Raw genomic sequence first — 227,699 nt, 5'->3', positions numbered from 1 at the left:
GGCTGATTGTCGCACCACCGTCGGCGGAGCCGACCATTCGGGACCGTCGGCGGAGCCGACCATTCCGCACCGTCGGCGTACCGTCTGGCAGGTGGGCACTTCTGATCACCTGGCGCGGATGCGCGTCGAATATGGATCGGTGGAGAAGGACGGCAGCGACGATCTCGATGCCGACTGGCTGGGCCCGGACCCTTCGACCGGCTGGGTGGATCTGCTCAACCGGTGGATGGCCGACGCCGTGCAGGCCGGCGTCGCAGAGCCCAACGCGATGGTGATCGCCACCGTCGACAGTCAGGGCAGGCCGGTCACTCGCACCGTGTTGTGCAAGAGCGTCGACCAGACCGGAATCTCGTTCTACACGAATTACGCCTCTGACAAGGGCGAGCAGCTCGCTGCCGTGCCGTACGCGTCGGCGACCTTCCCGTGGTACCTGCTGGGCCGGCAGGTCCACGTCCGCGGCGCTGTCACCAAGGTGTCGCCGGAGGAGACGTCCGACTACTGGCGGAAGCGTCCCCGCGGATCGCAGCTGGGGGCCTGGGCCTCACAGCAGAGCCGGCCCGTCGTGTCGCGGGCCGCGCTGATGCGGCAGCTCGAAGACGTCACGAAGCGGTTCGCCGACCTGGAGGAGGTGCCCGTGCCGCCGCAATGGGGCGGATACCTCATCGCCCCCGAGGTCGTCGAGTTCTGGCAGGGGCGGGAGAACCGGGTGCACAACAGGATTCGGGTGCACGACGGCCGGGTGGAACGTCTGCAACCCTGACCCGCCCCGGGCTGCCGGGTCGGGGCCGCCGGCGATCTCCCAACCTGCCATTTTCGCCCTGCAGCCGCCTGCCGACCGTTACCATCCGGGACGTGGGTGAAGCCAGGCGGGAACCGGTTCTCGGTCTGCGCGAACGCAAGAAGCGCAGAACACGTGCCACGCTGATCGACGCCGCTGTGGGCTTGTGCGACCGACAGGGCTTTGACGGCACCACGGTCGACCAGATCGCCGCGATCGCGGAGGTGTCCCCCCGCACGTTCAGCCGCTACTTTGCGACCAAGGACGCCATCGCGTTGGCCCTGATCGACGAGGTGCTGGTGCGCACTGCCGCCGAACTGGCCCGCCAACCGCGGTACCTGAGCCATCTGGAGGCGCTGCGACGCGCGTACGTGGCGATGGCCGAGTCCTGCAAGCTGGCGCCCGCCGACGGCCTGTCGGCCGAGCGGCTGATGCAGATTCTGCGGATCACGATGTCCTCGGCGACGCTGCGTCAGGCCACCATCGAGTACCGGGCCAGTGCCGTGGACGCGGTGGTCGCCGAACGGATGGGCACCACCGTAGACGACCGGAGGGTGAGGCTGCTCGCGGCGGTGTGGGGTGCGTTGATGATGACCGCGCTGCAGGATCTCAGCCGCCGGACCGGCCCCGACGTCCTCGTCAGCGTCGACGATGCGATCGAGGCCTTCGAGTCCACCTATGCGGAGTTCACCGGCGAAATCGCCGACCTGGGGCTGCCCGTCTGACCTTGTGACAGCCCCCCGCGGGCGTGACTGCTGGGATGGGACTACCTTTTGTAGGCAGACTCCGACTGATCGACACACCCGACAGACCTGAAGGGATCCCAGTGGCCGATAACGCCGACGCCGGGCAGGAGCATGCCACCCTGGTCTACCCAGGCGGCGAGCTCGAACTCGACATCGTCAAAGCTTCCGAGGGCGCGGACGGCATCGCGCTGGGTTCGCTGTTGGCCAAGACCGGCTACACGACGTTCGACGGCGGCTTCGTCAACACGGCGTCGACCAAGAGCGCCATCACCTACATCGACGGTGACGCCGGCATCCTGCGCTACCGGGGCTACCCGATCGAGCAGCTGGCCGAGAAGTCGACGTTCATCGAGGTCAGCTACCTGCTGATCTACGGTGAGTTGCCGACTGCCGAACAGCTCGAGGACTTCACCACCAAGATCCAGCGACACACGCTGCTGCACGAGGACCTCAAGCGGTTCTTCGACGGCTTCCCGCGCAACGCGCATCCGATGCCGGTGCTCTCCAGCGCGGTCAACGCGCTGAGCGCCTACTATCAGGACTCGCTGGACCCGTTCGATCCGCACCAAGTCGAGCTGTCCACCATCCGCCTGTTGGCCAAGCTGCCGACGATCGCGGCGTATGCGTACAAGAAGTCCGAGGGACAGCCGTTCCTGTACCCGGACAACTCGCTGACGCTGGTGGAGAACTTCCTGCGGATGACGTTCGGCTTCCCCGCCGAACCGTATGAGGTCGACCCGGAGATCGTGCGGGCTCTGGACATGCTGTTCATCCTGCACGCCGACCACGAACAGAACTGCTCGACCTCGACGGTGCGGCTGGTGGGCTCGTCGCAGGCCAACCTGTTCACCTCGATCTCCGGCGGCATCAATGCCCTGTGGGGTCCGCTGCACGGCGGCGCCAACCAGGCGGTGCTGGAGATGCTGGAGAAGATCCGCACCGGTGACGACGACGTCGCGACGTTCGTGAAGAAGGTCAAGAACCGCGAGGACAACGTCAAGCTGATGGGCTTCGGTCACCGCGTGTACAAGAACTACGACCCGCGGGCGCGCATCGTCAAGGAGCAGGCTGACAAGATCCTCGGCAAGATCGGCGTGCAGGACGAGCTGCTCGACATCGCCAAGGAGCTCGAAGAGATCGCGCTGACCGATGACTTCTTCATCGAGCGCAAGCTCTACCCGAACGTCGACTACTACACCGGTGTGATCTACCGGGCGATGGGCTTCCCGACCCGGATGTTCACGGTGCTGTTCGCGCTGGGCCGGCTGCCGGGCTGGATCGCACACTGGCGGGAGATGCACGGCGAGCCGAACAAGATCGGCCGTCCGCGCCAGATCTACACCGGCTACACCGAGCGCGACTACACCGGCATCGTCGGCCGCTGAGGCGCCACCCGGCGGTGCGGTCCCGACCCGATGCGCGCGAGCGTGCGTGTCGGCGGGCGACCCGCCGGGCATATCGCCGAGTAACCGCACGCTCGTCGCCGACGAACGTCACACACACTCCGCTTGCCCCGCGAACGGTTGTAGTTTCACAATAGTTGTGTGAATACAACCGTCGGCTCGATGACGCCCAGGCGCAAGGCCATCATCCTGGTGTCCTGCTGCCTGAGCCTGCTCATCGTGTCGATGGATGCGACGATCGTCAATGTCGCGATCCCGTCGATCCGGCAGGACCTGTCGGCAACCTCCGCGCAGATGCAGTGGGTGGTCGACATCTACACCCTGGTGCTGGCGTCACTGCTGATGCTGGCCGGGGCGACCGGGGACCGCTTCGGTCGCCGGCGGGTGTTCCAGACCGGACTCGCGCTGTTCGCGCTCGGCTCCCTGGCCTGCAGCCTGGCGCCTACCATCGACGCGTTGATCGGGGCTCGTTTCCTGCAGGCCATCGGCGGCTCGATGCTCAATCCCGTTGCGTTGTCCATCATCTCGCAGATCTTCACCAAGCCGGTGGAGCGGGCGCGGGCGCTGGGCGTCTGGGGTGGGATCACCGGCATCTCGATGGCGGCCGGACCGATCGTCGGTGGCCTGCTCATCGAAACCATCGGGTGGCGCTCGGTATTCTGGATCAATCTTCCCATCTGCGCGGCGGCCATCCTGCTCACCGCGGTGTTCGTCCCGGAATCGAAGTCGGCGACGATGCGCAACGTCGACCCCATCGGTCAGGGACTGGCCATCCTGTTCCTCTTCGGCACGGTGTTCACCCTCATCGAGGGGCCGGTGCTCGGCTGGACGAATCCACGCGTCGTCGCGATCGGTGCCGTCGCCGCGGTGGCCCTGGCGGCGTTCCTGCGGTTCGAATCGCGCCGTCACGACCCGTTCCTCGATCTGCGGTTCTTCCGCAGCATCCCGTTCACCACCGCGACCGTCAACGCGGTCAGCGCGTTCGCGGCCTGGGGTGCGTTCCTGTTCATGATGTCGCTGTATCTGCAGGGGGAGCGCGGGTTCTCGGCCATGCACACCGGCCTGATCTATCTGCCGATAGCCCTCGGCGCGCTGCTGTTCTCCCCGCTGTCGGGACGACTCGTCGGCCGCTACGGCGCGCGGCCCTCCCTGGTGGTGGCGGGGGTGGCGATCACCGCGGCGGCGACGATGTTGACGTTCCTGACCGCGACGACCCCGGTGTGGTGGCTGCTGATCATCTTTGCGGTGTTCGGCATCGGCTTCTCGATGGTCAATGCGCCGATCACGAACGCAGCGGTGAGCGGGATGCCGCTGGATCGGGCCGGGGCGGCGTCCGCGGTGACGTCGACGAGCCGCCAGGTCGGGGTGAGCATCGGTGTGGCACTGTGCGGTTCGGTTGCCGGCCCGGCGATGGCCGTCGGCGGCACCGATTTCGCGGCGGCTGCGCGACCGCTGTGGTTCGTCTGTATCGCCCTGGGTCTGGTGATTTTCGGGGTCGGCTTGTTCGCGACATCGCAGCGCGCTCTGCGGTCGGCCGAGCGGCTGGCCCCGTTGGTCTCCGGTGCAGCGGATCCGGTCGGTGGTGCTCATGTCCGGTAATCCGCTCGCCGACGACGTCTGGCGCGATCTGGCCGCATTCGTCCACGATCACCGGGACAACTGGAAGAAGTCGGTGGTCGAGCGCACCGGCCTTCCGTTCAGCAGAGTGCGGATCCTGATGCGGTTGATGCGAAACCCCATGACCGTCAAGCAGATCGCCGCGGCGGCCACCGTCGACGCGCCGGCGGCGACGGTGGCTGTCAACGATCTGGAAGAGCGCGGGCTCGTCGTGCGCCGCATCGATCCGTCCAACCGTCGCTGCAAACTGGTGTCGCTCACCGACGCCGGCCGCGACGTGCTGCGCACGATCGACGCCGTCCACGACCCGGCGCCCGAGGCCCTGGCCGCGCTGGCCGAGGACGACCTCGCCGCGCTGCGGGCGATCTTCGACAAACTGGGTTAACTCGGGGTTAACTCTCCAGCACAGCCATCGCCGCGTTGTGCCCGCCGATCCCCGACACCGCCCCACCGCGGCGAGAACCGGATCCGCACAACAGGATCCGATCGTGTGCAGTGGCCACACCCCACCGCTGCGCCGGTGTCGCGAGCTCCTCGTCGTCCTCGGCGAATGGCCACGACAACGCGCCGTGGAAGATATTGCCGCGCGTCATGCCCAGGGTGTGGTCCAGGTCGGCGGTCGTCTTGGTCTCGATGCACAGGCGGCCCAGGCTGTCCTGCATGACGACGTCCTGGATGGGCTCGGCCAGAACGGAATTCAGCGATGTCAGCGCCGCGGAGGTCAGGGTGTCACGGAGGCGGTCCGGCGTGACCGAGGCGGCCAGATCGTGCGGGGTGTGCAGGCCGAACACGGTAAGCGTGTGCGCGCCGGAAGCCTGGAGGGTTTCGGACATGATCGACGGGTCGGCCAGGGTGTGGCAGTAGATCTCGCAGGGCAGCGGATCGGGCACCGTGCCCGCCGCAGCCTGACGGTATGCGGTGTCGAGCTGGCCGTAGGTCTCGTTGATATGGAAGGTGCCGCCGAAAGCCTGTTCGGCGGTGATGGTTTCGTTGCGCAGTCGCGGCAGTCGGGTGAGCATCAGGTTGACCTTCACTTGCGCGCCCGGTGCCACGTCCGGTTCCGGTTCGTCGAGCAGGCGAGCCAGCACCGCCGGTGTCACGTTGGCCAGGACGTGACTGCCGGTGACCTCGTGCTCGGTGTCGCCGCGCCGGTATCGGACCTCGCCGTCCGGGGTGATCGCGAAAACGTCGGCCCCGGTGAGGATCTCGGCGCCGAATCCGGTTGCCGCGGCGGCCAGGGCGCCCGATACCGCGCCCATACCGCCAACCGGCACGTCCCAGTCCCCGGTACCGCCCCCGATCAGGTGGTACAGGAAGCAGCGATTCTGTGCCAGGGATTCGTCGTCGAGGCGGGCGAACGTTCCGATCAGCGCGTCGGTCGCCATCACGCCGCGGACCAGGTCGTCGCGCACCGCCGAGGTGATCGCCTGCCCGATCGGGTGCTCGATCATCTGCTGCCAGGCGGTCTTCGCGTCCCCCTCGGCGGTCAGGGCACCGTACATCGCCGACCGGGTGCGCAGCGGCTCCAGCAACGTCGGCCACATCAGGGTGGTCAGCGCCCGGCAGCGCCGGTAGAAGTCCTCGAAGTGCGCTTCGTCGTCACCGGCGCCGATCGCGTCGAACGTCGACTCGGGTCCGACCAGCAGGCCGGTGCGGCCTCCGTCGGCCGGGGTGGGTGTGTAAGACGAGTACCGGCGTCGCGCCAGCCTGATTCGCGCGCCGAGGTCCTCGATGATGCGCCGCGGCAGCAGGCTCACCAGGTAGGAGTAACGCGACAAGCGGGCGTCGACACCGGCGAACGGATGCTGCGACACGGCTGCGCCCCCGACGTGGTCGAGGCGCTCGAGGACCCGCACTCTGCGCCCGGCCTTCGCCAGGTAGGCGGCGGCAACCAGCCCGTTGTGCCCGCCACCGACGATGACGGTGTCAACGCGTGTCACAGCGTGCCTTCCTCAGTTGAGGTAGCCCTCGACCTCGCCCTCGGGTCGCACCTCCGCGTCGGCGGGATCGCCGCCGCTGGAGCGCAGCGCACGCCGCTGGCGGAGCAGGTCCCAGCACTGGTCGAGCTGGACCTCGACCGCCTTCAGCCGGGCGTGTTCCTCGGAGGCGTCGATCTCGCGGTGCTGCAGTTTGTCGCGCAGTTGTCGCTCCTCGGCGACGAGTTCGTGGACTTGTTTGAGGATGTCTTGGTCTTTGTCTGCCTGGGCCACGTCTACCAGTGTGCAGCTATTTCGTGCCCGCGTCTGCGGACTAAGCTGGTCGGATGGCTACCAAACCCGAGATCGAATTCCCCGACGGCCCGGCCCCCGCGGAGCTGGTGATCGAAGACCTCGTGGTGGGTGAGGGGCCGGAAGCGGTCCCCGGTGCCAGGGTCGAGGTGCACTACGTCGGCGTCGAGTACGACACCGGCGAGGAGTTCGACAGCTCGTGGAACCGCGGCGAGTCGATCGAGTTCCCGCTGCGCGGCCTGATCCAGGGCTGGCAGGACGGCATCCCCGGGATGAAGGTCGGCGGGCGCCGGAAGCTGACGATCCCGCCGGAGCAGGCCTACGGCCCCGCCGGCGGCGGGCATCGATTGTCGGGCAAGACGCTCATCTTCGTCATAGACCTGCTCGCCACCCGCTGACGTCGCCTCCGGCGAAATTGCATTCCGGCAGACGACCACTCGCACTCTGCCTGCCGGAATGCGATTTCGGCGAGAAGATCAGCGCGGGCCGGGCAGTCGCAGCAGTAGGCGCGCCCCGCCCAACGGGCTGGCCTCCAGAGACGCGGTGCCGCCGTGCAGTTCGGCCTGCTGAGCCACCAACGCCAACCCCAGGCCCGAACCCGAATGCGACGCCGTCGACCCGCGGGAGAACCGGTCGAACACCACCTTGCGCTCCTCTTCGGGAACCCCGACGCCGTCATCGTCGATCGCGATCTCCACGCCTTCGCGCGAGCTGACCGCCGACAGCTGCACCCGGGTGGCACCGCCGTGCTTGACCGCGTTGGCGATGGCGTTGTCGACGGCCAACCGCAGACCGGCCGGCAACCCGACGATGATCACCGTCGGCGCAGGCACCAGCGACACCTCAAGCTCCGGGTAGACCCGCATCGCGTCGTGGGCGGCACGGTCGAGCAACTCGGTGATGTCGACCGGCACATGGTCGTCCTCGGTGGACAGCTCGCCCTGGGCCAGACGCTCCAGCGCCCCAAGCGTCGCCTCGATGCGGGACTGCGTGCGGATGACGTCGTTGACGACCTCCTTGCGGCCCTCCTCGGACAGGTCCAGCGTCGCGAGCACTTCCAGGTTGGTCCGCATCGCGGTCAGCGGAGTGCGCAGCTCGTGCGCCGACACCGACGCGAAGTCGCGGGCGGACGCCAGCGCCGCCTTGGTGCGACCCTGCTCCTCCCACACACGCTCCACCAGCCCTTTGACCGCGTCGGCGATCTCCACGGCTTCGGTCGCGCCGCGGATGTCGATGTCGGGCGCTTCGTCACCGGCGTCGATCTGGCGGGTCTGTTGGGCCAGCCGTTTGAACGGCCGCACCGCGAACGCTGCCAGCAGCCAGCCGCCGAACGTGGCCGCGCCGACGGCCAACGTGCAGATGATCAGGACACGCCGGTGCAGGTTGTTGGTGTCGGCGATCGTCGCGTCGTAGGTCGCGCCGACGGCCACCGACATCGGTTCGGGTGTCGACAACTGCACCGTGCGCACCCGGTACCGGACACCCCCGACCTCGGTGTCGGCATAACCGGGCTCCAGCTCGGGTAGCACCACATTCGAATTCGAGGTCACCTGCCCGCCCCGGCGCACGGTGATGACCGCGTCCTGGTCGTTCGGGGACTTCGGGATCTCGTCGAGCCCGCGAGGCAGGAACGGGATCGCGAACCCGGCGGCCTCATCGAGGCGACGGTCGAGCCGCTCCTTGCGGTCGTTGGTGATGCCGACCCACACCACGGTGCCGACGATGCCGACGACGATCGCTGCGGCGATGGCGGTGGCGAACGCGACCCGCGTGCGCAGCGACGGTGTGCGGCGAAAGATGCGGGACGGCGCGACCATAACTACTGCTGCCTGTTCTTCGCGCAAGCGCTCATCACTGCTGCCTGAGGACGAATCCCACGCCGCGCACCGTGTGCAGCAGTCGCGGTGCGCCATTGGCCTCGAGCTTGCGCCTCAGGTAGCCGATGAACACGTCGACGACGTTGGTGTCGGCGGCGAAGTCGTAGCCCCACACCAGCTCCAGCAGCTGCGCCCGCGACAGCACCGCGGTCTTGTGCTCGGCGAGCACGGCCAGCAGGTCGAATTCGCGTTTGGTCAGGTCGACGTCGACTCCGTCCACGCGGGCCCGCCGGCCCGGGATGTCGACCTCCAGCGGGCCGACCGTGATGGTTTCCGACGAGAAGGTAGCCGTGGAACCGCGCCGGCGCAGCAGCGCCTTGACACGCGCCACCAACTCGGCCAGCACGAAGGGCTTGACCAGGTAGTCGTCGGCGCCGGCTTCCAGGCCGGCGACACGGTCGTCCACCGACGAGCGGGCGGAGAGCACACAGACCGGCACGTCGTTGTCCATCGCCCGCAACGCGGTCACCACGGACACTCCGTCCAGCACCGGCATGTTGATGTCGAGGACGATCGCGTCCGGGCGCGTCTCGGTGGCGCTGCGGAGGGCCTCGGCGCCGTCGACGGCGGTGAACACCTCGAATCCGGACAGTCGCAGGCCGCGCTCGAGCGAGGCGAGCACATCGGGATCGTCGTCGACCACGAGCACCCGGGGTGAGGCCACACCACTGTCCATGCACGCAATCTTGCCTGATGAAGCGGCGTCCTCGTGGGAGGTGGTGCCTGCGGATTACCGGCCGGCGCCGGAGGGAAGTCATTGACCTCAATCTTCGTTGAGGTCCTACGGTGAAAAACATGAGTTTGGAAACGGTCGCCCGCCAGTCGCTGTACCGGCAGACGCACGCAAAGGGCGGTGATCTGCACTCCTTGGCCGACCGCCGGCTGCTGGCCCGGATCTGGCGCTTCGCGGCGCGCCACCATCGCCGGCTGGCGGTGTTCGTCGGCGTCAGCGTCATCGGTGCGGCGCTGACAGTGGCGACCCCGCTGTTGGCCGGGCGCGTGGTGGACGAGATCACCGGCGCGGGCAGTGCCGGGGTGGTCGTCGCCCTGGCGGCCGTCATCGCGGTGGTCGCGCTCGCCGAGGCCGGGGTCGCGTTGCTCACCCGGTGGCTGTCGTCGACCATCGGCGAGGGCCTGATTCTCGACCTGCGCACCGCGGTGTTCGATCACGTGCAGCGCATGCCTGTCGCGTTCTTCACCCGCACCCGTACCGGCGCGCTGGTGAGCCGGCTCGGCAACGACGTGATGGGCGCCCAGCGCGCGTTCTCCGACACGCTGTCCGGGGTGGTGTCCAACCTCGTGACCCTGACGTTGACGCTGGCGGTGATGCTGGGTATTTCGTGGCAGATCACGCTGGCCGCGCTGGTGGTGTTGCCGCTGTTCCTGATTCCCGCGCGGCGGATCGGCGCGGCGATGGCGCGGCTCTCGCGCGAGGCCGCGGCGCACAACGCGACGATGAACACCCAGATGACCGAGCGGTTCTCGGCGCCGGGGGCGACGCTGGTGAAGCTGTTCGGCGACACCGCGGCCGAGTCCCGAGAGTTCGCGGTGCGGGCCGGGCGCGTGCGCGACATCGGGGTCCGCACCGCGATGCTGCAGTCGACGTTCATGAACTCGCTGACGTTGATGTCGGCGCTGGCGCTGGCGCTGGTCTACGGCCTGGGCGGCACACTCGCCCTCGGTGGTCATCTGCAGGCCGGCGAGATCGTGGCGCTGGCCCTGTTGCTGACCCGGCTCTACGCGCCGCTGACGGCGCTGGCCAACGCGCGCGTCGAGATCGCCACCGCGTTGGTCAGTTTCGAGAGGGTGTTCGAGGTGCTGGATCTGGTCCCGCTGATCCGGGAACGCTCCGGCGCGGTCGAGGTGCCGCGCGGTCCGGTGACCGTGGAGTTCGACGACGTGCGGTTCTCGTATCCGTCCGCTGATCAGGTGTCGCTGGCCTCCCTGGAGGAGGTCGCCGAACTGGACGACCCCGGCGGTGAGGAAGTGCTGCACGGCATTTCGTTTACGGCGCGGGCTGGGCAGGTGGTCGCGCTGGTCGGGTCCTCGGGAGCGGGCAAGTCCACGATCGCGTCGCTGGTGGCGCGCCTGTACGACGTCCAGGGCGGTGCGATCCGCCTCAACGGCGTCGACATCCGTGACGTGACGTTCGCGTCGTTGAAGGACACCGTCGGGATGGTCACCCAGGACGGTCACCTGTTCCACGAGTCGATCCGGGCCAACCTCACGCTGGCCGCTCCGGACGCAACCGATGACCAGCTCTGGGCGGCCCTGCGGCGGGCGCGACTCGACGACGTCGTGGCGGCCATGCCCGACGGGCTCGACACCGTGGTCGGGGAGCGCGGCTACCGGCTCTCCGGTGGGCAGCGGCAGCGACTGACGATCGCGCGGGTGTTGCTGGCCTCTCCGCAGGTGGTGATCCTCGACGAGGCCACCGCGTCGCTGGACTCGGAGTCCGAGGCCGCCGTGCAGGCCGCGCTGGCCGAGGCGCTGGCCGGCCGGACGTCGATCGTGATCGCCCACCGGCTGTCCACGGTCCGCGCTGCGGATCTGATCCTCGTCGTCGAGGACGGCCGCATCGTTGAGCGCGGTGATCATCAGGAACTACTGGTCCGCGGCGGCCGCTACGCCGAGCTGTATCGCACCCAATTCGGCACCGACCGCCGAAATTGCGTTCCCGCGGGCCCTCACTCGAACTTTCGCTGCCGGAATGCAAGTTCGGCGCGGGCGGAGCGCGACTTAACCACTTGCCCGCAATGGGAAGATGCTCTAAGTGGCTGACACCCGAGAATCTCTGCATGCGGCGCCCGCGATCGGGGCGCCGCCGAAGCGGGTGAAGCCGAGTTCGGACCTGTGGCGGATGCTTCCGTATCTGTTGCCGTATCGGGGCCGCTGGATCGTGATGATCGTCGTCGCGCTGGCCAGCCTCGCGGCCACCATCTCGATCCCGTTGATGACCAAGGCCGTGATCGACGGTCCGGTGCGTCATCAGGATCAGCAGGGCCTGTGGCTGGTCGGCGCGGCGGCGGTCGCTGTCGGCGTGACCGAGGCTGTGCTGTGGTTCATCCGGCGGTGGCTGGTGGCCCGCGCGACGATGGGCGTGGAAGCCGACATCCGCAAACAGCTCTACGCGCGGTTGCAGATCCTGCCGATGTCGTTCCACGGCCGCTGGCAGTCCGGCCAGTTGCTGTCGCGGATCATGAACGACCTGAGCACGATTCGCCGGTTCATGTCGTTCGGCCTGATCTTCCTGATGCTCAACGTCCTTCAGATCACCGTCGTCACCGCGATCTTGCTGGCGATGTACTGGCCGCTGGGCGTGGTGGTGCTGGTGTCGATCGTGCCGATCACGGTGACGGTGCTGCATTTCCAGCAGGAGTACACCCGGCTGTCGCGGCTGGCGCAGGATCAGGCCGGCCACGTGGCCACCCACGTGGAGGAGGCCGCGCTGGGCCTGCGCGTGGTCAAGTCGTTCGGTCGTGAGGACTACGTCTACGAGCGGTTTGACGAGCAGCTCACCGGCCTCTACGACACGCAGGTCGGCCGGGTGTCGGTGTCGGCGAAGTTCTGGACGCTGCTGGAGATCATCCCGAACCTGACCCTGATCGTCGTGCTCGGCTTCGGCGCGTACGCCGCAGGAAACGGCTCGGTGACGATGGGCACCCTGGTCGCGTTCATCACGATGATGCTGTCGCTGGTGTGGCCGATCGCGTCGCTGGGTTTCCTGCTGTCGATGACCCAGGAGTCGTTCACCGCGGCCAACCGGATCGCCGAGATCTTCGACGCGCCATTGGAGATCACCGACGGTCCGCGCACGCAGGCACCGCGGGGCGGCCGGTTGGAACTCGTCGACGTCGGGTTTCGCTTCCCGGACGCGGCGCCCGACAGTTGGGCTCTGCGCCACGTGAACGTCACCGTCGAAGCGGGGGAGACGCTGGCGTTGGTCGGTGCGACGGGGTCGGGCAAGTCGGTCCTGGTCGGGCTGCTGTCGCGGCTCTACGACGTCAGCGAGGGTGAGATTCGCGTCGACGGCCGGGACATCCGCGAGCTGTCGCTGGACGCACTGCGCCGGACGGTGGCCACCGCGTTCGAGGATCCGACGTTGTTCTCGATGTCGGTCGCCGAGAACCTCCGGCTGGGCCGGCCCCGAGAAGATCCAGCGGCCGACGACGAGTTGGGCCAAGCCGTCGAGATCGCGGCCGCGCAGTTCGTCTACGACCTGCCGTTCGGTCTGGACACCCGCATCGGCGAGCAGGGAATGAGTCTGTCGGGTGGTCAGCGCCAACGCCTTTCGCTGGCCCGGGCGATCCTGGCCGGTCCGCGGATCCTGGTTCTCGACGACACGCTTTCGGCCCTCGACGTGCACACCGAGGCGGTGGTCGAGGAGGCACTGCGCCGAGTGCTGCACGAGGTGACCGGCGTCGTGGTGGCCCATCGGGCCTCGACGGTGCTGCTCGCCGACCGGGTCGCGCTGCTGCAGAACGGCACCATCACGCACGTCGGCACGCACGCTGACCTCCTCTCCCGGGTACCCGAGTACCGCTATCTGCTGGCCGCCGACGACGAGCTCGACGACGGCAGCGAACGCGAATGTGATTGGGCCGATGAGCGTCTGCGTGACGAGCAGATGATCGAACGAGAAGAGCGCGCCCGGCTCGACGGCGACGACGAATGCGCCCGCGTGGACCAGGAAGTCCTGGGGAGGCGCAGATGAGCACCGCCGACTGGCGTGGAAAGTTCGACGAGCAGTCCGATCTCCCGATCGACGAATCGGTGCCGCGCCGACGTGAGGCCCGGTCGCTGCTGTACTCGTTGCTGTATCCCTACCGGTGGGTGGTCGCCGTGCTCGCGATCGTCGTGGTGGTGGAAAACGCTGCGCGTCTTTCGGTTCCGCTTCTGGTGCAGAAGGGCATCGACGACGGCATCCCGCCGCTGCTCGAAGGCGGGACCGCGACCACCCTGCTGACCATCGTGGCGGGCCTGTGCGGTGTGGTCGTGGTCCAGGCCACCAGTCGGATGTACTTCCTGCGCCGATCGGGCCGGACCGGGCAGAAGGTGCTGCTCGAACTGCGTCGCCGGGTGTTCCGCCATTTCGCCCGCCTGGACATCGCGTTCCACGACCGCTACACCTCCGGCCGGGTGGTGAGCCGCTCCACCAACGACGTCGAGGCCATTCAGGACATGCTGGAAACCGGCTTCGACAGCCTGATCACCGCGGTGCTCACGCTGGTCGGCACCGCGGTGCTGCTGGTGGTCCTCGACGTCAAGCTCGGCCTGATGTGCCTGGTGGCGTTCCCGATCCTGGTGCTGCTCGTGTTGTGGTTCCGGCGGGAGTCGTCGAAGGCCTACCGCGAGGTCCGGGAGATCTCCGCGCTGGTCATCGTGCAGTTCGTCGAAACCATGACGGGCATCAAGGCGGTGCAGGCCTACCGCCGCGAGCCACGCAACCAGGAGATCTTCGAGGACGTCGCCGACCGTTACCGCGTGATCAACGAGAAGACGTTCAAGCTGCTGGCCGTCTTCATGCCGGGCGTCAAGCTCGTCGGCAACCTCACCACCGGTGTGGTGCTGCTCTATGGCGGTTACCGGGTCCTGCACGGCGAGATGACGATCGGCACCTTGGCAGCGTTCCTGCTCTACCTGCGGATGTTCTTCGAGCCGATGCAGGAGATCTCACAGTTCTTCAACACCTTTCAGTCCGCGGCCTCGGCCTTGGAGAAGCTGGCCGGCGTGCTCGCCGAGAAGCCGGGTATCAGCGACCCCGCCAGCCCGGTCGAACTCGGCGACGTGCGCGGCGAGATCGCCTTCTGCGGCGTGAAATTCGAGTACGTACAGGGACGCCCGGTGCTTCCCGGGCTGGATCTGGTGATTCCCGCCGGGCAGACCGTCGCGCTGGTCGGCACCACCGGTGCCGGCAAGACCACGATCGCGAAACTCATCACCCGGTTCTACGACCCGGTGGCCGGAACGGTCACGCTGGACGGGGTCGACCTGCGTGACGTGGCGCAGACCGATCTGCGCCGCCATGTGGTGATGGTGACGCAGGAGAACTTCATGTTCGGCGGCACGATCGCCGACAACATCCGGTTCGGGAGACCCGAGGCCACCGATGACGAGGTGCGGGACGCGGCCCGCGCGGTCGGGGCGCACACCTTCATCGAAGCGTTGCCCGACGGCTACGGCACCGACGTCGCCAAACGCGGTGGACGGCTGTCGGCCGGGCAGCGCCAGCTCGTCGCATTCGCACGGGCCTTCCTGGCCGATCCCGCGGTGCTGATCCTGGACGAGGCGACCTCCTCGCTGGACATCCCGAGTGAACGGATGGTGCAGCGAGCCCTGGAAACGGTGCTGGCCGACCGGACCGCGGTGGTGATCGCCCACCGGCTGTCGACGGTGCAGATCGCCGATCGGGTGTTGGTGCTCGAGCACGGTCGCGTCGTCGAGGACGGGGCACCGATGGATCTCACGGCCCGCGACGACGGGCATTACGCGGCGTTGCACCGGTCCTGGGTGCAGTCACTGGCGTAGCGGGCACCGTCCGGAGTTCACCGAAATCCTTCCATCTGGCAACACCCGACCCTAGGCTGTCTTTGCTGTCAGCAAATTTGGGGGGTTCAGATGGATCATGCACGGTTCGTGGGACGGGTCGGCGCGTTGGCCGTTGCTCTGGGCATCGGCGCAGCGACGGTCGCGCTGCCCGGGATGGCGTCCGCAGACGCCGGTGACGACACGTCGTCGACCAGCGCCGAGCATGCGAAAGCAGATGACACGAAAGGGGATTCGGCGTCCGGAGCCGGGGACCCGACCGACGGCGGCATTGACGCTCATGTCAATTCCGAGGACGACGCCGACGAGCAGGATTCCGTGCCGGAGGATGACGCCGATGACGAGGAACCGACGGGGGTCGAGAAGCGCGGCTCGTATGGCAGCAATCGATCAGAAGATGACCTAAAGGGGTCCGACCCCGACGACGTGCAGCCCGACGAGACCGAGAGCGGGTCCGGAGATCTGCACACCGAGCCCGTGCCCGCCGCGGACGACGACCAGCCCGACGACGGCGAGGGCACCGGCGTGGAACCCTCCCCGGAGCCCGGCCCGGCCGCGGACGAGGTGCCGCCGGAACCACTCGTCGACGTTTCTCGGGACGCCCGAGAGCCGGACAAGGCGCGCACGCCGACATCGTCGTCGGTCGTCACTGCGTTGTTCGCCCCGCAGTCCTCCGACGGGTCCGCGCCGGCCGCTCCGGTCGAGTCGCCCCTGCTGTGGACGTTGCTCGCGTTCGCGCGCCGGCAGTTCGGGCAGCCGAGAACCGAACTCGGCGACAGTGGCTCGCCGACGGACACCACCGGATTGGTGGACGGCGGCGCCGGTGCGGTGCCGCAGCCTGCAGAGGTCACCACGCGCGACCCGGGTGTCTTCACCGGCTCGGTCGGTGGCCGCGTGAAAGCGACCGATCCCGACGGTGGGTGGCTGACCTACAGCGGATCGGCCGGCACCGAGAAGGGCAGGGTCACCGTCACGCCGTGGGGCACCTTCCGTTACACGCCGTCCGCCGCGGCCCGCCATGCCGCCGCCGCGGGCGGGGCCACCACGGAAGACAAGACGGACAGCTTCACGGTCACGGTCAAAGACGCCGCCGGCAACGCTGTCGATATTCCCGTCACCGTGAACATCCTGCCCCGCAACGCCGACCCGTTCGGTGTGCGCGCCAGCGCCGGCAACCCGAGCCTGACCACCGGCACCACGATCGTCAGGGTCAGTGCCTACGACTTCGACCGCGACGCGCTGAACATCACCGGACCGCTCTCGACCGACAAGGGCGAGCTCGTCGACAACGGCGACGGCACGTTCACCTACACACCGACGGCGGCCGCCCGTGAGGCCGCAGGCGCCCCGGGTGCGCCCGCCGATGCCGGGATCGACTCGCTGACGTTCACGATCAGCGACGGACACGGTGGAACCCTCACGGCCACAGTCGATGTCGTCGTAACGGCATACGTGGACGCAAGTGAGTCGACCCCCGGACGGGCCGCGGGCCCTGTGCTGATCAGCTCGAATGGCACCATCTATCAGGTCACCTACGACGTGGACGCGACCAACAGGCCCATCCGGACCCGCGTCAGCATCCTCGACGAGGACGGCCAGGTGCTGAAGACGACCGATGTCATCGCCGGATACCCAGTGGAGCAGGCACTCCCGGTCGTCCGGCCCGACGGCACCCTGTTGGTCACCACCTACAAGGAGTCGTCGAACACGTCCACCATCTCCCTCGTCGACGGCCAGGGGGTGGTGAAGACGGTCGGAACAGTGATCGGGCAACCGTCCGCACCGATGGTGGTCGCCCCGAACGGGGCGGTGTTCTTCACGACGCGGCAGTTCCCCTCCGGTTCCGGCGACCGGCTCATCCGCGTTTCCGCTGCGGGTTGGCCCCGGGTGTATCAACTCGGTGTCGCCGCAGACACGCCGAGCGTCGCGCCGGACGGCAGCGTGTACATCGTGTCCCGCTCGTTCGGGGTCACGTCGGTGCTGGCAGTCGGACCGGGCGGCAACTCGCGGCGGGTGTCGCTGCCATCGGGTGCCGACACCGTCAACGACGTCGTCATCGGCCAGGACGGCCGGGGCTACCTGACCGTCGAGCGGAACTTCTTCGGCACGAAGACAACTCGCGTGTACACGTTCACCGGGACGTCGAACACCGTGCGGGAGATCCCCGGCACTCCGGACGGCGCGAAAGTGATCACCGCAGATGGTGTCTACCAGTACACCTTCGACGAGTCGACCGGGAAGTCCTACATCTCCCGGATCACCGCGGACGCCATCGAAACCTCCGATCCCCTCGACGGGCGCGTCATCAATCCGATCAGCGTCACCCCGGACGGCACGGTGTACGTCTCGGTCCGCAACGCCGCCACCGGGACCGACAGCGTGGCGATCATCAGCAGCACCGGTGAGGTCATCACGGTCGAGGTCCCGGGCACGGTCGTGCCGGTGCTGCCGAGCGTGAGCCCGGTGCTCGGCGGATATGACGCCAACCCGAACGCCGGCGACAACGGCTACGTCGTCTACGAGTCCGGCGGTGTGCGCTATCTCGCCGTGGTGAACCCGGACGGGACCATCGTGCGCACGATGACGTTGCCCGCCGGCACCACGGTCGCCACTCCGGTGGAGTTCGGGCCGGACGGCGCGGCGTATCAGGTCATCGAGACACGGGACGAGCAGGGCCGGGTCACGTCGCGGGCGGTGCTGGCGTTGGCCACCGACACGGTGACGCCTGCGCTGCCGGGCAATCCGCTGCGCCCGAACTTCCCGGCGCTCCAGTTCGGATCGGACGGCAGCGGGGTGCTGATCACCGTCGAGTCCGGCCAGTCGCCGTTCGAGTACCACTTCCTGCGGTTCGACCAGGACGGCGCCACGATCGCCACCGCGGACCTCGCGGGGTTCCTGCAAGCGGCCGAACAGGATTACGTGTTCTGGCAGGAAGGAGTGGTGTTCGGTCCCGACGGCACGCCGTACGTCACCCTCACCGGCGCAGACCAGGGGGTCTTTGCGTTGACGTCGACGGGGCCGGTGAAGGTCCTCGATCTCGATCTCGGACCTGGCGAGCTCGTCGAACCGGTGAAGTTCGGACCCGACGGCGCGGCCTACGTCACGGTGTCGGAGCGCGTCGACGGCGCCTTCGTGACGACGGTGCGCACCTTCACCCCGCTCACCGAGCTCTGACCCTCTGCGGCCGCCTTCCGCGCCGAAATCGCATTCCACGCGGTCGTTTCGCGATTTGACGCGCGTGGAATGCGATTTCGGCGGTCAGCGGAAGTCGGCGAAAAACGTTGCGACGTCATCGATGTAGAGCTCGGGCTGTTCGAACGCCGCGAAATGCCCGCCACGCGGCATGGTGGTCCACCGGGTGATGTTGTAATTGGCCTCGCACCAGTGCCGCGGCGAGCGCAGGATCTCCTTCGGGAACGCCGCGACACCGGTGGGCAGTGTGACCGGCCCCCCGCCGCGGAAGCTGCCGAAGCTCTCCCAGTACAGCCGAGCCGACGACGCCGCCGTGCCGCTGGCCCAGTACAGCATCACGTTGTCGAGCAACTCGTCTCGGCTGAGGGCGTTCTCGGGGTGCCCATCGCAGTCGGTCCACGACCAGAACTTCTCGACAATCCAGGCCAGCTGGCCGACCGGCGAATCGACCAGGCCGTAACCCAGGGTCTGTGGCCGGGTCGACTGTTGTTTGGAATAGCCGGAATCCCAGCGCTGGTAGTAGCCGAGGCGTTCGAGGGCGGCCTGTTCGTCGGGTGTCGGTTCGCCCATGTCCTTGGGCGCCTGGCCGATCGGCATATTGGTGTGGATCGCCACGCAGTGGCCGACGTTGCGGCCGATCTGGGTGGTGACCGCCGCGCCCCAGTCGCCGCCCTGGGCGCCGTAGCGGCGGTAGCCGAGCCGCACCATCAGCTCGTCCCACGCCGCGGCGATGCGTTCCACACCCCACCCGGTCGACGCCGGCTTGCCGGAGAACCCGTAGCCGGGCAACGACGGACAGGCGACGTGGAAGCCGGCGTCGGTGAGCGGCTCGATCACCTTGTGGAACTCGACGACCGACCCCGGCCAGCCGTGGGTGATGATCAGCGGGAAAGCGTCTGCACGGGTGGACCGTGCATGGATGAAGTGGATCGGCAGTCCGTCGATCTCGGTGGTGAAGTGGTCGAACCGATTCAGGCTGGCTTCCCTTGCCCGCCAGTCATATTCGTCGGCCCAGTAGGCGGCGAGTTCGCGGGTGTAGGACAGCGGGATGCCCTGACTCCAATCGTCGACGCATTCGGCTTCCGGCCACCGGGTGCGCTGCAGGCGTTCCTTGAGGTCGGCGAGGTCGATGTCGGCGATTTCGATCCGGAACGGCTGAATGTGGGCCATGGCACATCCTGACACTTGGATAATCACCGGTTGTGGGGACCCCGACGCTGATCCTGATCGCCGCGACGACGTTGGCCGCCTGCGTCTGTCTGGGCGCCGCCGTCTACGAAGCCCTCGTCGTCGACCCGTACTGGCCCAGACGCCCGGGCATCATCCAGTCCAAGAACGGCGGCATCTCGCGGGTGCGGTTCTGGTTGCCCGCGCCCCTGATCTTCGAGGTGCTGCTCGTCGTCACCCTGGTGGTCACGTGGGGCGACGCAACGGTCGGGGTGGTGCTGCTGGTCGCCCTGGTCAGCCACGCGGCGATGCGGCTGTGGACGTTGTTCGACCTGATCCCCACGGCGGCCGAGTTCGAACGCACGGACCCCGCCGACATCGACGAGTCCGCGGCGCTGCGGTGGACGCGGAAGAACCTGCTGCGGCTGCCGCTGCTGGCGGTCACCGCGGGCGCGATGCTCGCCGCGCTGGCGTTCGCGTGACGTAGGTAGATCGCGAAATTGCATTCCACGCGCCGTTGTCGCGGAAAACGCCGCGTGGAATGCGATTTCGGCGGGCTTAGAGCGCCGGTGTGATGGGATTGCCGGGTGTCAGAAGACGCCGCCCCCGAGCCCGCGATCGTCGCACGCGCGATCACGATGCGCGGCCCATGGGGTCCGGTCTACGGACCTCTTGACCTCGACGTCGCCGCCGGCGGTGTCACCGTGCTGCTGTGCCCGCCGGGTTCGGGACGCACCGCGCTGCTGATGACGCTGGCGGGCCGGATGCGTCCCGCGTCCGGTTCGCTGTCGGTGTTCGGCCGCAGCCGCGTCCGCGACATCTTCGCCCACGCCGCGCTCGCCGGCATCGACGAACTCGACCCGGTCGCCGAATCGGTGACAGTGCGGGATCTGATCACCGAGAAGCTGCGCTGGGACGCCGACTGGTACCGGCTGATCCGGCGGGCCGGCCAGGACGAGCTGGTCCGGGTGTGCGGGCCTGTCTTCGGCGACCTGCCGCTGCCCCCGCTGTCGGAATACGTCGAGGAGCTCACCGAACTCGACGGTCTGCTGCTGCGGGTCGCGTTGGCCAACACCGGCCGGCCACCGCTACTGGTGGTGGGCAGCATCGAGCAGGTCACCGATGACCGGCATCGCGATCTGCTGGTCTCCCGACTCGTCGAGCTGGGCCGCGCCCAGACCGTCGTCACCGCGGGCGTCAACCCCGTCCCCGGCCGGCCGGTCGCCCAGATCGAGGTCGAGAACACCACCCGCTCCGAGCTTGCAGATCAGCAGAAAGGTGGTGCCTGATGGCGCTGGCCGGGATGTCACTGGGCACCGACCTCAAGCGCTATTCACGCGGGGTGATGCCGCGGATCGCGCTGATCACCATCATCCTGATGCCGCTGCTGTACGGCGCGATGTACCTCTGGGCGTTCTGGAACCCGTTCGCCGAGGTGAACAAGGTGCCGGTGGCCCTGGTCAACGAGGACCGCGGCGCGTCGGCGCAGGGGCAGCCGTTGCGGGCCGGCGACGAGGTCGCCACGGCACTCATGCAGTCCGGCCAGCTCCATCTCACCGAGATGTCGGCGCAGCAGGCCGCCGACGGCGTCGCGCGCGGCGACTACTACTTCTCGATCACGCTGCCGCCGGACTTCAGCGAGCGCGTCGCGTCGCCTTCCGGTGACGACCCGCAGCAGGCGCAGATCCGGTTCACCTTCAACGACGCCAACAACTATCTGGCGACGGTCATCGGGCAGAACGCCTCGCGCGAGGTTCTCAACCAGGTCAACGCCAAAATCGGCGAACGCACTGTCGGCACGGTGCTGACCGGGCTGACCGACGCCGGCGCAGGGCTCGACCAGGCCGCCGACGGCGCGCAGCGACTCGCCACCGGCCTCGACGCGGCCGACGACGGCGCTCACCGGCTGGCCACCGGCGCGGCCACGCTGTCGTCCGGACTGGAGACAGCGCGTGCCGGCTCGGCCCAACTCGCTGCGGGCACACGACAATTGGCCGCAGCGGTGGACACCGCGACGGGTCCGCTGCTGGAGGTGCTGGACCGGGTCGGTGCACTGGAGTTGAACCCCGATGAGGTCGCGCTCGCCGCGCAGCATCTGTCCGCAGCCGTGCATTCGACGACCGACCGGATCGCGGCTCTCAACGTCAACAGCGCGCAGGCCTCCGCGATCGTCGACCAGGCCGTCGGCTTCCTGCAGGCCAACCCCGACCCGGCGGTGCGCGACGCGGGGCACGCGCTGGCCGGTGCTCAGCGGCTGCTGCGTGCCCAGAACATCGACCCGACCACCGACGAGGGCCTGATCCGGTTGCGCGACAGCGCGTCCCGACTGGAAGCCGAGCTCGGCGACCCGGGGGGTGAGTTGCGCACCTTCCTGACACGCGCGCTGAACGGCGGGCTGCGTTCGGACGTCGCCAAGCTCAAGGACGGCGCCGACGAACTGAACTCCGGGGCCCAGCGGCTCAGCGCCGGGCTGGTGCAGCTGTCCGGCGGGGGCCGGGAGTTGTCGTCCGGGGCGTCCCAGCTGGCGGATGGTACGGAGAAGTTGCGGGCCGGCGGGCAGGAGCTGGCGACCAAGTTGCGTCAGGGCACGGCTGAGGTTCCGTCGTGGACGCCGCAGCAGCGCACGGCGATGGCGCAGACGCTGGTGACGCCGGTCGGCCTGGATTTGGTCAACACCAACCCGGCGGCCACGTTCGGCACCGGTTTCGCACCGTTCTTCATGCCGCTGGCATTGTTCATCGGCGCGCTGATCACATGGATGCTGTTGACGCCGTTGCAGTCCCGGCCCATCGTCAACGGGCTGGGCGCCCTGCGGGTGGTGCTGGCCTCCTACTGGCCCGGCTTGCTGATCGCGGCGTGCCAGGTCGTGGTCATGTACGCCGTCGTGCACTTCGGCGTCGGCCTGCAGGCCAAGTACCCGCTGGCCACCGTCGCGTTCCTGGTGCTGATCGCCGCGACATTCCTGGCCATGATCCAGGCGTTCAACGCGGTGTTCGGAGTCGCGGTCGGCCGCGTGGTCACGCTCGCATTCCTGATGCTGCAGCTGGTCTCTGCGGGCGGCATCTACCCGGTCGAGACCACCGCCCGACCGTTCCAGATCATCCATCCGTTCGACCCGATGACCTACGCGGTCAACGGGTTACGGCAACTGACCGTCGGCGGCGTCGACTCGCGGCTGTGGATCGCGATCGCCGTTCTGGCGGGCCTGCTCGCTGCCTCACTGGCTGCCAGCGCATGGTCGGCGCGCCGCAACCGGCAGTACACGATGGACCGGCTTCACCCACCCATCGAGGTGTGACAGGGGTGAGACGGACGACCCCGTCTCCCGCCGAAATCGCATTCCACGCGATGAATCCGCGAAAAGTGCCGCGTGGAATGCGATTTCGGCGGGATCAGGGAAGGCCTATGCGGCGGTAGCGCTCCAGGCGGGCGGCCAGCCGCTGTTCGTCGGGCACCGTGCGCAGCCGGTGGAGTTCGGCTGCGATGGTCGCCGAGAGTCGCGCGGTGAACGCCATCGGTTCGTCGGCCGCATCGGGATGTTCGGGAACGACCGCGTCGACGATCCCGTTGCGCAACAGATCCGCCGATCGAATGCCCTGTGCCGCAGCCAGTTCCGGGGCGTGGTCGACATCGCGGAACACGATCGCGCTGGCGCCCTCGGGAGGCAGCGGTGCCAGCCAGCCGTGCAGGGCCGCCAGCACCCGGTCGGCGGGCACCATCGCCAGGGCAGGGCCGCCGCTGCCCTGGCCGAGCAGCACCGAGATCGTCGGGGTGTCGAGTGTGACCAGCTCGGCCAGGCACCGGGCGATCTCACCGGCCAGCCCGCCTTCCTCGGCCTCGGCCGACAGCGCCGGACCCGCGGTGTCGATGACGAGCACCAGCGGCAGTTTCAGTCCCGCCGCCAACGCCATGCCGCGCCTGGCCTCGCGCAGCGCCGCCGGGCCGACCACCCCGCCGACCACTCGCTGCTGTCCGAGGACGACGGCCGGCTGACCGCCGAACCGGGCCAGCGCCAGCAGCGTGGTGGCCGCCTCACCCTGACCCGTCCCCGACAGCAGCACCCGTTCGGTGGCGCCGTGCCGCAGCAGCGCGCTGACGCCCGGCCGGTCCGGGCGCCGCGAGATCTCGACCGACTCCCAGGCCGGCACATCGGGCAGCGGTTCGGGCTCCGGCGCGACGGGCGGCTCGCCGGGCGCATCCGACACCACCTTCAGCGTGCGGTCCAGCGTCGCGCGCAGCACCGCGAGCGGGACGACAGCGTCGACGACGCCGTGGCGGTGCAGGTTCTCGGCGGTTTGGATGCCCGACGGAAACGGTTCGCCGTAGAGATGCTCGTACACCCGCGGGCCCAGGAACCCGATCAGCGCTCCGGGTTCGGCGGCGGTGACATGCCCGAGCGACCCCCAGGACGCGAACACCCCGCCGGTGGTCGGATGCCGCAGATACACCAGATACGGCAGATGGGCCTTCTTGTGCAGTTCCACGGCGGCGGCGATCTTGACCATCTGCAAGAACGCGACCGTGCCCTCCTGCATGCGGGTGCCGCCCGAGCTGGGCGACGCGAGCAGCGGGAGCCGCTCGGCTGTCGCCTTCTGCACCGCGGCAACGATGCGTTCGGCTGCGGCCACCCCGATGGAACCGGCCAGGAAGTCGAACTCGCACGCCACCAGCGCGACCCGCCGGCCGAACACCCGTCCTTCGCCGGTGAGCACGGATTCGTCGAGCCCGGTCGCGGCCTCGGCGTCGTCGAGTTCCCTACGGTATGCCTCCGAGGTGGGCACGGTCAGCGGCGGCTCATCCCAGCTCACGAAGGATCCCTCGTCCAGCAGGGCGTCGCGCAGCGCATGGGCGCGGATCCGGCTCACAGGGAAAGGCTAATAGGGTGGGGTCCATGATTGGAGTGACCTGCGACGGGAACGTGATGACGCTGGAGCTGCAGCGCCCCGAGCGGCGCAACGCGCTCAACGCCGAGTTGGTGGACAGACTGCGGGAAGCGATCGAGAAGGCGGCTTCCGAAGACGTCCGCGCGATCGTCATCACCGGCGCCGGCCACGTGTTCAGTTCGGGGGCGGACCTGTCCGGTGGTCAGGGCGTCGCCGACGAGCTTCCCGACAAAGCCAGGGCGCTGAACCTGGCGATCGACCGCGCACCGGTGCCGGTCATCGGCGCGGTCAACGGCCCCGCGATCGGCGCCGGGGTCATCCTGTCGATGATCTGCGATCTGCGCGTGGTGGCGCCCGAGGCCTATTTCCAGTTCCCGGTCGCGAAATACGGTATCGCCCTGGACAACTGGAGCATCCGGAGATTGACCTCGCTGGTCGGCGCCGGACGGGCCCGCGGCATGCTGCTGGCCGCCGAACGGCTCACCGCCGACGTCGCGCTGCAGACCGGGATGGCCAACCGGATCGGCACACTGGCGGACGCGCAGGCCTGGGCGCAGGAGATCGCGGGATTCGCGCCGCTGGCGCTGCAGCACGCCAAGCGGGTGCTCAACGACGACGGCGCCTACGAAGAGCCGTGGCCCGCCCACCAGGAGCTCTTCGACCGGGCCTGGGCCAGCCAAGACATCATCGAGGCCCAGATCGCGCGCATCGAGAAGCGGCCGCCCAGGTTCCGGGGCGCCTGATGGTGCTGCGGACGGCGCTGCGCTACGGCTTCGGCACGGCATCGCTGCTGGCCGGGGGATGGGTGTTGCGCGCGCTGCAGGGCACGCCCGCCTCGCTCGGAGCGACCCCCGCGGAGATTGCGCCGGTGGCGCGCCGCTCGCCGCACTACAAGGACGGGAAGTTCGTCAACCTCGAGCCGCCGTCGGGCATCACGATGGACCGCGACGTGCAGCGCATGCTGCTGCGGGACCTGGCGAACTTCACGTCCCAGGGCACACCGTCCGCACCGATCCCGCTCGCTGAGCCGCCGACAGTCGACCCGGTCGCGGCGCCGGCCGCGGCGAGCTGGTACGGCCACTCCAGCGTGCTGATCGAGGTGGACGGCTACCGCGTCCTGGCCGACCCGGTGTGGAGCAATCGGTGCTCCCCGTCGCGCGCGGTCGGACCGCACCGGATGCACGACGCGCCGGTGCTGCTGGAAGCGCTACCCGCCGTCGACGCCGTCATCATCAGCCACGACCACTACGACCATCTCGACATCGACACCATCGTCGCGCTCGCGCACACCCAGCGCGCCCCGTTCGTGGTGCCGCTGGGCATCGGCGCGCACCTGCGCAAGTGGGGCATCCCCGAGAGTCGCATCGTCGAACTGGACTGGAACGAGGCTCACCGGATCGACGACCTGACCCTGGTCTGCACACCGGCGCGGCACTTCTCCGGACGGCTGTTCGCGCGCGACTCCACGCTGTGGTCGTCGTGGGTGGTAGCCGGGCCCGTCCACAACGCGTTCTTCGGCGGCGACACGGGCTATACCAAGAGCTTCGCCGAGATCGGCGCCGAATACGGCCCGTTCGACCTCGCCCTGCTGCCGATCGGTGCCTACCACCCCGCCTTCGCCGACATCCACATGAACCCCGAAGAGGCGGTACGCGCCCACCTGGACCTCACCGACGTGGACCACGGCCTGATGGTGCCGATCCACTGGGCGACGTTCCGGCTGGCGCCGCACCCCTGGGCCGAACCGGCGGAACGGCTGACGGCTGCCGCCGATGCCGAGCGGGTGCGTCTGGCGGTGCCGATCCCCGGTCAGCGGGTGGACCCGGAGTCGACTTTCGAGCCGTGGTGGCGCTTCTAGGCTGCGACGACGCGTTACGGTGCTGATCATGAATCCACCGGTCAGGCTGGCCGTATTCGCACTGGCTGTTGCGCTGCTGGGAGGGTGCGGCGCCGAGCCCGCCGACCCCGCCGCGTCCGCGACATCCGTGGCCCCGCCCGCCGGGCAGGCCTGGAAGGTGCCCCCTCCGTTGGTCCCGGCGATGCCGCTGCCGGACAACGCGGTGCAGAACGCGGTGGCCGAACTCGACGGGATCGCCGAGCGCCTGGTCGCCGAGTCGGGTATCCCGGGCATGGCGGTGGCCGTGGTGCACGGCGGAAAAACGGTGTACGCGAAAGGGTTCGGCGTCAAGAACCTTGAGCGTGCCGATCGGCCGGACAACCGGGTCGGTCCCGACACGGTATTCCAGCTGGCATCGCTGTCCAAACCACTGAGCGCGACGGTCGTGGCCACCCTGGTGGGGCAGGGCCAGGTCAGCTGGGACACCCCCCTCGTGTCGCGGCTGCCGTGGTTCGGGTTGTCGGACCCGGCCGTCACGCAGATGGTCACGGTCGGGGACATGTTCTCGCACCGCTCCGGACTGCCCGACCATGCCGGGGACAAGCTCGAAGACCTCGGCTACGACCGCAGGCAGGTGCTGGAGCGGCTCCGCGAACTGCCGCTCGATCCGTTCCGAACGTCCTACGCCTACACCAACTTCGGATTGACCGCCGGCGCGGAAGCGGTCGCCGCCGGCACCGGGAAGTCCTGGGAACAACTGGCCTCCCACGCGCTGTTGGCGCCGTTGGGCATGACCGCCACCAGCTACACGTTCGGTGACTACGAGGCCCGGCCGGACCGCGCGGTGGGCCACATCCGCATCGACGGCCGCTACGAGCCGCGCTACGTCCGCGACGCGCAGGCACAGTCACCGGCGGGTGGGGCCAGTTCATCGGTCAACGACATGGCCCGGTGGATGGCGATGGTGCTCGCCGACGGGCAGCACGACGGCCGTGCGCTGATCGACCCGAAGGCGCTGCTGCCCGCGGTCACCCCGCAGGTGGTGTCGTCGCGGGGCTCCGAACCGGCGATGCGGTCGGGGTTCTACGGATACGGCTTCAACGTCGGCACCACGCCGGCGGCACGCACCGAACTGAGCCACTCGGGTGCATTCGAACTCGGCGCAGCCACCAACGTGCTGTTCCTGCCCTCGGCCGACGTCGCGATCGTCGCGCTGACCAACGCCAGCCCGGCGGGTATCCCGGAGGCCCTGACCGCGCAGTTCGCCGACCTGGTCCAGTTCGGGGAGGTGCGCGAGGACTGGGGTGATTTGTACGGCAAGGCTTTCGCCGACATGGACAAGCCGGTCGGGGCGCTGGTCGGCCAGCAGCGGCCCGTCGGCGCGAAACCGCCGTCACCGCTGCCGTCGTACGCCGGGGTGTACCGCAACGCCTACTGGGGGCCGGCGACGGTCGCCGAGCGCGACGGCCGCCTGCAGCTCACCCTGGGACCGCGCGGCACCTTCGAGCTGAGCCCGTGGGATGGCGACGTGTTCACCTTCCCGGTGTCCTCCGAGAACGCTCCCCCCGGAACGGTTTCGACGGCGACGTTCGCCGGGGACGCCCTCACGCTGGAATATTTCGACGACGACGGCAAGGGAGTCTTCACCCGATGACGGTTTCTGTGGCCGCCGGCCTGTCGGACGCCGAGGTGGCGCAGCGCGTCGCCGAGGGCAAGACCAACGACGTCCCCACCCGGGCTGCGCGCAGCGTCTCCGAGATCATCCGCGGGAACGTGTTCACCCGCATCAACGCCATCCTCGGCGTGCTCCTGATCATCGTGCTGTCCACCGGATCGGTGATCAACGGCGCGTTCGGTCTGCTCATCATCGCCAACAGTGCGATCGGCATCATCCAGGAATTGCGCGCCAAGCAGACACTGGACAAACTCGCCATCGTCGGGCAGGCGAAACCGTTGGTGCGCAGGCAGTCCGGGAGCCGGCCACTCGCGCCCAGCGAGGTGGTTCTCGACGATGTGATCGAGTTGGGCCCCGGCGACCAGATCGTGGTCGACGGCATGCTCATCGAAGAGGCCAACCTCGAGGTCGACGAGTCCCTGCTGACCGGCGAAGCCGACCCCATCGCCAAAGACGTCGGCGACCATGTGATGTCGGGCAGCTTCGTGGTGGCGGGCACCGGAGCCTACCGCGCCACCAAGGTCGGCCGCGAGGCCTACGCCGCGAAACTCGCCGAGGAGGCCAGCAAGTTCACCCTGGTGAAATCCGAACTGCGCAACGGGATCAACAAGATCCTGCAGTTCATCACCTACCTGCTGGTGCCGGCCGGGGCCCTGATCATCTATACCCAGCTGTTCACCACCGGGGCCGGCTGGCGGGAATCGGTGCTGCGGATGGTCGGAGCCCTGGTGCCGATGGTGCCCGAGGGGCTGGTGCTGATGACCTCGATCGCCTTCGCGGTGGGGGTGATCCGGCTGGGCCGTAGGCAGTGTCTGGTCAACGAGCTGCCCGCCATCGAGGGTCTGGCCCGTGTCGACGTCGTCTGCGCCGACAAGACGGGCACTCTGACCGAGAACGGGATGCGGGTCAGCGATCTGTTGCGCATCGAGGCTCCACAGGCAGGAGAGGAGCCGAGCGACCGGGGGGCGGGCACGGTCGCCGAGGTGCTGGCCCAGCTCGCCGCCGACGACGCCAGGCCCAACGCGAGCATGGCCGCGATCGCGGAGGCCTACACGATGCCGCCCGGCTGGACCGCGACCGCCACCGCGCCGTTCAAGTCGGCCACCAAATGGAGCGGCACCTCCTATGCCGATCACGGCAACTGGGTGATCGGCGCACCGGACGTGCTGCTCGACCCCGCCTCGCCGGTGGCCGAGGACGCCGAGAGGATCGGCGCGCAGGGTCTGCGGGTGCTGCTGCTCGGCTCCAGCGACCGGCCGGTGGACGCACCGGACGCCCCCGGTGTGGTCACCCCCGCCGCGCTGGTGGTGCTCGAGCAGCGCGTCCGCCCCGACGCCCGCGACACCCTCGATTACTTTGCCTCGCAGCATGTCTCGATCAAGGTGATCTCGGGGGACAACGCCGTCTCGGTGGGTGCGGTGGCGGGTTCGCTCGGGCTGGCCGGCGAGACGATGGACGCGCGGCGGCTCCCCGAGCAGCCCGACGCGCTCGCCGACACGCTGGAGGAGTGCACGACGTTCGGCCGGGTACGGCCCGATCAGAAGCGGGCGATGGTGCACGCGCTGCAGTCCCGCGGCCACACCGTCGCGATGACCGGCGACGGCGTCAACGACGTGCTCGCGCTCAAGGACGCCGACATCGGCGTGGCGATGGGTTCGGGGAGCTCGGCGTCGCGAGCGGTGGCGCAGATCGTGCTGCTGGACAACAAGTTCGCCACCCTGCCCTACGTCGTGGGGGAGGGCAGGCGGGTGATCGGCAACATCGAGCGGGTCTCGAACCTGTTCCTCACCAAGACGGTGTACTCGGTGTTGCTGGCGGTGCTCGTCGGCCTGGGCGGACTGTCGGCCGAGCTGTTCGGGTCCGATCCGCTGCTGTTCCCGTTCCAGCCCATCCACGTGACGATCGCGGCATGGTTCACCATCGGTATCCCGGCGTTCATCCTGTCCCTGGCCCCGAACAACGAACGCGCCCGCCCGGGGTTCGTGCGGCGGGTGATGACGTCGGCGCTGCCGTCGGGGATCGTCGTCGGGGCGGCGACGTTCACCTCGTACCTGCTCGCCTACCAGGGGCGGGCGGCCACCGAGACCGAGCAGACACAGGCCTCGACCGCGGCGCTGATCACGCTGCTGGTGTCGGCGCTGTGGGTGCTGTCGGTGGTGGCGCGCCCGTATGAGTGGTGGCGGGTGCTGCTGGTGGCGGTGTCGGCGCTGGCCTACGTCGTCATCTTCAGCATCCCGTTCGCCCGTGAGCTGTTCATCCTCGATCCGTCCAACGTCGCGCTGACGTCGACGGCGCTGGGAATCGGGCTCGCCGGTGCGGTCGCCATCGAGGTGATCTGGTGGGTTCAGGGCCGTGTGCTGGGAGAACAGCGCACCCTGTGGCGTCCGAGCGAGCGGTAGGGTTGGTCGCATGGGATTTCTGGACAAGGCCAAAGATCTTCTCTCCAAGAACGCCGACAAGGTCGACACGGTGATCGACAAGGCCGGTGATCTCGTCGACAAGAAGACCAAGGGCAAGTACACGTCAACGGTCGACAAGGTGCAGGACGCGGCCAGGAAGGCCGTCGCCGACAACACCGGCACGGTGCCGCCCGAACAGCAGTCCGGTCAGGCGCCTCCTCCGCCGCCGACCACTCCGCCTCCTCCGCCGCCGACCACTCCGCCGCAGCAGCCCCCGACGGCTCCGCCGACCTCGTAGGCGCTCGCGCATGGCGAAGCTGTCCGTCTCCGTCGACGTCCCGCTGCCGCCCGAGAAGGCGTGGGAGAGCGCCTCGGACCTGTCCCGCTACCGGGAGTGGCTGTCCATCCACCGGGTATGGCGCTCCAAACTGCCTGATGTCATCGAGAAGGGCACTCAGCTCGACTCGATCGTCGAGGTCAAGGGCATGCCGAACCGGGTGAGCTGGACAGTGGTGCACTACCGCCCACCCGAGGCGATGACGCTCAACGGCGACGGCAAAGGCGGTGTCAAGGTCAAGCTGATGGGCAAGATCAAGCCCAGCCAGACGGACCCGGCCGCCTCGACCGTCACGTTCGACATCCACCTCGGCGGACCCGCGCTGTTCGGACCGATCGGCATGGTGGTCGCCGGTGCCCTCAAGGGGGACATCCAGGAGTCGCTGAACCGGTTCAAGACCGTCTTCGCGCCGTCCTGACCGCGGGTGCGCCGGCCGTCAGCCGGCTGCGACGGCGGCCACCGCCTCGGCCACCGGGACGTCGCCGGAGATGACCTCGAAGGTGTGGCCGGCGGTCTGCGGCATGTCCAGCGCAGCGACGAGCACCGCCGCCACATCGGCGCGGGGGATGCTGCCGGGCCCGGTGTGTTCGGCGATGTACACCCGGCCGGTGCCCGGATCGTTGGTGAGCAGGCCCGGCCGCACGATCGTGCTGAGAAGGTCGGCACGCGAGCGGATGACGTCGTCGGCGGCGCCCTTGGCCCGCAGGTAGGCGACGAACACCGGGTCGCCCGCGTCGTCCGGTGCGTGGGCGTCGGCGCCCATCGACGAGATCATCAGGTAACGCCGCACTCCCGCGGCTTCGGCGGCGTCGGCCAAGAGGATCGCCGCGTCGCGGTCGACGGTCTCCTTTCGGGCCGCTCCACTGCCGGGCCCGGCGCCCGCCGCGAAGATGACGGCGTCGGCGCCGCGCAGGTGGGTGGCTACGACACCGTTGGTGGTGTTCTCCAGGTCGACGACGATCGGTTCAGCGCCGGCGGCACGCAGATCGTCGGCTTGGTCGGGGTTACGGATGAGGCCGGCCACCGAGTCGCCGCGCGCGGACAGCAGCCGCGAGGTGATCAGAGCGATTTTTCCGTGCCCTCCGGCGATGACGACGCGCATGACCTACCTCCGACCTGACCGACGACCCGGTGTCGACGTCACAACCTCAACGTACTCACTTTCGCGTCCGCGGCTGTCAGCGCTGAAATCGCCGGCGAACCAGCTTGCCGAACTCGATCGTCGACCGGCGCACCGATTCGAACCCCAACGACACCAGCAGCGTGTCCACCATCGCGAAGGGAAGCGTGGTGGCGACGGCGCCGCGCCCGTATTCGAGGTGCCACGAGCCGGGGTGGATCGTCAATCCCCGCGCGTGCCCGCGTTGCAGACAGGTGTGTCCGCCCGGCATCAGCGGTGGCAGTGCGACGTGGTCGTCGGACTCCAGATCATAGGAGTCGATCTGCCCGGCCAGCAGGAACTTGTGGATGTCGACGTGTTTGTAGCGTCCCGAAAAGCCTTGTGTTCCAGTCGGTGACCCGAAGATGACGATGTACTCGCGTGGGCTGAAATACAGAAACCGGACCTTGCCCAGCACCCCGCCGGCCTTGCTGCCCACCCAGCGCCCCGGAGTCGGGTCGATCAGACCGGGGTACGCCTCGGCGAGCAGCCCGACTGCACGGGCGGTGAGTTCACCGGTGTGCAGCGGCAGGCCGACGACTTCTCTGGCCACCTGATGCAGGACGTCGGGGTCGATCCGGTACGTCACCGGTCGAACTCCACAGGCAGGCTGGTGGGTCCGCTCATACCCAGCAACGGCCGCCACGGTGCCGGTCCGGCCACCTTGGGATTGGGCAGTCGGCGCGCCAGGATCTTCAACGCCTCGCAGAGTTCCCGCCGGGCCAGGTTGGCGCCGAGGCAGTAGTGGGCGCCACCGCCGAAGGTCAGAATCGGGGGTGGGTCGTCGCGGGTGATGTCGAAGCGGGTGGGGTCGTCGTAGATCGCCGGATCCCGGTTGGCGGCGTAGGTGTTGGCCACGATGAATGCTCCCGCAGGGAAGGTGTATTCACCGATTGTGACATCCTCGCCCACGGTGCGGACGGTGCTGCACATCGACGGGGAGTGTCGCATGGTCTCCTCGACGGCGCGCATGGCCAGCTCGGGTCGGTCGCGGAGCAGCGCGAGCTGGTCGGGATGCTCGCAGAGCGCCTGCATCGAGGCCGCCAATTGTGTTCTGGTGGTGTCGGTTCCGGCAATCAGGATGCTGAATGCCAGCATGCGGACCTCGCCGGCGTCGAGGCGGTCCCCGCCGTCCTCGGCGCGGATCAGCTCGGACAGCAGATCGGTCGTCAGATGTCGGCGCCGGTGAGCGATCATGTCGTCGATGTAGGCGTCGAACGCGTCCCACGCCCGAAGCACCGTGGGTTCCTCATCGACGAGGTCGATGTCGAAGCTGACGATCTTGAAGATGTCTTCGGCCCAGGTGGAGAACAGCTTCCAGTCCTGCCGGGGTGCTCCGAACAGCGCGCAGATCACCGGGATCGGATAGGGCCGGGCGATCTGCTCGACGAACTCGCACCCGCCATCCGCGCTGACCGAATCGATCAGCTGATTGATGACCTGATGGATCGTCTCGTCCATCCGCGCTGTCGCGCGTGGGGTGAAGGCCCGCGACACCAGGCTACGTAGGCGGCGGTGTTCATCGCCTTCCATGCACAGGATGCTGCGGGTGACCCGGTCCCAGAGTTCGCCCGAGGTGAGGCCGTGCGCGGAGAGATGAATACCCGGCGGGATCCTGAACCTCGGGTCGCCCAATACAGTTCGGGCCAGGGGATAGGACAGCACCTCGGGTCCGATGGGGCCCAGCGCGATCGGCGCGGTCTGCTGCGCGGCGCGCAACTGCGGATAGATCTGCTGCGGGGTGTCGGTGAGCTCGTAGGTGAGGGTGGGCAGGCCGGCGTCGAATACGCTGGGCGCGGCGGTCACCGGAGGATCCTCAGCGGCAGCGCCGGCAGCGTGCACGTCGCCGACGGCCAGGTGATCTCGGGGACGTAGCCGGCAGCGAGCTCGAAGTCGGGAATCCGGGAAAGCCATTCGGCAACCACGAGCTTGAGTTCCATTCTGGCCAGGTGGGAACCCAGACAACGGTGCGGTCCGCCGCCGAATCCCCAGTGTTTGTGTAGCTTGCCGTCGAGAACGAGGTCGTCGACGGAGTGGGCGTCGCTGCCGTCGCGGTTGATCGCCCCCAGACACAGCCGCACCTCGGCACCGGCAGGCAACGTGACACCCGAGACGGTGACCGGCCGGGTCGTCACGCGCCCGACGATGGGCGCGGCCGGTTCCAGCCGGATCATCTCTTCGACGAACATCGCGATACCGTCGAGGTCCTCCCGCAACGCCGTGCGCAGCGCGGGGCGGCGGGCCAACTCCAGCATCGTGGCGCCGATCGCGGAGGTGACGGTGTCCAGACCGGCGAGGACGAACACGAGGGACAATCCGACCGCCTCGTTGTCGGTGAGGGGTTCGTCGCCATGGAGCAGCTGGGACAGGATGCCCTCGCGGGGGTTCTCCCGTTGCCCAGCAACCGCTTCGGTGAGGTAGGTGTACAGCTGGACCGCGGGGGTCAGGTCGACGCTGGACGGGTCGGTAGTCAGACTGAACGCGATGATGGCGTCTTTCCACCCGATCAGACGTTCGCGGTCGGCCAGCGGCAGCCCGAACAGCGTGAGGAAGACCTGCGACGGGTACGGGGTTGCCAGGTCGGCCATCACCTCGCACTCGTCGCGCTGCGCCAGGCCCTCGATGATGTCGATCACCTGGGCCTGAAACGACGGCATCAGCACGGCGAGTGTCTGCGGACTGAAAAACTGGTGCAGGACGCGCCGGTACCTGGTGTGTTCGGGAGGGTCGAAGCCGAGAGGCACCAGCGGCACCGGGCTGATCATGTCGTCGTAGGCGATCCGCGACGAGAACACCTCGGGGTCACGCAGCGCGGCAAGGACGTCCTGGCGGCGGGTGAGGTAGTACCAGCCGTCGCCGTAGAGCACGGGGCCCTGGTCGCGCAGCGTGGCCCAGCCGTCACCGCGGTCCCGCGACATCGGCAGGTCCCCGTAGCGCACCTGCGGCAGCGCATCGGCGGCCCCGGTCATGGCACGTTGGTCGCGAGCAAGGTCAGGGGCAGTCCGAGCACCGACAGGTCGACCTCGTCGAGGTAGGTTCCGTCACCGGAGAACTCCTGCCGGAATCGCGTGACCGCGCCGTAGCGGTCGATGACCGCCTCGCCGGCGGCGGCTTCGGGGATGCGCAGCACCACGGTGTAGACGCCGTCTCCATGGCGGTCGAGGAACTCGTTGACCGACGCCGCCACTGCCGCATCGGACCCGGTGATCGGGCTGATCAGCTCGACGCCACGGTCCCAGTCCAGCTGGACCCGAATGCCCAGTTCGGTGAGTTCGGCGGCGTTGAACCGGAATCCGAGTTCTGTGAACATCTGTGCGGTGTCATGCCACCGCTGCGGCGCGACCGCGAACACGACATGATGCAGCTTCGGTTCGGTCGTCATCAGCGGACCAGCCCGCGTGGCCGGATCAGGCCGAGGTCGAGGTGGTTGAGCCAGCCGGGTGGACCGTCGCACACGTCGGGAATGGCGTTGATAGCTCCCATCGCCGTCCAGTCGTAGCCGGGATGGGACATGGTGCCGTCGGGCCGGCGGACACCCTTGAGCGTCAGCTCGGTCGGCGGGTCGCCGTCGATGACGATCTCGTAGCGGGTCTCGCCCCAATCCCAGCCCGGGTTCAGCAGGTCGGGGCCTGCGGTCACGTAGATCGCGTGGAAGACGATGAGCGGCTTACCGTCCACCCAGGCGGTCCACTCGTGGCGTTGCCCGGCCACGGTGTCCTTCGGGATGGCGCCGTCCGCGTGCGGGATGTCGGCCGCGGCTGTGGCGACATCGATGTCGGCGGCGCTCACCTCGTCGATCGTCACACCGAGACCGTCGGCGATCATGTGCATCGACTGGGCGAAGAACGGCAATCCGAGGCCCAGGATGGTGGGCTCGGCGAGAAACGCGTCCTTGTCCTTGCCGAAACCCATCCAGTCGATGTGGTCCATCGGCGCGTCCTTGAGCACGTCGACCACTTCGTAAACGTGGATGGTGTCGACCCTGCTCATCACCCGCGACAGGGTGAGCGGAAGGATGTCACCGGCGTAGCCGGGGTGGATGCCGCCGCCGTGAAAGGAGGTGCCACCGTCGCTGCACGCCGCGCGGATCTGCTCGCCGCCGTCGTGGAAATCCGCACTCGGGTGGAAGAATCCGGCCGTCGTCACGACGTTCTTGCCGGAGCGCAGCAGCCGGCACACCGTCTCGACATCCATGATGATCGGCGTGTAGAAGACGCAGTCGGCGGCCAGCGCGACCATCGCGTCGACGTCGTCGGTGGCGGTGACACCGGTCGGAAGGATCCCTGCGAGCTCACCCGCGTCCTTGCCCACCTTGTCCTTGCTATGCACCAGCACACCCACGAGGTCGAAGACGGGCGAGGCGCAGAAGTGCCGGACACCGACCTGTCCGACATCACCGGTCATCCACTGGATCACCCGATAGGTCTTGTCCGTCATGGGCATTCTCCTAGTGCGAACCGGCGTGCAGCACACCGCGGGGCAACAGCAGGGGCAGGTCGTTGTAGGTGGCGATGCCTGCCGGGGCGGCAACCACGGCGGGTATCGCGGTGATCGCCGGCATCGCGGTGATGGTGAGCCCCAGCATGACGAAGTCGTCGAGGGTTTCTCCGGCGAAGTCCGGGGGGTGGGGCGAAGCTCAGCGTGCTGGTGATGGTGGGACGTCCCTCGACGGTGACGGTGTAGCCGAACGCGGTGGGCCACTGCGGCTGCAGCGATTGCCCTTTTGTCCAGATGCCGCGGATCTCGACAACCTCGCGCCCGTCAACGATGCCCTTCCACCGCACGTCGATTCCGGCGACACAGCCGGCGGTGATGGTCCATCCGCCGGGCAGATCGAGGTCCTCGGTGGTCTCGGCGTAGTCCACGTCGCAGCGGATGTCGTCGAGTTGCACTCCGAGTGCGTCGGCGACCACTTGCACGGCCTCGGCGAAGACGCCGGACCCCGTTGCGGTGATCGACGCGAGGTCGGGTTCGTCGATGGAATAGCCGAATCCCATGGGGATTTCGGTCTGCGGCGAGTTGTAGATGGTGGTGTCGAACGATTCGACGATGCTGATCCGGTCGACCCGGTCCGAAATGCCGGCGGTGACGACCGCGAAGAGCTGGATGAAGCCGGGATTGATGCCGCTGCCGAAGATTGTGGAGCCGCCGCGGCGGCAGGCGTCGATGATGCGGTCGCGGTCGGCACCCAGGCGGCTGCCGGTGATGAACTCCGATGTGGTGACGACGTTTGCGCCGGATTCGAGGATGCGGACAAGGTCGCCGGTGTCGGCGAACATCGGGTTGTAGACGACGCAGTCTGGTCGAAGCGCGAGCAGTGCGTCGACGTCGTCGGTGGCGGTGATCCCGATCGGGCCGACCCCGCAGAGTTCGCCGGCGTCCCTGCCGACCTTGTCGGGTGACCACGCGTAGCAGCCGACGAGCTCGAGCTCGGTGTTCGCGATCACCGCGTGCACCGACTTGGTCCCGACATTGCCGGTGGTCCACTGCACGACGCGGTATGTCATCGTGACCTGTCTGCGGCAGTGAAAGTGACGGGTACCGAGCGGAATCCGCGAGTGACGGAGTTGCCGTGAAACTTGGCCTGCTGCCCTGCCGCGAGGGTGAAGTCGGGCATGCGGGCCAGCACCCGTTCGAGGCCGACCTGGAACTCCAGCCGTGCCAGGTTGGACCCGAGGCAACGGTGGACGCCGGCGCCGAAGCCGAGGTGCCGGTTCTCGCGGCGGTCGAGGATGCAGCGGTCGGCGTCGGGGAACTGCCGCTCGTCGCGGTTGGCGGCGGCGTAGTTGACGATCACCGACTCGCCGGGGGAGAACCGGCAGCCGTTCATTTCGACGTCTTTGGCCACGGTGCGAGGGATGCCGTGGATGGAGCCGGCGAACCGGATGAACTCCTCGACCGCGCGGGCGAGCAGATCAGGCTCGTCGATCAGGCGATCCCGCTCGGCGGGGTTGGTGGCCAGATAGTGATAGGCGAAAGACATTGCACTGGCGGTGGTTTCGAGGCCGGCCTGTACCAGCAGCATTGCGTTGGACACCACGTCGGCGAACGCCAGCTTCTCACCGTCGATCTCGGCGGAGAGCAACACGTCGATCATGTCGTCGCGGGGCGGCTCTGCCGTGCGAGCCGTCACGGCGTCGTGCAGATGCTGGTAGAGGCCGCCCCAGGCTTCCATCCGCGCCTCCTCGGTGGCGCCGTTGAGTGCGCTGTCGGTCAGTTCCACACACAGCGGGACGTCATCGACAGGCATGCCGAGCAGGTATTTGAAGAACACGATCCCCGGCTGGCGCCACGCCACCGCGGCGAGGTCGCCGGACCCGCTTTCGATGAACTCGTCGAGGAGCCGGTCGGTTTCGTCAGCGATCTGAGGCCGCAAGGCCTTCATGCGTGCCGGGGAGAAGTACGGGTTGAGGACCTTGCGGAACTTCTGCTGCCGCGGCGGATCGAGGGTGATCACCAGATCACCGGCGAGCTGCTCGGCTCCTTCCGGGGTGGGGTTGCTGGAGAAGTGTTCCCAGTCCTGCAGGATCTGCACACATTCGGCGTAGCGCACCGCGACCCACGCCCCCGCCGGTGTCGCGCTGAGAAATGGGTTGTCGGTCCGCGCAAACGGTGACTTAGCCCGCATCACCGCGTACACGTCGTACAGGAATTCGTTGTCGTTGAAATCCGAGTGCCGCAGATCCCAGTTCTCGGCGTGGCGCTCCGGTGTCTGGGTCACGGCGATCCCTCCGCCGCCTGCCGCGCTTCGCGCTCGTCATGAATTCGTACCAGTTCGCGGAACCCGATCCGGTTGTACTTCGGGACGGGCTGGATGCCCCATTCGTCCTGTGCGGTGTCCTTGCCTTCGGCACCCTCGGGCGGGCCGAGAGCCGGATAGGGCACCTGGCATTCCAGCGTGTCGTCGGAGTAGCGCACCTTGAGCAGCTCGCTGCAGATCTCGGTGAGGCTCAACGTCGGGTAGCCGTAGTAGACCGCCATGAACGGCAGTGTGAACGCGCCCTCGATGACCAATGCGACCAGGCACACCAAAACGGCGCGCTTGATCCACTTGTGCATCCGCGCGTAGTACGGGGTGGTACCCGGCGGTAGGTCCTGGCTCTTCTCTTCGGTGTTGTCCACAGAAGTCGTCACAGTTGAACTCCTTAGTCCGAGAAGATCTCGCGGTTGACCGTGTGCAGGTAGGGGATGGCGAGAAACGGTGTGATGTAGAAGATGTCGTAGAGCCACCAGCCGATGACCGGGAACACGACGCCCGCGTACCGCACGTCGGCGTACATGGTCATGTTGAACACGTACAGGCACCAGATGAGTACGCCCATCCAGCAGGTGATGATCATCCACTGATGGCCCCACCGCTTCATCTGAAGGAACCCGATCGCCGCGGCGCAGCGCATCGCGAAGACGGTGAGGATCATGCCGAACACCATCGACTTCTCGCCGGGTGCAGCGGCGCCGCCGATCCACGCCTCGTTGTAGTGCCAGAAGTAGCCGGCATCGAACATCGCGCCCCAACCGACCATCAGCACGCGGTTGATCAGGGTGTGGTTGGCGACCAGGTCGAGCGCCCAGCCGAGGCTGTTGAGCATCCCGTCGATCAGCACCAGATAGCCGATGAGCGTGACGATCATCGGACGGACCGACAGGCCCGCCCGTAATGCCTGCCGCTGCAACCACACTCCGCGCATGAAGATGGGCAGGCCGATCAGGCCGGGCGCCCACATCCCCATCAGTGCGGCGCCGGCGATCATCCACTTGTCGGCGCGGCGCTGGGCCTGCCGGGACTCGTCGTGGTGCTCGTCCAGATTGACCGAACCGGACGGAACGCTGGCCTTGATGGCCGCCGACTTCTGCTTCAGTAGCGGGATGTTCACAGCTCCCACCACCCCCGGGCGAACGACATGTAGAGCTGGATCAGAAACATCACCAGCAGATATCCGTAGACGACGACCTGCAGGATGATGAGAGCCTTCTTGCGGTTGCGTTCCTTCTGGTCGACCATGTCGTCGATTCCTTTCTAACGGTTGGGGGTCGGGCTGTCGGCGGCGGCGAGGCTGGCCGCAGCCACTTCCCGCAGGCCTTCGGAGACGCCGCCGTCACTGGACAGCGGGGCGAGCACACACGCCTCGGCCGCTTCCAGCTCGGAGGCGCCGGCGGCGATCAGATGTGCGGCGGTGACGAGCACGCGGGTCGACGGCGGTTCGAAGTGAAACGCTTCGTCGGCCGTGCGGATCGCGTTGGCGCACCGGACCAGCCGCTGAGCGGTCGCAAGACCGATGCCTGCCTCGGCGACGATCACCTCGGCTTCCCGCTCGGGAGGCAGGTAACCCATCGGCAGCGTGACGAACCGTTGCCGGAACGACGGTTTGAGTTCCTTGAGGGAGCTGCGGTAGGCCGGGTTGTAGGAGCAGACCAGCATGAACTCATCCGGCGCCTGCACCACTTCGCCCGCCCGGTCGAGGTAGAGGGTGCGCCGGTGATCGGTCAGCGAATGCAGCACGGCCAATGAGTCGTGCCGCGCTTCGACGACCTCGTCGAGATAGCAGATGGCCCCGGCCTTGACCGCCCGGGTCAGCGGCCCGTCGGTCCACACCACGTCCCCGCCGGTGACGGTGAACCGGCCGACCAGGTCCGAGCTCGTCAGATCGTCGTGGCAGCTGATGGTTACCACGGGACGGCCCAGCAGCAGACCCAGGTGCTCGACCAGGCGGGTCTTTCCGCATCCGGTGGGCCCGGTCAGCATCACCGGCAGCCGCTGCCGGTAGGCCTGCTCGAAGAGCTGCACCTCATTGCCGTTGGTGAGATACGTCTGGTCGGTCATGCGGATACCAGCTCCCTGTGAACGTTGGCGAGGACGCGAGGAAGGTCCTCGACCCGGCGGATTCGTTGAGAACGCTTGGGGCCGAACACTTCCGGCAGTGGGTCAACCCGGACCGGGCCGATGCCGACGTAGTACATCGAGACGCCGGCATCGCGCGCCTCCTCGACGGCGTGGGCGGCGTCGGCCCAGGCATAGCGCCCCTCGTAGCCCTCGTCCGAGATCAGCCCGTCGCCGATCACGATGACCAGGCGCCGTTCCGACGGCTGGGCGAGCAGCCTGCTCGTGAGGTGGCGCAGGGGAGCACCGAGGCGGGTGTACCCGCTGGTGCCCAGTCCGAGGCTTCCCGGCGGGACGAATCTTCGGTCGGCGAAGTCCTTGAGACAGGTCACCTCGACGCGGTGCCGGGTGTTGCCGGTGAAGACGAAGATGCCGTGGCGTTCCTGTGCGGTCGTCATCGCCCGCGACAGTGCGTCGGCACAGGCGAGCTCCAGCTTGAACACGGTGCCGCCGTGCACGCCGAGAGAGGAACTGCCGTCCAGCAGTAGAGCTGTGGTGACGTCGCGGCTGGCGGGCAGCAATTCGCGGAAGATCCGTGGCTCCACCGCTTCTCCGGTGGTCACGTCGATGTAGTGGCCCACGTACTGGTCGACGTCGAGGTCGGAGCCATCCTCGAGGCGGTTCTTCATCGCGCGGTGCGTGTTCTTCTCGAACCACTTACGGACGTCGACCGCGATGGCTCCCGGTTCCCCGGCACGGCCTTGGTGGGTGCGCTCGAGGACGGCGACGTGGTCAGGCAGGAAGCTCTCAGTCCATGCGTTCCATTCCGGATACGGGATGCCCGGGCGGTGCTCCGGGGTGACGTCGAGGTCGTTGTCCTGCGGCCGGCTCGGCGGAGGCAGATTGGGGTTACGGACGCCGCCGTCGCCCCCAGCGGGCACGGAGTGCGGTTGCGGTACCCGCTTCTGGTTGGTGGTCCACGGCAGCCGCCCGAACGAGCGCCGCAGCTTGTCGGACAGTCCCTGCGGCAGCGTGTACGCCCGCGGCAGATGTCCGACCAGCGGGTCCACAGTGAGGGGTTGGTGGGTACGGGACAATGCGACCGCGCGGTTGAGCATCTCCCCGCCGTCCATGTCAGAGTCGAGGGCGGCAAGGTCGGGGAGGACGCGCCGAAACTCGGCGAGCAGTCCCGGCCAGTTCGCGGCGACCCAACCCAGCGCCACTTCGGCTTCGACGAGATGCAGCGCGGCCAGCTCACGCGCGGACAGTTCATGAAGCCTGTAGTCGATGATCCGGTCCTTGGACGGTGAACATTGCAGAGCGATGCCGCATGTCACGGTGCGGCGGGTCCAGTCCCGCTGCCACACCGGATACGGCACGTGCACGACATCGAGCATCGAGCTCAGTCCGAAGCCACGGTGGGCTCCGCTGACGAGGTGGGCGCCGGTCCGACGCTGCCCGCTCAACGCGACCGCGGTGAGCGCGCAACTGCGCTCGACCGCCATGGCGTGTGCATCGGAGAGTTCGGTCATCAACTCAGAAGGTGCCGATGTTGGAGAACATCCAATACCAGAACCAGATGATCAGCCCGGTGCCGCCCCAGGCCGCGACGTATCGCAGGATTTCCCAGATCCAGCCTGTCATGTGAGTTCTCCTAGCAGTAAGGGCTTTTCGATGGTCATCGGGTCTCCAGTCCTCGTAGTGCAGTGGTGATCAGATTGGCCAGCATCGCGTCGCGGATGTCGCTGCGGGTAACGGTGGTCAGCACTCCGTAGATGCCGAGTAGGAAGAACGCGGCACTGTAGAACGCGTCCACTTCGGGATGGACTTCTCCGTCGCCCCGGGCCCGCTCGATCTCGCCGACCAAGGAGACGATGACGGGATGGTCCGACCATTCGTCGTTGCTCGGCCGCGTCGGCGAGAAGTGCAGCGCCAGTAGCTCTTTGAACAGCAGCGGGCCGAAGCGTTGCTCCAGTGCGGAGATCAGCTGGACCACTTTCGTCAGTGCCGCGGCCAGGTCATGTGCCTGGTTCAGGTAGCGAGTGAGTTCCGCTGCCATGCGCGATTCTTCGCGCCGTTCCAACTCGAGCAGCACGTGCTCTTTACTCGGGAAGTGGAAGAAGAAGGTGCCGTGGGCGACACCCGCCGCCGAGACGATGGCGCCGACGTCAGCACCCGCCATGCCCGACGCTTGGAACTCGGCGATCGCGGCGCCGAGTATCCGTTCCCGCGTCTGTAATCGGCGCAATTCGCGCGCTGACTGCCGGACCTGTGGCGTCATCAGTCAGTCCGAGAAGATCTCGCGGTTGACCGAATGCAGATACGGGATCGCCAGAAACGGTGTGATGTAGAAGATGTCGTAGAGCCACCAGCCGACGACGGGCAGGACCACGCCGGCGAACCGAACGTCGGCGTACATCGTCATGTTGAACACGTACAGGCACCAGATGACGATGCCCATCCAGCACGTGATGATCATCCACTGGTGGCCCCACCGCTTCATCTGCAGGAAGCCGATGCCCGCGGCGATGCGCATGGTGAAGACCGTCAGGATCATGCCGACTTCCATGGCTTTCTCACCCGGCCCCGCCGCGCCGCCCAGCCAGAGCTCGTTGTAGTGCCAGAAGTAGCCGGCGTCGAACATCGCGCCCCAGCCGTTCAACAGGATTCGCGCCAGGATCGTGTGGTTGGCGACGAGATCGAGCGCCCAGCCGACCGTGTTGATCGCGGCATCGATGATGACCAGGTAGCCGATGAGAGTGACCAGCATGGGGCGCACCGACAATCCGTTGCGCTGCGCCTTGCGCAGTAGCCACACCCCACGCAAAAACAAGGGGAGGCCGAAGATGCCCAGTGCCGCGGTGCCGATCAGCAGGCTGCCGGAGATGAGCCACTTGTCGGCCTGGCGCTGCGCGCGCTGGGATTCCGCCATGTGCTCGTCGAGCCCGCTCGCCGATGCCCGCCGCGGGGGATCGCTACTGCGACGACGGCCCAGGTTCAGCGTCGGCAGGTTCATGTTTGCTGACTATAGTCAGCGTCAAGATTGAGTCAATAGGCATTTTATTGGCGGCCGAGCAGACGCAAAATCGCGTAATTATGGCTGATAACGTGCGAGTTTGTGTCTGCTCGCGGAACTGGTGCACGCTAGTTTGTTGACTTGGGTCAGACAGTGCCGTTAGATGGGCTCACCTCGACGAGGAGGAACCCATGATCGTTCGCGACAGACGGTTTACAGGGAAGCCTTGACTTGTTACCCGGGTCGCTGGAGAAGATGAAAGAGGCGACGCCCTTGCATCGCCTGGGCGACGTCGAGGACCTCGGGAGGTTGTGCGTGTATCTGTCCACGCGCGACTGCTATGCCACCAACGCAATCTTCCACGTGGACGGCGGCATCGACTCGAACAATTCGCCGCTGCCCATCCCCGACTATTGAGTAAAGCGGTGTCGAGTGCGCAGAGTGGTTCAGTTCTCCACGGGCAATGCCGGGAGACACTCACTACGGGCGGTGATCGGACGTCCGGATCTGGAACTGGTCGGCGTGCACGCCGCCGGCCCGGCCAAGATCGGCCGCGACGCCGCGGAGCTGTGCGGAATGACGGAGCCCACGGGTGTGGTCGCGACTGACGACCTCGACGCGCTGATCGCGCTGTCACCGGACTGCGTGGTCTACACCGCACTGGGGGAGACGCGCCCGATGGAGGCGATCGAGCAGATGTCGCGCTTCCTCGCCTCCGGGATCAATGTGGTCGGCACCTCGATGGTGTGGTTGGTGACGCCGCATCAGGCCGACCCCTGGCTACGGGATCCGCTGGAGCAGGCCTGCGCGGCCGGCAACGCGTCGCTGTATGTCAACGGCATCGACCCCGGCTACTCCGGAGACACCGCGGTGCATGCCGCGCTGAGCCTGGTCACCCGCGCCGAATCGGTGACGGTGCAGGAGATCTTCGACTACGGCAACTACGACGACTACGAATACACCGGCACCGCCATGGGTTTCGGCACCACGCCCGATGACGAGCTGCCGATGGCGTTCCAGCCCGGGGTCATCACCTCGATGTTCGGCGGGCTGGTGCGCAGCCTCGCCGGCCACCTCGGCGTCGAATTGGACGAGGTGCGTCAGCGGTACGAGCCCTGGTACACCCCGGAGCGGATCGAGTGCACGATGATGACGGTCGAGCCGGGGCAGCTCGCGGGCGTGCGGTTCGCCGCCGAAGGGGTTCGGGTCGGCGTGCCGCTGATCACCGTCGAGCACACCACCCGGTTGACACCGGCGGCCGCACCCGACTGGGAATATCCGCCGGAGGGGCTGAGCGGGGTGCACAAGGTCATCGTCGAGGGCGAGCCCCGCGTCGAGGTGAGCACCCACCTGTCCCACCCGGTGCTCGACGTCACCGATGCCGGCTGCGTGTCGACGGCGGCCCGGGCGGTCAACGCGATCGACTGGGTGTGCCGCGCTCCGGCCGGCCTCGTCGCGGTCGAGGACATCCCGCCCACGGAGATGATCCGTGGCCTGATGTGGTGACCGCGGACCGTCGGGAGAATTTCTGCATGTAAGGACTCCGGCCGGACTTTAGGCTGGTTGGATGGTGGGCGGGTACGACGTCTGGCGTCTCTCGGAGACGTGGCGGATCCGCTTTGCCTATTTCGAGACCTACGGTCCGGTGGGATCCAGCCCCGAGGGTAAGCAGGCCTACCGCGCGCTGAGCCTGTGGGACAAGGCCCGCATCGCGACCAATCCGTTCGCGTTGCTGTTCGGACCGGTCTACTTCTTCGTCAAAGGCATGTGGCGCAAGGGGTTGACGCTGTTGCTGCTGGCGGTGGCGCCGGCGGCGGTGATCGTCGTCGTCAGGCCGGGGGGCGTGGTCGAGTGGGTGCTCGCGCTGATCGTGCCGGTGCTGGCGATGATCGCCGCCAATTACGCCTATTTCCTCCACGTGGTCGAGCACAGCCGGTCGTGGAATCCGTGGGAGGGCAGTGTCGGACGCCGCTGAGGCGCCGCGTCACAGCCGGTGTCGGCGCCGGATACCGTCGAAGCGTTCGTGCAGCTGACGGGCCCGCTGGGGCGGGGTGGTCCTGGCGGTGTCCGCGGGAAGCGCGCCGGCCAGCTCCGATCGTCCGACCAGCCGGGTTTCCAGCACCGCCGGTGCCCCGGCCAGCATGTGCCGGTAGGTAAGGTTCCCCCGCTCGAATCCCTGTGTGTCCAGCCAGTTGTGGACACCGGGATCGTCATGGGCCATCACGATGCGGATCCGGCCGTCGCCGTCCACCGCGGCACGGCTCGGGGTGTAGCTCACGGGGCGGTACAGGTAGTCCATGCTGGTGAAGAACACGCCCATGTTGGTCAGATTCCACAGGCCCTCGTGCGCGTCGAACTCGATGATCAACGCGTCGTCGGCGCCGAGCTCCCAGTACATGTTCGCCGCCGCGCGGCCGCGTCGGACGTCGCCCTCGGAGGTCTGCAGGCCGGGAAACCGGTTCGGCCGGTCGGCGTCCACCCCGCCGTGGGCGAACGGGAACTCCGGCCAGTCGGACATCACCCCGCTGAGGAAGTCAGCCGCCCATTCGATCGCGGGTACCAGCTCGGCGACCGTCGGCACCGGCCGCGGGGACCGCATGCCGACCCGTTCGATGTGCAGTTCGGCCGGGCGTTCGTCCCACCCGTCGAAACCTTGACGGATGAACAGCTTCCGGGAGTCGCCGGTGGTGGGCAGCCAGTTCGGGCCCCGGCGCGGTCCGCCCACGTAGAGCACGAAATCACCGTCGGGCGTGGTGGTCAGCTGATCACCGGACAGGTTCGTCTCGGGAACGTCTCCGAACGGTTCGTGCAGTACGCCGGGTCCGGCCGGGCGAGCTCCCTGGACGGTGATGTTGAAAAACGGTGCCGTGCCGCGGTTCCCGCTGAGCCGGTAGACGTGGGAGCCGCCGATCCACGCCTGGTGATAGGCGAAGTCAGCGCAGTCACCGCCGAGCTTGCGCAGCGGAGTGCTGAACGCGTGCACGACCGGGTACCGCGGATCGGCGGTCTCCAGCGCGAGGTCAAAAGCCTGACCCAGGTTCTGGGTCAACGCGCGCATCGCGTCGGCGCGCTGGACGCTGGTTGCGGCGTTGTAATCCTTGAACACCTGATCGCCGGCGCTGCGCAGCCGGTCGCAGAACGATGTCCACGCCGCGCGCAGCGCCGCGTCGTCGGGTCCGTCACCGAACGCCATCAGGCCCCGGCCCGGGTGAGCATGTCCGAAACCACCGTGCAGGCCCGGCGGGCGGCGGCCTCGCGGCCTTCCCGGTCGATGCGCGGACCGATCAGCTCGAGGTCGAAACCGTGGGAGTAGCCGGCGCTGATCACCTGAGAGATCAGTGGTTGGAGTGGGATCGCGCCGTCGCCCGGTACCGCGCGCGCGGGCAGCGCCCGATCTCCCAGCACGTAGTCGCTCAGCTGTATCAGGCACACGCGGGGTAGGGCGCGCTGCACGAGGGTGGGCAGATCGGCTTCGGCCCAGCAGTGGAAGACGTCGAGGCAGATAGCGAGGTCGCCCATGTGGGCGAGCGTGCTGGTGTCGCGCAACGAGTGGGCGATGTGGATGTCGGCGTACAGGCTCGACGCGTTCTCGATCGCCACCTCGACGCCCGCCTCGCGGGCCCGCGCCCGGGACGGGGCCACGGCCGCGCAGAACGCTTCGGCGGCATCGCGCCAGTTCAACGGTCCACGGCCGCCGGTGAGGAGGTAGATCATGCGGGCGTCGACTGCGGCCGCAGCGTCCACGACACGGTCGAGCGCGTCACGGGCGCCGCGGACGTCGGCCGGTGCGACCGGGATCCGGCCTTCGCCGAACAGGTGATAGACGGCATGGGTGCGGTAGCCGTGTCTGGCCGTAAGGGTGGGCAGCGCCGGGTCCAGCAGTTGAGTGTCGGTGAGGCTCAACGTTTTCAGGTCCAGACGCTGCCAGCACTCATGAAGTTCGGACAGCGGCGCGCCGTGGAATGTGACGCTGTGAACCGAGACGCGTTCGTGCACGGTCGAACCCTCAGTCCCGTCGTTCGATCTCGGCGCCGAACCGCTCCCGGTACGGCCGGAACTCCTCGTGCAGCGCCTCGAGGTCCTCGTCGATGTCGGTCAGCACCGAGGTGGAGTAGCGGAACTTGCCGTGGCGGTCGCCCGGGTTGTGGGCCAGATAGTCGCGCATCGCGGTCTCGGCGTCGGCGGTCAGCTCGCGACCGCAGAACGCGTAATAGCGGGCGACGGTGCCGACCTGGTCGGCGACGAAGTCGGTGTAACGCACGTGCTGGATGCGGGGGTCGTCGACGAGCGGATGGCTCATGGTATTGGCGATGCTGGCCCGGGTGAGCTCCAGATGCATTGCGGCCGCCGCCTTCAGGTCGACCGGTCCGACGATGCCTTCGAGGATGTCGGCCATCATCATCGTGCGCGACGCCGCGACCTGGACGGGGTCACGGTGTAGCCACAGCAGCGACGCGTCAGGGTAGGCGGCGAAAAACTCGGTGAGTCGGAACCCATGAAAACCCTTGCACACCCAGTATTTCGGTGGCCGGCGGTACTGGCACTGCTGCAGCATCGCTTTGTGGATGCGGTACTGCGCCGCCGCGTCGGTGGGCAGTCCGCCGACCACCGTCTGCATCGGCACCCGCCACCACGCGGTCGGCGTCATCACCCGGAAGTCGAATGCCCAGGTGCGTTCGTCCTCGGGCAGTCCCGCGCCGAGCATGTCGTTGTACGGATGGCTGTGCAGCCACTTCGGCATCGTGGCGTTGATCTCGCGCCAGTCGGCGTCGGCGCGGGCAGGCCGCGGATCGTCGGCTACGGCGAGTCCCGGTGGCGGTGAGGGATACATCACCTCCCAGAACCGCAGGGCGCGGGCGTGCGGGTCGACTGAGAGCAGCGCGTGCATCAGCGTGGTGCCCGAACGCGGTTCGCCGGTCACGAACATCGGCCGGTCGATGATCTCCGCGTCGATCGGGTATTGCGTCCGGTCGGCGAAGAACTCCAGCCGGGTGGTCAGCAGCCAGTGGCACACCTCGGCGGCCCGGGCGGTCCCGTCGGCGTCCATGCCGACCCCGTTGAGCAGGTCGACGGCTGCTGCGAACCTTTGCGGCAGCGTCGGATCGCCGTAGTCGTGCAGACCGGTGGCGGTCTCGGCCTGCCGCATCAGCCGGGCCGCGTCGAGTGTGGCGATCACGCTGTCACTCCGCAGAGTCGCAGCAGTTCGTCCTCGGCGGCCCTGACCCTGTCGGCAGATGTTGCGGCATAATGTAATCCGCCCATCGCGCCGTAGTCCATGATCTTGGGCACACGCAGTCCGGCGTCGACGAACTCCTTCACTCGCCGGGCGACCTGCTGCGGGGTGCCATGCGGGACCACGGCCAGAATCGCCTCGGGTTCCACCCGGCCGAGGAAGTCGACGATGCGTTCGCGGGTCATGGTGGCGGGGTCGATGTCGTGAAAGCCGTGCCAGTCGTCGCCCATCGGATGCGCATACCCGAACGCGCGCAGGGTCTGGGCCGGCACCTGCAGCAGAAATGCTCTCACCAGCGGCGCTTCCAGAATCTCGGCCAGCATGGCGTCGTCATCGGCGATCAGGCACACCTGGATGTAGCACGGGGTGACGGCCATCGGGTCGCGTCCGGCCCGCTCGGCTGCGCTGCGCACCTCGGCCAGCATGCCCGCGTAGTGATCGGGGGTCCAAGCGCCGGCGGGCCACCAGCCGTCGGCGTACCGGCCGACGATGTCGAGCATCCGGGGACCGCTTGCGCCGATCCAGATCTGGGGGAAGCGCCCGTCGTACGTTTCGGTGTCCAATCGCGCACCGCGCAAGCGAAAGTACCGTCCGGTGAAATCGACGGGCCCGTCGGACTCCCACAGCAATCGGATGACGTGCAGTGCCTCTTCGAACCGGCTCACCGGCCGGGCGAAATCGAACCCGTACGGCACGATGTTCTCGGCCTCGCCGCTGCCCAGGCCGAGGATGAACCGTCCGCGGGAGAGGTGGTCGATGGTCAGCGCGGACTGGGCGAGCGAGGCCGGGTGGCGGCGGACGGTGTCGACGACCGAGGTGGCCAGCGGGGTGCGCTCGGTCAGCACCGCGGCAGCCGCCGCGACCGCCATCCCGTCGAGGTGACGGTGCGGGGACGGCGATGTGGTCGCGAGATCGGTGAACTCGGGTGTCCAGATGGAATCGGGCCAGAAGCTGACCATGTGGTCGGGCAGCCAGATCGAGTGGTAGCGGCCGCTGTCGAGCCGGTCCAGCACCGACATGTCCAGAGGCAGCGTGGTGCGCAGGAACGCCGCCGGCTGCACCGTTGCACTGCTGGGCACTCGCTCAGCATAGGGTGCTGCGGGTGCGGTGCGGCGGTGATTGCGCGATTCGACCCGTCAGCGCGCCGCGCGTGCGATAGCGGCGACGAGATCTTCCCGCGCCTGTGGTCGCCCGAAGTAATAGCCCTGCGCCAACGGGCATCCCATGGTCCGAAGTAGGTCGGCCTGATGCCGGGTCTCCACGCCCTCGGCGATGATCGGCAGATCGAGCGCATCGGCGAGGCTGGCGACAGCCTGGAGCAGCGGCGGCGGAGAGGGTGCCGACGTGATCGACGCGATGAAGGACGCGTCGAGCTTGAGCAGGTCGGTGGGCAGTTTCTGCAGCCTGCTCAGCGACGAGTAGCCGGTGCCGAAATCGTCGATGGCGATCCGGATCCCGTGCCGCCTGAGCTCACGCAGCGCGTTGATCGACGACGGCCGGTCGACATCGAGCACACTCTCGGTGACCTCCAGCACCAGCTGCTCGGCGGGCCAGCCCGTCTCGGCGAGCGTCTCGGCGACCCGTGCCACGTACCCCGGCTCGACCAGCTCGAGGCCGGATACGTTCACGCTCAGCGCCAGTCGCAGACCGGACCGCTGCTGCATCCAGCGTGCGTCCAGACACGCGCGGCGAAGCACATACAGGTCGAGGACGCCGATCAGGCCGTTGTCCTCGGCCACCCGGACGACCTCGCCGGCGTGCAGTTCGGATCCGAGCGCCGGCGACCACCGCAACAACGCCTCGACACCCACGACGGTGTCGTCGTCGATCAGCCGGACGACGGGTTGGTAGTGGACGTCGATGGTCTGTGCGGCCAGTGCGTCGTTGAGTTGCAGGGCGAGCGGGGGCAGCCTCGAGGATTCGAGCATCGTGCGGTTACGCCCGATCGAACGCGCCCGGCGCAGCGCCGCGTCGGCACGTTCGATGACCGGGGAGGCTGATTCCCCGTGCTCCCAAGCGCTGACGCCCGCCGAGAATTCGCGCGAGCATCCAGTGCGCAGCAGCTCGGTCAGCTCGAACGCGTCCTGCTCGGTCATGGCCGGAAGCAGCAACGCGAACTCGTTGTCCCCGCGCCGGGCGAAGATCTGGCCGCGGCCCAGCATGCCGCGCCACGAGTCGATGAGCTGGTGGATCAGCGCGTCACCGGCGCGGTCGCCGAACTCTTCGTGCAGCGCGGTGTGCGCGTCGACGGACATCAGGACGATCGCAGGTCCGTGCCCGGTGACGAGGGCGCGGTTGATCTCGGCGTTCACAGCCCGGTCGAACCCGCGGCGATTGGGCAGACCGGTGACCTCGTCCAGTTCGGCCTTCGACACGATGCGCCCGAGGATCGCGATCAGGGTCCCGATCGCGGCGGCGGTGACGGAGGTGACCGCCCCCGTCCACCAGGGCACCGTCGGAGCGATGGCCAGTGCGGTCAGACAGCAGGCGATCGCCACCGCGAGGTACACCATGGCGGTGGGCCAGGCGACGAAGAAGGCCGCACAGGCGACGAACACGTACAGGGTTGCGAACGACACCGCGACGGGGCCCGTCGAGCCGGTGACGGACACGGTGATCAGTGCGATCGCGGTCAGCACGAGCAGATGGAACTGTCGCACGCTCAGGCGCCGCCCGATCAGCAGGACGCAGATCCCGACGAACACAGCGACGGCGGCGTTGCGAAACTGCACCTCGGTGCTGCGAGTCCTCGCTGCGGCGCACCAGGCCGATGATGACCTCGGCGACGATCGTGCTGCCGACGGGCCCGAGGCGTTCGCCTCCGGCACAGATCTGTGCCTCGGCCAGCACGTAGTACCACAGCGGTGTGCGCTCCAGGAAGCCGCCGGCAGTGAGCACATCGCGCTGTGCCCGGCCGGCGGCGTGGTCGCGGAGTTCGGCCGGCGTGAGCTTGCGCACCCCGAGCAGCTCCGCCACCGCCTGCCCGGTGGGCATGCGCATCCGGTAGCCGCGGAGCAGATTGCGCACCGACAGCATGGCGGCCAGATCGACCTCGGGCGCACCGTCAACCTGCCGCAGCCGGAACAGCGCGCGGTTGAGCGCCGACAAACGGGTGTCGAACAGGCGGGCCTTACCGCCCGTACCCGGGTCGCCGATGATGTTCTGCCACTCGATGATCCAGCTCTCCGGCAGCGTGTCGAAATCCCCGAGTTGGCCGGACAGCGCGGTGAATGTGAACAGCAGATCCAGGCCGGCCGGTATCCGGCCCTCACCCGGGGTGAGGTTGAAATTCAGATTGAAATCGTAGTCGGCGCGAACCATGGTGTGGCCGAATCGGTATGCCGCAACGCTGAATTCGAGGGGCAGGAAGAACGGTTCGGACAGCGCGTCATACCAGCGGTTGCCATTGGTGACGATGTCGTCGACGACCGCGGTGTCGGCGATCCTGGGAAGGAAGTCGTGGACGACGATGTGCTGGTAGTGCTGGCGCAGGATCCGCCGGGCCTGGTGAAAGTCGTGCCCTTCGTGGACGAGCCGGTTGTGCGCCTTGAGGAACGCGACCTGCAACTGCGAGATGATCGTGTTCTCGTCGTTGCGGGGGTCTCCGATGAGCGCGGCGCGGTCGTGCTCGGCGTCGGCGCTGCGTCCCTCCCGCGGCACGTCGTTGTCGTCACTCTTGCCGGGTGGACGGCGGAACGGGATGCGCGTGTCGTCCTGGACCTCACTGACCCGGCCGAGCAGAAGTCTGTCGGGGTCGGTCGGGTGGTGGGGAATCGGTTGTGTGCCGGTCCCGTAGACGCTGTCGAGATCCAGTGTCGCGGTGCGTCGGTTCCTGATCAGCGTGCGCGCCTGCGCCGCGGTGAGCGGCCGCATATCGTCGTCGAGGATGTCGCCGAAGCGGTCGTCGCCGGCCGCCGCGCCGTCGGCGACCTCCAAGGTGATGTCGTGGTCGACGAACTGCCCGAAGTAGGTGTACGCGGCGGGAATCGAGGAGTTGGCCACGTCGTTGCCGCTGTCGTCGACCATCGTCTTACCCAGGCTCCGCAGGTCCGCGATGATCGTGGCGGTGTCCGGGAGCAGCGCGCTCGGATCCGACTGCAGGTCCGAGAACAGATAGTCGAAATTGCCCGAGGTCCGGTTCGGCGCCGGGCAGCAGGGAATGGGCGGCGTCGGCCTGGTCGGTGTCGGTGTCGGCGTCGGTGACGACCTTGCCGTGCGACATTCTGGGCATTGTGCGGACTCCTCCAGGTGGGCGATACGTCGAGCCCCACATTCACGCCCCCGGCCGGTGGCGGCGAGCGTAGTCCGCTACGCGATCTCGGCGTGACGCCCCGCGTTAGCTCACGTAGCCGGCGCGGGCTCAGCCCAGGCGGGCCCGCAGCTCGCGCTTGAGCACCTTGCCGTAACTGTTCTTCGGCAGCTCGTCGACGAATTCGTAGCGCTTCGGCCGTTTGAACCGCGCGATGCGTTCGAGCAGGTGGGCATCCAGATCGGCCGCCGAGACGTCGCCGACGACGAACGCGACGACCACCTCGCCCCACTCGTCGTCCGGGGCGCCCACCACGCCGGCCTCGACGACGGCGGGGTGTTCCAGCAAGACCTCTTCGACCTCGCGCGGATAGATGTTGCTGCCACCGCTGATCACGACGTCCTTGGACCGGTCCCGCAACGTCAGGAAACCGTGCTCGTCGAACGAACCCATGTCCCCGGTGCGCAGCCAACCGTCCGGAAGAGTCGACGCGGTGGCCTCGGGGTTGTTCCAGTAGCCCGACATCACCACGTCTCCGCGGCACACGATCTCACCGATCTCACCGGCGTCGGCGCGCTCGCCGTCCGGTCCCAGCACCGCGACGTCGACCCCTGAGCGCGCGTACCCGACCGAGCCGAGCACGGCGTCGGGGGCCCATCCGTCACCGGCGAGGTGGTCGCGCCGGCGCAGTCCGGTGATCGTCATCGGCGCCTCGCCCTGTCCGTACAGCTGCACGAAGACGGGGCCGAACGCCGCCATCGCCTTCTTCAGGCTGTCGACGTACATGGGCCCGCCGCCGTAGACGAGGGTTTTCAGGTTCGCCGGGCGCGCACGGCCGGTCTGCACCAGCCGGGCCACCATGGTCGGCGCCAGGAACGCGCTGGCGCCTGGATGCTGCTCGCACAGGTCGAGGAATTCGTCGGGGTCGAACGCACCCGAGGCGGGCACCACCTGGCGTGCCCCCCGAGAAACGTACGGCGGCACATACAGACCCGAACCGTGCGACATCGGGGCGCCGTGGATCAGGCTGCAGTTCTGGTCGGGGGAGTCGAAGTCCGCCAGATGTGACACGGTCATCGCTATCAGATTCCGGTGCGACAGCATTGCGCCCTTGGAGCGCCCCGTGGTGCCGCTGGTGTAGAACAACCACGCCAACTGGGCCGGATCGGTGTGCCGAGGCGGTGCCAGCGTCTCACCGATGCAACGGCTCTCGTATTCGGGCCAGTCGATCATCTCCAACCGGGTAGATGTCACCGGTGCGAGTTGGGCGCCGATCTTGGCCGACACGAAGGCCAGGGCCGCCCCGGAGTCGGTGAGAATCTGCTCCATCTCGCGGGGGTGGAGCTTGTAGTTGAGCGGTACGAACACGCATTCTGCCGCCCAGATCGCGAACATCAACTCGATCATGCGCGGGTTGTTCTCGCCAGCCACCGCGACGCGGGCGCCGGGACCGAGAGCCCGCAATGAGTTGGCGAGCCGTAAGGCTCTGTCCCGCAGCGAAGCCCAGGTTTCGATTTGGCGCTCACCGTGGTACACCGCGCCGCGGTCGCCGTGACGTGCCGCGGTCTGGTCGAGCAGGGCGAACAGGTTCATGACGGAGAACCGTCCGGAACCCACCGGGCGTTGAGTGCGAAGTCGGACAGGTACTTGGTCGAACTCCAGCCGCCGTCGACCACGATCGTCTGCCCGTTGATGAAGCTGCCGCCCTCCGAGCACAGGAACGCCACGGTGGCGGCGACGTCCTCGACCCGGCCGAGGCGCTGATGAGGGGTCATCTCGGTGTTGATCTTGCGGAAGCGCTCGTCCTCCAGCCTGGTCGCCACCATCGGCGTCAACGTGACGCCGGGCGCAACGGCGTTGCACCGGATTCCCTGTGCGCCGTACTGGCAGGCGATATGAGTGGTCAGCGCCGTCAAACCGCCCTTGGCGGCCGAGTACGCACCGCCGCGCAGGCCGCCCACCACGGCGAACGTCGACGTCACGTTGATGATCGCCGAGCCAGGTTGCATGTGCCCGATCACGTCGCGGGCCAGCCGGAACGGGGCCCGCAGCATGATGCCGAGAAACCGGTCCAAGGTTTCGTCGTCGGTCTCGTGCAGCGGCTTCGGACTGCCGATCCCGGCGTTGTTGACCAGGAAATCGATTCGGCCCCAACGCTCCAGCGCCGCGGACACGATACGCTGCGGCGCGTCGTCCTCGGTCAGGTCGACCGCCAGCGTCCCGATCCGGCCCGGTTCCGGGGCAACCTTCTCCAGCTCGGCGAGCCGGTTCCGGTCGCGTCCGGTGCCCAGCACCGCCATCCCGTGCGCGGCAAGGGTTGTCGCACAACCGAACCCGATACCGCTGCTGGCGCCGGTGACGATCGCTACCTGCATGTCGATGACTCCTTCGCCAGGTCGGCTCTGATCATGTGCTTGAGCACCTTGCCCGCATCGTTCTTCGGTAGCGCGTCGACGAGCACCACCTCCTCGGGCACCTTGAACTTCGCGACGCCCCGGGCGATGAGGAACTCGTACAAGTCTGTGACGTCCGGCCCCGACAGCCCGTCGGCGACGATCACCGCACAGGCTCGCTCTCCGGTCCGCGCGTCGGGGACACCGACGACCGCGATCTCCGCGATGCGGGGATGGGTGACGAGGATGTCCTCGACCTCCTTGGGCGAAATGTTCTCGCCGTTGCGGATGATGATGTCCTTGGCCCTGCCGGTGACCACCAGATGACCGTCGTCGGTGACGTGGCCCAGATCGCCGGTGCGGAAATAGCCGTCGTCGTCGAAGCAGTCGCGCGTGTCCTCGGCGTGCAGATATCCGGTCAGCATCTGCGGGCCGCGCGCCCGGATCTCACCGTCGACCAGCCTGATGCTGGCGATGCCCGGCCGGCCGTCGGTATCGGCGGCCCGGTCGACGTCGTCGAGCGATCCCACCGTGGTCACCGGCACTTCGGTGGACCCGTACACCCGGCTCACCGCGGCGTCGGCGAAATAGGCGGCTGCGCGGCGGATCAGCGACGGCGGCACCGACGCACCGCCGCAGATGAACACCTTCAGATCCGGAAGCCTGGTGTCGGCGCGCTCGGCGGCGGCCAACAAACCGTGCAGGAACGGCGTCGCGCCGGCCATGTGGGTGCACCGGTGTTCGAGCATGAGCGCCACCGCGGCATCGGGATCCCACCGTTGCATCAGCACCGCCTGCGTACCGAGCAGCAGAGGGCACTCGAACGCGTAGATCGAGCCGCCGATGTGGGCGATCGGCGACGGCACCAGGAACGTGTCGCCTGGTGCGATGCGCCAGTAGCTGCCCAGCTGTGAGATCAGTGCCGCGATCGACTCGTGGCTGTGCAGTACGCCTTTCGGGCGGCCGGTGGTGCCGGAGGTGTACATGATCATCCGGGTGGCGGCTGGGTCCGGCTCCGGCAGTGTCGGCTGTCCTCCCGTGGTCGGCTCGGTCGGCTCTGCCAACAGGTCGGTGAGCGACAGCCGTCCCGCCTCCCCGCGGACCACCACAACCTCCGGCGGCGACGGCAGGCCGGCGACCACACGAGCGAGCATCGCGGCGTAGTCATGCCCCCCGAAGGACTGCGGGATGAAGATCGCGCGGCTGTCGGAGTCGGCGAGGATGAACGACAGCTCCCGGTCGCGCAGCGAAGGAAGGATCGGGTTGACGACCATGCCGGCCAGCGTGGCACCGAGGTAGATGATCGCGGCCTCATGCCAATTGGGCACCGTGAACGACACCACGCTGCCCGCCGGCATACGACGGCGCAGGGCGTGCGCCAATGCCGTTGCCTTCTCCGACAACTCGGCACACGTCAGCGACGTCGTGTCGTCCCGCACCAGGATCCGGTCCGGGGCGTCGCGAGCGGCGGCGCGCAGCGCGTCGGCCAGGGTGCCACTCACCGTGCGTCCCGACTCAGGTCTGATCGTGCGTCCCGACTCAGGTCTGATTGTGCGTCCCGACTCAGGTCTGATCGTGCGTCCCGACTCAGGTCTGATCGTGCGTCCCGCACGCGGCGCATCGTCATCGCGTGCCGGAACCTCGACGACGGATGGGTGTTCACGGTGACCTGAGCGATCTCGCCGTCGGAGGTGGTGTAGCTGCGCTGCATCTGCAGCGCGGCAGTACCGGGCTCGGCCTGCAACCGGGCAGCGAGGTCGATGTCGAGCACCACTGCCGAGATCTCCTGGTGCACCTCGACGATGCTGACACCGAACAGGTCCTCAAGGAGCGGGAAGATCGGCCCGGTATGACGGTGCAGCAGCCTGCCCACCGCGGCGAAACTGCGATTGATGAAGTACTCGGTCCGGCAGATCGGCGCGGTCTGGTCGTCGGCGCGGCGAAACCCGGTGACCGCCAGCCACTGCGATCCCGGCGTGAGCCCGGTCCGGGCGGCCAGCGCGTCGTCGACGGTGACCATCGCGTTGGTCTCGATGGCGAAGCGCGCGCCCTGGGCGAAGGCCAGCAGGTCGTCGATCGACACCACATCCTGGGCGTACGAGTTCGTGCTGGGGCGGGGAACCACCAGAGTGCCGGCGCGGGGCCGGGATTGGACGAGATTGTCGTCCCGCAGCCGGCGCAGCGCCTCGCGGATGGTGTAGCGGCTGACCGCGAAGCGCTCGCACAGTTCGTGTTCGGTGGGCAGTTGTGAACCCACCGGGTAGACGCCGTCGACGATTTCCTTGCGCAGTGTGCGCGCCACCTGCAGGTAGCGGTGATCACCGGCGGTGGCGGTCATATCGGCTCCTCGCGCAAGCGCTCGTCGGTCATATCGGCTCCTCGCGCAAGCGCTCGTCGGTCATATCGGCTCCTCGCGCAAGCGCTCGTCGGTCATAACCGGGCAATCGCCAGCACGCTGCCATCGCCGTCAGCCGACACGTACAGCGTGCCGTCGGGCCCGGACGTCACCCCGGCGAACGGTCCCTGCGGACCGGAGAACGGCGGCATGCCTTTGAGCGGTTTGGGTTCGACTCCCGGCGGCGCGCCGACGGCGAGCCCCGCGGCCACCGTGGTACGGGCTTTGGTGGACAGGTCGAACTCGACGAGCTCCTTGGCGCCGGCGTCGACGATGTAGAGCCTGCCGTTGCACACGTGGATCCCCTGTGGACGTTGTAGGCCGTCGACGACTATGTCGACGCCACCGGAGCCGACGCGCACGATCCGGCCGGCGCCCGACTCGGCCACCAACGGCGCACCGTCGGGGTCGGTGGCCACACCGACGGGTTCCCGTAGTCCGGTTGCCAGCGTCTCGGTGCCGCCTGCGCGCACGGCCAGCACCCGTCCGGTGCCGAGTTCGGCGACCACGATCGTGCCGTCGGTGGCTACGTCGATGCCGTAGAGCTGATCGAACTCCGTGGCCAGGAAGTCGGTTTCGCCGTCAGTGGGGCGGTAACGGGCCACCTGACCGCCGGAGGTGGTGACGACGAACTCGCCCGCGCCGACGGCGGTGACCCCGCGCAGGAACCCGGGATAACCGGCAGAGAACAGCATCCCGACGGTATGGAGCGATCCGTCGGGGCTCACCTGATAGAAGTACGTGCCGTCGGCGACGTAAAGGCGTCCGTCGGCCACTGTCAGGTCCAGCGGCCAGTTCAGGCCGCCGGGCAACAGCGTCGAAGTCCGCCCGTCGGAGTGGATCTCGGTGATCTCCCCGGTGAAGTTCGACACGAACAGCCGCTCACCGACCAGAGTCAGGTTGTCCAGGCCCGGATTCAGCTGCGCAAGAACAGTTCTCTCCCCGCTACGGGGATCGATGCGCAGCACCTGGCCACTGGCCACCTGGGTCGACACGATGAAGCCGTCGGAATCGAATTTCACCGCATCGGGCACCCCGAGGTCCGCGGCCACCCGCTGCGGCTCGCCCCCGTCGGGTTCTACCCGCCAGATCTCGTTGGCCGTCATCAGCGGGTAGTACAGCAGTCCGTCGGGTCCCACCTCCATCGCGTTGGGCGAGGGAAGGTTGTCCAGCAGGACGCGGGGAGCGCCGCCGTCGAGCGGCAGTTCCATCAGCCGGCCGCCGTCGCGGCATTCGCCGATGAACAACCGGCCGCGGTGCACCGTGATCCCGTTCGCGCAGGGCAGGTCGTCGCGCAGCACCCGCGACCGGCCGGTGGTGTCCCGGGCCGAGACCCGGCCGTCCATCACCTCGGTCGCGAACAGGGTGCCGTCGTCGCCGAACGCGACGTCGTCGGGGGCGATGATGTCCCCGCCCTTCGGGCTGACAGTCTCAAGCCGCCCCGACTCGAGGTCCAGCGCGCTGATCTGACTTCCCGTCACCTGGGCCACGTAGACCCGGCCGTCGGGGCCGGTGCGCAGGCCGTTCGCGCCGTACAGACGGCTGGGCGCGGTCAGCCTACGGACCTGCCATCCTGCGGCGGTCCACGGTTCGGGCGCGGCGTACCGGGCATTCATGCGATCGGACGTTAGCAAGCGCTGCTAGTCCAGACAATAGGCGCGTAACCGCCGCAATCTCGGCCTTGACGCTCACATAATCCCTGCGGAATAGTGTTCTGCAATATGCAGAGCACCATTATTTGTCCGGACAATTGACGTGACGGGAACCGTTCGCACAGGTATCCCGCTCAGCCTCGACGGCCGGGTCGTCGTCGTCTCCGGCGCCGGCGGCGGGGGCATCGGCACCACCGTCACCCGGCTGGCCGCCGAGGCGGGCGCCACGGTCGTCGCGGTCAGCCGTTCCTCGGCCAACCTCGACGAACACGTCGCACCGCTCGCCCAGCGGGGGCTGGCCGTCGTCCCGGTATCCGCCGACGCGTCCACCGATGACGGCATCGCGACCGTGCTCGACACGGTGCGTCGCACCGACGGCCGCCTCTACGGTCTGGTGAACATCGCCGGCGGTGCGGCACCGTCGACGTGGATGCCGTCGACCCGCGTCAGCCGTGACGACTGGCGCGCCCTGTTCGCCGCGAACCTTGAGACCACGTTCTTCATGAGCCAGGCCATCAGTAGCGAGTTGCGCGGCCAGGGCAATCCGGGGTCGATCGTGTCCGTGTCGTCGATCAGCGGCATGAACACCGCGCCGTTTCACATCGCCTATGGAACGGCCAAAGCGGCGATCGTCGCGATGACCCGGACCATGGCCGTCGAGCTCGCGCTCGATGGCATCCGCGTGAACGCGGTGGCGCCCGGGGTCACCGAGACAGCGGCGTCGCGCATGTACGTCGACGAGGATCCCGAACGCGACCGCACCGCGATCGCGATGGGGCGCCGCGGCACCCCGGAGGAGCAGGCCGGCGCGATCCTGTTCCTGCTGTCCGACCTGTCGAGCTACATCACCGGGCAGACCCTGCTCGTCGACGGCGGGCTGAACCTCAAGTGGAGCCACCTCGGTGCCGACAACACGTCGCTGTTCCTCAAGGACGAATCCTTCCGACAAGCCATCAGCCGGCCCTGAAAGGAAGAGCATGACCCACACCGAATCCGATCTCGACGCCGCGATCGAGGTCGACGGCGATCCGGACGACTCGACCGGCCAGATCGCCGAGGACCTGTCGGAGCCGACTACCATCCCGGTCGAGGCCTACATCTCCGAGGAGTATGCGCGCGCCGAACGCGACAAGCTGTGGCGCAAGGTGTGGCAGCAGGTGGGCCGCGTCGAAGAGATCCCCGAAGTCGGCAGCTACCTGACCTACGACATCCTCGACGACTCGATCATCGTGGTTCGCACCGGTGAGACCACCTTTGCCGCCCACCACAACGTCTGTATGCACCGCGGACGACGGCTCGTCGACACGCCGGACGGCGCGAAGAACGCGGTCGGCCGGGCCCGCAAGTCGTTCGTCTGCGGATTCCACGGCTGGACATACGGTTTGGACGGTACGTGCACGCACATCCGGGAACAGGACGACTGGAAGGGTGTGCTCACCCCGCGCAACACCCACCTGGCGCCGGTGCAGGTGGACACCTGGGGCGGCTGGCTGTTCATCAACATGGACCCCGACTGCGAGCCGCTGGCCGACTACCTGTTCCCGGCGTCGAAGATCCTCGAACCGTTCGGTCTGGAGAACATGCGCTACAAGTGGCGCAAATGGCTGTACTTCGACTGCAACTGGAAGGTCGCGATGGAGGCCTTCAACGAGACCTACCACGTGTTCACCACCCACCCGGAGTTCAACAGGTTCGGCGAATTCAAGGGCTGGGCCAAAGCCCAGGGCAAGCACAGCAACATCGGCTACGACGCACCTAAGGGCATGGACGAGACCAAGTCCAAGATCCGTCTCGGCACCGGTGATCCGCGCATCTCGACCGCCGAGATGCAGGTCTACACCATGGAAGAGACCAACGCGACCACCACGCAGACACTGGTCAACGCCGCCAAGCGGCTGGTCGACGAACTGCCCGAGGGCACCCCCGCCGACCAGGTCCTGCAGCACTGGCTCGCGTCCGCGCGTCGCGACGACGAAGCCCGCGGGGTGATCTGGCCGACGATCCCACCGGACATCCTCGGCCAGAGCGGTACGGCGTGGCAGCTGTTCCCGAATTTCCAGATCGGTCAGGGACTCACGAGCGCGTTGTGCTACTCGGCCCGGCCCGATCCGAGCTACGACCCGAACAAGTGCATCTTCGAGGTCGCGGTGTTCGAGCTGTACCCGAAAGGCGAAGAGCCCGAGACCGAGTGGGCCTACACGCCGAAGGACTCGCCGAACTGGCTGTCGGTGCTGCCACAGGACTTCTCCAACATGGCCGCCGTGCAGCAGGGGATGAAGTCGGCCGGCTTCCCGGGCACACTTCCCAACCCCTACCGCGAACGCAGCACCGTGAACCTGCACCACCAACTGTCCAAGTACATGGGAACGGGCGAACCCCGCGAGATCTAGCGATTCCGGCGTCAGAAGGAGGAACTGTGCAGACCTGCGGGCCGACCGCCACACCGACCGACATCGACATCCCGGCACTGAGGGAGAAGTACGCGCAGGAGCGGGCCAAGCGGCTGCGCCCCGAGGGCGCCTCGCAATACCTGGAACTCGAAGGCGATCTCGCCGAGTTCTACGAGGTGGACCCCTACACGACGGTGGTCGAGCGTGACCCGGTCGCCGAGGACGTCGAGGTCGTGATCCTCGGCGGCGGGTTCGCCGGGTTGCTCGCCGGGGCGTACCTGCGAAAAGCCGGGGTGACCGGAATCCGCGTTGTCGAGATGGCCGGTGACTTCGGCGGCGTGTGGTACTGGAACCGCTTCCCCGGCATCCAGTGCGACAACGACGCGTACTGCTACATCCCGCTGCTCGAGGAACTCGGCTTCATGCCGAGCAAGAAGTTCGCCGACGGGGCCGAGATCTTCGGCCACTGCCGCAACATCGGAAAGCACTTCGGACTCTACGACGGGGCGCTGTTCTCCACCCAGGTGCGCGAACTGGTGTGGGACGACGAACTGCAGCGCTGGCGGATCAGCACCGACCGCGGCGACGACATCCGGGCCCGGTTCGTGGTCATGGCGCAGGGCTCCTACAACCGCCCGAAGCTGCCCGGCATCCCCGGCATCAAGGACTACCGGAACGCCGGCGGGCACGTGTTCCACTCCGCCCGCTGGGATTACGACTACACCGGCGGTGACGCCGACGGCGGCCTGCACAAGCTGGCCGACAAGCGCGTCGCACTGGTCGGCACCGGCGCGACCGGAGTCCAGCTGGTACCCCATCTCGGCCGGGATGCCGAGCGGCTGTTCGTTTTTCAGCGGACACCGTCGTCGGTGGACGAGCGGGTCAACACCCCTACCGATCCGGCGTGGGCGGCCTCGCTGCAGCCAGGCTGGCAGGAGGAGCGCAAACGGAACTTCCACAACTGGTCGCCGTTCGTCGGGGTCGTGTTCGGCGAGCCCGACCTGGTGTGCGACTTCTGGACCGAACTCGGCCGCAATCTGACCGCGCGCATCGCGAGCAGCCCCGACCCCACCGCGGTGACGATCGAACAGATCATGGCGTTCCGCGAGGAGGAGGACTACAAGATCATGGAGCGGCTGCGGCGCCGCGTCGCAGCCCTCGTCGAGGACCCCGCCACGGCAGAAGCCCTCAAGCCGTACTACCGGTTCATGTGCAAGCGGCCGTGTTCGAGCGAGCAGTATCTGTCCACCTTCAACAGGCCCAACGTGACGTTGGTGGATGTGTCGGAATCCAAAGGCGTGGAGAGGCTGACCGAGAAGGGGATCGTCGCCAACGGTGTCGAGTACGAGGTCGACTGCGTCATCTTCGCCAGCGGCTTCGAGATCTCGACCGAGATCAGCCGCCGGTACGCGATCGACCGCATCGTGGGCCGGGACGGGCTCTCCCTCTTCGACCATTGGCACGACAGCTACAAGACGCTGCACGGGATGACGAGCCGCGGTTTCCCGAATCAGTTCTTCATGGGCTTCATCCAGGGCGGCGTATCGGCGAACACCACGGCGATGTTCGAGCAGCAGGCCGAACACATCGCCTACATCATCGCCGAGGCGCAGGGCCGTGGTGCGACGACCGTCGAGCCCTCCCAGGAGGGCCAGGACACCTGGGTGGCGACCGTCCGGGAGCTGGCCATCGACAACTCGGCATTCGAACTATCCTGCACGCCAGGCTATTACAACAACGAGGGCCGCGGCGGCGCGGAGAACAACGGCTCGTTCCTCGGCGACTTCTACTCGCCGGGTTTCTACGCGTTCGGCGACCTGATCGCCGATTGGCGGGCGACGGGCGCCCTCGAAGGCCTCGAGCTCCGTGGCTGACCTGCGGTTCGACGGCCGTGTCGCCGTGGTCACCGGTGCCGGCCGCGGGCTGGGGCGCGCGTATGCGCTGATGCTGGCGACCCACGGCGCCAAGGTCGTGGTCAACGATCCCGGCGGTGCCCTCGACGGTGAGGGCACCGACACCGGTCCGGCCCAGGCCGTCGTGGACGAGATCGCCTCCGCCGGGGGCGAAGCCGTCGCCAGCACCGGCAGTGTCGCCACCCCGGACGGGGGACAGGCCATCATCGCCACGGCGCAGGAGCGCTTCGGCGGCGTCGACATCCTGGTTCACAACGCCGGCATCGTGCGTCGTGCACCGCTGGCGGAGATGACCTACGACGACTTCGAAGCCGTGCTCGACGTGCACCTGCGCGGCGCCTTTCACGTGGTGCGTCCCGCGTTCCCGGCGATGTGCGACGCCGGCTACGGCCGCATCGTGCTGACGTCGTCGATCGGTGGGCTCTACGGCAACCACGAGGTCGCGAATTATGCCGTGGCCAAGGCGGGCGTGATCGGGCTGTCCAACGTCGCAGCGATGGAGGGCGCGGCCCACAACGTGACCAGCAATGTCATCGTGCCCGCCGCGGTGACCCGGATGGCCGCCGGCATCGACACCTCGGCGTACCCCCCGATGGGGCCGGAACTCGTCGCGCCCGTCGTCGGCTACCTGGCCCACGAAAGCTGTTCGGTTACCGGCGAGATGTTCATCGCGCTGGCCGGCCGCGTCGCCACCGCGGCCGTCACCGAATCCGTTGGCGTGTACCGGCCGTCGTGGACCATTGCCGACGTCGCCGAGAACCTCGACGCGATCCGGGACCGGTCGGCGCCGCTCACGTTCCCGGTGGTTCCGGACGGCCACAGCGACCACATCCGGTACAGCTTCGCGATGGCGAGCCAGAGCGGATCACGGCGATGAGCGCTTGCGCGAAGAGCAGACTACAAAGGCCGCTCGATGGCTGACAACGGACCGCTGGCGGGCATCCGCGTCGTCGATCTCACCGCGATGGTGATGGGTCCGTACTGCACCCAGATCATGGCCGATATGGGCGCCGACGTCATCAAGGTCGAACCGCCCGAGGGCGACAACACCCGCTTCATCTCGGTCGGTCCTGTCTCGGGCATGAGCGGGGTGTTCGTCAACGTCAACCGCGGCAAGCGCAGTGTGGTGCTGGATCTGCGCTCCGAGGAGGGCAAGGTCGCGATGCGGGCGCTGGTGGGACGCGCCGACGTGTTCATCCACTCGATGCGGTCGAAGGCGATCGCGAAACTGGGCCTCGGCTACGACGACGTCGCCGCGATCAACCCGTCGATCGTCTACACCAACTGCTACGGGTACGGGCGGCGCGGGCCGGAGCGGGACCGCCCCGCCTACGACGACACCATCCAGGCGGAGTGCGGAATCCCGGCTGTGCAGCGGCAACTCACCGGTGAGGCCGACTACGTCGGCACCATCATCGCCGACAAGGTGGCCGGCCTGACGGCCCTCTACGCGACCACGATGGCGCTGTTCCACCGGGAGCGGACCGGGGAGGGCCAGGAGGTCGAGGTCGCCATGTTCGAGACGATGGCCTCGTTCATGCTGGTCGAACATGCCAACGGCGCCATGTTCGACCCCCCGCTCGGGCCGGCCGTGTATCCGAGGACCGTCGCTCCGAACCGCCGTCCCTACCGCACCAAGGACGGCTACATCGCCGCGCTGATCTACAACGACAAGCACTGGAACGCATTCATCGACGCGGTGCAACCGGCCTGGTCCTCGCAGACCTACGCCACGCTGGAAGCCCGCGCTCACCAGATCGACGCGGTGTACGGGCTCGTCGCCGAGACGCTGGCCGAGCGGACCACCGCCGAATGGCTGGACCTGTTCCGGGAACTGGAGATTCCCGCCGCACCGCTGAACACCCCCGACGCGTTGTTCGTCGACCCGCACCTGAACGCGGTGGGCCTGTTCGAGACCGTGCACACCCCGCACGGCCCGGTCAGGTTCCCCGGCGTGCCGACCTGGTTCTCCCGCACGCCGGGCCGGGTGCGAGGGCCGGCCCCGGAACTCGGCGCGGACACCGCGGCGGTGCTCGACGAACTCGGCCTCGGCGCGGGATAGGAGCAACCGATGGACTTCGACATGGGCAAGCGCGCCGCGGACCTGCGCCGCGAGCTCCGCGATCTGGTGAACGAGCATGTGCCCGAGCACTTCCTCGGCGCGTTCACCGATGACCCGGCCGACCTGGAGACCGCGCAGGCGTTCTGCCGCACCCTGGCCGAACGCAACCTGTTGTGCCTGGCCTGGCCCGAGCAGTTCGGCGGCAGTGGCGCGTCGGTGTGGGAGCAGACGGTGGTGCGCGAGGAGATGTGGGCCCACCACGAACCGCGCGGCGCGCAGTACATGGGGGTCAACTGGGTCGGCCCGATCATCATGCGCCACGGCACCGAAGAACAGCAGCGTCAACACCTCCCGCCCATCGCCGCGGGTGAGGTGATCTGGTGCCAGGGCTTCTCCGAGCCCGAAGCGGGTTCGGATCTGGCGTCGCTACGCACCTACGCTCGCCCGGCCGAGGACGGCGACGGGTGGCTGGTCAGCGGTCAGAAGATCTGGACGTCGTACGCGACGATGGCGCAGTGGTGTTTCCTGCTCGCGCGCACCTCGAAGGTGGGGGAGGGCGCGACCCGGAAGAAGCAGCAGGGTCTGACGATCTTCCTTGTGCCGATGGACGATCCGGCGATCACGGTGCGCCCGATCCGCACCATGCTGGGCCCGCACCACCTGAACGAGGTGTTCTTCGACGACCTGAGGGTCACCGAGGCCGACGTACTCGGCACCGTCGACGCAGGCTGGTCGATCGTGCAGGACGTGATGGCGTTCGAACGCGTCGGCATTGCGAGATACGCCCGCTGCGAACGGCTTTTGGCGGCGGCACCGGCGGTGCTGGGGGACCGGTGGGAGTCGCTGCCCGCCGAGCTGCGGGGCCGCTGGATCCGGATGCTGACCCACTGTCGCCGCGCCCGGCTGCTCGCCTACCGGGTGGTGGCGCTGCAGAGCAGCGGTCGCATCACCCCCGGCGACGCGTCGGCCTACCGCATCGCGGTCACCACACTGGACCAGGACAGCGCGGAGGTGTTGATGGACATCGCGGCGCAGGTGTGCCATGACGACCACCGCGCGGCGTGGTTCCTCGGTGAGGTCGACGACCACTGGCGCTACTCGCAGGCGTCCACTGTGTCCTCGGGGAGCATTGAGATGCAACGTATTCTGCTGTCCCGCGCAATGCTCTCAGCAGGGGCTGGGAAATGATCCTGGATCTCAGCGACGACGCGCTGGAATACGGCAGGCAGGCCCGGCACGCTTTCGAAAACGCCGGCGGAGACCGGCTGGTCGAACAGGCCGAGGCCGCGCCCGACACCCGTGCAGCACTGGTCGGTCCCGTCCTGGACGGCCTCGGCGCGTGGGATCTGGACCCGCGCGCCGACGCCGACGGGCTGGAAGCCGCTGCCGCCCTGTGCCGCAGTGCCGGTTACTGGGCGCTGCCGTACCCGCTCGCCGAGCGGTTGGCCGCACCCGCGGACCTTGATGTCGACGGCCTGGTCGTGGCCGGCGGCGCCCGCCCGGCCGCCGCGATCGCCGGTCTGGATCTGCGTTGGGCCGCAGTCGATCTCGACGGCAACCGGTCGCTGGTCGCCGGGCACCGCGGTACCGGGCCGGCGTTCGTCACGGAGCTGGAGCTCTCTCCCGTCGACAATGCCGGCGCCGCGGACGTCGCTCTGGCACTGGTGCTGCCGTGCTGGAGCCTGCTGGGCATGCTCGACCGCGCGGTGGCGCTGACCGTCGCGCACGTGAGCCTGCGTCAACAGTTCGGCCAGACACTGGCCTCGTTTCAGGGGGTGCAGTTCCAGCTCACCGACGCCGAAGTCGAGCGCAGTGGGGTGGACATCCTGGCCAAGCACGCGGTGTGGAGCATCGCCACCGACCAGCCGCACGCCGTCGACGACGCGCTCGCACTGCGGATGGCCGCCATCGAAGCCGCCGAGGTGGTGTTCCGGGTGTGCCACCAGTTGCACGGCGCGGCCGGCTTCTGCGACGAGACGACCCTGTCATGGCTGTCGCGCCACAGCCAACCGCTGCGCCGGCTGCCGTTCGGACTGTCCGCCACGCGCGACCACCTCACCCGGCGTGCCGGACGCCGCGGCCTGACGGGACTGTTCGCATGACCGTGCTCGACGAGTTTCGCGCCGAGGTCCGGGCCTGGTGCCGCGACCACATCCCGGCCGACTGGCGGGCCACCCAGACCGGGGTGAGCGACGACGAGTTCGTCCGCTTCCAGAAGGCGTGGTTCGCCGAACTGCACACCGCCGGATACGCCGTGCCGCACTGGCCGGCCGAATGGGGTGGTGGCCTCTCGGTCGACCGGCAGGTGGTGCTGTACCAGGAGCTGGCCGCCCATGATGCGCCCCGGCTCGTGTTGGCGTTCGTCGGGATCCACCACGCCGCGTCCACCCTGCTGGTCGCGGGCACCGACGAGCAGCGCCGGCGGCACCTGCCGGCAATTCTCGACGGCGAGATCTGGGTTCAGGGCTTCTCCGAACCCGAGGCGGGTTCGGATCTGGCCGCGCTGCGCACCACCGCCCGCCGGTGCGGCGCCGACGGCGAGGACTATTACGTGGTCAGCGGACAGAAACTGTGGGCCAGCGGCGGGATGCATGCCGACTGGTGCCTGTTGCTGGCCCGCACCGACCCGGATGCGCCGAAGCGCCCCGGTGCTCGAAAGAGCGCGGGCATTTCGTACTTTCTGCTGGACATGACCACCCCGGGCGTGCAGGTACGCCCGATCCGCAACGCCATCGGTGACTCGCACTTCTGCGAGATCTTCCTCGACGAGGTGAAGATTCCGGCCGCCAACCTGATCGGCGCGGAGAACAACGGCTGGCAGGTGGCGCAGGCGACGCTGGGCGCCGAGCGGGGGATGACCATGCTCGAACTCGCGGAGCGGCTCGGCACGGCCGGATTCCGCCGGCTGGTGGAGTCCGCGCCGCTGGACGACCCGATCGTCGCCGACCGATTGGCCGGGTTCGAGACCGAGATCACCGGACTGCGTGGGCTGTGCCGGCAGATCGTCGAACACGGCGCGGCCGGACCGGCGGACGCGTCGGTCGTCAAGCTGTATTACAGCGAACTGTTGCAGCGGCTGACCGATTTCGGCGCCGAGATCGGCGGCCTGGACGCTCACACCGAGCTGGCCAAGCCGATGTCGAGCGGATGGGAATCAGGTTCCTGGGTGCTGGATTTCGTGGGCTCCTGGGAGTGGACGATCCCCGGCGGTGCCAGCGAGATCCAGCGCACCATCATCGCCGAACGCGGGCTGGGCCTGCCGCGGGAACCGAGCGTCGGATGACGGACTTCTCCGAGTTCCACGACGAGCTGCGTTCGGTCGCCGGCGGTGTGCTCGCCAAGGACCGTGCCGTGGACTGGCCGGTGCTGGTGGACGCGGGCTGGCCCGGCCTGGAAGTCCCGGACAGCCTCGGCGGATCCGGGGCGACGTTCGTCGAGACGGCGGTGATCCTCGACCAGATCGGGCGTGCCGCCGGAGCGAACGCCTTCCTGGGCAGCGCAGTTCTGGCTGTCGGAGTGTTGAACAAACTGTCGCCCAGCGGTATTCGCGACGAGCTGCTCGGCGCCGTCGCATCCGGGCCCGGGCGGCTGGCCGTCGTGACGGAGGGATTCGCCGTCGACGGCGGCCGGCTGACCGGACACGCCGGCTTCGTCCCCGACGCTGTCGGCGCCGACCGGATTCTGGTCCTCGTCGGCGGCGCCGTGGCGGTGGTGGACCCGGCACAGGTGACCGTGGTTTCCCAACCGGTGGTCGACAGCACCCGGCAATTGGCAACCGTCAGCGCCGACGCGGCCGAGGTCACCGAACTGCTCCCGCTGACCGGCGCTCCGGAGACCGTGCGGCATCGCGCCGAGGTGGCGCTCGCCTGCGACAGCCTGGGTCTGGCCGAGCAGATGCTCACGGCCACTGTCGAATACGTGAAGGTGCGGCACCAGTTCGGGCGCCCCATCGGATCCTTCCAGGCCGTCAAGCACGCCTGCGCCGACATGCTGGTCGCCATCGAGGTATCGCGTCGGCTCGTCTGTGACGCGGTCCGGGTCGTCGCCGACGGCGGCGATGCCGCAGTGGCCGCCGCGATGGCGAAGTCCTACGCCTGCTCGGCCGCCGTCGACGTGGCCGGCAAGGCCATGCAGCTACACGGCGGCATCGGCTACACGTGGGAGAGCGGCATCCACGTCTATCTCAAACGCGCCACGCTGAACCGCTCGTTGTTCGGTTCGGCTGCAGCACAACGGAAACGACTCTCGCAAAGATATTCGAAAGGGATTTGACCATGGGTGTACCCGTGTACAAGCGCATTCTCGACCTGTTCGAGGCCGAGGGCGTCAACACGCTGTTCGGCATCCCCGACCCCAACTTCGTGCACATGTTCACCGAGGCCGACGCTCGAGGATGGTCGGTCGTCGCGCCGCACCACGAGCTCAGCGCGGGCTTCATGGCCGAGGCCGCCTCCCGGATGACCGGCAAGCCCGGTCTGTGCATCGGCACTCTCGGACCGGGCGTGGCCAACATCGCCGGCGCGATGATGTGCGCGCTGGTGGAGAACTCGCCGGTGATCTTCCTCGGCGGCCAGCGCGCCCGCATCACCGAGCGCCGGGTGCGTCGCGGGCGGATCCAGTTCGTCCAGCAGGAGGGGCTTTTCGCGCCGTCGGTGAAGTACAGCAGCTCGATCGAGTACGCCGACCAGACCGACGAGATTGTGCACGAGGCCATTCGGCGCGCGATGTCGGGCACTCCCGGCCCCGCCTACATCGAGTTCCCCTCGCACGTCATCCTCGAAGAGCTCAACGTGGGGGAGGCGCCGCCGCCGTCGGCGTACCGGCTGGTGAACCAGGGCGCCGGCGCACCCGAGGTGGCCCGGGCGGTCGAGTTGATCCGCCAGGCCGAGAGTCCGATCCTGTTGGTGGGACATGGCGTTCACACGTCTCGGACCCAGCAGCAGGTCAAGGAGCTGGCCGAGCTGATGGCCTGCCCGGTGATCCAGACCTCGGGCGGCACCTCGTTCATCCCGGGGTTGCAGGACCGTACCTTCCCGTACCTGTTCTCCCCGGCCGCCAATCAGGCCGTCGAGGAGTCCGACCTGTGCGTGGCGTTGGGCACCGAACTGGGTGAGCCCATGCACTACGGCCGGACCCAGCACTGGGCCGGCAACGACGCGCACCGCAAGTGGGTGTACGTCGAGCAGGATCCGACCGCGATCGGCGTGAACCGATCCTTCGACGTACCGCTGGTCGGCGATCTGCGCGGGGTGGTGCCGCAGCTGGTCGAGGCGCTGCGCGACACCCCGCGCAGCGCCTCGGCGAATCTGGATGCCCTGGTCAAGGCCGACGCCGCCGAGCTGGCCCGGGTGGCCGACGAAGCCCCGAGTGGCAGCACCCCGGTGCACCCGGCCCGCTTCGTCGTCGAGGCGACCAAAGCCTTCGACGAGTACGCCGAGGACGGAATCATGGTCCGCGACGGCGGCGCCACGGTGATCTTCCAGTGGACCTACTCGCAGACCAAACCCCGCGACGTGATCTGGAACCAGAACTTCGGCCACCTCGGCACCGGGCTGCCGTACGCCGTCGGCGCGTCGGTCGCCGAAGGTCGCAACCGCCCGGTCATGCTGCTCACCAGCGATTCGGCCTTCCTGTTCCACATCGCGGAGCTGGAGACCGCGGCGCGGGAGAACCTGCCGCTGGTCTGCGTGGTCGGCGTGGACCACCAGTGGGGCCTCGAAGTGGGGGTCTACAAGCGGACTTTCGAGCAGCCGTCGCCGCAGCCCGGTGTGCACTGGAGCAAGGACGTCCGGATGGACAAGATCGCCGAGGGCTTCGGCTGCCACGGCGAGTATGTCGAGAAGGACCACGAGATCGGTCCGGCCATCCAGCGGGCCTACGCCAGCGGCAAGACCGCGGTCGTGCACGTCTGCATCGACCCAAAGGCCAATTCCGAGGAGATGCCGAAGTACGACCGGTTCCGCACCTGGTATGCAGAAGGCACCCAGTAGGCCTAGGGATCGGCGAACCTTTGAGTAAGGATGGCACCATGCGTGAATATCTGAAGCACTACATCGACGGCCAGTGGGTCGACCCGGTCCGGCCCAACGCGCTGGAGGTGGACAACCCGACCACCGAGGAGATCTCCGGCAGGATCGCACTGGGGTCGTCGGCCGACGTCGACCTCGCGGTCACCGCGGCGCGGCGCGCGTTCGGCACCTGGTCGCAGACCACCCGCGAAGAGCGCCTCGACCTGCTCGGCGCCATCATGGCCGAATACCAGAAGCGGGCCGGTGATCTGGCCGAGGCCGTCACCGAGGAGATGGGCGCACCGGCGGGGCTGGCATCAGGCCCGCAGGTCAACCTCGGGGTGGGGCACCTGGCGACCGCGATCGATGCGCTGAAGAACTTCGAGTTCGAGGAGCAGCACGGCAGCACGCTGGTGGTCAAGGAACCGATCGGGGTGTGCGGGCTGATCACGCCGTGGAACTGGCCAATCAATCAGATCGCCTGCAAGGTGTTCCCGGCGCTGGCGACCGGCAACACGATGGTGCTCAAGCCGTCGGAGGTCGCGCCGTATTCGGCGCAGATCTTCACCGAAATCCTGGACGCCGCAGGGGTTCCCGCCGGGGTGTACAACCTCGTCTACGGTGACGGGCCCGGTGTCGGGGCCGCGATCTCCAGCCATCCCGACATCGACATGGTCTCGTTCACCGGCTCGACGCGCGCCGGCGTCGAGGTGGCGCGCAACGCGGCCCCGACCGTCAAGCGGGTCACCCAGGAGCTCGGCGGCAAGAGCCCGAACATCGTGCTCGACGACCAGGACTTCGCCAAGAGCGTGGCCGCGGGCACGTCGGTGATGATGGTGAACAGCGGGCAGAGCTGTAATGCGCCGTCGCGGATGCTGGTGCCGAATTCGCGGATGGACGAGGCGATCGCGGTGGCCCGCGAGACCGCGTCCGCGGTCAAGGTCGGCGATCGGTCCGACAAGTCCGCGATCGGGCCGGTCGCGTCGAAGGCGCAGTTCGACAAGATCCAGGGCCTGATCCAGAAGGGCATCGACGAGGGCGCCACGCTCGTCGTCGGCGGCACCGGCCGGCCCGACGGCCTCGACAAGGGCTACTACGTCAAGCCGACGGTGTTCGCCAATGTCACCAACGACATGACGATCGCCCGTGAGGAGATCTTCGGCCCGGTGCTGTGCATCCTCGGCTACGACGACATCGACCAGGCTGTCGAGATCGGCAACGACACCGAATACGGTCTGGCCGGCTACGTCTCGGGCGCCGATCTGGAGAAGGCGCGCGCGGTGGCGCGCCGCATCCGGGCCGGGTCGGTGGCGATCAACCACGGCTTCGACATGGCCGCGCCGTTCGGCGGCTACAAGCGCAGCGGCAACGGCCGGGAGTGGGGCCCGTTCGCATTCGACGAGTTCCTCGAGGTCAAGGCCGCGCTGGGCTACGCCCCGGCGTAAACCCCCGAGATCACGGCGCGCCGGGGTACGCCTGCCGCCAAACCCTGGCGTGCTCGGGCGAGCGTAGGTGTTTCTGACGGATATCGGCGGCGGAAATCGCTCAGAAACCGTACGCTCGGCGCAGTGTCGAGTGAAAAGTACGAGTACGGAATCGATTTCGATGCGGTCGCGGCGATCGACATCCACACCCACGTCGAGGTCGACAGCCACGGCCACCGCGCCTATGACGACGTTCTGGTCGAGGCGACCGGCAAGTACTTCAAGATGCCCTCCGCCTTGGAAGGCGTCGCGGCCGGCGTGGACGCCGTCGCCGAGCAGTACCGACAGCACAACACCGCCGCGGTGGTGTTCACCATCGACGCCCGCCACGGCATGCGGCACGCGCCGAACTCGATCGAGGACCTGGTCGCCGGCGCCGCCCGCAACAACGACGTGTTGATCCCGTTCGGCTCCGTCGATCCGTGGCAGGGCCGTCACGCCGTGCACCGTGTCCACGACCTGGTGCGCAATCACGGCGTCAAGGGCTTCAAATTCCATCCGAGCATGCAGGCGTTCGAGCCCAATGACCGCGCCCACTACCCGATCTACCATGCGATCGCCGAGGCCGGTGTGCCCGCGTTATTCCACACCGGGCAGACCGGTATGGGCGCCGGGCTGCCGGGTGGCCACGGCATCAAGTTGCGTTACAGCGATCCCATGCTCCTCGACGACGTCGCCGCCGACTTCCCGGAGCTGACGATCGTGATGGCCCACCCGGCCGTGCCGTGGGTGGATGCGCAGATCTCGATCGCCACGCACAAGGCCAACGTCTACATCGATCTGTCGGGGTGGTCGCCGAAGTACTTTCCGCCCCAACTGGTCCAAGCGATGGGACGCCAATTGCGTACCAAGGTGCTGTTCGGCACCGACTACCCGTACATCCAGCTCGAACGCTGGCGCCGCGACTTCGACACTCTCGACATCGACCCGGCGGTGGTGCCGCTGATCTACAAGCAGAACGCGTTGCGGGTGCTGGGGCTCGCCTCCTAGCGCCGGGGCGCGATGAGTTTCCGCCGGTCCGTCGGTCTGCATCGATGACACACCACCCCTGGACCACTGAACAGGAGAGTTCGATGCCCGTCCGTACCTCCGTCCCGCTGGGCGCCCCCATCTGGATCGACCTGGCCACCTCCGACCTCGACCGCGCAAAGGACTTCTACGGCAGGGTTTTCGGCTGGACCTTCGACACCGCCGGCCCGGAGTACGGCGGCTACGTCACCGCACTCCTGGACGGCCGACCGGTGGCCGGATTGATGGTCAACGACCCGCAGTGGGACGCCCCCGACGCCTGGACCACCTACCTGCACACCGCCGACATCCAGACCACTGTCGACAAGGCCACCGCGGCCGGTGGCACCTCGTGCGTGGCGCCGATGGAGGTTCCCGGCAAGGGCTGGATGGGGATGATCACCGACCCGGCCGGCGCATTCTTCGGGCTCTGGCAGCCGACCGGCCACCACGGCTACGAACTCGTCGACCAGCCCGGCGCACCGGTCTACCACCAGCTCACCGCCATTGACTACCGGGGAGCTCTCGACTTCTACCGCACGGTTTTCGGCTGGGACATCGACACCGTGTCCGACTCCGATGAGTTCCGCTACAGCACAGCCCTGTTCGACGGTGCGGCGCTGCTCGGCGTGATGGACGGCAGCGGTATCCCGGGCGAGGCGCCGTCGAGCTGGTCCTTCTTCCTCGGCGCCGACGACGTCGACAAGACCGTGCAGCTCATCGTGGACACCGGCGGGAGCGTCGTGCGGGCCGCCGAGGACACCCCGTACGGCAGGCTGGCCGCGGTGACGGATCCGACCGGGGCCGGGTTCAACCTGTCGTCGATCGAGAGCTGATCGTCACGACTTCTTCTTCAGAACGTCGGGCTTGTGCACGGCGTCGTTGCCGCTCTTGTCGCTGCGCACCCGGTATTGGGGTTCGTCCGGCGATGCCCGCACCGTGCGCCCGGCAGCCTCGGTGTCGGAGGTGATCTTCTCCTCGACGGTGCCCTCGGCCGTGCTGCCGTGGCTCTGCCAGGTCACCTTGTCACCGGTGGTGAACTTCTGTTCTGCCATATGGTTGCGGATACCCGTAGCGGGACCCGCTACTCGTGGGGTACATGTCGAGTACACGCATTACCGGCGACAGTATCGGCAGCATGGGGGGACCATGGCTAAGTTCCCGGACGTGGTGGTGACCGGCATCGCCATGACGACGGCTCTGGGCACGGACGTGGAGTCGACGTGGCGGGCGCTACTGGACGGGCGCAGCGGTATCCGGTACCTACCGGACTCGTTCGTCGAAGAGTTCGACCTGCCGGTCCGCATCGGGGGGCACCTGCTGGAGACCTTCGACGAGGAGCTGACCCCCGAGGAGGTCGCGAACCACTCGTACATCCAGCGGATGGCCCTGGTGCTCGGCCGGCGGGTGTGGGAGAACGCCGGTTCGCCCGAGGTGGATCCGCGCCGGTTGGCCGTGTCGATCGGCACCGGGATGGGCGGCATCGAGATGATGATCTTCGCGTACGACGACCTGCGCCAACGCGGATATGGCGCCGTCGCACCGAACGCGGTGCAGCAATACGTGCCCAGCGCGCCGTCCACCGCGGTCGCGGTGGATCACCATGCCCGCGCCGGGATGGTGACCCCGGTGTCGGCATGCGCGTCGGGCTCCGAGGGGGTGGCCCAGGCGTGGCGGCAGATCATCTTCGGCGACGCCGACATCGCGATCTGCGGGGGAGTGGAGTCCCGCATCGAAGCGGTGCCGATCGCCGCGTTCGCCAAGATGCGCATCGTGATGTCGACCAACAACGACGACCCCCAGGGCGCCTGCCGGCCCTTCGACAAGGACCGCGACGGCTTCGTGTTCGGGGAGGGCGGCGCGCTGCTGGTGATCGAGACCGAGGAGCACGCGAGGGCTCGGGGTGCCCGGATCGTGGGCCGGTTGATGGGGGCCAGCGTCACCTCGGACGGTTACCACATGGTGGCCCCCGATCCCAACGGCGAGCGGGCGGGCCACGCGATGGCCCGGGCGATCGAGCTCGCCGGCCTGTCACCGATCGACATCGACCACGTCAACGCGCACGCGACCGGAACCACGGTGGGCGACGTCGCCGAAGCGGTGGCGATCAACAACGCACTGGGCAGCCACTCACCTGCGGTGTACGCGCCGAAGGGGGCGCTCGGGCATTCGGTGGGGGCGGTGGGTGCGGTCGAGTCGGTTCTGACGCTGTTGGCCCTGCGCGACGGCGTGGTGCCGGCGACGCGCAATCTGAAGAACCTGGCCCCGGACATCCACCTCGATGTGGTGGCAGGCAGCCCGCGGCCCGGCAACTACCAGTACGCGATCAACAACTCGTTCGGGTTCGGCGGCCACAACGTGTCGCTGGTGTTCGGCCGCCCTTAGCGACGCCGAAACTGCAACTGAACAGGGCGTTTCTCGACCTTCTGCCGCCGGAATGCAGTTGCGCCGGCAGCGGGGTCAGGCTTTGACGAGAGTGAACTGACCCAGTTCGCTGATGCCACGGTTGAAGAAGTCGCTGCATCCGGTCAGGTACTTCATGTACCGCTGGTAGACCTCTTCGGACGTGGCCGCGACGGACTCGTCGTGATGGGCCTCCAGCGCCTCGGCCCAGGTGTCGAGGGTGCGCACATAGTCCTTGTTCAGGTACTGCTTGTGCTCCAGCGTGAACCCGGCATCGGCGGACAGTTCGACGATGTTGTCTTCGCCGGGAACCGAGCCGCCGGGGAAGATCTCCTTGGCGATGAACCGCATGAACTTGAGGTCGGTCATCGTGATCGGAATGCCCAATTCGGGCCACTTCTTCAGCGGATGGCCGAGGATGGCCTGCAGCAGCATCCGGCCACCGCTGGGCAGCACGCTGCTGCACATCTTGAAGAACGGGGCGTAACGCTCCTGCGGGAACGCCTCGATGGCTTCGATGCTGACGATGCGGTCGACGGGTTCCTCGAACTGCTCCCAGCCGCGCAGCAGGATGCGCCGGGACCGCTGCGTGTCGAGGCCGTCGAGCAGTTCCTGGGCGAACTTGTGTTGGTTGCGGCTCAACGTCAGGCCGATGACGTTGACGTCGTACTTCTCCACCGCACGGCGGAGCACCGAGCCCCAACCGCAACCGATGTCGAGCAGCGTCATACCCGGCCGCAGATCCAGCTTGCCCAACGCGAGGTCGATCTTGGCCAGCTGCGCCTCGGCCAGCGTCATGTCGTCGCGTTCGTAATAGGCGCAACTGTAGGTCCGGGACGGATCCTGGAAGAGGCCGAAGAAGTCGTCGGAGAGGTCGTAGTGCGCCTGAACCTCGTCGAAGTGGGGCTCCATGTTCTTGCCCGCCTCGGGCGGGTTCACCGTGCTCTTGACCATTCCCGACCGACCTCCATCCGAAAAAGCGGATTCTCGTTCCGTGTGGGCATCCAGGTTACGCGCGTACCCAAATTACTACACGGGCGTCATTTACGGTTTCTCGCAGGTGAATTGGACGACGTCGGTGTAGCCGTCGCGGAACAGGTCGGCGCACCCGGTCAGGTACTTGTAGAAGCGCTCGTAGATCTCCTCTGAGGTGATCGCGATCGCCTCGTCCTTCTTGTCCTTGAGGTTCGAGGCCCAGGTGTCGAGCGTCTTGACGTAGTGCGGCTGCAGGTGCTGCTCGCGGGTGACGTTGTAGCCGTTACGAGTCGCCGCGTCGGTGACCTGAGCGGCCAGCGGCAGACGACCGCCGGGGTAGATCTCGTCCATGATGAACTTGATGAAGCGCACCTTCGACATGGTCAGCGGCAGCTTCTTGGCTTTGATCTCGTCATCGCTGGGGATGATGATCGTGTGTAGCAGCATCACACCGTCGTCGGGCATCCAGCTGAAGGTCTTCTTGAAGTAGTCGTCGTACTTGTTGAAGCCGAAGTGCTCGAACGCGCCGATCGACACGACCCGGTCGACCTTGCCGTCGAACTCCTCCCACGGCTGCAGCCGGACTTCCATGCTGCGGCTGGTGTCGATGTTGGGGAACCGGTTGGTCTCGATGTGCTGCTTCTGGTTCTCCGACAGCGTCAGGCCGATGACGTTGACGTCGTACTTCTCCACAGCGCGCTGGATGGTCGACCCCCAGCCGCAGCCGATGTCGAGCAGCGTCATGCCGGGTTCGAGGCCCAGCTTGCCGAGGGACAGGTCGACCTTGGCGAGCTGAGCCTCCTCGAGGGTCATGTCGTCGCGCTCGAAGTACGCGCAGCTGTAGGTCTGGGACGGGTCCTGCCAGAGCTTGAAGAAGTCGTTGGAGATGTCGTAGTGGAATTGGACTTCTTTCTTGTCCGAGCCGCGGGTCTGGGACGCGGATTTGGACAGCCAGGCGGATTCAGCGGTCTGGTTCGCTTGGTCGGTTGAGCTGTTAGGCATCAAGTGTCCTGTCGGCATGCAGATGTCACGCCCGGGCGGGACGCTGGTTCTCTACTACCCCGCCTGGAGAACGTGAAAACGGTCCGCGTCTGAATGTACGCGGCACGGGCCGCGCACCGGGCGACCCACGCCCATGACCGTCAAGATGGTGCTCATGAGCCGCAGCTCGCAGATCTACCTCAAGGCGTGCATCAACGGTGCCCGCACGCCGGACCAGCATCCGAACCTGCCCGTCACCCCCGCGGAGCTGGCCGCCGAAGCGGTGGCGGCGCACCGGGCGGGCGCCAGGGCCGTGCACATGCACCCCAAGGACGCCGAGGGCGCCGACTCGCTGCTCGCCGGTGAGGTCGACGCCGCGGTGGCCGCCGTGCGGGACGCGCTGCCGGGGCTGCCGCTCGGCGTGACGACCGGCTTCTGGGCGCTGCCCGATCCCGGGCAACGGCTCCGGGCGGTGCAGGGCTGGAGTGTGTTGCCGGACTTCGCGTCGCTGAACTGGCATGAGCCCGGTTCTCCGGAACTCGCCGAACTGCTGCTCGGTCGTGGGCTCGGCGTGGAGGTCGGCATCTTCCACGCCGAGGCGGCGCAGTCCTGGGCGGCCTCGGGCATCGCGCAGCACTGCATGCGCGTGATGATCGAACTCGGGTCGGACGCCGACACGGCGACGGCCGACGAACTGCTGGGCATCGTCGCCGCAGCGAACTCGCCGGCGCCGATTCTGTTGCACGGATTCGACGCCAGTTGTTGGCCGCTGCTGCAACACGCCGGGGTACGGGGGCTGCAGACGCGCATCGGCCTGGAGGACACGCTGCAGATGCCCGACGGTGCCGCCGCCGCCGGCAATGCGGCCCTGGGCTCGGCCGCGGTGGAGCTGTTCAGTCGGTAGAGGCGCCGAGCGCGAAGTCGGCGAAATCGAATCCCGGGACCACCACGCAGCTCACCAGGCAGGGCTGGGCGTCGCGGGGGCGGGCGCGCTGCCAGTGCCCGGGCGGCACGACGAACTGCGGGATCTCGCCCGCGTCGAGGTCGGCGCCGAGGAGGTGGGTGGTCGCCGATTCCTGCTGGGCACCGACCTCCAGCAGCAGTGGCCCGCCGAAGTGGTACAGCCACAGTTCGGCGCTGCGCACGGTGTGCCAGGCGGACTGCTGCCCCGGCATGAGCAGGTACAGGATCGCCGTTCCCGCGTTGCGGACCCCGGCGTAATCCGGAGGCAACGCCGACTGCGGGATCGTCAGATCGCTGCGCCAGGTTTCCTTGAACCAGCCCCCTTCCGGGTGCGGGGAGAGGTCCAGGCGACGCGCCCACTCGGGAAGATCGCTCATCGGCTCACCCTAGTAGTCTTCCCGCCATGGCTCGCGCGCTTCCGGGGTGGTTGGTCGCGCTGTGCGCGTTGCTCATCGCCGTCAGCGCGTGGCTGCCGTGGCTCAGATCCGCCGACGGGGCCCGCGCCAACGCGATCGGGGGGGTGGCCGGCGCGATGCCGGTGCCTCCGCCCGCCTTCGGGGTGGGCCAGCTGGTGGTGCTGCTGGCGGCAACACTGGTGGTCGCGGGCGCGATGGCGGCGCGGGGAATCTCCGGGCGCATGGCTTCCACGGCGGCACTGGCGATTTCGGTGGTGCTGGTCGTGCTCGCGCTGTGGTTCTACCGACTCTACGTCTATCCGCCGGTGTCGGCGGGATACGGTCTGTACGTCGCCGCGGCGCTGGCGCTGGCCTCAGCGCTGCTCTCGATCTGGGCGATGCTCTCGGCATGGACGTCGTCGGCGCCGGCCACCGTGCGATGACCGGCTTCGTCGAGCCGGTCACGTTGACCGGTGACCGCTGGGTTCGACTGGAACCGCTTGCCCCCGAACATCTCCCGGAGATCGAGGCGGCAGCCGCCGACGGCGAGCTGGGCCGGCTGTGGTTCACCGGCACGCCGCGGGCGGGCCGGGCGCGCGACTGGCTCGACATGCGACTCGGCCTGCAGCGGCCGGACACCGGCTTGACCTTCGTGGTACGCGGCGGCGACGGGGCGCTGATCGGGTCCTCGAGCTATCTCGACGTCGACGGCGCCAACCGGCGGCTGGAGATCGGCAACACCTGGTACGTCGACGCGGTGCGACGCACCGGCGTCAACAGCGAGACCAAGCTGTTGATGCTGAGTCACGCGTTCGACGTTCTGGGTTGCGTCGCAGTCGAATTCCGCACCCACTTCTTCAACTTCACCAGCCGGGCCGCGATCGAGCGCCTCGGCGCAAAGCTCGATGGGACCCTGCGCAGTCATCAGCTGCTGCCCGACGGCTCCCGCCGGGACACCGTGGTGTATTCGATTCTTGATATCGAGTGGCCGGCCGTGCGGTCCAACCTGCGGTTGCGGCTGGACCGCCACGGCTGAGCCGCCGGACTATTCGGCGTCGATCGTCGTGGTCTTGATCGACTTCTGCGTGCCGGCGTGGCTGATCTCGATCTTGCGCGGTTTGGCCTTCTCGGCCACCGGGATCGTCACGGTGAGCACGCCGTTCTCGTAGGTTGCCGAGATGGCGCCCGTGTCGATGCCTTCGCCGAGAGAGAGCTGCCTGCGGTAGCTGCCGAAGAACCTCTCGTTGGCCAGCCACTGCGCCGACTCGTCCGAACGTGCGGTGCGGTGCGCCGAGATGGTCAGCGTGCCGTTGTCGACGTTCACGTCGACCGATCCCGGATCGACACCGGGCAGGTCGGCGGTCAGCACGTAGAGGTCGTCGATCTTGCAGAGGTCCATCGGCATGAACCGTGGGGCTCGGTTTGATCCGGTCTGGCTGGTCAGCAAGCCCCGGGTCAAGGCATCAAGGTCACTGAACGGATCAAAGCGGAGCACAGCAATCCACCTCCTACCTCACTCAGAGCCCGCCACCCCGGCGGGCAGCCAAATCACTGTGCAGCAGCGAGATTAGCACTCGACCATGGAGAGTGCCAGCCCTGGCGCCGAATTTTCCGGCTCATCTCAGGGCCCGGATCTGGGCTCCGCGCAGGTGTGCACGGCAGTGATCGCAGACGAGCGCGGGTGCGAACCTGCGCCCGCAGGCGGTGTGGGTCAGCAGCACCGCGGGTCCCTCCGGGGACGGGAACCAGCGCTGCGCCCAGTCCAGCGCGCACACCAGTACCGGGAAGAACGCGAGCCCCTTCTCGGTCAACCGGTAGCGACCGCCGTCCTGGCCGAGGATCCCTTCATCGGTGAACACCGACAGCCGGCCCGCGATGGTGGCCGGCGGGGCTCCGAGCTGACTTTGGAAGTCGGTGAACCGGCCGATGCCGACGAACGCGGCGACCAGTAGGGCGAACGCCCACCGGTCGCCGATGACACTCATGGTCTGCGGGAACAGCACCGCGGCCCCGCAGCGGCGGGCACTGGAGCGCCGCCGGTTCGTGCCGGCCGGGATCGACCGCGCCCATGACCCGCTCGGTCCCCATTGTGCGACAACATCTTTCCCGTCGGCGCCGCTGCCGCAGGAACGGCAGGTAATCTCCGGCCGGAAGTCCCGGCCGCAGCCGGTGTGGTGCATCTGCGGCAGGGGTTCGGCGTGGTCGGGTACCCACCGTCGTTCCCATTCCCAGACCGAGGTGAGCATCGGCCACAGCGAGCGGCTCTTCGGCGTGAGTAGATACTCCGAACGCGAAGGGTTGTCCTGGTACTGCCGCCGGACCAGCAGCTCATCGCCCGCCAGCGAGTTGAGCCGATTCGACAGCACCGCATTGGACACCGGAAGTGCGGCGGTGAAGTCGCCGTAGCGGCGGGTCCCCAGCATGGCCCGCTGCACGATGAGCAGCGTCCACTCGTCCCCGAGTAGGCCGAGCATCCGCGCTACGGCGTTGGGTGCCTCCGGCAACTACAGCCCGATCGCCGCGGCGGCCGAGTCGGTGTCCCGCCACCGCGGAAGGTCGGATCCGGGTGCCCACGTGGAATGCGTACCGCTGGAGATGCGTTCGGGCAACAGCAGTTTGCACACCGGTCCGTCCTCGACCCGGGCCGCATCGAACACGAGGCAGTACGACGCGTCGGCGTTCATGTCGGTGGTCAGCGTGATGAGGTAGCCGTCGTCCTCGGCGACATTGGGCCGCGGAGCCGCCCCGGCGGCGACATCGGAGCGGGGCGCCATCGCGGTTTCGCTGCCGAACACGCCCTCGCCAAAGGCGTAGTGCGTCTCGGTTCCGGTGTGCAGGTCGTGGCGGAGCAGGCCGTCGAACAGGAACCAGCCGGGCTTGCCGGTGGCCGCGTAGGTGTAGCGGTGCGGGCGGCCCGCGTAGCCGGGATTGATCATCCCGAACTCGCTGAGGCAGTCGGACAACGGCTCCTCGCGGACCTGACCGGTGACCAGGTTGAAGCGCCACCGGTGCAGCCGCGTCTGCATGCCGTCCAGGGAGAGACTGCGGAAGATCTGCTGCCACTTGCGGCTCATGCCGTTGTCGATGCCCTGGGTGGGTTCGGGATCACCCTGGAAGAAGCCGTCCAGCACGATCTCGTCACCGTCCTCGTAGGCGTTGGGGAAGTGCAGCACGTAGGTCGGGTCGGTCTCGAACCACCTGATCTGGGAGGTGTCGCCGCGGCGTGGGACGACCGCAAATCGCGACGGCAGGTCCCGGTGGAACCGCGGCAGGTGGATGTTGTGCTCGAGCAGGGAGGTGTCCCAGAACAGCGGGAAATCGTTGAGAATCACGTAATTCTCAGTGAACGCCATGTCGTGCGGCAGCCGCGGGCCGGGCAGCGGGACGTCGACGCTGTGCACCACCTCCCCGGCGGCGCTGACCACGCCGTAGCGCATATGTGGCGCCTGCTTGCTGTAGTGGAAGAACAGCAGTTCGCCGGTGCGGTCGTCGACCTTGGGGTGCGCGGACACGCCCCAGTCGGTGGGAAATGTGCCGTGCCAGTTCTCCTTGCCGAGGTCCTCGCCGCTGCACGGGTCGATGCGGTACAGGTCGCCGCATTGGTAGTGGCTGGTCAGTGCGACACCCCGGTGCACGATGACGTCGGTGGAGGACGCGTCTTTCATCAGGGTGCGTGCGCCCCAGCCGTAGTCGCGGCGGGCGAGTTCGATGGGTTCGGCGATCCCGGGCCACAGCGGTCCGCCAGCCTCGTTCTCGGCGATGAAACCGTCGGTACGGACAAAGCGGTTGCGGTAGAACGCTTTTCCGTCCCGGAATCCGACGATGTGCAGCATGCCGTCGCCGTCGAACGGGTGGTAGTACTTCAGGGCGGGGTGCAGCGGGTTCTCCGTGTTGCGCAGGTACACGCCGTCGAGGTCGGCCGGGATCTGCCCCTCCACGACGCGGAGGTCGTCGTCGTCCCACTCGGTGGTCTGGGGGCGCCACGGTCCGGTCCGGTAGGGGTGGTCGTCGTCTTCGGGCAGCGTCGAGAGGTACTTGCCGACGATTTCGGGGTGGGGCGATGTCATGGCGTCCTTCCGACGACGAAGCTGACCGTGGTGGCGGTGCTGCCGCCGAAGTTCAAGGTGGCGAAGGTCTTTGCGTCGTCGATTTGGTAGGCGCCCGCGGTGCCGCTGACCTGACGTGCCGCGTCGAGCAGCATCCTGACCCCGGACGCGCCGACGGGATGTCCGCCGCCGATCAGGCCGCCGCCGGGGTTGATCGGGAGCCGGCCGCCGGGCGCGATGTCGCCCTGTTCGATCGCCTTCCAGGACTCGCCGGGCGCGGTCAGGCCGATGTGGTCGATCGCCAGGTATTCGCTCGGGGTGAAGCAGTCGTGCACCTCGAAGCCGTGGACGTCGTCGAGCGTGACCTCGGCGCGGCAGAACGCGTCGAGCACTGTCGTCCGCACGTGGGGCAGCACGTAGGGTTCGCCGGCCGAATGGTCCAGTTTCTGCTGCAGGCCGAGGCCGACGGTGCGGTGACCCCAACCGTCGATGCGGCCGAGCGGACGCGCACGCGGGTGGTCGCGCAGCCAGTCGTCGCTGACCAGGACCACGCCGGCGCCGCCGTCGGTGAGCTGACTGCAGTCCAGTCGCCGCAGCCTGCCTTCGACGACAGGGTTGGTGACGTCGTCGGCGGTGACGGGGTCGGGAATCGACCAATCGCGGGTCTGTGCCTGCGGGTTGCGCTTGGCGTTGGCGTAGTTCAGCGCCGCGATCGCGTGCAGGTGGGATTCGTCGATGCCGTAGCGCCGGTCGTACTCCGCGGCGACGGATTCGAACATGAACGGCCACATGAACTTCGCGTCGCGGCCTTCGTGTCCGGTCCACGCCGCTGCGCCGAGGATGGCGGTGGCGACGTCGCCGGGGACCGTCTTCTCCAACTCCACGCCGAGCACCAGTGCCGAGGCGTAGGCGCCCGAGCGCAGATCGGCCATCGCGGCCAACACCGCGGCGCTGCCCGACGCGCAGGCTGCCTCGTGACGCACCGCGGGAGTCCCCCACAGCCCGGGGTCGACGGTGGCGGGCATGGCGCCGAGGTGACCCTGGCCGGCGAACAGCTCGCCGAAGGCGTTTGCGACGTGCACGACGCCGATCTGGCCGGCGCCGACCTTCGCCGCGTGCAGCGTCGACGTGACGACCTCGGCGGTCAGCCCGACGAAGTCCAGGCCTTCCTTGGCGTAGTTGCGTGCGAAGTCGCTCTGGTAGCCACCCAGGATCCACACGCCGGCCGGACTCATGCCGGCACCGTACTACAACTAACAGAGTGACTGGAAGAGGCGGCCCCGCCGGCTCCTGTCTGAACCGACGAGACCTCGACAGCGGCGACGGTCGACCATCGTCGTTGTCTGCCGCCCTGCATTGCCCCCGCGCCCGACGCGCAAACCCGGGCCGCGTGTACATGTCGGAACGGATGGGGAAGTCTGTACGAATGACTGAAACGTCCAGCCATGCGCTGGCCAAGCGGATGGCGGAGCTGGCCCGGGCGGTGGCCACCCCTCGCCGCGTCGAGGATGTGTTGTCCGATGTCACCGGTGAAGTCCTGGATCTGATCCCCGGTGTCGATGCGGCCGGCATCCTGTTCGTCGGTAAGGGGGGACGCTTCGAAACGGTGGCCGGCACTTCTGAGCTGCCACATCGCCTCGACGAACTGCAGATGACGTTCCGAGAGGGGCCATGCCTCGACGCCGCGCTGGATGAGGTGGTGGTGCGCACCGACGACTTCCGCACCGAACGGCGCTGGCCGCAGTATGCGCCCGCCGCCGCGGAGATCGGTGTGCTGAGTGGTCTGTCGTTCAAGCTCTACACCAGTGGAAAGACCGCGGGAGCGCTCAATTTGTTCGCGCTGAGGCCGCACGTGTTCGACGACGAGGCCGAGACGATCGGCGCGGTGCTCGCGGCCCATGCGGCCGCCGCGATCCTGGCCAGCCGGGAGAACGAGCAGCTGACCTCGGCACTGTCGACGCGAGACCGCATCGGCCAGGCCAAGGGCATCATCATGGAGCGGTACAACGTCGATGACATCGCCGCCTTCGAGATGCTGCGCAGACTTTCGCAGGACAGCAACACCAAGCTCGTCGACGTCGCGGACAAGGTGATCGAGACCCGGGGCACTTGACCGGCCGCGGGGTCAGAGCCCGCGGGGCCGGATCAGGAACGTCTCTTCGGTCAGGCCGCACTACCTGCTGGCTGGAAGTGCGCTGCGCAGCCCGACGGTCAGGCGTCCGGCATGCTGGCCGGCGGGAGCCCGCAGCGGGCGCGGAAATCGATCATCGGCTGCCGGATGCCGCGCAGCTCGGAGGCTACCTGCGGGCTCGTGTCCATGTAGGACTCGACCTTGGCTCGCCGTTCTTCGGGCGGCAGACCGCGCAGACTGGTGAAGAACCAGTTCACGTCCGGGTGGGTGAACATGTAGGCCGACAGCGATGCGGACACCCCGGACAGGATGCCGGCCTGGTCGGCGATCGAGCAGTTGGGGGCCGGGGCCGGCTGTGCCGCCGCGAGCGGGCCGGAGCCGAGCAACGCGGCCCCGGCGAGCACCACCGCACCTGCAGATCGGACGAGAGCAGACATACCCACTCCTTTTCGTGGTCGAGTCAACATGCCAGGGATCCTGCGACCGTCAATTGTCATCGTCGTCGTCACCGCTGCCGAATGCGGCGCCTCCGCCATATCCCACGTCGTGCCGTTCCCGCTGTGGGTTCAGAGCGATACTGATGTCGTCGTCGTAGCAGAACATGTCCAGCTCGCACCACGGATACTCGGTGGGGAACGGTCCGGACAGGACCGGGGCGGCACCGGCCACCGCGGCGGACGTCACCGCGCCGGCCACGGCGCCGGCCGCCAGCAACGGAATTGCCAAGTAGGACTTGCGCATCACTACCTCCCGACCCGATCACCAACGTTCCGCGGGCCGGTAATCGGCTGCGCTGGTGCTCAATCTGCCGTCGGCGGAGGGTAGTGACATCCCCCAGGATGGGGGAAATGGCGAGTGGAAAGTACGCCTCGTTGCCGGGCTGTCAGAGATCAGCCGAAGCAACTGTCAAGCATCAGTCGAAACAGACAGCGAACAAGGACTCGGCACTCGCCCCATGAACCGTCCCGGGTCCGGGGATGATCGGGACGACCCGTGTGCGGGGCGGTATGCGTTGGCTGAGGCCCCTAACCGAAGAATCCGGCTGTCGGCTGAGCGCCGCGCTCAACCACGCGAACCAGCTTCGCGTTGACGAATTCCTTGATGCCCAGCGGACCGAGCTCACGTCCGTAACCGGAGCGTTTGATACCTCCGAAGGGCAACTGCGGTTCTGAGCTGGTGGGGTAGTTGATCCACACCATGCCGGCCTCCAGTCGGGCGGCCAGGTCCCGGGCCCGTTGCTCATCCCCGCTCCACACCGAACCACCGAGTGCGAAGGGCGTAGCGTTGGCGAGCTCGATGGCCTCAGCTTCAGTTTCGACCCGGTACACCTGCGCCGCCGGACCGAAAAACTCCGTATAGAAGGCCGGATTGTCCGGTGTGATATCGGTCAAGATGGTCGGCTGGACGTAGGCACCGGGGCGGTCGATGCGTCCTCCGCCGAGTACCAGGGTGGCGCCGCCGGCGACTGCCTGTTGAATCTGCCCGATCAGGCGTTGTGCGGCCTGCTCAGAGCTGAGCGGGGCAAGGGTGGTGGCCTCGTCGGTCGGGTCTCCTGGCCTCAGCGCGCCCATTCGGTCCCGCATAGCCTCCAGGAAGCGGTCGTAGAGGTCGCCGAGGACGATGAATCGCTTCGCGGCGACGCAACTCTGGCCGCAGTTCGCCGTGCGCGCGGTCACCGCGAAGTCCAGCGTGCGCTCGAAGTCCTCATCGTCGAGCACGATGAACGGATCGCTGCCGCCGAGTTCGAGCACTGTCTTCTTCACCTCGTGGCCCGCACTCTCGGCGACCGCTTGGCCGGCGGCGTCGCTCCCGGTCAGCGAGACTCCGCGCACCAGGGTATTCGGAATGATCTTCTCCACCGTGCGACCGGGCACGAGCAAGTTCACGTAAACGCCGCGCGGCAGGCCCGCGTCGGTCAGGAGTTTCTCGATGGCGATCGAGCATTGGGGACATTGGCTCGCGTGTTTCAGCACGATGGTGTTGCCGGCGGCGATGTTGGGCGCCGCGAAGCGGGCAACCTGGTATATCGGGAAATTCCACGGCATGACGCCGAGCAGTACGCCCAATGGCTCGTAGCGTATCTGCGCACTGCCCGCGTCCGCGTTGAGCGGTTCGGCCTCAAGCAGCGTCGCGGCGTTTTCTGCGTAGTAGCGGAAGATCTCGGCGCTCAGATTCACTTCGCCACGCGCCTCGTGACGAAGCTTGCCCATCTCCAATGTCACCAGGCTGCTGAGCTCGTCGACGCGTTCCAGCATCAGGTCGGCGGCGCGGGCGAGCACGGCCACCCGTTCGCTGACAGGACGCTCTCGCCAGGACAGGAAGGCCTGGTGGGCGTCGTCGACCGCGTGATCGACCTGTTCGTCGCTCATCGGTTGGAACTCGCGCAGCAACTCTCCGCTGGCCGGGTTGACGGTGGCAATCGGTGAACGGTGTTCGACCCCGACCGAAGGTGAATTCATGGTCTCCCCTTTGCGTGCAGCGGATTCCTGCTTGCGATGTTCTGGATTGATCGCACGTTCGACGGTCCCTGCATGGCAGCCGACATCTTCGGAGTGTGGCAATCCGGCAGCGCGCGAATCTTCAACTCGGTCATACCGATTTCGCCAGGCGGATTCGTCCCGTCAGAACCACGGCCGAGGGCGGCTCCGCGCGCGCCCTTTCACCTATGTGGGGTTGGGCTTTCTCAACAGCTACTTTCGCAGTTGACTGTGAGCCGCGATCCAACAGTTGAGTGCCCCCGGCAGGATTCGAACCTGCGACACCGGCTTTAGGAGAGCCGTGCTCTATCCCCTGAGCTACGGGGGCAGCTACGGGACGATGCCGGTGGGAGCTTACCCTCCCGTTGTCGCGGGCCCGCACCGGCCGATCCCAGGTATGGCAAAAGTGACAAAACTCTGCGGAGTGGCCGGTAGCGTTTCCACCGTGGAGCTGACTCTGCAACGTCTCGGCGCCTGGTTGGGCAGCATCATGATCCTGCTCTACGGCGCCAGTTTCTCCGGTGTGGCCCAACTGTTCCCGCCGCTGTCCCCGGCCGCGTCGGCGGACGAGATCGCCGCGTTCTTCGTCGACCACAAACTCTGGATCCGGTTCGGCGTCTCCGGTGCGCTGCTCAGCGCCGTGCTCGGGCTGCCGTTCCTGGCGACTATCGTCCTGCGGATCCGCCGGGTCGAAGGACGCTGGGGAATGCTGTCCACGACCCAGCTGATGGCCGCCACCGTGTTCGTCCCGGCGCTGCTGTTCCCGCAGTTCTTCCTCGGCGTGGCCGCCTACCGCCCCGAGGAGCGCTCCGCGGAACTCACCCAGGCCCTCAATGACGTGTTCTGGCTTTGGTTCATCGGCATCGTCGGCACCATCATCATCCAGAACCTCACCCTGGCCGTCGCGACGTTCATCGACAAGACCGACCCGCCGACGTTCCCCCGCTGGTACGGCTACCTCAACCTGTGGGTGGCGACGCTGTCGCTGCCCGGTTGCGTGGTGGTGGTCTTCAACGACGGGCCGCTGGCCTGGAACGGTGTATTCGCCTTCTACATCCCCGGTTTGGTGCTCGTGGTGTGGCTGTTCGCCACCACCGCGGTGATGCTGAAGTCCATCAGAGCCCAGCAGCGCAGCGAGGCGACGGCGACGGCGCAGGCCCAACCCGCGTGACCGACACGGCCGCCCCGCCCCGTCCCGCCCGCAGAATCCCCGGCGAGAGCGGCACCTGGGTCTTCCTGTTCGGCGACATGCTGGTCTTCGGAGCGTTCTTCGTGACCTTCCTGGTGGAGCGCGCCAAAGCGCCGGAAGTGTTCGACACCGCCCGCGCCACGCTGCATCTGGGCGTCGCCGTCACCAACACGCTCGTGCTGCTCACCAGTTCGCTGGGCGTGGTGCTGGCGCTCAACGCTCTGCGCGCCGGCGCCGGGGTGATCGCCACCCGCGCTGTCGCTGCGGCCATGCTGTGCGGGCTGGTCTTCATCGGTCTGAAGGTGTTCGAGTACGTCGCACTCGCGGCGGCCGGGCACGGCCCAGGCGCCAACGACTTTTACCTGTACTACGTCATCCTCACCGGGCTGCACCTGTTCCACGTATGCCTCGGGCTCGGCGCGCTGTCGTTCGTGCTCAGTCAGACCCGGCGCGCCGAACTGGGGCCCACCCGCACCGCGCTGGTCGAGGGCGGCGCTTGCTTCTGGCACCTGGTCGACCTGCTGTGGATCTTCTTGTTCGCGCTGCTGTACCTGGTGAGCTGAATGACCGCGTTGAGTCTGCTGACGAATCGGGCCGGGGCGACCTGGCTGTTCCTCGTCGCCGCGACCGTCGTGTCCTGGGCGGTCGGTGCCGAGCACGGCACCGGATCGGTGGTGGCCGTGGTCGTCCTGGCCATCGCCGCGATCAAGGTGCGCCTCGTCGGGCTCGACTTCATGGAGTTGCGGCACGCACCGATCCCGCTGCGCGCGGCGTTCGAGCTGTATTGCGTGGGCATGTGGGCGCTGCTGTCGGCCCTCTACCTGTGGCTCTAGCTATTGCAGTAGCTCCATCACCTTGCCGAACGCGTCGGCGTGCCGCATCTGCACGATCAGATAGCTGATGCCGTAGTCGTCGCGGTACCCACGGATTCGCTCGGCGATATCCTCGGCGGACCCCGACAGCACGCCGGGATGGCGCAGCAACTGCTCGTCGGTGAGCCCCGGCAGCGAGATCCGGGGGATAGTCAGATCCGGCACGCCGGAACCGTCGACCGGCATCGCCGTGATCGCCAGGTTGAGTTCCAGTTCGGCGAACCGCGCCCCGGCCGCCTCCCGCACGAACGCGATCCGCTCAGCCAGCGGATCCTCGTCGGCCGAGGCCGCACGGTCACCGCCGGTGAGGCCGATGATGTGCGCTGAACGGGCCGCGATCCGCAGCACTCGGTCGCCGTTGCCGGCGATCATGATCGGGACATCGGGCAGCTGCGCGGCCATGTACTCCGTCGTCGACCGCAGGTGGTCGACGCGTTGTCCGGCGCTGGGGAAGGGGATGCCGGCGGCGTCGAACTCCTCCTTGACGTAGCCGGTGCCCAGACCGAGCTCGAACCGTCCGTCGCTGATGTCGCGCAGTGCCGCGACGTCGCGCGCCAGCAGCGCGGGACGGTAGAACGCCGCGTTGATGACGAAGGTGCCGACCCGCAGCGTCGAGGTCGCCGTCGCGACCGCGGTCAGCACCGGGAACGGCGCCGGACCGCCGAGGTGATCAGGCACATGCAGGACGTCGAAACCGAGGCTTTCGGCGCGTCGCGCGTTCTCGACGATCTGGGCCCGGGAACCGGTCCGCGTCAGCCCGATCCCGAACCGGAAGTTCTTTGCCACATCGTGATGGTAGGTCCAGGTTTGAATCGGAATCGGCAGGGGCATATACGCAATCGACTTTCATCGCCCCGATCCGGCCCGTCGTCGAATTATCCGACGGGCCGGATCAAATTTTCGTGTGAGGCCCAGACATGGCAGACGTTCCAACTCTCGGGGTCGAAGAGGAGTTCCTCCTCGTCGACCCGGGTTCGGGCCAACCCACCGCGCTCAACCGCGAGGTCGCCGAACGCGCCGCCGAGCAGGATGTGGAACTGCAGCTGGAGCTCACCAGCTGCCAGGTCGAGACACTGGGACGTGCGGCCGTCGGCGAACTTCCCGACCGTGGAGGTGCGGGTGGCCGACGTGCCCGCGACGGTGACCGAGACCGTGCTGTTCGCCGCGCTGGTGCGCGGCTGCGTGATGACCGCCCTGGACGACGAACGACACGGTGAGCCCGTGCTGCCGCTGGCGCCGTACGCGCTCAAGGCCGCGTACTGGAAGGCGGCGCGGGAGGGCGTGGACGGCGACGGCGTCGACCTGGAGAACCATGCGCCCGCACCGATGTCAGCACTGCTGGCCGGTCTCGTCGACCGCATCGCGCCGGCGCTGGAGGCCACCGGCGACCTCCCGCTGGTGCGCGCGGGCCTCGAGCGTGTCACGACTGTCGGCAACGGCGCGCTGCGACAGCAGCGCGCGTGGCGCAGAAGGTATGACGTCGCTGACGTGCTGGCCGAAGTGGCCGCCGCAACGCTGGAGGAGACTAGGTGAGCGGCAGTTCGGCGAACACCGGGCTGCTCGGCTGCGAGGAACCACCCGGCGGTTCGACGGTGAACGCCAGCGCCCGCGACGACCCGAGATCGGGCAGCACGGCCGTGGTCGACGGCGCGACCGCCGCAGAGTCCATGGTCCCAGCTGAGTGCGGACCGGCGGCGTCGACCAGCCACATCTGGTACACGGTGCCCGGTTGCGGGGGCGGAACGTTGTTCATCACCAGCACCCCGGAATTGCGTTCACGCGAGAACACCACGGTCGCGGTGCCGCCGCCGGGGATCTCGCCGGAGATCGTGCGCACGTCGGGTGCGGCGAAGACCTGCTCGGCGGTCGTCGGTGCCGAGGCCGGCCGCAGCGCGTACCCGACGCCGACGGCGCCGAGGCCGATCACCACGGCGGCCGCCGCGGTCAGCACCGCGGCCGCGCGCCTGCGGGAGCGTGGCTGGGTGGGCAGAGACCGGACCGGGTCGTCGGCGATCTGGCGCAGCACCGCATCACGCAGGTGCGCGGGAGGTTCGACGGCGGTGGCGCTGGCAAGCACGGCCATGGTCTCCTGCACCGACCGCACCTCGGCCAGAAACGCCGCAGCGACATCAGGTTCCGCGGTGGCCAGCCGGTGGTCCACATCGGCCCGCTCGGCGCCGCTCAGCGCGTGCAGCGCGTAGGGCGTCGCGAGCGTCAGAAGCTCGTTCTGTGCGCTGGTCATGCCACCCCCAAACATCTGCGCAGGCCGCGGATACCGTCGCGCATCCGCGATTTGATTGTGGCCAGGTTCGCCGCCAACCGCTCGGAGACCTGGACGTAAGTCAGACCGTCGTAATAAGCCAACTGGATGCACTCCCGCTGGGTGTCGGTCAACGAACCCAGGCAGTCGGCCACCCGGCGGCGCTCGTCGTCGAGGAGCACCTCGTCGGCGACGTGATCGGTCGGCGGTTCCACCGAGGCGGCGCCGTAGCGGGACTCCCGGGTGCTGGCCGCCTGCTCGGCGCGCACCCGGTCCACCGCGCGGCGATGGGCCAGGGTCAGCAGCCAGGTCAGCGGCGACCCGGCCTCCGGGTTGTAGTTCGCCGCGTTGCGCCATACCTGCAGATAGATGTCCTGCGTCGTTTCCTCGCTGTAACCGGGGTCGCGCAGCACCCGGATGACCAGTCCGTAGACGCGGGACCGGGTCTGGTTGTAGAACGCGGCGAACGCGTCGGCATCGCGGCGGGCCACCTGGCGCAGAAGAGCGTCGAGTTCGGCGGTCACGAGCGGTAGCCTAGCGGCAGCTACCAGGACCGATGACGTCATGGCGATCGTGTCTCCAGCGGACCCCTGGTCAAGATCGTTCCGGAAGTTCCTTTGCCGACCGTCGCCCGGCCGTCACGGACTGTCGCCCGATCCTCGTCGGACCCCTCGGGAATTACCGGCACCCTGCGCAGCCACAACAGTGCGGCCTGGGTGCGCATGCTCATCCGGTTCATCAGCGGTGACAGCGGGGCGACGACCTGCAGCGCGAGGATCTGACCGACACCGGCCGGCCGGCGGGTACCCCGCATCGTCGCCACGATGGCCGGCTGCTGGTCGCGGTGCAGCGAGATCGTCACGTCGAGTCTTTCGTCGGGTTGCGGGGCCCGCACCAGATAGTGCCCGTCCACTCCGTTGAACGGTGACGTCCGGAACTTCTTGTCCACCATCACCGGTCGGTCGCCGCAGGGCGGAAGCAGGTATGCGTACCGGCCGCCGGCCGCGTTGTGGACCTCGGCGATGACACAGCGCAGCACTCCGCGGGCGTCGTGGCACCAGAACAGGGTCAGCGGGTTGAACTCCTGCCCGAGCACCCGCGGTTGCATCAGCGCGGTGACCGTTCCGCCGCCCAGGTCGATGCCCTTCTCCGCCAGGAACGCGTCGACCCTGCCCCGCAGGGTGTCCTGCGGCGCTTCCCACAGGTGGTCGCGGGCCTCGAAGCGGGCGAACGGCCGCAGCCATCCCGGCAGGCGGGGCAGCGCGTCCAGATCGACGAACCAGCTGTAGCTGCGGTGTTCGAAGTAATGGTGCACAGGTGCGCGCCGCAGGTGGGTGATGCGCGTGCGGTACACGGCCGCATTCCCGCGGTCGCCGCCTCGACAGTCGGATTTCACATCAGCTATTCGGAGCGGGGTCGGGCGTGGATGGGTCGGTTGCCGACGGGGGAGTCGGGTTGGGTCAGCAGATTGGCGTCAGCCTTGCGGATCCGACGATGTCCGCATGGCGCACCGACCCGACATCTGCCACGAGCGTGCGGCGGCCGCCAGTCCCCGCACCAGTGCGGAGGTCGCAGCGAACAGCCCGTCGTCGCTGGGCAGCCCGCTGCGGGGGCTCAGCCCGCGAACCCGCGGTGGGAGTTCAAGCTGGGTGCCGCCCCCGCGGACCCGGTTGACCGGATTGTCCGGGTGCAGGCCCCGGAGCTCTCTCGGGATCGCCTCCAGGTCGGTGACGACCCGGTAGCCGGGGATGCCGACATGGCGGGCGACGTGGTCGGTCAGGCCGCGATTGCGCCCACCGGCCAGGATCTGGGTGCTGCGCCCCAGCCGGCCGTAGCCGTGCAGGGACACCGCCACCTCGATGTGGTCGAGGAACTCCGCGAGCCGATCCGACTGCGCCGGGTCATAACGCGCCGAGGCCAGGTGGTGGGGGTAGCGGTCGGGATGACGCACCGTATACAGCGAAGCGCCCGCTGCGTCCGCGGCGCGTTCGGCGATCACATCGGTCATCTGCTCCAGGCCGCCGCCGTGGATGGCCAGGAACCCGAACCGGGACTTCAGCACCGAGTCCTCGACGACGGCCGGATCGGTGAGCAGCTCGGAGAGCGATTGCGGCCCGGCATCATCGGCGGACGCGCGGCGATGCGGCCAGCGACTCGGATCCCACCTCTCCAGGAACTGGATCCAGTTGTGGGGCAGCCCGTGATGGCGGGCACCGGCGAGGATGCGCTCGAGATAGCCGGGACGCGGCGGCCCGGCTTCGACGCGATGGTCGATGTACACCCACGCGCTCGACGGTCCCCGCTCGGTCATGACGGTGAGTTCGTCGCGCCGGTACCGCACCGGAACTCCTTCGGCACTGTCCAGCGTGGCCAGGTCGCGATCGGAGACCCGCCACACCACGCCGTGCACCACGCTGCCGGCCAGCGGTTCCACCGTCGCGACCCCGCGCTGGTTGATCAGCCAGTCGTGATCGGCCAGCGTCGCCGGGCGCGGGTCGGTGGCATCGGGGCATCGGCGCGCCATCTGCTGCACGCACAGATTCGACCCGTACGCGAAGTAGATATGCCGACCGCCCATTCAGCCGGTCAGCGTGAGATAGATCAGCACCACGTTCAACAGGGTAATCAGGCCGGCGACGATCCAGCCGAGCGTCGTGGTGAGCCGATGGTTGACGTCATCACCCATCAGTCGGGCGTCGGCGGTGAGCCGGACCAGCGGGATCAGTGCGAATGGGATCCCGAACGACAGCACCACCTGCGAGAGCACCAGGGCGCGGCTCGGATCCACCCCGGCGGCCAACACCGCCAGCGCGGGCAGCAGCGTGATCAGCCGGCGCGTGATCAGTGGCACCGACCGGCGGATCAGGCCCTGCATGATCATCGCGCCGGCGTATGCCCCGACCGACGACGACGCCAGCCCGGACGCCAGCAGGCCGATCGCGAACAGCAAGGCGACGGTGGGGCCGAGTGCGGTCTGCACCGCGGCGTGCGCGCCCTCGATCGAGTCGGTGTTCTCGACGCCCTGCAGATTGGTCGCCGCCACGAGAAGCATGGACAGATTGACCGCGCCGGCGACGAGCATCGCGATGCCGACATCCCAGCGGGTGACCCGGAGCAGCATCCGGCGGGTAGGTCCGGGTTCGGGATGGCCATGGCGGTCGCGGGCCAGCCCCGAATGAAGGTAGACGGCGTGCGGCATGACCGTCGCGCCGAGCATCGCCGCGGCGAGCAGGACGCTCTCGGGGCCGTCGAACCGCGGCAGCAGGCCCGCGACCGTGTCGTCGACCGGCGGCGGTGACGCGAAAAGACTTGTCAGGAAACCGATTGCGATGACCAGCAGCAGGCCGGTGATCACCCGCTCGAACATCCGTTGTCCGCGCTGGTCTTTGACGAGCAGCAACACCAGCGAGACCGCACCGGTGATCACGCCGCCGACGAGCAGTGGCAGGTCGAACAACAGGTAGAGCGCGATCGCTCCGCCCACTACCTCGGCCAGATCCGTTGCCATGGCCACTAATTCGGCCTGGAGCCAGTAGGCCAGCCGGGTGGGCCGGCCCATCCGACCACCGACCGCTTCGGGAAGCGACATACCGCTCACCAGCCCGAGCTTGGCGGACAGGTACTGCACCAGACAGGCCATCAGGTTGGCGGCCACGATGACCCACAGCAGCAGGAATCCGAACTGCGCGCCGGCGCTGACGTTCGCGGCCACGTTGCCGGGGTCGACGTAAGCGATCGCGGCGACGAATGCGGGCCCGAGCAGCACCCAGCGTGAGCGCGTCGGTGCTTCGGCCTGGCGCGTCACGGCACCCCTTTTCATCCGGCAATGCGAATAGAAAAGTTAGGTTAGCCGAAACCTATGGGTCGGGCCAGTCCCGCGATGGTGCCGGAACAGCGGTCACCAGGGGCCGAGGCCGTATGCGCCGACCAACGGCCACACCCCGATACCGGTCCAGCCGCCGTAGTTCCACGGCGGTGGGGTGGTGGTGATCTGGGTGCTTCCGTTGGTCTCGCAGAACGTCACCGTCTTGCCGAGGTCCGTACAGTCCGGGGCGGCCGACGCGGTGGGGGCAGGATCGCCGCCACCCCGAGAGCCACGAAAAGCCCTGTCGCAGAGCGAGACACGACGGTCACGGAATCAGAAGATGAACGGGCCGTAGCCTTCCCACGGGAACATGCCACCGCCGTACCACGGCATGGCGTATTGCCCGGGGGTCGAGCTGATCTGGGCGTTGCCCGGCGACTGGCAAACCTCGGTCCGCCCCCCGGCGCCCGCCGACGTCGTGGCGCAATTCGGCTGGGCAGACGCCGCAGGAGCTGCGGCGATGGCCACGGAAGCACCGCCGGCGACAAGGAGAGCAGCAACAGTGCTCAGGCGAGCCTTCATTTTCAGCATCCTTCCAGGGAGGGTTGCCGCTTAGCGTACAGACCTTCGCCGGTTATGGGAGGTAACTCCCGCGCGGTCACGATTCCGGGGGCAGCGTCGATGACGGCGGGGATCGCATTGACGACTCGAGCCGCGGTCGCCACCAGCCCGGCATGGTTGTGGTCGCCGTGGGGACTGCTCAGGCACAGGTCGAGCGTGTAGGACGGTTCGCCGGTGATCTCGATCCGGTAGGAGCCGCCGTGCTGAGCGGGCTGCGGCCACTCCGGGCACAGGTCATCACGCAGCCGGGTGACGTGCTCGAGGACCACGGCGACGTCTCCGTCCTTCATCCCGCGCACCTCGAAGCGGATCGCCGCGGTGGTGCCCTTCTCGATGCGGCCGGCGGCGATGTCGAAGGCCTCCGGCGCGGGGACACGCACATGGGTCTCGGTGACCTCGTCGAGGTCGATGCCCAATCCGGCGGCCAGCTGCCGCACCACCGAGCCCCACGCCAGGCTCAGCACTCCCGGCTGCAGCAGCATCGGGGTGTCGTCCAGGCTGCCGCCGAAGCCCATGACGTCGAACATCACCGGCGCGCTGTCGTACGTGTCGTAGTTGATGATCTCCATACAGCGGATCTGCTGGACGCTCTGGCAGGTTCCCGCCAGTGCCATCGGAAGCAGGTCGTTGGCGAAGCCCGGGTCGATGCCGTTCACGAAAATGCTGGCGTTGCCCGCTTTGGCGGCGTCCTCGATGGGGGAGATCAGCTCGTCGGGGAGCACCTGCCACGGATGCTGGAGGAAGACGGCGCTGCTGCCGACGACGTTGACGCCCGCGGCGAGGATCCGGCGGTAATCTTCCAGCGCCTCGGGCAGCCGGTTGTCGGCCAGTGCGGTGTAGACCGCGCACTCCGGTTGCGTGGCCAGCACCGCGTCGAGGTCGGTGGTGGCCAACACCCCCGTCGAATCCTGGAGTCCGGCAAGCTCTGCGGCATCCTTACCGGTTTTGGCCTCCGAGGACACCCACACCGCGGTCAACTCGAAGCGGGCGTCGGTAATCAGCTGTGCCAGCGCGTGCTTGCCGACGTTTCCGGTGCCGATGGCGGCGACTTTGATGGCCATGGCTGGCTCCTCACAGATCGGGGATGGGCAGGTCGAGATTCGGGAAGGTGATGCCGCCGTCGACTTCGAGGGTCTTACCGGTCAGGTAGCTGCCGGCCGGCGAGGCCAGATACACCGCGGCGGCGGCGATGTCGACGGGATCGCCGAGACGCTTGAGCGGGGTGGCCTTCTCCATCGGGTCGCGCAGCGCGTCGTTCTCGGCCACGATCTCCAGCGCCGAGGTCAGGATCGAACCGGGGGCGATCGCGTTGACCCGGATCCGCGGGGCCAGATCAAGCGCCGACAACCGGGTGTAGTGCGCCAGCGCGGCTTTCGCGGTGCCGTAGGCGGCGAACCCGCGGCCGGCTAGGCGCCCCATCGTCGAGGTGATGTTGATGATGCTGCCGCCGCCGGCGTGCTCGAGCATCAGCGGCACCGCGGCGACGGTCAGCGCGTGCGCGGTCGCGACGTTGAACGCGAACGCGTCGCGCATGTCCTTGGCCGAGGTGTTCAGAAGCGCGTTCGGCATGGTGCCGCCAACGTTGTTGACGACGATGTCTAGTCGCCCGAACGCGTCGACGGCCTGGGCCGCGAGGGCCGCGGTGTCCTCGGAGTGCGCGAGGTCGGCGACCACGACGTGCGCGCGCCGGCCGGTCGCCTCGACCTGCTGGGCCACCTCGTCGAGCTGGGACCGGGTGCGGGCGGCAATCAGCACGTCAGCGCCAGCTTCAGCGAATGCCAGAGCCATCGCCGCGCCCAGCCCGCGGCCGGCGCCGGTCACCACGGCCACCTGATCGTCGAGTCGGAACCGGTCCAAGATCATGCGCGTCGTCCAATGGTCACGGGGCGTCACGCTAGCAAGGAGTACGCAGCGAAGTGACGGTTTCTGGAACACGTTCTATTTGACTGTGGGGGCGGCTTCGCCTTTCGGGGGCGCGTCGCGGGTCGGCGTCGCCACGGGCAACACCAGTCACAGGAGTTCGTCTATTTCAGGAGAAGTGCGAGTGGGCCGCTGCTAAACGTCGCTAGGTGGGGCGCGTCGTGCCTGTGATGTCAGCGGCCGGAACTGACGTCAACTTCGATGCGTGCCTGCCGGTTGGCGGCGCCGGTCCAGTGCTACTTCTTGGCCGGTGCCTTCTTGGCCGCCTTTTTGGCCGCTGTCTTCTTGGCGGGTGCTTTCTTGGCAGCCAATTTCTTGGCTGGCGCCTTCCTGGCCGACCCGCCGTCGGAGTCATCGGTGTCGTCCGACTCCTCTTCATCGGAGCCGGACCCTGATCGACCCGACCTGCTCGACGAGCCTTGCTCCTTGCGGGCCTTCACGCTAGCTTCCAGCTTGGCCAGCAGATCGGAGACATCCTCGGTCTCGTCGAGCTCCTGCGGCTGCTCTTCGGTGGTAAATGCTTCTCCGCCTTCGAGTTTCGCCTGGATCAGCTCGTGCAAATGCTCCTGATAGTCGTCGTGGTAGCGGTCCGGATTGAAGTCGTCGGTCATGGAATCCACGACCTGACTGGCCATCTTCAGCTCGGCGGGCTTGACGTCGACCTTCTTGTCGAGCACCGGGAAGTCCGGATCGCGGATCTCGTCAGGCCACAGCAGGGTGTGAATCATCATCACGTCGCGCTTGCTGAAATCCTTGACCCGCAGGGCGGCCAGTCGGGTCTTGTTACGCAGCGCGAAGTTCACGATCGCAACCCGGTCGGTCTCCTTCAGCGTCTGGGCGAGCAGCACGTAGGACTTCGCCGACTTTCCGTCGGGCTCCAGGAAATACGACCGGTCGTACATCAGCGGGTCGAGATCGCCGGCGGGCACGAACTCCAGCACCTCGATCTCGCGGCTACGTTCTTCGGGGAGCGTCGAGATGTCGTCATCGGTGATGATGACGGTCTGTCCGTCATCGGATTCGTAGGCCTTGGCGATGTCGCGGTACTCGACGACCTCACCGCACACCTCACACACCCGCTTGTAGCGGATGCGTCCGTTGTCCTTCTCGTGCACCTGATGGAACTTGATGTCGTGGTCCTCGGTGGCGCTGTACACCTTGACCGGGACATTGACCAGCCCGAACGCGATGGAGCCCTTCCAGATGGACCGCATCAGCCCAGTATGTCCGATGCGGCGGCGTCGCGGCTGACACGATCGGGTAGCTCGGCGCCGGGCCGCGCCACGGTCAGGGCCGCCGTCAGCGTCGCCATGCGCACCGCGCCCGTCAATGACTCCGTTCCGATGGCGGCGAGGCGGTCGCGACGCTGCGCGCCGAGCAGATCCATCGACCACAGCGCGTCGATGAGGCCCGTCATGAACGCATCACCCGCGCCCACGGTGTCCACCACATCGACATGTCCGGCAGGTACCCGCACCGTTCCGTCCGCACACATCGCCAGCGCACCGTCCGCGCCGTAGGTCACCACGACGATCGACGGTCCCAGGGCCAGCCAGGCCGCCGCGGTCTGATCGGGGGTGCGCGTCGGATCCATCCAGTGCAGGTCCTCGCTGCTGGCCTTGACGACGTCGGCGCGTTCGAGCATCCGGTCGATGCGCGCACGAGCGGCGTCGGCATCGGCGATCAGCGCGGAGCGGATGTTCGGGTCGAAGGTGACTGTCGCCGACAAGTGATACGTGTCGACGAGGGCCTTGGTGGCCAGGCATCCCGGTTCCAGCACCGTGGCGATGGAGCCGGTGTGCAACACCAACGGCGGCGCTACTTCGGGAGTGCCGCTCAGCTGCCACTCGATGTCGAACGAATAGGTCGCCGACCCGGACGGATCGAGCCGGGCGAGTGCCGTGGCGGTCTTGGCGGCACTGGTGCTTCCGGAAACAAGTTGTGCACCTGAGCTTTTCACGTAGTCCGCGATCCGCTGCCCGCGGGCGTCGGTGCCGATGTGGGTGAGGAAATCGACGTCGCGGCCCAGCCGGGCGAGGCCGACCGCCACATTCAGTGGGCTTCCGCCCACATATTCGCCCAGTGGCTCTCCGTCGCGTTCGACGATGTCGACGAGTGCCTCACCGATCACCAGTGCCCTCATCGTGTCGACGCTACCGCTTCCGGAATGGGTAATACCGTGATGTGGTGGACCGCTATGACCGGGTGAGGCTGACCAACCCGGACAAGGTGCTGTACCCGGCGACCGGGGGACGGCGCAGGGACGTCACGAAAGCAGAGGTGTTCGACTACTACGTCAACGTAGCGGCGGCGATGCTGCCCCACATCGCCGGGCGTCCCGTCACCCGCAAGCGCTGGCCCAACGGCGTCGACCAGGAGTCCTTCTTCGAAAAGCAGCTCGCCTCGTCCGCGCCGGACTGGCTGAGACGCGGCACCGTCGTGCACAAGTCGGGCACCACGACCTATCCGGTGATCGACACCGTGGAGGGGCTGGCCTGGATCGCCCAGCAGGCCGCGCTGGAAGTGCACGTGCCGCAGTGGCGGTTCACGGGCGGCGACGGGGAAGCCGGTGAGGTCGGGCCTGCGACGCGCATCGTGTTCGATCTCGACCCGGGTGAGGGGGTGACGTTCCGGCAGTTGTGCGAGGTCGCCCACGAGGTCCGGGGTCTGATCGGCGACATCGGGTTGCGGACGTTCCCGCTGACCAGCGGCAGCAAGGGGCTGCACCTCTACGTGCCGCTCGACGACCCGATCAGCTCACGCGGAGCCTCTGTGCTGGCCAAGCGGGTGGCCCAGCAGCTCGAACAGGCGATGCCCAAGCAGGTCACAGCCACGATGACCAAAAGCATGCGGGCCGGCAAGGTATTTCTGGACTGGAGTCAGAACAACGGCAACAAGACCACCATCGCGCCGTATTCCCTTCGCGGACGCGAACATCCGACCGTGGCGGCGCCGCGCACCTGGGACGAGATCGAGGATCCGGACCTGCGTCACCTGATGTTCGACGAGGTGCTCGATCGGCTCGACCGCGACGGCGACCTGCTCGCCGATCTGGATCCGCCGCTGCCGGTGCCCGACCGGCTCACCCGGTATCGAAGCATGCGCGACACCGCCAAGACTCCGGAACCGATTCCCGGTGAGGCTCCGAAGACCGGCAACAACGACACGTTCGTCATCCAGGAACACCACGCCCGCCGGCTGCATTACGACTTCCGGCTGGAACGCGACGGTGTGCTGGTCAGCTGGGCGGTGCCCAAGAACCTGCCCGACACCCCTTCGGTGAACCACCTCGCCGTACACACCGAGGACCACCCGATGGAGTACCTGACCTTCGCGGGTGAGATCCCCAAAGGCGAGTACGGCGGAGGCCAGGTCTACCTCTGGGATACCGGCACCTACGAGACCGAGAAGTTTCGGGACAATCCGCCCGACGGTCCTGCCAAGGGCGGCGAGGTCATCGTGACCCTGCACGGCAGCAAGATCGAGGGCCGGTATGCGTTGATCCAGACCGACGGCAAGAACTGGCTGGCGCACCGGATGAAGGAGCAGAACAATCCCACAGTGGCAGACCTTGCGCCCATGCTGGCCACCGAGGGCTCGATACAGCGACTGACCAAGGCGCAGTGGGCGTTCGAGGGAAAGTGGGATGGCTACCGGCTGTTGGTCGAAATCGATCACGGGAAGTTGGCGCTGCGCTCGCGGCGGGGTCGCGACGTCACCGGCGAGTATCCGCAGCTGAGGGCGCTGGCCGCCGACCTCGCCGAGCACCACGTGATCCTCGACGGCGAGGCGGTGGCACTCGACGAGTCCGGTGTTCCCAACTTCGGCCACATGCAGAACAGGGCGCGGTCGACGCGAGTGGAGTTCTGGGCGTTCGACATCCTCTATCTCGACGGCCGTTCGCTGCTGCGGGCCAAATACTCCGACCGCCGTCGCCTGTTGGAGGCTCTTGCCGATGCTTGCGGCGTCATCGTGCCCCCGGTGATCGACGCCGACACCGGGCCCGAGGCGCTCGAGGCGGCACGCAAGAAGCGGTGGGAGGGGGTCATCGCGAAGAAGCGCGACGCCACTTACCAGCCGGGTCGTCGCTCATCGTCGTGGATCAAGGACAAACTCTGGAACACCCAGGAGGTGGTGATCGGGGGCTGGCGGGAAGGCAACGGGGGCCGCACCAGCGGCATCGGTGCGCTCGTGCTCGGCATCCCCGGCGACGGCGGCCTGCAGTTCGTCGGCCGTGTGGGCACCGGGTTCACCGACAAGGAGCTGGCGTCGCTGAAGGAGACGCTGATGCCCCTACGTACCGACGAATCACCTTTCGCCACAGAGCTTCCCAAGCAGGACGCCAAGGGGGTGACGTTCGTGCGGCCGGAACTGGTGGGGGAGGTGCGCTACAGCGAACGTACGTCCGACAACCGGCTCCGGCAGGCCAGCTGGCGCGGGCTGCGTGACGACAAGACGCCCGACGAGGTCAGATGGGAATGAGTTGGGAATGAGTGCAGTCAAGTGATCCACCCCGGCATGTCGGGAGGTTCTCTTATCTGAGTGCCTCCTCGGTATGAGGGTGCCGTTGGCGATGGTAATAGAGGGCTTCGGCCCGGTCCGGAGTCAGGTCCTGGCAGTAGCCATTCGGTCGCTGCCGGTTGTAGAAAGCCACCCATTCGGCGGTTGCCAGCGAGAGGTCGGCGGCACCGGGATACGGCGGCTGGTGGTCGATGAGTTCGGTCTTGTAGCTGCTGTTCACCGATTCGGCCAAGGCGTTGTCGAAGCTATCGCCCACCGATCCGACTGAGGGCAGGATCCCTTCAGCGGCCAAGTGTTCAGTGAACGCTACCGCCGTATATTGAGAGCCCGCATCGCTGTGATGGATCAGATCATCCAAAAATGTTGCACCAGAACGCTTCCTGGTATCTATGGCGTGGTTGATCGCATCGGTCACCAGCTTCTGGGTCATCTCGGTGGCCACCTTCCAGCCTACGATCTTGCGGGCGTAGACGTCGGTCACGAACGCTGTGTAGGCCCAGCCGGCACGGGTCCGGCAGTACGTGAAATCGGCCACCCACAAACGGTCCGGCGCGCCGGCGACGAAATGCCGCGCGACCCGATCCGGAGCTCGCGTTGCTGCCGGATCAGCAATGGTGGTGCGCACCCGGCGGCGCTTGCACGCACCCCGCCAACCCATCTCCCGCATGACCCGCTCCACAACACACCGTGAGACATCGAGTCCGTTGGTACGCAACACAATCCACGTCTTACGGGCACCCAGAACCGCGAACAGCTTGTTGGATCGGCGCAGCCGCCAGATGGCGTCGATCACCTGCGCATCAGTCCAGTCCGCCTTCGAGGGGCCACGGCGGGCGCGGTGGGCGTAATACGTCGACGGGGCGATCACGACGCCGAACTCCGAGAGCACGGCGCACATCGACTCGACACCCCACTTGAGACCATCAGCGCCCACACGCATGTGCTGGTGGGCGCTGATGAACTCCACGACTACTGAGACGGCCGGTCGAGCTCGGCAGCGAAGAAAACCGACGCCGCCTTCAAAATCGCGTTGGCCCGCTTGAGTTCGGCGTTCTCCCGGCGCAGCTTGCGCAGGACCTCGGATTCCTCGCTGGTCTGCCCAGCCCGATCTCCGGCGTCGATCTCGGCCTGGCGGACCCATTTGCGCACCGTCTCGGCGGTACCGACGCCCAGCAGATCAGCAACCCGGCCCATCGCCTCCCACTCCGAGACCGTGTCGCTGCGCAGATCGGCCACCATCTGCACCGCTCGCGCCTTCAGCTCGTCTGGATACCGCTTCGATGACTTCGTTCCCACGTGCCCATCCTTCCCAACAGAAGAACTCTCCGGACACGCCGGGGCGGATCAAAGTGCGGAGGAAACGCGTAAGCGACGTGGACAGGCTCGAATGCGTTGTCCAATGTCTTGCACTCTGTCGGTGGTGACGGCATCAGCGCAGAGGTCGGATGGCGCGGATCGGGTTTGGAGTGTGTGCGTCAGAGTGCTCAGAACTGTCGCCGATGTCTTGGTGGATGGCATCTGAAGGCCGACCTCGGTTTGTCGGTGGTCGAATGTATGTTCGAAGTATGTCGGGGAGCGAGGTGCGGGCCGCGGTGAGCGGGTTGCGCCGCGCCTTCGATGAGGTGGCGGCCTGTGAGGTTGATTTGTTGACCCGACCGGATTTGGTGGCGGCCCTGGATGAGCTGGAAACCCTGTGGTGTCAGCTGCCCGCGGTGCGTCATCGGCTGCTGGCCCGGTTGCAGGCTGAGGCGACCCCGCGCCAGATGGGCGCGAAATCCTGGAAAGAGGTGCTTTCGGTGCGTTGGCGGCTCTCGACCGGCGAGGCGCATCGGCGGTTGAGCGAAGCGGCGGTGTTGGCGCCGCGCCAGTCGTTGACCGGCCCGGCCCTGCCGCCGGTGCTGCCGGCCACGGCGATCGCCCAAGCGCACGGGCTGATCAACGCCGAACACGTCGACGTGATCCGCCGATCGCTCAACAAGGTGCCGGGCTGGGTCGACACCGCCACCCGGGAGCGCATTGAGGTTGATCTGGTGCGTACTGCGGTCGGTAACGGCCCCAAGGAACTCAAGGACTGCGCGGAGCGGACGTTGTTTCTGCTCGATCAGGACGGCCCCGAACCCGATGAAACCGAACGCGCCCGCAAACGCGCGGTGTCGAGGTCGCCCCAGCGTGGGGATGCCATGGTGGATCTGCGCGCCACGCTGACTCCGGAGGCGTGGGCGGTGTGGGAGCCGATTTTCGCCCGGTTGGCCGCGCCGGGGATGTGTAATCCCGACGATCCCGAGCCGTGCACGTCGGGGACGCCGTCGCAGGCCCAGATCGACAACGATCAGCGCAGCCTGGCCCAGCGCCAGCATGATGCGCTGGTCGCAGCCGGGCGGATCGCCCTGATGAGCGGCCAGCTCGGGCAGCTCAACGGGCTGCCGGTGTCGGTGATCATCCGTACCACGGTGCAGGATTTGCAGTCCCGGGCCGGGGTCGGTGTCACCGGCGGGGGCACGGTGGTGCCCATCGCCGAAGTGATCCGCATGGCCGGGCACGCCAACCACTATCTGGCGGTGTTCGACCGGGCCACCGGCTCAGCAATGGATTTGTTCCGCGCCAAGCGCATCGCCTCCCCGGCACAGCGGATCATGCTGATCGCCCGTGACGGCGGGTGCACCAAACCTGGCTGCACCGTGGGCGCCTACGGCTCTCAGGTCCATCACGTGGTCGCCGACTGGGTCGATGGCGGGAACACCAACGTCGATGAACTCGGCCTGGCGTGCGGGCCGGATAACCGCAGCGTCGACCCCGACGGCGGTGGGTGGTCGACCCGGATGAACGACCGTTGTGAGGTGGAATGGATCCCACCCCCGACACTGGACACCGGTCAGGCCCGGCTGAACTACTACCACCAACCCGAACGGCTCCTCCGCCCACCAGAGGACCCGGAACCCGACAATCCCGAGCCGGCCGAGCCCGCGGCGGGCAGCCAAGTCCGCGTCGCCGAACCGGACACCCCACGAACCGCCGACGATCCCGGCGAACCCGGCGGACCCGCACCACCCGGCGACCGCGCGGCCTGACGGTCGCGGGGACGCTGACCCGTGCAACAGGTTACCGCGCGACCGGACCGTCGCGAGGTTCGCAGAGGTGGCGTTCCACCGTGCGGGACTGTTGAACAGTGTTCGGCGATCTCAGAGTTGGTGTCCGTCGCCGGCCGGTCGAGCGATGAAGCTTGGCTACATTTTCATGTCACCGCCGCAATCAACTGACGGATCGCCATATGTGACGGCATGGCCAGTTTGTAAGTGTCTCTGACGAAATCCTCAGAACTGACACCTCCTGTTAGAGTGGCTGATGTGAGTGATCTGCATGACGGCCCCGGCAATCGACTGGAGCGGCGGAAACAGCGGACGCGGGCTGCGCTGATCCGCGCGGCGCAGGCGCTTATCGCCGCTGGGACGCTCAATGTGCCGATATTGGAGATCACCCGGGTCGCCGACGTCGGGATGGGTTCGTTCTACAACCACTTCGCCAGCAAGGAAGAGCTTTTCGAAGCAGCGGTCGCCGACGTACTGGACAAGCACGGTGCGCTTCTCGACCGGCTGACTGCCTCGACAGAGGATCCTGCGGAGACGTTCGCGTGCAGCTTCCGGCTGACCGGCCGATTGTTCCGCCGCCGGCCACAGGAAAGCCGGATACTCCTCGGCGGGGGACTGCACCTGATGTCCTCGGATCGCGGTCTCGCTCCGCGCGCACGACGCGACATCACAGCGGCCGCAGCGGCGGGACGCTTCCGCGTCGACGATCCTCAGCTCGCGTTGGCGGTTGCTGCAGGTGCGTTGTTCGGTCTCGGGAAGCTGCTGCAGGACGAGCCGGAACGTGACGATGCGGAGGCCGCCGACAGGGTCACCGAAGACTTGTTGCGCATGTTCGGGATGACCGCCGATGAGGCCCGCGACGTCTGTCGCCGGCCGCTACCCGACATCGATGACGTGACTCGTCCGGACTCGGCGGCCTGACTGCGCTGCACCGCGACGCTGAACTCCGACACCTCAGATAGGACTGGCGGCCGCCGCGAGCGCCTGCTGCAGCCCGCGGGTGGCCAGCACGTCGGCGAGCTCGTTGTCGACGACACCGGAATGTCCCTTGACCCAGAACCATTCGACACGGTGCTGCGCGCACGCGATCTGAAGCCGCTGCCACAGATCGACGTTCTTCACCGGCTGCTTGGCTGCGGTCATCCACCCGTTGCGCTCCCAACCGTGCACCCACTTGGTGATGCCGTTGCGGACATACGTGCTGTCGGTGTGCAGGTGCACCGTCACAGGCCGGGTGAGTGCCTCCAGCGCCATGATCGGCGCCATCAATTCCATCCGGTTGTTGCTCGTCGTAGTGGCCTCGCCGCCGAACATCTCACGGACGCGATCGCGGTGACGCAGCACCGCACCCCAGCCGCCCGGTCCCGGGTTGGGTCGGCAGCCCCCGTCGGTGTGGATGATGACGGGGTCCTCGATGGACGCGCTCATGGGGTCCGAGGATAAGGGGCCGAGATCATCGCCGTCCGGACCGACATCCCGAACTCGAGATTCCGAAGCGTGGTAATCCGCCGGCCCGGCTGCACCGCGTCCTTCACGGGGCCGGTGCGGCCGTCGAAGAACGCGGCGGTCTGCTCGATGTCGGTGACGGCGTAGGTGATACCCCACAGCGTGGAGGGCCCGTTACCGGTCGTGTCGGGTGAACCGACAACTTCCAGGATCACCTCCCCGAGTCGGAAGAAGACCTGGCGGACCGGCCGACCGCCCAGTTCGGCGTCGCGCGTGCGGCGCGGGCGCGTGCCGCACGCGATCAGCGCGGTGACGGTGCGGTCCAGATCGGGCGACATCAGCACGACGTGATCGATGCCGATGACGCCGTTGGCGTGGGGGGCGGGCGGGAACGCAGCGGTGTCGGAGCTGACGGTCGGGACCTCGTCCGAACTGGTCGTCGGAATGCCGTCGACGTCCCCGCCCCCTGAAGGCAGGCCGCGTAGCGTCCAGCCGACGATGCCGCTCCCGTGGCCCCGGCCGACCAGACTGAGGCGGACCGCGCCCACTCGGCAGATCCCGTCGGCATCGACGCGGAAACCGGCCTGCGCCCATGCGTCGGGTGGATCGGCGACGCGGAACTCGTCGACGGTCACGGTGGCGGCGGCGCGGGAAGAATCGATGGGGCTCAGCCTACGACGCGCGCGTCACCAACGAAGAGCTCACACTTCACGTGTCCCGGACGCAGCCGGGTCTCGTTACCCGCCGAGCGGACCACGACGGCCACATGGCGGGACAAACCGTCCTGGTATCAGGTGTCCACCCAGGACCGCACCATCAACCCTGACCTGGAGCGCTTCCTGGCTCACCGGATGAGCGCGCACACAACCGAACTCGACATGTCCCACGTGTCGCTGATCACCCAGCCACTAGAGGCGGCGGCGGTGATCCTGGCGGCCGCCGGCGTCGCCGGCTAGTCGTCCTCGTCGTCGGACTTGTCCTCAGATTTGTCCGATTTGTCGTCGTCATCCTCGTCGGACTCGGACTTCTCGGATTTATCGTCGTCCTCGTCATCGCCGGACCGGCCAACCAATTCGAGGACCGCCCAATGACTGGGAGACAGCAGGACCGACCACTGGCCCTTCTTGCGGCCGAGTTTCAGTACGCCGTCGTCGATCTCCCACACAGTGTCGTCATCGTGCTGGGATTCTTGGCCATCGGAGTAAGTGAGTTTGAACGCCATGGTGACGAATGCCCGAAAGAGCGGGCCGTTAATCGCCGTGACGTGTGCCTGAAGGGGGCGACATGATTGTGCCAGCCGGAACGGCACCCGGGGAGGGCGGGAGCCGACTGATCCCGTCGGCAGCCGGGGCTGCGAAGAATCCGGCCTGGTAATACAACCTCGCCGCGCACCCCGACCGGGTGCGGATCAAGCTGGAGGGGCGCAGGTACAAGGTCGTCGCCGAGCAACTTCACGGAAGCGAGCGCGAACAGGCATGGCAGGGGATCGCGAGATCCACGAAGCGCTCGCGACCTTCCAGTCCAAGACCGACCGGGAACTCCCCGTGATCGGTTGTCCGCGCGTTAGTCCGTCGCTGCGTGCGGCGCGCGGCCGAGGAAGGTGTGCACGATGCCGCGCTGCCAGCCGGACACGGTCATGCTCTGCACGTCGATGAAACCGTTGCGCCGCAGCCGGTCACGGAACTGTTCGGCACCGTCGAACTCGTTGACACTGCGCCGCAGGTACCGGTAGAGGCCGGCGTCGCCGGAGCGCACCCGGCCCGCCGGGATGATGATCGCGGTGGCGACCAGGTTCCAGACGGCGGAGGCCAGCCGGGAGTCGCGCACCGAGTACTCGTGTACGGCCAGCACCGCCCCGGGTTTCAGGAGTTTCAGCAGCGATCCCAGCACGTCGTCCTTGTCGTCGACGTTGCGGATCAGATAGGCGGCGAGGATGCCGTCGAACGGGCCGTTCACCCCGGCGTCCTGGAGGGTCTCGGCGCGGCTGCGCACGAACGTCACCGAGGGCGGCCACGACTTGGCCCGCGCCTGCGCCAGCATCCCGCCCGATCCGTCGACCGCGACGATCTCGGCGTACGGTGCGACACTGAGCAGCGCCGCGGTGGACAGCCCGGTGCCGCAACCGATGTCGAGCAGGCGCAAACCGCGGCCCTGGTCGGGCAACTGCATTCGCTGTGCCGACAGGCGGAGGTGTTCGTGGTAGCCGGGGTTGGCGCCGACCAGCCCGTCGTAGGCCTGCGCCCCGGCGTCGAAGGCATCGGGGACGTCGTAGTGTTCGGGGGTCATACGATCTCCAGACACGTCATCAGCGCGAATTGTAGCCGCCGACGGCGGTTGCGATACCGCTGATGATCAACCTCGGGCCCGGCGGTTGCGGGCGCGCTCGGGGCCATACCTCGAATCCGGGTTTCGTAACACATCCCCAGTGGGTCGGCACCGCTGCGGTCGACGGGCGGCAGGTAGCGTGCGGACACGTGAGCGAACCGTGATGTCGCTCGCACCGACAACCCAGGAGCGGGTGCTCCGTGACGGCGAAGGACCCGGTGTGGCGCACTATCTGCTCGCGGTCAGCCCGCTTCGCGGGCACGTCATGCCGATGGTCAACGTCGGCGTCGGCCTTCAAGCCCTCGGGCACGACATCTCCGTGCTGACCGGTGTCGAGTTCGCCGCGCCTGTGCGCAGTGCCGGACTCCGGATGGTCCCGCTCCCGGAGAGCGTGCGGATCGATGCGCCGGCCGCGGGCCCGGCGCTGCTCCGCACAATGCCCGCGGCCGCACGCCGATTCTGGCTGGGACGCGCCGAATTGGCGTCCGTATTCGTCGAACCCCTTGCCGCGGAGGCGGAATCGTTGCGGGCCGTGCTGCGTGACGAGGCGGTGGACGCGGTCATCGCCGACGTCACGTTCACCGGCGTGGTCCCGATGTTCCTGCGGGACGCCCCCCGTCCGCCGGTGGTGGTCTGCGGTGTGGGTCCGCTGACCATTTCGAGCCGGGACACCCCGCCGTTCGGGATGGCCTGGCAACCCGAGCCGGGTCTCGACTATCGGCAGATGACCGCCGTCGCGCACCGGGTGATCATGCGGCCGAGTCAGCGGAAGTTCAATCGTGCGCTGCGGCAGGCTGATTCGCCGGAATGCCCGTTGTTCGTCAGTGATTGGCCGCGGCTGGCCGACGGTCTGCTGCAACTGTCGGTGCAGGAGTTCGAGTATCCGCGGTCCGACCTGCCGTCGACGGTCGAGTTCGTCGGTCCGGTCCTGCCGGCCGGCCCAGAGGAGTTCGACCGTCCGCCCTGGTGGGGCGACGTGGAGACCGCAGGCACCGTCGTGCACGTCACGCAGGGCACGTTCGACAATGCCGATCTGGACCAGCTGATCGGCCCGACTCTGGAAGCGCTCGGTGACCAGGACGATCTCCTGATCGTCGCGACCACCGGCGGCCGGCGGGGCCAGCACATGCACGGCCGTATCCCGGGCAACGCGCGCATCGCCGACTGGATCCCGTACTCGGCCCTGCTGTCGCACGTGGACGTGATGATCACCAACGGGGGCTACGGCGGGGTGCAGTACGCGCTGGGCCACGGCGTTCCGCTCGTCGTCGCCGGGGAGACTTCTGACAAAGCCGAGGTGGCCGCGCGCGTCGACTTCAGCGGAGCGGGCATCGACCTCAAGACCGCCCTGCCGTCGCCGCAGGCCGTCGGCGCCGCAGTCGACATCGTCCGCCGAGACGACCGCTACCGGACCGCCGCGCAGAGCCTGCGGACCGCGATCCAGGCCTGCACCCCGGTCGATGCGATCGCCAACGCGCTCAAGCGACTGTGCAACGCCTGATCAGAGCTTGGCGATGACGTTCTCGGCGAACATCTCCAGGTGGCGGATCTTCGTGTCCAGTGGCTCGGTGTCCTGACCCATGATGTAGGGGATGCGGAAGCCGACGATGACGTCGGTGACACCCTTGTCCTCGAGCCGCTTGATGCCGTCGGCGGTGTAGGCGTCGATCGAGATCACGTGGATCTGGTAGTCCTCGTTGCCCGCCGTTCCGGCCTCGTCGCGGAACTTGTTGAGCTTGCCCAGCAGGGCGTCGAGTTCCTCCGGGTCGCCGCCGCCGTGCATCCAGCCGTCGTTGCGGGCGGCGCGGCGCAGTGCCGCGTCGGCGTGCCCGCCGATGAGGATCGGAACCGGCTTGGACGGCGCCGGCGTCATCTTGGTCTTCGGGATGTCGTAGAACTCGCCGTGGTATTCGAAGTAGTCGCCCGAGGTGAGGCCTTTGATGATGTCGATGCACTCGTCCATCCGCTTGCCGCGCTTGGCGAACGGGACGTTCATCAGCTCGTAGTCCTCGGGCCACGGGCTGGTGCCGACGCCGAGACCGAGGCGGTTGTCGAACAGCGCCGCCAGCGAGCCGGCCTGCTTGGCCACCAGGGCCGGCGGCCGGATCGGCAACTTGAGGACGAAGTGGTTGAAGTGCAGCTTCGTGGTCACCGCGCACAGTGCCGCGGTCAGCACGAACGACTCGATGAAGGCCTTGCCGTCGAGGAATTCGCGATTGCCGTCCGGAGTGTAGGGGTACTTCGAGTCCGATTCGAACGGGTAGGCCACGCTGTCGGGAATCGTCATCGCGTGGTAGCCCGCGGCTTCGGCGGCCTGCGCCAACGGGATGTAGAACGTCGGATCGGTCATCGCTTCCGCGTAGGTGAATCGCATGACGGTGATATTAGAACGTGTTCTAGTTCTTTCCCCGATGAATCCCCGAATTGCCTACCTGATGTCAGTCGAGCGGGAAAGGCGGTGCTCCCACCCCGGCCACGGTGTAGCTGCCCCACGGGGTCTGTTCCACCACGCGCGCCTGCGCTGTCCGCGTCCCGACGGTCACGGTCACCTCTCGCGGGCCTTTGAGCAGGTCCGCGGGCAGATCGCCGGTGACATTTCCGCGCCAGTGATAACGGCCGTCGATCGCTGCGAGGTGCCCGGCCAGCCTGCCCCGGGCGCTGATGTCGGCATCGGCGACAGCGATCAACACCGGCCCGTCGTAGATGTCCTCGTCGACCGGCGTGGAACGGTCCAGGTAGAAACTGGACCGCACCGACCGCGGCCGCCATCTGCTCAGCACGATGCGGGACTTCGCCTCCATGCGGGTGGAACCCGACTGCGTCATCACCTCCAGGCACTGCGAGACGAACCGGGTCTGACGGGCTACGTCGGGACCCGGGATGCGGAAGTGGTTCGGCATACCGTGCACCGCCACAGCGCCGTCCCTCGACCTTCGAGTGTCGATCACCGTGCGAGCGGCCAGCGCACGGCCGTCCGGCGCAACGGCCGTCCACATGTCGGTCGCGTTGTCGAAGCGCAGGTCCTCGGCGTCGGCGACGGCCGTGCCCGGAAACGCGCCGCCCGTGCCGATCACAATGCTGCTCACAGGAATCCGGCCCGACGCCACAACCGTCGACCGACTCGGCCCATCAAGTCGACTTCCTCGAAGAACGCTGCCAGCGACGCGAATGACGAGACGCACATGGCGCGGAAGTGCGGGTTCGACCGCGCCACACGCCGCATCCGGCGGCCGTCGAGACCGGCACGGCGGTACTGGATCGGAAGGGTGAACAGCATCCGGTAGAACGGACCACCGACCCCGTGCAGATTCGCCAGCAGCACCCTGCGGTGCCACGCCATCGTCGGCACCGACTTGCGCAGCCCGTCGCGGGCGAACTGGATGTGTCGGGCTTCCTCCGTGACGTGAATACGCATGAGCCGCTGAACGATCGGCTGCAGCTCCGGATCCTCCATGATCTGGCGCTGCAGCGCGTCGAAGATCTCCTCGCCGACCAGGGCTGCGCCCCACAGCACGCTGCCACGGAACAGGAAGGGCAACGAGTTGATGATGATGCGCTGAAACAACTTGGGACGCACCGGAATACCGCCGACACATGCGATGGTTCGGCCGAACATGACCATGTGGCGGGTCTCATCGCCGAGTTCGGTGAGCGCATAGTGCGTGGTCGCGGCGGTCGGGTTCTTGTGCATGAGATCGCGGAGCAGAGCCTGATTGAGGATGTTCTCGAACCAGATGCCGGCCGAGAGGATGTTGACCAGTTCCTGTCGGCTCAGCTCGATCTGCTGCGCACGGCTCATCGCGTCCCATTCCGGCGTGCCGTAGAGGGTGACGACTTTCGGCGGAAGAAAGAACTTGTCGGGGTCCAGCGGTGCGTCCCAGTCGATGTCGACGACCGGGGCGTAGGACTTCTTCACCGAACCTTTCAGCAGCCGTTCGGCAAATTCTTCGCGCGTCGTCTTCGTGGGCATCGTCACCATTCGAAGGTAGGAACACACACCGCACGATGTCAATACCCGCGGTATCGCATACCTGCGGTAGCACACTCGGGGAGTCTCCTCGGTGGATCATGACTCCATGGGATTCCTCCTGCGGGCGGCACTGACCGGGCTGGCGCTGTGGCTGGTGACGCTGCTGGTGCCCGGCATCGAGTTCGTCGGCGGCGACTCGACAGCTGCCCGGATAGGCATCATCTTCGTCGTCGCGGTGATCTTCGGGCTGGTCAACGCGATCATCAAGCCCGTCGTGCAGATCATCTCGATCCCGCTCTACATCCTCACGCTGGGCCTCATCCACGTGGTGATCAACGCGCTCATGCTGTGGATCACGTCGTGGATCACCGAGCACACCACCCACTGGGGCCTGGCCATCGACCAGTTCTGGTGGACCGCAATCTGGGCGGCGATCGTGTTGTCGGTCGTGAGCTGGGTGCTGTCGCTGTTCGTCAAGGCAGACTGAGTGTCATGCCCGAGCTCCCGGAGGTCGAAGCGCTCGCCGATCATCTGCGCCGTCATGCCGTCGGCGCGACCGTCGGCCGGGTGGACGTGTCGGCGCTGTCGGTGCTGAAGACCTTCGACCCGCCGGTCTCCGCGGTGCGCGGCCAAGAGGTCACCGGCGCGCACCGATGGGGAAAATACCTCGGGTTGCAGGCTGGTGAGCTGTACCTGATCACGCATCTGTCCCGGGCAGGCTGGCTGCGCTGGTCGGACAAGCTCGCCGCGGCACCGTTGAAGCCCGGCAAGGGGCCGATCGCGCTGCGCGTGCATCTGGGAGAGCCGGGCTCGGCGCCGGGCTTCGACCTGACGGAGGCGGGCACGCAGAAGCGCCTCGCGGTGTGGCTGGTCACCGACCCGCTGGCCGTCCCGCAGATCGCCGCGCTCGGTCCCGATGCGCTGTCGCTGAGCCTGCAGGCGCTGACGGAGGCGCTGAAGGGCCAGACGGGCCGCATCAAGACCGTCATCACCGACCAGAAGGTGATCGCCGGGATCGGCAACGCCTACAGCGATGAGATCCTGCACGTCGCCAAGCTCTCGCCGTTCGCCACCGCGAACAAGCTGACCGAGGCGCAGTTGGCGACGCTGCACGACGCGATGATCTCGGTGCTGACCGACGCGGTGACGCGGTCGGTCGGCCAACAGGCGGCCACATTGAAGGGCGAGAAACGTTCCGGACTGCGGGTGCATGCCCGCACCGGCCTGCCGTGCCCGGTCTGCGGGGACACCGTCCGCGAGGTGTCGTTCGCCGACAAGTCGTTCCAGTACTGCCCTACGTGCCAGACCGGCGGCAAGGTGCTGGCCGACCGGCGGATGTCCCGACTGCTCAAGTAGCCGTCTCGCGCGTTGCCCTGCACGTTCGGCGATTACTCGCGACTTGTCTAACTCGGTTATCCTGCCCGCATGACTCGGCAGAAGATCTTGATCACCGGTGCGAGCTCGGGCCTCGGTGCGGGCATGGCCCGCCAGTTCGCCGCCAGGGACCGCGACCTGGCCCTGTGTGCGCGTCGCGTCGACAACCTTGAGGAGCTCAAGGCCGAGCTGGCAGCGAAGTATCCGAACATCAAGGTCGCTGTCGCCGCGCTCGACGTCAACGATCACGAGCAGGTTCCGAAGGTCTTCGGTGAGTTGTCCGAGGAACTCGGCGGCATCGACTGCGTGATCGTCAACGCGGGCATCGGCAAGGGCTACCCGCTCGGCGGCGGCAAGCTGTGGGCGAACAAGGCCACCATCGAGACCAATCTCGTTGCCGCGCTGGTGCAAATCGAGACCGCGTTGGAGATGTTCAAGGCTGCCGGCAAGGGGCAGCTGGTGTTGGTGTCGTCGGTGCTCGGCAACGTGGGGGTGCCGGGTTTCAAGGCCGCCTACGCTGCGAGCAAAGCCGGTGTCACGTCGCTGGGGCAGTCGCTGCGTGCCGAATACCCGTCGTCCGGGCCGATCAAGATCACGGTGCTGGAGCCCGGCTACATCGAGTCGGAGATGACGGCCAAGTCCAACTCGACGATGCTCATGGTCGACAACGAGACCGGCGTGAAGGCCATGGTCGACGCCATCGAGAAGGAGAAGGGCCGCGCCGTCGTCCCCGGCTGGCCGTGGTGGCCGCTGGTGGAGGTCATGAAGCTGCTGCCGCCGCGGTTCACGAAGTACTTCGCCTGAGTCCCTTGCGATGTGGGTGTGAAAACTGTCGCTGACTCGCAACGAGAAAAACGCCGAAATCGCCCGGTTTGCTTGACAGACTGTTAGGTTTTCCTAACAATCGATTAGGTGAGTCCAGTGCGCCGCGGGGAAACCTTCCCCATCCACAACCGCATCGGTGTGCTGCGCGCGGAGCGGCGGATGTCGCGGGCGCAGCTGGCAGAGCTGATCGACGTCAACCCGCAGACCGTCGGAGCACTAGAACGAGGCGATCACTACCCGAGCCTCGATCTGGCGTTCCGCATCTGTGAGGTGTTCGACCTACCCGTCGAGGCGGTCTTCTCCCGCGAACCGTTCGCACCACTGTCGACCGCGCTGTATCGCCGAGAACAAGGAGGAAAGACGAATGCGTGAAGCCACCTTGATCGACCGCTACCAGAACTACCGCACCAAGCAGTTCCTGAAAAACGAATCGAAGTATGCGAATTCGCTTCCCGGGTGGCGGACCCAGCGTAGACGCCGCATGCTCGTCACCGGGTTGGCCGCGACGTTTGGGTTCATGTTCGGCGTAAGCCTGTTGTGCGCGTTCGGCATCCAGTGGGCACCGCTGCTATGGCTGCCCGCATGCCTGGTGTTCTTCCCGCTCTGGGTGACCTTGCAGATTGTGTCCGGGCGCCAGGGTGACGCACCGGACGCCACACTTGACGAATACGAACTGGCGCAACGCAACAGCGCCAGATCCATCGGGCTGACCCTCACGCAATACCTCATGATGGTGCCGATCTTCTACCTGATCTTCGGCGCCGCCTTCACCGGCGGAACCGACACCGACATGGCCTACGCCGGCGGCCTGATGGCATTGACCGTGCTGCTGATCGGCGGATGCTCACCGGCGATGATCCTGGGCTGGACGCGCCCCGATCCGGAGATGTGAGCGCTTTCGGCGTGATTGTCGCCGCTGAGCGACGATAACCACGCCGAAATCACGCGGTGCGGCCGCGCTCCGCTCGGTAGCGGCGGACGAGGGCGTCCGTCGACGAATCCGACTGCTCGGCCGGCGGCTCGTCGGACGTGATCACCGGCAGCAGCGCCTTGGCTTGAGTCTTGCCCAGCTCCACGCCCCACTGGTCGAACGAGTCGATGCCCCAGATGACGCCCTCGACGAAGACCTGGTGCTCGTAGAGCGCGATGAGTTGGCCGACCACCGACGGGGTCAGCTTGGTCGCGAGGATCGACGTGCTCGGACGGTTGCCCGGCATCACCTTGTGCGGCACCACATCTGGCGGCGTTCCCTCGGCGCTGATCTCCTCGGCCGTCTTGCCGAACGCCAGCACCTGCGTCTGTGCGAAGAAGTTGCTCATCAGCAGGTCGTGCATGCTGCCGGTGCCGTCGGCGGTCGGCAGGTCGTCGGTCGGCTCACTGAACCCGATGAAGTCGGCCGGGACCAGTCGGGTGCCCTGATGCAGCAGTTGGTAGAACGCGTGCTGCCCGTTGGTGCCCGGCTCGCCCCAGAAGATCTCGCCGGTGTCGGTGGACACCGGTGTGCCGTCGGCGCGCACCGACTTGCCGTTGGACTCCATCGTCAGCTGCTGCAGGTAGGCGGCGAAACGGGCCAGGTCGTTCGAATAGGGAAGTACCGCACGGGTTTCGGCGCCGAAGAAGTTGTTGTACCAGAGCCCGATCAACCCGAGCAGCACCGGCGCGTTTTCCTCCAGCGGCGCGGTCCGGAAGTGCTCGTCGACGAGGTGGAAGCCGGCGAGGAACTCCGCGAATCGTTCCCGGCCGATCACCGCCATCACCGATAACCCGATCGCCGAATCCACTGAGTACCGGCCACCCACCCAGTCCCAGAAGCCGAACATGTTGTCGGTGTCGATGCCGAACTCGTCGACCAGCTTGGCGTTGGTCGACACCGCCACGAAGTGCTTCGAGACCGCGTCATCGCCCAGAGCCTCGGTGAGCCAGCGCCGTGCGGCCGTCGCGTTGGTCAGCGTCTCCAGCGTCGAGAATGTCTTCGATGCGATGATGAAAAGCGTTGTGGCCGGGTCGAGTCCGGCGAGTTTGGCCACCAGGTCGGCGGGGTCGACGTTGGAGACGAACCGCGCGGAGATGCCGGCGTCGGCGTAGTGGCGCAACGCCTGATCCACCATCACCGGCCCGAGATCCGAGCCGCCGATGCCGATGTTGACCACGGTGGTGATGCGTTCGCCGGTTGCGCCACGCCAGTCGCCGCTGCGCAGCCGGTCGGTGAAATCGCCCATCCGGTCCAGCACCTCGTGCACGTCGGCGACGACGTCCTGCCCGTCGACGGTCAGAGACGCGTCCCGCGGCAGGCGCAGCGCGGTGTGCAGCACCGCGCGGTCCTCAGAGGTGTTGATGTGTTCCCCGGCGAACATCGCGTCCCGCTTGGCCGGTACGTCGGCGGCGCGGGCCAGATCCGTAAGCAGGCGCAGGGTCTCCCGGGTGACGCGGTGCTTGCTGTAGTCGATGTAGAGGTCGCCGACCGTCAGCGCCAGCTCGGTGCCCCGGGCGGGATCCTCGGCGAACAGTTCACGCAGATCCGCGGCGGCGATCTCGTCGTGATGGCGGGACAGTGCCTGCCACGCAGGCGTGCCGGTGATGTCAGAACCCATGTGCAGAACCCTAGTGCGGGCGCGCAGACGAAGGAGTAAATGATGGAGGTATGGATACTTCCGCGCTGCTGGCTTCGGTACCGACCGGTCTGTGGATCGGCGGTGAGGAACGCCAGGGCAAGTCGACGTTCAACGTGCTGGACCCCAGTGACGACGAGGTGCTGACCGAGGTCGCCGACGCGACCGCCGACGACGCGCGCGACGCGCTGGACGCGGCATGTGCGGTGCAGGCGGAATGGGCCGCGACCCCGCCCCGCAAGCGCGGAGAGATCCTGCGGTCGGTGTTCGAGACCATCACCGCGCGCGCCGACGACATCGCGGCGCTGATGACCCTGGAGATGGGCAAGGTGCTCGCCGAGAGCAAGGGCGAGGTCACCTACGGCGCGGAGTTCTTCCGCTGGTTCGCCGAGGAGGCCGTGCGTATCGACGGCAGGTACACGACGAGCCCGGCCGGCACCGGACGCATCCTGGTGACCAAGCAGGCGGTCGGTCCGTGCTATGCGATCACGCCGTGGAACTTTCCGCTGGCGATGGGCACCCGCAAGATGGGTCCGGCATTCGCGGCCGGGTGCACGATGATCGTCAAGCCCGCACAGGAGACGCCGCTGACCATGCTGCTTCTGGCCAAGCTGATGGCCGAGGCCGGCCTCCCCAAGGGCGTGCTGTCGGTGCTGCCCACCAGCAGCCCGGGGCCCGTGACCGAGGCACTGACCAGCGACGGCCGGCTTCGCAAGCTGACCTTCACCGGATCCACCGGCGTGGGCAAGGCGCTGGTCAAGCAGTCGGCCGACAAACTGCTGCGTACGTCGATGGAACTCGGCGGCAACGCTCCGTTCATCGTGTTCGACGACGCCGACGTCGACGCCGCTGTGGACGGGGCGATCCTGGCCAAGATGCGCAACGGCGGCGAGGCCTGCACCGCCGCCAACCGTTTCCACGTCGCCAACGCCGTGCGCGCGGAGTTCACCGAGAAGTTCGTCAAGCGGATGAGCGAGTTCACCCTCGGTAAGGGCCTCGACGAGAAGTCGACACTCGGCCCGCTGATCAACGCCAAGCAGGTCGCCAAGGTGACCGAGTTGGTGTCCGATGCCGTCTCGCGCGGCGCGACCGTCGCCGTCGGCGGCGTCGCCCCGGGCGGGCCCGGCAACTTCTACCCGGCCACCGTGCTCACCGACGTCCCCGCCGATGCCCGCATCCTCAAGGAAGAGGTGTTCGGGCCCGTGGCACCCATCGCCGGGTTCGACACCGAGGAAGAAGGCATCGCCGCCGCCAACAACACCGAGTACGGACTGGCCGCCTACGTGTACACCCAGTCGCTGGACCGGGCGCTGCGGGTCGCCGAGGGAATCGAGTCCGGCATGGTCGGCGTGAACCGCGGGGTCATCTCCGATGCGGCGGCGCCGTTCGGCGGCATCAAGGAGTCGGGCTTCGGCCGCGAGGGCGGCACCGAGGGCATACAGGAGTATCTCGACATCAAGTACATCGCGCTCACCAAGTAGTCACCTGCGCGCCGAGCAGACACGAACTCCGGCGAGTCGCCGGCGACACGCCAGAGTTTGCGTCTGCTCGCACGAGGGAGGCACCCCCGGCTTGCGGGACCGGGCAGGGGTTGGAGCCAGCGCGCCTTCCGGATCCGCCGGCGGTCGGACCCTAGACTTCCTTGCTTGAAGTAGGCGAGGAGGGCCCTGGAAATTGACTGCCGTGAGTGCGGCGCCGATGCGAGTGGGCCCGCGGCGGTATGTCGGGCCGGGGCAGTCGATTCCGGCCCTCGACGGCATCCGGGCGATCGCGGTCGCGCTGGTGCTGGCCGACCACGGCGGCGTCCCCGGACTGTCCGGTGGCTTCCTCGGCGTCGACGTGTTCTTCGTCCTCAGCGGATTCCTGATCACCTCGCTGCTGCTCGACGAGGTCGGGCGGACCGGCCGGATCGGGCTGAAGGGTTTCTGGATCCGGCGGGCCCGCCGACTGCTGCCCGCGCTGCTGGTGATGGTGCTGGCCGTCGTCGCATTGCGGGAGCTGTTCTCCGAGGAATCCACCGCGAACCTGCGTGAAGACGCCGTCGCCGCGTTCTTCTGGATGTCGAACTGGGTGTTCGTCGCCCAGCACACCGACTACTTCTCTCAGGGCGCGCCGCCCTCACCGCTGCAACACACGTGGTCGCTGGCCGTCGAGGAGCAGTACTACGTGCTGTGGCCGTTGCTGATCGCCGCCGTCGTCGCGGGGCTGACGGCGCTGGCGTATCGGCGCGGGGTGCCGTTGTCTGCGCGGGTGGTGCGTGGTGCGGTCTTCGTGGTGGCCGCTGGAGGCGTTGCCGCGTCCGCAGCGGCCACGACGATGCGCAGTGCCGACGCGACCCTCAACCGCGTGTACTTCGGGACCGACACCCGGGTGCAGGCCCTGCTGGTCGGCGCCGCCGCGGCCGCGCTGCTGGTGCGCGACTGGCGCGGGCTGACCGCGGGCCTGGTGATGTTCCGGTCGCGCTGGGCCCGCTGGATCGCGTGGTGGCTTCCGCTGGCCGGGCTGGTGGTGTTGTTCAGCGCCGCGCGGATGGCCACCGGAAGCGCCGCGGAGTTCCGGGCCGGACTGCTGCTCGTAGTCGCCGTGGCGGCGGTGCTCATCATCGCCCCGGTGGCGCTCGCCCAGGACGGGCCGGTCGCGCGGCTGCTCTCGGCGGGCCCGCTCGTCGGGCTCGGCGCGATCTCCTACGGGGTGTACCTGTGGCACTGGCCGATCTTCCTGGTGCTCAACGGGGAACGCACCGGCATCGACGGCTGGGAGCTGTTCGCGCTGCGCTGCGCGGCGACGATCGCGGTGGCGGCGGTGTCGTGGTGGCTGATCGAGCAGCCGATCCGCGAGTGGCGGCCCGCGTTCGTGCCGATGCTGCCGCTGGCGGCGGCGACGGCCGCGACGGCCGCGGTGGTGACGATGACGGTGCTGCCGGTGCGCGTCGCGCCCGCGACACCCCAGCCGGGCCCGGACGTGGACATCGCGGCGCTGGTCGGCGCCGAGGTGCCCGTCGAGGTCACCAGGCCACAGAAGCCGCGCGCCCCGGGCGACCTGCGGGTGGCGGTGTTCGGCGACTCGATCGCGTGGACATTGATGCGGTACCTGCCTGAGACGCCGGGCCTGGACTTCGCCGACTACACCACGATCGGGTGCGGCATCGCCCGCGGCGGGCCCTATGAATACGTCGGCCAGGAGTTGCCGCAGAAGCCGGAGTGCGACGCGTGGCCGGCCCGCTGGGCTCAGCGCATCGGACACGAGAAGCCCGATGTGGTGCTGCTGATCGTCGGCCGGTGGGAGGTGGTGGACCGGTTGAACGAGGGTCGGTGGACCCACATCGGCGAGCCCGGCTACGACGCGTATCTGCGTGGGGAGCTCAACCGGGCGCTGGACATCCTGGGCTCGACCGGTGCCCGGTTGGTGGTGACGACCGAGCCGTACAACCGGCGCGCGGAGAAAGCGGACGGCAGCCTGTACCCCGAGGATCAGCCCAAGCGTGTCGAGCAGTGGAATACGTTGCTGCGCAGCGTGGTCGACGAACGGCCGAACGCGACGGTGCTGGACCTGAACAAGAAGCTCAGCCCCAACGGCTACTACCAGACCAGGGTGGACGGCATCCGGGTGCGCAGCGACGGCGTGCACCCCACCCCCGAGGCCGTGGAATGGCTGACACCGTGGCTGATGGAGGCCCTGACGTCCGAGTGACTTCGGCGTGCCCACCGCCGCTGGGCGACGGTTTTCACGCCCGGGGACGCTACTTGCCGAGGCGACCGCGGCCGAGGCGCAGCAGCAGCATGGCGAGGTTCTTTCCCTCTTCGCCGAGCACGCTGTAGCGCTCGATGACCTTCATCTCGCGGCTGTGCACCAGGCGGGTGCCCCCGGAGGCCATCCGTGCCTTGCCGATCATCTGCGATACCTCGGTGCGGCGCTGGACGGCCTCGAGGATCGCCGCATCGAGACGGTCGATCTCCTCGCGCAGTTCGTCGATCTCAGGCACTTGGGCGGTTTCCATCGTCGTCATGTCGTTCTCCGGATTCTCGTTGTGGGATCGGCCCGCTCCGGTGCGTTTCGGGCCTCACACACGAGACGAGCCCCGGATCGCAAAGCGGACCGCGGGGCTCTGGGAAGCAGCTAGACCACGGGCACCGCTGGCCGGTACCCGTAGAAAAATCGGCGACAAGCCCCTCGGGCGAGGTGCGTATGGCCGAGCTGCGCGGTAAGCACCCGAACAGTCTGCCACCACCTGGCTCGCCTGCGCAAAGAGTGTCGCCGCCCGGCGGTAAGTTGGGGACCGATATGACTTCGCTTTTCTCCGACGCCGGCACCGACGAGCTTCTGGACGGGCTCAACCCGCAGCAGCGGCAGGCAGTGCTGCATGAGGGCACGCCCCTGTTGATCGTGGCCGGTGCCGGCTCCGGTAAGACGGCGGTGCTGACTCGGCGCATCGCCCACCTGCTGGCCGCCCGCGACGTCGGTGTCGGGCAGGTGCTGGCCATCACGTTCACCAATAAGGCGGCCGCGGAGATGCGGGAGCGGGTGGTCGCACTGGTCGGCCCGCGGGCCCGCAACATGTGGGTGTCGACGTTCCACTCGACCTGCGTGCGGATCCTGCGCAACCAGGCCTCGCTGCTGCCCGGCCTGAACTCGAACTTTTCGATCTACGACGCCGACGACTCGCGCCGTCTGTTGTTGATGATCGGCAAGGACATGGGCCTGGACACCAAGAAGTACTCGCCCCGGCTGCTGTCCAACGGCATCTCCAATCTGAAGAACGAGCTGATCGGACCTGAGCAGGCCGCCGCGGAGGCCTCCGAGGCCGCCGACGATCTCGCCCGGATCATCGCCGAGGTGTACGCGGAGTACCAACGCCGGCTGCGGGCGGCCAACGCGCTGGACTTCGACGACCTGATCGGCGAGACCGTCGCTGTGCTGCAGGCGTTTCCCCAGATCGCGCAGTACTACCGGCGCCGCTTCCGGCACATTCTGGTCGACGAGTACCAGGACACCAACCATGCGCAGTACGTGCTCGTCAGGGAACTCGTCGGAACCGAAACGGTCGACGGGGTCGCACCTGCCGAGTTGTGCGTGGTGGGCGACGCCGACCAGTCCATTTATGCGTTCCGCGGCGCCACGATCCGCAACATCGAGGACTTCGAGCGCGACTTCCCGAACGCCACGACGATTCTGCTGGAACAGAACTACCGCTCCACCCAGACGATCCTGAACGCGGCGAACTCGGTGATCGCCCGCAACACAGGGCGGCGCGAGAAGCGGCTGTGGACCGATGCCGGCGAAGGCGACCTCATCGTCGGCTACGTCGCCGACAACGAGCACGACGAGGCCCGCTTCGTCGCGCAGGAGATCGACGCGCTGGCCGACTCGGTGCCGGGATTCTCGTACAACGACGTCGCGGTGTTCTACCGCACCAACAACTCCTCACGGGCCATCGAGGAGGTCTTCATCCGGGCCGGCATCCCGTACAAGGTGGTCGGGGGAGTGCGCTTCTACGAGCGCAAGGAGATCCGCGACATCGTCGCCTATCTGCGGGTGCTCGACAACCCCGGCGACTCGGTGAGCATGCGGCGCATCCTCAACACTCCGCGCCGCGGCATCGGGGACCGAGCCGAGGCCTGTGTGGCGGTGTACGCCGAGACCACCGGCGCCAACTTCAACGACGCGCTCGCGGCCGCCGCCGAAGGCAAGGTGCCGATGCTCAACACCCGGTCGGAGAAGGCGATCAAGGGTTTCGTCGACCTGCTCGACGATCTGCGCGGCGGACTCGACGGCGAACTCGGCGATCTTGTCGAGACCGTGCTCGACCGCACCGGCTACCGCGCCGAACTGGAGTCCTCCAGCGATCCACAGGACCTGGCCCGGCTGGACAACCTGAACGAGTTGGTCAGCGTCGCACACGAATTCAGCACCGACCTGGCCAACGCCAGGGCGTTGGCCGGCGAGGACGGGGACGAGCAGCAGGACGAGGACGTCCCCGACACCGGTGTGCTGGCCGCATTCCTGGAGCGGGTGTCGCTGGTCGCCGACGCCGACGACATCCCCGAGCACGGTTCCGGCGTCGTCACGATGATGACGCTGCACACCGCCAAGGGACTGGAATTCCCCGTCGTGTTCGTCACCGGCTGGGAGGACGGCATGTTCCCGCACATGCGTGCGCTCGGGGATCCGGCCGAACTCTCCGAGGAGCGCCGGCTTGCCTACGTCGGCATCACCCGCGCCCGGCAACGTCTGTACCTGAGCCGTGCCAAGGTGCGGTCGTCCTGGGGGCAGCCGATGCTGAACCCGGAGTCCCGGTTTCTGCGTGAGATCCCGAAGGAGCTCATCGACTGGCGCCGCACCGAGGCGCCGGCGTCGTCGTTCTCCGTGCCGGTCGGCAACGCGGGCCGGTACGGCACACCGCGTCCTTCACCGACGCGGTCGGCGGCCGGCAAGCGGCCGCTGATCGTGCTCGAGCCGGGGGACCGCGTCACCCACGACAAGTACGGGCTGGGCCGGGTCGAGGAGGTCTCGGGCGCCGGGGAGTCGGCGATGTCGCTGATCGACTTCGGCAGCGCCGGCCGCGTCAAGCTGATGCACAACCACGCGCCGGTCAGCAAGCTCTAACCCGTGCGGCTCCACCGTGCGGTGGCCGGCAGCGCCGCCAGCGCGACTGATGCCAGCGGCAGCACCGGCATCGCGTAGACCAGCGGGGGCAGCTTCGCGCCCGCGACGAACAGGCTGGCGAAGATCAGGATCGCGATGACGGCGCCTACCACCATCAGTAGGCGGGCGTTGGGGCGGCGCAACAGCAGCGCAATGACACCGCTGATGGACGCCGCGGCCGTCACCGCGGCCAGGAACCCCATCGCGACACAGAACAGCGGGTCGGTGGACCACCAGCCGGCGATCAGGTCGGTCGCGATCACCCCGGTGGCCCAGCCGGACACGATCGTCGTCCCCGCGGCGGCGATGGCGGCGCGGGATTCGGCCCGGGTCGGACGAGTGGGTCCCACCGCGACGGGTTTGGCCCGCGGGACGTACTGGGTAACTGGGTCGGAGACGGACGCGACGGACAGCTCGCCGGTGGGATGGCGGCGCAGGATGCCGGTAGGAGGCTCAGTGGAGGACTGCGAGGCAGACGGAAGGGGCTGGGAGCCCGTCAGCGGTACGCGCCGCAGGATCCGGGTCTCTTCGGTGGAATCAGAGGACTCGTCGGCCACTCAGCCAACGTAGCCGCCGGGGGACAGCCCCCGCTTGGCCAGCCAGCCGACAGGGTCGACGCGGGTACCGCCGATGTGCACCTCGAAGTGGCAGTGCGGACCGGTGGAGTTGCCGGTGTTGCCCATCTTGGCGATCTGGTCGCCGGCCATGACCCGCTCGCCGACGTTGACCAGAAGCGAGCTGTTGTGCCCGTACAACGTCACGGTGCCGTCGGCGTGACGCAGTTTCACCACGTTGCCGTAGCCGCCTTCGGACCCGGCGGCGATCACGACGCCGTCGGCGGCGGCCAGGATCGGCGTGCCGATGGCGTTGGCGATGTCGATGCCGGCGTGCAGGACGCCCCACCGGTAGCCGAAGCCCGAGGTCCACACTCCGGTGGTCGGCATGACGAACTGGGGCTTGGTCAGCCGGGCTTCGCGCTCGGCGCGCTCCTGCGCGAACGCGGCGGCTTTGGTGATCTCCTCGGCGTGCACGGCAGAGTTGGCGGCCGGGGCGACCGTCACGATCTGCATGCCGTCCACCGAGCCGGTGATCGTGCTGCCGTCGCCCAGCGCGATCTGATCCGCGGCGAGTACCGTCTCGGCCGGCGCCTTGGAGGTCTGGTTGGTCATCGTGTGCGCGCCGGCCGCGGTGGCGCCGACAGCCATCGCCGCGACGACCAGACGGCCCCGGACGGGTACCTCGGCCTTGCGGTGCTGGCCGGTGCGGCCGCGCATATCGATGATGTCCGTCTTTGCTGTGCCGTCGGTGACGTCGGTGTGACTGTCGCGGTAGGCCCGCGCGGACGGCCGGCGCTCGGCCTGCGGGGCGGCGCGGAACTCGTCCGGCACGGCCAGGCGCAGCGGCGTCTCGTCGTCGGTGTCGTTGAGGTCGTCGAGCTCCGGAGCGTGGATCACCTGCGTGTCGCGGTCAAAAGCCGCGTGCGACAAGAACTCCAGATTCAAGTGATCGGTGAGTTCGCCGAATTCATTGAACGGGATGATGTCGGTGACTTCGGTGGGACCAGGCGCCGCGAGGGCCTCGGAAGAGCGAGGCGGACGATGCTGAGGCAACCTGAAAAATCCTTGTCGTCGTGACCAGACCGTTATCTAGACCAATGGACGTTAACCAAATTCCAATCAGAGTGGCAACCCGTGCGTCTATTCCGCCGCCATTTGTGATTTGAATCACTTTGGTTATGCCGGTGAGATCGACCACATGAGCGGTGGGCGGTGGCAATGAGTGGCACGCGGGTCGATACAGTTCCCCCGAGCCCGTCGGGCCGTACTTCTAGCCGCTCACAGACAGGGAAGTTCTAAGAGTCCATGGACCTCTTCGAGTATCAGGCGAAAGAGCTGTTCGCCAAGCACAACGTTCCCACCACTCCCGGCCGGGTGACCGAATCCGCCGAGGACGCCAAAGCGATCGCCGAGGAAATCGGCAAACCCGTGATGGTCAAGGCGCAGGTCAAGGTCGGTGGCCGGGGTAAGGCCGGTGGCGTGAAGTACGCCGCCACCCCCGACGACGCCTTCACCCACGCCCAGAACATCCTGGGACTGGACATCAAGGGCCACGTGGTCAAGAAGCTGCTGGTCGCCGAGGCCAGCGACATCGCCGAGGAGTACTACATCTCCTTCCTGCTCGACCGCGCCAACCGCACCTACCTGGCCATGTGCTCGGTGGAGGGCGGCATGGAGATCGAAGAGGTCGCCGCCACCAAGCCCGAGCGGCTTGCCAAGGTTCCCGTCGACGCGGTCAAGGGTGTCGACGAGGCGTTCGCCCGCGAGATCGCCGAGAAGGGCCACCTGCCCGCCGAGGTGCTCGACGCCGCCGCGGTCACCATCGCCAAGCTGTGGGAGGTCTTCGTCGCCGAGGACGCCACGCTGGTCGAGGTGAACCCGCTCGTGCGCACGCCCGACGACCAGATCCTCGCGCTGGACGGCAAGGTCACGCTCGACGCCAACGCCGACTTCCGCCACCCCGAGCACGCCGAGTTCGAGGACAAGGAGTCCACCGACCCGCTGGAGCTCAAGGCCAAGGAGAACGACCTCAACTACGTCAAGCTCGACGGCGCGGTCGGCATCATCGGCAACGGCGCGGGTCTGGTGATGTCGACGCTGGACGTCGTCGCCTACGCCGGCGAGAAGCACGGTGGCGTGAAGCCGGCCAACTTCCTCGACATCGGCGGCGGTGCGTCGGCCGAGGTGATGGCCGCCGGGCTCGATGTGATCCTGAACGACTCTCAGGTCAAGAGCGTGTTCGTCAACGTGTTCGGCGGCATCACCGCCTGCGACGCGGTGGCCAACGGCATCGTCAAGGCGCTGCAGATGCTCGGCGACGAGGCCAACAAGCCGCTCGTGGTGCGTCTTGACGGCAACAACGTCGAAGAGGGCCGTCGCATCCTCTCCGAGGCCAACCACCCGCTGGTCATCCAGGCCGACACCATGGACTCCGGCGCCGACAAGGCCGCCGAGCTGGCGAACAAGTAAGGGACATACGAGATGTCGATCTTTTTGAACAAGGACAGCAAGGTCATCGTCCAGGGCATCACCGGCGGTGAGGGAACCAAACACACCAAGCTGATGCTCAAGGCAGGCACTCAGATCGTCGGCGGTGTCAACGCGCGCAAGGCCGGCACGACGGTCACGCACCAGGATAAAGACGGTAACGACGTCGAACTCCCGGTGTTCGCCTCGGTCGCCGAGGCGATGAAGGAGACCGGCGCCGACACCTCGATCGCGTTCGTGCCGCCGGCGTTCTCCAAGGACGCGATCATCGAGGCCATCGACGCCGAGATCCCGCTGCTGGTGGTCATCACCGAGGGAATCCCGGTGCAGGACACCGCCTATGCGTGGGCCTATAACGTGGACAAGGGCCAGAAGACCCGCATCATCGGCCCCAACTGCCCGGGCATCATCACCCCCGGCGAGTCGCTGGTCGGCATCACGCCGAACAACATCACCGGCAAGGGCCCGATCGGTCTGGTGTCGAAGTCGGGCACGCTGACCTACCAGATGATGTACGAGCTTCGCGATCTCGGCTTCTCCACCGCGATCGGCATCGGCGGAGACCCGGTGATCGGCACCACCCACATCGACGCGATCGAGGCGTTCGAGAAGGACCCCGAGACCAAGATCATCGTGATGATCGGCGAGATCGGTGGTGACGCCGAGGAACGGGCGGCCGACTACATCAAGGCCAACGTCACCAAGCCGGTCGTCGGCTATGTCGCGGGCTTCACCGCTCCGGAGGGCAAGACCATGGGCCACGCCGGCGCCATCGTGTCGGGCTCGTCCGGCACCGCGGCCGCCAAGAAGGAGGCCCTGGAGGCAGCCGGGGTGAAGGTCGGCAAGACCCCGTCGGAGACCGCCAAGCTGGCCCGCGAGCTCCTCGAAAGCCTCTGAGCTCCAGATCTTTTCGAGCAGCACACGCTCGCCGCGTTTCTAGCGCTCGCGGTACTGCAGGTAGCTGCGCAGCAGCGGATCCGTGAGGTCGTACCAGGAGGTGCGGCGGTCACCGTCGGCCTTGGACGAGGTCACCCAGCCCGCGGCGGCCAGCCGTCCCAATGCCGCGGACGCCGATTGATTCGACACCCCCACGCGGTGGGCGAGGTCGGAGACCGATCGCGGTGCCGAGCCCCGGGCCAGTTCGACGACCAGCCGTTGTTCGCCCGGGGGTAACTGCCACAGTTGCTGCTGGAACTGCGGCGCCAGTCGATCGAGCACCGCGTCGACTGCCGGGGTCAGCGCTGTGAGCTCGGATTCGCCCGTGGACTCGGCGAGCAGGTGCCACAGACGGGGAGTGCCGCCGATGATCCGGTGCACGTCTTGCACCCGGGCCCGGCCGGCGGCGGAGTCGAGGTAGGCCGCCAAGCCGGCATCCCCCCGTCGCCGTGCCGCGCGGCGCAACAACTCGGTCGCGTCTTCGGTCGTCAGTGCGGTCAGCGTCTCGATCATGAACGACCCGTACCACGGGAACTCGCGCGACGAGACGCCCGGGAACAGCGCGGGGGTGGTCGCCAGAACCAGTACGGCCGTGGATGTTTCGACCCAGGCCCGCAGGCTTCCCTGCCCGGGCGCGCCGATCGCGTCGAACACGCGATCGGCGTTCTCGATCGCCAGCAGGATCATCCGGTCCGCGGCCGAGCGGATGATCGCGGCCTCGATGCCCACCGGGTCCCGGGCGTTCCTGAGCGCCCTGGCCTCCTCGCCGACCTCGGGCCCGACTGCGCGCGCCATCTCCACCAGCAGGTCGAGATAGGAGCCGATTGCCAGCGAGTCCTCCGAAACCTCCAGGGGCAGAATGCGTTCGGCGGTTTCGGGATCCGAGATCGCGCGGTTGACGGCCACCCGCAAGGTGTGTGTCTTGCCGGCGCCGCGGGGTGCGACCAGCAGCGTGTGCGGTCGGGAGCCGTCGCGTGCCGCAGCCGTGATGCGGTTCGTCAGGGTGTCGAGCAGGTCGGTCCGGCCCACCGTCGACGCTTCGAGTTCGGCGGCGTCGGCGGCCGACGGCGTGAACAACGGCGGATAGCTCACCGCCGCATCGCTTTCCACGCCCGCTGTAGCAATGGGGAGGAGAACGCGTCGGCGTCACCGGAGCGGACCAGGTAGTGGTCGAGGGTGAGCCGCTCGATGACGGACACCAGCTGTGCCCGGTCGGTGATCGGGTTGCCCTCGCTGCGCAGGCGCATCAGCACGGTGTCGACGCCCAGCGGGCCACCGGCGTGGGCGTAGATGTCGAGCAGCCCGGCGATCGCCGGCGCGTCGGCGCCGTAGTAGTGCGGCAAGCGGTCTCGGTAATGCCGCAGATCCCAGGGGTCGTAGGGGCTCTCGACGGCGTCGAGCACCAGAAGATCGACCAGTTCCGGATACGGCGCCACGCCGGTGTCGAGCCAGGATTTCCGGGCGGCGGCCACCAGGTGCTGGATGTAGTAGGGCACATTCTCGGCGGCCGCGGCGATCGCCGCGGCGACCTCGCGCCGGTTGGTGGTCGGCACGCCGCTGCCCAGCAGCAGGCACTCGGCCAGATACGTGGCGTGATCGGAACGGATGGGCCCCACCGCGATCTTCGGGATGTCGTTGACCGTGCTCGGCGCGTCGGCCGAGACGTGGTGGAAGCCGATCGAGCCCGAGAGCACCGTCGCGACCCTGCCGGGATGGTCCTGACGCACCCGGCGAAGCAGGTGCAGGAAGGTATCCCCGGAGCCGGCGGCGGCGCGCTCCAGGTTGCGTGCCAACACGCTGACCTCGTCGATGAACAGCGCCAGGATGCGTCCGTCGGCCCGCCGGATGGCACGGTCGAGCAGATCGTCGAGAGTGGCCGCGGCGCGGCTGTCGCGTTCCAGCCGGACGGGTCCCGCGGTGAGCGTGAGCCGGATCCGGGCGAGTTCCTGGGCCCACGCCGGGTCCAGGCGGGCCAGCTCGGAGATCAGCGCGGCGACGAACTCGGCGTAGGTCTCGCGTTCGGCGCTGACGGACACGACGACGGCGCCGGTGTCGGCGGCCCTTCGCTGCACGAGCCGGGCCAGCGAGGTCTTGCCGTGCCTGCGGTCACCGACCAGCACGGCACCGGAGTTCGGGAGCGTGGACAGGACCTCGGTGGATTCGCGAACCCGGCCCACCACGTCCTCGACGGGCACCACGCCGCCGACGACCAGCGACATCGGACGGGGGTCCCAGTTCATGACCGAACTATACGTCAATAAAGACGTACATCACGATAGTCGTACGTCGGACACAGCGTATGTGGAACTTCTGCAACATGTTCTATTAGCCTCCCGAAGTAACTGAGAGGACGGGGCGCATGGCAGTGGATCCACGGACGCCGGTGATCGTAGGCGTCGGGCAGTTCACCGAACGGGTCGACGACCCGGACTACCGCGGCATGTCAGCCGTCGAGCTGGCGGCCGCCGCGGTGCGGGCCGCCCTCGCCGACACCGGCGCCGACCCCGCCGACGTGGCCGCCGCCGTGGACACGGTGTTCGGGCTGCGCCAGTTCGAGATCTCGGGCCCGATGCCCGCGACGCTCGGCAAGTCAGACAACTACCCGCGTTCGGTGATGAACCGGGTGGGAGGCGCCCCGGCCCGCGTTGTGCTCGAACCCGTCGGCGGGCAGGGGCCGCAGAAACTGGTCACCGAGGCCGGCAACCTGATCGTCGCCGGTGACGCGGACGTCGTGATGATCATGGGCTCCGAACCCGGGTCGACGGCAAAGTACTTCGCGAACCGGGACGACAAGCCGGATTTCACCGAGCACGTCGACGGGCAGCTCGAAGACCGCGGACACCAGATCTTCACCTATGTCGACGAATACACCATCCGGCACGGCCTGACCGGCGCTCCCGTGCAGTACGGGCTGTTGGACAACGCGCGGCGCGCCCGGCTCGGGCTCGGCGTCGACGAGTACCGGCGCCAGATGGCCGAACTCTTCGCGCCGATGTCCAAAGTCGCTGCCAAGAACCCGTTCTCGTCGTCTCCGGTGGAACGCTCGGTGGACGAGATCGCGACCGTGACGGACGAGAACCGGATGATCTGCGATCCGTACCCGCGGTTGCTCGTCGCCCGCGACACCGTCAACCAGGGCGCTGCCGCGGTGCTGATGTCGATCGAGGCCGCGCGCAGGCTCGGTGTGCCCGAGGAGAAGTGGGTGTACCAGCACGGCCACTCGGATCTGGTCGAGCAGCCGCTGCTGGACCGGGCGGACCTCGGCGCCAGCCCGGCGGCGGTGCATGCCGCACACGAAGCCCTGCGAGTGGCCGGCGTCGGTGTGCGCGACATCAGCACCTTCGACCTCTACAGCTGTTTCCCGTTCCCGGTGTTCGTGATCTGCGAGGCGCTCGGCCTGTCGGGCGACGACCCCCGGGGCCTGACCCTGACCGGGGGGCTGCCGTATTTCGGGGGCCCGGGCAACAGCTACTCGCTGCACGGCATCGCCGAGACGGTGATCCAGATGCGCGACCACCCGGGCCGATTCGGCTTCGTCGGCGCCAACGGCGGCATCATGAGCAAGTACTCCGTCGGGGTCTATTCGACCGAGCCGGTCGGCTGGCGCACGTCACGCAGCGCGGAACTGACCGCCGAAGTCGCCGCACGGCCCACCGTCGCGGTGACCAAGACCCCCGAGGGAACGGGCACGATCGAGACCTATTCGGTGCATCACGACTGGCCGGTGCGCACCGGAATCATCGTCGGGCGCCTCGACGACGGATCCCGATTCTTGGCCACCACCGAGGACGTCGAACTCGTGTCGCTGATGACCGGCGGGGACCCGCTGGGCGCGTCGGTCCGCGTCACGCCGACGGAGAACGGCAACCGCGCGGTACCGGGGTAGCGCCGCGACCGGTGGACTCAGGTCAGGGCGCCGAGCTTCCCGGCCAGCCGCTCGACATAGGCGGCGACGTCGGCCTCGGACCTGTCGGGCAGCCCGAACAGCACCTCGGTGACGCCGAGTTCACGCCAGTGCGCCAGCTTCTCGGGGTCCGGCTTGAAATCGAGCGCGACGATCTGCGGGGCGCCGTCACGCCCGGCGGCCGCCCAGGTGTCCTGCAGCAGCTTGACGGGCTCGTCGATGTCGAAGTCGCGCGGCGTGGTGATCCAGCCGTCGGCGGACTTCGCGATCCACTTGAAGTTCTTCTCGGTGCCGGCGGCGCCGACGAGAACCGGGATGTGTGATTGCACCGGCTTGGGCCACGCCCAGGACGGTCCGAACTTGACGAACTCGCCGTCGTACTCGGCTTCCTCCTGGGTCCACAGCGCCCGCATGGCTTCCAGATATTCGCGCAGCATGGTGCGCCGGCGGGCCGGCGGCACGTTGTGGTCGGTCAGCTCGTCGGTGTTCCAGCCGAAACCGACGCCCAGGCAGACCCGCCCGCCCGAGAGGTGATCGAGCGTGGCGATGGATTTGGCCAGCGTGATGGGGTCGTGCTCGACGGGCAGTGCCACCGCCGTGGACAGCCGGACCCGCGAGGTGACCGCGGCCGCGGTGCCCAGAGAGACCCATGGGTCGAGGGTGCGCATGTAGCGGTCGTCGGGCAGGGATTCGTCGCCGGTGGTGGGGTGGGCGGCCTGCCGCTTGATCGGGATGTGGGTGTGTTCGGGCACGTAGAACGTCTCGAAGCCGTGTTCGTCGGCGAGCTTGGCGGCGGCCGCCGGTGTGATTCCGCGGTCCGAGGTGAACAGCACCAACCCGTAGTTCATGCCGAGAATTAGAACGTGTTCCAATCTGGCGGCGCAAGGGGGGTCGGGTTCGGGTGGTTTCGGTTCACCGCGATCCATACCGATGACCGCGCCGCCCTGCGGCGGTTGCATGGCTAGCCATGACCACCGAACGCATCGCCGACCACGTCAAGTTCGCGTACTGGGTGCCCAACGTCAGCGGTGGCCTGGTCACCAGTGACATCGAGCAGCGCACCGACTGGAACTACGACTACAACCGGAAACTCGCCCGCACCGCGGAGAACAACGGCTTCGAATACGCGCTGTCGCAGGTGCGGTACGAAGCCAGCTACGGCGCCGAGTACCAGCACGAATCGACCAGCTTCAGTCTTGCGCTGCTGCTTGCCACCGAACGGCTCAAGGTCATCGCGGCCGTGCACCCAGGGTTGTGGCAGCCGGCCGTGCTGGCCAAGCTCGGGGCCACCGCCGATCAGCTCTCCGGTGGCCGCTTCGCCGTCAACGTCGTCAGCGGCTGGTTCAAAGACGAGTTCACCCACCTGGGCGAACCGTGGCTGGAACACGACGAGCGCTACCGGCGCAGCGCGGAGTTCCTGCAGGTCCTGCGCAAGATCTGGACCGAGGACGACGTGGATTTCCGCGGCGACTTCTACCGCATCCACGATTTCACCTTGAAACCCAAACCCGCCAACACCCCTGAGCGACCCAATCCGGAGCTGTTCCAAGGCGGCAACTCGACCGCCGCCCGCCGCAACGGCGGCTACTACGCCGACTGGTACTTCTCCAACGGCAAGGACTTCGACGGGGTCACCGAGCAGTTGGTGGAGGTGCGCGACCACGCCCGCAGTGCCGCTCCAGCGGGCCGTGAGGTCAGCTTCGGGCTCAACGGCTTCATCATCGCCAGAGACACCGAGAAAGAGGCCCGGGAGACCCTCAAGGAGATCATCGCCAAGGCGAACAAGCCGGCGGTCGAGGGTTTCCGCGGTGCGGTGCAGCAGGCCGGCAACTCGACCAGCGACAAGAAGGGGATGTGGGCCGACTCCACCTTCGAGGACCTGGTGCAGTACAACGACGGTTTCCGCACCCGGCTGATCGGCACGCCGGAGCAGATCGCCGAACGCATCGCGGCGTACCGCAAGCGTGGCGTCGACCTGATCCTGGGCGGCTTCCTGCACTTTCAGGAGGAGATCGAGTACTTCGGGGCGCGGGTTCTGCCGCTGGTGCGCGAGATCGAGAACGCCGAGCAGGCGTCGGCTGATTCGCCCGTGCTGGCGTCCGCGTAGCACGGGCCCGGGGCGAGGGTGCGGGCCGGTGACGAAGTGACAGGCCCACCCCGCGGTGCGCTAGCGTGGTTTATCGAATCGCTCAGGCGGATTGATCGACGTCGACTGTCGCCCTGATGGCGGCACCGTCGGTTCCGACGCCCGCACAGCACAGGAGAGGTCATGTCGTACCCACAAGGCGCGCCCGGAGGTCCTGGATTTCCCGGTCAGCAGCCCACCACGCAGTTCACGGCGCCGACTCAGCAGTTCGGTCGGGTTCCTGACGCCGAACCGGCCGCAGACGGTCCGAGCCGGCTGCCCTTCTCTCTCAGCGCCGCCGTCGCGGTCCTCGGCCTGCTGGTGTACCTGTCCAGCTTCGGCCCCCAATTCACTGTCGCGTCGTCGGACTTCCCCGATTTCCGTCCGCTGACCGCCAGCTCCTTCGGCGTGTTCTTCGCAGTCATCGCCGCGGTGGTGGCGGGCCTGCTCGCCGGGGTCGGTCTGCTGCCCCGGCAGCGCAACTTCGTCGCCGTCGCCGCGGTAGCCGCCGTGCTGGGCTTCCTGCTCGTGCTGGCAGAGGTCATCAACAAGCCCTCCGAGGCCTCGATCGGCTGGGGCCTGTACCTGGCCGTTGCGTTCACCCTGCTGCAGGCGGCCACCGCGGTCGTCGTGCTGCTGTTCGATTCCGGCATCATCACTCCGCCGGCGCCGCGGCCGAAGTATGAGCAGCCGCAGTCCTACGGGCAGTACGGCTACTACGGCCAGCAGGGGCCGCACACCGGCCAGGGGCAGCACCAGCAGCTCCCGCAGCACCAGCGTCCCGGCTACCCGTCGCAGTACGGCGGCAGCGGCTACCCGGGCACCGGTGGCTTCCCGGCCGCATCCCCGTCCGGGCAGTCCGCCCCGTCGGGACCGCCGACCCCGCCCACGGGTTTCCCCACCTACGGTCAGCCGCCGGCAAGCGACACGCCGACCACCCATGTGCCCACGCAACACCAGCCGCCGTCATCCTCGCAGTCGGGTCAGTCGTCGTCGTAGTCTGAGCCGCGCGTGCGCGAACGTCGCGCGCCCGAGCGCCTGCGAGGAGCGGCCCAACCTGTGAGCACCCGGCCAGTCGGCACACGCCAGGCGCGTGACCTGCTGCGGGTCGCGTTCGGACCCTCTCTCGTCGCGTTGCTGGTGATCGCTGCGGTGGTGCTGCTGCAGCTGGTGATCGCCAACAGCGACATGACAGGCACTCTCGGCGCCATCGCCAGCATGTGGCTGGGTGTGCACCAGGTCCCGGTGTCGATCGGCGGCAGCGCCCTTGGGGTGATGCCGCTGCTGCCGGTCCTGGTGATGATCTACGGCACCGCGCGCACCACCGCTGCGGCGGCGGGCACATCGTGGTTCGTCACCCGCTGGGTGGTGGCGTCGGCGCTGGGCGGTCCCGTGCTGATCGCCGCGATCTGCCTGGCGGTGATCCATGACGCCGCCTCGGTGCTCACCGAACTGCAGACCCCGGACGCGCTGCACGCGTTCGGGTCGGTGTTCGCGGTGCACGCGATCGGTGCGGTGCTCGGCGTCGGCTCGCGGGTCGGCGGCCCGTTGCTGGCCTCGACTCCGCTGCCGAAGTGGCTTCCGGAATCCCTGCGGGCGGCTGCGGCCGGTGTGCTCACCTTGATGGGGTTGTCCGGTGCGATCGTCGCCGGATCGCTGATCGTGCACTGGTCGACCATGCACGACCTGTTCTCCATCACGGACTCGATGTTCGGGCAGCTCAGCCTGATGGTGCTGTCGGTGCTGTACCTGCCCAATGTGATGGTCGGCGCCTCCGCGGTGGCGGTGGGGTCCAGTGCCCACGTCGGATTGGCGACGTTCAGTTCATTCACCGTGTTCGGCGGGGATATCCCGGCGCTACCGGTGCTGGCGGCGGTGCCGACGCCGCCGCTCGGTCCGGTGTGGGTGGCGCTGATGATCACTGCGGCCGTCTCCGGGGTGGCGCTCGGCCAGCAGTGCGCGCGCCGCCCGCTGCCGCTGGGGCCGGCGCTCCTGAAGGTCGTCGTCGCCGCCGCAGCCGCGGCCGCGGTGATGGCGCTGCTCGCCGAGGCCGGCGGGGGCCCTCTGGGCAACTTCGGCGACATCGGGGTCGACCAGACCACGTTCGGCCCCGCGGTGTTCCTGTGGATGCTCGGGATCGGTGCGCTGACCGTCGTGATGTCGGGCGGGGTCACTCCGCGGGTCCGCACTCCGAAGCCGGTCGACGTATCCACCGTCGATGAGCCCGACGACGTGGACGACGGGGCGCAAACGACTTCTGGCCTGGAAGAGGACGCGCAACCGCAGACCGACGAGATCGTCGTCGACGCCGGGCCCGCCGATGCCGCGGCCGAGCCGGCCGGACCGGTCGGGGGTCTGCCGCTTGAAGAGTTCGACCCGGAGGAGCACTTCGTCGTAGACGAAAGAGATGGCCGGGGCGTCGTAGACGAAAGAGATGGCCGGGGCGTCGTAGACCGCGACGGTCACGACACCGACAGCGGCGGCGAACGCGAACGCCGCGACCACTAGGCTTTCAGCGTGCAACTGGAGGCCGGCCGACGCGAAGAGCAGTCGTGCCTGCGCGTACCCCCGAGCGCGCCGGACGCGCGGCTTGTCGTGCTGGCTTCGGGCACCGGTTCGCTGCTGGCATCTCTGCTGAACTCGGCTGTCGGTGACTACCCGGCCCGGGTGGTGGCGGTCGGCACCGATCGGGCGTGTGCCGCGCTGGACATCGCGGCCGGAGCGGCGGTACCGACGTTCACCGTGCCGCTGAGCGAGTACGCCGACCGTGCCGCGTGGGACGCCGCGCTGACCGCCGCAACCGCCGCCCACCGGCCCGACGTGGTGGTGTCGGCCGGGTTCATGAAAATCCTTGGCCCGAGGTTTCTTTCATCATTTCCGGGGCGGGTGCTCAACACCCACCCGGCGCTGCTTCCGGCGTTTCCCGGCGCCCACGCAGTGCGCGATGCGCTGGCCTACGGGGTGCGGGTCACCGGGTGCACGGTTCATCTCGTGGATGAGGGCACCGACACCGGACCGATCGTCGCTCAGCGGGCGGTGCAGGTCCTCGACGGCGACGACGAGTCGACCCTGCACGAGCGGATCAAGGTGATCGAACGACAACTTCTGGTGGATGTGGTGGCGGCGGTGGCAACCCGCGGCGTGACCCGGACAGGACGAAAGGCGACCCTAGGATGAGCGACAACGACGACGAGGTGTTCCGGCGGCCGATCCGCCGCGCGCTGATCAGCGTCTACGACAAGACCGGCCTCGTTCCGCTCGCCCAGGGACTGCATGCGGCGGGTGTCGAGATCGTGTCGACCGGGTCGACCGCGAAAACCATTGCCGGCGCCGGTGTTCCGGTGACCCCGGTCGAGGACGTCACCGGCTTCCCCGAGGTGCTGGACGGGCGCGTGAAGACTCTGCACCCACACGTGCACGCCGGGCTGCTTGCCGATCAGCGCAAACCCGAACATGTTTCGGCGCTCGAAGCGCTCGGTGTGGCGGCCTTCGAACTCGTGGTGGTGAACCTTTACCCGTTCACCCAGACCGTCGCCTCCGGGGCCGGTGTCGACGAGTGCGTGGAACAGATCGACATCGGTGGTCCGTCGATGGTGCGGGCGGCGGCCAAGAACCATCCGAGTGTCGCCGTGGTGGTCGAGCCGCTCGGGTACGACGGTGTGCTGGCCGCGGTGCGGGCCGGCGGATTCACCTATGCGGAGCGGAAGAAGCTGGCGGCGTTGGCGTTCCGGCACACCGCGGAGTACGACGTCGCGGTCGCGTCCTGGATGGAGTCGGTGCTGGCTCCTGAGCACGACGCTGCGTCGACCGAGCTGCCGCCCTGGGTCGGTTTGACGTTCCACCGGTCTGCGGTGCTGCGGTACGGCGAGAATCCGCATCAGCAGGCGGCGCTGTATCGCGACGACAGCGGCTGGCCGGGCCTGGCCCAGGCCGAGCAGCTGCACGGCAAGGAGATGTCCTACAACAACTACACCGACGCCGATGCCGCGTGGCGCGCCGCATTCGACCACGAGGACATCTGCGTGGCGATCATCAAGCACGCCAACCCCTGTGGCATCGCGGTCTCGTCGGTGTCGGTGGCCGATGCGCACCGCAAGGCCCATGACTGTGACCCGCTGTCAGCCTTCGGTGGGGTCATCGCGGCCAACACCGAGGTCACCGTCGAGATGGCCGAGACGGTCGCCGGGATCTTCACCGAGGTGATCATCGCTCCGGCCTACGAGCCGGGCGCCGTCGAGGTGCTGTCGGGCAAGAAGAACATCCGGGTGCTGCTCGCCTCCGAACCGCAGCCGGGCGGCACCGAGTTTCGCCAGGTCAGCGGCGGGCTGCTGGTGCAGCAGCGCGACGCTCTGGATGCCAGCGGTGACGACCCGAACAACTGGACGCTGGCCACCGGATCGCCGGCCGATCCCGCCACACTGGCTGATCTTGTGTTCGCCTGGCGCGCCTGCCGCGCGGTCAAGTCGAACGCGATCGTGCTGGCCAAGGACGGCGCGACGGTCGGTGTGGGGATGGGGCAGGTCAACCGGGTGGACGCGGCCAGGCTCGCGGTCGAGCGCGCCGGCGACCGCACCCGCGGCGCGGTCGGTGCCTCCGACGCCTTCTTCCCATTCCCTGATGGGCTCGAGACGCTGATCAAGGCGGGGGTGAAGGCCGTGGTGCATCCCGGCGGGTCGGTGCGTGACGATGAGGTGACCGCAGCTGCCGAGGCGGCCGGCATCACGCTCTATCTCACCGGGGCAAGGCATTTCGCGCACTAGGGGGTGATCGGGTGAAGATCTCGCCCTTGCTGCGGCGCCGCGTGTTCGCGGCCACCGTCATGACGGTGGCGGCGCTGGTGTCGTCGTGTACAAGAGTGGTCGACGACGCGCGGGCGGTGGCCGTGGAACCCGGCACACCGTTCGGCTCGTACGCGTCGGTCGATCTGTGCACTCCCGTGGACAGCAAGCTCGCCGACGTCCCGCCGCCGCGCGGTCCGGCGTCCGACACCGAACCGGTGCTTCGTATTCCGCAGCCCGACGGCTGGAAGCGGATCACCGCGCTGGACTCGCCGATGATCCGGTTCGTCATGCGCAACGACGGGCTCGCGGCCGGTGGGATCGCGCCGACCGCGGTGGTGACCCTGGAGTCGCACCGCGGTGAGATCGCCCCGGAGGAGTTCTTCGCCGATCAACGCCGCCAGGTGTCCCAGCTGGGCGTCACCGATCTGACGCTGACGGACACCACGTTGTGCGGGTTGCCCGCCGTGCGCGGGCACTACCTGTCGCCTCTGCTGCCCGGTCTGAAGCCACGCCGGGCCGACCTGCTCAGCGCCGTGATGGTCAGTGAAGGCCGGACATACGGTGTGGCGATCACGGTGCAGAGCGCCGACGAGCAGGACCCGGATTACCGGCGGGACGCCGACCGGATCCTCGGCGGGTTCCAGATGCTGCCTCCCGGCAGCCGCTGATCACCCTCTCCGACAAGCGTTCTGGCGGATCAGGGCAGTCCTGCGAGCAGTTGCCCGCGGACGGTCTGCAGGTGATGACGCATCGCCTCGCGGCTTCTGGTGGCGTCACGGTCGAAGATCGCCTCGGCGATCTCGCGGTGCTCACGCTGGCACACGGCGTAGTTCTGCGGGGTGTACGGGCGGGTGTCCAGCGCGCTGCCGGCCAATCGTCGCCTGCCGGACTCGACCATGTCGTTGAGTGCGGCCACCACGGAGTTGTGCGTGGCCAAGGCCAGCGCGCGGTGAAAAGCGATGTCCCACTCCGCGAATTCATCGGGTGTGCGTGCGGCCTCGCCTTGTTCCAGGCACCTTCGGATCTCGGCGAAGTCCTCGGCGGTGGCGGCCACCGCCACCAGCGTCATCAGGTTGGGTTCCCACGCGGCGCGGGCGTCGATCAAATCCAGTGGGCTGATCCTCACCGGCGTCGCCACAGCTGCGGGGGAGCCGGCGCCGTCGCGGGTCAGGAAGGTGCCGCGTCCGACTTCGCGGGTGACCCGCCCTCGGGTCTCCAGCACGTCGAGTTGCCGGCGCACGTCGTGGCGACTGCACCCGAGCAGGCCCGCCAGCGCACGCTCGGTCGGCACGCGGCCGCCGGGCTTGAGCGCACCGGCCAGGATCTGACCGTCCAGGTATTGCGCGACCGAGGTGGCTTCCGGTCCGGGGGCGGTCATTGCCCGGTCACCACCGACCGCACGAAGCGAAGGTGATCGGTCATCGCGGTGGCCGCCCGGCGCCGGTCCCGCTGTATCAGCGCCTCGACGATCTCCTGATGTTCGCGTTCGATGGTGGCTCGGTTCTCGGGGGTGTAGCCGTCACGCTTGAGCCGGCCCCATACCGGGTTGTTGCGTGTCGAGTTCAGCACGTCGACCATCGCCACGATCTGCGGATTATGAGTGGCCACCGCGAACGCGTGGTGCAGGGTGATGTCCCACTGTTCGAAGGATTCGTAGTCGGTGGCCGCTTCTCCCCGGGCAAGGCAGCGACGCAGTTCGGCGAAATCTTCCTCGGTGGCGGCCAACGCCGCCACCGACACCACCTCGGGCTCGAACAGCAATGACGCAGTCATGATCGCCGCCGGCGCAAACGACCCGCCGGCACCCGAAGTGCCGGACGGCGCAGCCTCGTCGCCGTCGGCGACGAGGAACGTTCCGCGGCCGACCTCGCGTACCACCCGGCCCTCCCGTTCGAGCTGGGCCATCACGCGGCGCACCTGAGCTCGGGTGCAACCGAGTTGGTCCGCGAGGTGGCGCTCGGCCGGCAACCGGCCGTTGCGGGGGAGATGTGCGGCAGCGACCCACTCGTCGATGAGCCGTCGGATGTCACGATCGACCACCGGCATGGCTCCGCCGCTCATCAGTCCCCCTTTCGTGTGCCGAGTGCGTTCACTGTAACCAATGCGACCGTATTGGGCGGCACTAGTGAGTAAGCCAACATAACTCGACCAATGTATGAGAATTGGTTCGAGTAACGCATGCGTAAACTCTGAACGCACAGACCCATTCCGGAATTGACTTAAGGCGGGTGCCGAGGTGTTCACCATGTCCGACCGCTTGGCGCTGTGCGCGCTGGTCGGCGCGGTGCCTCCCACGATGGTCGACGACGCGGTGCTGGCCGCAGGCGTGGCGGCCGAGCGGGTGCGGACCCTGCCGCCCTGGGTGACGACCTACCACGTGCTCGGCTCGGCGATGAGTCCGCGCGCGACCTACGACGACGTCACCGACCTGGTGTGGACGACGCTGCCGGCGGCCACCGGACGCGGCCTCTCGCGGCAGCGCCCGACCCGCGGCGCGATCACCAGGGCCCGGTCGCGCTTGGGTGCCGATCCGCTCGCGGCGCTGCTGTCCCGGATGGCGCCAGCGGCTCCCGAAGTGGAGCCGATTTCGACTGTCTACCTGCATAGATTCCAGGCCGTGGGGGTACCGGGCCTGTGGTGGATCACGTGTCCTGACACTGGCGCGTTGCGAGGCTGCGACGCGCGGGACGACAGTCTGGACACCGCAGTGAGGTTGTTGCGCAGCGCCGGCGTGTCCCACGTGACCGTCGATCTGCCCGTCGGGGTGGGCGCGAGTCTGCAGCAGCAGCTCGGCGCTGACGTCCGGATCGAGACGGGACGCTCAACCGCGGCCCACGGGGCGTGGTGGCTGGGGTTGCGAGCCCGGACCAGCGCGGGTTGGCGCCAGGAGGCGCTGGCGCGCGCCTGCGTGATCGCAGCGTGGGAGCGGGCGTCGAGGATCGCGCAGTCGATGTCCTGATCCGGTTACTAAGTCAACGAAACCCCGCGCTGGCGGTCGAGCAATTTGCGTGATTGTGTTCCCGGCACAGCGCAACTCTTCTAGCCTCATTGGGCGAGGAATGGTTGCAGATTGGTTGCCGACTCACGTGGGAGTGACATGAAGAAATCGACGAAGGTCTGGTCCAGCGCAGCGGCCGCGGCCGCCCTGCTCGCAGTGCCCGCATGTTCGGGCGGTGGTGAGGCCGGAACTGGTGACCCACTTGTGGTCGGCATGCTGATGGCGTTCAGCGGTCCCACCGCGGTGGAGGGTGCCGAGGTGGTCAACGGATGCCTGCCTGCGGCTGCCGAGATCAACGAGGCCGGCGGGGTGCTCGGCCGTGACATCGAGTGCGAAGCGTTCGACACCAAGGGCACGGCCAGCGATTCGGTGCCCGCCGCGCGCCAGATGTTGAGCACCACCTCCAACCTGTTCACCGTGCTCGGCCCCAGCACCGCCGAGGCCGCCGCGGCCGCCCCGGTGCTGGAGGAGGCCGGCCAGGTGATGTTCTCCCCGGCCGGCGACGGCCGCTTCGACCGGACCGAGCTCGACTACTACTACCGCCTGATCACCTCGGATTCGGTGGGCGCCCAGGCGATGGCGTTGCACTCGCAGCGGCAGAACTTCGACAAGGTCGCGTTGGTGTTCGTCAGCGGCGCCTCGGCGCAGGCGAACATCCCGCCGCTGGAAGAGGCGCTGGGGGGACTGGGCGTCGGTGTCACCGAGGCCATGACGATCCAGCCCGAGCAGCCCTCCTACCGCACCGAGGTGGCGCGGATCCTGCAGAACCGGCCGGCTGCCATCGTGTTCGAGGCGGACGCGGTCACCGCGGGCACCTTCCTGACCGAACTCAACCAGGCCGGCGGCGGCGACATCCCGATCGTCACGAACACCCTTGCCACCACCGGCGACTGGCAGGAAGCGGCGTTGGGCGCCTACGGCGGGGACGAGGCGCTGGCGAGATCGCTGCAGGTGGTCGTCCGGTATGCCCAGGAAGGGGGTGCGGGCACCGAGACCTTCGTCGAGACCCTGCAGTCGCTGGAGGGCACGGACGGTATCGACATCCCGTCGTTCAAGGACAGCGCGTACGCCCGTGCGGCCTACGACGGTGTGGTGCTCTCGGGTCTGGCCGCCACCAAGACCGACTCGGTGGAGCCCGAGGACTACAACTCGGCCATCCCCGAGATCCTCGCCGCCGGTAACGGCAAGACGGTGGTGACCAACTACGCCGACGGCGTCGAGGCGCTCGGCAAAGGGGAAAACATCCAGTACGTCGGCGCCAACGGTGAATACCGGCTCAACGAGTTCCACAACGTGATCGGTGCCTTCGCGTTCTACGACTGGGATCCGGCCACCAGGCAACTGCGGCTGGTGAGCCAGCTTCCCGCCGAAGAGCTCGAAGCCCTCGCGAGCGGACAGCGCTGATCTCGTGAATCTGCTTGTCTCTGCGACGGTGTTCGGGATGGTGATCGCCGCGGTGCTCGCCCTGGCCGCGGTCGGTTTCACCTTGCAGTACAGCGTCTCGAACGTCTTCAACCTCGCGTTCAGCGAGACGATGGTGGTCTCGGGGTTCGCCGCGCTGGGGGCCGGCCGGGCCGGACTCCCGATGGCTGCCGCGGCGTTGATCGGTGTCGCAGCGGGCGTGGTGATCTCGTTGCTGCTGAATCGCTTTGTGTACCAACCGTTCGCGCGGCGTGGTGTGTCGGTGTTCCAGATGCTGGTGATCAGCCTGGCGGTCAGCCTGGTGCTGGCCAACACCCTGCTGGCCATGGTGGGTCCGATGTCGTTCCGGTACGAGGTCACCCCGACGGTGGTGTTCACCATCGCCAGCGCCGCGGTCACCGACCTCCAGTTGATCGTGATCGCCCTCGCGCTGATCGCCATGGTCACCATGCATCTGCTGCTCAAGCGGTCCCGGCTGGGCCTGGCCATGCGCGCCGCGTCGGTCGACGGGGGACTGGCGCAGTCGTGCGGCATCCCCACCCAGCGTGTGGTGGCCACCGCCTGGGCGATCTCCGGCGCGTTGTGCGGTCTGGCCGGGGTGGCGTTGTTCGTCATCAGCTCGTCGTTCTCGGCCACCTCGGGACGCACGTTCATCGTGTTGGTGATCGCCGCCGCGGTGCTGGGCGGAATCGGTGACGCCTACGGCGCCATGTTCGGTGCGCTCGTCCTCGGCCTGGCAACGGAACTCACCGCGGTGTGGCTGGATCCGAGCTTCAAGATCGCCATCGCGCTGGTGGTCCTGATCGGCGTGCTGATGGCACGACCGCAGGGCATCCGTGCGGAGTTCTCGGCGGGAAGGGCTTTGCAGGTATGACGTCCCAGCAAGGAGTGGACGTGCGAGGCAAGAGCACGGGAACGGATCGCGCATGAGCACAGATCTGTCCTTTTACCTCGTCACGCTCGTGGTCTATGCCGCGGTGGCCGTGATCGGCTGCTGGGGACTGGAATTGCAGTACTCCGACACCGGCCTGCTCAATCTGAGCTACATCGTGTCGGTGGCGGTGGGTGGCTACACCGTGGCGCTGCTGTCGCTGGGCCCACCGGAGGCCGGAGGCGGCACCGTGGTCCAGGAGTACTTCTGGGGTGCGTCGCTGCCCTTCCCGTTGCCGTTCGTCGGCGCGGTGCTGGCCGGCATGCTGATCTCCCTACCGATCGGGCTGGTCGCGCTGCGGCGCCTGCGGTCCGACTACCAGGCGGTGGCGATGCTGTCGGTGGCGCTGATCGCCGCGGCGCTGGTGGTGGCGATGCCGGGACTGCTCGGCGGCGGGCACGGCCTGTATCTGATCCCGGCTCCGCTCAAATCGGAGCTGGGGCTGCGGTCGGACGAATATTCCTGGCTATACGCCGGATTCGCGATCGCGATGACGGTGCTGGCGGCGTGGGTGGTGCTGCGGATCTCGCGGGCGCCGCTGTGGCGCGTGCTGCGCGCGGTGCGGGAGAACCCGGAGGCCGCCGACGCGCTCGGCATCAACGTCACCCCGGTCCGGCTGGCGGCCTTCGCGGTCGGCAACGGCCTCGGAGCGCTCAGTGGCGCGCTGCTGGCCGCGTTCATCGGAACCTACGCGCCGGCGGACTGGTCGTATCAGGAGACGTTGATCCTGATGGGCGCGGTGATCGTCGGCGGCGCCGGAAACCGATTCGGCGTGCTGCTCGGCGCGCTGCTGTTGCCGGTGGGGCTGACCGAGGCGACGCGCTACCTGCCGCAGTTCGGTGCGCCGGGAACGGTGGACGCGTTGCAGTACGTGGTGGTCGGATTGGTGATCATCGCGTTCCTGTGGTGGCGGCCGCAGGGCGTGTTCCCCGAGCGCAAGCGCACTTTCGGCGTCGACGGCGCCCCGATGCCGTTCTGGTCCAGGACCGAACCCAGACAAGGGGTGGTGTGATGAGTGACGATCGCATCCTGACCATCGACGGGCTCACCGTGGCCTACGGCGCGAACCGGGTACTGGAGAACGTCGCGCTGAGCGTGCCGCGGGCCAGGATCACCGCCGTGGTCGGCCCCAACGGCGCAGGCAAGTCCACGCTGTTGCACGCGCTGGCCGGTACCGCACCCGTGCAGGCGGGACGGGTGCTCCACCGCGGTCAGGACATCGCAAAGATGCCGCCGTACAAGCGGTCTCGGCGGGGCATCATGCGGACCTTCCAGATGCCCGCCGACTTCGGCCGGCTGACGGTGCTGGAGAACCTGCTGCTGGCCGACCGCGCCGTCGGCGGCACCGGGTTCCTGCAGGTCTTCACCCGTCCCCGGCGCCGCTGGCTGCCCGGCCAGCGCGACGCGGTGGCCAGAGCACGGGCGCTGCTCGCCGAATTCGGCCTCGAGGCCAAGGAGAACGACTACATGGGCGATCTCTCCGGAGGTCAGCGCCGCATCCTGGAACTGCTGCGTGCGGTCACCACCGAACCCGAGATGCTGCTGCTCGACGAGCCGTTCGCCGGTGTGCACGCGAGCATCATCGAGCGCATCTCCGATTTCCTGATGGCGCTGCGGGACCGCGGTATCAGCATCCTGATGGTCGCCCACGAGCTCGACGCGGTGGAACGCCTGACCGATTCGGTCGTGGTGATGGCGCGCGGGCAGGTGCTGTTCGAAGGATCCATGGCGGCGGCCCGCCGCGAACAGGAAGTGGTGGACGCATATGTCGCCGGATGACACCCGCACCGCGACGGGCGCGAAGGTGCTCGGCGTACAGGATCTCACGGTCGGTTACAACGGCGTACCGATCGTGCACAACGTCAGCCTGGAGCTGGTCGCCGGAAAGACCGCGTGTGTGGTCGGACCCAACGGCTGCGGAAAGAGCACTCTGCTCAAGGGATTGGCCGGGCTGGTCAAACCGATGGGCGGAACGGTCGAGCTGGCCGATCACGGTGACATCACCGCGATGTCCACCGCAGAGCGGGCCGCCGGCGGCATGGGATACGTCCCGCAGATCGACGACGTCTTCAAACCTCTGACTGTGGAGGAGAACATCGTCATCGGCGGCTACACGTTGTCCAGAACCAGGGTTGCGGCCAACAGGGAGCGGGTGCTCGAGCTGTTCCCTCGGCTGAAGTCGATGCTCAAGAGGCACGCCGGTGTGCTCTCGGGCGGGGAGCGCAAGATGCTCGCCATGGCGCGGGTGCTGATGCTCGAGCCGAAGGTGCTTCTTCTCGACGAGCCCACGGCGGGCCTGACCGAGGAGATGGCCTCCCGTCTGCTCGACGAGCAGCTCGCCGAACTCAAGGCCAGTGGAATCGCGGTGCTGCTGGTCGAGCAGCGCGCCAATCTTGCGATGGCATCGGCGGATTGGGCTTACGTGCTGGCTACCGGACGGGTGCGCCGGTCCGGGTCGGCGGCCGAACTGCGCGCCGATCCCAGTTTCTCGCACATTTTCCTCGGCGGCACCGAAGAGGCCCTGCTGGCCGGCGCCGCCGAAACCACGGATACCGAAGGAGAGGTTCGTTGCAGTTAGTTCAATACGTCCATCAGGGCAGCACCCGGTGCGGCTTCATCGATGGCGACGGCTTCATCGATGGCGGCGACGCCACGATCGTCGGCCTGGACTGGTCACTGCGCGACGCACTGGTGCTGCTGGCGGCGGGGCAGGGTGAGCGCGTCACCGAGGCCCGCACCGGGCGGGTGAAGCGCAGCGAGGTGGTCCTGCTGCCTCCGGTCACGCCGTCGAGTCGCATCTTCTGCATCGGCATCAACTACCTGGACCATCAACAGGAGTCCAAGGACGTCTTTCTGGCCACCGTGCCGAAGGCGCCGGTGGTCTTCATAAAGGATCTCTCCACGATCGCCGGTCCCTTCGACCGGCTCGACCTGCCGAGTGCGCTGTCGGTCGAGTTCGACTGGGAGGCCGAGCTCGGAGTCGTCATCGGTGCCCCCGCACGCAATGTGTCCGAAGAGGACTCCTGGGATGTGGTGGCCGGCTACACGGTCGTCAACGACGTGTCGGTGCGCGACCGTCAGGTCCGGCACGTGCAATGGACGCTCGGCAAGAACGCGCCCGCCTCCACCCCGATCGGGCCGGGCATCGTCGACCGCGACACCGTCGGTATCAAGCCGGACATCGAGGTGACCTGCCGGGTCAACGGGGTGGTCAAACAGAACGCGTTCACCCGGGACCTGATCTTCGACATTCCCCGGTTGATCGCCGAGATCTCCCAGGTGACACCGCTGTTGCCGGGCGACGTCATCGTCAGCGGCACTGCCGCCGGCGTGGGTTTCAAACGCAACCCGCCGGAGTTCCTGCGTGACGGCGACGTCGTCGAGGTCGAGATCGCCGGTGTGGGAAAGATTTCCAACAAGGTTCGGACGGAGTTCTGACATGCCGGTAGTCGGAGGGATCTCCGCATCCCACGCGCCGGGAATCCTCGGTTGGCCCGGCGACGTCACCGCCGATGAGCACACGGCGGTGTTCGCCGCCTATGACGAGCTCAGGCGCAGCGTCGCCGATGCCCGCCCCGACGTGATCATCGCCTTCCTGGACGACCACTTCGAAAACCACTTCCGCAACCTGATGCCGTCGATCAGCGTCGGTGTGGCCGAACACCACACCGGTCCCGGCGAGCACCTCCTCGAGCTGCTGAAGTTCGATCAGGTGCAGATATTCGAAGGTGAGAAGGAACTCGCCGAACGTATCCTGCGCACACTGGTGGCCTCCGGCATCGACGCGGCCCGGATGGGCACCGCGGAGTTCGGCAACAACCTGATGGTCCCGATGCGGTTGCTGCGTCCTGAAGCGGACATCCCGGTGATCCCGGTGTACATCAACGTGTTCACCCCTCCGCTGATCACGATGAAGCGCGCCTTCGAGGTCGGCGCGGCGGTGCACGCCGCCGTTGAGGGCAGCGACAAGCGGATCATGTTCTGGGGCACCGGCGGGCTGTCGCACTGGCCGCCGATCTGGGAGCCGAGCCGCGAGTCGGACGAGTTCCTGGCCAGGATGAAGACGTTTCAGAACGAGGGACGCGGCTACCTCGAGCGCGACCCGAACCTGTGGACCGACATCGGCCCGTACGAGATCAAGATGGCCCAGGAGATGGGCGATGCCTGCGTAAACCCCGAATGGGACCGACAGTTCCTGAACCTGTTGTCCGCCGGTGACATGCAGACGCTGTTCGCCTGGAGTTACGACGACATCGAGAAGGGCGGCGGCCACGGCGGCCACGAGATCCTGAACTGGATGGCCGTCGCCGGAGCCATGGGCGGCGGGCCGTGCGAGGTGCTCACCTATCAACCGACCCCGGCCTGGATCTGCGGTACCGGTGCGGTCCGCTACGCCGTCTAGCCCACCGAAGAATCCAGTTACGAAAACCACGAAGAGGAAAAGGAAGTCACGTGATCACCTACCAGGATGCGCCCCTGCCCAAGTTCGGCGACTACTCCACCCTTGCCTCCGGTAACCCGGGCGAGGTCGTGGTGGTGGCCGGGCAGATGGGCGCGAACGCCGACGGTAAGTTCCCCACCTCCGACGGCGCCGAGCAGGTGAAGGCCACCTACGACAACCTCGGGGTCGCGCTGGCCGCAGCGGGACTCGGATTCGACAACGTCATCGGGTTCCGCACCTACGTGGTGGGCCGGGAGATGATCCCGGAGTTCATGGCCGGGCGTAAGGAGAAGTTCGCCGAGATCTACCCGTCCGGCGTGTACCCACCGAACACCCTGCTGATCATCGGTGGCCTGGTGGAGGAGGCGGCCAGGGTCGAGATCGAGGCACTGGCGGTGCGTCCGGCGGCAGCGTCGTGACGGTGCAGGAGGTGACGCCCGAGGCCGCGGTGCAGCCGCGGCGCTATCCGTTCCACCACGGTCGGGACACCGTGATCGCCTATCCGGTCACCGGGGCCGGCGTCACCACGCGCGTCGTCGAATCCGGTTCCGGCGACAACATCCTGGTGTGCCTGCACGGCGCCGGCTCCCGGGCGGACCGGTTCGTCCCGGTGATGCCCGGCCTGGTGGCGGCGGGTTACCGGGTGCTGGCGATCGATTTCCCGGGCCACGGGTTCGCCGAGAAGCGGGACGACATCGATTACAGCGCAGCAGGTTTCGCTGACGTGATCGCCGGGGTGCTCGACTCGCTGGACTTGTCGAAGGTCACCGTCGTCGGCACCTCGCTGGGCGGTCACGTCGCCGCACACCTGGCCGTGCACCGCACGGATCTGGTGAAAGCCCTGGTGCTGATCGGCGCAGTCGGCGTCGGCGACTTCCCACAGGAGTTCCACACCCCGCCGGAGGTGCTTTCCGACGGCAGCGTCGACGGCGTCCGCCGCAAGCTGACCTTCCTGGTGTCGGACCCGGAGATGGTCACCGACGCCTGGGTACGGGAGGAGTCGATGATCAACTCCTCGACCGGTGCCAAGGCGGCCCTGCTGAAGGTCTCCGAATGGCTGGACACCGAGTGCAACGACGCCCGGGTGGACACCGAGCTCGCCTCACTGCTGCCCGGCCTGCCCGTGCTGCTGGTGTGGGGCGCCGACGACAAGTGGACCCCGCCGTCGATGGGCATGGAGGCCCAGAAGAACCTGCCCGGAGCCCCTCTTGAGCTGATGCCCGGCTGCGGCCACGCGCCGTACTTCGAAGATCCCGACGCCTTCGTCGAGATCCTGATCAGGCACCGCGTCGGACTGGACTGAAAGACAAGGAGACTCACCGTGGCCGACAACTGGCTACTGATCGAGAACGGCACCGTCGTCGACGGCGACGCCAACCCACCGATACCGAATTGCGCTGTGCTGGTGCGCAATGCGCGGATCGTCAAGATCGGTTCGGTGGACCGTGAGGTCGACATCCCGCGGGGTGCACGGCTGGAGGTGATCGACGCCCGCGGCAAGACCGTGATGCCGGGGCTGATCGACATCCACTGCCATATGACCTACGGCCTGGCACGCACCGAGGAAGAGATCTCGATGTACACGCCGCCGGAGCTGCGCACGCTCATCGCCGCGGCGAACGTCGAGAAGGTGCTGGCGGCCGGCGTCACCAGCATCTCGCAGCCGGGTGGCTCGTATTACATCGGCGTCGGGCTGCGGGAAGGGATCAAGCGCGGCATCGTGCACGGCCCCCGGATGACCTCGGCGGGACGGTATCTGACCACGAGCAACGGGTTGACGGACTGGTTCCCGGACGCCACCGGCAACCCGGAGTCCAGCACCGGCAAGCTGACCAACGCCCCGGACGAGATGATCGCCGAGATCCGCCGTCAGAAGAAGGCGGGGGTGGATCTGATCAAGCTCGCCGACAGCCCGTTCGGCGACTACCAGGCGTTCACCGACGACGAACTGAAGCTGTGCGCCGACCTGGCCCATCAGCTCGGCATGCAGATCACCATCCACGCCCGCGGCGACGGAGAGATGAATGCGGCGGTGGAGGCCGGGTTCGACCACATCATGCACGGCAACCACATGTCCGATGCCACGATCGAGAAGCTGGCCAAGAGCCGGATCCCGCTGGCGCCCACCCAGCTGCTGATGCACCACATCGTGGAGTTCGCCGAAACGCTGCGGGTGCGTCCGTCGATCTCCGAGGCCACCAAACGGATGAACGACGCGACGATGGACAGCCTGCACCGCGCGTACGCGGCCGGGGTGAAGTTCGCGATGGGCACCGACAGCGGCTTCTCGTTGGTGCCGTACGGCCAGTGGCACGCCCGCGAGCTGGAGATGCTGATGCTCTACACCGGCATGAGTTCATTGGAGGCCATCCAGGCCGGCACCAAGCACGGCGCCAACGCGATGGGCCTGCCCGACGACCTCGGCGTGCTCGCCGAAGGCAAGCTGGCCGACATCATCGTCGTCGACGGCGACCCGGTGGCCGACATCCGGGTGCTGTACCAGCCCGGCAGGGTCGAGACCGTCGTCCTCAACGGCGAGATCCAGACGTTCCCCGAGGACATCCGGACCCGGTTCATCCGCAACGACTACCTGCCCCACGAGTACGGGTGGGACCTGCTGTCCTACGAGCGGGCGTTCGAGGGCGCCGAGACCCCCAAGACCCAACTCGACTGGACCTCCGAGCAGCGCCTGGACGTCGTCAACGACGTCCGCAAGTACGAGAAGATCGGCGCCGCGCCCGCCGCGGAATAGGTCGGCCCTTTTTCGCTCTCAGCAGGGAGCGGCTGCCTGATGTCGGGGACAGTCGTAGCGTGGTGGTCGTGACATCACCTAACGATCTGCCCTGCACCCTCGGCGAGCTGCGCGCCTCCGGCCATCAGGAGCGCAGCATCAAGGCTGAGCTGCGGGAGAACCTGCTGGCCCGCCTTGCCGCCGGCGACGACATCTGGTCCGGCCTGTTCGGCTTCGAGGACACGGTGCTGCCGCAGGTCGAACGTGCGCTGATCGCCGGGCACGACTTCGTGCTGCTCGGCGAGCGCGGGCAGGGAAAGACCCGGTTGCTGCGGTCGCTGGTCGGCCTGCTCGACGAGTGGACGCCGGTGATCGCCGGGTCCGAGCTCGGCGAGCACCCGTACAGCCCGATCACCCCGGAGTCGATCCGGCGGGCGGCCGACTCCGGCGACGACCTGCCGGTGATTTGGCGGCACCGCAGCGAGCGCTACACCGAGAAGCTGGCCACCCCCGACACCAGCGTGGCCGACCTGGTCGGTGACATCGATCCGATCAAGGTCGCCGAGGGACGCAGCCTCGGGGACCCGGAGACCATCGCCTACGGCCTGATCCCGCGGGCCCATCGCGGCATCGTCGCCGTCAACGAGCTTCCCGACCTCGCCGAGCGGATCCAGGTCGCGATGCTCAACGTCATGGAGGAACGCGACATCCAGGTCCGCGGCTACACGCTGCGGCTGCCGCTGGACGTGCTGGTCGTCGCCAGCGCCAACCCGGAGGACTACACCAACCGCGGCCGCATCATCACCCCGCTCAAGGACCGGTTCGGCGCGGAGATCCGCACCCACTATCCGCTCCAGCTCGACGCCGAGGTCGGCGTCATCGTCCAGGAGGCCCACCTGGCGGCCGAGGTGCCCGAGTATCTGCTGCAGATCCTGGCCCGCTTCGCCCGCAGCCTGCGCGAGTCCAGCTCGATCGACCAGCGCTCGGGTGTGTCGGCCCGCTTCGCGATCGCGGCCGCCGAGACGGTGGCCGCGTCGGCGCGGCATCGCGCCGCGCTGCTCGGCGAGCAGGAGCCGGTGGCGCGGGTGGTCGATCTGCAGACGGTGATCGACGTGCTGCGCGGCAAACTGGAGTTCGAGTCGGGGGAGGAAGGACGCGAGCAGGCGGTGCTGGAGCACCTGCTGCGGCGCGCGACCGCCGAGACCGCTCAGCGTCTCCTTGGCGGCATCGACGTCGGACCCATGGTCACCGCTGTGGAGAACGGCTCTCCCGTCACCACCGGGGAACGGGTGTCGGCCCGCCAGGTGCTGGACGCGCTTCCCGAGGTGCCCGCGGTGGCCGAGATCCAGCGGCGTCTCGGCGCGACGTCGGAGGGGCAGCGCGCCGCCGCGATCGAGTTGGCGTTGGAGGCGTTGTATCTGGCCAAGCGCATCGACAAGGTGTCCGACGAGGGCGAAACGGTATACGGCTGATGGCGAGAAAACTCTCGCGGTACTCGCGATATACCGGCGGCCCGGATCCGTTGGCGCCGCCTGTGGATCTGCGGGAGGCGCTGGAGGCCATCGGTCAGGACGTGATGGAGGGCACGTCGCCGCGGCGCGCGCTGTCCGAACTGCTGCGCCGCGGCACCCGCAACATGCCCGGTGCCGACAAGCTCGCCGCCGAGGCCAACCGCCGCCGACGAGAACTGTTGCAACGCAACAACCTCGACGGAACTCTGGCCGACATCAAGAAGCTGCTCGACGAGGCGGTCCTCGCCGAGCGCAAGGAGCTGGCCCGCGCCCTCGACGATGACGCGCGCTTCGGGGAGCTGCAGCTCGACTCGCTGTCGCCGTCGCCGGCCAAGGCCGTGCAGGAACTCGGCGAGTACGACTGGCGATCGCCGGAAGCGCGCGAGAAGTACGAGCAGATCAAGGATCTCCTCGGCCGCGAGATGCTCGATCAGCGGTTCGCGGGCATGAAGGAGGCGCTGGAGAACGCCACCGATGAGGATCGGCAGCAAGTCAACGACATGCTCAACGACCTCAACGACCTGCTCGACAAGCACGCCAAGGGGCAGGACTCGCAGCAGGATTTCGACGACTTCATGGCCAAGCACGGCCAGTTCTTCCCGGAGAATCCGCAGAACATCGACGAACTGCTGGACTCGCTGGCCAAACGGGCTGCTGCCGCCCAGCGGTTCCGCAACAGCCTGTCCGAGCAGCAGCGGGCCGAACTGGATGCGTTGGCGCAGCAGGCATTCGGGTCGCCGTCGTTGATGAACGCGCTGAACCGTCTCGACGCCCACCTGCAGGCGGCCAGGCCGGGTGAGGACTGGTCGGGTTCGGAGCGGTTCTCCGGTGACGACCCGCTGGGCATGGGCGAGGGAGCGCAGGCACTGGCCGACATCGCCGAGCTCGAGCAGCTCGCCGAGCAGCTCTCGCAGAGCTATTCCGGGGCCACCATGGACGACGTCGACCTCGACATGCTGGCGCGGCAACTGGGTGACGAAGCCGCGGTCAACGCCCGCACCCTGGCCGAGCTGGAGCGCGCGCTGATGAACCAGGGCTTCCTGGACCGCGGCTCCGACGGGCAGTGGCGGCTCTCGCCCAAGGCGATGCGACAACTCGGTCAGGCGGCGTTACGGGATGTGGCGCAACAACTCTCGGGTCGGCACGGCGAACGCGACACCCGGCGTGCCGGTGCCGCGGGAGAGTTGACCGGCGCCACCCGGCCGTGGCAGTTCGGCGACACCGAACCGTGGAACGTGACCCGCACGGTAACGAATGCAGTGCTGCGCACTGCGGCGACCAACGCCGTTGGGCGCGAGGCCGGTGCCGGCGCGTCCGCGCCCCCGATCCGGATCACCGTCGACGACGTCGAGGTCTCCGAAACCGAGATGCGTACCCAGGCCGCGGTGGCGCTGCTGGTCGACACGTCATTCTCCATGGTGATGGAGAACCGGTGGGTGCCGATGAAGCAGACCGCGCTGGCCCTCAACCATCTGGTGAGCACCCGGTTCAGGTCGGATGCGCTGCAGATCGTCGCATTCGGCCGGTATGCCCGCACGGTGACCGCCGCCGAGCTGACCGGGCTGGAGGGCGTCTACGAGCAGGGCACCAACCTGCACCACGCGCTGGCGCTGGCGATGCGGCACCTGCGCCGGCATCCGAACGCGCAGCCGGTGGTGCTGGTGGTCACCGACGGCGAGCCGACGGCGCACCTGGAGGACTTCGACCGGGATGGACGTTCCGCTGTCTTTTTCGATTACCCTCCGCATCCCCGGACCATCGCGCACACCGTGCGCGGTTTCGACGAGGTGGCCCGGTTGGGCGCGCAGGTGACGATCTTCCGGCTCGGCAGCGACCCGGGGCTGGCACGGTTCATCGATCAGGTGGCCCGCCGGGTGGGCGGCCGGGTGGTGGTGCCCGACCTCGACGGTCTGGGCGCCGCGGTGGTCGGCGACTATCTGGGCACCCGGCGGCGGCGCGGTTGATCTTGAGGGGCGCGGCTGGTTCTGGGCGGGGGGGGGGCTAGTTCTCGGCTGCCGGCTTGCGCCGCTTGCGTTTGACGGCGACGCTGCCCCACAGCGCGAAACCGCGGATGCGGACGGTCGGCGCGCCGGGAGAGCCCTCACCGTCGACGCTGTGATCGAAGCTGCCCATCACCGCGACGCCGCGGGTGTCGACGTTGACCTCCGGCGGGACCAGGATCGTCTGACCGCCCATGATCGAGTGGCAGCGGATCTCGACCTCCGGTGAGGTGAAATCGGCATAGCGCAGGTCGATGACCCCGCCGCCGCACAGCGCGAAGGTGGTGAGCCGGCGCGGCACGTTCCACCGGCCGCGACGTTCGAAACCGGTGAGGATGGCCAGCAGCATCGTCGACGGCGCCGGCCGGCACGGCCCGCCGCGGCCCCGCGTCACCGCGCCCGGCAGGTCCGCCGACAGCCGGTCCAGTTCGTCATGGGTCTGAGCGGCGTACGCCTTGCTCAGACGGGACTCGTATTCGGAGAGGCCGAGCGTGCCGGAGGCGGCCGCGTCGGTCAGCAGTTGCGCCACCTGAATCCGGTCGGTGTCCCCGGCGCGTAGGGATCCGTTTCGCGAGGCGGGGGTGCTCATCGCGACCCGCTGCTCTTCATCGACGGCTCCTCGCTGCGCACGCGTACATCGCCCCCGAGCCTACGACGAACGCCGATTCACGCAAGTGCCTTGACCAAACTGTGAGGTGTCAGCGCGCCCAGCGCGGTGGACGCTTCTCCAGGAACGCGAGCATGCCTTCGCGGGCCTCCTCCGAGACGAACAGCGCGGCCGACTGATGCGTCAATTTCTCTGCACGCCGCTCGAAGTCGTCGATCAGCGCCGCAGTCGTCAGGGCTTTCGAAGCGGCCAGGCCCTGGGGGGAGCCCTGCGCGATCGCCGCCGTCAATTCGGCGACGGTCGACGCGACGTCGGGGGTCGCTATCGTGACAAGCCCCATCTCGGCGGCGTCGACGGCGCCGAACTTCTCCCCGGTGAGGAAATACCGTCCCGCCGCCCGCGCCGTCATCTTCGGCAGCAACGTCAGCGAGATGATCGACGGCGCGACACCGATCCTGGCCTCGGTCAGGGCGAACGTGCTCGCAGCGCCGGCCACCGCGATATCGCACGCGCCGACCAGGCCCAGCCCGCCGGCACGCACATGCCCGTCGATCGCGGCGATCACGGGCAGGCGCAGTTCGAGGATCCTGCGCAGCAGCCGTGTCATTTCCCGGGCGCGGGCGGTGGCCAGTTCGGACGGGTCACGGCCGGCCGCCTCGCCGAGGTCGGCGCCCGCGCAGAACGTCCTGCCGGTGTGCCCGAGGACCACCGCGCGCACCGCGCGGTCGTCGGCGGCGCGGGTCAGCCCGTCGTGCAACTGCTCGACCAGCGCCGAGGACAGTGCGTTGCGGTTGTGCGGGGAGTCCAGCGTGAGCCGGGCGACCGCGCCGTCGCGCTCGTAGCGGACCAGGGTGCTCGTCATCAGTAGGACCGGGGCAGCCCGAGCGAGGTCTGCGCGACGAAGTTGAGGATCATCTCCCGGCTGACCGGGGCGATGCGCGCCAGCCGCGACGCGGTCAGCACCGAGGCGATGCCGTACTCCTTGGTCAGGCCGTTCCCGCCGAGTGACTGCACCGCCTGATCGACGGCCCGAACCGACGCCTCGCCCGCCGCGTACTTGGCCATGTTGGCGGCCTCAGCGGCGCCGGCGTCGTCTCCGGCGTCGTACAGCGTCGCGGCCTTCTGCATCATCAGCCTGGCCAGCTCGATCTCGATGTGGTTCTGCGCCAAGGGATGTGACAGGCCCTGATGGGCGCCGATCGGGGTCTTCCACACCTGCCGGGTCTTGACGTAATCGACGGCCTTGTTGATCGCGAAGCGGCCCATGCCGACCGCGCTGGCCGCGCCCATGATGCGTTCGGGGTTCAGTCCCGCGAACAGTTGGGCGATCGCGGCGTCCTCGGAACCGACGAGCGCATCGGCGGGCAGCCGCACCTCGTCGAGGAACACCTGGAACTGGAACTCCGGGCTGACAATTTCCATCGGGATCTTGGTATACGTCAAACCCGTTGTGTCGGTGGGCACCACGAACAGCGCGGGCTTGAGGTTGCCGGTCTTGTGGTCTTCTGTCCTGCCGACGACGAGCACCGCTTGGGCCTGGTCAACGCCCGAGATGTACACCTTCTGGCCGGACAGGATCCAGTCGCTGCCGTCGCGCCGTGCGGTGGTGGTGATCTTGTGGGAGTTCGAGCCGGCGTCGGGTTCGGTGATCGCGAACGCCATCGTCAGCGTGCCGTCGGCGATGCCGGGAATCCAGCGTTTCTTCTGCTCCTCGGTGCCGAACCTGGAGATGATGGTGCCGTTGATGGCGGGGGAGACGACCATCATCAGCAGCGCCGACCCCGCGGCCGCCATCTCCTCCATCACCAGGCTCAACTCGTACATGCCGGCACCGCCGCCGCCGTACTCCTCGGGCAGGTTCACCCCGATGAAGCCGAGTCTTCCCGCCTCGGCCCATAATTCGTCGGTGTGCTGCCCGGCGCGGGCCTTCTCCAGGTAGTAGTCCTGCCCGTAGTTGGCGGCCATCGCGGCCACCGCTTTGCGCAGTGCCTGCTGCTCCTCGGTTTCGATGAAGCTCATCGTGAATCTCCTTCTCGGCTTTCGACGCGGGCGAGTACGGCGCCGACCTCGACCTGACGGCCGGGTTCGGCGATGAGTTCGACGAGGACACCGTCGGCGGGGGCGGTGATGGTGTGTTCCATCTTCATGGCCTCCAGCCATACCAGCGGTTGTCCCGCGGTGACGGTGTCACCGGCGGCGGCGCCAACCCGCAGCACCGTGCCCGGCATGGGGGCCAGCAGCGAACCGTGGGCCAGCGCTGCCGCCGGATCGGGAAAGCGGGGAAGTGCCCGCAGGTGTGCCGATCCGCCGGGCGAGTCGACGCACACCGTGTCGCCGTAGCGGGCGACGTCGAAGGGGCGATCCACCCCCGACACCGTCAGCACCACCCGTCGCCCGTCGGCCGACGCCAACGACACGTCGTCGTGGTCGGCGATCGTGATCCCGTCGCGGGTGAAGCGGTACCGCACCTCGTGTGTCGAACCGTCGGCGCCCTGGTAGCTCTTGCACTGGAATCCCGACGCCACATTGCGCCAGCCACTGGGGATCCCGGGGAAAGCAACCGCACCGCTGCGGTTGGCGGCCGCGTCGGCGAGGGCCGCGGCAACGGCGCTCAACGCGACCGTGCGGGCGTCGGCCACGGGTGCGGTCAGTCCCGTCAGCCCGTGGGTGTCGAAGAACCCGGTGTCGGTGGCGCCGTCGAGAAACGCGGGATGGCGCAACACGTTGACGAGCAGGTCCCGGTTGGTGCGCACCCCGTGGATACGGGCCCGGGTCAGCGCGTCGGCCAGCAGCGCGGCGGCCTGCCCGCGTGTCGGGGCGTATGAGATCACCTTCGCGATCATCGGGTCGTAGAACACCGAGATCACCGCACCGTCGTCGACGCCGGAGTCCAGACGCACCCCGGCCCGGTCGATCAGGCCGAATTCGATTCCGGCGGTGGGAACGTCGAAGTGGTGCACGGTGCCGGGCTGCGGCTGCCAATCCTTGGCGGGATCTTCTGCGTAGAGCCGCGCCTCGATCGACGCGCCCCGCGACATCGGCGGCGTGGGCTCCAGCCGGGTGCCGTCGGCGACGGCGAGCTGCAGTTCGACGAGGTCCGCGCCGGCGGTGAGCTCGGTGACCGGGTGCTCGACCTGCAGGCGGGTGTTCATCTCGAGGAAGTAGAAGGACCCGTCATCGTCGGCCATGAACTCCACGGTGCCCGCGCCGGTGTAGCCGATCGCGGTCGCGGCCAGCCGGGCGGCGTCGAACAGCTTGTCGCGCATCCCCGCGACGCGCTCGACGAGCGGGGACGGCGCTTCCTCGATGATCTTCTGGTGCCGCCGCTGGATCGAGCACTCGCGTTCGCCGACGGCCCACACGGTGCCGTACGCGTCAGCCATCACCTGCACCTCGACGTGATGGCCGGCGTCGAGGTAGCGCTCGCAGAACACCGTCGGATCGCCGAACGCCGACTGCGCCTCACGGCGTGCGGCCTCCACCTGGGTGGGCAGATCGGTCAGATCGCGCACCACGCGCATGCCGCGGCCCCCGCCCCCGGCAGAGGCCTTGATCAGCACCGGCAGCTGCTGCGTGGTCACGGCGTCTGGCGCCAGCTCGTCGAGCACGGGGACACCCGCGGCGGCCATGATCTTCTTCGCTTCGATCTTCGAGCCCATCGCCGCGACGGCGGCCACCGGCGGACCGATCCACGTCAGGCCCGCGTCCTGCACCGCAGCGGCGAAATCCGGGTTTTCGGAAAGGAAGCCGTAGCCGGGGTGGATCGCATCGGCGCCCGCCGCGTGCGCTGCCGCGATGAGTTGGTTCGCGTCGAGGTAGCCGCGGGTGCCGTCCAGACGCACCCGGGCGTCGGCCTCGGTCACATGCGGTGCGTCGGCATCGGGATCGGTGTACACCGCGACCGTGCCGATGCCCAGCCGGCGGCAGGTCGCGAACACCCGACGGGCGATCTCCCCGCGATTGGCAACCAGAACTCGAGTGATCATCGATGTCCCTTCGCAGACATGCGGGCGCTCACATCCGGAAGACGCCGAAGTTCGACGTCCCCTGGATCGGGCCACCGGCGATGGCGGACAAGCACATTCCGAGCACGGTGCGGGTGTCGCGGGGGTCGATCACGCCGTCGTCGTAGAGCCGGCCGGACAGGAACATCGGCAGCGACTCCGCCTCGATCTGCGCCTCCACCGCCGCGCGCAGTGCAGCATCAGCGGCTTCGTCGACCTGCTGGCCGCGTGCCTCGGACGCGGCCCGGTTGACGATCGAGAGCACCCCTGCCAGCTGCGTGCCGCCCATCACCGCGGATTTCGCGCTGGGCCAGGCGAACAGGAACCGGGGATCGTAGGCTCGCCCGCACATGCCGTAATGCCCGGCGCCGTAGGAGGCGCCGATGAGTAACGAGATGTGCGGCACGGTGGAGTTCGAGACCGCGTTGATCATCATCGCGCCGTGCTTGATCATCCCGCCCTCCTCGTAATCCTTGCCGACCATGTAGCCGGTGGTGTTGTGCAGGAACAGAAGCGGGGTGTTCGACCGGTTGGCCAGCTGGATGAACTGGGTGGCCTTCTGCGACTCGGCGCTGAACAGCACGCCGCGGGCGTTGGCCAGGATGCCGATCGGATAACCGTGCAGGGTGGCCCACCCCGTCACCAGCGAACCGCCGTAGAGGGGTTTGAACTCGTCGAACTCCGAACCGTCGACGACGCGGGCGATCACCTCGCGCGGATCGAACGGGATGCGCAGATCCGGTGGCACCACGCCGATCAACTCGTTCTCGTCGTAACGCGGCGCGGCGAACGGCTGCGGCGCCGGGCCCTGCTTACGCCAATTCAGCCGCGCGACGATGCGCCGGCCGATCCGCAGCGCGTCCAGTTCGTCGACGGCGAAGTAGTCGGCCAGGCCCGACGTGCGCGCGTGCATCTCGGCGCCGCCCAGGGATTCGTCGTCGGACTCCTCGCCGGTGGCCATCTTCACCAGCGGCGGGCCGGCCAGGAACACCTTCGACCGTTCCTTGATCATCACGACGTGGTCGGACATGCCGGGGATGTAAGCGCCGCCGGCGGTGGAGTTGCCGAAGACCAGCGAGATGGTGGGGATGCCCGCTGCCGAGAGTCGGGTCAGATCCCGGAACATCTGCCCGCCCGGGATGAAGATCTCCTTCTGCGTCGGCAGGTCCGCGCCGCCCGATTCCACCAGGGAAATCACCGGAAGCCGGTTCTGGAGCGCGATCTGATTGGCGCGCAGGATCTTCCGCAGCGTCCACGGGTTGCTGGTGCCGCCCCTGACGGTCGGGTCGTTGGCCACCAGCAGGCATTCGACGCCGCTGACCGCGCCGATGCCGATCACCACGCTGGCACCGACGGCGAAGTCGGTGCCCCAGGCCGCCAGCGGGCTCAGTTCCAGGAACGGTGAATCCGCGTCCAGGAGCGCTTCGATACGTTCGCGGGCGGTCATCTTGCCGCGGGCGTGGTGACGCGAGACGTATTTCTCGCCACCGCCGGCCAGCGCTTTGGCGTGTTCGGTCTCCAGTTCGGCGAGCTTGGCGGTCATCGCCTCGGCCGCCTCCCGGTAGGCGGTCGAGCGGACGTCGAGCGCTGAGGTCAAACTCATGACTGAAATCCCAGTGTCTTGGCGGCCAGCGCGGTGAGAATCTCGGTGGTGCCGCCACCGATCCCCAAAATCCGCATGTCGCGGTATTGGCGTTCGATCTCCGATTCGGCCATGTAACCCATGCCGCCGAAGAGTTGGACCGCCTGATTGGCCACCCACTCGCCGGCCTCGACGGCGGTGTTCTTGGCGAAGCAGACCTCGGTGATCAAGTTGTCCTCTCCGGCGAGTTGACGTTCCACGACGTGACGGGTGTAAACGCGGGCGACGTCTATGCGGCGGGCCATCTCGGCCAGGGTGTTCTGCACCGACTGCCGGGTGATCAGCGGTTTGCCGAATGTCTCCCGGTTGCGGCACCACTCGACGGTCAGGTCCAGGCAACGCTGCGCACTCGAATACGCCTGCGCGGCAAGGCCGACCCGTTCGGACATGAACGCGGCCGCGATCTGCAGGAAGCCGGTGTTCTCCGCGCCGACGAGGTTGGCCGCCGGCACCCGCACGTCGGTGTAGGACAGTTCGGCGGTGTCCGAGGAGCGCCAGCCCATCTTGTCCAGCTTGCGGCTCACCTCGAAACCGGGGGTGCCCTTGTCGACGACGATCAGCGACACCCCCGCCGCGCCGCGCCCGCCGGTGCGCACGGCGGTGACGACATAGTCGGCGCGCACCCCGGAGGTGATGTAGGTCTTGGCGCCGTTGAGGATGTAGTGCGGCCCGTCGCTCGCCAGATCGAGTTCGGCGCGGGTGGTCAGATGCCCGACGTCGGATCCGCCGCCGGGTTCGGTGATCGCCAGCGACCCGATCTTCTCGCCGCGCAGGGTGGGCCGCACGTAGGTGTCGATCAGGTGTCCGTCAGCGGAGGCGACCATGTGCGGTACCGCGATCCCGGAGGTGAACAACGACGCGAACACCCCGCCGGGTGCGCCGGCGTGGTGCATCTCCTCGCAGATGACCACCGCGTCGGCGCCGTCGCCGCCCTCTCCGCCGACGGCCTCGGGGAAACCGGCGCCGAGCAGCCCCGCCTGACCGGCTGCGCGATGCAGGTCGCGGGGCAGCTCACCGCACCGCTCCCACTCGTCGGCGTGCGGCAGGATCTCGCGTTCGGCGAACGCCCGCACAGTCTTTCGCAGTTCTTCTCGCTCCGGGGTGGTCCAGATGCTCATCGAAGCGGCTCCTCCGCACTGGCTCGGCTCAACTCGACGGGAATCTGCGGGCACAACTCGACAGGTATGTCCCGGCACAACTCGACAGGTATGTCCCGGCACAACTCGACAGGTATGTCGACGGACCGGCTGCGCAGCCATTCGCCGAGCCCTTTGGCCTGCGGATCGAAGCGGGCCTGGTAGGCCACGCCCTTGCCGAGGATGCCGTCGATGACGAAGTTGACGGCGCGCAGATTGGGCAGCAGATGGCGGGTGATCGGGAGGCCCGCCGCCTCGGGGAGCAGCTCGCGCAGCTTGTCCACGGTCAGCGTGTGGGCCAGCCACACCCATTGCTCCTCGGTGCGAACCCAGACACCGACATTCGCGCTGCCACCCTTGTCCCCGCTGCGGGCGCCGGCGACCGAACCTAGGGGAATCCGGTGCGTCACCCCGAATTCACCAGGCGCGGGAAGTCCGGGCTCGGGGACGTCGGTGAGTTCCCGCGTCACCGTCGGCGCCGGGATGTCGACCCGTGTGCCGTCGGCGTGCACGGCGACGTGGGAAACCTCGCCGGCGGCGACATGGGCAGCGGTGAACACGCCGTACACCTGCCCGTCCCCGGGAGGCGCGGTGCTGGTGAAGCCGGGATAGCTGGCCAACGCGAGTTCGACTGCCGCAGAGGAGAACCGGCGACCGACCAGGTCGGGATCGGGGTCACGCACGACACAGCGCAGCAGCGCGCTGGCAGTCTGTTCGGTGTCGGCGTCGACATGATCGGTGCGTGCCAGCGTCCATTCCAGCTCGGCGGGTTTGACGGTCAGGCTCGTCTCGAGCTGGTGACGCACCAGCGCGGCCTTGGCCTCGATGTCCAGGCCGGTGAGGATGAAGGTGACCTCGTTGCGGAATCCACCCAGACTGTTCAGGGAGACCTTCACGGTCGGCGGTGGGGGCTCGCCCCGGACGTCGCCGATCCGGACCCGGTCGGCGCCGTCATCGCTCAGCCGGAGGGAATCGATGCGAAGGGTGGCGTCGGGGTTGGCGTAGCGGGCGCCGCCGATCTCGTAGAGCAGCTGGGCGGTGACGGTGTCCACCGTGACCGCGCCACCGGTGCCGGGGTGCTTGGTGATCACCGACGAGCCGTCGTGGTGAATCTCGGCGATCGGGAACCCGGGATGGGTCAACGCGGTCAGGTCGGGAAAATCCCGCGCGAAGAACGCATAGTTGCCGCCGGTGGCCTGCGCGCCGCACTCGATCACGTGCCCAGCCGCGACCGCGCCGGCGATGCGGTCGTGGTCGGTGGGCGCCCAACCGAAGTGCGCGGCGGCCGGGCCGACGATCACCGAGGCGTCGGTCACCCGGCCGGTGACCACGACGTCCGCGCCGGCGTTCAGGCACTCGACGATGCCCCACGCCCCGAGATACGCGTTTGCGGTCAGCGGCTTCCCCAGTCCGAGCTCGGCCGCGCGGGCCAGCAGATCGTCGCCTTCGACGTGCGCCACCGTGACGTCGGCGCCGAGCCTGGCGGCGAGCTCACGCACCGCGTCGGCCAGCCCCGCGGGATTGAGGCCGCCCGCATTCGCCACGATGCGGACCCCAGCGTCCTTCGCGAGCCCCAGGCAATCCTCGAGCTGGCGCAGGAAGGTCTTCGCGTAGCCGCGGTCCGGGTTCTTCATCCGGTCGCGGCCCAGGATCAGCATCGTCAGTTCGGCGAGGTAATCGCCGGTCAGAAAGTCCAGCTCACCGCCGGTGAGCATCTCGCGCATGGCCGACATGCGGTCGCCGTAGAATCCCGAACAATTGCCGATACGCACGGGCATCCGCATCTCTGCGGGCGGCGCATTCGTCACGCACACACTCCTGACTGTCGTCGGGCCAGCGACCAACCAACCGGTAGGTTACGGGGTACCGGCGGTATCGCGTCAAGGCTTTGGGCGGGTTTTCGTTCCCCAGTCTGCGACGCTGCTCCGCCGGGTTGCGGGGTTTCCGCCGACGCCGGCGCCGCGCCGTCCGGCGCCTGCGGGAAGGCCGCCGAGTTTGGAGCCGATCCTGCTCACCGGCTATCCTGAACCGCAATTGCCGGTGCGCGGCCGCATCCAGGCCCGCAGGCAGTGTGAACTGGTATCACCCCCGATAGATGGAGAGCTCGATCATGGCTGTGCCGAAGCGCAGGATGTCGCGCGCGAACACCCGTAGCCGGCGCGCGCAGTGGAAGGCCACCGCAACCAATCTGGTCGGCGTCACCGTGGCGGGTCAGCAGCGCAAGGTGCCCCGCCGCCTGCTCAAAGCCGCCCGTCTGGGCCTGATCGACCTCGACCGCCGCTAACTCTGCGGGACGGCGCCGAATTGGCGGCTTGCCTCTCAGCTCACTCTCAGACGAGGGGTTGAGACTGTGCCGGTGCGCATTCTTGTCGTTGATGACGATCGCGCGGTGCGCGAATCCCTGCGCCGCTCGCTGTCGTTCAATGGATATTCGGTAGAGCTGGCCCAAGACGGCCGCGAAGCGCTCGACCTGATCGCCAGCGATCGGCCCGACGCGGTGGTGCTCGATGTGATGATGCCGAGGCTCGACGGTCTCGAAGTGTGCCGTCAGCTTCGCAGCACCGGCGACGACCTGCCGATCCTGGTACTCACCGCCCGGGACTCCGTGTCCGAGCGGGTCGCCGGCCTGGACGCCGGCGCCGACGATTACCTTCCAAAGCCGTTCGCGCTGGAAGAGCTGCTCGCCCGCATGCGTGCGCTGCTGCGCCGCACCAGCCCCGACGACGGCACCGCCGAGTCCGCGGCGATGACGTTCTCGGACCTGTCACTGGACCCGGTCACCCGCGAGGTGACCCGGGGGGACCGACAGATCAGCCTCACCCGAACCGAGTTCGCGCTGCTGGAAATGCTGATCGCCAACCCGCGCCGCGTCCTGACGCGCAGCCGGATCCTCGAAGAGGTCTGGGGCTTCGACTTCCCGACCTCGGGAAACGCCCTCGAAGTCTACGTCGGCTACCTGCGCCGCAAGACCGAGGCAGAGGGCGAACCGCGGTTGATCCACACCGTGCGCGGCGTGGGATACGTACTGCGCGAGACCCCGCCCTGATGGCGGCCGACGGCAGGCCGTGGCCCGGACTACCGCCGGCCCCGCCCCATCCGGCCAGCTCGGTGTCCCTGCGATGGCGGGTGATGCTGCTGGCGATGTCGATGGTGGTCATCTCGGTCGTCCTGCTGGCCGTGGCGGTGTACGCGGTGGTCTCCCGCGCGCTCTACGAAGACATCGACGATCAGCTGCAGAGCCGGGCGCAGATGCTGGTGGAGAGCGGTTCGCTGGATGCCGACCCCGGCAAGGCGATCGAGGGCACGGCCTACTCCGACACGAACGCGATGTTCTACATCCCCGGCCGCGGCAAATACACCGCCAACCAGCAAGGGCAGACGCTGCCCATCGGTCCACCCGAGCAGGACGTGATGGACGGCAAGCTGTGGATGTCGTTGCGCACCGTCGAGCATCAACGGGTGCTGGCGCTGCGCCTCGACAGCGGCAACTCGCTGCTGCTGTCCAAGAGCCTCGCCCCGACGGGACAGGTGCTCAAGCGGCTCGGCACGGTGCTGCTGATCGTCGGCGGGCTCGGCGTCGCGGTGGCGGCGATCGCCGGCGGCATGGTCGCCAGTGCGGGGCTGCGTCCGGTGGCCCGGCTGACGCAGGCTGCCGAGCGTGTCGCGCGCACCGACGACCTGCGCCCGATACCGGTGGTCGGCAACGACGAACTCGCCCGCCTCACCGAGACGTTCAACATGATGCTGCGGGCCCTGGCCGAGTCCCGGGAACGCCAGGCGCGCCTGGTCGCCGACGCCGGCCACGAGTTGCGGACGCCGCTGACCTCGATGCGCACCAATGTCGAGCTGTTGATGGAGTCGATGAAGCCGGGAGCGCCGCGGATACCGGACGAGGACATGGCCGAGCTGCGCGCCGACGTCATCGCCCAGATCGAGGAGATGTCTACCCTGGTGGGTGACCTGGTGGACCTGACCCGCGGCGACGCCGGATTCACGGTCCACGAGACGGTCGAGCTCACCGACGTGATCGACCGTTCGCTGGAGCGGGTGCGCCGGCGCCGCAACGACATCGAGTTCGACCTGTCGGTAATGCCGTGGCAGGTCTTCGGCGACGCGGCCGGACTGGGCCGGGCGGTGCTGAACCTGCTCGACAACGCGGCCAAGTGGAGTCCGCCGGGAGCGCATGTCGGCGTTCGCCTGGTCCAGATCGACTCCACGCACGCCGAATTGGTGGTGTCCGACCACGGGCCCGGCATCGCGCCGCAGGAACGCGCGCTGGTGTTCGAGCGCTTCTTCCGGTCGACCTCGGCGCGCGCGATGCCCGGCTCGGGTCTCGGCCTCGCGATCGTCAAACAGGTGGTGCTCAAACACGGCGGCTCGGTGAACGTCGGCGAGACGGTCCCGGGCGGCCAGCCGCCGGGCACCTCCATGCATGTGGTGCTCCCGGGCCGGCCGTCGCCCGCCGGCGCCGATCCGGCCGAGGAGTAGCGGTCATAGAACGCGACACGCGGGGTACACCCGACGTGAACGCGATCGGTCGTTGACGATGATTGAGCCGAAAGTTTTCGGAACGGCAATCCTTCTCTAAGCCGATTCTCAGCACGTTTCGGCAGGCTGAGCTAGCAACCTTCATTGTTCCTAGTGACGACACCGACTCCAGGAAGAGCACTGCAGCGACATGACCAACCACCCGAGGTATTCGCCCACTCAGCAACAGGGGCACCAGTCCGGTTATCCCGGGCAGGCGGCCCCCGGCCATCACGGCCCGCCGACGGGTGCCTACGAGCAACAGGGCAATGGTGGTTGGGACTGGCGGTACGCCACCGAGCACCAGCGCCAAGCGTTCCGTTCGCCCTATGACCCGTATGCGGGTGCGCCCGTCACCGGCCAGTACCCGCGGCCCGGGATGCCCGCGCCGGCGGCGCGAGGACAGAAGAAGCGGTCCCGTACCGCGGCGCTCGCCGCGGGGGCAGTGGCCCTGGCGATGGTCTCGGGCGGTATCGGCGGAGGCGTCGCGATGCTGGTGCACCCCGACCACAATCTCACCGGGATCAGCGCGTCGGGGGCGGCGCCGAGCGTGCCCGCCGCAAGCGCCCCGGCCGGATCGGTGGAGGCGGTCGCCGCCAAGGTCGTGCCCAGCGTGGTCAAGCTCGAGGTCAACCAGGGCAGAGCCTCAGAGGAAGGGTCGGGGGTGATCCTGTCCTCGGACGGGCTGATCCTGACCAACAACCACGTGGTGGCCAGCGCGCAGGGCAACGCCGGCGGTCCCGGCGGTCCCGCACAGACCAAGGTGACCTTCTTCGACGGCAAGACCGCGGAGTTCACGGTCATCGGCACCGATCCCAGCAGCGACATCGCGGTCGTGCGAGCCAGGAACGTGTCCGATCTGACGCCGATCACGGTCGGCTCCTCGGCCGATCTGCGCGTGGGGCAGGACGTGGTGGCCATCGGCTCCCCGCTCGGGCTGGAGGGCACGGTCACCACAGGGATCATCAGCGCGCTGAACCGCCCGGTCGCGGCCGGCGGCGACGCACGCAACCAGAACACCGTGCTCGACGCGATCCAGACCGACGCGGCGATCAACCCGGGTAACTCCGGCGGGGCCCTGGTCAACATGAACGGTGAGCTCGTCGGCATCAACTCTGCGATCGCCACGCTGGGCGCCGACGCCGGCGGACCGCAGGGCGGTTCGATCGGGCTCGGTTTCGCGATCCCGGTAGACCAGGCCAAGCGGATCGCCGACGAGATCATCAAGACCGGATCGGCATCCCGCGCCTCGCTGGGCGTGCAGGTCGGCAACGAGGCCGGGGTGGACGGCGCGAAGATCGTCGAGGTCACCGCGGGCGGGGCGGCATCGGCTGCCGGGCTGCCCGGCGGAGTGATCGTCACCAAGCTCGACGACCGGGTGATCAGCAGCGCCGACGCGCTGGTCGCCGCGGTGCGGTCGAAAGCCCCCGGCGACAAGGTCACCCTGACCTTCATCGACCCGTCGGGCCGGACTCAATCTGTGGACGTGACGCTCGGCAAGGCCAGCCAGTGAGACCGTCAGCGGGGCAGGGTCGCCCCGACCTGCGAGTGGCTGCGCCGGTGTCCGGACCGAGATATACGGTTGAGCTCATGGAACAGCCTCATGCGTTGGTCGGACGGGCCCTGGTCGTCGTCGTCGATGACCGCACCGCCCACGGTGACGAAGAGGACCACAGCGGTCCGCTGGTCACCGAACTGCTCGGGGAGGCGGGATTCGTCGTCGACGGTGTCGTCGTGGTGTCCTCCGATGAGGTGGAGATCCGCAACGCCCTGAACACCGCCGTCATCGGCGGGGTGGACCTCGTCGTCTCCGTCGGCGGCACCGGCGTGACGCCGCGCGACGTCACCCCCGAGTCGACCCGTGAGCTCCTCGACCGGGAACTGTTGGGTATTTCCGAGGCTCTCCGTGCCTCCGGCCTGGCGGCGGGAATCATCGACGCGGGAGTCTCCCGTGGGCTCGCCGGGATCTCCGGCAGCACCCTGGTGGTCAACCTGGCCGGATCCCGCGCGGCCGTCCGCGACGGCATGGCGACCCTCGGGCCGCTGGCCGGGCAGATCATCGCTCAGCTATCCAGTTTGGAGATCTAAGCGGGTTGCCTGCGCTCTCGTTTGTTCACAACGGCGATGCGACGGCGCGACGCGAGCCCTTGCCGGCCCGCGTCGCGCCTAACCGTCGTAACCGCGCCCTACCTGCGGTATTACGAGCAGGTGAACAGGCGACGCAAGCAAACTGTGATCTTCATCACTTCAGGATCGGTATGTGATGCAAGATCGGAAGAGGCCGCAAGACCTAGTTAACAGCGTCTTCGGCGAGGCGTTCCCCGAGGTATCACCTGAGGAGCGCGAACCGGTTTCGCCAGAGGATGACGCAGACCATGATCGCTGGCTGCGCGACAACGTCCCGCCCCACCACGACTGACCTGTGTTTTCGCAATAGCACCAGCAGGTGACTTGCGTAACGGACCTGGACCCGCCGGCGAATAGCTGAGTGCGGGGTCACAATCCGCGACGGTTTCCCTAGCCTTACTCCGTGGTCGCACGGATGGGGACGGGGGTCGGCGGGGGTTATCCAGCAAACGACGGGCAGCGAGCGGTTCCGGTCCACACCACCCGGAGCTCCGCGTTGCCGGTCCGATGCCTCCCCGTTATGTTCCTCATGTCAACGATTAGTGAATCGTAAGAACGACATGTGAGGTTTTTAATTCTCCTCACATGAAAGTCTTGCGAGGTGTGTGGTGTAAGCGGTAGCCAGGCACGGACAGAGCGAAGCCCCGCCGGGGCTTTGTGCGACAGAGCAGGGAGAAGATGAAGGCAATCAGTCGGGTGCTAATCGCGATGGTCGCGTCCATCGCGGCTTTGTTCGTGAGCACTGGCACCTCTCACGCAGGGCTGGACAACGAGCTGAGCCTGGTCGACGGCCAGGGCCGGACGTTGACGATCCAGCAGTGGGACACGTTCCTCAACGGCGTGTTTCCGTTGGACCGCAACCGCCTGACCCGTGAGTGGTTCCACTCGGGCAAGGCGACCTACATCGTGGCCGGCGAGGGTGCCGATGACTTCGAGGGCACGCTGGAGCTGGGTTACCAGGTCGGCTTCCCGTGGTCGCTGGGTGTGGGCATCAACTTCAGCTACACCACCCCGAACATCGCGTTCGACGGCTGGGGCCTGGACGACAACCTGGCTGACAGCATCGTGACCCCGCCGCTGTTCCCGGGTGTGTCGATCTCGGCGGATCTGGGCAACGGCCCGGGTATCCAGGAGGTCGCGACCTTCTCGGTGGACGTGGCCGGCCCGACCGGTTCGGTGGCGGTGTCCAACGCCCACGGCACGGTGACCGGTGCTGCCGGTGGTGTGCTGCTGCGTCCGTTCGCCCGCCTGATCTCGTCGACCGGTGACAGCGTCACCACCTACGGCGAGCCCTGGAACATGAACTGACCTGTAGTTCCGGTGATCGGCCCCCGGCTCACATCCGGGGGCTGATCTCACCAAGCACGTTCTCTCGGTTTTCCCAGGCGCAGATGTTCGACCCCAACACAAACGAAGGAAGAAGATGAAGGCAATCACCCGGGTGCTGATCGCGATGGTCGCGTCCATCGCGGCGTTGTTCGTGAGCACTGGCACTTCGCACGCAGGGCTGGACAACGAGCTGAGCCTGGTCGACGGCCAGGGCCGGACGTTGACGATCCAGCAGTGGGACACGTTCCTCAACGGCGTGTTTCCGTTGGACCGCAACCGCCTGACCCGTGAGTGGTTCCACTCGGGCAAGGCGACCTACATCGTGGCCGGCGAGGGTGCCGATGACTTCGAGGGCACGCTGGAGCTGGGTTACCAGGTCGGCTTCCCGTGGTCGCTGGGTGTGGGCATCAACTTCAGCTACACCACCCCGAACATCGCGTTCGACGGCTGGGGCCTGGACGGCAACCTGGCTGACAGCATCGTGACCCCGCCGCTGTTCCCGGGTGTGTCGATCTCGGCGGATCTGGGCAACGGCCCGGGTATCCAGGAGGTCGCGACCTTCTCGGTGGACGTGGCCGGCCCGACCGGTTCGGTGGCGGTGTCCAACGCCCACGGCACGGTGACCGGTGCTGCCGGTGGTGTGCTGCTGCGTCCGTTCGCCCGCCTGATCTCGTCGACCGGTGACAGCGTCACCACCTACGGCGAGCCCTGGAACATGAACTGACACAAGGTTCTACAGAGACGGCCCCCGGCGATGTGCCGGGGGCCGTTTCGTGTCTTGGGAGACTTCCTCATTCCTCGGAATGGTCCTGCACACCCTTGCCGGCGTGCTTGCCGACCGCGGCGCCGGCGTCGCCATTGGTGCGCAGCAAGTCGCGGATCTCGGTCAACAACGTCAGCTCGGTCTCGGCCGACTCCACCTTCTTGTCGCGCTCCCGGATCTTCTTGAACGGCACCACGATCACGAAGTAGATGACGGCGGCGACGATGAGGAAGTTGATCGCTGCCGACAGCACCGCGTTGAGGTCGACGAACTGGTCGCCGCCCAACGGGATTCGCAGGATGCCGTACTCGGTCTCGGGGCCCGCGCCGATCCGGTCGATGAGCGGCTGGATGACGTTCTCGGTGAAGGCAGTCACCAGGCCGGTGAACGCGGCGCCGATGACGACGGCGACGGCGAGGTCGATGACATTTCCCCGCGCGATGAACTCCTTGAACCCCTTCAACATGAAGGTCACCCCTTTCGGTCTGTTGTCGAGCGGCTTCCCGGAATTTAGCCTGTCCACCCTGTTTGCGGGCCACCTCGGAGATGCCCAGGACCGGCACTGTTGCGCCCTGCCGCCCGAGCTGATGCGGAAAGCGTTGGTGGGCAACGAGTTCAGGCTGACTTCGCGCTCCCCGGCGGCGATCCGACGTCGGTGCGCGGCGGCCCGACATGAACGTCCAACAAACTCACAGGAAACGGTGGTGGACCTGCGAAGATCCGCCGAAATCGAATCTTCCGCTCGGCGCGCACACGGCGTTTCTGACTGCTACTCTATGGAAGCCTGAAATCGTAACGAGGACACTTGTGTCCGCTTATCAAAGGGGAATGCTGATGGCCAAGCATGCCAAAGCGTCTACCCGCAGTTCCAAGAAGCTGGGTGTTCTGGGCCTGGGCTCGTTCGCCGTGGCCACAGCTTTCGCCGGACTCGGTAGCGGTACGGCCAGCGCGGATGTCGAGGAAGTCGGCCCCGGCCCGACCGTGACGAGCCGGCAGGCCACGGAGTTCTCGGTGATCCGCATCAACGACTTCGGCGTCGCGCGCGGCATCTCCGAGTCGCGGGTCGCGGACGCCGGCATCATCAACGCGTTCGGCGAGGTCCGTGACAGCGTCAAGGCTGTCGTCGGGACCACCGCGTCCGCGTTCGAGGGTGAGTACCCGACCGGTCCCGGTATCGGCGACTGGTGATCTGACCTACGCGAACCGCCCCTGGGGAACCCCGGGGGCGGTTTGCGTTCTGCGGTTCATCAGCTAATGCAAGGTCAGCGTCACCGCCTCGACGAGGGCCGCGCCCGCGACCGATTTCGCCGCGGCGGCCGGTAGGGCCACCAGGACCACCCGGCCCGAACCGCGCGCACCGACCCCGCTTTCTTTCGCCGAGACCAGGACCACCACCGCGTCGGTCGCGATCAGGCGAGCATCGGCGGCCTCGTCGGCGGGGGCGGCCACGATATCGACGACATCTCCGGGTCGGACGAGATCCGTCAGCGCCGCATCGGCCAGCGGAATCGGCACGATCCGCGCGTCAGGCCCGGCAGCGGACTCGGCGAGCCGGGGTCCGAGTAGCCGGATGTCGGTCAGCACTTCGCCGCGGCGGGCGGGCCCGGCGAGCATTGTGCCCACCACCGCGTCGACGGAACTGTGCGCGCCGTCCGGAATGGTGGCGGCCGGCCGTGCCTCGACGTGCAGGTCGGCGGCGGTGAGCTCGGTCCCGGGAGACAGGTCGTGGGTCGTCACGACGACATCGGACATGTCGGCGCCCGGATCACCCCGCCACGCGGCGACCGCCGCCAGGATGACCAGCGCCGCTGCGAGCGTCCGCCGGGCGGCCGCGGTGTGCGTCCAGTCGGGGCGCAGTGCTCGGGACACGCGATCGAGAGTCGACCGGTCCAGCGGATGCCCCATGGGTCCACGCTAGGCAGAGCGGACAGCGCGATTCAGCGGAGATTGCGAAAGCTGTGGATAACTCGCCGCGTCAGCTGGACGCGGCGGCCGCGGGTGCCGAAGAAGTGGTCGACGACGCGGACTTGTCCGATGAACCGGACTTGTCCGAGGACGAGGACGAGGAAGAGGTGGTGGACGACGACTCCGAGCCGTTCGACGAGCTGCCCGAACTCGAGCTCTTCCCGGATTCCCGGCTGTCGGTGCGGTAGAAGCCGCTGCCTTTGAAGACCACGCCGACCTTGCCGAACACCTTGCGCAGCCGTCCGGCGCACTTCGGGCACTCGGTCAGCGAATCGTCGGTGAACGCCTGCACCACGTCGAACTTGTTGCTGCATTCGGTGCACGCATAGGAATAAGTGGGCACTCAAACCTCCGAGGTGGTCAAACTTCTTAGCACTCTACCGGCTCAAGTGCTAGAACCGCCAGCGGGACCGTGCCATTCCCGGCCGCCGGCCAGCGCCACCAGCCCCTGCCGTGGTGTGAGGGCATGCGTCATCCGCACATCGTGCGGCTCGGAAGGCAGGCGGTCGACGAGCTCGTCGTCGCGTACGACCGCCACCAACAGCACGCCGGGTTCCGCGAGGGTCAGGGTGCGGTCGTAGTAGCCGGCGCCGCGCCCCAGCCGTGCCCCGCTGCGGTCGACGGCCAGCGCCGGGACCAGAACCACGGTGGCGCTGCGCATCTCCCCGGCGGGCAGCCACGGCGGCGGCGGTTCCTGAAGACCGAACGGCGCCGCGACGAGAGCCCCCGGCGTGTGCCGTCCCCACCGCAGCGGCAGGGGAGTGCCGTCACCGTCCTCACGGGCCACCGGCAGCAGCACCGTGCAGTCGCGCCGGACCAGATCGTCGACCATGGCCGCCGACCCCGGCTCCGAGCCGACCGGGAGGTACGCGCACACCGTGGTTCCAGCGGGAATCAGGGCGCCCAGATGACGGGCCAGCTGTGCGGCCTCGCGGACTCGCATTTGCTGAGTCAATGACCGACGCGCGCTGAGGATTTCGGTCCGCAATTCTGATTTGGTCGACGACACCGACTAGTCCTCTTAACGACGGGTAAGGAAGGAACAACCGACTCAGAGAGGTTAGTGTGTGAACGATGAACCGGCCTGAAGTTGCTATCCCGCGCACCGCGGTCGTCCCCGCAGCGGGGCTGGGGACGCGTTTTCTTCCCGCGACCAAGACGGTGCCGAAAGAGCTGCTGCCGGTTGTCGACACGCCGGGCATCGAACTGGTCGCCGCCGAGGCGGCCGAAGCCGGCGCCGAACGTCTGATCATCATCACCTCCGAGGGCAAGGACGGCGTCGTCGCGCACTTCGTCGAGGACCTCGTGCTCGAGGGCACGCTGGAGGCGCGGGGCAAGAAGACGATGTTGGAAAAGGTCCGGCGCGCCCCGGCCCTGATCAAGGTTGAATCGGTCGTGCAGGCCGAACCGCTCGGTCTCGGCCACGCCGTCGGCTGTGTGGAGGCCAGCCTGTCGGATGACGAGGACGCGCTCGCGGTGCTGCTGCCCGACGACCTCGTGCTGCCGACCGGTGTGCTGGAGACCATGTCGAAGGTGCGCGCCAAGCGCGGCGGCACCGTGCTGTGCGCGATCGAGGTGGATCGCGAGGACATCAGCGCCTACGGCGTCTTCGACGTCGAGGAGGTGCCGGACGCCACCAACCCGAACGTGCTGCGGGTCAAGGGGATGGTCGAGAAGCCGAAGTCCGAAGACGCACCTTCGCTTTTCGCCGCGGCCGGGCGCTATGTGCTCGACCGCGCCGTCTTCGACGCGCTACGGCGCATTCCGCGTGGCGCCGGTGGCGAGTTGCAGCTCACCGACGCCATCGCGTTGCTGATCGAGGAGGGTCATCCGGTCCACGTGGTCGTCCACCGCGGATCTCGACACGACCTGGGAAATCCCGGGGGCTACCTGAAGGCTGCGGTTGACTTTGCGTTGGAGCGGGACGACTACGGGCCTGAATTGCGCCGGTGGTTGGTCGAGCGGCTGGGCCTCGCTCCGGCGACGTCCGAGCAGTAGCGGCTGCGATCGAGCGCATCCGCCGACCGATCGGTCGGCGCCAGCCCATGCGAGGTGAGAAAGGCGTGCCGTGCGTTCGGTGGAGGAGCAACAAGCCCGGGTAGCAGCTGCCGCGGTGGCGCCGCGGCCGGTGCGGGTGGCGATCGCCGAAGCCCAGGGTCTCATGTGCGCCGAGGAGGTCGTCACCGAGCGTCCGCTGCCCGGGTTCGATCAGGCCGCCATCGACGGCTACGCGGTGCGCAGTGTCGACGTGCTCGGTGTCGGAGGCGCGCCTGCCGAGGAGAGCGCCGACGGTGACGCCGACCGCGATGAGAGCCGCCCGCGGGAGATCAGCCTGCCGGTGATGGGGCTGATCGAGGCGGGCGCCCGCACACCCAGCCGGCTGCAGCCCAGGCAGGCGGCACGCGTGCAGACCGGGGCGCCGATGCCCACGCTCGCCGACGCCGTGCTGCCGCTGCGCTGGACCGACGGCGGTGCGTCCCGGGTGCGGGTGCTGCGCGGCGTGCGCTCGGGGGCCTACGTGCGCCGCACGGGCGACGACGTGCAACCCGGAGATGTGGCGGTGCGCGCGGGCACGATCATCGGCGCCGCGCAGGTGGGTCTGCTCGCCGCAGTCGGTCGCGAGCGGGTGCTGGTGCATCCGCGGCCGCGGCTGTCGGTGCTCTCGGTCGGTGGTGAACTCGTCGACATCTCGCGCGCCCCCGGTAACGGCCAGGTCTACGACGTGAACTCCTATGCGTTGGCAGCCGCCGGTCGCGATGCCGGCGCCGAGGTGAACCGTGTCGGCATCGTCTCCGCCGACCCCAAGAAACTCCGCGAAGTGGTCGAGGGTCAGCTCAGCCGGTCTGAAGTCGTCGTCATCGCCGGCGCGGTCGGCGGCGCCGCCGCCGAGGGGGTGCGGGCGGTGCTCGCAGAACTCGGCGACATGGAGGTCACCCGCATCGCGATGCACCCCGGTTCGGTCCAGGGGTTCGGCCAGCTCGGCGCAGACGGAGTTCCGGTGTTCCTGCTGCCCGCCAACCCCGTCAGTGCGCTCGTCGTGTTCGAGGTCATGGTGCGCCCGCTGATCCGGCTCTCGCTCGGCAAGCGGCAGGCCATGCGACGCATCGTGCAGGCGCGGGCCTTGTCGCCGATCGAGTCGGTCGCCGGTCGCAAGGGCTTCCTGCGTGGACAGCTGATGCGCGACCAGGACACCGGTGAGTACCTGGTGCAGGCGCTGGGCGGGGGGCCCGGGGCGTCGTCGCACCTCCTTGCGACGCTGGCGGAGGCAAACTGTCTGGTCGTCGTTCCCAGCGAGGCCGAGCAGATCCGTACCGGGGAGATCGTCGACGTCGCGTTCCTGGCCCAACGCGGGTGAACGCGAGATGGCGGCGGTGATGAACCTCTTGAGTTCACGGTCGCAGCATCCCGGCTGGCCGCTGGCGGTCGGCCCGCTGCGGGTCCCTGCGGGGGTGGTCCGGTTGCGCCCGGTCCGACTGCGCGACGCCGCGCAGTGGAGCAGGATCCGACTGGCCGACCGCGCACACCTCGAGCCGTGGGAACCTACTGCGGAGCTGAATTGGGAACTGCGCCATGCTGTTTCGTCGTGGCCTTCGGTGTGTTCGGGGCTGCGCTCGGAGGCCCGCAAAGGCCGCATGCTGCCGTACGCGATCGAACTCGACGGCCAGTTCGCCGGGCAGCTGACGATCGGCAACGTCACCCACGGCGCGCTGCGGTCGGCGTGGATCGGCTACTGGGTGGCCAGTGAGTTCACCGGCGGAGGGGTCGCCACCGCGGCGCTGGCGCTGGGGTTGGACCACTGTTTCGGGCCGGTGACGCTGCATCGCGTCGAGGCCACCGTGCGGCCGGAGAACGGCGCGAGCCGGGCCGTTCTGGCAAAGGTCGGTTTCCGCGAGGAAGGCCTCTTGAAGCGATATCTTGACGTCGACGGGGCGTGGCGCGATCACCTGCTGGTGGCGCTCACGATCGAGGAGTTGAACGGCAGCGTGGCCGCGGCGCTGGTGCGGGCCGGTCGCGCCTCGTGGGCCTGACCCCCGTTCCGTGAGTCGGCGCAATTTGGCCGTTTCCATTTGCGTCGTCACGCGAAATTGAGTCCTGCGCACGAACCGGTGCGTGTTACTGATGTGACACATGTGACTATTGGTGCTTGTCTCCAGCGAATTACAGGTGTGTAATTGTGTCGGCGCGCCGCCCACGGATGCGCTGGTCACAGACCTAGCCTGATGGGGAAAGGAGCAGGCGCCATGCCAAGCATCCCCCAATCTCTTCTTTGGATCTCGCTCGTTGTGCTCTGGCTCTTCGTGCTTGTTCCGATGCTGATCAGCAAGCGCGATGCGGTGCGCCGCACCAGCGACGTCGCGCTGGCCACCCGCGTGCTCAACAGCGGTGCCAGTGCGCGGCTGCGTCGGCGCGGGCCCGCGGCCGGCCACCGCAGCGACCCGCATTGGCGGCCGTCCGAGGACGACGCCGACGACGCCGAGGACCGCGCACCCGGCGCCGCGGTGGTGATGGTCGCCGCCGAGGCGGAGGCGGCCGACGCCGAACCCGATTACCTCGATGTGGACGTCGTCGAGGACTCCGGCGCGCTGCTCGCGGCCCCGTCGGCCGAAGACCAGCAGTCCGACCCCGTCGCGGCCGACGAGTACACCGCCGATGCGGACCACACGGCGGAGCCGGAAGGGCAGCCGGTTCATGCGGCGTCGCAGGACCCCGGACGCGACACGTCCGAGGACACCGGGGTGTACTCGGTGATCGACGACGAGTACGAGTACGAGGACGACGAGCCGGTGCAGGCCGAGGCGGCGGCAAAGAGCCGGCCGGCCGGGGAGTCCGAGGCGCCGGAGGACACCGAGCCGCGCATGGCGGACTCGATGAGCGAGGCGCGGCGCCGGCGCCGGGAGTCGACCACGGCCGCGGCGGTGTCGGCTCGCAAGTACCGGTTCCGTGCCCGCACCATCGCGGTGATGGGCGTGCTGCTGTTGACCAGCGCCGTCGCGGCGTTCACGTGGTCGTCGTCGATGTGGTGGGTCTGTGGCGCCGTCGGCGTGGTCACCGCGCTCTATCTGGCCTACCTGCGCCGTCAGACCCGCATCGAGGAGCAGTTGCGCCGGCGCCGCGCCCAGCGGCTGGCCAGGTCGCGGCTCGGCGTCGAGAACACCAGCGACCCGGAGTTCGACGTGACCCCCGCCCGGCTGCGCAGGCCCGGTGCCGCGGTGCTGGAGATCGATGACGAGGACCCGGCGTTCGAACACCTCGATTACGCGCCGTTCTCGCGACACTACGACCTGCCGCGTGCAGCGGGGCAGTAGAGGACCTACCGATTTCTGCCGGTGACCGGTGGCTGATAACCTGTACCGGCACCAGGGGCTATGGCGCAGTTGGTAGCGCGACTCGTTCGCATCGAGTAGGTCAGGGGTTCGATTCCCCTTAGCTCCACACATCGATACGGAAAATCCCCGGCCATCGGCCGGGGATTTCTGGTTTACGCCCCGATTGTCGCACCGCAGACTGATTTTCGCGGCGGCCACCCAGCCCTCATGCTGGGCTCTCAACACCGGTGGTTACCCAGGCGACCGCCTCACAGAGAGCCGGGCGCAACCACACCGCTTGATGACCCCACTGCCGACGCTCCGCGTACCCGGGGTCGCCGACGGAAAACCCCTCAGAACGGACTGCTGTTGGAGTGCGCCTGGGCGTCGTCAGGCCGCGGGCCGAACCGGCGGACGTAGTCCTCGTGCATCTGCGCGTCCTTCTTGCGCTTGATCACGTCGACCAGGTTCGGGTCGAGCCCGTGGGTGGCCAGGCGGTGCCGGCGCCACACCTTGTTCAACGCCAGCCCCATCAGCAGCGCCCAGATGTAGATCGGCACCGTCATCTCGATGCGCATGTAGACCGACGCGGGCAGCAGCCACAGTGGGGCCAGGACAAACAGCGGGGGGATGGCGTAGCGGATCATGTGCCTGCGGATCGCGCCCTGGCCGGCCAGATCCTCGGCGACCCAGCGGTCCATCGATTTCGGCAGCCGGCGCCCATAGCAATAGGTGAGGTACTGCCAGATATTGGGTTTATCGGTGCCTTGCGGCTCATCATGGGCCATTGTCGGTCTCCTTCGGGGGACGGGATTCAGGACGACGCCACCGCGTCCGCGGCCTGGGCGGCTGAGTTGATGCGGGTCAGGACGTCGTGCAGATGCTCCAGCTCGGCCAGGTCGACCCCGAGCCGCGCCACGACCGCCGCCGGGATCTCCACCGCACGCTCGCGCAGTGCGGCACCGGCCGGGGTGAGCGCGATGTCGGTGGTCCGTTCATCGGCGGCGTTGCGGGCACGGGTGACCAACCCCATCGCCTCCAACCGCTTGAGCATCGGCGACAGGGTGGCCGAATCCAGCTGCAGCGTCTTGGCGATCTGCTTGACCGACAGTGCGCTCTGCTGTGCCGCGGACTGCTTCTGGTGATCCCACAACGACAGCATCACCAGGTACTGCGGGTGGGTCAGCCCGAGCGGTTCCAGCAGTGGCCGGTACACGGCCAGGACGGCGCGGTTGGTCACCGCCAGCGCGAAACAGACCTGCCGCTCGAGAGCGAGCGGGTCGAGATCCTCGGTGACGGGCGCGGCCATAAGTTACATAGTCCACTAACTGTTAGCGTGCTAGCAATATCGCCTGCGTCACGTCGGTCCGATCGTCACACCGGCGATCCGCTCCATCGGTTTGACCACCGATGTGAAATCCGATGCTGCGCCCTCTTCGGCCTGGGTCTGCTCCCACAGCCGCGCCACCGACTCCGCGAGAACCGCCGGTGATTCCAGAGCCCGCGCCTCGTCCAGATAGAGCAGCACGTCCTTGGTCATCAGACCGGTGGCGAAGCCGTAGTCGAACGTGCGGGGGAGCACCGCGCGGGGGAACTTGTCACGGCTGGCGTGGGTGCCGCCCGAGCCGGCGTTGAGCACGTCGATCATCACCTGAGGGTCCAGCCCCGCCTTGACGCCCATCACCACCACCTCGGCGGTCGCGGCCAGCGTGGTCGCCGCCATCAGGTTGTTGATCAGCTTCATGGTCTGTGCCGCGCCGGGCCCTTCGGACACGAAGATGGCCCGGCCGATCACTGCGAAAACCGGTTCCAGGGCCTCGAATTCGGCCCGCGGGCCCGACACCATCACCGCCAGCGTGCCGGCCTGCGCGCCATGTACCCCACCGCTGACCGGGCCGTCCAGCGCCGCGACGCCATGTACGGCGAGCAGTTCCCGGTTACGTTGAGCCGCTTGCTGTCCCACGGTCGACAGATCGACCAGCCGGCGCACCGCCGATCCGCGGGCCACCTCGGCGACGACGTCGTTGGACGCCTGTGGGGTGGGCAGACTCGCCAGCACCGTGGCGGCCCGGTCGGCCACCTCACGCACCGACGCGCCGGGCGCACCGCCGAGCTGAACCGCCCGCGCCACCACTTCCGGGCGGGTGTCGAAAACCACCACCTCGTGCCCGGCGGCGACCAGCCGGCTCATGATCGGGAACCCCATGTTCCCCAACCCGATGAATCCCAGGTCCACGGCCGGCTACTCGTCTTCGAGTTCGGCGAACGTGGCCTTGGCCACGCGGAAGCTGTCGACGGCGGCGGGGATCCCGGCGTACACACCGACCTGCAGGAAGATCTCGCGGATCTCATCGCGGGTGACCCCGTTGCTCAGCGCGCCCCTGATGTGGGTGGCGAGTTCCTGCGGCCGGTTGAGCACCGCGATCATCGCCAGGTTGAGCATGCTTCGGGTCTTGAGCGCCAAGCCGTCACGCCCCCACACCGCGCCCCAGCAGTATTCGGTGACCAGATCCTGCAGCGGCTGCGAGAACTCGTCTGCGTTGGCTGCGGCGCGGTTCACGTAGTCCGCGCCGAGAACCTCGGTACGGATATGCCGGCCCTTCTCGTAGGTGTCCCGGTCCATGTCGTCTCCGTTCGGTTGTCAGGCGGGCGGCGGGGTTCCGATGAGTACCGCGCTGAGCCGGCAGCCCTGCGGCCCGGCCCGCCACGCGTGGTCCACGCCGGCCAGCACCACCAGATCGCCCTGTTCAAGCCGGTGCGCGCCGTCGTCGAGCACCAGCTCGACGGTGCCGGAGAGCACCGTCTCCAAATCGATCGTGTCGGTGTGGTGCATCGGCGTCTCGGAGTCGGGGCCCAGGTCCACGACCATCCAGCGGATCAGGCCGGGCGCGATGCCCTGGTCGATCAGCGGGGCGGTGCCCTCGGGGCGCGCCGGCGGTGGAGTCGCCGTCGTCTCGTAGGGGACACCCATCGCGAAGCCCGGTGCCAGGCGGTCCAGCGTCAGCTCGCCGTCGCTGACGACACACGACCTGCCCTCGGCGTCGACTCCGGTGATCAAAGTACGCACATTTCCCTCACTTTCTTGTTCGCTCAGGCCGAACCCGGTGACACCCAGACGCCGTGGTGATGACATTGATTGCCGCCGTTACGTTTTGCGCGGTACATCGCCATGTCCGCGGCGGCGATGAGATGGTCGACGACGCCGTCGCGGTCGCGGGGCCGCACACCGTCGAGCGCGGCGACGGCCGTGCCGAGGCTGGCGGTGACGGTGACGGGGATGTGCAGTCCGGCGATGGCGTCACAGATCCGCTGGCATTGCTGGGCGGCCTCGGCCGATGACACCACGTCGGCGATCAGGAACTCCTCCCCACCGCTGCGTGCGATCACCGCCGTCGGTGTCGCGGTCGCCCGCAGCGTGTCAGCTACGGCGACCAGGGCTCGGTCTCCGACGAGATGCCCGTGCGCGTCGTTCAGCCCCTTGAAGTCGTCGAGGTCGAGCAGTGCGACCAACAGATATGCGTCAGCGGACCGGCCGTCGAACATGCCGAGGACGAGCCGGTGGAACGCGCGGCGGTTCAACAGCCCTGTCAGTGGGTCGAGGTCGGCGTTGACCAGGTCCCCGCGCAACGCCCGCAGCAGCGCGTGGATGGCCACGGGCATCGTGATGTTGGCCTGCAACACCAGGACGAAATCAACCGCGGCCAGCGCCAACCGCCCGCCTTCGGCCAATTCGACGGCTCGACTGAACGCCACCGCGATGGCGATGAAGACCATGCCCAGCACCAACCGCGTCGAATGGAAGAACGCGGCGAACGCGCCGATCGTGCTGAACGCGATGCATCCGAGTAGGCCCGCCAGCGGATCCGGATAAGCGAGACACGCCAGCGCGATCGACAGCGACGTGACCACGACGAACGCGGCCGACTGCAGCCGGGTCGGCCAGCGCCACAGCCACAGTGCCGTACCCGCCACACCGCCGCCGACGGCGAGCAGCATCATCGCGCGTTCGACCGTTCCGTCCGGTCCGCCCGCGCCGCGCAGCAGAACGAGCAACGCTCCCGACATCGACAGTGCGGTGCCGGCCACCAACAAGCGCACCGTGCGCGCCCCCCCGCGCGCCTCGAGGTAGCCACTGAACCACTCGTAGTGACCAGCGCGCCGCTGATCCCTTTGCATCAACACCGTTTCGTTGCCGTTGACTTCACAGCCATCCAACAGCGTGTTCGCCGGCGGGGGGACGGAACCGCTCGAACGCGATGCAACTCACAAACGGGCGTTTGCTGACGGTCTTGCCGCCTCCTTGCCGGACATTCCCGCACGCCCGTAGCCTCGAGTCTGTGTCCGGCCTGACCACCGTGCGAGCCGATGACCTGGCCGCGCTGACCGTCTTCGACGGTGTCCCGGTGGAGGCGTTGGTGCCGCTGGCCGCGCAGCTGCGCCCGCTCGCCGCGGCGGCGGGTCAGGTGCTGATGCAGCAGGGTGAGCTGGCGGTGTCGTTCCTGCTGATCGGTAGCGGTCGGGCCGAGGTCACCCACGCCGGCGACGACGGCCATGACACCTTCGTCGAGGTCGACCCCGGCCTGATCGTCGGCGAGATCGCATTGCTGCGGGACGCGCCGCGCACGGCGACGGTGGTGGCCACCGAACCGCTGACCGGCTGGGTCGGCGGCCGCGAGGCATTCGCCACCATGCTCGAGATCCCGGGCATGGTCGACCGCTTGGTGCGCACCGCGCGTCAGCGGATCGCCGCGTTCATCACCCCGATCCCGGTCACGATGCGTGACGGCACCGTCCTGCATCTGCGACCCGTGCTGCCGGGTGACGTCGAGCGCACCGCCAACGGGCCGGTCGAGTTCTCGACCGAGACCCTGTACCGGCGCTTCCAGTCGATGCGATCGCCGACGAAGTCGCTGCTGACCTATCTGTTCGCGGTGGACTACCGGGACCACTTCGTGTTCGTGCTGACCGAGGGCTTCGACGGCCCGGTCGTCGCCGACGTCCGGTTCGTCCGCGACGTGCACCGCCCCGACGAGGCGGAGGTCGCCTTCATCGTCGGCGACGCGTATCAGGGCAGAGGGATCGGGACGTTCATGATGAGTGCGATCTCGGTGGCGGCGCGGTATGACGGGGTGCAGCGGTTCACCGCCCGCGTGCTCAGCGACAACTACGCGATGCGCTCGATTCTGGACCGCTACGGCGCGGCGTGGCGCCGCGACGATCTCAACGTCGTGGTCACCGAGATCGCGGTGCCGCCGGTCGAGGAGTTGCCCCTCGGACGGGAACTGGTGACTCAGATCCGCCAGATGGCGCGCCAGGTGATCCGAGCCGCCGGATGACCCGGCCGCCGCTGAGCAAGGACACGACGGTGTGCATCTCGCTGGCGGGACGTCCCAGCAACATCGGCACCCGGTTCCACAACCACCTCTACGACGTGCTCGGCCTCGACTTCCTCTACAAGGCCTTCACCACCACCGACATCGCAGCGGCGATCGGCGGGGTGCGCGCGCTCGGCATCCGCGGCTGCTCGGTGTCCATGCCGTTCAAGGAGGACGTGCTCGCGCTGGTCGACGAGGTCGAGCCGTCGGCACAGGCCATCGAGTCGGTGAACACCATCGTCAACGACACCGCGGTGCCGGGTGGCCGGCTCACCGCGTCCAACACCGATTACCTTGCGGTGCAACAACTCATCGCCGAGCACGGCCTCGACCCCGACGATCCGGTGGTGATCCGCGGCAGCGGCGGCATGGCCAAGGCAGTCGGCGCGGCCTTCGTCGGGGCCGGGTTCGGCACGGGCTTCGTGGTCGCGCGCAACCCCGACAGCGGGCGCGTACTGGCCGACCGGCTCGGCTACACACACGTCACCGACGTCACCGCGCCGATCCTGGTCAATGTCACCCCGATCGGGATGGCCGGGGCGCCCGAGGAACACGAAATCGCGTTCGGTGAGGCCGCGATCGCCGAAGCCACCACGGTGTTCGACGTGGTGGCCCTGCCGTCGGAGACGCCCTTGATCAGGGCCGCGCGGGCGGCCGGCGTGCCGGTGATCACCGGCGCACAGGTGATCGCACTGCAGGCCGCCGAACAGTTCGAGCGCTACACCGGTGTGCGGCCCAGCCCAGAACAGATCGCCGAGGCCTCGGAGCTGTCGCGCGCCTGAGCCGGGTCAGGGGGTGATCGTGGTCTGCTCGTCGATGGCCGCGGTGGCTTCCATCAACGGATACGCCAGATCCTCGGTGCCGTCCGCGGTCAGCTTCAGCACGAACAGCCCGTCCTGGCCGGGAATCACGACGGTCTTCTGCGCCACCATGTGGTTGATGCCGTCCTTGGTGTAGAAGCCGCCGATCTGGGTGGCGTCGAACCCGCCGAGATTGCTCGGCTCACCCTTGTCCGCGCCCTGGAAACCGGGAAGGTTGCGGGTCTCGTTGGGGGCGTACTCGATCACCTTGGCCGGGTCCGCCTCGCCGGTGAGCTTGGAGACGAACGCGACGATCGTCGGAGGGGTGGTCGCCGTCGGGTCCGCGGTGTAGATGATCGCGTCGTAGGCGCCCTGGGGCGCCCGGGGTCCTGCCGCCTCCCAGCCGGCGGGCAGCGGGAGGGTGATCGTCGGTGCGCCCGGATCGCCGCGCAGCACCGGCGTTTCAGTCAGGCCGCTCTCCTCGATGTACTGCGCCAGTGTCTTGCCCGGGCCCGCGGCCGGCGTCGGCGATGGAGACGCCTGGTCGGGAGCGGCGCTCTCGGACGTCGTCGCGGACGCTTCGGTGCCGGACTCCTCGCCGGAGTTGTCCGAGCTGCAGGCGGCCAGCCCGATCCCGAGTGCGACGGCCGCGATCGCGGTGACGCCGGCCCGCATTGCGTTGGTCATGTCGTCTCCTGTTCGCCGGCCCCGTGGGTCGACACGGTCGGTGCGCGACGAAGGCCGGATCGCAGCGCAGCATATCGAGCTGGAGAGATGGATTTCGAGGTCAAGCCTGATGAATTTGCTGGCAGCTCCCCGACGGTGTTTGCCGAAATCGTCCGCGGCCGTTCGGGTGGTGGTACATGTTGCCTGTATCGGCGCGATGGTTGAGGGGTCGGGACATGGGGCTTGTCATTCGCCCGATTGCGGCGCTCTTTTTAGTGCTCGCTAGCGTGGCGGCGCTGCCGGTGTCGTGGGCGTTGCCCGGGGTCGCGCTGACCCTGACCGCGAACACCACCGCGCTGATCATGGGTGGCACCTTCCATCCGCTGGCCGCACCCCGGGACGGCCCGCGGTTCGTCACCGACTACCTCGACAACGCGGTGACCCGGCACCTTGATCCGGCGTTCGCGGGGTCGTCGGGCCCGGTGACCAACGCCGTGGCCGTCGTCACCCCGGAGGACTTCTTCCCGATTGGGCGGTTGACGTTCGAGACGTCGGTCGCCGAGGGCCTGGCGAACCTGCACCGCTGCGTACGGGCGGGTGCGGAGTGCGTGTTCAACGCCGACCCGGCGGTGACGCCCGGAGTCGGTACCGGTGCGCCGCAGGCCGGCGACACGCTGAGTGTGTTCGGCTACTCGCAGAGCGCCGTGATCGCCTCGCTGGCCAAACGCGACCTCATCCGGGACTACGAACCGGGCGATCCCGGTATGTCGTTCATGTTGGTGGCGAATCCGATGCGGCCCAACGGCGGCGTGCTGATGCGACTGCATCGCTGGCCGACCATCCCTGTCCTGCGGATCCCGTTCCCCGGCGCGTCACCGACCGACGGGCCCAGGCTGGCCGGCGGCGGCCCGGTGTTCCCGACCGTCGACCTGGTGCGCCAGTACGACGGGCTCGGTGGGGACTTCCCGGTGCGTCCGCTCAACCTGCTCGCCACGGTGAACGCGTTGCTCGGATACGGCCTGCTGCACGGCGAGACCGTGGACGTGCCGCTCAGGCAGGCCCGGTTCCAAGGTCATGAGGGCGACACCGACTATTACCTCGTCGAGACCGACCTCGTGCCGTTGCTCCAGCCGTTCGCGCCGTTCGTGCCCCGGCCGATCCTCAAGGCGATCGACGCGCCGCTGCGCGTGCTCATCGAGGATGCCTACGACCGTCACATCGGCCCGGGCGTGCCGAGACTCATGAGCTGGCGGCCGGTCACGAGCGTGATCGGGTTGGCGGGCAGGCTCGTCGCGTCGATCCCGGTGGCCGTCGACAACTTCACCCAAGGACTGGGACTCGGGCGCGTGCTGCGCACCACCGAACCGGGCACCTTCGGTGTCGGCGGTCCGGACCTACCGGCCGGCGCCTCGCCGGAAATCAGAAACGATGCGGCGCAACGGGAGTCCGGTCTTGCGTCGGGAAAAGCGAACATGGCGGCGGGGACGAGGAACCCGCAGGCGGCGGCACGGAGCCCCCGGCCCGAACCGAGATCGAGCTCGCAGAACCCGACGAAGAGGCCGAGCTCGCTGAACCCGACGAAGAGGTCGAACTCGCGGAACCCGACGAAGAATCGGCGCAGCACGTCGACCCGACGTCGCCAGAAGCCGAAGAGCGGCATCCGGTGACACCCGCCGAGCGCGAGGACACCTCAGACGTACCGTCGGACCGGGACACCTCCGATGTGCCGTCGGACCGGGACACCGCCGACGCGGCCTGAGCGTCGCACCCGTGCCCGCCCGGTCCGGCGTGGTATCAACAGCCCGTGAGGCTGTTCGCCCTCTTCGCGCTGGCGCTGGCCGGTGCCGCCTGCGCGGCGCCGCCGGAACCGGTACCGGCGCCCGCCCCGTCGCCGGCGGTCGATCACACAGTCAACCCGGCGCGCATCGACCGCGCCCGCGACCGCCTGCCCGAGGACTACGAGGTGACCGCCTACACCGGGCCGCCGTCGCCGTTCGCCGTGTGGGGCCTGCGCGACACACCCACCGTCGATCCCGGACACTGCGCGGTGCTGGGTGCGCCTGCGGTCGATCCGGTCACCGCGCGGGGATGGTCGGCCTCCGGCCCTGGCGGGATCGTCTACGCGCTGGTCGCCGGCACCGCCGACGCGGCGCCTGCTGCGCCGCCCGACGAGGGCTGCTCGCAGTGGACGGTGGCGTCGGGGCACACGACGGGTGTGGTGACCGGCGTGCCGGGTCCGGACATCCCCGCCGCCAGGACCGTCGGGATGAGCAGTGCCGCCACCACCGTCGTCGAGGGCGGCACCGAGACCCGCACGCATGCCGAGACCTTCGTCGCCTACCTGGGTGACCACATCTGTTTCGTCGCGGTGCTCACAGACCCCGGGTCGCCGCACCCCGTGCTCAGTCGTGATTTCGCATCCGGACTGCTCGCCGAAACGGTGTCGGCGCTGCGCGGTTGAGCCGGGCTGCCCGGGTACATTGGCGGCGATGTCAAACCCTCCGAGCCTCCGGGCGGCCGCCGCGGTGATGTGCGCGGCGCTGGCAACCGCGTGCGGGGCCGCGCAGTCCGAGGATCACTCCAACGCCGACATCGCCCGGGTCTCGGACCTGAAAGCCGACTTCCCGGCGTCGTTCACGGTCCACTCGGTGGGTCCGGCGGCCATCGACCCGCAGTACCTGACCGCGCAGAAGCTGCCGCCCGGGCTGACCTTCGATCCGGCCGACTGCGGGCAGGCCGCCGACGAGCAGGCCATCCCTGACGGCGTCAAAGGCAACATGGCGGCCACCACCGCCGAGGGTGACGGTGTGCGCTACATCGTGATCGCCGTCGAGACCTCCGAGCCCGTTTCCGCCAACACCCCCGCCGACCAGTGCCGCAAGGTGAGCTTCAACGGGCCGGGGATGCGCGGCCTCGTCGAGGTCGTGGAGGCCCCGCAGATCGACGGTGTGCACACCGTCGGCACCCACCGGGTGCTGCAGACGACGACGGCGCAGGGGCCGCGCACCGGCGAGCTGTACAACTACGTCGCCCATTTCGGGACGTTCATCGTGATCGTGACCGCCAACCCGCTGGTGGTCGCCGACAAGCCGGTGGCCCGGGTGGACACCCAGCGCGCCCGCGACCTCGTCGCGCAGACGGTCGGGCTGGTCAGGGGCTGAGCCGTCGTCACCGGACGTCGTGGGGGCGGAACTGGATGCTGATGCGCGGACCGGTGGGCCGCGCGGTCTTCGGCACGGCGTGTTCCCAGGTGCGCTGGCACGAGCCGCCCATCACCAACAGGTCGCCGTGGCAGTGACGGAGCCGCAGCGACGGTCCGCCGCCGCGCGGGCGCAACGCGAAAACCCTTGTCGCGCCCAGACCTACGATGGCGACCATGGTGTCGTCGGTACTGCTGCGGCCGATGTTGTCGCCATGCCAGGCGACGCTGTCGTTGCCGTCGCGGTAAAGGCAGAGGCCGGCGGTGACGAACGGCTCGCCGAGCTCCCCGGCGTACGCGTCGTTGAGGCGGCGGCGCAGCTGCTTCAGGCGCGGATGCGGTACGGGGTCGTCGAGCAGGTTATGGGAGCTCACCAGGCGCGGCACGTCGAGCACCCGGTCGTACATCTGGCGCCGCTCGGCACGCCACGGGATCTGATCACGCAGCTCCCTGAACAGCGTGTCGTCGGCTGAACCATCCTGGAACAGCCACCCGGACCGCACCTCCAGCCACGCGCCGCCGCCGAGGTCGCGGCGGTCGGAGGGGTCGAACAGAGAGCTTTGCACAGCCGGCTCCATACCCTGCACTCTATCGCACACCCGTTCGAAGACGGTGTGAACATCGGGAACCGGAACCCTCAGAGCCGGGCTGCGCCCGGGCCCTCCTCGGCGAGCATGTCGCCGGGATTGGCCAGCGCGCACACCTTGAGGCTCAAGCACCCGCAGCCGATGCAGCCCGCGAGATTGTCGCGCAGCCGTTGCAGATGCAGGATGCGCTGATCGAGATCCTGCCGCCACCCCGCCGAGAGCCTGGCCCAGTCCTTGCTGGTGGGCACCCGGTCCGACGGCAGGGTGGCCAGCGCTTCCCGGATCCGGGCCAGCGGGATGCCGAGTCGCTGCGACATCCGGATGAACGCGACCCGGCGCAGTGTGTCGCGCGAGTAGCGGCGCTGGTTCCCGCCGGTGCGACGGCTGGTGATGAGCCCAGCGCGTTCGTAGAAATGCAACGCCGACACCGACACCCCGCTGCGCACCGACATCTCGCCCGGCGTGAGTTCGTGGGGCCGCTCCATGACCTCAACCCTAGTTGAGGTGGCGATCCGGGTTACGGTGCTAGACGTGACTGAAGCCGCGCTCGGGTGCAACTCGGAAGTCGGCACGCTGCGGGTTGTGATCCTGCACCGGCCAGGGCCCGAACTGCAGCGGCTGACGCCCCGCAACAACGACACGCTGCTCTTCGACGGGCTGCCGTGGGTGGCCAGGGCCCAGCAAGAGCACGACGCGTTCGCCGAGCTGCTGCGCTCGCGCGGCGTGGAGGTGCTGCTGCTCGGTGACCTGCTGACCGAGGCGCTGGCCAAGAGCGGCGCGGCCCGGATGCACGGCATCTCCGCCGCGGTCGATGCGCGCCGCCTCGGAGTGCCGCTGGCCCAGGAACTCTCGGCGTACCTGCGCACCCTGGAGCCCGCCGCGCTGGCCCGGGTGCTGATGGCCGGGATGACGTTCGACGAACTGCCGTTCGGGGAGCACGAGCTGTCTCTGGTGCGGCGCATGCACCACGGCGGGGACTTCGTCATCGACCCGCTGCCGAATCTGCTGTTCACCCGCGACTCGTCGTTCTGGATCGGCCCGCGGGTGGCGATCACATCGCTGTCGATGCACGCCAGGGCGCGCGAGACCTCCCTGACCGATCTGATCTACGCCCACCACCCCCGATTCCTCGGGGTGCGGCGGGCGTATGAGTCACGGTCGGCGCCGATCGAGGGAGGCGACGTGCTGCTGCTGGCGCCCGGTGTGGTGGCCGTTGGAGTGGGGGAGCGGACGACGCCGGCGGGCGCGGAGGCGTTGGCGCGCAGCCTGTTCGACGACGACCTCGCGCACACCGTGCTGGCGGTGCCCATCGCCCAGGAACGCGCGCAGATGCACCTGGACACGGTGTGCACGATGGTCGACACCGATGCCGTGGTGATGTACCCGAACATCCAGGATTCGTTGACGGCGTTCACCATCCGGCGCGAGTCCAGCGGGGTGAAGATCGACCGTGCCGCACCGTTCGTCGACGCGGCGGCCCACGCGATGGGGATCGGCAAGCTGCGGGTGATCGACACCGGGCTGGACCCCGTCACCGCCGAGCGTGAGCAATGGGACGACGGCAACAACACGTTGGCACTGGCGCCGGGTGTGGTGGTGGCCTACGAGCGCAACACCGAAACCAATGCGCGCCTTATGGATGCGGGCATCGAAGTGCTGCCGATCGCGGCCTCGGAGCTCGGCACCGGCCGTGGCGGGCCGCGCTGCATGTCGTGTCCGGCCGGCCGCGACCCGCTCTAGCACTTCGCGAAACCGCCATCACGGTAGCGGATCGCGACAGCTGACTACCGTGGTGGCGGTTTCGCGAGGCGAACGCGGCTACCGCCAGGACGGCAGCCAGATCTGCATGTTCCACGTCTGCTGGGAGATCGGCAGCCCGGTCAGGATCGGGTACAGCCACGCGAAGTTCGTGATCACCAGCGCCACATAGCTGCACACCACCAGCAGCCCCAGGGTCCGCCGCTCGGCGTTCTGCCCCGGTTTGTACAGGATGTCGCCGAGGATCATCGCGATGATCATCACCAGGAACGGCGCCATGGTCGCGGCGTAGAAGAAGTACATCTGCCGGTCGATGTCGGCGAACCAGGGCAGGAAGCCGGCGCTGTAGCCGACCAGCAGCGCGGCATACCGCCAGTCCCGCTTCACGAACGACCGCCACACCGCCCAGGCCAGCACGGGCACCGCGAGGAACCACAGCGCCGGCGTGCCGACCAGCATCACCGCTTTGACGCACGACTGCGCACCGCACCCCGACACGTTCTCGGTGTCGATCGCGTACAGCACCGGGCGCAGCGACATCGGCCAGGCCCACGGCTTGGACTCCCACGGGTGGTGGTTGCCGTCAGCATTGGTCAGGCCGGAGTGGAAGCGGTAGGCCGCGTAGGTGTAGTGCCACAGCGACCGGAGGGCGTCCGGGACCGGCAGCGCACTGTCCGGTCCGAGGGAGCGTCCCACCTGATAGCGGTCCACGGCGGTCTCGGAGGCAAACCACGGCGTGTAGGACGCCAGGTACACCCCGAACGGGATCAGTACCAGCGCGTACAGTGCCGGACCGACGTCGCGGCGGAAGGCGCCCAGCCACGGCCGCGGCACGTGGTACTGCTTGCGGGCGGCGACGTCGAACGCGACGGTCATGATGCCGAAGAACATCACGAAGTACAGGCCCGACCACTTCGTCGCGCATGCCAGCCCGAGCAGCACACCGGCGCCGAACCGCCACCACCGCACCCCCAGACGCGGCCCCCACGCCGTCTCGGCGATCCGGCCTTCCAGAAACGCCACATGCATCCGTTCCCGCACCTGGTCACGGTCGACGATCAGAGCGCCGAACGCCGCGACCACGAACACCGTCAGGAAGCCGTCCAGCAGCGCGGTCCGGGCGGTGACGAAGCTGACGCCGTCGGCGATCAGCAGCAGGCCGGCGACCCCACCGACGAGGGTGGATCGGCTGATCCGGCGTGCGATGCGCACCACCAGCAGCACCAGGATGACCCCGCACACCGCGCCGGTGAATCGCCAGCCCAGGCCGTTGTAGCCGAAGATCGCCTCGCCGAGCGCGATCAGCTGCTTGCCGACGGGCGGATGCACCACCAGGCCGTAGCCGGGATTGTCCTCGACCCCGCCGTTGTGCAGCATCTGCCAGGCCTGCGGCGCGTAGTGCTTCTCGTCGAAGATCGGGGTGCCCGCGTCGGTGGGGGAACCGAGGTTCAAAAACCTGGTGATCGCGGCGAGCGCGGTGATCACGGCGGTCATCACCCAGCCCCGCATCCGGTCCAGCGGGCCGAAGTCGGCGACCGGGATCACCGGGCCGGGGCTGATGACCGGGACCGAGCGACCGCTTCTGTGGAGTTGGTCGGCGAAGGTGCTCTCGCTCCTCACGTCCGCGGTGGCGCTCACGCCTGCGATCGTAGGCTGTGTGGCATGACGGCCGGACGACTGTTGGTGGCCGCCACGCCGCTGGGGCAGCCCTCGGATGCGTCGGCGCGGCTGGTGCGGGCGCTGCGCAGCGCCGATGTGATCGCCGCCGAGGACACCCGCAGGGTCCGCACGCTGGCGACGGCGCTGGAGGTGAAGCCCGCCGGGCGGATCGTCAGCCTCTACGACCAGAACGAGGCCTCCCGGGTGCCCGCGCTGCTCGACGACATCAAGGGCGGTGCGACCGTGCTGCTGGTCAGTGACGCGGGGATGCCGTTGATCAGCGACCCCGGTTATCGGCTGGTGGCGGCGTGTGTGGACAACGAGCTGCCCGTGCAATGCCTGCCCGGCCCGTCGGCGGTCACCACCGCGCTGGCCGTCGCCGGCCTGCCGTCGGAACGGTTCTGTTTCGAGGGCTTCGCGCCGCGCCGACAGACCGCCCGTCGCACCTGGCTGCAGTCGCTGGCCGCCGAGCCGCGCACCTGCGTGTTCTTCGAGTCACCGCGCCGACTTGCCGAGACCCTCGGCGACGCCGTCGAGGTGCTGGGCCCCCGACGCCGCGCGGCGGTGTGCCGGGAACTGACCAAGACGCACGAGGAGGTCGTCCGTGGCACCCTCGGGGAGCTCGCCGAATGGGCCGCCGACGGGGTACTGGGCGAGATCACCGTGGTGCTGGCCGGTGCGACGCCGTCGGCGGATCCGGCGGAGCTGGTGGTCGAGGTGAACCGTCTGGTCGACGACGGCATGCGCGTGAAGGACGCGTGCGCGCAGGTGGTCGCCGCGAATCCGGGCGCCCCGTCCAAGCGCGAGCTCTACGACGCGGTGCTACGCGCGCGCCAGTGAGCCGGCGCCACGGCCGATGATCGGGGCGGCCTTGTGCAGACACTCCTCCCACTCGCGGGTGGGGTCGGAGTCGGCGGTGATGCCTCCGCCGACGCCGAGCACCGCGCTGCCGTCGGCGGCGAACTCCACCGTGCGGATCGCGACGTTGAGCTCGCAGCCTGCCACTGGTGAAGCCAGACCTATTGTGCCGCAGTAGATCCCGCGTCGTGACGGCTCCCATCCGGTCAGCAGCCGCCGGGCCCGGGTCTTCGGGGTGCCGGTGACCGACGCCGGCGGGAACGTCGCTTCCAGCAGGTCGGCCATCGGCAGGTCGGTGGGCACCCGGGCCGACACCGTCGAGACCAGATGCCACACGCCGGGAGCCGGCCGGACCGCCAGCAGTTCGGGCACCGACACCGAACCCGTGCGGGCGACCCGGCCCAGATCATTGCGGACCAGGTCGACGATCATGATGTTCTCCGCGACGTCCTTGACCGACGCCCGCAGCACCGCCGGGTCGGCGGTGTCGGGCAGCGTGCCCTTGATCGGGCTCGACGTCACCGCTTCGCCGCGGCGGCGCAGGAACAGCTCCGGCGACAGCGACGCCACCGCACCCCAGTCCCCGGCGACGAACGCGGCGCGGGCCGGCGCCGTGCGCGCGGCGACCTTGGCGAAGAAGTCGGCCGGTGCGCCGTGGAGGGTGCCGGCGAACTGTGTGCACACGCACGCCTGGTACACCTCGCCGGCCGCGATCGCCTCCAGGCAGTCCAGCACCCCGCGCCGGTGCGCGTCCCGATCGGCCTCACTCCAGGTGATCACCGCGTCCCGCTCGGCCGGAGCCGACCGCAGGGCTTCCTCGACCCAGCCGGGAAGAGTTGCGCCGGTAAGGTTCTCATGCCACCACAGCCCGTCGCGGTCGCACCGCAGCACCGCGTCCGACCAACCGCCTGCGGCCTCCGGGATCCGCGGGCCCAGCCCGTCGGCACCCGGATCGGGGTAGGACAGGTAGCCGAACCAGCCGCCGCCCACCGGGCCGTCCCGCCGGTCGCCGGGGACGACGTCGAAAACGGTTTGCGGCGCGACCGCGCCGGCGTGCAGCGACGGCGCGATCACCGCGCGGGAGCCGAACCAGTCTCCGGTCAGCGCAGCCGGCGGGGGCAGGCCGCGCTGTGCCGCCGCGGCCGCGAGCGCGCGCAGCACCGCGGGGGCACTGCCCAGATCGCCGAGTCGCTCGATGCGCACCGGGTCATTATCGGCTGATCTGGCGGGGCACCATCACGCCCGCCAACTTCTCCGGGTTGCGCATCGCGTAGAAGTTCGTGATCCGGCCGTCGACCACCTCGAACGTCACCACGCTCTCGAGGTTGTCGCCGAGGTAGAGCACCAGCGCGGGCGCGCTGTTGTAGATCGCCGGCTCGACCCGGCCCTCGGTCCCGGCGAGCCGGACGAAGCCCAGGATCAACCGGGCCACCCGGTCAGCGCCGGCCACCGGCCTGCGGGCCGCGCTGACCTTGCCGTCGCTGTCGGCGGTCCACACCACGTCCGGCGCGAGCATCGTCAGGAGGCCGTCGAGGTCGCCGGTGGCGGCGGCGGAGAAGAACTTCGTGGTGATCTCAGCGGACAGTTGCGGGTCGACGGGCTCGAACCGCTTGCGCCTCGACTGCACGTGTTCGCGGGCGCGGTGGGCCATCTGCCGGACCGCGGCGGCCGACTTCCCGAGCGCCGCGGCGATCTCGTCATGTTCGAATCCGAACACCTCGCGCAGCACGAACACCGCGCGCTCGTCCGGACTCAGCGTCTCCAGCACCACCAGCATCGCCATCGACACCGATTCGGCGAGTACCACGTCCGCAGACGGATCCGCTTCTGTGAGAAGAGGTTCCGGCAGCCACGGGCCTACGTACTCCTCCCGCCGCCGGGACTGTGCGCGCAGCGCGTTGAGCGCCTGCCGGGTGACGAGCTGGGCGAGGTAGGCCTTGGTGTCGGCGACCCGGGACAGGTCGACCTCGGCCCAACGCAGGTAGCTTTCCTGCAGCACATCGTCGGATTCCGTAGCGCTGCCCAGGATCTCGTAGGCGATGGTGAACAGCAGCGGACGCAGATGCGTGAACCGTTCGGCGTGTTCGTCACCCGGGGTGGTTGTCATCGGACGGGCACCGCCTCGGCGGCGATCAGCGCGGAGCGGTCCGGGCCCTTCAGCGAGCGGTAGGAGCCGGGCTTACGCGCTTCGGCGCCAAGCCATTTCAGTGTGAACCGGCACACCTGCTCCTTGACGAACGCGCCCGCGCGCCCGCCGATGTACAGGTTCACCGGGGTGTCATCCTTGTGCTGCAGCTGCACGGTGCCCGCGCCGCGACCCAGGCTGATGCACTGGCCGCTCATCGGCACGGTGGCGTCGGCGGGCGCGGTTCGCGCGATCCTGGCCAGCACGGTGTCGGCGGCCTGTGCGCCCAGCGGCAGCCCTGCCTGGCAGCTCATCCGGTACGGCAACCCCGACGGCGCCGCGGCGTCGCCGGCCGCCACGATGCGGTCGTCGTCGACGCTGGTCAATGTCTCGTGGGTGATCACGCGGCCTACCCGGTCGGTCGTCAGACCGCTGGCCGCGGCCAAGCCGGGCACACCGAAACCGGCGGTCCACACCGTCACCGCGCTCGGTACCGTGGTGCCGTCGGCCAACGCCACATGGTCGGCGCCGACGGAGACGACGAAGGACGCCACGGTAATCACCCCGAGCCTGCGCAGCCGCTTGCTCACCGAGCGCTGTCCGGCTCGGCTCAGCGACGGGCCCACCACCGGGCTGACCAAGGTCACCCGACGGCCCCCTTCGGCAAATTCCGAGGCCGCTTCTATTCCGGTGAGCCCACCGCCGACCACCACGATCGGGGCGGGGGTCGCCACATCCGCCAGCCGCTCACGCAACCGGGTGGCCTGCTCTAATTCGCCCAGCGGGTAAGCGAACTCGGCGGCGCCGGGTACGGCGGCAGGCACGTCGCCGGTGCTGCCGAGGGCATACACCACGTAGTCGTAGTCCAGCGTGCCGCCGGATCCGAGGGACACCTGGCGGGCGGTCGCATCGATGCGGTCAGCGGTGTCGACCACCAGCTGCACGCCGGTGTTGAGGACCGCGCGGAAATCCTCGACGGCGTCGTCGTTTCCGGCGGCGAGCTGGTGCAGCCGGATGCGCTCGACGAACTGCGGCCGGGGGTTGACCAGGGTCACCCGGATGTCGTCACGTGACATCAACCGGTTGGCTGCCATCACGCCGGCGTAGCCGCCTCCCAGCACGATCACGTGGGTCTGCGGTGCGGTCATGGTGTCTCCTCTCGACGGGGCTTGTGCCCTCAAGACACCGCGCGGCGCCGATCTGTGACATGTGGCCGCACTATGTGGCGCAGATCACTAAACCAGACCCAGCGCCAACATCGCGTCGGCCACCCGGATGAACCCGGCGATGTTGGCGCCGACGACATAGTTGCCGGGTTGGCCGTACTCGTCGGCGGTGACCAGGCAACGGTGGTGGATGCGGCGCATGATCTGCTCGAGCCGCTGCTCGGTGTCGGCGAAGGTCCACGAGTCGCGCGATGCGTTCTGCTGCATCTCCAGCGCGCTGGTCGCCACCCCGCCCGCGTTGGCGGCCTTGCCGGGTGCGAAGACCGCCCCGGCGTCGGAGAACTGTTTGATCGCGTGGGGCGAGCACGGCATGTTCGCGCCCTCGGCGACGATGCGGCAGCCGTTTTTGATCAGCGCGGCGGCTTCGTCACCGTTGATCTCGTTCTGGGTGGCGCACGGGATCGCGATGTCGCAGGGCACCTCCCACACGTTGCGGTTCTCCACTGCCCTCGCCCCGCCACCGCGCAGCTCCGCATAGTCCGACATCCGGCCGCGGCGCACCTCTTTGACCTCTTTGAGCAGCTCGAGGTCGATGCCCTTCTCGTCGACGACATAGCCGCTGGAGTCCGAGCACGCCACCACGGTGCCGCCGAGCTCGTGGACCTTCTCGATCGCGTAGATCGCGACGTTGCCCGAACCGGACACCACGACGTTCTTACCCTCGAACGTGTCGCCGGAGGCTTTGAGGATCTCGTTGATGAAGAACACCGTGCCGTAACCGGTGGCCTCGGTGCGTACCTGGGAGCCGCCCCAGGTCATGCCCTTGCCGGTGAACACCCCGGACTCGTAGCGGTTGGTGATGCGCTTGTACTGCCCGAACATGTAGCCGATCTCGCGCGTGCCGACGCCGGTGTCACCGGCCGGCACGTCGGTGTACTCGCCGAGATGCCGGTACAGCTCGGTCATGAACGACTGGCAGAACCGCATCACCTCGCCGTCGCTGCGGCCCTTCGGGTCGAAGTCCGAGCCGCCCTTACCGCCGCCGATCGGCATACCGGTCAGGGAGTTCTTGAAGATTTGCTCGAAGCCGAGGAACTTCACGATGCCCAGGTACACCGACGGATGGAAACGCAAGCCGCCCTTGAACGGTCCGAGCGCGGAGTTGAACTCCACCCGGAAGCCGCGGTTGATCTGCACCACGCCTCTGTCGTCGATCCAGGGCACCCGGAAGATGATCTGGCGCTCCGGTTCGCACAGTCGCCGGATCACCGCCGAATCGACGTAGTCCGAGTGCTTCTCGACCACCGGGCCGAGGCTGCCGAGCACCTCGTAGACGGCCTGGTGGAACTCGGCCTCACCCGGATTGCGTTGGGCCACTTCGTCATAGATGTCTTGCAGTTTTTCGTGAAGGTCAGTCAACTCTCAGTCCACCTGGTAGCGAGGGAAAACACCGGACGGAGCGGGCAGGGCGGTGCCCGGTGCCAGCCGCGTCGCGATGGTGTCGAAGGAGCGCTGGTCCGCGGGCCGGCCCAGCAGGTCGAGCAGTCTGGCCGTCGAGGCGGGCATCACGGGCTGGCTCAGGAGCGCGGCGATGCGCACCACCTCCAAGGTCGTGTAGAGCACGGTCGCGAACCGGTCCGGGTCGGTCTTGCGCAGCACCCACGGCTCCTGCGCGGAGAAGTACCGGTTGGCCGCGCCCAGCACCGACCAGATCGCCTCCAGTGCAAGGTGCATCGCCGTCGCCTCGAAATGACCGCGGACACGTTCGAGCAGCGCGTCGGCCGCGGCGAGCATCTCGGAGTCCTCGGCGGTGAACGCGCCGGGCTGGGGCACCACGCCGTCGAGATTCTTGGCCACCATCGACAGCGAGCGCTGTGCCAGGTTGCCGAACTCGTTGGCCAGGTCGGCGTTGATCCGCGAGATGATGCCTTCCTCGCTGTAGCTGCCGTCCTGCCCGAACGGCACCTCGCGCAGCAGGAAGTACCGCAGCTGGTCCACCCCGAACGTGTCGACCAGATCGGTCGGGTCGACGACGTTGCCGACGGACTTGCTCATCTTCTCGCCGCGGTTGAACAGAAAGCCGTGTGCGAACACCTTTTTCGGTAACTCGATGCCCGCCGACATCAAGAACGCGGGCCAGTACACGGTGTGGAACCGGATGATGTCCTTGCCGATCATGTGCAGATCGGCCGGCCAGTACCGCCGGAAGTCCGCCGACTCGGTGTCGGGGAAACCGACGCCGGTCAGATAGTTGGTCAGCGCGTCCACCCACACGTACATGACGTGGTCGGGGTGGTCGGGCACCGGCACACCCCAGTCGAACGTGGTCCGCGAGATCGACAGGTCGCGCAGCCCGCCGGAGACGAAGCTGACCACCTCGTTGCGCCGCACCTCGGGCTCGATGAACTCCGGGTGCGCCTGATAGTGGGCCAGCAGCCGGTCGGTGTAGGCCGACAGCCGGAAGAAATAGGTCTCCTCTTCGGTCCAGGTCACCGGAGCGCCCGTCTCGGTGGCGACCCGGACGCCGTCCTCACCCACCGTGGTCTCGGCCTCGGTGAAGAAGCGTTCGTCACGCACCGAGTACCAGCCGGAGTACTTGTCGAGGTAGACGTCGCCCGCGTCGACCATGCGGGTCCAGATCGCCTTGGACGCTTCGTAGTGGTCGGCGTCGCTGGTGCGGATAAACCGATCGAAGGAGATGTTCAGTTTCTCCTGAAGCCGCTGGAACACATCGGAGTTGCCGCGTGCCAGTTCGGCGGTGGGGATCCCCAGCTTGGCCGCGGTCTCGGCCATCTTGAGCCCGTGCACATCGGTGCCGGTCAGGAACCGGACGTCGAAGCCGTCGAGCCGCTTGAAGCGGGCGATCGCGTCGGTGGCGACGTATTCGTAGGCGTGTCCGACGTGCGGATCGCCGTTGGGGTACGCGATCGCCGTCGTGATGTAGTAGGGCTGACTCATTTGGGGTTCACCCTAGAGTGTGGGCCGTGAGTGCCAAGCGAGAGCCGCCGCCGATTCCGGAGCCCCTCACCCCGCTGATCGACGCTCACACCCATCTGGACGCCTGCGGCGCCAGAAATGGCGACGACGTGCGCGCCATCCTGGACCGCGCCGCCTCGGCGGGGGTGCAGGCCGTCGTGACCATCGCCGATGACCTGGAAGCGGCGCGGTGGGCCGCCGACGCGACGGACTGGGACCCGCGGGTGTACGCCGCGGTGGCGCTGCATCCGACCCGGGCCAACGCGCTGACCGACGAGGCTCGCACCGTGATCGAGCGTCTGGCCGCGCATCCGCGCGTGGTCGCGGTGGGGGAGACCGGGATGGACTTGTACTGGCCGGGCCGGTTGGACGGCTGCGCCGAGCCCGCCGAGCAGCGCGAGGCGTTCGCGTGGCACATCGACCTGGCCAAGAGCACCGGGAAGCCGCTGATGATCCACAACCGCGACGCCGACGCCGCGGTGCTCGACGTATTGCGCGCCGAGGGGGCGCCCGAGACTGTGATCTTCCACTGTTTCTCGTCCGGCGCCGCAATGGCCCGCACCTGCGTCGACCAGGGCTGGGTGCTCAGCCTGTCCGGCACGGTCAGCTTCAAGAATGCCCGTGACCTGCGGGAAGCCGCCGCGCTGATTCCGTCCGAGCAGCTGCTGGTCGAGACGGACGCACCGTTTCTGACCCCGCATCCGTTCCGCGGCGCGCCGAACGAGCCCTACTGCCTGCCTTACACTGTGCGAGCGCTGGCCGACGTGGTCGGCCGGTCGGCCGAGGCGATCGCGGAGCAGACTTCCGTTACGGCGAAACGGGTGTACGGCCTGGCGAGTTGCTGGTCCTAGACCTTTTCGTTACCGTCTTGTGACGAAATGCGGGTCGGCCGCTTGAGCCGTCCGTGATGCCAAAGTCGGGGATAGACGACATTTTGAATGCATTGATAAAACTCCACCAGACGCGCTCGCCGTTGATGCGGGCTCTGGTCGCGGTGACTTTGCTGGCCTTGATCTTCGCCGGCGCGACCGCGGTGGCCACGCACAAGACGGTCACGCTGACCGTCGACGGGGTGTCGATGTCGGTGCCGACGATGAAGTCGCGGGTCATCGACGTGGTGACCGAGAACGGATTCGACGTCGGCGAGCGGGACGACCTGTACCCGGCGGCCGAGACGCCCGTCCACCAGGCCGACACCATCGTGCTGCGTCGCAGCCGGCCGCTGGAGATCTCCACCGACGGTGGAGGCACCGAGCAGGTGTGGACGACGGCGTCGACCGTCGACGAGGCGCTGACCCAACTGGAGATGACCGACAAGGCGCCGGTGGCGGCCTCGCGCGGCAGCCGGCTTCCGCTGGACGGCATGGCACTTCCGGTCGTGAGTCCCAAAAACGTGCAAATCGACGACGGCGGAGCGCTTCGCTCGGTGCGCCTGGCGGCGCCCACCGTGGCCGCCCTGCTGGATGCCGCCGGAGTGCCGCTTCAGCAAAGCGATACCGTGTTCCCGGCGGCGTCGGCGCCGCTGGAGGACGGGATGGCTGTCAAAGTCACCCGGGTGCGCATCGCCAAGATGACCGAGCGGCTGCCGCTGGTTCCGAACAACCAGCGCGTCGAAGACGTGACGCTGAACATGAGCCGGCAGATCGTCGAGGATCCGGGTGCTCCTGGCGTCCAGGACGTGACGTTCGCGGTCGCGACGGTCAACGGGGTGGAAACCGGCAGATTGCCAGTAGCCAATGTCGTGATCGCTCCGGCCCGCGCTGGTGTGCTGAGAGTCGGCGCGAAACCGGGCACCGAGGTTCCGCCGGTGAGCAACGGGCACACCTGGGACGCCCTGGCGCGCTGCGAAGCCGGAGGTAATTGGTCCATCAATACCGGCAATGGCTATTTCGGTGGAGTCCAATTTGATCAAAACACCTGGGAGCGCAACGGTGGTCTGAGGTATGCTCAGCGGGCAGATCTGGCAACAAGAGAAGAGCAGATCGCGATTGCTGAGGTAACCCGGGCGCGCCAAGGTTGGGGGGCGTGGCCCACGTGTAGTGGGAGGATCGGTGCGTCGTGACAATACGACTGCTCGGACGAACTGAAATACGGCATCTGGCTAAGTCGATCGACTTCCGGCCACGCAAGTCCTTCGGACAGAACTTCGTGCACGACGCCAACACCGTGCGCCGTATCGTGTCAGCGTCCAGTGTCAACCGGTCGGACCACGTGCTCGAGGTCGGCCCGGGACTCGGCTCGCTGACTTTGGCGTTGCTGGATCGCGGCGCGAAAGTCACCGCCGTAGAGATCGATCCAGTGCTGGCCACTCAGCTTCCGACCACGATCGCCGCCCACTCGCACAGCGAGGCGAACCGGCTGACCGTGCTGAACCGGGACATTTTGACGTTCAAGCAGTCGGACATGACCGAGATGCCGACCGCGCTGGTTGCCAACCTTCCGTACAACGTGGCGGTGCCGGCGCTGCTGCACCTGCTCGCCGAGTTCCCGTCGATCCGCACTGTCATGGTGATGGTGCAGGCCGAGGTCGCCGAGCGGCTCGCGGCCGAGCCCGGCGGCAAGGACTACGGGGTGCCCAGCGCGAAGGTCCGGTTCTTCGGCAACGTCCGCCGCTACGGCATGGTGTCGCCGACGGTGTTCTGGCCGATCCCGCGCGTGTACTCGGGCCTGGTGCGTATCGACCGCTACGAGACCTCGCCGTGGCCGACCGACGCCGAGTTCCGCGAGCAGGTCTTCGAGCTCATCGATGTGGCGTTCGCCCAGCGCCGCAAGACGTCCCGCAACGCGTTCGCCGAGTGGGCCGGATCCGGCAACGAGTCGGCCAGCCGCCTGCTCGCCGCCAGCATCGATCCGTCCCGCCGAGGGGAGACGCTGAGCATCAACGACTTCGTCCGGTTGCTGCAGCGCTCCGCGGACTGGCACGTGGTGCCCAAGTCGGCGATTGCCTCGGCCGAGGACACGGCCGAGGACGTCGACACGGCCGAGAAGGACGCCGAAGTCCCGACGGCCTGACCCCCCGCCGAATCACGTTCCACGCGGTCAAATCCATGTGAGCGCCGCACCGGGCGCGGTTTCGGCGCCCGCAGGACACCCAGAACGACCCCGGCCGTGCGCCGGGGTCGTCCTTTTTCGTTAGTGTTCGTGCAGTGTCCGCGCGTGACGGTAATACGGCATTCGACCGGGTCCCTACGGGTTCCGTCACGGTCCGGGTGCCGGGCAAGGTCAACCTGTACCTCGATGTCGGGGATCGCCGAGACGACGGCTACCACGAGCTGACCACGGTTTTCCATGCGGTCTCGCTGCTCGACGAGGTCACCGTGCGTGCCGCCGACGTGCTGTCGCTGGAGATCTCCGGCGAGGGTTCCGACGCGCTGCCGACCGATCACCGAAATCTCGCCTGGCGGGCCGCCGAACTGATGGCCGAGCACGTGGGTCGCGCCCCAGACGTCGCGATCTCGATCGAGAAGACGATCCCCGTCGCCGGCGGCATGGCGGGCGGCAGTGCGGACGCGGCCGCGGTGCTGGTGGCGATGAACGCGCTGTGGGAGCTCGGCGTTCCCCGGCGCGACCTGCACGCGCTGGCCGCCCATCTGGGCAGCGACGTCCCGTTCGCGTTGCACGGCGGCACGGCGCTGGGCACCGGGCGGGGCGAAGAGCTGGCGACCGTGCTGGCGCGCAACACGTTCCACTGGGTCCTGGCGTTCTCGCCGGGCGGCCTGTCCACCGCGAAGGTGTTCGCCGAGATCGACCGGCTCCGCGCCGAGCAGGGCCGCACGTTGCCGCCCCGGCTGGAGTCACCCGAGCCGGTGCTCGCCGCGCTCGCCTCCGGCGATCCCACCGAGCTGGCCCCGCTGTTGGGCAACGACCTACAGCCGGCCGCGCTGAGCCTGGATCCGGGGTTGCGCCGCACACTGCGGGCCGGTGCCGAGGCCGGCGCGCTGGCCGGCGTGGTGTCGGGATCCGGACCGACGTGCGCGTTCCTGTGCGCGACGGCCGGCGCGGCCGTCGACGTGGGCACCGAACTCGCTGGGGCGGGGGTCTGCCGCACCGTGCGGGTGGCCACGGGGCCGGTGCACGGCGCCCGGGTGGTGCCCAGTCCGTCCGCCGCTGGTTGAGATCGCAATCAGGTGTGACCCATGCCTCAATACGCGCGCTCGTTTGGCAGTTACTTAAGGGTTGCTTAAGATGAGCGACGGTGAGTGACAGCGGTCGAGCAAGGGACGCATCGGTTTACCCCTCCGGTCTGACCGGCGGGCCGCGAACCGGTGTCGGTGCGGCATCCGACCGCGCTTGCGCAACATCACCGATTCGAGACACAACCGCTCCCCAAATGTTTGCGCGCCTCCGCGAAAAGGCCGCTCAACAGGCGGAGCATGGCAAACGGGCATGTGCACCGGGGCAGATGTCGGCGAGGAGGTCGTCGTGAGCAGATTCACCGAGAAGATGTACCGCAGCGCCCACACCACCGGGCGGGGCATGGTCACCGGCGAGCCGCACGAGCCGGTCCGGCACACCTGGGGTGAGGTCCACGAACGCGCCAAGCGCATCGCCGGCGGCCTGGCGGCGGCCGGCGTGGGACGCGGCGACGCCGTCGGGGTGCTCGCGGGCTTCCCGGTCGAGATCGCTCCCACTGCGCAGGGGCTGTGGATGCGCGGCGCCAGCCTGACGATGCTGCACCAGCCGACTCCCCGCACCGACCTGGTGGTCTGGGCCGAGGACACCATGAACGTCATCGGCATGATCGAGGCCAAGGCCGTCATCGTGTCCGAGCCGTTCCTGGTCGCGATCCCGGTGCTCGAGGAGAAGGGCATCAAGGTCCTCACGGTCACCGACCTGCTCGAATCCGAGCCGATCGAGCCGATCGAGGTCGGCGAGCACGATCTCGCGCTGATGCAGCTGACATCCGGCTCGACGGGATCTCCCAAAGCAGTGCAGATCACCCACCGCAACATCTACTCCAACGCCGAGGCCATGTTCATCGGCGCGCAGTACGACGTCGACAAGGACGTCATGGTCAGCTGGCTGCCCTGCTTCCACGACATGGGCATGGTCGGCTTCCTGACCATCCCGATGTACTTCGGCGCCGAGCTGGTCAAGGTCACGCCGATGGACTTCCTGCGCGACACCCTGCTCTGGGCCAAGCTCATCGACAAGTACAAGGGCACCATGACCGCGGCGCCGAACTTCGCGTACGCGCTGTTTGCCAAGCGGTTGCGCCGCCAGGCCAAGCCGGGCGAGTTCGATCTGTCCACGCTGCGTTTCGCACTGTCCGGCGCCGAGCCCGTCGAGCCTGCCGATGTCGAGGACCTGCTCGATGCCGGTAAGCCGTTCGGCCTGAACCCGGGTGCGATCCTGCCTGCCTACGGGATGGCCGAGACGACGCTGGCGGTGTCGTTCTCGCCGTGCGGCAAGGGCCTTGTCGTCGACGAGGTCGACGCCGACCTGCTCGCCGCGCTGCGCCGCGCGGTCCCGGCGACCAAGGGCCACACCAAGCGACTCGCCGAGCTCGGCCCGCTGCTGACCGACCTCGAGGCGCGCGTCATCGACGACCACGGCAACGTGATGCCGCCCCGCGGGGTCGGCGTGATCGAGCTGCGGGGCGAGTGCGTGACGCCCGGCTACATGACCATGGGTGGCTTCATCCCGGCTCAGGACGAGCACGGCTGGTACGACACCGGCGACCTCGGCTACCTGACCGAGGACGGCAACGTGGTGGTGTGCGGCCGCGTCAAGGACGTCATCATCATGGCCGGCCGCAACATCTACCCGACCGACATCGAGCGTGCCGCCGGCCGCGTCGAGGGTGTGCGCCCGGGCTGTGCGGTCGCGGTGCGGCTGGATGCCGGGCACTCCCGCGAGACCTTCGCGGTGGCGGTGGAGTCCAACAACTGGCAGGACCCCGCCGAGGTGCGCCGCATCGAGCACCAGGTGGCCCACGAGGTCGTCGCCGAGGTCGACGTCCGGCCGCGCAACGTCGTGGTGCTCGGGCCGGGCAGCATCCCCAAGACCTCGTCGGGCAAGCTGCGCCGCTCCACCTCGGTCTCGCTGGTCACCTAACCGCGAGCGTGCGTGTCTGCGGCCGACACGCCGTCAGTTTCGCCGACTTCACGCACGCTCACCGCGCGGCGACCGGCGGCAGGTACTCAGCGACCAGAGTTCGGTGCCACCACCGCCGTTCCTCACGCAGCTCCTGCCACGTCGTGAACCGGTATTCGAACAGCCGCGCCCGGATGTACCGCGGCGGCGCGTCGGGAAACGGATTGTGTCCGAGCAGGCGAAGCGTCGCGGCATCGTTGCGCAGCAGCCGCACGACCAGCGGCCGGAACCAGTCCTGCGCGTAGGCCGGTGACAGCGCCGCGAACCACATCAGCCAGTCCAGGCGAAGGTGGTAGGGCGCCCACTGCCGGGGGATTCGGCGCGGATCGCCGGGTTTTCCCTTGAAGCCGTACTCCTTCCACACCGTCTGCTCCGCGGGCGCCGGCTCGTCGGTCCCTTCGATGATCACCTCGTACCGGACTCGCGCGATGCTGCCGAACGCGCCGTAGGTGTTCACCAGGTGAAAGGGGTTGAACGACGCGTTCATCCGCTGCCGGCGTCCGAGCATGTTGCGCACCGGCCAGTAGCTCAGCACCGCGGTCAGCACGGTGGCCGCGATCACCAAGGCGACGAACCACGCCGGCGGCCCGGGTGCGGTCGGGGGAGCGGGCAGCGGCACCACCCGGCCGAGCACGGTCTGGTCCACGGCGCTGAACGCCAGGATGATCGTCAACCAGTTCAGCCAGGCGAAGTTCCCGGACAGCACCAGCCACAACTGCGTGACGATCACGATCCCGGCAGCCACCGTCGCCACCGGTTGCGGAGCGAACAACGCGAAGGGCACGACCAGCTGGGCGACGTGGTTGCCTGCCACCTCGACACGGTGCAGCGGCTTGGGCAGGTGGTGGAAAAACCAGCTCAGCGGACCCGGCATCGGCTGCGTCTCGTGGTGGTAGTCCAGGCAGCTCAGGTCGCGCCAGCACGGATCGCTGCGCATCTTGATCAGGCCGGCGCCGAACTCCACGCGGAACAGCAGCCAGCGCGCCAGCCACAGCGTCAGCAGTGGCGGTGCCGTGTCGTCATTGCCCAACAGCATGGCCAGGAAACCCGCCTCCAACAACAAGGACTCCCAACCGAATCCGTACCAGCGCTGCCCGACGTTGACGATCGACAGGTACAGCACCCACAGCGCCAGCCACGTCAGCGTGGCCGCCCACAGCGGCACCAGGTCATCGGCGCCCGCGACCAGGGCCGCCGCCACCGCGGCCCCGCTCCAGCAGACCGCGGCGAAGAAGCGGTCGGAGTAGTGGAGATGGAACAGGCTTGGGGAGACCCGGAACGACACCTGCGCGACGAACCGCGGCACCGGGAGCATCCCGTGCGCACCGATGAGGGCGCGGAACTGGCGGGCGGCGCCCACGAACGCGATCAGATAGATCAGTGCCACACCCCGCTGCAGCACCTCCCGCGCCAACCAGTACCCGGGCGCATCGAACCACTCCGCGGACACGTCTCCAGTAGACGCCGCCGCGGCGCCCGGCGGGGAGCAAAAGCGTTCGCTCGATGTCGGTGCGCGCCTATACCGTCGAGGGCATGGAATCGGCGATCGAGGCCATCGACCTGGTCAAGCGGTTCGGCACCGAGACGGCCGTGGCCGGTGTCAGCTTCGCGGTGCCCCCGGGCACCGTGCTGGGCCTGCTCGGTCCCAACGGCGCGGGCAAGACCACGACTGTGCGGATGATGACGACGCTGACCGAACCGACCAGCGGCACCGCCCGGGTGGCCGGATACGACGTGCGCACCCAGCCCGACGAGGTGCGGCGCCACATGGGACTGACCGGTCAGGTCGCCACCGTCGACGAACTGCTCACCGGGCGTGAGAACATCCGGATGATCGGCGGCCTCTACGGGATCCGGCGCAAGGACCTCGACCGGCTGGGGGGCCAACTGCTTGACCAGTTCTCGCTCAGCGACGCCGCCGACCGGGTGGTGAAGTCCTACTCCGGCGGGATGCGCCGGCGGCTCGACCTGGCGGTCAGCCTGCTCGCGTCGCCTCCGGTGCTGTTTCTCGACGAGCCCACCACGGGCCTGGACCCGCGCAGTCGTAGCGAACTCTGGGACGTCCTGCGCGGCCTCGTCGCGCAGGGCACCACGTTGTTGCTGACGACCCAATACCTGGAAGAGGCCGACCAACTCGCCGACAACATCGTGGTGATCGACCGCGGCCGCATCATCGCCGAGGGCTCGCCGTTGGAGCTCAAGCAGCAGGCAGGCCAGGCCAGCCTGGTGGTCACCGTCGCCGACAGCGGCGATCTTGAGCAAGCCCGGACGCTGCTGGGACAGGGTGGTGCCGAGGTGTACGTCGACGCCGGCGCGCGCCGGCTGACCGCCGCGGCCGACGGGCTCGACGACATGATCCGGGTCGCGGGTCTGCTGCGCGACCGCGGCGTCACCGTCGACGACATCGGATTGTCCCGGCCCAGCCTCGACGACGTGTTCCTGACGTTGACCGGGCACCGCACCGAAGACAGTGAGGAGATCGGCGCATGACCGCCCTCGACAGCAAGCCGCAGACGCCGGTGCGTCCGCAACCGGTGCCCATCCGGCCCACCAATCTGGCGCAGCAGTCCTGGATCATGGTGAAGCGCAACATGATCCACACCAAGCGGATGCCCGAGATGCTCAGCGACGTGACCGCCCAGCCGATCATGTTCGTGTTGCTGTTCGCGTTCGTGTTCGGTGCGTCGATCACCAACACCGGCGGCGCGTCGTACCGGGAGTTCCTGCTGCCGGGCATCCAGGCGCAGACCATCGTGTTCTCGGCGTTCGTCGTCGCCTCCGGGATCACCGCCGACGTCGAGAAGGGGATCATCGACCGCTTCCGCTCGCTGCCCATCTCCCGCTCCTCGGTGCTGATAGGCCGCAGCATCGCCAGCGTCATCCACTCGTCACTGGGCGTGGTCGTGATGGCGCTGACCGGGCTGGCGATCGGCTGGCGGATCCGCAACGGCGCCGGCGAAGCCGTGCTGGCGTTCGCGCTGCTGCTGCTGTTCGGTTTCGGGATGATCTGGTTCGGCATCCTGATCGGCTCGTTGATGCGCACCGTGGAGGCGGTCAACGGCGTGATGTTCACGGCGTTGTTCCCGGTGACGTTCCTGGCCAACACGTTCGTGCCGACCGAGCCGATGCCGCACTGGCTTCGCGTGATCGCCGAATGGAACCCGGTGTCGTCGCTGGCGCAGGCGATGCGGGAGCTGTGGGGCAACGGTGGGCCGGCGCCGGCGAGTGCGCAACTGCCGCTGCACCATCCAGTGCTGGCGACGATCCTGTGGTCGCTGGCGTTGACGGCGATCTTCGCGCCGTTCGCGCTGTATGCCTACAAACGCCGGACCGGCGGTTAGCCCGAGGCGGCGATCGCCTCGTCGGCCAGCCGCTGATAGACACGCCACCACACCGACTCGTGGGCGGCCGGCGTGATCAGGCGCTGTTGTATCTGCCGGTCGGCGTCCATCAGCTCGTCGGCCAGCGCGAGTAGCCGGTCGCGGGCCTGCCGCGCCTCGGGGCAGGGGTAGCCGGCCCGCACCGCGACGGTCACCGCGCGGACCCGCGTGCGCTGCGTTCCGACGCGCATCATCGCGACAACCGCGGCGGACACCGTCAGCGCCGTCGAGACCGCCAGTGCCTGCCCCGGTCCGAGAGCGTGGGTCAAAGTGATCTGGCAGGTGAGCCACAGCGCCGGGGCCCATACCTGCCAGCCGAGGGCGATGCGCAGTGCGGCGCGCTCGCTATCGGTGATCCCCGGCGGATACACGGCCATCCGGTAGCGGATCATGCCGGTGCGGTCCGGCCGGACCGTCAGCGAGCCCCAGCGGCAGTCCCCGAGAAGCAGACGATCGCGGACTCGGCGCAGTCGCCCGGAGCCGGTGCGGTTCACATCTGCGGTCTACCCGCTCAGCTCGGCGGGAACCGTCCGGACCGCCCCGTTTCCCGGGGCATGTAAATATGGTCTGCTATACCCAGCAGGGGCCGACAAGTTACCCAAGCGAAATCCTCGCCGAAATCGCATTCCACGCGGCATTTTTCGAGCCCTGGCCGCGCGGAATGCGATTTCGGCGGAACTGAGGCTCAGCTCCAGGCGTGGACGGTGTTCTGCGCCGGCTCCAGGCCTTGGGCGATCAGCAGCTCGGTGGCGTCGGCGGCCTGCTCGACGATCGTCGGAACCTCTTTGCGTTCGACGCTGTTGAAATTCTCCAGCACGAAGCCGGCTCCGGACTTGTGGCCGGGAGGGCGGCCGATACCGACCCGGACCCGGTGAAAATCGTTGCTGCCCAACGCCGAGGACACCGATCTCAGTCCGTTGTGGCCGGCCACTCCACCGCCGCCCTTGAGCCGGATCCGGCCGAAGTCGATGTCGAGTTCGTCGTGGATCACGACAACGTCGGTGGGGGCCACCGAGTAGAACTTCGCCAACGGCCCGACCTGCCGACCGGATTCGTTCATGTACACGCGCGGCTTGGCCAGCACCACCGAGCGGCCCGCAAGCCGCCCGGTGGCCACTTCGGCGCCGGACTTCTTGTGCACCTTGAACTTCTCGCCCATCCGGTCGGCGAGGACGTCGACGACCATGAAGCCGAGGTTGTGCCGGGTCGTCGCGTAGTTCGGCCCCGGATTGCCCAGGCCGACCACGAGTACGGGTTCGGCCATGACGGGGTCTGCCTACTCGGACTCGGGGGCGGCTTCGCCCTCGGCGGCCTCGCCCTCGCCGGCTTCAGCGGCTTCGGCGGCCTGCTCCTCGACCGACGCGCCGCCGCCCTCGGACTCCAGCTCCTCGGCGGTCGGCGCCGCGACCACGTTGACGACCAGCGTCTCGGGGTCGGCGACCAGGGTGACACCTGAGGGCAGCTCGATCTGGGAGGCCAGGATCTGGGTGCCTTCCTCGGCGCCCTCGACCGACACGGTGAACTGCTCGGGGATGGACTGGACGTCGGCCTCGATCTCGATGGTGGCGGCTTCCTGGGTGACCAGCGTGCCGGGGGTGGCGTCACCCTCGACGACGACGGTGACCTCGACGTTCACCTTCTCACCGCGGCGGACCACCAGCAGGTCGGCGTGCTGAATGTTGCGGCGGATGGGGTGGATCTCGATGGCCTTGGTCAGCGCCAGCTGTTCCGTGCCCTCGATGTCGAGCGTCAGCACCGCGTTGGTGCCGGAGTTGCGCAGCACGGCGGCGAAATCCCGCGCGTTCAGCTCCAGATGCTGAGGATCGATGCCGTGGCCGTAGAGAACAACCGGGACGCGGCCTTCGCGGCGCGCGCGACGCGAGGCGCCCTTACCGGTGGCGCGGCGGACCTGCGCGGTCAGATTGTTGGGCGGGTTCTTCGCCATGATGTGTGCTCCTGTGCCGGTGATCGCTGTGTCTGGGCACGGCCAGGGTCGCACTTCGATGAAGTCGCGGGTTCCCGTCGATAACGGCGGCGCTGCGCAACGCAGGCCACCCTCGCCGTGACGCGTCCCCGAGGGTAGCGCAAGCCCCGGTCAGAGCGAAAATCCGACGCCGGTGAGCTGCTCGGACAGCGTCCACAGGCGGGCCGCCCTGGCCCGGTCGCGGGCCAGCGGGCTGCGGCCGCGCGGACCCGTCGCCCCGACCATCGTGAACTTCGGCCCGATGAAACTGTCGCCGGGGACGTCGCGTGCCACCGCGTACAGGGTCTGGCGGGCCCCGAAGTCCGCGTCGGTGGCCATCAGCCGATTGCCCATCGCCGCGACACGGCTGCCGAACGCGTTACCCGACTGGCCCTGCAGGTTGGTCGCCGAGTAACCGGGGTGCGCGGCCAGCGCCCGGACCGGGGAGCCCGCGGCGGTCAGCCTGCGCTGCAGTTCACTGGTGAACAGCAGGTTCGCCAGTTTGGACTGGCCGTAGGCGGGCCAGGCCCGATACGGCCGGGACTTCCAGTTCAAGTCCTTGAGATTGACGGTTCCGAACAGGTGCATCAGCGACGACACCGTCACCACCCGGTCGGTGATTCTGGGCAGCAGCAGGTTGGTCAGCGCGAAATGGCCCAGGTGGTTCGTGCCGATCTGGCTCTCGAAGCCGTCGACGGTCAGCGCGAAGGGCACCGCCATGATCCCGGCGTTGTTGACCAGCACGTCGACGCGTTCACCCGGCCCGGAGAAGCCGCCCGCGAACTCGCGTACCGAGGACAGGTCCTGCAGGTCGAGTCGACGCACCTGCACGTCGCCGGTCATCGTCGCCGCGGCGGCGTGGCCTTTCTCCAGGTTGCGTACCGCCAGGATCGTCCTGGCGCCGACCCGGGCGAGCTCGCGGGCGGTCACCAGACCGAGCCCGCTGTTGGCGCCGGTCACGATCACGGTGCGGCCGGCGAAGGAGGGCAGATCCGCGGCGGTCCAGTCGCTCATGGCACCCACCCTAATTTCAGCGGCTCGGCTTGGGCACCGCGACGGTGAACCCACCGATGATCTGCTCGACGTCCGGCCCGTCGGCGGCGGCCTCGTCGGCGAACCCGGTCACGGTGAGCTGCACCAGGTATCGCTGCCGCTGCGGCGGTGCGCCGGTGGCGATGACGATGCGGTTGTAGCTGTGCATCCGGGCGCCGTTGAGGTCGTAGCTGCCCTCGATCATCGACGACGGAAACGAGTTGAAGTCCTCGCGGGACGCGTTGAGTTCGCGGAAGTTCTCCGACTTCTGCGCGTCGACGTTGGCGTGGCCCAGCGCTTCGTTGACGTCGAAATCTCCGTTGAGTTCGAACACCATCAGCATCGCGGTCGGATACGTGTCGCCCTTGGCGATCACCCGGGTGCCCGGCGCCAGGTTCGAGTTCCGGTAAGGCTGCCAGCCCTGCGGTGTCGGTATCGACACGGTGAGATCGGTGAGCTGGTCGGGCGCCACCGGCTCTCCGATGACCCCGGCCTGCTCCAGGAACGTCGCGATCGACATGGCGTCCTCGGCGACGGCGGTCGGCGCCGCCGACGTACTGCTCGGCGTCGACCAGACAGACTGGTAGTCGGGGGTTTCGGTGGCGCACCCCGTCACCGCCAGCGTGGCCGCGACCGCCAGCGTCGCCGGCAGGCGTGCTGTCACAGAATCTCTCGGACGTTGTCGATCGGACGTGCCAGCCGGGCGCCCTTCCCGGTAACCACGAAGGGGCGCTCGATCAGGATCGGGTTCTCGGCCATCGCGTCGAGCAGTTCGTCGTCCGACGCGGACGCCAGATCAAGCTCGGTATACAGCGATTCGCGCTTACGCACAGCGGTGCGCACGTCGATTCCGGCGTCGGCGATCATCTTGGCCAGCTCCGCACGCGTGGGAGGGTTCTTCAGGTACTGCACGATCGCGGGCTCGATCCCGTTCTCGCGCAACAGGTCCAGCGTCTTGCGCGACGTGGAGCACTTGGGGTTGTGGTAGATGACGGCGGCGGGCCGCCCATCGGATTGCGCCATCTAGGCGGACCCGTCGAAAAGGCTTGTCACCGAACCGTTGTCGAACACCGCGCGGATCGTGTTGGCCAGCAGCGGCGCGATCGACAGCACGGTCAGCTGCGGGAAGCGCTTCTCCTCGCTGATCGGCAGCGTGTTGGTGACGATCACCTCGCAGGCCCCCGATTCAGCCAGCCGTTCACGTGCCGGATCCGACAGCACTCCGTGCGTGGCGGCGATGATCACCTCACCGGCGCCGCCCTGTTTGAGCAGCCTGACCGCGCCGGCGATGGTGCCGCCGGTGTCGATCATGTCGTCGGTCAGGACGCAGGTCTTGCCCTTGACGTCGCCGACGACGCGGTTGGACTTCACCTGGTTGGGCACCAGCGGGTCGCGCGTTTTGTGGATGAAGGCCAGCGGGACCCCGCCGAGGGCGTCGGCCCACTTCTCGGCCACGCGCACGCGGCCGGAGTCGGGGGAGACGACGACCATGTCGTGGTCGGCGTAGTTGTCGGCGATGTAGCCGGTGAGCAGCTTCTGGGCCCGCATGTGGTCGACAGGTCCGTCGAAGAAGCCCTGGATCTGGTCGGTGTGCAGGTCGACGGTGACGATGCGGTCGGCGCCGGCGGTCTTGAGCAGGTCGGCCACCAGGCGGGCCGAGATCGGCTCACGGCCACGGTGCTTCTTGTCCTGCCGGGCATAGGGGTAGAACGGCAGGATCGCGGTGATGCGCTTGGCGCTACCCCGCTTGAGCGCGTCGATCATGATCAGCTGTTCCATCAGCCACTGGTTCAGCGGCGCCGGATGGGACTGGAGCACGAACGCGTCGCAGCCGCGGACCGATTCGTCGAAGCGGACGAAGATCTCGCCGTTGGCAAAGTCGCGGGCGCTCTGGGCGGTCACGGGAACGTCGAGTTCCTTGGCCACCTGCTCGGCCAGTTCGGGGTGAGCCCGGCCCGAGAAGAGCATCAGGTTCTTGCGGTTGTCGGTCCAGTCGTGGCTCACGGGGCTGCCCTCGGCGTCGGCGATCGATACGGGGCCATCGTACGTAGCGGTCAGGCACGGACGGTGGCGGGTTACCAGAATGCCAATAAACGGCGACGAAAAGCTACTCGCGGGTAGCCCCGCCGCCGGAAGCGCCGGCTTCCTCGGTCGTCCGATTCGCCGCTGCCGCAGCTTCTGTCTGATTTGCCGCTGCCGCAGCTTCTGTCTGATTTGCCGCTGCCGCAGCGGTCGCGGCCTTGCTGCCCGGCCGCTTGCGCGCCACCCAGCCTTCGATGTTGCGCTGCGGACCTGCCGACACGGCCAGCGCGCCCGGCGGGACGTCCTCGCGCACCACCGTGCCGGCCCCGGTGTAGGCCCCGTCCCCCACAGTCACCGGCGCGACGAACATGGTGTCCGACCCGGTGCGCACGTGGGAGCCGATCGTGGTGCGGCTCTTGGACTCTCCGTCGTAGTTGACGAACACACTCGACGCGCCGATGTTGCTGTGCTCGCCGATGTCGGCGTCGCCGACGTAGGTCAGGTGCGGCACCTTGGTGCCGGTGCCGATCGTCGCGTTCTTGGTCTCGACGAACGCCCCGAGCTTGCCGGCCGCGCCGAGTTCGGTGCCGGGCCGCAGATAGGTGAACGGGCCGACGACGGCGTCGGCGCCGATGACCGAATCGGAGCCGTGGGTGCGGACCACCTGCGCTCCGTCGCCGACGGTGACGTCGGTCAGCGTGGTGTCAGGGCCGATCTCGCAGTGCTCGCCGACGACCGTCGACCCCAGCAGTTGGGTGCCGGGCCGCACCACGGTGTCGCGGCCGATCGTCACGTCGACGTCGATCCAGGTCGACGCCGGGTCGATGATCGTGACACCCGCGCGCTGATGCCGTTCGACGATGCGGCGGTTCAGCACCGCGGCCACCGCCGCCAGCTGCACGCGGTCGTTGACCCCGGTAACCAGCGCGGTGTCGTCGATGTGCCGGGCGCGCACCGCGCCGCCGTCCGAGCGCACGATCCCGATCACGTCGGTCAGATACAGCTCACCCTGGGCGTTGTCCGCCTTGAGCCGGCCCAGCGCCGAACGCAGCGCGGTCACGTCGAAGGCGTAGACGCCGGCATTGACCTCGGTGATCGCCTGCTGCGACGGGGTGGCATCGGCCTGCTCGACGATGCCCATCACCTCCCCGCCTTCGGCTTCGGAGGTGCGCAGGATGCGCCCGTAGCCGGTCGGGTCGGCCAGTGTGGTGGTCAGTACCGTGACGACCGCGGCCTGCGCGGTGTGGGCGGCGATCAGCCCGTCGAGCGTGTGCGCGTCCAGGAGCGGAACATCGCCCGCGGTCACCACCACCACGCCGGCGAAGTCCCCGGGCAGCACGGCCAGGCCGCATTCGACGGCATGTCCTGTGCCGCGCTGCTGATCCTGGACCGCGATCTCGATGTCGCGGCCCAGCGCCTGTCCGAGCTCCGACGCTGCCGGGGTGACGCGTTCGCGGTCCTTGCCGACCACCACCACCAGATGACGCGGTTCGACCGCGGCCACCGAGTGCACAGCGTGCGCCAGCATGCTGCGACCGGCCAGGGTGTGCAGAACCTTGGGAATGTCGGACTTCATCCGGGTGCCCGCACCCGCCGCCAGAATCAGCACCGCGGCGTCACGCATAGATGTCCTTCCGGATCGCGGAGCGCAGCCGGATCCGCTCGGGCAAGCCGCACTGCTCCGTCGCCAGGACTCGAACCTGAACTATCTGAACCAAAATCAGAGGTGCTGCCGATTACACCACGACGGACCGGTCAACGAGGTACGCGTGCGACTCTAACCCACCGCCGGTGGCGGTTTCACCGCGTCGCCGGCTCCCCGGCCTGGTGCGCGCCGTACGGCTTGGCGGCCAGGATCGTCACCGATTGGGGGTGCTGCCGTTCGGTAACTGGTAACTGCGCTGGTGTCCCGGGGTGGCACCGAGCAGCGCGCTGCCCAGCGGCGAGTTGACGCTGTAGACGTCCAGTTCGGAGTCGGCGGTCCCGCGGGTGCCGAGCAGGAAGGTCTCGGTGTCGCCCGTGTCGTCGAACCGCACGGTGAGCACCATGCCCGGTTCGGCGACACCGTCATCGGCGGGGCTGACCGCAAGGTCGGCCCGGCTCAGCAGTTCGTGGATTTGGCGGATGCGTTCCTTGCGGGCCAGCCACGCGTCGACCACCTGGTCGGTGCGGTCGGATTCGTCGGAGCCCGCCGGGTTGGGCACCGCCATCAGTTCGGCCAGTTCCCGTTCCAGGCTCTCGCGGGCCCGCGGGGTCATCCAGATGTGTTCGGTGGGTTGCACGTTCGGTTCCTTTTCCGCTGGGAGTGATCGTCGTCAGGGGCGGGATGATGACACCGCCCCTGACGACCAGGTGACCCTCGTCAGAGGGGAAGAGTGAGCAGATCGTCGTCGGCGGCGGATCCGCGCCCGCGCAGCGGGTCGAACGGCCGCATCGCCTCCGGTTGTTTGCCGGTCACGATCTGTTCGGCCAGCAATCGGCCGGTGGCCGGGCCGTGGGCGAGACCCCACATTCCGTGCCCGCCGGCGACGTACACGCCGGCGCCGAGCCTGCCGATCAACGGTTTGCCGTCATCGGTGACCGGGCGCGGGCCGACCCACAGGTCGGTGCGCTCGTCCCATTTCACGCCGTCCAGCAGCGGGGCCGCCGACGCGATGATCGCGTGGATTCGGCGGTGCGCCATCGGTTCGGACGGCCGGCGGAACTCCATGGTGCCCGCCACCCGCAGCCCGCCGCGGTAGGGCGTGCACGCCACCCGCGCCTCGGGCAGGTAGATCGGTCCCGGCAGCGGGCGGTCGACCGGCACCGTGAACGAGTAACCGCGCCCGGCCTGCAGCCCGACACGCACCCGGCGTCCGGTCAGCTCGGGTAACCAGGCGCCGGCGGCCAGCACGACGGCGTCGGCACCCACCGATTCACCCGAGCGCAGGTCGACGCGGGCGCCGCCGGCGGTGCCGGACACGCCACGCACCTCACCGGTGCGCATCGTGGCGCCCCGCTCGGCGACGGCGTGCGCGAGCGCGTGGCTGAAGCGGCCGGGGTCGACGAACCGCTGACCGGACACGTTCACCACGGTCGCGACCTCCGGTGAGGCGAGCGGGACCTGCTCCTGCAGCGCCGCGCCGGTCAGCACCTCCACACAGAGGTCCTGATCGCAGGTCCGCATGTGGCTCAGTTCGGTCAGGAACCGGGCGGCGTTGCCGGCGTCCCCGAAGGCGACGGCCAGCGAGGTGTCTGTCACCGGCGCCTCGACGCCGTTGGAGACGAGGACGTCGAACGTCTCGATGGCCTCGTTGTTGAGCGCCGCGTTGGCCTCGACGGCGTGCCGCCAGGAGCTGGGCCGGCAGTTCGCGGCGAACCGCGTCAGAAACCGCGCCAGCGCGGTGTCGGCGCGCAGCGGTATGTGCAGCGGCGCGGCGGGGTCGAGAAGTGCGCGCAGCCCTTCACGCAGCACCGACGGCGAGTTCAGCGGGGCGGTGAGCGCGGGAGACACCCAGCCGGCGTTACCCCAGGACGCGCCCGCCGCGACGCCGGCCCGGTCCACGACCGTGACCTCGACGCCCCTGTCTTGCAGGAACCATGCCGTGGACAGGCCGACGATGCCGGCGCCCACGACGATCACAGATCGGGGACCGCCATCCATCCCTGACCCGCCTGACATCGCACGACCTCCCTCACCGCTACGGACGACTCCATCGTGCGGTGGCCGATGACCGCGGGTGTTGTGCGTCGCCGACAAACCAGTCCTAGTGAAATGTCGCGTCAGGACAAACGTCAGGGCAGCACGGCGAGTTCGATCATCATCGCGAAACGCTTGTCGGCGTCGTCGAGACGAAGGTCGGTCAGTTCGGCCATCCGTCGCATCCGGTAGCGCACGGTGTTCTCGTGCACGCCGAGCGCGGCGGCGGTGCGCCCGGGATCGCCGTGCTCCTGCAGCCAGGTCCGCAACGTCGCGACGTAGGCGGTGCCGTGGGTCCGGTCGTGGTCGCGCAGTTCGGCGACCGCGCCCCGGTGCGGCGTCCGGCCGCTGCGGGCCGCGGTGCGCAGCCGCCGCAACACCAGGTCGTCCCACGACTCGTCGTAGGCCGGCGGCACGGCGGTCGCGGTGCCCTCCTGCAGCGCGAGGCACTCGTCGGCCTCGGCGCGCGCGACGGCGAGTTCCCCGGCGGCGGCGGGAGCGCTGATCCCGGCCTGCACGGTCAGCTGCTCGGGCAGCGTCGCGATCAACGCATGCACCCAGTCCCGCGCGACCGCGACCTGTTCGGCGGCCAGCACCGTGTAGACCGTGGAGTCGGCCAGCGCGCTGCGCGAGGGCCGGGACCAACCGAAGCCCGCGGTGGCACGCTCGAAGATCTGCAGCAAAGCCGCGTGCCTGCTGCCCTCGTCGCCGGCGCGCAGCGCGATGACCCGCAGCGACGCCGGAGGCAGCCCGAGCCGGCTGGCCAGCGTCGCGGCGTCGGCCGGGGACTCCAGCAGCCGGATCACAAGTTCCGACTCGACCTGACGTTCCAGGTCGGCGCTGGCCCGGGAGCGCAGCAGATGCAGTGCGACGGTGTGTGCGCCGTCGGCCAGCGCGCGGCGCTGCTCCCCGGTGAGCGGGCTCGCGCACGCCACCCACACCGAACCGAGCAGTTCGCGCCCGGCGCGGGCGGCCACCACCATGCGGCCGGTCAGCCCGATGGCCGCGTCGCCCGGCACGAACACCGGATCGTCGGACGCCGCCAGGTGCGCGAACACGCCGTAGGACTCGAACACCTCCCGCAGTGCCGGCGGCGCCTGTCGCCCCAGGATCGTCGCAGCGCGCCCCGGGTCCGCGTCCTGCTGGCCGCGGGAGAACGCCAGCACCTGCGAGGCGCGGTCCTCGATCACGACGGCGCCGCCGACCGCCCCCGCCAGGCTGTCGGCGAGGGCGAACAGATCGGTGGGTCCGCGACCCGACTCGGTCTCGCGGCCCTCCATGACCAGCCCGTACACGATCGCGGCGAACTCGCTCCACGGCATCGCCGGATCAACGACCACCACCGCGACACCGTCGGGGTCGGCGCCGGTGGGTGACCCGTCGTCCTCACAGCGGGTGAGCACGACGACGGCGCGGGCGGCCCGCGCCCACCGAAGCGCGTCGGCCTGCGAGGTGGCCCCGACGGCGAGTAGCACATCGCCCGAGACGGTGCGGCCGTCGACCTCCTCGGGAAGCACGACGCTGCGCAGTTCGGTCTGCCGGTCCGCGGCGCCGCCGTGCCAGCGCGCACCGTACCCGCCGAGGACGTTGATCAGCCGGTCCAGCGTGATCATGAGGGTCGACGCTACCCGGGGCAGCAGCCTGCACCGTCTACCCTGTGACGCGTGGCTGTGTCCGACAAACCGGGCGGTTCCGACGTACACGTGCGCGCCCCGCGCGCACGGATGACCGGCACCGAGCGGCGCCAGCAGTTGATCGAGATCGCGAAGTCGCTGTTCGCCGAGCGCGGCTTCGACGGCACCTCGATCGAGGAGATCGCGCTGCGGGCCAACGTGTCCAAGCCGGTGGTCTACGAGCATTTCGGCGGTAAGGAAGGTCTGTACGCGGTCGTCGTCGACCGTGAGATGTCGGCGCTGCTCGACGGCATCACCCGCTCGCTGACCAACAACAGGTCCCGGGTGCGGGTGGAACGGGTGGCGCTGGCGCTGCTGACCTATGTCGAGGAACACACCGACGGCTTCCGCATCCTGATCCGCGACTCACCGGCCAGCATCACCTCGGGCACGTACTCGACGCTGCTCAACGACGCGGTGAGCCAGGTCGCCTCGATCCTGGCCGGGGATTTCTCCCGCCGCGGGCTGGACCCCGACCTGGCGCCGCTGTACGCGCAGGCGCTGGTCGGCTCGGTGTCGATGGCCGCGCAGTGGTGGCTCGACGTGCGCGAGCCGAAGAAAGAGGTCGTCGCCGCCCACCTGGTCAACCTGTGCTGGAACGGGTTGACCCACCTCGAGTCGGACCCGGTGCTGCACGAGGAGTGACCGCCCGGGGGCTGCGGTGCCCGGGGCCCGGGCAGGCGAGTGCCTACGATGGACGCATCATGACCGTATCGGGGACCCCCCATGTCCACACCCCGATCGCGGGCCTCGTCGAACTGGCACTGCGCGATCCCTGTCTGCAGGAGATCTCCCGCCGTGCCGCCGACCGGCCTGCCGATCTCCATCTCGTCGGGCCCGCCAGCGCGCGGGTGTTCGTCGCGTCCGCGCTGGCCACGCCGGTCGCGCCGGCATCGGCCGAAGCCGCACCGCTGCTGGTGGTCACCGCCACCGGCCGGGAGGCCGACGACCTGACCGCCGAACTGCAGGGCGTCTTCGGCGACACCGTCGCGCTGTTCCCGTCGTGGGAGACGTTGCCGCACGAGCGGCTCTCGCCCGGTGTGGACACCGTCGGCGCGCGCATGATGCTGCTGCGCCGGCTGGCCCACCCCGGCGACGCCCGGCTCGGGCCGCCGTTGCGGGTCGTGGTGACGACCGCGCGGTCGCTGCTGCAGCCGATGGCCCCCGATCTGGCCGAGGTCAACCCGGTCACGCTGACCGTCGGTGACGAGGCGGACTTCGACGCGACGGTCGCACGTCTGGTCGACCTGGCCTACACCCGGGTGGACATGGTCGGCAAGCGCGGTGAATTCGCGGTCCGCGGCGGCATTCTCGACGTCTTCCCGCCGACGGCCGAACACCCGGTGCGCATCGAGTTCTGGGGCGACGAGATCTCCGAGATGCGGATGTTCTCGGTCGCCGATCAGCGGTCGATCCCCGAGATCGAGATCGACACGATGATCGCGGTGCCGTGTCGCGAGCTGCTGCTGACCGCCGACGTTCGCGAGCGCGCCGCGGCGCTGTCGGCCGAGCATCCGGTGCTGGAGAACAGTGTGCCGGGCAGCGTGCCGGACATGCTGGCCCGGCTGGCCGAGGGCATCCCGGTGGACGGCATGGAGGCACTTCTTCCGCTGTTGCGGCCCAGCGACTTCGCGACGCTGCCCGACCATCTGCCCGACGGCACGCCGATACTGGTGTGCGATCCGGAGAAGGTGCGCACCCGCGCGGCCGACCTGATCAAGACGGGCCGGGAGTTCCTGGAGGCGTCGTGGTCGACCGCGGCCGTCGGCGGGGACGTGCCCATCGACATCGAGACGCTCGGCGCGTCGGGCTACGTCGGGTTCGACGACGCCCGGGACGCGGCCCGGGCCGGTGGGCATCCGTGGTGGACGCTGAGCCAGCTCGACAGCGGTTCGGGGGACTCGATCACCGTCGACATCCGGCCCGCGCCGACAGCGCGGGGCCAACAGCACACCCTCGATGAGATCTTCGCGATGCTGCGCGCCCACGTGGTCACCGGCGGCTACGGCGCGGTCGTCACCCCGGGCAGCGGAACCTGCAAGCGGGTGGTCGAGCAGCTCTCCGAAACCGACACGCCCGCAACCGTTCTGGAGCCGGGTGAGCAGCCCAGGGCGGGCGTGGTCGGGGTGATCAAGGGGCCGCTGCACGACGGTGCGGTGTTCCCCGGCGCCAATCTTGTGGTGGTCACCGAGACCGATCTGACCGGCAACCGAGCGTCGGCCACCGAGGGCAAGAAGCTCGCCGCCAAACGCCGCAACGTCGTCGACCCGCTCGCGCTGACCGCGGGCGATCTGGTGGTGCACGATCAGCACGGCATCGGGCGCTTCGTCGAGATGACCGAGCGGGTGGTCGGCGGCGCGCGCCGCGAGTACTTGGTATTAGAGTACGCGTCTTCCAAGCGGGGTGGGGGCACCGACAAGCTGTATGTGCCGATGGACTCGCTGGACCAGCTGTCCCGCTACGTCGGCGGTGAGGCGCCCACGCTGAGCCGGCTCGGCGGCAGCGACTGGGCCAACACCAAGACCAAGGCGCGCCGCGCGGTGCGCGAGATCGCCGCCGAGCTTGTCGCGTTGTACGCCAAGCGGCAGGCCTCGGCCGGGCACGCGTTCAACCCGGACACGCCGTGGCAGACCGAGATGGAGGACGCGTTCGGGTTCACCGAGACCGTCGACCAGCTCACCGCGATCACCGAGGTCAAGTCCGACATGGAGAAGCCGGTCCCGATGGACCGGGTGATCTGCGGCGACGTCGGCTACGGCAAGACCGAGATCGCGGTGCGGGCGGCGTTCAAGGCGGTCCAGGACGGCAAGCAGGTCGCGGTGCTGGGGCCGACGACGCTGCTGGCCGATCAGCATCTGCAGACGTTCACCGCGCGGATGACGGGCTTCCCGGTCACCGTGAAGGGGTTGTCGCGGTTCACCGACCCGGCCGAGTCCCGCGCCACCATCGAGGGCATGAAGGACGGGTCGGTCGACATCGTGATCGGCACCCACCGGCTGCTGCAGACCGGCGTGACGTGGAAGGACCTCGGTCTGGTCATCGTCGACGAGGAGCAGCGGTTCGGCGTCGAGCACAAGGAGCACATCAAGTCGATGCGCACCCACGTCGACGTGCTGACCATGAGCGCGACCCCGATCCCGCGCACCCTGGAGATGAGCCTGGCCGGCATCCGCGAGATGTCGACGATCCTGACCCCGCCCGAGGAGCGCTACCCGGTGCTGACCTACGTCGGCCCGCACGACGACAAGCAGGTCGCCGCGGCGCTGCGCCGCGAGATGCTGCGCGACGGGCAGGCGTTCTACATCCATAACCGGGTGCGCACCATCGACTCCGCCGCGGCCAAGGTGCGCCAGTTGGTGCCCGAGGCGCGGGTGGCGGTCGCGCACGGGCAGATGCCCGAGGAGCAGCTCGAGAAGACCGTCGAGGGGTTCTGGAACCGGGAGTACGACATCCTGGTGTGCACCACGATCGTCGAGACCGGGCTGGACATCTCGAACGCCAACACGCTGATCGTCGAGCGCGCGGACACTTTCGGGTTGTCGCAGCTGCACCAGCTGCGCGGCCGGGTGGGCCGGTCCCGGGAACGCGGCTACGCGTACTTCCTGTATCCGCCCGAGGTTCCGCTGACCGAGACCGCCTATGACCGGCTGGCCACCATCGCGCAGAACAATGACCTGGGCGCGGGCATGGCGGTGGCGATGAAGGACCTCGAAATCCGCGGCGCCGGAAACGTATTGGGCGCCGAGCAGTCCGGGCACGTCGCCGGCGTCGGCTTCGACCTGTACGTGCGGCTGGTCGGTGAGGCCGTGGAGGCATATCGGGCCGCCGCGGACGGGAAAACCGTTGCCACAGCTGAAGAACCGAAGGATGTCCGGATCGATCTGCCGGTCGATGCGCATCTGCCACCGGACTACATCGGCAGCGACCGGCTGCGGTTGGAGGCCTATCGCCGGCTGGCCGCGGCGCCGGATGACGACGCGGTGGACCGGGTTGTTGAAGAGCTCATCGACCGCTACGGGCCACTGCCCGAGCCGGCGCTGCGGCTGGTCGCGGTGGCACGTCTGCGGCTGCTGGCGCGTGCGCACGACGTCACCGAGATCGGCGCCCCGTCGGCGTCGACGTTGCGGATCGCGCCGTTGACGCTGCCGGACTCGGCGCAGCTGCGGCTCAAGCGGCTCTATTCGGGGGCGAACTACCGCGCCACCACCTCGACGGTGCAGGTGCCGATCCCGCGGGCGGGCAGCGGGGTGGGCTCGCCGCGCATCCGCGACGTCGAACTGGTGGCGTTCGTGGCGGGATTGTTGCTGGCCATCGATGGGAAACCGGACGGGGAAGTTGATATAACCAAGTTCGGAGGTGGCTCATGACGGTCGTCCTGGTGGACCCGCGGCGTCCGTCGCTGATTCCCATCGAGGCGATCGATCTGCTGGCCGGTGACGTGCAGTACACCGAGGAGATGCCGATCAAGGTGCCGTGGTCGCTGCCGTCGGCGCGGCCCTGCCTGGCCGGTTCCGGCGACGAACCCGCGGCGGTGCTGCTGTCCTCGGACCGCGAGCACCCGGCCGTCGCAGCACGGATCGCGGCGGGGGAGAGGGTGATCTCCGCACCCGCCGCGCAGCCCGGTGAACGTCTGGTGGACGCGGTCGCGCTGATGGACAAGCTGCGCACAGCCGGGCCGTGGGAGAGCCGGCAGACCCACGATTCGCTGCGGCGGTACCTGCTGGAGGAGACCTACGAGCTGTTCGACGCGGTGCACGGCGGGGACCTGAGCGAGCTGCGCGACGAGCTCGGCGACGTGCTGCTGCAGGTGCTGTTCCACGCCCGCATCGCCGAGGATGCCCCCGAGAACGCGTTCGACATCGACGACGTGGCCGACGCGCTGGTCCGCAAGCTCGGCAACCGGGTGCCGGCAGTCCTTGCCGGAGAATCGATCTCGCTGGAAGACCAGCTGGCGCAGTGGGAGCAGCGCAAGGCCCTGGAGCGCTCCACGCGGGAGTCCATCATGGACGACATTCCCACCGCGCAGCCCGCGCTGGCGCTGGCGCAGAAGGTGCTGGCCCGCGCCGAGACCGGCGGGGTGCCTGCGGATCTGGTGCCGGCGGCGATCACGACGGTGACGGTGTCGGCCGACATCGACGCCGAGAACGCGTTGCGCTCGGCGGTTCTGGAGTTCATGGCCGATGTGCGTGCCGCCGAGCGGGCGGCGACGGTGGCGCGGCGCAGCGCCGACGTGGCCGAGGAACTCGATGACGCCCCGCACGGAGTCATCTCCGCCGGCCAATGGCGCGCTCACTGGCCGGGCGAACCCGGGGCGCTCCAGGAAGCCGGGGCGCTTCAGGAACCCGGGGCGCTTCAGGAAGCCGGGGCGCTTCAGGAACCCGAGGCGCTCCTGGAGGCCGGGGACATCGAGGGCGTCGAGTCCGAGGAAGCCCTGGGCGTCGAGTCCCAGAAGTAACAGGTATCCACGCTTTTCAGCGCTGCTCTCGTACTTTCGCTGCCAAACGTGGATAGGTGTGACGTGTGAGGCGAAAGCGACGTCAACCGGCGCGCCGGGACCAGGCCCGAAGCTCAGTCGAACAGCGTGGAGCCCCAGAACGTCGACGTGTCACCGTCGGGAATACCTGGGGGACAGGCGAATACGGCCGAGCTGGTAGGGGTGACGTACTCGTTCATCGCATCGTTGCGCGAGATCGCGTTCTGCATCGGCACGAACTGCGTCACGGGGTTGCGCACGAACGCGATGAAGAACAACCCCGCGTCGAGATGGCCGAAGCCGTCCGAACCGTCGGTGAAGTTGTAGCCGCGACGCAGGATCTCGATGCCGCCCAGGTTCTGCGGCGACGCCAGACGGACATGGGCCACCGGATCGATCAACGGCTTGTCCTTGTCGTCGGTCAGGTCGAGGTCGAGTTCCTCGAACTCGTCGGTCAGCCCCATCGGGGCGCCGCTGCCCTTCTGCCTGCCGATCACCCGCTCCTGCTCGAGCAGCGTGGTGCGGTCCCACTGTTCGATGCGCATCCGGATCCGCCGTGCCACCAGGTAGGTGCCGCCGGTCAGCCACGCCGGCCCGTCGCCGTCGCCGACCCACACGAACCTGTCCAGCTTGTCGGTCTCATCCGAGCGCAGATTGGCCGTTCCGTCCTTGAATCCGAAC

The 227,699-nt window shown here is 68.2% G+C and carries 216 protein-coding genes, 3 tRNA genes and 5 pseudogenes (1 of these 224 running past the window's edge); 110 read left to right on the top strand and 114 right to left on the bottom strand.

The genetic code is table 11. The features are described from left to right. Positions 1-118 precede the first annotated feature (118 nt). From pdxH to KXD97_RS02310, 5 genes are all read left to right on the top strand, one after another. Entirely contained in the window at positions 119-760 is a 642-nt protein-coding gene (gene pdxH / locus KXD97_RS02330; RefSeq protein WP_260758285.1) for a pyridoxamine 5'-phosphate oxidase, read from the top strand. Positions 761-852: 92 nt separating this feature from the next. Further along, positions 853-1,503, top strand: a complete 651-nt coding sequence (locus tag KXD97_RS02325; RefSeq protein WP_260755272.1) for a TetR/AcrR family transcriptional regulator — start codon at positions 853-855, stop codon at positions 1,501-1,503. A gap of 101 nt (positions 1,504-1,604) precedes the next feature. Continuing rightward, positions 1,605-2,909: a citrate synthase gene (locus KXD97_RS02320; protein ID WP_260755271.1), complete on the top strand. Its 1,305-nt coding sequence runs from the start codon at positions 1,605-1,607 to the stop codon at positions 2,907-2,909. A gap of 180 nt (positions 2,910-3,089) precedes the next feature. Next, complete coding sequence (locus KXD97_RS02315) at positions 3,090-4,526, top strand: MFS transporter (RefSeq protein ID WP_260758283.1); 1,437 nt, start codon at positions 3,090-3,092, stop codon at positions 4,524-4,526. Further along, positions 4,516-4,929: a MarR family winged helix-turn-helix transcriptional regulator gene (locus tag KXD97_RS02310; protein ID WP_260755270.1), complete on the top strand. Its 414-nt coding sequence runs from the start codon at positions 4,516-4,518 to the stop codon at positions 4,927-4,929. The genes KXD97_RS02315 and KXD97_RS02310 overlap by 11 nt, the downstream gene beginning before the upstream one ends. Before the next feature lie 7 nt (positions 4,930-4,936). Here KXD97_RS02310 and KXD97_RS02305 read toward each other — a convergent pair whose 3' ends face one another. Then, positions 4,937-6,484 (bottom strand): NAD(P)/FAD-dependent oxidoreductase, encoded by a 1,548-nt coding sequence (locus KXD97_RS02305; RefSeq protein ID WP_260755269.1) that lies wholly within the window; start codon positions 6,482-6,484, stop codon positions 4,937-4,939. A gap of 12 nt (positions 6,485-6,496) precedes the next feature. Continuing rightward, positions 6,497-6,754 (bottom strand): DUF2630 family protein, encoded by a 258-nt coding sequence (locus KXD97_RS02300; protein ID WP_260755268.1) that lies wholly within the window; start codon positions 6,752-6,754, stop codon positions 6,497-6,499. A gap of 53 nt (positions 6,755-6,807) precedes the next feature. Between KXD97_RS02300 and KXD97_RS02295 the strand changes: the two genes are divergently transcribed. Continuing rightward, on the top strand, positions 6,808-7,170 hold the full coding sequence (locus tag KXD97_RS02295) for an FKBP-type peptidyl-prolyl cis-trans isomerase (RefSeq protein ID WP_260755267.1): 363 nt from the start codon (positions 6,808-6,810) through the stop codon (positions 7,168-7,170). A 78-nt stretch (positions 7,171-7,248) separates the two neighbouring features. Here the strand turns inward: KXD97_RS02295 and KXD97_RS02290 are convergent, their stop codons facing one another. After that, positions 7,249-8,589 carry a HAMP domain-containing sensor histidine kinase gene (locus KXD97_RS02290; protein ID WP_260755266.1) on the bottom strand — a complete coding sequence of 447 codons (1,341 nt, stop codon included), beginning with the start codon at positions 8,587-8,589 and terminating at the stop codon, positions 7,249-7,251. A 34-nt stretch (positions 8,590-8,623) separates the two neighbouring features. Continuing rightward, a complete protein-coding gene (prrA, locus tag KXD97_RS02285) occupies positions 8,624-9,334 on the bottom strand; it encodes a two-component system response regulator PrrA (RefSeq protein ID WP_260758281.1) in 711 nt (236 codons plus the stop codon). Positions 9,335-9,444: 110 nt separating this feature from the next. Between prrA and KXD97_RS02280 the strand changes: the two genes are divergently transcribed. From KXD97_RS02280 to KXD97_RS02265, 4 genes are all read left to right on the top strand, one after another. Then, positions 9,445-11,430 (top strand): ABC transporter ATP-binding protein, encoded by a 1,986-nt coding sequence (locus KXD97_RS02280; RefSeq protein WP_260755265.1) that lies wholly within the window; start codon positions 9,445-9,447, stop codon positions 11,428-11,430. Continuing rightward, on the top strand, positions 11,423-13,363 hold the full coding sequence (locus KXD97_RS02275; RefSeq protein WP_260755264.1) for an ABC transporter ATP-binding protein: 1,941 nt from the start codon (positions 11,423-11,425) through the stop codon (positions 13,361-13,363). The genes KXD97_RS02280 and KXD97_RS02275 overlap by 8 nt, the downstream gene beginning before the upstream one ends. Then, the gene (locus KXD97_RS02270; protein ID WP_260755263.1) at positions 13,360-15,177 is read left to right on the top strand and encodes an ABC transporter ATP-binding protein; all 1,818 of its coding nucleotides are present in this window, start codon (positions 13,360-13,362) and stop codon (positions 15,175-15,177) included. Before KXD97_RS02275 ends, KXD97_RS02270 begins: the two co-directional genes overlap by 4 nt. A gap of 90 nt (positions 15,178-15,267) precedes the next feature. Then, a complete protein-coding gene (locus KXD97_RS02265) occupies positions 15,268-18,369 on the top strand; it encodes an Ig-like domain-containing protein (protein WP_260755262.1) in 3,102 nt (1,033 codons plus the stop codon). Between the two features lie 84 nt (positions 18,370-18,453). Here the strand turns inward: KXD97_RS02265 and KXD97_RS02260 are convergent, their stop codons facing one another. Next, positions 18,454-19,557, bottom strand: coding sequence for an epoxide hydrolase family protein (locus KXD97_RS02260; protein WP_260755261.1), 1,104 nt, complete (start codon positions 19,555-19,557; stop codon positions 18,454-18,456). A gap of 32 nt (positions 19,558-19,589) precedes the next feature. On the opposite strand from KXD97_RS02260, the gene KXD97_RS02255 reads away from it, so the two are divergent. The 3 genes from KXD97_RS02255 to KXD97_RS02245 all read left to right on the top strand — a co-directional run bounded on the left by KXD97_RS02255 (position 19,590) and on the right by KXD97_RS02245 (position 22,852). Further along, on the top strand, positions 19,590-20,036 hold the full coding sequence (locus tag KXD97_RS02255; protein WP_260755260.1) for a hypothetical protein: 447 nt from the start codon (positions 19,590-19,592) through the stop codon (positions 20,034-20,036). A gap of 156 nt (positions 20,037-20,192) precedes the next feature. Continuing rightward, the gene (locus tag KXD97_RS02250; RefSeq protein ID WP_396885574.1) at positions 20,193-20,843 is read left to right on the top strand and encodes an ATP-binding cassette domain-containing protein; all 651 of its coding nucleotides are present in this window, start codon (positions 20,193-20,195) and stop codon (positions 20,841-20,843) included. Further along, the gene (locus KXD97_RS02245) at positions 20,843-22,852 is read left to right on the top strand and encodes a YhgE/Pip domain-containing protein (protein WP_260755258.1); all 2,010 of its coding nucleotides are present in this window, start codon (positions 20,843-20,845) and stop codon (positions 22,850-22,852) included. Before KXD97_RS02250 ends, KXD97_RS02245 begins: the two co-directional genes overlap by 1 nt. 94 nt (positions 22,853-22,946) lie before the next feature. Here the strand turns inward: KXD97_RS02245 and KXD97_RS02240 are convergent, their stop codons facing one another. After that, positions 22,947-24,419: a carboxyl transferase domain-containing protein gene (locus KXD97_RS02240; protein ID WP_260755257.1), complete on the bottom strand. Its 1,473-nt coding sequence runs from the start codon at positions 24,417-24,419 to the stop codon at positions 22,947-22,949. Positions 24,420-24,445: 26 nt separating this feature from the next. Between KXD97_RS02240 and KXD97_RS02235 the strand changes: the two genes are divergently transcribed. Genes KXD97_RS02235 through KXD97_RS02210 form a run of 6 tightly spaced genes read left to right on the top strand, consistent with a single transcriptional unit; the run spans position 24,446 to position 31,103 of the window. Continuing rightward, entirely contained in the window at positions 24,446-25,180 is a 735-nt protein-coding gene (locus KXD97_RS02235) for an enoyl-CoA hydratase (protein WP_260755256.1), read from the top strand. Then, on the top strand, positions 25,180-26,295 hold the full coding sequence (locus tag KXD97_RS02230; protein WP_260755255.1) for an MBL fold metallo-hydrolase: 1,116 nt from the start codon (positions 25,180-25,182) through the stop codon (positions 26,293-26,295). The genes KXD97_RS02235 and KXD97_RS02230 overlap by 1 nt, the downstream gene beginning before the upstream one ends. A gap of 28 nt (positions 26,296-26,323) precedes the next feature. Further along, positions 26,324-27,928: a serine hydrolase gene (locus KXD97_RS02225; RefSeq protein ID WP_260755254.1), complete on the top strand. Its 1,605-nt coding sequence runs from the start codon at positions 26,324-26,326 to the stop codon at positions 27,926-27,928. Further along, on the top strand, positions 27,925-30,348 hold the full coding sequence (locus KXD97_RS02220) for an HAD-IC family P-type ATPase (protein ID WP_260755253.1): 2,424 nt from the start codon (positions 27,925-27,927) through the stop codon (positions 30,346-30,348). Before KXD97_RS02225 ends, KXD97_RS02220 begins: the two co-directional genes overlap by 4 nt. A gap of 10 nt (positions 30,349-30,358) precedes the next feature. Beyond that, complete coding sequence (locus tag KXD97_RS02215) at positions 30,359-30,646, top strand: antitoxin (protein ID WP_260755252.1); 288 nt, start codon at positions 30,359-30,361, stop codon at positions 30,644-30,646. Positions 30,647-30,656: 10 nt separating this feature from the next. Then, positions 30,657-31,103, top strand: a complete 447-nt coding sequence (locus KXD97_RS02210) for an SRPBCC family protein (protein ID WP_260755251.1) — start codon at positions 30,657-30,659, stop codon at positions 31,101-31,103. An 18-nt stretch (positions 31,104-31,121) separates the two neighbouring features. Here KXD97_RS02210 and KXD97_RS02205 read toward each other — a convergent pair whose 3' ends face one another. From KXD97_RS02205 to KXD97_RS02135, 15 genes and pseudogenes are all read right to left on the bottom strand, one after another. Beyond that, complete coding sequence (locus KXD97_RS02205; RefSeq protein ID WP_260755250.1) at positions 31,122-31,787, bottom strand: NAD(P)H-binding protein; 666 nt, start codon at positions 31,785-31,787, stop codon at positions 31,122-31,124. A gap of 76 nt (positions 31,788-31,863) precedes the next feature. Then, positions 31,864-32,433, bottom strand: a complete 570-nt coding sequence (locus tag KXD97_RS02200) for an ERG2 family protein (protein WP_260755249.1) — start codon at positions 32,431-32,433, stop codon at positions 31,864-31,866. After that, positions 32,430-33,650 (bottom strand): cytochrome P450, encoded by a 1,221-nt coding sequence (locus KXD97_RS02195; RefSeq protein WP_260755248.1) that lies wholly within the window; start codon positions 33,648-33,650, stop codon positions 32,430-32,432. Before KXD97_RS02195 ends, KXD97_RS02200 begins: the two co-directional genes overlap by 4 nt. Beyond that, positions 33,647-34,813, bottom strand: a complete 1,167-nt coding sequence (locus KXD97_RS02190) for a cytochrome P450 (RefSeq protein WP_260755247.1) — start codon at positions 34,811-34,813, stop codon at positions 33,647-33,649. The genes KXD97_RS02195 and KXD97_RS02190 overlap by 4 nt, the downstream gene beginning before the upstream one ends. Beyond that, a complete protein-coding gene (locus tag KXD97_RS02185) occupies positions 34,810-35,226 on the bottom strand; it encodes a hypothetical protein (RefSeq protein ID WP_260755246.1) in 417 nt (138 codons plus the stop codon). Before KXD97_RS02185 ends, KXD97_RS02190 begins: the two co-directional genes overlap by 4 nt. Continuing rightward, entirely contained in the window at positions 35,226-36,281 is a 1,056-nt protein-coding gene (locus KXD97_RS02180) for a dihydrodipicolinate reductase (protein ID WP_260755245.1), read from the bottom strand. The genes KXD97_RS02185 and KXD97_RS02180 overlap by 1 nt, the downstream gene beginning before the upstream one ends. Positions 36,282-36,291: 10 nt before the next feature. Beyond that, positions 36,292-37,351: pseudogene (locus KXD97_RS02175) on the bottom strand (dihydrodipicolinate reductase). Continuing rightward, entirely contained in the window at positions 37,348-38,565 is a 1,218-nt protein-coding gene (locus tag KXD97_RS02170) for a cytochrome P450 (protein ID WP_260755244.1), read from the bottom strand. Before KXD97_RS02170 ends, KXD97_RS02175 begins: the two are co-directional and overlap by 4 nt. Beyond that, positions 38,562-38,966, bottom strand: coding sequence for a hypothetical protein (locus tag KXD97_RS02165; protein WP_396885572.1), 405 nt, complete (start codon positions 38,964-38,966; stop codon positions 38,562-38,564). Before KXD97_RS02165 ends, KXD97_RS02170 begins: the two co-directional genes overlap by 4 nt. Positions 38,967-38,989: 23 nt before the next feature. Continuing rightward, the gene (locus tag KXD97_RS02160; protein WP_396884645.1) at positions 38,990-39,718 is read right to left on the bottom strand and encodes a hypothetical protein; all 729 of its coding nucleotides are present in this window, start codon (positions 39,716-39,718) and stop codon (positions 38,990-38,992) included. After that, on the bottom strand, positions 39,715-39,846 hold the full coding sequence (locus KXD97_RS02155) for a hypothetical protein (protein ID WP_260755242.1): 132 nt from the start codon (positions 39,844-39,846) through the stop codon (positions 39,715-39,717). The genes KXD97_RS02160 and KXD97_RS02155 overlap by 4 nt, the downstream gene beginning before the upstream one ends. Before the next feature lie 15 nt (positions 39,847-39,861). Next, entirely contained in the window at positions 39,862-40,665 is an 804-nt protein-coding gene (locus KXD97_RS02150; protein WP_260755241.1) for a CbbQ/NirQ/NorQ/GpvN family protein, read from the bottom strand. Next, positions 40,662-42,194 carry a nitric oxide reductase activation protein NorD gene (locus KXD97_RS02145; RefSeq protein ID WP_260755240.1) on the bottom strand — a complete coding sequence of 511 codons (1,533 nt, stop codon included), beginning with the start codon at positions 42,192-42,194 and terminating at the stop codon, positions 40,662-40,664. The genes KXD97_RS02150 and KXD97_RS02145 overlap by 4 nt, the downstream gene beginning before the upstream one ends. 146 nt (positions 42,195-42,340) lie before the next feature. Continuing rightward, entirely contained in the window at positions 42,341-42,943 is a 603-nt protein-coding gene (locus KXD97_RS02140) for a TetR/AcrR family transcriptional regulator (RefSeq protein WP_260755239.1), read from the bottom strand. A gap of 3 nt (positions 42,944-42,946) precedes the next feature. Further along, entirely contained in the window at positions 42,947-43,678 is a 732-nt protein-coding gene (locus KXD97_RS02135; RefSeq protein WP_260755238.1) for a hypothetical protein, read from the bottom strand. Between the two features lie 195 nt (positions 43,679-43,873). Between KXD97_RS02135 and KXD97_RS02130 the strand changes: the two are divergent. The 3 genes and pseudogenes from KXD97_RS02130 to KXD97_RS02120 form a co-directional block, all read left to right on the top strand. Further along, a pseudogene (locus tag KXD97_RS02130) lies at positions 43,874-44,095 on the top strand (oxidoreductase); the annotation flags it as partial. Between the two features lie 15 nt (positions 44,096-44,110). Next, a complete protein-coding gene (locus tag KXD97_RS02125; RefSeq protein ID WP_260755237.1) occupies positions 44,111-45,184 on the top strand; it encodes a dihydrodipicolinate reductase in 1,074 nt (357 codons plus the stop codon). A 61-nt stretch (positions 45,185-45,245) separates the two neighbouring features. Next, complete coding sequence (locus KXD97_RS02120) at positions 45,246-45,653, top strand: DUF2628 domain-containing protein (RefSeq protein WP_260755236.1); 408 nt, start codon at positions 45,246-45,248, stop codon at positions 45,651-45,653. A gap of 9 nt (positions 45,654-45,662) precedes the next feature. On the opposite strand, the gene KXD97_RS02115 is transcribed toward KXD97_RS02120, so the two are convergent. From KXD97_RS02115 to KXD97_RS02060, 12 genes are all read right to left on the bottom strand, one after another. Further along, positions 45,663-46,871 carry a hypothetical protein gene (locus KXD97_RS02115; RefSeq protein ID WP_260755235.1) on the bottom strand — a complete coding sequence of 403 codons (1,209 nt, stop codon included), beginning with the start codon at positions 46,869-46,871 and terminating at the stop codon, positions 45,663-45,665. Then, complete coding sequence (locus tag KXD97_RS02110; RefSeq protein ID WP_260755234.1) at positions 46,871-47,674, bottom strand: sugar phosphate isomerase/epimerase; 804 nt, start codon at positions 47,672-47,674, stop codon at positions 46,871-46,873. Before KXD97_RS02110 ends, KXD97_RS02115 begins: the two co-directional genes overlap by 1 nt. A gap of 10 nt (positions 47,675-47,684) precedes the next feature. Further along, positions 47,685-48,854 carry a sulfotransferase gene (locus tag KXD97_RS02105; protein WP_260755233.1) on the bottom strand — a complete coding sequence of 390 codons (1,170 nt, stop codon included), beginning with the start codon at positions 48,852-48,854 and terminating at the stop codon, positions 47,685-47,687. Then, on the bottom strand, positions 48,851-49,930 hold the full coding sequence (locus KXD97_RS02100) for an LLM class flavin-dependent oxidoreductase (RefSeq protein ID WP_260758279.1): 1,080 nt from the start codon (positions 49,928-49,930) through the stop codon (positions 48,851-48,853). Before KXD97_RS02100 ends, KXD97_RS02105 begins: the two co-directional genes overlap by 4 nt. A 117-nt stretch (positions 49,931-50,047) precedes the next feature. Next, positions 50,048-51,223, bottom strand: a complete 1,176-nt coding sequence (locus tag KXD97_RS02095) for a GGDEF domain-containing phosphodiesterase (protein ID WP_260755232.1) — start codon at positions 51,221-51,223, stop codon at positions 50,048-50,050. Beyond that, positions 51,111-52,937, bottom strand: a complete 1,827-nt coding sequence (locus KXD97_RS02090) for a peroxidase family protein (protein WP_260755231.1) — start codon at positions 52,935-52,937, stop codon at positions 51,111-51,113. The genes KXD97_RS02095 and KXD97_RS02090 overlap by 113 nt, the downstream gene beginning before the upstream one ends. 4 nt (positions 52,938-52,941) lie before the next feature. After that, positions 52,942-53,133, bottom strand: a complete 192-nt coding sequence (locus KXD97_RS02085) for a hypothetical protein (RefSeq protein ID WP_260755230.1) — start codon at positions 53,131-53,133, stop codon at positions 52,942-52,944. A 138-nt stretch (positions 53,134-53,271) separates the two neighbouring features. Beyond that, positions 53,272-54,753, bottom strand: a complete 1,482-nt coding sequence (locus KXD97_RS02080; protein WP_260755229.1) for a long-chain fatty acid--CoA ligase — start codon at positions 54,751-54,753, stop codon at positions 53,272-53,274. Further along, positions 54,750-55,535, bottom strand: coding sequence for an SDR family NAD(P)-dependent oxidoreductase (locus KXD97_RS02075; RefSeq protein ID WP_260755228.1), 786 nt, complete (start codon positions 55,533-55,535; stop codon positions 54,750-54,752). The genes KXD97_RS02080 and KXD97_RS02075 overlap by 4 nt, the downstream gene beginning before the upstream one ends. Further along, positions 55,526-57,055, bottom strand: coding sequence for an AMP-binding protein (locus KXD97_RS02070; protein WP_260755227.1), 1,530 nt, complete (start codon positions 57,053-57,055; stop codon positions 55,526-55,528). The genes KXD97_RS02075 and KXD97_RS02070 overlap by 10 nt, the downstream gene beginning before the upstream one ends. After that, positions 57,052-57,891 carry a GntR family transcriptional regulator gene (locus KXD97_RS02065; RefSeq protein WP_260755226.1) on the bottom strand — a complete coding sequence of 280 codons (840 nt, stop codon included), beginning with the start codon at positions 57,889-57,891 and terminating at the stop codon, positions 57,052-57,054. The genes KXD97_RS02070 and KXD97_RS02065 overlap by 4 nt, the downstream gene beginning before the upstream one ends. Before the next feature lie 92 nt (positions 57,892-57,983). After that, positions 57,984-59,564 (bottom strand): SMP-30/gluconolactonase/LRE family protein, encoded by a 1,581-nt coding sequence (locus KXD97_RS02060; RefSeq protein ID WP_260755225.1) that lies wholly within the window; start codon positions 59,562-59,564, stop codon positions 57,984-57,986. Positions 59,565-59,703: 139 nt separating this feature from the next. Here KXD97_RS02060 and KXD97_RS02055 point away from each other — a divergent pair, with 139 nt between their 5' ends. The 13 genes from KXD97_RS02055 to KXD97_RS01995 all read left to right on the top strand — a co-directional run bounded on the left by KXD97_RS02055 (position 59,704) and on the right by KXD97_RS01995 (position 75,301). Continuing rightward, positions 59,704-60,567 (top strand): SDR family NAD(P)-dependent oxidoreductase, encoded by an 864-nt coding sequence (locus KXD97_RS02055; RefSeq protein WP_260755224.1) that lies wholly within the window; start codon positions 59,704-59,706, stop codon positions 60,565-60,567. Positions 60,568-60,577: 10 nt separating this feature from the next. Beyond that, on the top strand, positions 60,578-61,990 hold the full coding sequence (locus KXD97_RS02050; protein WP_260755223.1) for an aromatic ring-hydroxylating dioxygenase subunit alpha: 1,413 nt from the start codon (positions 60,578-60,580) through the stop codon (positions 61,988-61,990). Positions 61,991-62,016: 26 nt separating this feature from the next. Beyond that, positions 62,017-63,864: an NAD(P)/FAD-dependent oxidoreductase gene (locus KXD97_RS02045; protein WP_260755222.1), complete on the top strand. Its 1,848-nt coding sequence runs from the start codon at positions 62,017-62,019 to the stop codon at positions 63,862-63,864. Further along, a complete protein-coding gene (locus KXD97_RS02040; RefSeq protein WP_260755221.1) occupies positions 63,857-64,780 on the top strand; it encodes an SDR family NAD(P)-dependent oxidoreductase in 924 nt (307 codons plus the stop codon). The genes KXD97_RS02045 and KXD97_RS02040 overlap by 8 nt, the downstream gene beginning before the upstream one ends. A 36-nt stretch (positions 64,781-64,816) precedes the next feature. Further along, positions 64,817-65,965 (top strand): CaiB/BaiF CoA-transferase family protein, encoded by a 1,149-nt coding sequence (locus KXD97_RS02035; protein ID WP_260755220.1) that lies wholly within the window; start codon positions 64,817-64,819, stop codon positions 65,963-65,965. A gap of 9 nt (positions 65,966-65,974) precedes the next feature. Beyond that, positions 65,975-67,153 carry an acyl-CoA dehydrogenase family protein gene (locus KXD97_RS02030; RefSeq protein ID WP_260755219.1) on the top strand — a complete coding sequence of 393 codons (1,179 nt, stop codon included), beginning with the start codon at positions 65,975-65,977 and terminating at the stop codon, positions 67,151-67,153. Further along, on the top strand, positions 67,150-68,067 hold the full coding sequence (locus KXD97_RS02025; protein WP_260755218.1) for an acyl-CoA dehydrogenase family protein: 918 nt from the start codon (positions 67,150-67,152) through the stop codon (positions 68,065-68,067). The genes KXD97_RS02030 and KXD97_RS02025 overlap by 4 nt, the downstream gene beginning before the upstream one ends. Beyond that, a complete protein-coding gene (locus KXD97_RS02020) occupies positions 68,064-69,248 on the top strand; it encodes an acyl-CoA dehydrogenase family protein (RefSeq protein WP_260755217.1) in 1,185 nt (394 codons plus the stop codon). Before KXD97_RS02025 ends, KXD97_RS02020 begins: the two co-directional genes overlap by 4 nt. Further along, the gene (locus KXD97_RS02015; protein ID WP_260755216.1) at positions 69,245-70,237 is read left to right on the top strand and encodes an acyl-CoA dehydrogenase family protein; all 993 of its coding nucleotides are present in this window, start codon (positions 69,245-69,247) and stop codon (positions 70,235-70,237) included. Before KXD97_RS02020 ends, KXD97_RS02015 begins: the two co-directional genes overlap by 4 nt. A 2-nt stretch (positions 70,238-70,239) precedes the next feature. Continuing rightward, positions 70,240-71,955: a thiamine pyrophosphate-binding protein gene (locus KXD97_RS02010; protein WP_260755215.1), complete on the top strand. Its 1,716-nt coding sequence runs from the start codon at positions 70,240-70,242 to the stop codon at positions 71,953-71,955. Between the two features lie 38 nt (positions 71,956-71,993). Next, positions 71,994-73,418 (top strand): aldehyde dehydrogenase family protein, encoded by a 1,425-nt coding sequence (locus tag KXD97_RS02005; protein WP_260755214.1) that lies wholly within the window; start codon positions 71,994-71,996, stop codon positions 73,416-73,418. Positions 73,419-73,541: 123 nt separating this feature from the next. Continuing rightward, positions 73,542-74,447 carry an amidohydrolase family protein gene (locus tag KXD97_RS02000; RefSeq protein WP_313901339.1) on the top strand — a complete coding sequence of 302 codons (906 nt, stop codon included), beginning with the start codon at positions 73,542-73,544 and terminating at the stop codon, positions 74,445-74,447. An 83-nt stretch (positions 74,448-74,530) separates the two neighbouring features. Then, positions 74,531-75,301 carry a VOC family protein gene (locus tag KXD97_RS01995; protein WP_260755213.1) on the top strand — a complete coding sequence of 257 codons (771 nt, stop codon included), beginning with the start codon at positions 74,531-74,533 and terminating at the stop codon, positions 75,299-75,301. Between the two features lie 3 nt (positions 75,302-75,304). Here the strand turns inward: KXD97_RS01995 and KXD97_RS01990 are convergent, their stop codons facing one another. After that, positions 75,305-75,520 carry a DUF2945 domain-containing protein gene (locus KXD97_RS01990; protein ID WP_260755212.1) on the bottom strand — a complete coding sequence of 72 codons (216 nt, stop codon included), beginning with the start codon at positions 75,518-75,520 and terminating at the stop codon, positions 75,305-75,307. Between the two features lie 94 nt (positions 75,521-75,614). Between KXD97_RS01990 and KXD97_RS01985 the strand changes: the two genes are divergently transcribed. Next, complete coding sequence (locus tag KXD97_RS01985; RefSeq protein WP_260755211.1) at positions 75,615-76,850, top strand: KasA/KasB family beta-ketoacyl-ACP synthase; 1,236 nt, start codon at positions 75,615-75,617, stop codon at positions 76,848-76,850. Positions 76,851-76,925: 75 nt separating this feature from the next. Here KXD97_RS01985 and KXD97_RS01980 read toward each other — a convergent pair whose 3' ends face one another. Further along, positions 76,926-77,822, bottom strand: coding sequence for a cyclopropane mycolic acid synthase family methyltransferase (locus KXD97_RS01980; protein ID WP_260755210.1), 897 nt, complete (start codon positions 77,820-77,822; stop codon positions 76,926-76,928). A 90-nt stretch (positions 77,823-77,912) separates the two neighbouring features. Further along, on the bottom strand, positions 77,913-78,845 hold the full coding sequence (locus KXD97_RS01975) for a cyclopropane mycolic acid synthase family methyltransferase (protein WP_313901338.1): 933 nt from the start codon (positions 78,843-78,845) through the stop codon (positions 77,913-77,915). A 154-nt stretch (positions 78,846-78,999) separates the two neighbouring features. Here KXD97_RS01975 and KXD97_RS01970 point away from each other — a divergent pair, with 154 nt between their 5' ends. Next, complete coding sequence (locus KXD97_RS01970) at positions 79,000-79,728, top strand: 3-keto-5-aminohexanoate cleavage protein (RefSeq protein WP_396885570.1); 729 nt, start codon at positions 79,000-79,002, stop codon at positions 79,726-79,728. On the opposite strand, the gene KXD97_RS01965 is transcribed toward KXD97_RS01970, so the two are convergent. After that, complete coding sequence (locus KXD97_RS01965) at positions 79,718-80,164, bottom strand: cupin domain-containing protein (RefSeq protein ID WP_260755208.1); 447 nt, start codon at positions 80,162-80,164, stop codon at positions 79,718-79,720. The genes KXD97_RS01970 and KXD97_RS01965 overlap by 11 nt on opposite strands. Before the next feature lie 26 nt (positions 80,165-80,190). On the opposite strand from KXD97_RS01965, the gene KXD97_RS01960 reads away from it, so the two are divergent. Both KXD97_RS01960 and KXD97_RS01955 read left to right on the top strand, forming a co-directional pair. Next, positions 80,191-80,625: a hypothetical protein gene (locus tag KXD97_RS01960; protein WP_260755207.1), complete on the top strand. Its 435-nt coding sequence runs from the start codon at positions 80,191-80,193 to the stop codon at positions 80,623-80,625. Beyond that, positions 80,622-81,218: a GNAT family N-acetyltransferase gene (locus KXD97_RS01955; protein ID WP_260758273.1), complete on the top strand. Its 597-nt coding sequence runs from the start codon at positions 80,622-80,624 to the stop codon at positions 81,216-81,218. The genes KXD97_RS01960 and KXD97_RS01955 overlap by 4 nt, the downstream gene beginning before the upstream one ends. A 9-nt stretch (positions 81,219-81,227) precedes the next feature. On the opposite strand, the gene KXD97_RS01950 is transcribed toward KXD97_RS01955, so the two are convergent. From KXD97_RS01950 to KXD97_RS01935, 4 genes are all read right to left on the bottom strand, one after another. Next, positions 81,228-81,677, bottom strand: coding sequence for an Hsp20/alpha crystallin family protein (locus KXD97_RS01950; RefSeq protein ID WP_260755206.1), 450 nt, complete (start codon positions 81,675-81,677; stop codon positions 81,228-81,230). A 121-nt stretch (positions 81,678-81,798) separates the two neighbouring features. After that, entirely contained in the window at positions 81,799-82,656 is an 858-nt protein-coding gene (locus KXD97_RS01945) for a helix-turn-helix domain-containing protein (protein ID WP_260755205.1), read from the bottom strand. Between the two features lie 30 nt (positions 82,657-82,686). Continuing rightward, positions 82,687-84,249: a carotenoid oxygenase family protein gene (locus KXD97_RS01940; protein WP_260755204.1), complete on the bottom strand. Its 1,563-nt coding sequence runs from the start codon at positions 84,247-84,249 to the stop codon at positions 82,687-82,689. Further along, the gene (locus KXD97_RS01935; protein ID WP_260755203.1) at positions 84,246-85,463 is read right to left on the bottom strand and encodes an acetyl-CoA acetyltransferase; all 1,218 of its coding nucleotides are present in this window, start codon (positions 85,461-85,463) and stop codon (positions 84,246-84,248) included. The genes KXD97_RS01940 and KXD97_RS01935 overlap by 4 nt, the downstream gene beginning before the upstream one ends. A gap of 191 nt (positions 85,464-85,654) precedes the next feature. Between KXD97_RS01935 and KXD97_RS01930 the strand changes: the two genes are divergently transcribed. Beyond that, on the top strand, positions 85,655-86,341 hold the full coding sequence (locus KXD97_RS01930; protein ID WP_260755202.1) for a GAF and ANTAR domain-containing protein: 687 nt from the start codon (positions 85,655-85,657) through the stop codon (positions 86,339-86,341). 98 nt (positions 86,342-86,439) lie between these two features. Here KXD97_RS01930 and KXD97_RS01925 read toward each other — a convergent pair whose 3' ends face one another. From KXD97_RS01925 to KXD97_RS01910, 4 genes are all read right to left on the bottom strand, one after another. After that, on the bottom strand, positions 86,440-86,796 hold the full coding sequence (locus KXD97_RS01925; protein WP_260755201.1) for a heme-binding protein: 357 nt from the start codon (positions 86,794-86,796) through the stop codon (positions 86,440-86,442). A 49-nt stretch (positions 86,797-86,845) separates the two neighbouring features. Then, positions 86,846-87,100, bottom strand: coding sequence for a hypothetical protein (locus tag KXD97_RS01920; RefSeq protein ID WP_260755200.1), 255 nt, complete (start codon positions 87,098-87,100; stop codon positions 86,846-86,848). Positions 87,101-87,384: 284 nt separating this feature from the next. Beyond that, positions 87,385-88,728: an NAD-dependent succinate-semialdehyde dehydrogenase gene (locus tag KXD97_RS01915; RefSeq protein WP_260758272.1), complete on the bottom strand. Its 1,344-nt coding sequence runs from the start codon at positions 88,726-88,728 to the stop codon at positions 87,385-87,387. A 363-nt stretch (positions 88,729-89,091) separates the two neighbouring features. After that, positions 89,092-89,164 (bottom strand) — tRNA-Arg (locus KXD97_RS01910). Positions 89,165-89,281: 117 nt separating this feature from the next. On the opposite strand from KXD97_RS01910, the gene KXD97_RS01905 reads away from it, so the two are divergent. From KXD97_RS01905 to KXD97_RS01895, 3 genes are read left to right on the top strand one after another with little or no spacing between them, the layout of a single operon-like run. Beyond that, a complete protein-coding gene (locus KXD97_RS01905; RefSeq protein WP_260755199.1) occupies positions 89,282-90,007 on the top strand; it encodes a hypothetical protein in 726 nt (241 codons plus the stop codon). Then, positions 90,004-90,588: a cytochrome c oxidase subunit 3 gene (locus KXD97_RS01900; RefSeq protein WP_260755198.1), complete on the top strand. Its 585-nt coding sequence runs from the start codon at positions 90,004-90,006 to the stop codon at positions 90,586-90,588. The genes KXD97_RS01905 and KXD97_RS01900 overlap by 4 nt, the downstream gene beginning before the upstream one ends. Then, positions 90,589-90,858, top strand: coding sequence for a cytochrome C oxidase subunit IV family protein (locus KXD97_RS01895; protein WP_260755197.1), 270 nt, complete (start codon positions 90,589-90,591; stop codon positions 90,856-90,858). It begins immediately after the preceding gene. Here the strand turns inward: KXD97_RS01895 and KXD97_RS01890 are convergent, their stop codons facing one another. After that, complete coding sequence (locus KXD97_RS01890; RefSeq protein ID WP_260755196.1) at positions 90,859-91,683, bottom strand: LLM class F420-dependent oxidoreductase; 825 nt, start codon at positions 91,681-91,683, stop codon at positions 90,859-90,861. A gap of 285 nt (positions 91,684-91,968) precedes the next feature. On the opposite strand from KXD97_RS01890, the pseudogene KXD97_RS01885 reads away from it, so the two are divergent. Next, positions 91,969-92,430 (top strand): annotated as a pseudogene (locus KXD97_RS01885) (carboxylate--amine ligase); the annotation flags it as partial. Here the strand turns inward: KXD97_RS01885 and KXD97_RS01880 are convergent. The 11 genes from KXD97_RS01880 to KXD97_RS01830 form a co-directional block, all read right to left on the bottom strand. Further along, positions 92,423-93,139, bottom strand: a complete 717-nt coding sequence (locus tag KXD97_RS01880; protein ID WP_260755195.1) for an anti-sigma factor — start codon at positions 93,137-93,139, stop codon at positions 92,423-92,425. The pseudogene KXD97_RS01885 and the gene KXD97_RS01880 overlap by 8 nt on opposite strands. Continuing rightward, positions 93,136-93,723, bottom strand: a complete 588-nt coding sequence (locus tag KXD97_RS01875; RefSeq protein ID WP_260755194.1) for a sigma-70 family RNA polymerase sigma factor — start codon at positions 93,721-93,723, stop codon at positions 93,136-93,138. The genes KXD97_RS01880 and KXD97_RS01875 overlap by 4 nt, the downstream gene beginning before the upstream one ends. Then, positions 93,720-94,553, bottom strand: coding sequence for a DUF1365 domain-containing protein (locus KXD97_RS01870; protein WP_260755193.1), 834 nt, complete (start codon positions 94,551-94,553; stop codon positions 93,720-93,722). The genes KXD97_RS01875 and KXD97_RS01870 overlap by 4 nt, the downstream gene beginning before the upstream one ends. A 78-nt stretch (positions 94,554-94,631) precedes the next feature. After that, on the bottom strand, positions 94,632-95,735 hold the full coding sequence (locus KXD97_RS01865; RefSeq protein WP_260755192.1) for a poly-gamma-glutamate hydrolase family protein: 1,104 nt from the start codon (positions 95,733-95,735) through the stop codon (positions 94,632-94,634). Continuing rightward, a complete protein-coding gene (locus KXD97_RS01860) occupies positions 95,736-96,962 on the bottom strand; it encodes an Nramp family divalent metal transporter (protein WP_396884644.1) in 1,227 nt (408 codons plus the stop codon). It lies immediately after the preceding gene. A gap of 93 nt (positions 96,963-97,055) precedes the next feature. Further along, the gene (locus KXD97_RS01855; RefSeq protein ID WP_260755190.1) at positions 97,056-97,181 is read right to left on the bottom strand and encodes a hypothetical protein; all 126 of its coding nucleotides are present in this window, start codon (positions 97,179-97,181) and stop codon (positions 97,056-97,058) included. A gap of 114 nt (positions 97,182-97,295) precedes the next feature. Further along, on the bottom strand, positions 97,296-97,544 hold the full coding sequence (locus KXD97_RS01850; protein WP_260755189.1) for a hypothetical protein: 249 nt from the start codon (positions 97,542-97,544) through the stop codon (positions 97,296-97,298). A gap of 2 nt (positions 97,545-97,546) precedes the next feature. Beyond that, on the bottom strand, positions 97,547-98,644 hold the full coding sequence (locus KXD97_RS01845; protein WP_260755188.1) for a diacylglycerol kinase: 1,098 nt from the start codon (positions 98,642-98,644) through the stop codon (positions 97,547-97,549). Positions 98,645-98,654: 10 nt separating this feature from the next. Continuing rightward, the gene (locus KXD97_RS01840) at positions 98,655-99,446 is read right to left on the bottom strand and encodes an SDR family oxidoreductase (RefSeq protein ID WP_260755187.1); all 792 of its coding nucleotides are present in this window, start codon (positions 99,444-99,446) and stop codon (positions 98,655-98,657) included. A 293-nt stretch (positions 99,447-99,739) separates the two neighbouring features. Further along, entirely contained in the window at positions 99,740-100,717 is a 978-nt protein-coding gene (locus KXD97_RS01835; RefSeq protein WP_396884643.1) for a Ku protein, read from the bottom strand. Next, positions 100,717-101,646: a carbohydrate kinase gene (locus KXD97_RS01830; RefSeq protein WP_260755186.1), complete on the bottom strand. Its 930-nt coding sequence runs from the start codon at positions 101,644-101,646 to the stop codon at positions 100,717-100,719. The genes KXD97_RS01835 and KXD97_RS01830 overlap by 1 nt, the downstream gene beginning before the upstream one ends. 41 nt (positions 101,647-101,687) lie before the next feature. Here KXD97_RS01830 and KXD97_RS01825 point away from each other — a divergent pair, with 41 nt between their 5' ends. Continuing rightward, a complete protein-coding gene (locus tag KXD97_RS01825) occupies positions 101,688-103,985 on the top strand; it encodes an ATP-dependent DNA ligase (protein WP_260755185.1) in 2,298 nt (765 codons plus the stop codon). Positions 103,986-104,037: 52 nt separating this feature from the next. Here KXD97_RS01825 and KXD97_RS01820 read toward each other — a convergent pair. Next, positions 104,038-105,263 (bottom strand): IS3 family transposase gene (locus tag KXD97_RS01820; RefSeq protein WP_260757937.1). Its coding sequence is split into 2 segments (ribosomal slippage): positions 104,038-105,032 and positions 105,032-105,263, totalling 1,227 coding nucleotides; the frame shifts between segments, so codons are not numbered across the junction. Between the two features lie 311 nt (positions 105,264-105,574). Here KXD97_RS01820 and KXD97_RS01815 point away from each other — a divergent pair. Both KXD97_RS01815 and KXD97_RS01810 read left to right on the top strand, forming a co-directional pair. Continuing rightward, the gene (locus tag KXD97_RS01815) at positions 105,575-107,092 is read left to right on the top strand and encodes an HNH endonuclease signature motif containing protein (protein WP_260755184.1); all 1,518 of its coding nucleotides are present in this window, start codon (positions 105,575-105,577) and stop codon (positions 107,090-107,092) included. A gap of 276 nt (positions 107,093-107,368) precedes the next feature. Then, complete coding sequence (locus KXD97_RS01810) at positions 107,369-108,031, top strand: TetR/AcrR family transcriptional regulator (RefSeq protein WP_260755183.1); 663 nt, start codon at positions 107,369-107,371, stop codon at positions 108,029-108,031. 33 nt (positions 108,032-108,064) lie between these two features. Here KXD97_RS01810 and rnhA read toward each other — a convergent pair whose 3' ends face one another. Together rnhA and KXD97_RS01800 are read right to left on the bottom strand one after the other, a co-directional pair. Continuing rightward, the gene (gene rnhA / locus KXD97_RS01805; RefSeq protein WP_260755182.1) at positions 108,065-108,538 is read right to left on the bottom strand and encodes a ribonuclease HI; all 474 of its coding nucleotides are present in this window, start codon (positions 108,536-108,538) and stop codon (positions 108,065-108,067) included. Then, a complete protein-coding gene (locus tag KXD97_RS01800; RefSeq protein WP_260755181.1) occupies positions 108,535-109,191 on the bottom strand; it encodes a VOC family protein in 657 nt (218 codons plus the stop codon). Before KXD97_RS01800 ends, rnhA begins: the two co-directional genes overlap by 4 nt. A gap of 159 nt (positions 109,192-109,350) precedes the next feature. Here KXD97_RS01800 and KXD97_RS01795 point away from each other — a divergent pair, with 159 nt between their 5' ends. Then, entirely contained in the window at positions 109,351-109,512 is a 162-nt protein-coding gene (locus tag KXD97_RS01795; protein ID WP_260755180.1) for a hypothetical protein, read from the top strand. Here KXD97_RS01795 and KXD97_RS01790 read toward each other — a convergent pair. Beyond that, positions 109,509-109,778 carry a hypothetical protein gene (locus KXD97_RS01790; RefSeq protein ID WP_260755179.1) on the bottom strand — a complete coding sequence of 90 codons (270 nt, stop codon included), beginning with the start codon at positions 109,776-109,778 and terminating at the stop codon, positions 109,509-109,511. The two genes, KXD97_RS01795 and KXD97_RS01790, sit on opposite strands and share 4 nt — an antisense overlap. Before the next feature lie 341 nt (positions 109,779-110,119). Next, positions 110,120-110,842 carry a class I SAM-dependent methyltransferase gene (locus KXD97_RS01785; protein ID WP_260755178.1) on the bottom strand — a complete coding sequence of 241 codons (723 nt, stop codon included), beginning with the start codon at positions 110,840-110,842 and terminating at the stop codon, positions 110,120-110,122. Between the two features lie 202 nt (positions 110,843-111,044). Between KXD97_RS01785 and KXD97_RS01780 the strand changes: the two genes are divergently transcribed. After that, positions 111,045-112,382: a nucleotide disphospho-sugar-binding domain-containing protein gene (locus KXD97_RS01780; protein WP_260755177.1), complete on the top strand. Its 1,338-nt coding sequence runs from the start codon at positions 111,045-111,047 to the stop codon at positions 112,380-112,382. Here KXD97_RS01780 and KXD97_RS01775 read toward each other — a convergent pair whose 3' ends face one another. From KXD97_RS01775 to KXD97_RS01765, 3 genes are all read right to left on the bottom strand, one after another. Further along, entirely contained in the window at positions 112,383-113,255 is an 873-nt protein-coding gene (locus KXD97_RS01775; RefSeq protein ID WP_260755176.1) for an LLM class flavin-dependent oxidoreductase, read from the bottom strand. It abuts the gene before it with no gap. Positions 113,256-113,319: 64 nt separating this feature from the next. Continuing rightward, positions 113,320-113,967: a DUF4873 domain-containing protein gene (locus tag KXD97_RS01770; protein ID WP_260755175.1), complete on the bottom strand. Its 648-nt coding sequence runs from the start codon at positions 113,965-113,967 to the stop codon at positions 113,320-113,322. Beyond that, positions 113,964-114,851, bottom strand: a complete 888-nt coding sequence (locus tag KXD97_RS01765) for a diiron oxygenase (RefSeq protein ID WP_260755174.1) — start codon at positions 114,849-114,851, stop codon at positions 113,964-113,966. The genes KXD97_RS01770 and KXD97_RS01765 overlap by 4 nt, the downstream gene beginning before the upstream one ends. Before the next feature lie 106 nt (positions 114,852-114,957). Here KXD97_RS01765 and KXD97_RS01760 point away from each other — a divergent pair, with 106 nt between their 5' ends. The 6 genes and pseudogenes from KXD97_RS01760 to KXD97_RS01735 all read left to right on the top strand — a co-directional run bounded on the left by KXD97_RS01760 (position 114,958) and on the right by KXD97_RS01735 (position 117,942). Beyond that, the gene (locus KXD97_RS01760) at positions 114,958-115,338 is read left to right on the top strand and encodes a phage holin family protein (protein WP_260755173.1); all 381 of its coding nucleotides are present in this window, start codon (positions 114,958-114,960) and stop codon (positions 115,336-115,338) included. A gap of 5 nt (positions 115,339-115,343) precedes the next feature. Further along, positions 115,344-115,586, top strand: a pseudogene (locus KXD97_RS01755) (DNA-formamidopyrimidine glycosylase family protein); the annotation flags it as partial. A gap of 147 nt (positions 115,587-115,733) precedes the next feature. Further along, positions 115,734-116,207: a zinc finger domain-containing protein gene (locus tag KXD97_RS01750; protein WP_260758271.1), complete on the top strand. Its 474-nt coding sequence runs from the start codon at positions 115,734-115,736 to the stop codon at positions 116,205-116,207. Between the two features lie 69 nt (positions 116,208-116,276). After that, positions 116,277-117,029, top strand: a complete 753-nt coding sequence (locus KXD97_RS01745) for an SDR family oxidoreductase (protein WP_260755172.1) — start codon at positions 116,277-116,279, stop codon at positions 117,027-117,029. A 108-nt stretch (positions 117,030-117,137) separates the two neighbouring features. Beyond that, a complete protein-coding gene (locus KXD97_RS01740; protein WP_260755171.1) occupies positions 117,138-117,422 on the top strand; it encodes a helix-turn-helix transcriptional regulator in 285 nt (94 codons plus the stop codon). Further along, positions 117,415-117,942, top strand: a complete 528-nt coding sequence (locus KXD97_RS01735) for a hypothetical protein (protein ID WP_260755170.1) — start codon at positions 117,415-117,417, stop codon at positions 117,940-117,942. The genes KXD97_RS01740 and KXD97_RS01735 overlap by 8 nt, the downstream gene beginning before the upstream one ends. A 49-nt stretch (positions 117,943-117,991) precedes the next feature. Here the strand turns inward: KXD97_RS01735 and pgi are convergent, their stop codons facing one another. Further along, positions 117,992-119,641 carry a glucose-6-phosphate isomerase gene (gene pgi / locus KXD97_RS01730; protein WP_260755169.1) on the bottom strand — a complete coding sequence of 550 codons (1,650 nt, stop codon included), beginning with the start codon at positions 119,639-119,641 and terminating at the stop codon, positions 117,992-117,994. 50 nt (positions 119,642-119,691) lie between these two features. Between pgi and KXD97_RS01725 the strand changes: the two genes are divergently transcribed. Then, a complete protein-coding gene (locus KXD97_RS01725; RefSeq protein ID WP_260755168.1) occupies positions 119,692-121,140 on the top strand; it encodes an NAD-dependent succinate-semialdehyde dehydrogenase in 1,449 nt (482 codons plus the stop codon). 217 nt (positions 121,141-121,357) lie between these two features. After that, on the top strand, positions 121,358-123,349 hold the full coding sequence (locus KXD97_RS01720) for an acyltransferase family protein (protein ID WP_396885567.1): 1,992 nt from the start codon (positions 121,358-121,360) through the stop codon (positions 123,347-123,349). A 49-nt stretch (positions 123,350-123,398) separates the two neighbouring features. Here KXD97_RS01720 and KXD97_RS01715 read toward each other — a convergent pair whose 3' ends face one another. Then, positions 123,399-123,665 carry a chorismate mutase gene (locus KXD97_RS01715; protein ID WP_260755166.1) on the bottom strand — a complete coding sequence of 89 codons (267 nt, stop codon included), beginning with the start codon at positions 123,663-123,665 and terminating at the stop codon, positions 123,399-123,401. 275 nt (positions 123,666-123,940) lie between these two features. On the opposite strand from KXD97_RS01715, the gene pcrA reads away from it, so the two are divergent. Further along, the gene (gene pcrA, locus KXD97_RS01710) at positions 123,941-126,262 is read left to right on the top strand and encodes a DNA helicase PcrA (protein ID WP_260755165.1); all 2,322 of its coding nucleotides are present in this window, start codon (positions 123,941-123,943) and stop codon (positions 126,260-126,262) included. Here the strand turns inward: pcrA and KXD97_RS01705 are convergent. Continuing rightward, a complete protein-coding gene (locus tag KXD97_RS01705; protein WP_260755164.1) occupies positions 126,259-126,858 on the bottom strand; it encodes a hypothetical protein in 600 nt (199 codons plus the stop codon). The genes pcrA and KXD97_RS01705 overlap by 4 nt on opposite strands. Beyond that, positions 126,859-127,911, bottom strand: coding sequence for a M23 family metallopeptidase (locus KXD97_RS01700; RefSeq protein ID WP_260755163.1), 1,053 nt, complete (start codon positions 127,909-127,911; stop codon positions 126,859-126,861). 252 nt (positions 127,912-128,163) lie between these two features. On the opposite strand from KXD97_RS01700, the gene sucC reads away from it, so the two are divergent. Together sucC and sucD are read left to right on the top strand one after the other, a co-directional pair. Beyond that, on the top strand, positions 128,164-129,327 hold the full coding sequence (gene sucC, locus KXD97_RS01695; protein WP_260755162.1) for an ADP-forming succinate--CoA ligase subunit beta: 1,164 nt from the start codon (positions 128,164-128,166) through the stop codon (positions 129,325-129,327). 12 nt (positions 129,328-129,339) lie between these two features. Beyond that, complete coding sequence (gene sucD, locus KXD97_RS01690) at positions 129,340-130,242, top strand: succinate--CoA ligase subunit alpha (protein WP_260755161.1); 903 nt, start codon at positions 129,340-129,342, stop codon at positions 130,240-130,242. A gap of 39 nt (positions 130,243-130,281) precedes the next feature. Here the strand turns inward: sucD and KXD97_RS01685 are convergent, their stop codons facing one another. Both KXD97_RS01685 and KXD97_RS01680 read right to left on the bottom strand, forming a co-directional pair. Beyond that, positions 130,282-131,391: an ATP-binding protein gene (locus tag KXD97_RS01685; RefSeq protein ID WP_260755160.1), complete on the bottom strand. Its 1,110-nt coding sequence runs from the start codon at positions 131,389-131,391 to the stop codon at positions 130,282-130,284. Next, a complete protein-coding gene (locus KXD97_RS01680; protein WP_260758270.1) occupies positions 131,370-132,500 on the bottom strand; it encodes an ATP-binding protein in 1,131 nt (376 codons plus the stop codon). Before KXD97_RS01680 ends, KXD97_RS01685 begins: the two co-directional genes overlap by 22 nt. A 140-nt stretch (positions 132,501-132,640) precedes the next feature. Here KXD97_RS01680 and KXD97_RS01675 point away from each other — a divergent pair, with 140 nt between their 5' ends. Continuing rightward, positions 132,641-134,167, top strand: a complete 1,527-nt coding sequence (locus KXD97_RS01675) for an acetyl-CoA acetyltransferase (protein ID WP_260755159.1) — start codon at positions 132,641-132,643, stop codon at positions 134,165-134,167. 17 nt (positions 134,168-134,184) lie between these two features. Here KXD97_RS01675 and KXD97_RS01670 read toward each other — a convergent pair whose 3' ends face one another. Beyond that, a complete protein-coding gene (locus tag KXD97_RS01670) occupies positions 134,185-135,033 on the bottom strand; it encodes an LLM class F420-dependent oxidoreductase (RefSeq protein ID WP_260755158.1) in 849 nt (282 codons plus the stop codon). A gap of 119 nt (positions 135,034-135,152) precedes the next feature. Here KXD97_RS01670 and sfnG point away from each other — a divergent pair, with 119 nt between their 5' ends. From sfnG to KXD97_RS01640, 6 genes are all read left to right on the top strand, one after another. Continuing rightward, positions 135,153-136,292: a dimethylsulfone monooxygenase SfnG gene (sfnG, locus tag KXD97_RS01665; RefSeq protein WP_260755157.1), complete on the top strand. Its 1,140-nt coding sequence runs from the start codon at positions 135,153-135,155 to the stop codon at positions 136,290-136,292. Positions 136,293-136,454: 162 nt separating this feature from the next. Continuing rightward, positions 136,455-137,309, top strand: coding sequence for a DUF5336 domain-containing protein (locus tag KXD97_RS01660; protein ID WP_260755156.1), 855 nt, complete (start codon positions 136,455-136,457; stop codon positions 137,307-137,309). A 60-nt stretch (positions 137,310-137,369) separates the two neighbouring features. Continuing rightward, positions 137,370-138,818, top strand: a complete 1,449-nt coding sequence (locus KXD97_RS01655) for a DUF6350 family protein (protein ID WP_260755155.1) — start codon at positions 137,370-137,372, stop codon at positions 138,816-138,818. Positions 138,819-138,833: 15 nt separating this feature from the next. Then, complete coding sequence (gene purN, locus KXD97_RS01650) at positions 138,834-139,487, top strand: phosphoribosylglycinamide formyltransferase (protein ID WP_396885565.1); 654 nt, start codon at positions 138,834-138,836, stop codon at positions 139,485-139,487. Beyond that, a complete protein-coding gene (gene purH, locus KXD97_RS01645) occupies positions 139,484-141,070 on the top strand; it encodes a bifunctional phosphoribosylaminoimidazolecarboxamide formyltransferase/IMP cyclohydrolase (RefSeq protein ID WP_260755154.1) in 1,587 nt (528 codons plus the stop codon). The genes purN and purH overlap by 4 nt, the downstream gene beginning before the upstream one ends. 11 nt (positions 141,071-141,081) lie before the next feature. Then, on the top strand, positions 141,082-141,759 hold the full coding sequence (locus tag KXD97_RS01640) for a hypothetical protein (protein WP_260755153.1): 678 nt from the start codon (positions 141,082-141,084) through the stop codon (positions 141,757-141,759). Between the two features lie 29 nt (positions 141,760-141,788). Here KXD97_RS01640 and KXD97_RS01635 read toward each other — a convergent pair whose 3' ends face one another. Together KXD97_RS01635 and KXD97_RS01630 are read right to left on the bottom strand one after the other, a co-directional pair. Continuing rightward, positions 141,789-142,469 carry a FadR/GntR family transcriptional regulator gene (locus KXD97_RS01635; RefSeq protein WP_260755152.1) on the bottom strand — a complete coding sequence of 227 codons (681 nt, stop codon included), beginning with the start codon at positions 142,467-142,469 and terminating at the stop codon, positions 141,789-141,791. Next, positions 142,466-143,152: a FadR/GntR family transcriptional regulator gene (locus KXD97_RS01630; RefSeq protein WP_260755151.1), complete on the bottom strand. Its 687-nt coding sequence runs from the start codon at positions 143,150-143,152 to the stop codon at positions 142,466-142,468. The genes KXD97_RS01635 and KXD97_RS01630 overlap by 4 nt, the downstream gene beginning before the upstream one ends. 184 nt (positions 143,153-143,336) lie before the next feature. Between KXD97_RS01630 and KXD97_RS01625 the strand changes: the two genes are divergently transcribed. From KXD97_RS01625 to KXD97_RS01565, 13 genes are all read left to right on the top strand, one after another. Continuing rightward, positions 143,337-144,050, top strand: coding sequence for a transposase domain-containing protein (locus tag KXD97_RS01625; RefSeq protein ID WP_260755150.1), 714 nt, complete (start codon positions 143,337-143,339; stop codon positions 144,048-144,050). A gap of 138 nt (positions 144,051-144,188) precedes the next feature. Further along, positions 144,189-145,493, top strand: coding sequence for an ABC transporter substrate-binding protein (locus KXD97_RS01620; RefSeq protein WP_260755149.1), 1,305 nt, complete (start codon positions 144,189-144,191; stop codon positions 145,491-145,493). A gap of 4 nt (positions 145,494-145,497) precedes the next feature. Next, a complete protein-coding gene (locus KXD97_RS01615; RefSeq protein WP_260755148.1) occupies positions 145,498-146,385 on the top strand; it encodes a branched-chain amino acid ABC transporter permease in 888 nt (295 codons plus the stop codon). A 52-nt stretch (positions 146,386-146,437) separates the two neighbouring features. Next, positions 146,438-147,454: a branched-chain amino acid ABC transporter permease gene (locus tag KXD97_RS01610; RefSeq protein ID WP_260755147.1), complete on the top strand. Its 1,017-nt coding sequence runs from the start codon at positions 146,438-146,440 to the stop codon at positions 147,452-147,454. Then, on the top strand, positions 147,454-148,221 hold the full coding sequence (locus KXD97_RS01605; RefSeq protein WP_260755146.1) for an ABC transporter ATP-binding protein: 768 nt from the start codon (positions 147,454-147,456) through the stop codon (positions 148,219-148,221). Before KXD97_RS01610 ends, KXD97_RS01605 begins: the two co-directional genes overlap by 1 nt. Further along, positions 148,208-149,020 carry an ABC transporter ATP-binding protein gene (locus tag KXD97_RS01600; RefSeq protein ID WP_260755145.1) on the top strand — a complete coding sequence of 271 codons (813 nt, stop codon included), beginning with the start codon at positions 148,208-148,210 and terminating at the stop codon, positions 149,018-149,020. The genes KXD97_RS01605 and KXD97_RS01600 overlap by 14 nt, the downstream gene beginning before the upstream one ends. Continuing rightward, complete coding sequence (locus KXD97_RS01595) at positions 149,011-149,880, top strand: fumarylacetoacetate hydrolase family protein (protein ID WP_260755144.1); 870 nt, start codon at positions 149,011-149,013, stop codon at positions 149,878-149,880. The genes KXD97_RS01600 and KXD97_RS01595 overlap by 10 nt, the downstream gene beginning before the upstream one ends. Before the next feature lies 1 nt (position 149,881). Next, positions 149,882-150,844 carry an extradiol dioxygenase gene (locus KXD97_RS01590; protein WP_260755143.1) on the top strand — a complete coding sequence of 321 codons (963 nt, stop codon included), beginning with the start codon at positions 149,882-149,884 and terminating at the stop codon, positions 150,842-150,844. 50 nt (positions 150,845-150,894) lie between these two features. Then, entirely contained in the window at positions 150,895-151,302 is a 408-nt protein-coding gene (locus KXD97_RS01585; RefSeq protein WP_260755142.1) for a RidA family protein, read from the top strand. 2 nt (positions 151,303-151,304) lie between these two features. Next, positions 151,305-152,186: an alpha/beta fold hydrolase gene (locus KXD97_RS01580; protein WP_260755141.1), complete on the top strand. Its 882-nt coding sequence runs from the start codon at positions 151,305-151,307 to the stop codon at positions 152,184-152,186. A gap of 18 nt (positions 152,187-152,204) precedes the next feature. Further along, a complete protein-coding gene (locus KXD97_RS01575; protein ID WP_260755140.1) occupies positions 152,205-153,635 on the top strand; it encodes an amidohydrolase family protein in 1,431 nt (476 codons plus the stop codon). A 68-nt stretch (positions 153,636-153,703) separates the two neighbouring features. Continuing rightward, positions 153,704-155,086 (top strand): sigma 54-interacting transcriptional regulator, encoded by a 1,383-nt coding sequence (locus tag KXD97_RS01570; protein ID WP_260755139.1) that lies wholly within the window; start codon positions 153,704-153,706, stop codon positions 155,084-155,086. Further along, positions 155,086-157,089: a VWA domain-containing protein gene (locus KXD97_RS01565; protein ID WP_260755138.1), complete on the top strand. Its 2,004-nt coding sequence runs from the start codon at positions 155,086-155,088 to the stop codon at positions 157,087-157,089. Before KXD97_RS01570 ends, KXD97_RS01565 begins: the two co-directional genes overlap by 1 nt. 37 nt (positions 157,090-157,126) lie before the next feature. On the opposite strand, the gene KXD97_RS01560 is transcribed toward KXD97_RS01565, so the two are convergent. The 7 genes from KXD97_RS01560 to KXD97_RS01530 form a co-directional block, all read right to left on the bottom strand. Further along, entirely contained in the window at positions 157,127-157,714 is a 588-nt protein-coding gene (locus KXD97_RS01560) for a DUF1707 domain-containing protein (protein WP_260755137.1), read from the bottom strand. Positions 157,715-157,823: 109 nt separating this feature from the next. After that, positions 157,824-158,594, bottom strand: coding sequence for an enoyl-CoA hydratase family protein (locus KXD97_RS01555; protein WP_260755136.1), 771 nt, complete (start codon positions 158,592-158,594; stop codon positions 157,824-157,826). After that, complete coding sequence (locus KXD97_RS01550; protein WP_260755135.1) at positions 158,594-159,751, bottom strand: acyl-CoA dehydrogenase family protein; 1,158 nt, start codon at positions 159,749-159,751, stop codon at positions 158,594-158,596. The genes KXD97_RS01555 and KXD97_RS01550 overlap by 1 nt, the downstream gene beginning before the upstream one ends. Next, positions 159,748-161,718 carry a biotin carboxylase N-terminal domain-containing protein gene (locus KXD97_RS01545; RefSeq protein WP_260755134.1) on the bottom strand — a complete coding sequence of 657 codons (1,971 nt, stop codon included), beginning with the start codon at positions 161,716-161,718 and terminating at the stop codon, positions 159,748-159,750. The genes KXD97_RS01550 and KXD97_RS01545 overlap by 4 nt, the downstream gene beginning before the upstream one ends. Before the next feature lie 28 nt (positions 161,719-161,746). Further along, a complete protein-coding gene (locus KXD97_RS01540) occupies positions 161,747-163,339 on the bottom strand; it encodes an acyl-CoA carboxylase subunit beta (protein ID WP_260755133.1) in 1,593 nt (530 codons plus the stop codon). After that, positions 163,336-164,496 (bottom strand): acyl-CoA dehydrogenase family protein, encoded by a 1,161-nt coding sequence (locus tag KXD97_RS01535; protein WP_260755132.1) that lies wholly within the window; start codon positions 164,494-164,496, stop codon positions 163,336-163,338. Before KXD97_RS01535 ends, KXD97_RS01540 begins: the two co-directional genes overlap by 4 nt. Further along, complete coding sequence (locus KXD97_RS01530; protein WP_260758267.1) at positions 164,493-166,286, bottom strand: acyclic terpene utilization AtuA family protein; 1,794 nt, start codon at positions 166,284-166,286, stop codon at positions 164,493-164,495. The genes KXD97_RS01535 and KXD97_RS01530 overlap by 4 nt, the downstream gene beginning before the upstream one ends. A gap of 338 nt (positions 166,287-166,624) precedes the next feature. On the opposite strand from KXD97_RS01530, the gene rpmF reads away from it, so the two are divergent. The 7 genes from rpmF (at position 166,625) to KXD97_RS01495 (ending at position 173,221) form a co-directional block, all read left to right on the top strand. Next, positions 166,625-166,798 carry a 50S ribosomal protein L32 gene (rpmF, locus tag KXD97_RS01525; protein WP_003930126.1) on the top strand — a complete coding sequence of 58 codons (174 nt, stop codon included), beginning with the start codon at positions 166,625-166,627 and terminating at the stop codon, positions 166,796-166,798. A gap of 72 nt (positions 166,799-166,870) precedes the next feature. Beyond that, complete coding sequence (locus KXD97_RS01520; RefSeq protein WP_260755131.1) at positions 166,871-167,560, top strand: response regulator transcription factor; 690 nt, start codon at positions 166,871-166,873, stop codon at positions 167,558-167,560. Continuing rightward, complete coding sequence (locus tag KXD97_RS01515) at positions 167,560-169,002, top strand: cell wall metabolism sensor histidine kinase WalK (RefSeq protein WP_260755130.1); 1,443 nt, start codon at positions 167,560-167,562, stop codon at positions 169,000-169,002. The genes KXD97_RS01520 and KXD97_RS01515 overlap by 1 nt, the downstream gene beginning before the upstream one ends. 190 nt (positions 169,003-169,192) lie before the next feature. Continuing rightward, positions 169,193-170,554, top strand: coding sequence for a S1C family serine protease (locus tag KXD97_RS01510; RefSeq protein ID WP_260755129.1), 1,362 nt, complete (start codon positions 169,193-169,195; stop codon positions 170,552-170,554). Positions 170,555-170,583: 29 nt separating this feature from the next. Beyond that, the gene (locus KXD97_RS01505) at positions 170,584-171,129 is read left to right on the top strand and encodes a molybdenum cofactor biosynthesis protein B (RefSeq protein ID WP_260758266.1); all 546 of its coding nucleotides are present in this window, start codon (positions 170,584-170,586) and stop codon (positions 171,127-171,129) included. 717 nt (positions 171,130-171,846) lie between these two features. Further along, complete coding sequence (locus tag KXD97_RS01500) at positions 171,847-172,476, top strand: MspA family porin (protein WP_260755128.1); 630 nt, start codon at positions 171,847-171,849, stop codon at positions 172,474-172,476. Positions 172,477-172,591: 115 nt separating this feature from the next. Beyond that, positions 172,592-173,221 (top strand): MspA family porin, encoded by a 630-nt coding sequence (locus KXD97_RS01495; protein ID WP_260755127.1) that lies wholly within the window; start codon positions 172,592-172,594, stop codon positions 173,219-173,221. A gap of 67 nt (positions 173,222-173,288) precedes the next feature. On the opposite strand, the gene mscL is transcribed toward KXD97_RS01495, so the two are convergent. Further along, positions 173,289-173,726, bottom strand: coding sequence for a large-conductance mechanosensitive channel protein MscL (gene mscL, locus KXD97_RS01490; RefSeq protein WP_260755126.1), 438 nt, complete (start codon positions 173,724-173,726; stop codon positions 173,289-173,291). A gap of 368 nt (positions 173,727-174,094) precedes the next feature. Here mscL and KXD97_RS01485 point away from each other — a divergent pair, with 368 nt between their 5' ends. Continuing rightward, complete coding sequence (locus KXD97_RS01485; RefSeq protein ID WP_260755125.1) at positions 174,095-174,448, top strand: hypothetical protein; 354 nt, start codon at positions 174,095-174,097, stop codon at positions 174,446-174,448. Between the two features lie 63 nt (positions 174,449-174,511). Here KXD97_RS01485 and KXD97_RS01480 read toward each other — a convergent pair whose 3' ends face one another. From KXD97_RS01480 to KXD97_RS01470, 3 genes are all read right to left on the bottom strand, one after another. Further along, positions 174,512-175,165: an SAF domain-containing protein gene (locus KXD97_RS01480; protein ID WP_260755124.1), complete on the bottom strand. Its 654-nt coding sequence runs from the start codon at positions 175,163-175,165 to the stop codon at positions 174,512-174,514. A 70-nt stretch (positions 175,166-175,235) separates the two neighbouring features. Continuing rightward, a complete protein-coding gene (locus KXD97_RS01475) occupies positions 175,236-175,568 on the bottom strand; it encodes an FmdB family zinc ribbon protein (protein ID WP_260755123.1) in 333 nt (110 codons plus the stop codon). A gap of 42 nt (positions 175,569-175,610) precedes the next feature. After that, the gene (locus KXD97_RS01470; protein ID WP_260755122.1) at positions 175,611-176,234 is read right to left on the bottom strand and encodes a 5-formyltetrahydrofolate cyclo-ligase; all 624 of its coding nucleotides are present in this window, start codon (positions 176,232-176,234) and stop codon (positions 175,611-175,613) included. A 65-nt stretch (positions 176,235-176,299) separates the two neighbouring features. Here KXD97_RS01470 and KXD97_RS01465 point away from each other — a divergent pair, with 65 nt between their 5' ends. The 5 genes from KXD97_RS01465 to KXD97_RS01445 all read left to right on the top strand — a co-directional run bounded on the left by KXD97_RS01465 (position 176,300) and on the right by KXD97_RS01445 (position 180,658). Then, positions 176,300-177,223: a UTP--glucose-1-phosphate uridylyltransferase gene (locus KXD97_RS01465; protein WP_260755121.1), complete on the top strand. Its 924-nt coding sequence runs from the start codon at positions 176,300-176,302 to the stop codon at positions 177,221-177,223. A 70-nt stretch (positions 177,224-177,293) separates the two neighbouring features. Then, positions 177,294-178,580: a gephyrin-like molybdotransferase Glp gene (glp, locus tag KXD97_RS01460; RefSeq protein WP_260755120.1), complete on the top strand. Its 1,287-nt coding sequence runs from the start codon at positions 177,294-177,296 to the stop codon at positions 178,578-178,580. Positions 178,581-178,599: 19 nt separating this feature from the next. Then, positions 178,600-179,253: a GNAT family N-acetyltransferase gene (locus tag KXD97_RS01455; RefSeq protein ID WP_260755119.1), complete on the top strand. Its 654-nt coding sequence runs from the start codon at positions 178,600-178,602 to the stop codon at positions 179,251-179,253. Between the two features lie 213 nt (positions 179,254-179,466). Next, complete coding sequence (gene glpR / locus KXD97_RS01450) at positions 179,467-180,531, top strand: gephyrin-like molybdotransferase receptor GlpR (protein ID WP_260755118.1); 1,065 nt, start codon at positions 179,467-179,469, stop codon at positions 180,529-180,531. 54 nt (positions 180,532-180,585) lie between these two features. Continuing rightward, a tRNA-Ala gene (locus KXD97_RS01445) sits at positions 180,586-180,658 on the top strand. 226 nt (positions 180,659-180,884) lie between these two features. Here the strand turns inward: KXD97_RS01445 and KXD97_RS01440 are convergent. Genes KXD97_RS01440 through KXD97_RS01415 form a run of 6 tightly spaced genes read right to left on the bottom strand, consistent with a single transcriptional unit; the run spans position 180,885 to position 184,707 of the window. Further along, positions 180,885-181,319, bottom strand: a complete 435-nt coding sequence (locus KXD97_RS01440; RefSeq protein ID WP_260755117.1) for a DUF5313 domain-containing protein — start codon at positions 181,317-181,319, stop codon at positions 180,885-180,887. 26 nt (positions 181,320-181,345) lie between these two features. After that, positions 181,346-181,840, bottom strand: a complete 495-nt coding sequence (locus KXD97_RS01435; RefSeq protein ID WP_260755116.1) for a MarR family winged helix-turn-helix transcriptional regulator — start codon at positions 181,838-181,840, stop codon at positions 181,346-181,348. A 48-nt stretch (positions 181,841-181,888) separates the two neighbouring features. After that, positions 181,889-182,767 carry an NAD(P)-dependent oxidoreductase gene (locus KXD97_RS01430; protein WP_260755115.1) on the bottom strand — a complete coding sequence of 293 codons (879 nt, stop codon included), beginning with the start codon at positions 182,765-182,767 and terminating at the stop codon, positions 181,889-181,891. 6 nt (positions 182,768-182,773) lie between these two features. Further along, on the bottom strand, positions 182,774-183,154 hold the full coding sequence (locus tag KXD97_RS01425; RefSeq protein ID WP_260755114.1) for a carboxymuconolactone decarboxylase family protein: 381 nt from the start codon (positions 183,152-183,154) through the stop codon (positions 182,774-182,776). 18 nt (positions 183,155-183,172) lie between these two features. After that, entirely contained in the window at positions 183,173-183,598 is a 426-nt protein-coding gene (locus KXD97_RS01420) for a cupin domain-containing protein (RefSeq protein ID WP_260755113.1), read from the bottom strand. Positions 183,599-183,621: 23 nt separating this feature from the next. After that, on the bottom strand, positions 183,622-184,707 hold the full coding sequence (locus KXD97_RS01415) for a diguanylate cyclase (protein WP_260755112.1): 1,086 nt from the start codon (positions 184,705-184,707) through the stop codon (positions 183,622-183,624). A gap of 161 nt (positions 184,708-184,868) precedes the next feature. Here KXD97_RS01415 and KXD97_RS01410 point away from each other — a divergent pair, with 161 nt between their 5' ends. Together KXD97_RS01410 and KXD97_RS01405 are read left to right on the top strand one after the other, a co-directional pair. Continuing rightward, positions 184,869-185,867, top strand: a complete 999-nt coding sequence (locus tag KXD97_RS01410; protein ID WP_260755111.1) for a GNAT family N-acetyltransferase — start codon at positions 184,869-184,871, stop codon at positions 185,865-185,867. After that, positions 185,864-186,688 (top strand): shikimate 5-dehydrogenase, encoded by an 825-nt coding sequence (locus KXD97_RS01405; RefSeq protein ID WP_260755110.1) that lies wholly within the window; start codon positions 185,864-185,866, stop codon positions 186,686-186,688. Before KXD97_RS01410 ends, KXD97_RS01405 begins: the two co-directional genes overlap by 4 nt. A 6-nt stretch (positions 186,689-186,694) precedes the next feature. Here KXD97_RS01405 and KXD97_RS01400 read toward each other — a convergent pair whose 3' ends face one another. Next, on the bottom strand, positions 186,695-187,393 hold the full coding sequence (locus KXD97_RS01400) for an LpqN/LpqT family lipoprotein (RefSeq protein WP_260755109.1): 699 nt from the start codon (positions 187,391-187,393) through the stop codon (positions 186,695-186,697). A 266-nt stretch (positions 187,394-187,659) separates the two neighbouring features. Here KXD97_RS01400 and KXD97_RS01395 point away from each other — a divergent pair, with 266 nt between their 5' ends. From KXD97_RS01395 to KXD97_RS01385, 3 genes are all read left to right on the top strand, one after another. Beyond that, positions 187,660-189,039, top strand: a complete 1,380-nt coding sequence (locus KXD97_RS01395; protein WP_260755108.1) for a PE-PPE domain-containing protein — start codon at positions 187,660-187,662, stop codon at positions 189,037-189,039. Positions 189,040-189,176: 137 nt separating this feature from the next. Next, on the top strand, positions 189,177-189,833 hold the full coding sequence (locus KXD97_RS01390) for a DUF5642 family protein (RefSeq protein ID WP_260755107.1): 657 nt from the start codon (positions 189,177-189,179) through the stop codon (positions 189,831-189,833). 28 nt (positions 189,834-189,861) lie between these two features. Beyond that, positions 189,862-190,533, top strand: coding sequence for a DUF5642 family protein (locus KXD97_RS01385; protein WP_260755106.1), 672 nt, complete (start codon positions 189,862-189,864; stop codon positions 190,531-190,533). Between the two features lie 7 nt (positions 190,534-190,540). On the opposite strand, the gene KXD97_RS01380 is transcribed toward KXD97_RS01385, so the two are convergent. Together KXD97_RS01380 and soxR are read right to left on the bottom strand one after the other, a co-directional pair. After that, positions 190,541-191,149 carry an alpha-ketoglutarate-dependent dioxygenase AlkB gene (locus tag KXD97_RS01380; protein WP_260755105.1) on the bottom strand — a complete coding sequence of 203 codons (609 nt, stop codon included), beginning with the start codon at positions 191,147-191,149 and terminating at the stop codon, positions 190,541-190,543. Between the two features lie 59 nt (positions 191,150-191,208). Further along, a complete protein-coding gene (soxR, locus tag KXD97_RS01375; RefSeq protein ID WP_260755104.1) occupies positions 191,209-191,643 on the bottom strand; it encodes a redox-sensitive transcriptional activator SoxR in 435 nt (144 codons plus the stop codon). 46 nt (positions 191,644-191,689) lie between these two features. Here soxR and arcA point away from each other — a divergent pair, with 46 nt between their 5' ends. Beyond that, positions 191,690-192,898: an arginine deiminase gene (arcA, locus tag KXD97_RS01370; protein ID WP_260755103.1), complete on the top strand. Its 1,209-nt coding sequence runs from the start codon at positions 191,690-191,692 to the stop codon at positions 192,896-192,898. Between the two features lie 78 nt (positions 192,899-192,976). Here the strand turns inward: arcA and KXD97_RS01365 are convergent, their stop codons facing one another. Further along, positions 192,977-194,425, bottom strand: coding sequence for a dolichyl-phosphate-mannose--protein mannosyltransferase (locus tag KXD97_RS01365; protein ID WP_260758264.1), 1,449 nt, complete (start codon positions 194,423-194,425; stop codon positions 192,977-192,979). A gap of 153 nt (positions 194,426-194,578) precedes the next feature. Between KXD97_RS01365 and rsmI the strand changes: the two genes are divergently transcribed. Then, positions 194,579-195,415, top strand: a complete 837-nt coding sequence (gene rsmI / locus KXD97_RS01360) for a 16S rRNA (cytidine(1402)-2'-O)-methyltransferase (RefSeq protein WP_260755102.1) — start codon at positions 194,579-194,581, stop codon at positions 195,413-195,415. Here the strand turns inward: rsmI and KXD97_RS01355 are convergent. From KXD97_RS01355 to metG, 5 genes are all read right to left on the bottom strand, one after another. Then, positions 195,398-196,636 (bottom strand): aminodeoxychorismate synthase component I, encoded by a 1,239-nt coding sequence (locus KXD97_RS01355; protein WP_260755101.1) that lies wholly within the window; start codon positions 196,634-196,636, stop codon positions 195,398-195,400. The genes rsmI and KXD97_RS01355 overlap by 18 nt on opposite strands. Positions 196,637-196,643: 7 nt before the next feature. Next, positions 196,644-197,540 carry an RNA polymerase sigma-70 factor gene (locus tag KXD97_RS01350; protein ID WP_260755100.1) on the bottom strand — a complete coding sequence of 299 codons (897 nt, stop codon included), beginning with the start codon at positions 197,538-197,540 and terminating at the stop codon, positions 196,644-196,646. Beyond that, positions 197,537-198,706: an NAD(P)/FAD-dependent oxidoreductase gene (locus KXD97_RS01345; RefSeq protein ID WP_260755099.1), complete on the bottom strand. Its 1,170-nt coding sequence runs from the start codon at positions 198,704-198,706 to the stop codon at positions 197,537-197,539. Before KXD97_RS01345 ends, KXD97_RS01350 begins: the two co-directional genes overlap by 4 nt. Positions 198,707-198,793: 87 nt before the next feature. Then, positions 198,794-200,143, bottom strand: coding sequence for an NADP-specific glutamate dehydrogenase (gene gdhA, locus KXD97_RS01340; RefSeq protein ID WP_260755098.1), 1,350 nt, complete (start codon positions 200,141-200,143; stop codon positions 198,794-198,796). A 3-nt stretch (positions 200,144-200,146) separates the two neighbouring features. Continuing rightward, entirely contained in the window at positions 200,147-201,682 is a 1,536-nt protein-coding gene (gene metG / locus KXD97_RS01335) for a methionine--tRNA ligase (RefSeq protein ID WP_260755097.1), read from the bottom strand. 17 nt (positions 201,683-201,699) lie between these two features. On the opposite strand from metG, the gene KXD97_RS01330 reads away from it, so the two are divergent. The 5 genes from KXD97_RS01330 to KXD97_RS01310 all read left to right on the top strand — a co-directional run bounded on the left by KXD97_RS01330 (position 201,700) and on the right by KXD97_RS01310 (position 207,757). Further along, complete coding sequence (locus tag KXD97_RS01330; protein WP_396884641.1) at positions 201,700-202,551, top strand: TatD family hydrolase; 852 nt, start codon at positions 201,700-201,702, stop codon at positions 202,549-202,551. A gap of 83 nt (positions 202,552-202,634) precedes the next feature. Next, positions 202,635-203,762, top strand: coding sequence for a resuscitation-promoting factor (locus KXD97_RS01325; protein WP_260755095.1), 1,128 nt, complete (start codon positions 202,635-202,637; stop codon positions 203,760-203,762). Then, positions 203,759-204,712, top strand: a complete 954-nt coding sequence (gene rsmA / locus KXD97_RS01320) for a 16S rRNA (adenine(1518)-N(6)/adenine(1519)-N(6))-dimethyltransferase RsmA (RefSeq protein ID WP_260755094.1) — start codon at positions 203,759-203,761, stop codon at positions 204,710-204,712. The genes KXD97_RS01325 and rsmA overlap by 4 nt, the downstream gene beginning before the upstream one ends. A gap of 134 nt (positions 204,713-204,846) precedes the next feature. Continuing rightward, positions 204,847-205,815, top strand: a complete 969-nt coding sequence (locus tag KXD97_RS01315) for a 4-(cytidine 5'-diphospho)-2-C-methyl-D-erythritol kinase (RefSeq protein ID WP_260755093.1) — start codon at positions 204,847-204,849, stop codon at positions 205,813-205,815. 307 nt (positions 205,816-206,122) lie between these two features. Then, on the top strand, positions 206,123-207,757 hold the full coding sequence (locus tag KXD97_RS01310) for a fatty acyl-AMP ligase (RefSeq protein ID WP_260755092.1): 1,635 nt from the start codon (positions 206,123-206,125) through the stop codon (positions 207,755-207,757). A 58-nt stretch (positions 207,758-207,815) separates the two neighbouring features. Here the strand turns inward: KXD97_RS01310 and KXD97_RS01305 are convergent, their stop codons facing one another. Beyond that, positions 207,816-209,246 carry a lipase maturation factor family protein gene (locus KXD97_RS01305; protein WP_260755091.1) on the bottom strand — a complete coding sequence of 477 codons (1,431 nt, stop codon included), beginning with the start codon at positions 209,244-209,246 and terminating at the stop codon, positions 207,816-207,818. A 53-nt stretch (positions 209,247-209,299) separates the two neighbouring features. Between KXD97_RS01305 and KXD97_RS01300 the strand changes: the two genes are divergently transcribed. Together KXD97_RS01300 and KXD97_RS01295 are read left to right on the top strand one after the other, a co-directional pair. Continuing rightward, positions 209,300-210,286 (top strand): ATP-binding cassette domain-containing protein, encoded by a 987-nt coding sequence (locus KXD97_RS01300; protein WP_260755090.1) that lies wholly within the window; start codon positions 209,300-209,302, stop codon positions 210,284-210,286. Continuing rightward, positions 210,283-211,137: an ABC transporter permease gene (locus KXD97_RS01295; RefSeq protein ID WP_260755089.1), complete on the top strand. Its 855-nt coding sequence runs from the start codon at positions 210,283-210,285 to the stop codon at positions 211,135-211,137. Before KXD97_RS01300 ends, KXD97_RS01295 begins: the two co-directional genes overlap by 4 nt. On the opposite strand, the gene KXD97_RS01290 is transcribed toward KXD97_RS01295, so the two are convergent. From KXD97_RS01290 to KXD97_RS01235, 12 genes and pseudogenes are all read right to left on the bottom strand, one after another. Beyond that, positions 211,134-211,670, bottom strand: coding sequence for a DUF6611 family protein (locus KXD97_RS01290; RefSeq protein ID WP_260755088.1), 537 nt, complete (start codon positions 211,668-211,670; stop codon positions 211,134-211,136). The two genes, KXD97_RS01295 and KXD97_RS01290, sit on opposite strands and share 4 nt — an antisense overlap. 191 nt (positions 211,671-211,861) lie before the next feature. Beyond that, positions 211,862-212,440, bottom strand: coding sequence for an aminoacyl-tRNA hydrolase (gene pth, locus KXD97_RS01285; protein ID WP_260755087.1), 579 nt, complete (start codon positions 212,438-212,440; stop codon positions 211,862-211,864). A 12-nt stretch (positions 212,441-212,452) separates the two neighbouring features. Beyond that, positions 212,453-213,121: a 50S ribosomal protein L25/general stress protein Ctc gene (locus KXD97_RS01280; protein ID WP_260755086.1), complete on the bottom strand. Its 669-nt coding sequence runs from the start codon at positions 213,119-213,121 to the stop codon at positions 212,453-212,455. Between the two features lie 150 nt (positions 213,122-213,271). Then, on the bottom strand, positions 213,272-214,153 hold the full coding sequence (locus KXD97_RS01275) for an oxidoreductase (protein ID WP_260755085.1): 882 nt from the start codon (positions 214,151-214,153) through the stop codon (positions 213,272-213,274). 16 nt (positions 214,154-214,169) lie between these two features. After that, positions 214,170-214,835 carry an LpqN/LpqT family lipoprotein gene (locus KXD97_RS01270; protein WP_260755084.1) on the bottom strand — a complete coding sequence of 222 codons (666 nt, stop codon included), beginning with the start codon at positions 214,833-214,835 and terminating at the stop codon, positions 214,170-214,172. Further along, entirely contained in the window at positions 214,832-215,194 is a 363-nt protein-coding gene (gene arsC, locus KXD97_RS01265) for an arsenate reductase (glutaredoxin) (protein WP_260755083.1), read from the bottom strand. Before arsC ends, KXD97_RS01270 begins: the two co-directional genes overlap by 4 nt. Beyond that, positions 215,195-216,175 (bottom strand): ribose-phosphate diphosphokinase, encoded by a 981-nt coding sequence (locus KXD97_RS01260; protein WP_260755082.1) that lies wholly within the window; start codon positions 216,173-216,175, stop codon positions 215,195-215,197. Positions 216,176-216,278: 103 nt separating this feature from the next. Continuing rightward, the gene (gene glmU, locus KXD97_RS01255; RefSeq protein ID WP_260755081.1) at positions 216,279-217,817 is read right to left on the bottom strand and encodes a bifunctional UDP-N-acetylglucosamine diphosphorylase/glucosamine-1-phosphate N-acetyltransferase GlmU; all 1,539 of its coding nucleotides are present in this window, start codon (positions 217,815-217,817) and stop codon (positions 216,279-216,281) included. A 55-nt stretch (positions 217,818-217,872) separates the two neighbouring features. Continuing rightward, positions 217,873-217,944 (bottom strand) — tRNA-Gln (locus tag KXD97_RS01250). A 49-nt stretch (positions 217,945-217,993) separates the two neighbouring features. Further along, positions 217,994-218,475: pseudogene (locus tag KXD97_RS01245) on the bottom strand (GreA/GreB family elongation factor). An 80-nt stretch (positions 218,476-218,555) separates the two neighbouring features. Then, the gene (locus KXD97_RS01240; RefSeq protein ID WP_260755080.1) at positions 218,556-219,854 is read right to left on the bottom strand and encodes an FAD-binding oxidoreductase; all 1,299 of its coding nucleotides are present in this window, start codon (positions 219,852-219,854) and stop codon (positions 218,556-218,558) included. A 113-nt stretch (positions 219,855-219,967) separates the two neighbouring features. Further along, a complete protein-coding gene (locus KXD97_RS01235) occupies positions 219,968-221,485 on the bottom strand; it encodes a CdaR family transcriptional regulator (protein ID WP_260755079.1) in 1,518 nt (505 codons plus the stop codon). A gap of 111 nt (positions 221,486-221,596) precedes the next feature. Between KXD97_RS01235 and KXD97_RS01230 the strand changes: the two genes are divergently transcribed. From KXD97_RS01230 to KXD97_RS01220, 3 genes are read left to right on the top strand one after another with little or no spacing between them, the layout of a single operon-like run. Further along, a complete protein-coding gene (locus tag KXD97_RS01230; RefSeq protein WP_260758263.1) occupies positions 221,597-222,190 on the top strand; it encodes a TetR/AcrR family transcriptional regulator in 594 nt (197 codons plus the stop codon). Between the two features lie 59 nt (positions 222,191-222,249). Next, a complete protein-coding gene (gene mfd / locus KXD97_RS01225) occupies positions 222,250-225,912 on the top strand; it encodes a transcription-repair coupling factor (protein ID WP_260755078.1) in 3,663 nt (1,220 codons plus the stop codon). Further along, positions 225,909-227,000 (top strand): nucleoside triphosphate pyrophosphohydrolase, encoded by a 1,092-nt coding sequence (locus tag KXD97_RS01220; RefSeq protein ID WP_260755077.1) that lies wholly within the window; start codon positions 225,909-225,911, stop codon positions 226,998-227,000. Before mfd ends, KXD97_RS01220 begins: the two co-directional genes overlap by 4 nt. Positions 227,001-227,113: 113 nt before the next feature. Here KXD97_RS01220 and efeB read toward each other — a convergent pair whose 3' ends face one another. Then, positions 227,114-227,699, bottom strand: the 3' end of a protein-coding gene (gene efeB / locus KXD97_RS01215) for an iron uptake transporter deferrochelatase/peroxidase subunit (protein ID WP_260755076.1). It continues 731 nt past the right edge of the window; 586 of the gene's 1,317 nt are visible here — the last part of the coding sequence; the start codon falls outside the window, past its right edge; it ends in the stop codon at positions 227,114-227,116.

This window comes from Mycobacterium sp. SMC-8 (assembly GCF_025263565.1).
Lineage (GTDB): Bacteria > Actinomycetota > Actinomycetes > Mycobacteriales > Mycobacteriaceae > Mycobacterium.
Note: the sequence above shows the minus strand (reverse complement) of the source record. Positions and strands in the feature narration are given on the sequence as shown.

What these genes read in the sequence shown, in the direction of transcription:
- pdxH (WP_260758285.1), top strand. Translation starts at nt 119, where the DNA reads ATGCGCGTCGAATATGGATCGGTGGAGAAGGACGGCAGCGACGATCTC.
- KXD97_RS02315 (WP_260758283.1), top strand. Translation starts at nt 3,090, where the DNA reads ATGACGCCCAGGCGCAAGGCCATCATCCTGGTGTCCTGCTGCCTGAGC.
- KXD97_RS02310 (WP_260755270.1), top strand. Translation starts at nt 4,516, where the DNA reads ATGTCCGGTAATCCGCTCGCCGACGACGTCTGGCGCGATCTGGCCGCA.
- KXD97_RS02295 (WP_260755267.1), top strand. Translation starts at nt 6,808, where the DNA reads ATGGCTACCAAACCCGAGATCGAATTCCCCGACGGCCCGGCCCCCGCG.
- KXD97_RS02290 (WP_260755266.1), bottom strand. Translation starts at nt 8,589, where the DNA reads ATGGTCGCGCCGTCCCGCATCTTTCGCCGCACACCGTCGCTGCGCACG.
- KXD97_RS02280 (WP_260755265.1), top strand. Translation starts at nt 9,445, where the DNA reads ATGAGTTTGGAAACGGTCGCCCGCCAGTCGCTGTACCGGCAGACGCAC.
- KXD97_RS02270 (WP_260755263.1), top strand. Translation starts at nt 13,360, where the DNA reads ATGAGCACCGCCGACTGGCGTGGAAAGTTCGACGAGCAGTCCGATCTC.
- KXD97_RS02265 (WP_260755262.1), top strand. Translation starts at nt 15,268, where the DNA reads ATGGATCATGCACGGTTCGTGGGACGGGTCGGCGCGTTGGCCGTTGCT.
- KXD97_RS02260 (WP_260755261.1), bottom strand. Translation starts at nt 19,557, where the DNA reads ATGGCCCACATTCAGCCGTTCCGGATCGAAATCGCCGACATCGACCTC.
- KXD97_RS02250 (WP_396885574.1), top strand. Translation starts at nt 20,193, where the DNA reads ATGCGCGGCCCATGGGGTCCGGTCTACGGACCTCTTGACCTCGACGTC.
- KXD97_RS02245 (WP_260755258.1), top strand. Translation starts at nt 20,843, where the DNA reads ATGGCGCTGGCCGGGATGTCACTGGGCACCGACCTCAAGCGCTATTCA.
- KXD97_RS02235 (WP_260755256.1), top strand. Translation starts at nt 24,446, where the DNA reads ATGATTGGAGTGACCTGCGACGGGAACGTGATGACGCTGGAGCTGCAG.
- KXD97_RS02230 (WP_260755255.1), top strand. Translation starts at nt 25,180, where the DNA reads ATGGTGCTGCGGACGGCGCTGCGCTACGGCTTCGGCACGGCATCGCTG.
- KXD97_RS02225 (WP_260755254.1), top strand. Translation starts at nt 26,324, where the DNA reads ATGAATCCACCGGTCAGGCTGGCCGTATTCGCACTGGCTGTTGCGCTG.
- KXD97_RS02220 (WP_260755253.1), top strand. Translation starts at nt 27,925, where the DNA reads ATGACGGTTTCTGTGGCCGCCGGCCTGTCGGACGCCGAGGTGGCGCAG.
- KXD97_RS02215 (WP_260755252.1), top strand. Translation starts at nt 30,359, where the DNA reads ATGGGATTTCTGGACAAGGCCAAAGATCTTCTCTCCAAGAACGCCGAC.
- KXD97_RS02210 (WP_260755251.1), top strand. Translation starts at nt 30,657, where the DNA reads ATGGCGAAGCTGTCCGTCTCCGTCGACGTCCCGCTGCCGCCCGAGAAG.
- KXD97_RS02205 (WP_260755250.1), bottom strand. Translation starts at nt 31,787, where the DNA reads ATGCGCGTCGTCATCGCCGGAGGGCACGGAAAAATCGCTCTGATCACC.
- KXD97_RS02190 (WP_260755247.1), bottom strand. Translation starts at nt 34,813, where the DNA reads ATGACCGGGGCCGCCGATGCGCTGCCGCAGGTGCGCTACGGGGACCTG.
- KXD97_RS02185 (WP_260755246.1), bottom strand. Translation starts at nt 35,226, where the DNA reads ATGACGACCGAACCGAAGCTGCATCATGTCGTGTTCGCGGTCGCGCCG.
- KXD97_RS02180 (WP_260755245.1), bottom strand. Translation starts at nt 36,281, where the DNA reads ATGACGGACAAGACCTATCGGGTGATCCAGTGGATGACCGGTGATGTC.
- KXD97_RS02155 (WP_260755242.1), bottom strand. Translation starts at nt 39,846, where the DNA reads ATGGTCGACCAGAAGGAACGCAACCGCAAGAAGGCTCTCATCATCCTG.
- KXD97_RS02150 (WP_260755241.1), bottom strand. Translation starts at nt 40,665, where the DNA reads ATGACCGACCAGACGTATCTCACCAACGGCAATGAGGTGCAGCTCTTC.
- KXD97_RS02145 (WP_260755240.1), bottom strand. Translation starts at nt 42,194, where the DNA reads ATGACCGAACTCTCCGATGCACACGCCATGGCGGTCGAGCGCAGTTGC.
- KXD97_RS02140 (WP_260755239.1), bottom strand. Translation starts at nt 42,943, where the DNA reads ATGACGCCACAGGTCCGGCAGTCAGCGCGCGAATTGCGCCGATTACAG.
- KXD97_RS02135 (WP_260755238.1), bottom strand. Translation starts at nt 43,678, where the DNA reads ATGAACCTGCCGACGCTGAACCTGGGCCGTCGTCGCAGTAGCGATCCC.
- KXD97_RS02120 (WP_260755236.1), top strand. Translation starts at nt 45,246, where the DNA reads ATGGTGGGCGGGTACGACGTCTGGCGTCTCTCGGAGACGTGGCGGATC.
- KXD97_RS02115 (WP_260755235.1), bottom strand. Translation starts at nt 46,871, where the DNA reads ATGGCGTTCGGTGACGGACCCGACGACGCGGCGCTGCGCGCGGCGTGG.
- KXD97_RS02100 (WP_260758279.1), bottom strand. Translation starts at nt 49,930, where the DNA reads ATGTCGGTGCTGGACCGGCTCGACAGCGGCCGCTACCACTCGATCTGG.
- KXD97_RS02090 (WP_260755231.1), bottom strand. Translation starts at nt 52,937, where the DNA reads ATGGTCGACGACAGCGGCAACGACGTGGCCAACTCCTCGATTCCCGCC.
- KXD97_RS02085 (WP_260755230.1), bottom strand. Translation starts at nt 53,133, where the DNA reads ATGTCGCACGGCAAGGTCGTCACCGACGCCGACACCGACACCGACCAG.
- KXD97_RS02080 (WP_260755229.1), bottom strand. Translation starts at nt 54,753, where the DNA reads ATGAACCTGTTCGCCCTGCTCGACCAGACCGCGGCACGTCACGGCGAC.
- KXD97_RS02075 (WP_260755228.1), bottom strand. Translation starts at nt 55,535, where the DNA reads ATGCAGGTAGCGATCGTCACCGGCGCCAGCAGCGGTATCGGGTTCGGT.
- KXD97_RS02065 (WP_260755226.1), bottom strand. Translation starts at nt 57,891, where the DNA reads ATGACCGCCACCGCCGGTGATCACCGCTACCTGCAGGTGGCGCGCACA.
- KXD97_RS02060 (WP_260755225.1), bottom strand. Translation starts at nt 59,564, where the DNA reads ATGAATGCCCGGTACGCCGCGCCCGAACCGTGGACCGCCGCAGGATGG.
- KXD97_RS02050 (WP_260755223.1), top strand. Translation starts at nt 60,578, where the DNA reads ATGACCCACACCGAATCCGATCTCGACGCCGCGATCGAGGTCGACGGC.
- KXD97_RS02035 (WP_260755220.1), top strand. Translation starts at nt 64,817, where the DNA reads ATGGCTGACAACGGACCGCTGGCGGGCATCCGCGTCGTCGATCTCACC.
- KXD97_RS02030 (WP_260755219.1), top strand. Translation starts at nt 65,975, where the DNA reads ATGGACTTCGACATGGGCAAGCGCGCCGCGGACCTGCGCCGCGAGCTC.
- KXD97_RS02025 (WP_260755218.1), top strand. Translation starts at nt 67,150, where the DNA reads ATGATCCTGGATCTCAGCGACGACGCGCTGGAATACGGCAGGCAGGCC.
- KXD97_RS02020 (WP_260755217.1), top strand. Translation starts at nt 68,064, where the DNA reads ATGACCGTGCTCGACGAGTTTCGCGCCGAGGTCCGGGCCTGGTGCCGC.
- KXD97_RS02015 (WP_260755216.1), top strand. Translation starts at nt 69,245, where the DNA reads ATGACGGACTTCTCCGAGTTCCACGACGAGCTGCGTTCGGTCGCCGGC.
- KXD97_RS02010 (WP_260755215.1), top strand. Translation starts at nt 70,240, where the DNA reads ATGGGTGTACCCGTGTACAAGCGCATTCTCGACCTGTTCGAGGCCGAG.
- KXD97_RS02005 (WP_260755214.1), top strand. Translation starts at nt 71,994, where the DNA reads ATGCGTGAATATCTGAAGCACTACATCGACGGCCAGTGGGTCGACCCG.
- KXD97_RS01995 (WP_260755213.1), top strand. Translation starts at nt 74,531, where the DNA reads ATGCCCGTCCGTACCTCCGTCCCGCTGGGCGCCCCCATCTGGATCGAC.
- KXD97_RS01990 (WP_260755212.1), bottom strand. Translation starts at nt 75,520, where the DNA reads ATGGCAGAACAGAAGTTCACCACCGGTGACAAGGTGACCTGGCAGAGC.
- KXD97_RS01985 (WP_260755211.1), top strand. Translation starts at nt 75,615, where the DNA reads ATGGCTAAGTTCCCGGACGTGGTGGTGACCGGCATCGCCATGACGACG.
- KXD97_RS01980 (WP_260755210.1), bottom strand. Translation starts at nt 77,822, where the DNA reads ATGGTCAAGAGCACGGTGAACCCGCCCGAGGCGGGCAAGAACATGGAG.
- KXD97_RS01975 (WP_313901338.1), bottom strand. Translation starts at nt 78,845, where the DNA reads ATGCCTAACAGCTCAACCGACCAAGCGAACCAGACCGCTGAATCCGCC.
- KXD97_RS01970 (WP_396885570.1), top strand. Translation starts at nt 79,000, where the DNA reads ATGAGCCGCAGCTCGCAGATCTACCTCAAGGCGTGCATCAACGGTGCC.
- KXD97_RS01965 (WP_260755208.1), bottom strand. Translation starts at nt 80,164, where the DNA reads ATGAGCGATCTTCCCGAGTGGGCGCGTCGCCTGGACCTCTCCCCGCAC.
- KXD97_RS01960 (WP_260755207.1), top strand. Translation starts at nt 80,191, where the DNA reads ATGGCTCGCGCGCTTCCGGGGTGGTTGGTCGCGCTGTGCGCGTTGCTC.
- KXD97_RS01955 (WP_260758273.1), top strand. Translation starts at nt 80,622, where the DNA reads ATGACCGGCTTCGTCGAGCCGGTCACGTTGACCGGTGACCGCTGGGTT.
- KXD97_RS01945 (WP_260755205.1), bottom strand. Translation starts at nt 82,656, where the DNA reads ATGCTCGGCCTACTCGGGGACGAGTGGACGCTGCTCATCGTGCAGCGG.
- KXD97_RS01940 (WP_260755204.1), bottom strand. Translation starts at nt 84,249, where the DNA reads ATGACATCGCCCCACCCCGAAATCGTCGGCAAGTACCTCTCGACGCTG.
- KXD97_RS01935 (WP_260755203.1), bottom strand. Translation starts at nt 85,463, where the DNA reads ATGAGTCCGGCCGGCGTGTGGATCCTGGGTGGCTACCAGAGCGACTTC.
- KXD97_RS01930 (WP_260755202.1), top strand. Translation starts at nt 85,655, where the DNA reads ATGACTGAAACGTCCAGCCATGCGCTGGCCAAGCGGATGGCGGAGCTG.
- KXD97_RS01925 (WP_260755201.1), bottom strand. Translation starts at nt 86,796, where the DNA reads ATGTCTGCTCTCGTCCGATCTGCAGGTGCGGTGGTGCTCGCCGGGGCC.
- KXD97_RS01920 (WP_260755200.1), bottom strand. Translation starts at nt 87,100, where the DNA reads ATGCGCAAGTCCTACTTGGCAATTCCGTTGCTGGCGGCCGGCGCCGTG.
- KXD97_RS01915 (WP_260758272.1), bottom strand. Translation starts at nt 88,728, where the DNA reads ATGAGCGACGAACAGGTCGATCACGCGGTCGACGACGCCCACCAGGCC.
- KXD97_RS01895 (WP_260755197.1), top strand. Translation starts at nt 90,589, where the DNA reads ATGACCGCGTTGAGTCTGCTGACGAATCGGGCCGGGGCGACCTGGCTG.
- KXD97_RS01880 (WP_260755195.1), bottom strand. Translation starts at nt 93,139, where the DNA reads ATGACCAGCGCACAGAACGAGCTTCTGACGCTCGCGACGCCCTACGCG.
- KXD97_RS01875 (WP_260755194.1), bottom strand. Translation starts at nt 93,723, where the DNA reads ATGACGTCATCGGTCCTGGTAGCTGCCGCTAGGCTACCGCTCGTGACC.
- KXD97_RS01865 (WP_260755192.1), bottom strand. Translation starts at nt 95,735, where the DNA reads ATGGGCGGTCGGCATATCTACTTCGCGTACGGGTCGAATCTGTGCGTG.
- KXD97_RS01850 (WP_260755189.1), bottom strand. Translation starts at nt 97,544, where the DNA reads ATGAAGGCTCGCCTGAGCACTGTTGCTGCTCTCCTTGTCGCCGGCGGT.
- KXD97_RS01845 (WP_260755188.1), bottom strand. Translation starts at nt 98,644, where the DNA reads ATGGCCATCAAAGTCGCCGCCATCGGCACCGGAAACGTCGGCAAGCAC.
- KXD97_RS01840 (WP_260755187.1), bottom strand. Translation starts at nt 99,446, where the DNA reads ATGATCTTGGACCGGTTCCGACTCGACGATCAGGTGGCCGTGGTGACC.
- KXD97_RS01835 (WP_396884643.1), bottom strand. Translation starts at nt 100,717, where the DNA reads ATGCGGTCCATCTGGAAGGGCTCCATCGCGTTCGGGCTGGTCAATGTC.
- KXD97_RS01830 (WP_260755186.1), bottom strand. Translation starts at nt 101,646, where the DNA reads ATGAGGGCACTGGTGATCGGTGAGGCACTCGTCGACATCGTCGAACGC.
- KXD97_RS01815 (WP_260755184.1), top strand. Translation starts at nt 105,575, where the DNA reads ATGTATGTTCGAAGTATGTCGGGGAGCGAGGTGCGGGCCGCGGTGAGC.
- rnhA (WP_260755182.1), bottom strand. Translation starts at nt 108,538, where the DNA reads ATGAGCGCGTCCATCGAGGACCCCGTCATCATCCACACCGACGGGGGC.
- KXD97_RS01790 (WP_260755179.1), bottom strand. Translation starts at nt 109,778, where the DNA reads ATGGCGTTCAAACTCACTTACTCCGATGGCCAAGAATCCCAGCACGAT.
- KXD97_RS01785 (WP_260755178.1), bottom strand. Translation starts at nt 110,842, where the DNA reads ATGACCCCCGAACACTACGACGTCCCCGATGCCTTCGACGCCGGGGCG.
- KXD97_RS01780 (WP_260755177.1), top strand. Translation starts at nt 111,045, where the DNA reads ATGTCGCTCGCACCGACAACCCAGGAGCGGGTGCTCCGTGACGGCGAA.
- KXD97_RS01775 (WP_260755176.1), bottom strand. Translation starts at nt 113,255, where the DNA reads ATGCGATTCACCTACGCGGAAGCGATGACCGATCCGACGTTCTACATC.
- KXD97_RS01765 (WP_260755174.1), bottom strand. Translation starts at nt 114,851, where the DNA reads ATGCCCACGAAGACGACGCGCGAAGAATTTGCCGAACGGCTGCTGAAA.
- KXD97_RS01760 (WP_260755173.1), top strand. Translation starts at nt 114,958, where the DNA reads ATGGGATTCCTCCTGCGGGCGGCACTGACCGGGCTGGCGCTGTGGCTG.
- KXD97_RS01745 (WP_260755172.1), top strand. Translation starts at nt 116,277, where the DNA reads ATGACTCGGCAGAAGATCTTGATCACCGGTGCGAGCTCGGGCCTCGGT.
- KXD97_RS01735 (WP_260755170.1), top strand. Translation starts at nt 117,415, where the DNA reads ATGCGTGAAGCCACCTTGATCGACCGCTACCAGAACTACCGCACCAAG.
- pgi (WP_260755169.1), bottom strand. Translation starts at nt 119,641, where the DNA reads ATGGGTTCTGACATCACCGGCACGCCTGCGTGGCAGGCACTGTCCCGC.
- KXD97_RS01725 (WP_260755168.1), top strand. Translation starts at nt 119,692, where the DNA reads ATGGATACTTCCGCGCTGCTGGCTTCGGTACCGACCGGTCTGTGGATC.
- KXD97_RS01720 (WP_396885567.1), top strand. Translation starts at nt 121,358, where the DNA reads ATGCGAGTGGGCCCGCGGCGGTATGTCGGGCCGGGGCAGTCGATTCCG.
- KXD97_RS01715 (WP_260755166.1), bottom strand. Translation starts at nt 123,665, where the DNA reads ATGACGACGATGGAAACCGCCCAAGTGCCTGAGATCGACGAACTGCGC.
- pcrA (WP_260755165.1), top strand. Translation starts at nt 123,941, where the DNA reads ATGACTTCGCTTTTCTCCGACGCCGGCACCGACGAGCTTCTGGACGGG.
- sucC (WP_260755162.1), top strand. Translation starts at nt 128,164, where the DNA reads ATGGACCTCTTCGAGTATCAGGCGAAAGAGCTGTTCGCCAAGCACAAC.
- sucD (WP_260755161.1), top strand. Translation starts at nt 129,340, where the DNA reads ATGTCGATCTTTTTGAACAAGGACAGCAAGGTCATCGTCCAGGGCATC.
- KXD97_RS01680 (WP_260758270.1), bottom strand. Translation starts at nt 132,500, where the DNA reads ATGTCGCTGGTCGTCGGCGGCGTGGTGCCCGTCGAGGACGTGGTGGGC.
- KXD97_RS01675 (WP_260755159.1), top strand. Translation starts at nt 132,641, where the DNA reads ATGGCAGTGGATCCACGGACGCCGGTGATCGTAGGCGTCGGGCAGTTC.
- KXD97_RS01670 (WP_260755158.1), bottom strand. Translation starts at nt 135,033, where the DNA reads ATGAACTACGGGTTGGTGCTGTTCACCTCGGACCGCGGAATCACACCG.
- sfnG (WP_260755157.1), top strand. Translation starts at nt 135,153, where the DNA reads ATGACCACCGAACGCATCGCCGACCACGTCAAGTTCGCGTACTGGGTG.
- KXD97_RS01660 (WP_260755156.1), top strand. Translation starts at nt 136,455, where the DNA reads ATGTCGTACCCACAAGGCGCGCCCGGAGGTCCTGGATTTCCCGGTCAG.
- purH (WP_260755154.1), top strand. Translation starts at nt 139,484, where the DNA reads ATGAGCGACAACGACGACGAGGTGTTCCGGCGGCCGATCCGCCGCGCG.
- KXD97_RS01635 (WP_260755152.1), bottom strand. Translation starts at nt 142,469, where the DNA reads ATGACCGCCCCCGGACCGGAAGCCACCTCGGTCGCGCAATACCTGGAC.
- KXD97_RS01630 (WP_260755151.1), bottom strand. Translation starts at nt 143,152, where the DNA reads ATGAGCGGCGGAGCCATGCCGGTGGTCGATCGTGACATCCGACGGCTC.
- KXD97_RS01625 (WP_260755150.1), top strand. Translation starts at nt 143,337, where the DNA reads ATGTCCGACCGCTTGGCGCTGTGCGCGCTGGTCGGCGCGGTGCCTCCC.
- KXD97_RS01620 (WP_260755149.1), top strand. Translation starts at nt 144,189, where the DNA reads ATGAAGAAATCGACGAAGGTCTGGTCCAGCGCAGCGGCCGCGGCCGCC.
- KXD97_RS01610 (WP_260755147.1), top strand. Translation starts at nt 146,438, where the DNA reads ATGAGCACAGATCTGTCCTTTTACCTCGTCACGCTCGTGGTCTATGCC.
- KXD97_RS01605 (WP_260755146.1), top strand. Translation starts at nt 147,454, where the DNA reads ATGAGTGACGATCGCATCCTGACCATCGACGGGCTCACCGTGGCCTAC.
- KXD97_RS01600 (WP_260755145.1), top strand. Translation starts at nt 148,208, where the DNA reads ATGTCGCCGGATGACACCCGCACCGCGACGGGCGCGAAGGTGCTCGGC.
- KXD97_RS01590 (WP_260755143.1), top strand. Translation starts at nt 149,882, where the DNA reads ATGCCGGTAGTCGGAGGGATCTCCGCATCCCACGCGCCGGGAATCCTC.
- KXD97_RS01565 (WP_260755138.1), top strand. Translation starts at nt 155,086, where the DNA reads ATGGCGAGAAAACTCTCGCGGTACTCGCGATATACCGGCGGCCCGGAT.
- KXD97_RS01560 (WP_260755137.1), bottom strand. Translation starts at nt 157,714, where the DNA reads ATGAGCACCCCCGCCTCGCGAAACGGATCCCTACGCGCCGGGGACACC.
- KXD97_RS01555 (WP_260755136.1), bottom strand. Translation starts at nt 158,594, where the DNA reads ATGACGAGCACCCTGGTCCGCTACGAGCGCGACGGCGCGGTCGCCCGG.
- KXD97_RS01550 (WP_260755135.1), bottom strand. Translation starts at nt 159,751, where the DNA reads ATGAGCTTCATCGAAACCGAGGAGCAGCAGGCACTGCGCAAAGCGGTG.
- KXD97_RS01545 (WP_260755134.1), bottom strand. Translation starts at nt 161,718, where the DNA reads ATGATCACTCGAGTTCTGGTTGCCAATCGCGGGGAGATCGCCCGTCGG.
- KXD97_RS01540 (WP_260755133.1), bottom strand. Translation starts at nt 163,339, where the DNA reads ATGAGTTTGACCTCAGCGCTCGACGTCCGCTCGACCGCCTACCGGGAG.
- KXD97_RS01535 (WP_260755132.1), bottom strand. Translation starts at nt 164,496, where the DNA reads ATGAGCATCTGGACCACCCCGGAGCGAGAAGAACTGCGAAAGACTGTG.
- rpmF (WP_003930126.1), top strand. Translation starts at nt 166,625, where the DNA reads ATGGCTGTGCCGAAGCGCAGGATGTCGCGCGCGAACACCCGTAGCCGG.
- KXD97_RS01515 (WP_260755130.1), top strand. Translation starts at nt 167,560, where the DNA reads ATGGCGGCCGACGGCAGGCCGTGGCCCGGACTACCGCCGGCCCCGCCC.
- KXD97_RS01510 (WP_260755129.1), top strand. Translation starts at nt 169,193, where the DNA reads ATGACCAACCACCCGAGGTATTCGCCCACTCAGCAACAGGGGCACCAG.
- KXD97_RS01500 (WP_260755128.1), top strand. Translation starts at nt 171,847, where the DNA reads ATGAAGGCAATCAGTCGGGTGCTAATCGCGATGGTCGCGTCCATCGCG.
- KXD97_RS01495 (WP_260755127.1), top strand. Translation starts at nt 172,592, where the DNA reads ATGAAGGCAATCACCCGGGTGCTGATCGCGATGGTCGCGTCCATCGCG.
- mscL (WP_260755126.1), bottom strand. Translation starts at nt 173,726, where the DNA reads ATGTTGAAGGGGTTCAAGGAGTTCATCGCGCGGGGAAATGTCATCGAC.
- KXD97_RS01485 (WP_260755125.1), top strand. Translation starts at nt 174,095, where the DNA reads ATGGCCAAGCATGCCAAAGCGTCTACCCGCAGTTCCAAGAAGCTGGGT.
- KXD97_RS01480 (WP_260755124.1), bottom strand. Translation starts at nt 175,165, where the DNA reads ATGGGGCATCCGCTGGACCGGTCGACTCTCGATCGCGTGTCCCGAGCA.
- KXD97_RS01465 (WP_260755121.1), top strand. Translation starts at nt 176,300, where the DNA reads ATGAACCGGCCTGAAGTTGCTATCCCGCGCACCGCGGTCGTCCCCGCA.
- KXD97_RS01455 (WP_260755119.1), top strand. Translation starts at nt 178,600, where the DNA reads ATGAACCTCTTGAGTTCACGGTCGCAGCATCCCGGCTGGCCGCTGGCG.
- glpR (WP_260755118.1), top strand. Translation starts at nt 179,467, where the DNA reads ATGCCAAGCATCCCCCAATCTCTTCTTTGGATCTCGCTCGTTGTGCTC.
- KXD97_RS01440 (WP_260755117.1), bottom strand. Translation starts at nt 181,319, where the DNA reads ATGGCCCATGATGAGCCGCAAGGCACCGATAAACCCAATATCTGGCAG.
- KXD97_RS01435 (WP_260755116.1), bottom strand. Translation starts at nt 181,840, where the DNA reads ATGGCCGCGCCCGTCACCGAGGATCTCGACCCGCTCGCTCTCGAGCGG.
- KXD97_RS01425 (WP_260755114.1), bottom strand. Translation starts at nt 183,154, where the DNA reads ATGGACCGGGACACCTACGAGAAGGGCCGGCATATCCGTACCGAGGTT.
- KXD97_RS01415 (WP_260755112.1), bottom strand. Translation starts at nt 184,707, where the DNA reads ATGCAAAGGGATCAGCGGCGCGCTGGTCACTACGAGTGGTTCAGTGGC.
- KXD97_RS01405 (WP_260755110.1), top strand. Translation starts at nt 185,864, where the DNA reads ATGACCCGGCCGCCGCTGAGCAAGGACACGACGGTGTGCATCTCGCTG.
- KXD97_RS01400 (WP_260755109.1), bottom strand. Translation starts at nt 187,393, where the DNA reads ATGACCAACGCAATGCGGGCCGGCGTCACCGCGATCGCGGCCGTCGCA.
- KXD97_RS01385 (WP_260755106.1), top strand. Translation starts at nt 189,862, where the DNA reads ATGTCAAACCCTCCGAGCCTCCGGGCGGCCGCCGCGGTGATGTGCGCG.
- KXD97_RS01380 (WP_260755105.1), bottom strand. Translation starts at nt 191,149, where the DNA reads ATGGAGCCGGCTGTGCAAAGCTCTCTGTTCGACCCCTCCGACCGCCGC.
- soxR (WP_260755104.1), bottom strand. Translation starts at nt 191,643, where the DNA reads ATGGAGCGGCCCCACGAACTCACGCCGGGCGAGATGTCGGTGCGCAGC.
- KXD97_RS01365 (WP_260758264.1), bottom strand. Translation starts at nt 194,425, where the DNA reads ATGCGGGGCTGGGTGATGACCGCCGTGATCACCGCGCTCGCCGCGATC.
- rsmI (WP_260755102.1), top strand. Translation starts at nt 194,579, where the DNA reads ATGACGGCCGGACGACTGTTGGTGGCCGCCACGCCGCTGGGGCAGCCC.
- KXD97_RS01350 (WP_260755100.1), bottom strand. Translation starts at nt 197,540, where the DNA reads ATGACAACCACCCCGGGTGACGAACACGCCGAACGGTTCACGCATCTG.
- KXD97_RS01345 (WP_260755099.1), bottom strand. Translation starts at nt 198,706, where the DNA reads ATGACCGCACCGCAGACCCACGTGATCGTGCTGGGAGGCGGCTACGCC.
- metG (WP_260755097.1), bottom strand. Translation starts at nt 201,682, where the DNA reads ATGAGTCAGCCCTACTACATCACGACGGCGATCGCGTACCCCAACGGC.
- KXD97_RS01300 (WP_260755090.1), top strand. Translation starts at nt 209,300, where the DNA reads ATGTCGGTGCGCGCCTATACCGTCGAGGGCATGGAATCGGCGATCGAG.
- KXD97_RS01295 (WP_260755089.1), top strand. Translation starts at nt 210,283, where the DNA reads ATGACCGCCCTCGACAGCAAGCCGCAGACGCCGGTGCGTCCGCAACCG.
- pth (WP_260755087.1), bottom strand. Translation starts at nt 212,440, where the DNA reads ATGGCCGAACCCGTACTCGTGGTCGGCCTGGGCAATCCGGGGCCGAAC.
- KXD97_RS01280 (WP_260755086.1), bottom strand. Translation starts at nt 213,121, where the DNA reads ATGGCGAAGAACCCGCCCAACAATCTGACCGCGCAGGTCCGCCGCGCC.
- KXD97_RS01275 (WP_260755085.1), bottom strand. Translation starts at nt 214,153, where the DNA reads ATGAGCGACTGGACCGCCGCGGATCTGCCCTCCTTCGCCGGCCGCACC.
- arsC (WP_260755083.1), bottom strand. Translation starts at nt 215,194, where the DNA reads ATGGCGCAATCCGATGGGCGGCCCGCCGCCGTCATCTACCACAACCCC.
- glmU (WP_260755081.1), bottom strand. Translation starts at nt 217,817, where the DNA reads ATGCGTGACGCCGCGGTGCTGATTCTGGCGGCGGGTGCGGGCACCCGG.
- KXD97_RS01240 (WP_260755080.1), bottom strand. Translation starts at nt 219,854, where the DNA reads ATGTCAGGCGGGTCAGGGATGGATGGCGGTCCCCGATCTGTGATCGTC.
- KXD97_RS01235 (WP_260755079.1), bottom strand. Translation starts at nt 221,485, where the DNA reads ATGATCACGCTGGACCGGCTGATCAACGTCCTCGGCGGGTACGGTGCG.
- KXD97_RS01230 (WP_260758263.1), top strand. Translation starts at nt 221,597, where the DNA reads ATGACCGGCACCGAGCGGCGCCAGCAGTTGATCGAGATCGCGAAGTCG.
- mfd (WP_260755078.1), top strand. Translation starts at nt 222,250, where the DNA reads ATGACCGTATCGGGGACCCCCCATGTCCACACCCCGATCGCGGGCCTC.
- KXD97_RS01220 (WP_260755077.1), top strand. Translation starts at nt 225,909, where the DNA reads ATGACGGTCGTCCTGGTGGACCCGCGGCGTCCGTCGCTGATTCCCATC.